The sequence below is a fragment of the Paraburkholderia dipogonis genome, assembly GCF_046027395.1.
Classification (GTDB): Bacteria; Pseudomonadota; Gammaproteobacteria; order Burkholderiales; family Burkholderiaceae; genus Paraburkholderia; species Paraburkholderia dipogonis_A.
Genome location: NZ_JAQQEG010000022.1, coordinates 1 through 165,478, shown reverse-complemented (window position 1 = coordinate 165,478; position 165,478 = coordinate 1). Strand labels below are relative to the sequence as shown.

Below are 165,478 nucleotides of genomic sequence, written 5' to 3'. Positions count from 1 at the left end.
GGTGCAATAAAAACGCCCGCGCGGCGCCAGTAAAATGGTACGGAGCCTGTTTGCGGCCGCCGTGCCTCAGACCCAAACGGAAAATGTATGCCTCAAATCGTTGTGCTGCCTCACGTCGAACTGTGCCCGGAAGGCGCAGTGATCGATGCCGTGCCCGGCAAGAGCATCTGCGACAGCCTGCTCGAACACGGCATCGAAATCGAGCACGCGTGCGAGAAGTCGTGCGCGTGCACGACCTGCCACGTGATCGTGCGTGAGGGTTTCGCCGCCTTGACGCCATCGGAGGAAGACGAGGACGATCTGTTGGACAAGGCGTGGGGGCTCGAACCGGCCTCGCGTCTGTCGTGCCAGGCCATGGTGCCGGCTGAGCAGGATCTGGTTGTCGAAATCCCTCGCTACTCGATCAATCACGCGAAGGAAAACCACTAACAGGAGGATGCAGCCATGAAGTGGACCGATACGCAAGACATCGCGATGGCCCTGACTGACAAGCACCAGGACATCGATCCGCAACAGGTGCGCTTCACCGACTTGCACCGTTGGGTCACCGAGCTGGAAGGATTCGACGACGATCCTAACCGGTCGAACGAAAAGATCCTCGAGGCGATTCAGGCTGCATGGATTGAAGACGCGGATTATTGAGCGTCAGTGAAAATTTCGTCACCGGTTAGCGGCTTACTCGCTCTCCCGGCTGCGGCAAATAAAAAAAGGCGATTCCAACGGAATCGCCTTTTTTTGCGTCTGGCAGACACAACCCGTGTGGTTGCGCCTAGCTTGCTACAAGCGTGCCGTTCTGAACACGAACGCGCTGACCTTGCTGGAACGGCGGCGCTTCATGGTACGTGAAGTAACGCGTCTTGCCGCTTTCCATCCGCACGCGGACCGAATACGACGTGGTGCTGCGGATATGTTTTTCCACCGAGTTGCCGGCAAGGCCGCCACCGAGCGCGCCGAGAACGGTCATCGCGGTGCGGCCGCCGCCACTACCGAACTGATTGCCGACCACGCCACCGGCCACCGCGCCACCGACTGCGCCGATCCCGGTGCCATGACCTTCCTGATGCACAGCCGAGATGGCCTCGACCGTGCCGCATGTCGAGCAGTAGGCCGGCTGTGGCGGTTGCTGCTGGGCGTAGTTAGGTGCCGGCTGCGCCTGTGGCTGCTGCGCGTATTGCTGCTGCTGTGTGGGGGCAGGCGCCGGGGCGGGTGCGGGTTGCGGCTGTTGCGCGGCCTGCTGCTGGGCAGCTTGTTGCTGCGCGGCCTGTTGCGCCGTCGGGTTGGCAGGCGCCGCCGAATCGACCACGCCCTGCTGGTTAGCTTGCGTGGCGACTTGCGCCGATTGCGTCTGATCGTTTTGCGCGCCGTTACTGGACGCCTTCGTGAACAGGCCCGTGACAGCCGCCGTGGCGGCGAGGCTTGCGATGATCACCGCGCCGGCAGCTGTCGCGACGAGCGGATGAATCCGGCGTTGTTGCACAGGCTGCGCGGACTGGGTGGTGGGTTGCGTGTTGGGATTGTCCATTTTGGCCTCCGTCTTCAACAGAGTCGACTTTTAGTAAGACAAAGTGTCAGGTAAATCGATTCCGCGAGGGTTTCAATTTGTAACGATTTTCGGGCAATCATCGCGATGGCGTCACGTCGAAGCCCGCGCAGCATGGCGCCACACCGCTTCCGGCAAGCGCTCGCGAGATGAACGCCGACGACCGCATCCTCGCACGGCGTGCAGCTTTTACCGATGGTTACAAGCCGTCAGGTGGCCGCTGAGTGTGCTTTCAAAAGAAGCAGCAAGAAAAACGCCCGGCATCGAGCCGGGCGTTCTCCAGGATGCGAACCACGCAATGCTCAGTCTTCCCGACGCAGATGCGGGAACATGTTCAAATGGCCTAAACCAATACTGTATTGGTTAATAGGCCGATATATGTCATCTGATACCCCCGAAAATACCCCCAATCAGCAACCCGATTTCGATACCCAGATCGAGGAGATAACCGAAGAGCTTGAGTGGTTGCGCGCCCGGCAGGGACTGCGGGATCGCGCTGCGCCGGATATCGAACTGAAGCAGCAGATCACCCGGGCGGAAGCCCGACTGGCCGATCTCCTGGTCACGCAACTGGCTTGGGCAGGACTCAAGCCGCAATTGCCTGATTTGCTCAACTGAAGGAGGCTCGCCATGGTTCCCGTTGCAGGCGGAATCCTGATCGCACTCCTGATACTGGCTGTGTTTGCGGCCATGTTCTCGGGCATCGCAAACTCAGGCGTGAGCGCCCAGGATACGCTTTGGGGGGTTATAGGTGTGGCGGCGCTCGGTGCGGCGTTGTGGTCGATGTATCGCATCATCGCGCGGTTAGTCGGCGCATTGCCCGAGGCGGCGTTGGACGCGTTGTCACGTGCTATCGAGCCCGCCCTAACGTGGGGAGGCGTGTTTCTCGCCGGTGTTTTTGCGCTGATACTGATGTTCTGGCTGGCGGCGGGAGCATTCTGTCTGTTTCGCGGCATCGTACGCGTGTTCGTGCCCGGCGTCTGGAAGCTATCTGAGCGAAACGTTTTCGTTCGCATCTTCAACTTCCTGGTGACGGGCCTATCTTGGGAGACTCGTGCTTTGCGGCACGGATCTCGCGCGTCGCATGTGACGCGTGCCGATCGTCTTACCCGTGAAATGTATGGAGCTTTGCCGGAAGACAGAACAGTGATTGAGCGAGCGCTACGCGAGGAGGGTGATGCACAGTCTGGGCAACTCGCGCGCGTGGCGTTGGTTTGCTTCGTCGCTGTCTTCTCCAGCGGTCTCGCGGCGGAATGGCTGCCGTTGTGGGCTGTCCTCCCTCTCGCCATGCTGGCGCTAGTCGGTGCGGTGCTGACAGTGAGAAGGTGGTTCAAGTGGCTCGAAGCCCATCAGGCCGAGGAAGACGAATCGGTGCGCTACGCGAGTGAACTGCAGCAGCAGTCCACACGCGAGGCTGAACTACGGGCCGAGGAAAAAATGCGGAGGAATGCCGAGGCGCGCGCACGCCACGATCACTCCATCCGCAACGGCGGCCTCTAAGCTATTCACCGGTCGTCGTCGCGCAATGTCGAGTGGGCCTGCTGGTTATTGAGCGCTGCGCGAGTGGTTGGGGCGCCGCGCATCGCGTACAGCTTGTCCATTACCTTGCGCGTGTATCCCATCTCTTTCAACGTCTTCATGCCGCCCGGCTTCCCCGCCATGTCGATCACGTTACGTGCCTGCGCTTCGGTCATGCCGCCTTCACTTGTCAGAAACCGGAAGGCCAGCATGCCCGCGCGGCCCAAGCCCGTCGCGTGGGCTACGACGTGTGAGGTGACGTGGCCGGCGGCCTGTTCGATATCACGGTCTTTCGCGCCTCCGGCACTTGCCATAAGGGTGTTTGTTCGCTGACGCGCTGCCTCCTTCGCATACACCTGTTTCACCTGATTTACCGTCTTCTTGCCGAGCACCTCTTCAATCTCGGGCGAGCGTAGCGCGCTGACGACCTTATCGAGCGCACCTTCGGGTAGCCGGCCGGCTTGATGCAAATATGCTTCAAGGCCCGTGAGCATGCCGATTGCAGCGTGCTGCTTCTGCTCTGGATTCATTTTGCGGAAAACGTCGATATCCGCACCTTTAAGCCCTTTGCTGAACGCTGCGCCCCAAGCTTGCGCGCCACGCAGGCCTGTCTGAGCATCTTCTGAACCCAACCGCGCCGCCAACTGCTGTGCAGTGGGCATGGTGCCCGTCTGGCCTTTCTTCAGCGCTTCCTGTGCCGCCTTCAATGCCCCGTACCGCGTTGATCCGGTGCCCTCTTCGTAAGCGGCTTTGCCCACTGCGCGCTGCAGATCTTCGAGCACCGCGGACGGCATTTCTTTGCCGGCGCGGAATTTCGCGACCTTCGCGACATCCGAGGTCGGGTCCGCACGACGCAAGTTTGCATAGTCCTTGTATGCCTTTTCAACGAGGCCCTTCACCTCCGGATGATCGAGCGCGTCCTTGAGCTCGGGCGTGATCGTCGTTATCTCCTGTCTCGCCGTCGAGTAGGCGGCGTCTTTTCTCGCGGCGAGATCGTCGAGCCTGCGGACGACCTCATCGCGCGCCTGCTGAAGAGGGTACGGCTGCCGGCTCGGCGGAAGCGCTGCGGGGAGGTGCAGCTTCGAAGCGTCATTACCCTCCAGCCCTTTTGCAACGCCAGATGTAACGCGGCCGGCCTGGCCTGTGGCGTCTTCCCTGAGTGCGGCATTGAGGCTGTCAGCGGCTCCGCCCGTCGTTCTGCCGGCGGCGCCTACCACACGCGCAACGCCCGGGCTAAAGTCAGCGACGCGGCTCCCGGGATTCGCTGCAAGGAAGTCGTTAAGCTGCTTGAGCGTTTTACCTTCCTTTCGAAGTGCTGCGTTAATCTCTGTGAACGCCGCCTGCCTGGGCGCGATGGCGTTTGCAACGGGCGCGAGAGTCTTGCCGACAAGTCGCCCCGCGCCGCCGACAAGAGAGCCAGCCACCGCGCCCTGTGTGGCGCCTTTGGCGGCGCCCGACATGCGATTCCCATCGCCTGCGTCGGCGGCGCCCTGTAAGCCGCCTTGCACCGCGCCAAATCCGGCGCCTCGCACAATGGCGGTATCCGCGAGCGCGGCCGTACCACGTTCGATCGCCGGTACGGCGCGTCCTGCAAGCTTGGCGACACCCGCCAAGGCTCGACCGCCAGTTATGACATCCGCGCCCGGGATAAGCATCGTCGCGCCAGCGACGGCCAGATCAATCCCCACGGCAGCGAACGGATTGTCGTGATCGTAGTCTTTCGCCAGGTTCTCGATCGCCCTGGTTTGCGCCTTGTCGATCAGGCCCACTTTCTCACCCAGCTGGGCACCCCAACCGAAGGTTGCGCTCTGCAACACCTTTGCGCCGAGCGCACGTCCTACAAGCGGCGTTTCCTCACGCGGTTTGCTTCCGGTCGTTGGACGCGCCGAAGTGGTGGCCGACTTAACGCCTGATGTCGATGCGTTCGGATGCGCGCGATCGTAAGCAGCGGGATCGATGCCGGTTTCGACGGTGCGACCGTCTCCGAGGTATTCAGTATTTGCCATTACCACTTCTCCCCATGAGCAAAAAATTTATGCGGGTCTTTGAATTCAGGGTTGTCGGTGCCATCAGGAAGCAAGGGGATAGAAGCGGTGTTAGGCACCATGCTTTGCGTTTTCGGATCGTAGTAAGAGGATGGGCCTAGACTGTTTTCATATCGGCGCCATGCAAGAAGCCCTACCGAAGGCGGTGCATCCGGGTTGGCTTGCCTGAAGTCATCAATGAATCGCGACTGCTGAATCTCGGCGGCACCCATCATGTAGTAGTCGTTCGCTACCTTGATTGCCGCCTGCGGGTCCATCGTGATGTTCGGCTTCGTGGTCGAAAGGATTTTTGCGTAGGCAGCAGTAGCGGCCGAACGTTGCGCGCCGGGCGCGGCCATCTTTTGGGCTTCGACCACCATGGCGTTCGCGCTCTTGACCAGAATCTGCTGCTCGGGTGACAGAGCCCAGTTGCCGGCCTTGTCCTTTAACGTGGTCACCCAACCGCCGACCAGTTTCGGGTTCTGCGTGAGCATGGTGTGGATCTGCCCCGAGAGGTTCATGACGTTCTGCGAGCCGGTGCGCTGGGTTTCGTGGCCTTTGTCGTAATCGATCCATTGCTTTTCCACGCCTTTGCGCGCGGTAGCCACCGCTTCCGGTGTCGCGCCCGGCAGGGAAGAGAGGCTCTGCACGTATGGCAATCCGGACTGCGCAGCGCTTGCGCGTCGGCCTGCCTCCTGCTCTTTTGCGGCGTCGGTCTGCGCCTTCAAACGCGCACGTGCATCTGCATCGGCCTGCGCTTCACGGTCGGCCTTGGCCTGCTTGCGGGCGTCCTCGCGTTGTTCAAGCACATTGCGCTGCTGCGCGTTCTGATTCGACTGCTGTTCGGTCAGCGTCTGTGTGCGAGACGTGAGACTGTCCAGCCGGTTGCGGTCGAGGTCGTACCGACCGGTGAGATTAAGCCCAAGGGTGGCGGCGCGTAACGCAGGATTCTGTGCAAGTTGCCGTAGTGCTGTCTCGTAAGTCTGCTGGTCGTGAACGCCAAGGAAACCCTTGTTGATATCGGCGTTCGTCTTCTCCGTTACCTCGATCGTTTTCTTTTCGAGCTCGGTTTTCTGGTCGGCAAGCGTCACTGCGCGTTGAGTGAAGCGATCGGCCAAGCCCATGTTGCCGTCTCGACGGGCCATCCCGGCAGCGCGAAGATTTTGCTGGATCTGTTGATCCATCTCCGACACGGCGCCCTGATAGGCCGGGATCGGCGTGTTGAGCCCAGCCTCTTCACGCGACTGAATACGATCCGCAGGCGTCGGCGCCTGTTCCGCGTTCTTCAACCCGCGGGCTGCGTTGTACTCCTGCGCCCCCGCCATGACTTTCGGCACATAAGCGCGTGTCTCCGGGTTCGTGAAGTCGCCGCCGGCCCCCGCGTCATACGCGGCGACTGCCATTGGCAGATTGCCGCCAAATTTCTTGTACAGCGCGCCCATGTATTGCGCGGCGGTCGCTGGGTCTCTTGGATCCAGGTTATTGCGCAGGCCATACCCCGGACGGGCAGCAGTCGATGGCAGTACCTGGCCGATACCGACCGCGCCGGATTTCGGGTTGACCGCGCCCGGGTTGAAACCCGACTCAGTCTTGAAAACGCCGTACATGGTGCCGGGCGGCAGTCCGTTCTGCGAATCGAGGTCCGACAGCTGGTCCATCGACAATGGACCTGTATATAGCTGTTTCTGCTTCAGGCCGGAAGTGCTGCTACCCGCCGTGACTCCCGAGCCCATCGGCGCACCGCCGGCCGGCGCTGGCGATCCTGCTTGCTGCGTGCTGAACGGGTTCGGCGTCGTGCCCGCAGCCGACCCGGCAACGCCGGGGGCGGTTTGACCCGCAACGCCCAGGAGGGAGCCGGCGTAAGAACCGCTACTCTCCGGATTCTGGGAGGCGGGCTTGCTTGCGTCGCGGTAGTAGTTCGCAGCAGATGCTGCGTCTGCCTGCGTCTGTTGCTGCGCAGCGAGTTGCTGCGCGGCCTGCTGATTGGCGAGATTGCCCGCTTGCAGTTGCTGCATTCGCGTCTGGCGGAGATAGTCGGCGTCTTCGGTGTCCTGCTGGTACTTTTGAAGGCCTGATGAAATTCCGGTCAGTGCAGCGCCCCAAAAGCCAGTCATGTTCTGATTAGCCATGGTCAGCCTCCCCCGGCAGGGCGGCGATCGCGTAGCCCACAGGCTCTGTCTGCATCTGCGAGAGTGCGAACATTCGAACGGGCGAAAAGCCAGAGAACCAGGCGTAGTCGATGCGTTTAGGGACAGTCACGCTTGCGGCGCGGCGGCGCGCGCCCTGTTCGAGAATCCAGTTCGCTCGCGCACATCGTCCTTCTATTTGCGCATCTGCGAGCAGCATGAACCCGATCTGACCGTCACACGTGTCGGTGATGTCCAGACTGAACGTGCGCCCGCTGACAGTGACGGCAGTGGTTAGCCGGGTCGGCGGCGCGGCATCCGCGGGGCGGCGAAGGGCCGGCCGGAAGAGCCCGCGGCGGAGTGCTTCATTCGTCACGGAAACGACAATAGCCCGCCACGCCTGTTGGCGTACGAGCTTCGGAGTTTGTTTCGCGATATGCGCGGTCATCGGTACTTCTCCACGTATGGAGTAACTGGTCAGGCACATCGCGAGAGCGCGAACGGCCACGGCTTGATTTGCTTTTTGGGTTTGCCGGCCAGTTCTGACCGATGGTGTGGCTTGTCGCTCGCGCCGGAAGGCGTGGCAGGGGAGACTTGTGCTCGGTCGCCCATGGGGCGGCGCGGCTTGCACTACAGTTGAAACGTGGGTTTGGGGCGAGGCGCTCACATATGGCGAGCTTGAATACAATTTAGCACTACTTATCTAGATGCGCAATATGATTCGCGAATTGGCGAAATATTGCCGCTCGATTTTGGCTCTTTAAAAATGCGGCGCCGGCAGCCTGGCCGTCACAGTCACTTTTGATTCGCCGCGATTTTTCCTCCCCCGGGTCCGAAAATGAGGCCTCTGAAAAATTCCAGGGCGGCCCCAAGTCCGTGATGTCACCGACCGCTCACTAACTGCCGGCGAGTCGGGGTTGACGACCCCCGATCCCGGTCCGCGGGCAACGCGCCGCCTGTCGCTCCCGTGTGAAAAAGGAGGGGCAAAAGAAGGTTCGCTCGGTGCAGCGAGTGAGTCACTTAGAACTAAGGATGCCTATTGATATATGTTGATATTTTGTGCTGCTCCCGTATACTGACTACATCGCAAACGTCCGTTGCGCGATGTAGTCAACCGGGGAATCGTCGTGGCAAATGGCAAGTTTGTAACCTACCTGCGGGTCAGCACCCAGAAGCAGGGCACCAGCGGGCTTGGCCTCGAAGCCCAACGCGAGGCGGTCACAGGGTATCTGAACGGCGGCGCGTGGACTTTGCTCGGTGAGTTTGTGGAGATCGAAACGGGCAAAGGATCGAACGCATTGGAGAAGCGTCCTCAATTGCGCGCCGCCCTGGCGCTTGCCAAAAAGGAAGGCGCGACGCTGCTTATCGCCAAGCTTGACCGCCTCGCGCGTAATGTTCACTTCGTGACGGGTCTGATGGAAACCGGCGTTGATTTCAAGGCGGCCGATATGCCGCACGCGGACAAGGTGATGATTCAGATGTATGCGGTGATGGCCGAGTGGGAAAGAGACCAGATCAGCACCCGCACGAAAGCCGCGCTTGCAGCAGCCAAGGCCCGCGGTGTGGCGCTCGGCAAGGCAGGGCGCGCGAACCTCATCAGCGTGCATGCGGCTCAATCAGAAAAGGCTGACGCTTTTGCGCAGCGCCTGGCCGGCGTGCTGGCGGGTTTCAAGGTGCGCGGTCTGACGCAGCGCGCGATGGTCGAAGAGCTCAACGCGATCGGTGTGCGTACTCCGCGCGGCGGCGCGTGGTCGCTGGTTCAGGTGCAACGGGCATTGGCCCGTCAGTGAACGGACGCCCGGAGTTATTAAAGATTGCATGCTAGGATTCGTGGGTTTTGAGACCAACAACAAATTTTCTTCACGATTGACGGGGCGATAATAAATGAAGCTGGCTCTCCTTCTTCTCACTTTATGCGTAACAGGCTGCGCGAGCGTTGCCGACATCGATACCAGCAAGCTTGATGCGACTTGCGCTCAATCGTGTACGGCGAACTATTCCGAATGCCTAGGGAAGTTCACGCTATTCCCGATTCAGGCGCAACATCAGTGCACCGCCGCCATGCATCTATGCGCGAACGCCTGTCCTCAACGGGCAGCGCTACCCACGGCGCCAGTCGCCAGTACTTCAGAGCGGCTCACAAAGCTCGACGACCTGTATAAGCGCGGTCTGGTCAGCAAGAGTGAGTACGATTCCAAGCGGGCAGAGATCCTGAAGCAAATGTGAGCGCAGTATGGTCGCCGGGACGCCATGAGCCTATAAGAAGAAGGAGGGGTATGAAATTGTCGACGGGGCGGCAGCGCGCGGTCGCATTCTTTGTCGCGGTTTTGATAATCGGCGCAGTTGCCTGGAGACACACGGGCAAAAATGACGTGGACGACTTCTTCAGTTGCAACGAGCAATCCATCAATGCCCTTCACGCGGAACAAGCCCGAAAGGGCGTGTCCTACGACGAGACCGCGCAAGCAGGCATCCAGGCGATGTCTAACGACAAGTGCATGGATGCGCGCGGCTATGAATTCACGGGGGGCGCAAACGGTGCGTGCATGAGCGCCCGAACGCACGAATGTTACTCGCGTAGATGATTGGCGCGGCCTTACGGTGAGGGCCGCAAGGGCGCGCCGGTCGCCCACGGCGAGCAGGTGTGTACGTCTTCGCGGTCTGGGGCGTTGGTCTTAGGGTGAGGTTTTACGGGAGTGCTACGTTTAACCGGTGAGGTTTTTTCGGGAGCGCTTGTCAGATCGCTTTAGCAACGATGGATACCCAGACCTGTAATTGGGCGGGTAGATCGTCGCATTGCACTTCTCGCACCGCCGCTTCCTGAATCGCGCCCACTCAGTTCCGGGGCACATCTCCGAAGCTTTCAGCGGGAAACCTTCGATTCTCTCCAGTACAAGCGCGGCGCGAGGTGGAATGCCCCTCCGGTAAATCCACAGGCTGGCAGTGTTCGCGTCGAGCCCGGCAGCACGGGATAGGTTACTCGCGCCGCCGGCCCAATCAATCGCTACGAGAAGGGCCTGTGCTTTGACCGCGGCGTGAAAGGCTCGGATCTTCTTCTCGATCTCACCGGTTTTTCCTGACATACAAACTCCCCTCGATAGCCCACGGATCGCATCAATAGAACTGGCGGAATTTTCCAAATTCGCCCACGGGCGGTTCTAGAGGTATGGCGGAAGATCCCGCCAACCTCTGCGTGACTGAAATTACCTTTTGAGTGAGCGCCCCACGCCCCAGGGGGTGGCGCTCACAAAGTGAAAGCGCCTCCCCCGTAGGGGGATCAATGTGATCCCAGTCAAAACCCTTACTGGCCAAGGCTTCGGCTGGGATCAACGGGTCGACTGGGATCAAAACGCTGATCCCAGTCGAAACGCCCGTCCCATAAGGCTTTCGACTGGGATCACCCTGATCCCACTGCCTGATCCCAATCGATCCCAATCGCGCGAAACGTCTGGTGTTCACGATTTTTGAAATGGGCTCCGAAAACCGAACTGGCGAAATTTTCCAAATTCCCATCTAGGCCCTCGGAGCGTCGAGCGATTCTGTTTCCGGTTCGTATGGTGCCTTGGGTCCCAAGGCCAGCACTCCGCCTCGTGTCGTCGGAGTAGGGGCCGGGTGCGGCACCGTCTTCAGTTCCCCGGCGTGAAGCATGGTTTCCAGTAGCGATCGTAATTGCCGTTCCGATACTCCCAGCAGTTTGTTTATCCCACCAAATCGCGTGCGGAAACTCCGCTCGGAGTAGTACTCCTCCTGTGCGGTTCGATCGCTCACCAGTCGCGCAATTGAATAGCGCAGCTCGGTTTCGTTGGCCTGGAAGCCGCCGCGCACTGCTTCGCCCGGCTCCTGTTCACTAGTAGCGGTGTGCGGTTCGAGATATCCGCCCTCGCCCTTTCTGAGCCACGTTTCATGGACCGGCGGGCCGTAATTGAATTTGCCGGTGTCTACTCTCACATACCGCCATTTGTCGGCAGGCGTGATCTTGTAGGTCCGCGCTTCCGCATCAGACATGGTGCGCATCAGAAGGGTCATGCGTGCACCGTCCGGAAGGCCCGAGGCTCCGCGCACAGCGCCGCTTGAATCGTCACCTCCGCGGGCTGAGCTCTTGTTCACGTGGGCTGTCACGATGACGGTTGCCCCGGTTTCTGCGAGGATCCGTTCCGCTACGCCAATGAATCTGGTGGCGCCGTCGTTGTCGTTTTCGTCACCCGCCCGGAAGCGGCTGGCGGGGTCGAGTACGATCAGCTTCAGATTGGGTATTGATTTCGCCGTCTCGATCAGGCTTTGCACGCGATCCCGATGCACAGTCCAACCGCCGCGAGGCTCCTGTGTCAGCAAGCGGGCATCTTCGCCCACAAGGGATTTGATAAAGACGTTCTCGTCGACCGCGGCGAAGCGGGCCTGCTTTTCGACCGGCGAATCGTCTTCGTCGCCCATTCGGCTGAAAGCGTTGTGCACGCGCCGGTGGTTTTCGAGGCGCTCATCTTCGGCAAGCACCAGAAGAGACGCGCCGCGTTCCTCCACTTCCCAGCGACCGCACAGCGGCTCTCCTGTCGCCGCAGACAATGCCATTTGCAGCGCCATCTGTGATTTGCCGGTGCCTCCAGCGGCGGCAAGTACCATCGTCACCCCCAACGGGACGAGGCCCTTTACAACGAAACGACGCGCGGCCGGTTGGCTGGTAATGAACGAGCTGACGCGCATCGATTCCAGCGGTCCGAGATAGGGTTTTGCCGGCGGCGCGTCAATCGCCTCGAAGTCTTCCTCGTTGGCTGCCGCGAGAGGCGGCACGGCTACCGCCGAGGTTCGTTCAAAACTGCGCTGCATGGCGCGCTGATAGTCGGACTCCTGGTGTCGGTTGTCACTCCCGTGGGCGTAGTCCCGCATTAACTCAGTGATGTTTTCGAGCGAAAACTGGCGCGCTTTTAATAGCCCGACCATGGCGTGATCGGCCTCTGAACGCTGGGTCGTTCCTTCCTGCAAGCCCGTCGTATCGCCATCCCATCGCGCCGCCAGTTTGCTGTCATCCTGCAAAAGGTTCTGAAACCTCTCTCTGGCTTGCTCCAGCGTTTCGTCTTCGCGGGTGTGGCGGGTCGCGTCGGCGTAACTGGGAGGTGTGGTGGTGCCACTCGAAGGCGCCCGCCCTGTCGGCCATACTTCGCCAAGCGTAAGGGACATGTCCACGCATTCACCGCGCACGCGGCGCGTTTCGTATGCCACGCCCTTCACCCGACCATAGTAATAAGACTGGCTTAGCGTAAAACTCTCGCGAGCGAGGATGCCGCCGAGGGCGGCATTTAGCATTGCCATAAGTTGCCCACGCTCCGCAGGTTCGTACGGGCGTGAGAGCGGCGCAAGAACACGCCATCTCGGCTTTTCCGGGGTGTGGCTTGCGCTCGTGTAAATAAATGCCTCCAAGCCCTCCGCGGAAAGCCTGCGCGCCGCCTCGTCCACGCTAACAAGCTCACCGTCGTAGTCTCCTTCGAGCCCGCTGACCTGGTGCACATTGGCGTCATAGCGAAGGGAAGGGCGTTTGCTGGTGCTGGCGGGGTTGTGCTTTTCACCAAACGTGGCCAGCTTTATGTAAGAGCAAGCTTCCTTGCTTTCGCGCTCGCGTGCGTCGGCGATCACATCGACAATGTCGGCCCACGTAAGCAGCCTATCCGCCTTTGTCTGGGCGAAGCTATCGGGGAAGGTCGTGAAAGCGAGCTGGATGTCGCCAGCACAAAACGGCGGGCATTTGCCCTGGTCGATCTGTTGAATTACCATTGATGTATCCTCTAACGCTCAGAGTGATTTCACGCCCGGTGTGCTGCCGGGCGTTTTTATTTTTGGCGCTCAGTTGGCGTACCCGCTACCCGCGCGGCGCATCGCTCTTGTGACCTCGATCGCCTCGTCTATATCGAAAGGTTTCCGATTTCGCAGGCAGGTGAAAAGGATCGCGCGCACGGTTTCCGCTTCGCCGCCAGCGGGCAATAGGAATTTTTCGGCGAAATCGGTCCCGTTGGGGCCGGTCATGTCGAAGCCGTATTTCATTCTCTTGCCGGGCGCGATTTCCCACAGGATCATGTATTGGCCGATGCCAAACTCGTCCGCGTAGCGCTCGCGCACGCGATACCGGTCCACTGAGCAGGCGAAATAGGCGGCGTCATCAAGCTGCCAGGGCGAGCGAGGCTCGACGTTCACGTGCCCACCTTGCGCGGCCACGGTCTGCAGCGCAGCGAGTTCCGCAGGGCTGAAAAGATCTTTACCTTCGATGTAGCATTTGCTATAGTGTGTCACGTAGTAGAACTCCGCATAAATATCGTAGAGGATGGTCTGGTTTCCGCCGGCCAAAGCAGCAATCCTGACTTATCCTTGCAAAGAACCCGCCCGCGTGGCGGGTTTTCTGTTTCTGGTCTTCATGCTATCGATTGCATGCCGAAGACCGCCTCCTTGCGCGACGCAATGAATGCATCGACGGTCGATTCTGTCCAGCCTACCGATCGCGGACCAATTCGCACCGGCGACGGCATCAACCCCTTCAGATACCAGCGCACAACAGTGGGCACAGACACGCCCAAGCGTTGAGCTACCTCATCGCGGCGCAGGATTCGTTCTCCCATTTAGACCTCCCTTGGTGTTAAGTGGCATTACAGGATATGAGGCATCTTATACCCGACTATCAACTTTTTAAAGTAGTTTATTCCGCTTATAGCAATTGCTATAGAAGAAATGTTCTGCAATTGCTATAAAAATGGCGGATTGAACGGTGATAGGCGGGCGCTGATGCGGGGAATGGGTCTTTGGGAGGCGATAGGCGGGGAGAAATATTCTCCATCCCCGCCCGAATGTAGCATTTAGTCGGGCTGCGAAGTCGTCAGGTCATCGAGATATCCGGACCACCACTTCAGCATCTCTGTTCGCTCTTTCAGGTGCACGGCGCGGTTGTAAATCCCGCGAACGCCGGGTAGGGCGTGGGCCAGTTGTGCCTCGATCACATCGATCGCGAAACCTTGTTCGTGAAGTCGGGTTGAGGCCATGGCGCGGAAACCGTGAGGAACATGGATCCCGCCATAGCCCATCCCGGAGAGGGCGATACGAAGGCTGGCCCCGTCCATTGGCACGTCTCGTGAGCGATACCCGGGGAAGACGAGCTCGCTCTTGCCGCGAATCGCTTTAAGCTCTGTGAATATCTGTGCGGAGCGGTCGGTCAGCGGCACAAGGTGCGGCCGGCGGAGTTTCATGCGATCCGCAGGGATGACCCACAAGCGTTCTTCCAGGTCGATTTCTTCCCACGTCGCCTGTCGAAGTTCCGAGGGCCGCACGAACGTATGCGCGAGCAGCAACAGGGCGTTTCTGACGTAGATCGATTTCCCTTCGTATGCGCCGATCGTGCGGAGCAACCCGCCGATAGCTTCGGGATCCGTCAAGGCGGGGTAGTGGCGAACCGCAGCGGGGTGAAGAGCCCCTTTCACATCTGCGGCAACGTCCCTTGTCGCACGGCTGGTGACGACCGCGTAGCGCATGACTTTCCCGATGTGCTGATGGGCGCGACGGGCCTGCTCAGCGGCTCCCCGAGATTCGATCTTCCGTAATACTTCCAGTACGTCGGGCGCAGTAACTTCGCTGACTGGTCGCGCTCCCAAAGTCGGGAACACGTCGGATTCGAGGCGCAGCAAAACGGAGGCGGTGTACTTGGCCGACCAAAGCGCGCCGCGCTTTTCGAGATATTCCCGCGCGATCGCCTCGAAGCTGTCGCCGGCTATATGCTTTGCGTGATGCCGGGCTTCGCGCTTTGCGCTTGATGGGTCAATGCTGCGGGAAAGCAGTCGGCGGGCGTCCTCGCGGGCGTCGCGTGCTTCCACTAGTGAGACTTCGGGATAGGCGCCCAAGGCCAGCAGGCGCTCCTTGCCGCCGAAGCGGTACTTGAACCGCCAGAGCTTCCCGCCTGCGGGGGATACCAGCAGATATAGCCCTCGCTCATCCGCGAGTTTGTATGCGCGTTCTTTGGGTTTGGCGGATTTGACGGCCAGCACGTTCAGGGGCATGGGGACTCCAGTGGGGGTACACCGTTGCAAGTATACCCCCACTCCATGCGCTATTCAGGGGTATCCTAAGATACCTCCTGATGTCCGCTGCATGCCTGTAACCGAGGCTGGGAAAGCCTTCTGATAGTTTTTGAGGCTACTTGATATCTTTTTCTTGCTTCAGATGCGGGAACAGAATCACATCGCGGATGCTCGGGCTGTCGGTCAGCATCATGACCAGGCGGTCGATGCCGATGCCGCAACCGCCGGCCGGCGGCATGCCATATTCCAGCGCGCGGATGTAGTCCGCGTCGTAGAACATCGCTTCTTCGTCGCCGGCGTCTTTCTGGTCGACCTGCTTCTTGAAGCGTGCTGCCTGATCTTCCGGATCGTTCAGCTCCGAGAAGCCGTTGGCGATCTCACGGCCCGTGATGAATAGCTCGAAACGCTCGGTAATGCCGTCGACCTTGTCCGACGCGCGTGCCAGCGGCGACACCTCGATCGGGTAGTCGATGATGTACGTCGGCTCCCACAGTTGCGACTCGGCGGTTTCTTCGAACAACGCCAGTTGCAGTGAACCGACGCCCGCGTTCAGGAACTGCGGCTGCGACGCATCCACGCCGAACTTCTTCAACTCCGTGCGCAGGAAGGCGCTGTCGGCGAGTTGCTCGTTCGTGTATTGCGGCGCGTACTTCTGGATTGCCTGCGTGATCGTGAGGCGGTGGAAGGGCTTCGCCAGATCCAGTTCACGGCCCTGATACGTGATCGTGGCTGTGCCCAAAGCGTCGATCGCAGCCTGACGGATCAACTGCTCGGTAAAGTCCATCAGCCACTTGTAATCGGTGTACGCGGCGTAGAACTCGATCATCGTGAATTCCGGATTGTGGCGCACGGACACGCCCTCATTGCGGAAGTTACGGTTGATCTCGAACACACGCTCGAAGCCGCCGACCACGAGGCGCTTCAGATACAGCTCCGGCGCGATACGCAGGAACATCTGCATGTCGAGCGCGTTGTGGTGCGTGGTGAACGGCTTGGCCGCCGCGCCGCCCGGAATCGGATGCAGCATGGGCGTTTCGACTTCCATGAAGTCGGCGTCGGCCATGAACTTGCGGATCGACGAAATCGCCTTGGTGCGCGCGACGAAGGTCTTGCGCGTTTCCGGCGAGACGATCAGATCGACATAGCGCTGGCGATACTTCATTTCCTGGTCGGACAGGCCATGAAACTTGTCCGGCAGCGGACGCAGCGACTTCGACAGCAGGCGCAGTTCCGTGCAACGCACTGAGAGTTCGCCCTTGTTGGTGCGGAACAGCACGCCGCGCGCCGCGACGATGTCACCCATGTCCCACTTCTTGAAGGCGTCGTACGTTTCCTGGCCGACGTCGGCCGGCGTGATGAAGAACTGGATCTGACCCGAACCGTCGCGCACGGTCGCAAAGCTCGCCTTGCCCATCACGCGCTTGAGCATCATGCGGCCGGCGATCGCGACTTCGAGCGGATTCGCTTCGAGCGCTTCCTTGTCGGCGTGCTCGTATTGCGATTGCAGATCTTCGGCGTGATGCGAGGGACGGAAATCGTTCGGATAGGCGACGCCTTGCTCACGCAGTTCGCGCAGCTTTTCGCGGCGTTCGGCGATGATCTTGTTGTCGTCCACCTCGGGCACGACGTTCGGCTGTGCCGCACTTGGCTGGGTCGGTTCGGTCATGATGATTTGGTATTCGGTGGCCCGCACGAAAGTGGCTCGCATGCGGGTGGCCAGTCAGTAAAAACCTCAGGCGGTAAAAAGATGCGGCGCGGCGTTGCAAAGGCAGGCCGCGCCGGTTGCGCTCAGACGCCCTGTTTCAGGCTGGCGCTGATGAACGGATCGAGGTCGCCGTCGAGCACGCTCTTGGTATTGCTGATTTCGACGTTGGTGCGCAGATCCTTGATACGGCTGTTGTCCAGCACGTACGAGCGGATCTGATGACCCCAGCCTACATCGGTCTTGCCGGCTTCGAGCTTGTCCTGCTCTTCCTGACGCTTGCGGATTTCCGCCTCGTACAGGCGCGATTTCAGCATGGCCATGGCTTCAGCGCGGTTGCGGTGCTGCGAACGGTCGTTCTGGCACTGCACGACGATGCCCGACGGCATGTGCGTGATACGCACCGCGGAGTCGGTCTTGTTGATGTGCTGACCGCCCGCGCCGGACGCGCGGTACGTGTCGATACGCAGATCGGCCGGATTGATGTCGACTTCGATCGAGTCGTCGATTTCCGGGTACACGAACACCGACGAAAACGACGTATGACGGCCACCCGACGAGTCGAACGGCGACTTGCGCACGAGGCGGTGCACGCCGGTTTCGGTGCGCAGAAAGCCGTACGCGTATTCCCCTTCGATCTTGATCGTCGCGTTCTTGATGCCCGCGACGTCGCCGTCGGTCTGTTCCAGCACTTCGGTTTTGAAGCCCTTGCGCTCGCAGTAGCGCAGATACTGGCGCAGCAGCATGGACGCCCAGTCGCACGCCTCGGTGCCGCCGGCGCCGGCCTGAATGTCCAGAAACGCGTTGTTCGGATCGGCCGGGTTCGCGAACATGCGGCGGAATTCCATGTCGGCGACACGTTTTTCGATGCCTTGCGCGTCGGATTCGCAGGCGAGGAGGGTTTCCTCGTCGTCTTCCTCGCGGGCCATGTCGAACAGGTCCTGCGCGTCGCGCAGGTCGTTATCGAGCGAGGTGAGTTTGCCGACGGTGTCGTCGAGCAGCTTCTTCTCCCGGCCGAGGGCCTGGGCGTGCTTCGAGTCGTTCCAGACGTCCGGGTCTTCGAGTTCCCGGTTGACTTCGATTAGACGCAGTGCTTTGTCGTCGTAGTCAAAGATACCCCCGTAGCGAGTCCGCGCGAGTGCGCAGGTCCGCCAGTGAGGCTTCGATCGCGTTGAGACGTTCCGCTTCCATGTCGATCTTTTATAGCTTCGTAAAAAGGGGAAATTATAGCCGATCGGCGTGCCGCGCCGGAGGCTCTTGAGCGATCCGGCGCGTGTTCGCGGTTGATTTTGCGGAGATTTTCGGGGTTTTGGGTGCGATGGAGCCTGGCGCACCGCGCGGCTTCAACTCACCGCTTCAGTGCATCACTTCAGCTCGTGGCGTGCTCGACGATCAGCTGCACGCGCGACACGCCGTTCCATGTATCGCTCGCGAGGCGATAGGCGACGGTGGTGCGAGCGGGAAGCGTGTCAGTGTGATTGAACCAGATCGCGTTGAAGCGCTGGCGCCCGCGCACGAGTTGCAGCTTCAGGTGCTTGTCCTTCACCAGTGCCTGCGAGGCGATGTCGAATTCACCCGAAAACACGGGCGCCGGAAAGCCTTGGCCCCACACGGCGGCGTCGAGCATTTCGACGAATTGCGGCGTGAAGTATGCGTCCTCCAACTCGCCGTCGGTTTCGACCGTGCGCGAGAGCGCGTCTTCGGACAGCCACTCGCGGCCGACCGCTTCGAACGCGGCGGTGAAGCGCGGCACGTCGGCGGCGGCGAGCGTCAGGCCCGCGGCCATCGCGTGACCGCCGAATTTGACGATCAGGCCCGGCTCGCGCTTCGAGATCAGGTCGAGCGCGTCGCGCAGATGGAAGCCCGCGATGGAACGGCCCGAGCCTTTGACGGTCTGGCCGCTGTCGTCGGCGAGCGCGAAGGTGAACGAGGGCCGGTGGAATTTCTCCTTCAACCGCCCCGCGACGATGCCGATCACGCCCTGGTGCCAACTCGGGTTGAACAGCGTGATCGTAGTGGCGCCGTCAGGATCGATGGCGGAGAGATCTTCGAGCGCCTGCTGCTGCATGCCGGCTTCGATCTCGCGGCGTTCGCGGTTCATCGTGTCCAGTTGCTGCGCGAGATCCCAGGCGCGGCCGATGTCGTCGGTAGTCAAACATTCGATTCCGAGCGACATGTCCGACAGGCGGCCCGCCGCGTTCAGGCGCGGCCCGAGCGCGAAGCCGAGGTCGAAACCGGACGCGCTGCGGGCGTCGCGCGCGGCGGCGCGAAACAGCGCGGCGATGCCCGGCTGCATCTTGCCCTTGCGGATGCGCTGCAGCCCTTGCGCGACCAGCACGCGGTTGTTGCCGTCGAGCTTGACCACGTCCGCGACCGTGCCGAGCGCGACCAGATCGAGCAGGCCGTCGAGGCGCGGTTCGGGAAACGCGTCGTTGAAGGCCCCGCGGCGGCGCAATTCCGCGCGCAACGCCAGCAGCACATAAAACATCACGCCGACGCCCGCGATGCACTTGCTCGGGAACGTGCAGCCCGGCTGATTCGGATTGACGATCGCGCGCGCGGCTGGCAGTTCGTCGCCGGGCAGATGGTGATCGGTGACCAGCACGTCGATGCCGAGCGCGTTGGCCGCTTCCACGCCGTCGACGCTGGCGATGCCGTTATCCACCGTGATCAGCAGATCCGGTTTGCCCGACGCGCTGCGCGCAGCCAGCGCGACGATCTCGGGCGTGAGACCGTAGCCGTACTCGAAACGGTTCGGCACCAGATACTCGATCCGGCCGCCGAACATGCGCAGGCCGCGCACGGCGACCGCGCAGGCGGTGGCGCCGTCGCAATCGTAGTCGGCGACCACCAGCATGCGGCGCTGGTTCTGGATTGCGTCGGCGAGCAAGGCGGCCGCCTCTTCGCAACCCTTGAGCGCGACGGGCGGCACGAGGCGCGCGAGGCCGGTTTCGATTTCGTCGGGCATGCACACGCCGCGCGCTGCGTAGAGGCGCGCGAGCACCGGATGCAGGCCGTGGCGGGTGAGGACTTCGGCGTCGACGGGAGACGCGGCGCGCGTAACGATTCGAGTCATTCGGAAAGGCCGTGGATCATTCGATGAAGAGCGAGGCGAGCACGCGCCGCCGCCAGAATTTGCGCAGGTCGCCGCGCGTGACCGAGAGCGTCACCGAGCCGGTGTCGCCGCACAAGGTCAGGCCGAGTTCGGCGAGATCGCCGGATTGCAGTGCGGCGAGCGCCGGTTCGAACCAGTCGGTCTGCATGGCGGCGAAGGCGTCGTTCCAGCGCGCCCAGTCCTGCTCGACGTAGGGCGCGGAGAATGGATCGAGTTCGACCAGCGTGGGACCGCTCGTGTTCGTGTTTGCATTCGTGTTGGCGTTGAACGCGGACGTGTCACCCACGCTGCCACGCAGAGCGTTATCGGAAGCGTCGCGCGCGGCGCCAGCCGCCCGCAGCGCCGCAAACGACGCTGGCGGCGCAGCCGCCGCGACGCCCGCAGTCATCGCAAGACCGCGCGTTGCGGCCGCATCGGAGAACACCCGCGCGAACGGACTGCGGACCGGCTGCACTGCGCCCTGCGCGTGAAACCAGATCGAGTTGACGGCCGGCAGGCCGCGCGCCTCGCGCGCTTCGTTGACCGGATGCTCGAACCACGCCATCTGCACTTCGTTCTGCAGCTTCATCCAGGCGCGCGAACGCTCGCCGGAATGCGCCTCGTGCGGCAGCCAGATTTCGATGTTGCGCCCGCTCGCGCGCAACGGCGACGCGCCGGCGAGCGTGCCGAAGCCTTCGCCCGACAGATACCAGCGCGCGGGCCGCGGCGCTTCGATACGCACGCCGAGTTCCTCGATCAGCGGCCGCGCGACCGCGAGCAGCGCGGCGGCTTCTTCGTCGGACAGGTCGAGGGAGGCCGGATCGATCAGCACCAGATGATCGTGCGCGATGCGCACGTGCACGGGCTGCACGCAGGCCCATGTCGCGTTGCCGGGTTCACCGCCGTCGGCGCGCAGCATGTAGGGCGCGAGCGGCGCTTCGTCGGCGGCCGCCGCGCCGCTCGGCAACGCGCCGAACTGGCGCGCCACCCAGCGCTCGTGCGGCAGCGTGCGCTGAAAGTCTTCGCCGATTACGCGTTCCACCAGCGTCGCGCGCGCGATCAGCCGGTCGAGGGCCGGACTGCGGATGGCGTGAAGGGCGGTGGAGGCGTCCGCTGCGGCGGGCAGCACGAAGGGCAGGAGAAGATGGAGACGGTTGGCGAGCATGATGCTGCGCATTGTAGGGCAAAGAGTGCGAGTATTCCGACCATCAGCTTCCGCTCGACGCCCCGTGGCGGCAGCGGACCTCCGGGTTCGCCGCGGGCCGGCCGCCGGAGCAACAGCCGCGCGCGGCGGCACCGCGCACATGACGAGGGAGACCGGCATGTCGCGTGAACTCAAAACCGAGCAGGAATTGCTAGCACTGGTCGTCAAGGCGCTCGATGCGAACCCGGCCACGGCCGGCTGGATTCCGACCGGCTTCCACGAAACCGTGGATGACGAGAGCGGTTGCAACTGGGACATCAGTCACCTGCACCGCGACCGCAAGGACGCCGACGTGGCCGAGATCGCCAACAGCGCCGCCGCGGGCATCATCAATGAACTGCGCGGGCGTTACAACCTGCGTTAGGCGAAACCGGCGCCGCGCCTGCACGCCGGTACGGCGATGCGGCGCCGATTCACCACGGCAGCCGCCGAGCCGGCCTGACGGGGCGCGGCCGGCGTTTCCGTTCGAGGTCCCGTCCGTACTGCCTTTGCGCGAGCGGGCGGCATTGTATGGCAAACTTCGCGCTTGATTAGTGGTGGCAGCGATGTCAGCAACGGCAACGCCCGCCTTCCAGACCGCCGCGAACCGCGGTGGCGCGCGCATTGCTAAGGCACGGTGCGCCGTACCGGAACCATCCGCGCCGCAGCGACACCAATGATCACGACGCTCGGGCCGCACGCAGGCGCTTCACGCCTTCGTGCGCGGCACAAAGCCGAAGAACGCAGAAAAGGATTCGCTTGAAATTTCCCTACGAATGGCAGATTGGCTGGCGCTACACCCGCGCCGGCAAACGCACGACCGGTAACGGCTTCATTTCCTTCATCGCGCTCGTGTCGATGTCGGGCATCGCGCTCGGCGTCGCGGCGCTAATCGTCGTGTTGTCCGTGATGAACGGTTTTCAGAAAGAGGTGCGCGACCGCATGTTGTCGGTGCTCGCGCACGTCGAAATCTTTTCGCCGACCGGGTCGATGCCCAACTGGGAGCTGACCGCCAAGGAAGCCCGCCAGAACAAGGAAGTGATCGGCGCGGCGCCCTATGTCGAAGCGCAGGCGCTGCTCACGCGCCAGGACGCGGTGAGCGGGGTGGCGCTGCGCGGCGTCGAGCCGTCGCTGGAGCCGGAGGTGTCCGATATCGGTAAGGAGATGAAAGGCGGCAGTCTGGACGCGCTGAAACCGGGTGACTTCGGCATCGTGCTGGGCGCCGACCTCGCCACCAATCTCGGCGTGGCGGTGAACGACAAGATCACGCTGGTCGCGCCCGAAGGCACGATCACGCCTGCCGGCATGCTGCCGCGGCTGAAACAGTTCACGGTGGTGGGCGTCTTCGAGTCAGGGCATTACGAATACGACAGTACGCTCGCGCTGATCAACATCAAGGACGCAGAGGCGCTATTCCGGCTGCCCGCGCCGACCGGCGTGCGGCTGCGCCTGACCGACATGCAGCGCGCGCCGGAAGTCGCGCATCAGCTTGCGCGCACACTGTCCGGCGACCTGTACATCCGCGACTGGACGCAGCAGAACAAGACCTGGTTCTCGGCGGTGCAGATCGAAAAACGCATGATGTTCATCATCCTCACGCTGATCATCGCGGTGGCGGCGTTCAATCTGGTGTCGTCGCTCGTCATGACGGTGACCAACAAGCAGGCCGACATCGCGATTCTGCGCACGCTCGGCGCGCAGCCCGGCTCGATCATGAAGATCTTCGTCGTGCAGGGCGTGACGATCGGCTTTATCGGCACGGCGACCGGCGTGGCGCTCGGCTGCCTGATTGCCTGGAGCATTCCGTGGCTCGTGCCGATGATCGAGCATCTGCTCGGCGTGCAATTCCTGCCGCCGTCGGTATATTTCATCAGCGAATTGCCGTCTGAACTGGTTCCGGCCGACGTCGCGCGAATCGGCGTCATCGCCTTCGTGATGTCGGCGCTGGCCACGTTGTACCCGAGCTGGCGTGGTGCGAAAGTCCGTCCCGCGGAGGCACTGCGCTATGAATGACCGTTCCGCTAACCTATCCATGGCTTCTTCCGACACCGTGCCGCATCCTTACGTGCTGGAAGCAACCGGCATTTCCAAGTCGTTCGTGCAGGGCGGTCTGAACGTAACGGTGCTCAACAACACGGAACTGAGCGTGCGGCGCGGCGAGAAGCTGGCGATCGTCGGCGCGTCGGGGTCCGGCAAGAGCACGCTGCTGCACGTGCTCGGCGGCCTCGACGATCCGAGCGCCGGCCATGTCTCGGTGATGGGCAAGCCCTTCACCAAGCTCTCCGAGCGCGAACGCAACGACCTGCGCAATCGCGCGCTGGGTTTCGTGTATCAGTTCCACCATCTGCTGCCGGAATTCACCGCGCTCGACAACGTCGCGATGCCGCTGCGGATTCGCCGCATGACGACCGAGGCGTCGCGCCGCGAAGCGCTCGCGGTGCTGGAGCGCGTGGGCATGGGGCATCGCGCGAAGCATCGTCCGGGCGAGTTGTCGGGCGGCGAGCGCCAGCGCGTCGCGATTGCGCGGGCGCTGGTGACGAAGCCCGCCTGCGTGCTGGCCGACGAGCCGACCGGCAACCTCGACGGCGGCACCGCCGACACCGTGTTCAACCTGATGCTCGAACTGTCGCAAACGCTCGATACGAGCTTCGTGATCGTCACGCACGATCCGGAACTGGCGGGGCGTTGCGACCGCATCATGCGGCTGCGCGACGGCGTGCTGCACGAAGAGCCGCCGGTGCCGGTTTGATGGCACGACACTGTGAGCCGATGCTGCGCCGCTTGCGCCGATAACGAGGCACGTCATGTGGATCGATACGCACTGTCATCTCGACGCTTCGGAATTTGACGCCGACCGGGTAGAAGTCGCAGCGGCGGCGCGCCGCGCAGGCGTGGGGCGAATCGTGATTCCGGCGATCGGCCGGCAGAATTTCGCGGCGGTGCGTGAACTGGCGCACCGGGTCGATGGTGGCGCATATGCGCTCGGCATTCATCCGTTATTCACGCCTGGGGCGCAGGAGAGCGATCTCGATCTGTTGCGTATGGAAATCGAGGCGAGTCTCGACGATCCGCTGTTTGTCGGTATCGGCGAGATCGGACTCGATTATTTTGTCGACGGTCTCGACGACGCGCGCCAGCAATTCTTCTACAACGGCCAGTTGCAGCTCGCGCGCGAATTCGATCTGCCGGTGATCTGCCATGTGCGCAAATCGCAGGATCAGGTGATCAAGGGACTGCGGCGGCATCAGATTCATTGCGGCATCGCGCATGCGTTCAACGGCAGTTTTCAGCAGGCTCAGGCGTATATCGACCAGGGCATGCATCTCGGCTTCGGCGGCAATCTGACCTTCGAGCGGGCTCGGCAAATCCGCCGTCTCGCCGAGCAGTTGCCGTTCGACGCGCTGGTCGTCGAAACCGACGCGCCGGACATCGCGCCTTCGTGGATCTACAAGCAGCGCAACACGCCGGAGCAGATTCCCGCCATCGGCGCGGGCCTCGCGCAACTACGCGCCATGGCCGCCGACGAAGCCGCCCTAGGCACAACGGCTAACGCGCTCGCCGCGCTGCCGCGGCTCGCACTTTCCTCTGCATAATTGAACTCGATGGTCTGAGTGGTTCGCGCCGGGCGATACCCACGCCCGGCGGGCTCGCTGACGCCTGCGCGTCGAGCGTTGCGTCGTCCGGCGATTGCTGGCGGAGGGCGGATGCGGGCATGGTGGTGTGGATTTGCGTTGGGCGTGATCGGGCTGCAGCGGCAGGCGATGTTGCCGGATTGGACGGCGCTGTGCGGGTTGGTGCTGGTTGCTTGCGCTGCGGTTGTGGTGGCGGTTTGGGGTTTGGGCGAGAGCGAGGCCGCGCGTTCGGCGACGCTTGGTGTGCTCACGTTCCGGATCCGCTTCAGCCAACGCGCGCGTTCATTCGCCGGCTGGAGCGCGGTGTGGTGCGCGGCGTTATGCGTGGGCTTCGGCTATGCAGCCGTGCGCGCGGACATGCGCCTCGCGGTGAGCTTGCCGACTGCGTGGGAAGGGCGCGATATAGAGGTCGTCGGCAGTATCAAAGGCCTGCCGTCACGCGATGAAAACGGTGCGCGTTTTCTATTCGACGTTGAAGCGGCCGAAGCGCCGATCGACCCTTTTCCCCATGTGATCCAACTCTCATGGATCGCGGAAGATGCGCCGCCGCCTATGCTCGAACCAGGGTCACGCTGGCGGCTGACCGTGCGGCTCAAGCGTCCCCATGGCAATGCCAACTTCGGCGTACGCGATGCCGAAGCGAATCTGCTCGCGCGCAACGTGCGGGCCATCGGCTATGTGAGCGCGCCGGCCCATGCCGTGCGATTGCGTGGCTATGCGCGCGGCGTCGGCGTGTCGGTGGATCGCTGGCGCGCCGCGCTGCGCGAACGGATCGATGCGGTGCTCGCCGACGCGCCACACCGCGGAATCGTCGTGGCGCTTGCCATCGGTGCGCAGGACGAAGTCAGCGCCGCGGACTGGTTGCTGATGCGCGGCACGGGCACGAGTCATCTGGTGGCGATTTCGGGGCTGCACATCGGTTTCGTCGCGGGCTTCGCGGGCTGGCTGGCGGGCGCGTTCTGGCGGCGCTCCGGGTGGATCGGCCGCAACTGGCCGTTGCGGCTGCCCGCGCAAGTCGTCGCAATTACGGGCGGCTCGGTGTTCGCCGCGCTGCACGCTGCGTTGGCCGGCTTCAATGTGCCGGCGCAGCGCGCGCTGTGGATGGCGGGGGTCGTCGCGCTCGCTTTTATCAGCGGGCGCAATGTGGCGCGCTCGGTGGTGCTCGCGTGGGCTTTGGGGCTCGTGCTGCTGCTCGATCCGTGGGCGGTCGTGTCGGCGGGATTCTGGTTGTCGTTCTGCGCAGTGGCGGCGATTCTGTTCGCCATGTCGGGGCGGCCCCGTGTGCAGGATCATGATCAGCATCGCGACGAAACGGGCGAGGCCGGCGAGGCAGCGAGCCGGTGGTCGAGATTGCGTGACGGCTTGCGCCGCCGCATGCGAAATGCCGTCGAGCGGCTGCGCGGCGCCGCGCATGTGCAATTCGCGGTGACGGTCGCGCTCGCACCGTTGACCGTCTACTGGTTCGCGCAGATCCCGTTGATCGGCCCGCTCGCGAATGCCTTCGCGATTCCGTGGGTGAGTCTGCTGGTGACGCCGGCGGTGCTGGCCGGCGTCGCGTTGCCCACGCCGCTCGACGCCTACGCATGGCATGTCGCGCACGCTTTGCTCGAGCTACTGGCGGCGGGTTTGCAATGGTTGTCCGGTCCCGCCTGGGCGCTCTGGCGTCTGCCGCAACCGGATGCGTGGACGCTGGCCGCGGCGGCGCTGGGCGTGCTCTGGTGTCTGGCGCCGCGTGGCTGGCCGCTGCGCTGGGCCGCGCCGCTGACGTGGCTGCCGCTGCTGATACCTGCGCCGTCGGGGCCGCCGCACGGCAGTTTCCGTTTGACGGCGCTGGACGTCGGTCAGGGCACCTCGGTGCTGGTCGAAACGGCGCATCACACCTTGCTGTTCGATACGGGACCGGGCCCGGAATCGACGCACGCGGGCGAGCGGGTGGTCGTGCCGTTCTTGCAGGCGCATGGCGTGACGTCGCTCGACACACTGATTGTCAGTCATGCCGACTCCGATCATTCGGGCGGCGCGCCGGCCGTGCTGGATGCAATCGAGGTGCGTCAGATGGTAGCGGCATTGGCGCCGTCGAATGCGCTGTGGTCGAACGCGAGGCAGCACCGCGCCGATACGCTGCCGTGCGCGGCGGGCCAGCGCTGGCAGTGGGACGGCGTGCAGTTTGCGATGCTCTGGCCCGACGCCGGTCCGCTGCAAGGCAAGCCGAACGCGCATTGCTGCGTACTGCGGGTCAGCATCTTGCCCGCCGCCACAAACCCGTCGATGAGCCGTGTTCAAACAGGACCGCCGCGCATGACGGCCTTGCTGACGGCGGATATCGAGGCGCCCGTCGAACGCGTTCTGCTCGCGCGCGATCGCGGCGCGTTGCGCGCGCAGGTGCTGGTCGTGCCGCATCACGGCAGCAAGACCTCGTCGACCGAGCCGTTCCTCGACTCTATCGACCCGCTCATCGCGCTATTTCAGGTAGGCTATCGCAACCGTTTTCATCATCCGAATGCGGGTGTGTTCGAGCGCTACAAGGCGCGGCAGATCGAGCTCGGGCGCAGCGATGCGGACGGTGCGGTGCGGGTCGAGGTGAGCCCAGGCGTCGAGGCGGGTGTGGACGCCGCCGGCATGGACTCCATGCTGACGTTCGAGCGCTATCGCGACACGCAGCGCCGCTACTGGATGGATCGCTGACCGGCTAGTCGATGAATTGCCGGCCGCGTACAGCTAGAAGAAACGCGTCGCGCGGCGAAGTGAACCGTATGCAAGCAAATACGCACGGAACCCGCACGCAAAAACAGAACGGAGATAGCCGCAGTTGAAAAACATCATTCACTTCTCGCACGCGAACGGCTTTCCGGCGTCGACCTACCGGACGATTTTCGCCGAGCTCGCCGACGACTACGAACTGCGTTCCATCGAGCGGATCGGCCACGACGCGCGCTTTCCGGTGACGCAGGACTGGCCGCATCTGGTCGAGCAGTTGCTCGACGACATCCGCAGGACGTACGAGCGCCCGGTGTGGCTGGTAGGGCATTCGCTCGGCGGCTATCTGTCGTTGATGGCCGCGCTCAAGAAGCCGCAGTGGGTGAGGGGCGTGGTGATGCTCGATTCGCCGGTGATCGCCGGCTGGCGCAGCAGCATGCTGCGCGTGTCGCAATGGACCGGCCTCGACGAGCGTCTCTCGCCCGCGGCCGCCACCCGCACGCGCCGCACCCAGTGGGCGAGCCGCGACGAAGCGTGGCGCCATTTCCATTCGAAGCCGGCCTTCGCGCGCTGGGATGAGCGCATGCTGTCCGACTACATCGAGTTCGGCATTCCGCAGACTTCGCCCGACGGCTCGCGGTCGCTGGCCTTCGACCGCCGCACCGAATATCAGATCTATAAGACATTGCCGCACACGCTCGGCTCGCGGCTCGCGCGGGGCGCGCCGGTGCCGGTGGGCTTCATCGCCGGCACGCGTTCGAAGGAAATTCGCCAGGCTGGTCTCGATGCCACCCGCCGCGCGACCGGCGGCCATGTGGAATGGATCGAGGGCAGTCATCTTTACCCGATGGAAAAACCGGTCGAAACCGCACGCGCGGTGCAAAGCATGTTGCATGAACTGGAGCAGCGCGGCTGACGGCCGCAAAAAACGGTGCATGATCGACGCACGGCAACGGCCGCCGCCGCGGCATACGCGCGTGCCGACGTCGCTCGGATTTTGCTGGGGTTGAGACCCTGCTTTACGGTATAATCCGTTTTTCCCGCGAGCATCCAGCGATGACCAAATATGTTTTCGTCACCGGCGGCGTAGTATCTTCCCTCGGCAAGGGTATTGCCGCCGCTTCCCTCGCCGCGATCCTCGAATCGCGCGGTCTTAAAGTCACCCTCCTCAAGCTCGATCCCTACATCAATGTCGACCCCGGCACGATGAGTCCGTTTCAACACGGCGAAGTGTTCGTGACGGAAGACGGAGCGGAGACGGACCTCGACCTCGGCCACTATGAGCGCTTCATCAGCACGAAGATGCGCAAGGCCAATAACTTCACCACGGGCCAGATTTACGAATCGGTGATCCGCAAGGAACGCCGCGGCGATTATCTCGGCAAGACCGTGCAGGTCATCCCGCACATCACGAACGAAATCCAGGCGTTCATCGAACGCGGCGCGGCTTCCGCGACGTGCGGTGAGCCGGACGTCGCCATCGTCGAAGTGGGCGGCACTGTTGGTGACATCGAATCGTTGCCGTTCCTCGAAGCCGCGCGTCAGATGAGCCTGCGCATGGGCCGCAACAGCGCGTGCTTCGTGCACCTCACGCTGGTGCCCTGGGTCGCCACGGCCGGCGAACTGAAGACCAAGCCCACGCAGCACAGCGTGCAGAAGCTGCGTGAAATCGGTATTTCGCCGCACGTATTGCTGTGCCGCGCCGACCGCCGCATTCCGGACGACGAACGCGCCAAGATCTCCATGTTCTCGAACGTGCCGGAAGACGCCGTGATCTCCGTGTGGGACGCGGACAGCATCTACAAGATTCCGCAGATGCTGCACGATCAGGGTCTGGACGCGATCATCTGCGAAGAACTCAAGCTCGCGCCGAAGGCCGCGGATCTGTCCATGTGGTCCGATCTCGTCGAGAAGCTGGAGCATCCGAAGCACGAAGTCACGATCGGCATGGTCGGCAAGTATGTCGATCTGACCGAGTCGTACAAGTCGCTGATCGAAGCGCTGCGCCATGCGTCGATGCATACGTCGACCAAGGTCAATATCGAATACATCGATTCGGAAGAAGTCGAGACGCAAGGCGTCGAAAGCCTCAAGCATCTGGACGCCGTGCTCGTGCCGGGTGGCTTCGGCCGTCGCGGCACCGAAGGCAAGATCGCCGCGATCCGCTATGCACGCGAAGCGAAGGTGCCGTATCTCGGCATCTGCCTCGGCATGCAGCTTGCCGTGATCGAATTCGCGCGCGACGTGGTCGGTCTGAAAGACGCGAACAGCACCGAGTTCGACCAGGAAACGCCGAACCGCGTGGTCGCGCTGATTACCGAGTGGTACGACCGCGAAGGCCGCGTCGAGAAGCGCACGGAAGAGTCGGATCTGGGCGGCACGATGCGCCTCGGTTCGCAACGTTGCCCGATCAAACCCGGCACCATGGCTGAAGAGATTTATGGCAAGGACGTGAACGAACGCCATCGCCACCGTTATGAAGTCAATAACCGCTTCGTGCCCCAACTCGAAGCCGGTGGCCTTATCATCAGCGCCCGTACCCCGAGTGAAGATCTGCCGGAAATGATGGAACTGCCGCGCAGCATGCACCCGTGGTTCGTCGGCGTGCAATTCCACCCGGAATTCACGTCCACGCCGCGTGACGGCCATCCGCTGTTCAAGTCGTTCGTCGAAGCGGCGCTCGCGCATCACGAGGCGCGCACGCCGGTCGCAGTCGGGGAGAAAGCATGAAACTGGGCGATTTTGAAATCGGGCTCGACAAGCCGTTTTTCCTGATCGCAGGCACCTGTGTCGTCGAATCCGAACAGATGACGATCGACACAGCCGGCCGGCTGAAGGAAATCTGCGCGAAGCTGAACATTCCGTTCATCTACAAATCGTCGTACGACAAAGCCAATCGCAGCAGCGGCAAGTCGTTCCGCGGTCTGGGCATGGACGAAGGCTTGCGCATCCTGTCGGAAGTGAAGCGCCAGCTCGGTCTGCCGGTGCTGACCGACGTTCACGCCGAGCACGAGATCGAGCAGGTCGCCTCGGTGGTCGACGTGCTGCAAACGCCGGCTTTCCTGTGCCGTCAAACGGACTTCATTCACGCGTGCGCGCGTTCGGGCAAACCGGTCAACATCAAGAAAGGCCAGTTTCTCGCACCGCACGACATGAAGAACGTGATCGACAAGGCGCGCGATGCCGCGCGTGAAGCGGGTCTGTCGGAAGACCGCTTCATGGCGTGCGAGCGCGGCGTGTCGTTCGGCTATAACAACCTCGTGTCGGACATGCGTTCGCTCGCGATCATGCGCGAAACCAACGCGCCGGTCGTGTTCGACGCCACGCACTCGGTGCAGTTGCCGGGCGGGCAGGGCACGAGTTCGGGCGGTCAGCGTGAATTCGTACCGGTGCTGGCGCGTGCCGCGGTGGCGGTGGGTGTGTCGGGGCTCTTCATGGAGACTCACCCGAATCCGGCCGAAGCCAAGTCGGACGGTCCGAACGCCGTGCCGCTGCATCGCATGGCCGATTTGCTCGAGACGCTGGTTACGCTCGATCAGGCCGTCAAGCGCGCGCCGTTCCTCGAAAGCGATTTCAACTGATTCAGGCGTTCGCCGCGTGTCACGCTCGGTTTGCATAATGGGCGGTGGTGAGCACGCGGCGAATGCACGCAATGATCGTCGAACGTATCGGTGCGCAAGTTGTCAGCCGGGGAGACCGGCTGTGCCAGGTACAGTGTCACAGTAAAGAATTCAACGTCATTTCTTGAGGAAACCATGAGTGCTATCGTAGATATCATCGGTCGAGAGATTCTCGATTCGCGGGGCAACCCCACCGTCGAATGCGACGTGCTGCTCGAGTCGGGCACGATGGGCCGCGCCGCGGTGCCGTCGGGCGCGTCGACGGGTTCGCGTGAAGCAATCGAACTGCGCGATGGCGAAACCGGCCGTTACGGCGGCAAGGGCGTGCTGAAGGCCGTCGAGCACATCAACACCGAAATCTCCGAAGCGATCATGGGCCTCGACGCTTCCGAACAGGCTTTCCTCGACAAGACCCTGCTGGAACTCGACGGCACCGACAACAAGTCGCGCCTCGGCGCGAACGCGATGCTGGCCGTGTCGATGGCCGTCGCGAAGGCTGCCGCTGAAGAAGCCGGCCTGCCGCTGTACCGCTACTTCGGCGGCTCGGGCGCGATGCAACTGCCGGTGCCGATGATGAACATCGTCAACGGCGGCGCGCACGCCAACAACAGCCTGGACATCCAGGAATTCATGATCGTGCCGGTCAGCCAGCCGACCTTCCGCGAAGCACTGCGCTGCGGCGCCGAAGTGTTCCACGCGCTGAAGAAGATCCTGTCGGACCGCGGCATGAGCACGGCCGTCGGCGACGAAGGCGGCTTCGCGCCGAACTTCGGCAGCAACGACGAATGCCTGTCGACCATCCTGCAAGCTATCGAGAAAGCAGGCTACCGCGCCGGTGAAGATGTATTGCTGGCACTCGACTGCGCAGCCAGCGAGTTCTACCACGACGGCAAGTACCAACTGGCCGGCGAAGGCCTGCAACTGTCGTCGACGGAATTCGCGGATTACCTCGCGAACCTGGCCGACAAGTTCCCGATCGTGTCGATCGAAGACGGCATGCACGAAAGCGACTGGGCCGGCTGGAAGATTCTGACCGACAAGCTCGGCAAGAAAGTGCAACTGGTGGGCGACGACCTGTTCGTCACCAACACGCGCATCCTGAAGGAAGGCATCGAGAAGGGCATCGCCAACTCGATCCTGATCAAGATCAACCAGATCGGCACGCTGACGGAAACCTTCGCGGCGATCGAAATGGCCAAGCGCGCCGGCTACACGGCCGTGATCTCGCACCGTTCGGGCGAAACCGAAGATTCGACGATCGCGGATATCGCGGTCGGCCTGAACGCCGGTCAGATCAAGACGGGTTCGCTGTCGCGTTCGGACCGCATCTCGAAGTACAACCAGTTGCTGCGCATCGAAGAAGACCTCGGTGATATCGCCAGCTACCCGGGCAAGTCGGCGTTCTACAATCTGCGCTAATGGCTGGTTTGCTGGCGCTGACCGATGAGCCGGTTATCCTTCGTTTCTGATTGACCCCGCCGCCCTGCGTATAGCGCAGGGCGGCGTGTATTTATTGTGCTTACTTCATGCGGCTTGTCACTGCTGTCCTGATCGTTCTACTGGCGCTGATCCAGTACCCGCTCTGGTGGGGGCACGGCGGTTGGTTGCGCGTGCACGAGTTGCAGCAGCAACTGGCGCAGCAAGTGCAAAAGAATGCTGATTCGAAACTGCGCAACGAACGCATTCAGGGCGAAGTGCAGGATTTGCAGAACGGCACGGCCGCAGTCGAAGAGCGGGCGCGCTATGAAATGGGCATGGTGAAGGACAGCGAAGTGTTCGTGCAGTTCGTCTCGCCGAATGCGCCGTTGCCGACGGCGAACACGCCTTCGGTTACGACGTCCACGCGTGGTGAGATGTCGACCGCGCCGCTGCATGTCGTGCCGAATCCGGAGTCGCGCGCGAAGCCGGATCGCAAGCATGGTGGTAAAGCGGCTGCCGCGAAAGACAAGAAGCCTGCGCACTGAGCTTCGCCGTACCACAACAGCGGTTCAGTACGAAGGATGCAAAAAAGGCACGGTTAGAACCGTGCCTTTTTCTTTGGGCTCGCCGCCGCCGCGCCGAGCCAGGATTCTCGCCGCGTGCGTAAGCTTGCCGCCGCTTACCAGCCCCAGTACGGCCCGTAACCGATGCCGACACCCGTGCCCCAGCCGTGTCCCCATCCACCGCCGTAATAGCTGCCGTACACGCTGACAGGCGGCGTGTAGTAACGCGACCACGCCTGCGCTGCGTTTTCGGCGGCCATTGCCTGATTCTGCTCGGCCATCACCTGATGGTCGATGGCGTCATACCGCTGGCGCTCTTCTGGCGTCAATGGTTGGGCGGTGGCAGCCATGCCCGACTGATCCGCAGGCAGTCGGCTATAAATCGGCGACGGGCCCGGCGGGTCCATCATGCAGCCCGCAAGCGCGCCACTGCCGACGACGACAGCCACAGCGACCGTGCGCGCACAGCCCAGCAGCGGTATCAACGAAGTAGGGTGGTTCATGTTCGATCTCCATCGGTCGGATGCCTAAGCAAATCATGCGCCGCGCGCACCGCCAATGATTCAACGCAATGATCAAAGATACTGCGCCGCCCGGGCCCTGAAAAGGCAGCGGGCGGCGCGGTATTTTTTCTGCCGCTGCCGCCATGCAGGCGCGATGAACCGCCGTTCGGCGCGCATGGAATGCACGCGCCCCGGCAAGCCGTTTAATGCCGCTGGTCAGCCGCGGGCGTTACACCTTGTGAGAGCGCCTCGGCGACAAAAAGTTGCGCGACGTCGACCGGATCGAACTCGTAACGCTGGTTGCAGAACTCGCAATGAATCTCGACATGGCCGCGCTCTTCGAGCACGCTGTCGACTTCCTCGCGGCCCAGCATCTTCAGCATGCCGCCGACTTTCTCGCGCGAACACGTGCACTCGAAGCGCGCCGTGGCCGGTTCGAAATGCTGCACGTTTTCCTGCCAGAAGAGGCGGCGGAAAATCGTTTCCGGTTCTTCCTTCAGCAGCTCGTCTTGCGACATCGTGCCGCCCAGCGTGCAAACGCGCTCCCACGTATCCGCGTCCAGATCGCCCGGATGGGGGACGATGCCGCCGTCGCCCGGCAATTTTTGCAGCAGCATGCCGACCGCGCGCTCGGTGTTCGCCGCGAGCCACAGGCGCGTGTCGAGCTGCTCCGAGTGGTGCATGTAATGCTCGAGCACCTCGGCCATTGAGTTGAGCGGGCCGTCCACGCCCGACAGCGGCACGATACTTTGATACGGCTGCTGGCCGGGCTGCTTGTCGGCAGGGTCGAGCGTAATCACGCAACGGCCGTGGCCGCTCGCGTTCAGCAGGTCGACCATGCTGGTCGTCTCGCCGATCACATTGGCCGCTTCGCCGGACAGCTTGGCGGTCGCGCGCATCGACAGATCGGAGCTGCACTGCACCACCAGCATCTTGACCGGGCCGTCGCCGAAAATCTGCATGATGAGCGTGCCGTTGAACTTGAGGTTCGCCGACAGCAGCGCGCACGCGGCCATCATTTCGCCCAGAACCGTCCGCACCGGCGCCGGATAATCGCGGCGCGTCAGCACTTCCTGCCACGTATTGCGTAGCGAAACGATCTCGCCGCGCACCGGCGCTGCGCTGAACATGAATTTTTGCAACTGGTCGCTCACAACTTTTCCTCGGTCGAATGACGCAGCGTGATGCCGCGCCGTGCGCGCCGCGCGCTCCGGCTGGTTAGCCGATACGCACGAGCTGCGCCTTGTAATATTCGCGGCGCTCGGCATACGTTGCCGCGCCGCGCTGCATGTTGGCGATATCCGTCTCGGTCAGTTCGCGCACCACCTTGGCGGGCGCGCCGAGAATCAGCGAATTGTCGGGAAATACCTTGCCCTCGGTGACGATGGCGCCCGCTCCGACCAGACAGTTGCGGCCGATTACCGCTCCATTCAAGATCACCGCCTGAATTCCGATCAGCGAGCCCTCCTTGATCGTGCAGCCGTGCAGCATGACCTGGTGGCCGACCGTCACGTTCGGCTCGATCGTCAGCGGAAAACCGGGGTCGGTGTGCAGGACGGCGTTTTCCTGCACGTTGCTGCCGGCGCCGATGGTGATCGGCTCGTTGTCGCCGCGAATCGTCGCGCCGAACCAGACGCTGGCGTTCTCCCCGAGCGTCACGTTGCCGATGATGCTCGCTGAATCGGCGACGAATACGCTTTCATGGATGGTCGGGGCGGCTTCGCCAAGTTTGTAAATGGTCACGGTGTCTCCTCTTGATCGGTCACTGCGCGCGCTGGACAGGGCGCCGAACTGCCCGAAACGTCTTACCGTGCCGGGCTGCCCGGCCTCGCCGGCGCGTCGGGCGCGTCGGATGGTCGAATCGAGTATTGTAAACGGTTGTGTGGTTGGGCCGCTTGGTCTGGCCGCAGGGACGTTCGCCGCTTCGGGGTTCGGGCTGCCGTCCGCGTGGTTGCGGCCCGGGGCGTGTTTTGAAAACCGTATGCCAAAACGTCGGTTGCCGCCGGTTTTGCCATTTCCTTAGCCATGCCGTTTTTGGCTTCCTTTGCCGTTTCCCTTGTCGATCCGCTTGCCATGATGTCCGCCGCACCGTCCGTTTCGCCTGATTCGCCTGATTCGCGCGCCACCACAGCAGCGCCCGAGGCCCGTTGTGCGCGCACCGCAGCGCTCGTCGCATTGCGCGACGCCGATCCGACCGCCAAGGCCGCCGCGGCCCGCTCGCTCTACGCCTCCGTGCTCGACGGCAGCATGGCATGCGCTGCGGACGCCAAACTCGACGAACCGGCCGGCCTGCCGGGCCGTCCCGCGCGACCCGACCTGGTCGATCCGCGCGGTTTGAAGCGGCGCAGCATGCAAGCGCCGCAAGGGCGCGCAGTTCTGTTGCACGCGCTCGCGCACATCGAATTCAACGCCATCAACCTTGCGCTCGACGCGGTCTGGCGCTTCGTCGGCATGCCCGCCGCCTTCTATACCGACTGGCTCAAGGTCGCCGCTGAAGAGGCATACCACTTCTCGCTGCTGACCGCGCGCCTCGCCGAGTACGGCCACGTCTACGGCGATTTTCCGGCTCACGACGGTCTGTGGGACATGTGCGAGCGCACGCGCGGCGACGTGCTGGCGCGCATGGCGCTGGTGCCGCGCACGCTCGAAGCCCGCGGCCTTGACGCCTCGCCGCCGATCCGCGCGCGCCTGCTGCAGGCCGGCGACCAGGCGTCGGCGGCGATTCTCGACGTGATCCTGCGCGACGAAATTGGCCACGTGCTGATCGGCAATCGCTGGTTCCGTCATCTGTGCGACGGCAGCGGCCTCGACCCTCACGCGACTTACGCGCGCCTCGCCGACCAGTATCACGCACCGAAATTACGCGGTCCGTTCAATTTCGAGGCGCGCCGCGACGCCGGTTTCGACGAAGCCGAACTGGCCGAACTGGCAGCGCTGGCGGGCCTCGACGCGCAGGAAGCGGCGCCGCCGTCTGCCGGCGACTGAGACTTCCTTCACCATCCGACCCCGCGCATCGGCGGGCTATCTCGTTATAATCGAACGACCATTCTTTTTTTGGACATGCCGTTCATGAACACTTCGCAGTCTGAATTCGTCGCCGTGCGCGGCATCCGTTTGCATGTGCGGCGCTGGGGCAACCCGGATGCGCCGATGCTCTTCATGCTGCACGGCTGGATGGACGTGGCCGCCTCGTTCCAGTTCGTCGTCGACGCGCTGGGCGGCGACTGGCAGGTGCTCGCGCCCGACATGCGCGGCTTCGGCCTGTCGGACTGGCCGGTGGCGGAACGCGGCGGCGGCAACTACTGGATTCAGGACTATCTGGCCGATCTCGACGCCTTGCTCGACCACTACGCGCCGACCGGCGAAGTGAATCTGGTCGGCCACAGCATGGGCGCGAACATCGCCTGCATGTATGCGGGCGTGCGGCCGGAGCGCGTGCGGCGGGTGGTCGACCTCGAAGGCTTCGGTCTCGCGCCATCGCATTCGGCGCAAGCGCCCAAGCGGCTGCGCAACTGGCTCGACGAATTGCGCGATCCGCCGCAACTGAAGCGCTACGCGTCGCTCGACGACGTGGCCGCGCGTCTGATCAAGACCAATCCGCGGCTCGACCCGCAGCGCGCGCAGTTTCTCGCGCGGCATTGGTCGAAGCCGGACGGCGAAGGGCGCTACATGCTGCTCGCCGATCCGGCGCACAAACTGCGCGGCCCGGCGCTGTACCGTCTCGACGAAGTGATGGCGACGTGGCGCAAGGTGAGCGCGAAGGTGCTGCACGTGGAAGCCGCCAATTCGCCGACGCTCGTGCAGATCGCCGGCGAGATTCCGCTCGATGAATTCAAGGCGCGCTTTCAGGCGTTCCCCGACTGGCGCGAGAAGATCGTCGACGAAGCGGGGCATATGGTGCACCACGACCAGCCGGAGCAGGTGGCTGCGTTGATCGAGGGATTCTGCGCGTAGCGCTTTCAAAAAGTTTTGGGTCTCCCTTCGGGGCGTCCGTTGTGAGATAGCTCTGCGTCCACTTACTGCGTTGCAGTAAAATGAGCGAAGAACCTTTTCAAGACAATGATGAACGCCGACCTCCACTGTCACTCCACCGTTTCCGACGGCCAGTTCGCGCCGGCCGACGTCGCGCGCCGCGCGCACGCGGGCGGCGTGACGCTGTGGGCGCTCACCGATCATGACGAACTGGGCGGCCAGCACGAAGCCAGAAGTACCGCCGAGGCGCTTGGCATGGACTACCTGAGCGGCGTCGAGATCTCGGTGACATGGGCGTCGCGCACGGTGCACATTGTCGGACTGGGGATCGATCCGACCAGCTCGATCCTGCTCGACGGTCTCGCGCGCACCCGCAACGGCCGCGCCGCGCGGGCGGAGGCGATCGGCGAACAACTCGCCACGCTCGGCATTCCCGACGCCTATCAGGGCGCGCTCAAATACGTGTCGAATCCGGACATGATTTCGCGCACGCATTTCGCGCGTTTCATGGTGGAAAGCGGCTACGCCAGTTCCACGCAGGACGTGTTCACCCGCTATCTCGGCGATGGCAAGCCCGGTTATGTGGCGCATCGCTGGGCGAAACTGGCCGACGCGGTCGGCTGGATCCAGGCCGCCGGCGGCGAAGCCATCATTGCGCATCCGGGGCGCTATGCTTACTCGCCGGTCGAATTCGACGCGTTTTTCGCCGAATTCATCGATCTCGGCGGGAAGGCGATCGAGGTGGTGACGGGTAGCCACACGCCCGATCAATACCGCGAATACGCCGATGTCGCGCGCCGTTTTGGTTTCGAGGCGTCGCGCGGGTCCGACTTCCACGCACCCGGCGAGGGCCGCGTCGATCTCGGCACGCTGCCACCGCTGCCCGCCGATCTGAAGCCCGTCTGGGAACGCTGGCTGTGACCGCGCCGTGCCGTCGCGGCACGTCAGGCGCGAAAGCGGGCCGAGCGCCGCGCGTGCTTTCGTCTGATCTTCCGACCCGTGTTCAGCCGCAGTTCAATTTGCCGTCTATCCGCTTTCATCCGTGAGCCAACGTTAGTCGCCATGTCCCAATACTTCCGGCTTCATCCTGATAACCCGCAGCCGCGCCTCGTCAAGCAGGCCGTGCAGATCATCAATGATGGCGGCGTGGTCGCGTTGCCGACGGATTCGAGCTACGCGCTCGCCTGCCATCTGGACGACAAGGACGCGGTCGAGCGTCTGCGGCGCATTCGCGGACTCGACGAGAAGCAGCTGCTGTCGCTGCTGGTGCGCGATCTGTCGGAACTCGCGAACTTCGCGATGGTGGACAACCGGCAATACCGGCTGATCAAATCGGTGACGCCGGGCCCTTACGTGTTCGTCCTGCAGGCCACCAAGGAAGTGCCGCGGCGCCTGTCGCATCCGTCGCGCAAGACCATCGGCCTGCGCGTGCCGGATCACGCGATCACGCTGGCGATCCTCGAAGAACTCGGCCAGCCGCTGCTCGGCTCGACGCTGATCATGCCGGGCGAAACCCAGCCGCTGAACGACCCGGAAGAAATCCGCGAGCGCCTGGAGAAGCAACTGGATCTGGTGATCGACAGCGGCCCGTGCGTGTGCGAGCCATCCACGGTGATCGATCTGACCGGCGCGGAACCGGTGCTGGTGCGGCAGGGGCGCGGTTCTCTCGCGCCGTTCGGCCTCGAAGAGACGGCATGAGTGAAAGCGGACAGACGCACGCAATCGCGTTGTTACAATAACGAGTTATGGATTCTTCCCTGATACAGACCATTGCGGTGTACGCGCTGCCGGTGATTTTCGCCATCACGCTGCACGAAGCCGCCCATGGCTACGTCGCGCGCTGGCTCGGCGACAATACCGCCTACGTGCTCGGCCGCGTCTCGGTCAATCCGATGCGGCACATCGACCCGCTCGGGACGATTGCGATTCCCTTGCTGCTGTACTTCGCCACCAGCGGCGCGTTCATGTTCGGCTACGCCAAGCCGGTGCCGGTCGCCTTCGGCAATCTGCGCAATCCGCGCTGGGGCAGTCTGTGGGTCGCGGCGGCGGGTCCGGCCTGCAACTTCGTGCAGGCGCTGATCTGGGGGCTGTTCGGCGTCGCGCTAGCGGTGCTGAACGTCGACGAGCCGTTCTTCACGCGCATGGCGGGAGCGGGCGTCGGCGTGAACCTCGTGCTCGGCGTGCTCAACCTGTTTCCGCTGCCGCCGCTCGACGGTGGCCGCGTGCTGATGGCGCTGTTGCCGCCGCGGCAATCCATTACGCTGTCGCGCCTCGAACCGTACGGGTTTTTCATCGTGATGGCGCTGGTCATGACGGGTACGCTGACGCGATACTGGTTGAACCCGCTGGTCACGATCGGCTACGGCGCGATCACCGCCATTCTGACTCCCCTTGTTTCGCTTTTCTAGATAACCATGTTCCCAGACCGTATCTTCTCCGGCATGCGGCCCACCGGGTCGTTGCACCTCGGCCACTATCACGGCGTGCTGAAAAACTGGGTGCGGCTGCAGTCCGAGTACCCGTGTTTCTTTTGTGTGGTCGACTGGCACGCGCTGACGACGCACTACGAAACGCCCGAAGTCATCGAAAAGAACGTCTGGGACGTGCTGATCGACTGGCTGGCCTCCGGGATCGATCCGGCGCAGGCCACGCTGTTCATCCAGAGCAAGGTGCCTGAGCACGCCGAACTGGCGCTGCTGCTCGGCATGAGCACGCCGCTCGGCTGGCTCGAACGCGTGCCGACCTACAAGGAACAGCAGGAGAAGCTGAAGGACAAGGATCTGTCCACTTACGGCTTTCTCGGCTATCCGGTGCTGATGGCGGCGGACATTCTGCTGTATCGCGGCTCGCTCGTGCCGGTTGGCGAAGATCAGGTGCCGCACGTCGAAATGACGCGTGAAATCGCTCGCCGTTTCAACTACCTGTACGGCCGCGAACCAGGCTTCGAAGAGAAGGCCAGCGACGCCGCGAAAAAGCTCGGCGGCAAGCGCGCCAAGCTCTATCACGAATTGCGCAACGCCTACCAGCAGGAAGGCGACGACGAAGCGCTCGAACAGGCGCGCGCCATGTTGCAGGAATCGCAAAGCCTGTCGATGAACGACCGCGAGCGTTTGTTCGGCTACCTCGAAGGTTCGCGCAAGATCATTCTGGTCGAGCCGCAAGCCATGTTGACCGAGGCGTCGCGCATGCCGGGTCTCGACGGCCAGAAAATGTCGAAGTCGTACGGCAACACGATCGGCCTGCGTGAAGACGCGGAGACCATCACGAAGAAAGTCCGCACCATGCCCACCGATCCGGCTCGCGTGCGCCGCACCGATCCGGGCGACCCCGACAAGTGCCCGGTGTGGCAGCTTCACCAGGTTTACACGGACGAAGCCACCCACGAGTGGGTGCAGAAGGGCTGCCGGACGGCCGGCATCGGTTGCCTCGAGTGCAAGCAGCCGGTGATCGAAGGCATTCTGCGCGAGCAGCAGCCCATGCTAGAGCGCGCGCAGAAGTACATGGACGATCCGTCGCTGTTGCGCGCGATCGTCGCCGACGGCTGCGACAAGGCCCGCAGGTTCGCCACGGAAACGATGCGCGATGTGCGCGAGGCCATGGGGCTCTCGTACAACTGACGAGCGGCGCCGACCTGATGAGTACTCCCGCTACCGCCGCCGTGCATGGATTGGGCGAGCCGTCGCCGTGGGTGCGCGATTGGGCGCATCTGGTCAGGAAACGCGGCGCGGTGCTCGACGTCGCGTCCGGGGCGGGGCGGCATGCGCGGTTCTTTGCGTCGCTGGGGCATCCGGTGACCGCGATCGACCGCGACACGGCGGCGCTCGACGCGCTGCGCGGCGAGCCGCTCGTCACCCCGCTCGAAGCCGACCTCGAAGGCGCCGCGTGGCCCTTGCCCGCTGACGCGAAATTCGCCGCCGTCGTGGTGACGAACTACCTGCACCGGCCGCTTTTTCCGCAGCTTTTGCGCTCGCTCGCGCCCGGCGGCGTACTGGTTTACGAGACCTTCGCGCAAGGAAACGAAAGCGTCGGCAAACCCTCTAATCCGGCGTTTCTACTGGCGCCCGGCGAGCTTCTCGACCGCGTGCGCGGCCAGCTCCGGGTGGTCGCTTTTCAGGACGGTTTTCTTGCGCAGCCGCGCCCGGCCTACGTCCAGCGGATCTGCGCAATTCTGGAGGCGGAGCGCTCAGACGACCCCGCGCAGGCGGCACCCCCGCCTTGTTACGAGTTGGCTGGCTAATCCGCTACAATCGCGGTTTACCTGATCAAATTCATGGCGTTTCATGACTAACGGCAACCACAGCAGCAACGACAGCGTTCAGATTCGCGGCAGCATTCCTGCCATCATCACCCCGATGCTCGAAGACGGCAGCCTCGATCTGCCGGCGTTTCGCAAACTGATCGACTGGCACGTCGCGGAGGGCACGAACGCTCTCGTCGTGGTCGGCACCAGCGGCGAGTCGGCCACGCTGTCGGTCGAAGAACACGTACTGATGGTCAAGACCGCGGTCGAGCATACGGCGGGCCGGATTCCGGTGATCGCGGGCTCGGGCGGCAACTCCACGACCGAAGCCATCGAACTCACCCAGCAGGCCAAGGAAGTCGGCGCCGACGCCACGCTCCAGGTCGTGCCGTACTACAACAAGCCGACGCAGGAAGGCATCTACCGCCACTTCGCGAAGATCGCTGAAACCGTCGATCTGCCGGTGATTCTGTACAACGTGCCGGGCCGCACCGTTGCGGACATGAGCAACGAAACCATTCTGCGCTGCGCGCAGGTGCCGGGCATCATCGGTGTGAAGGAAGCGACGGGCAATATCGATCGCGCCGCGCATCTGATCAAGTCCGCGCCCGCGCACTTCGGCATCTACAGCGGCGACGATCCCACCGCGATCGCGCTGATGCTGCTCGGCGGCCACGGCAATATTTCGGTCACCGCCAACGTCGCGCCGCGCGCGATGAGCGATCTCTGCAAGGCTGCTCTCGCCGCGGATGCGAAGACCGCGCGTGAGATTCATCTGAAACTCCTGTCGCTGCATAAGAACCTGTTCATCGAATCGAATCCGATTCCGGCCAAATGGGCACTGCAGCAACTGGGTCGTGTGCAGGGCGGCATCCGCCTGCCGCTCACGCCGCTCGACGCGCAATACCACGAAGTGGTGCGCGGCGCGCTGCGCGAAGCGGGCCTGCTGGGCTAGGCGGATCGCGTCCGCGGCACCCACCAGCGCTAACGAAAGCCTGCCACCGGCACTCCCTTAACCGACGTCGATCCAGCCCACGTTCCCGGCACACAGAACCAAGGCACCGCGTTCCAGCATCACGAAGGACCTCATGAAACGTTCCGCACTTTCCCTCCACGCAACCCGCATGGCGGCGCTGGCGCTTGCCCTCACGACGCTCGCCGGCTGTGACACGCTGAACGACTGGTTTGCTTCCGACCGCGTCAACTACAAGGGCGCGGGCAGCGCGCCGCCGCTCGCCGTTCCGAACGATTTGAGCACCACCAAGACTGATGAGCGCTACGTCGCTCCGCCGGCCAATCTGGCGCTGGGCGGCGCGCAGACGCGCGCGGTGACGGCCGCCGGCAATTCGACCGAAGGCCAGCCGAACGCGCAGGATCCGCTCGGCATGCATATCGAACGTGACGGCGATCGCCGCTGGCTGGTCGTCGACGGCCGTTCGCCGGAACAACTCTGGCCGCAGTTGCAGGAGTTCTGGCAGGAAAACGGCTTCGCGCTGAAGACCGACGCGCCGGCCACCGGCATCATGACGACCGACTGGGCTGAAAACCGCGCCAACATTCCGGACGACTGGTTCCGCCGCACGGTCGGCAAGGTCATCGACTTCGCGTATTCGTCGGGCACGCGTGACAGCTTCCGCACGCTCGTATCGCGTGCGCCGGGCGACACGACCGACATCTCCATTACGCACAGCGCCATGGAAGAAGTGTTGACGGGGCAGGACAAGACGTCGTCGCGTTGGGAAGAGCGCCCGCGCGATCCGGCGCTCGAGGCGCTGTTCCTCACCAAGCTGATGCAGAAGTTCGGCCTGACCGAAGCGCAATCGAAACAACTGCTGACTGACGCGCGTACGGCGGTTGCGCCGGCCACGATCGATCAGAGCGCGGGCGCATCCACGCTCGACCTGCCGGAGTCGTTCGATCGCGCATGGCTGCGCGTGGGCCTCGCGCTCGACCGCACCAACTTCACCGTCGACAACCGCGATCGCGCGAAGGGCATTTATTACGTGCGCTACGCGGACTCGATGCAGGAACTTAAAAAAGAAGGGCTGCTTGGCAAGCTGTTCTACAGCGGCAATTCGTCGAAGAAGCCGAGTCAGGAATTCCTCGTCAACGTGCGCTCGAAGGGCGACACGGTGACGCAGGTGGCGGTGCTGACTGCGAACGGGCAGGTCGACAATTCGTCCGACGCGCAGCGCATCGTGACGCTGCTGCACGCGCAACTGAACTAAGCGGACCGTGAGGTTCGCGAGTCTCGGTAGCGGCAGTGAAGGCAATGCCTTGCTGGTGGAAGCGCAAAGCGGCGCGACCACCACGCGTGTGCTGCTCGACTGCGGGTTTTCGGCCAAGGAAGTCGAGCGGCGTCTGACGCGGCTCGGCGCGAGCGTCGACGGTCTCGATGCGATTCTGATTACGCATGAACATAGCGACCACATTGGCAGCGCGCTGACTCTGGCGCGCAAGTGGTCGATTCCGTTGTACATGAGCTGGGGCACCGCCCGCGCGGTGGGCGCCGACGAAGCCGATGTCGACCTGCAGGTGCTGTGGGGCGACGAAGCGGTGGCGATCGGCGACCTCAGCATTCTCCCTTACACCGTTCCGCACGACGCCCGCGAGCCGCTTCAATACGTGCTCTCGAACGGCGCGAGCCGGCTTGGCGTGCTGACGGATGTCGGCACGTCCACGCCGCATATCAGCGCGGTGCTGAGCGGCTGTGACGCGCTAGTGCTCGAATGCAATCACGACGTGCGGATGCTGGCGGGCAGCCGTTATCCGCAGTCGCTGAAGGCGCGCATCGGCGGCAATCATGGGCATTTGAACAACGACGCGGCGGCTGAAATTTTGGCCTCGCTTGATCGATCGCGGTTGCACCATCTGGTTGCCGCGCATCTGAGTCAGCAGAACAATTTGCCGGAACTGGCGCAGGCTGCGATGGCCGGTGTGCTGGGCGCGGCGCCGACGGAAGTGGTGGTGGCTTCGCAGGATGAGGGGTTTGCGTGGCTGAGCGTGTGATCCGCGTCTGACGCTTGATTCGCGGCGCGGCAGACGCCGCGGCGCCATGAAAAAAGCCCATAACGATCGCTCGTTATGGGCTTTTTCTTTCAGGGCGGCGCGTTTCGAACGCCACGGCCCGAATCAGGCTTAGTTGCGGTTGCCGCCGAAGATGCCGAGCAGCGCCAGCAGGTTGACGAAGACGTTGTACAGGTCCAGGTAGATCGCGAGGGTGGCGGTGATGTAATTCGTTTCACCGCCGTTCACGACGCGCTGCACGTCGAACAGCATGTAGGCCGAGAAGATCACGATGGCCATGACCGACACCGTGAGCATCAGCGCCGGCAGATGCAGGAACACGTTCGCGACCGATGCGAGCAGCAGCACGATCACGCCCATGAACAGCCACTTGCCGAGGCCCGAGAAGTCACGCTTGCTGACCGTGGCGATGGTTGCCATCGACGCGAAGATCACACCAGTGCCACCGAAGGCAAGCATGATCAGCGACGGGCCGTTCGAAAACCCGAGCACGAAGCTCAGGATGCGCGACAGCATCAGGCCCATGAAGAACGTGAAGCCGAGCAGCACGAACACGCCGGCCGCGCTGTCTTTGGTCTTCTGGATGGCGAACATGAAGCCGAAGGCGATCGCGAAGAACGCCAGCATGCTCATGGCCGGACTCGTGGCGGCGAACAGCGAGAAACCGGTGGTGAGGCCCACCCACGCGCCGAGCACTGTCGGAATCATGGACAGCGCGAGCAGCCAGTAGGTGTTCCGTAGCACGCGGTTACGCGTTTCGACCGTGCTGACCGCGCCATTGCGGCCAAAGCTATACGGATGTTCGTTCATGGTCTCTCCTTACCTCAGAAGCGTGATGCGTATGGTTGTGAAGCGGGTTGTGGCGAGTCGGGCTGCGCCGGTGGGGAATTCTGCCGCCGGCCGCGGCGCTCTCATCCCTAAGATTGGCGCGCGGGCAGGGAGTTTCAATGCCCAGAAAATACCGACACCGCCTACGCTACCAGTATTCGGAAACTCCTGCCTGGAGTCTTTCAATGTTGTAAGGGTTCAATCGCAATCATACACGGGAACATGCTACAATAGCGGATTCATTTGAATCTGTAACCTCTTAATTTTTTGGAGTTTTTATGGCGATCGAACGCACCCTGTCGATTATCAAGCCGGACGCAGTGGCCAAGAACGTGATCGGCCAGATCTACAGCCGTTTCGAAAACGCTGGTCTGAAGATCGTGGCTTCGCGCATGGTTCACCTGTCGCGCGCCGACGCGGAGAAGTTCTACGCCGTGCACGCCGCACGTCCGTTCTTCAAGGACCTGGTCGATTTCATGATCTCGGGCCCGGTCGTCGTGCAAGCGCTCGAAGGCGAAAACGCCATCCTGAAACACCGTGATCTGATGGGTGCAACGGACCCGAAGAAGGCTGAAAAGGGCACGATCCGCGCCGACTTCGCTGACAGCATCGACGCGAACGCAGTGCACGGTTCCGACGCGGCTGAAACGGCCGCCGTTGAAATCGCGTTCTTCTTCCCGCAAGTGAACGTCTACTCGCGTTAAGCAGGACTTGCCTCGGGCGATTCGTGTAGCCGATTGGATTTATCGCACGAATCGCCCGGCAAAGTAGTAAGGTAAAAGCAGCAGGAATGGGCGCGAACGGCATTGCGTTCATGCAGCTTGTTGCATGAACGTAGTCTCGCACTGAAATGGCAGGATTCGATATGACGAGCAGTCCCACCGTCAACCTTCTCGACCTCGACGCCCAAGGGCTTGTCGCCTACTGCGACAGCCTGGGCGAGAAGCCGTTTCGCGCCAAGCAATTGCAGCGCTGGATTCACCAATACAACGCCGCCGACTTCGACGGCATGACCGATCTGGCGAAGTCCTTGCGCGAAAAGCTCAAGGGGCGCGCCGCGATCTCGATGCCGGGCATCGTCAGCGACCATATTTCGACCGACGGCACACGCAAGTGGCTGATCGACGTCGGCAACAGCAACGCGGTTGAAACCGTCTACATTCCCGAGGAAACGCGCGGCACGCTGTGTGTGTCGTCGCAGGCCGGGTGCGCGGTCAACTGCCGTTTCTGTTCGACCGGCAAACAGGGTTTCTCCCGCAATCTCACCACCGGCGAAATCATCGGCCAGTTGCGCATGGCCGAGTTCGCGCTGCGCGCCTCGCGTGGCGTGGACGGCGGCCGCGCCACCGGTGGTGACGGCAAGGGCGAGCGGGTCGTCACGAACGTCGTGATGATGGGCATGGGCGAGCCGCTGCTCAATTACGACGCGGTCGTGCCGGCCATGCGTCTGATGCTCGACGACAACGCCTACGGCCTGTCGCGCCGCCGTGTCACGCTGTCCACCTCAGGCGTCGTGCCCATGATGGACCGCCTCGGCGCCGATCTGCCGGTGGCGCTCGCGGTCTCCTTGCATGCGCCAAGCGATCCGCTGCGCGACATGCTGGTGCCACTGAACAAGAAGTACCCGCTGCGCGAACTGATGGCGGCTTGCCAGCGCTATCTGAACGTCGCGCCGCGCGACTTCATTACGTTTGAATATTGCATGCTCGACGGCGTGAACGACAGCGAAGCGCAAGCGCGCGAATTACTGGCCATCACGCGCGACGTCCCGTGCAAGTTCAACCTGATTCCGTTCAATCCGTTCCCCGAATCGGGCCTCATTCGCTCGAAACCGGAACAGATCAAGCGGTTTGCACAAGTGTTGATGGACGCGGGCGTCGTCACCACGGTGCGCAAGACACGCGGCGATGATATCGACGCTGCCTGCGGTCAGTTGGCCGGCGCGGTGAAAGACCGCACGCGCCTCGCTGAGCGCACCGGGAAGGCAGCGAAGATCATCGAGGTTCGCGCCGTGTAATCGCGTGGGGATGGCAGGGCGCCGGCGTTCGGAGAAAGCTCCGCGAACGCGCGACAACCTGTTGTGCCGGTGTTGATTGAAAAGAAAGTTTGCAGAAGCGATCGGAAGCGGCGCACAAGGCCGCGCATTTTGTTATAAACGGTCTGCGATTCGGACGTGAGGCTTGAGCCCGTCCGGGTTGCACCAGTGAAAAAGAATCGACGCGAAAGGATTTGGGATGAGTGAGCCGCAGCACCCGCAGCCGCAGGACACAGACACGAACGAAGGCCATCCGGCGCCAGTCGCACGGGCGGCGGTGCAGCCTGTTGTGCAGCCGGGCATGGATTCGTTGGCGGCGGTTGGCGCGCGCTTGACCCAATTGCGTGAATCGAAAGGTTGGACGATCGACGACGTGTCGGCGCGTCTCAAGGTGTCCGCCATCAAGCTGCGCGCGCTGGAATCGGGCGACATCAGCCACTTGCCGGACACGACTTTCGCACTGGGCGTGGTGCGCAGCTACGCGAAGATGCTCGGCGCCGATCCCACGCCATTCACGGCGGCATTGCGCCGCGAGAAGGGTGTGCCCGAGCCGGATCTGTCGATGCCGGCGTCGTCGGGTAGAGATTTGCCGCGCGGCAAGGTGTCGCTTTCGCTGGGCGGCAGTGGGCAAAAGAGCCGCTCATGGTTGTGGGGCGTGGCGGCGGTGATCGTCGCGGTGATCGCGCTCGGCATGTGGCATACCAATGGCGGCGATTCGTCGGCGTGGCTTGCACGATTGAAAGCGAGCGCGAGTGGCGCCGCTGGCGGCGCGACCGGCGCATCAGGCGCGGTGGCGCAGGGTCAATCGGCAGGTTCGGAAGAGGCTGCTTCGGCGCCGGACACGCAGGCAGCAACAGAGAATGCAGCGTCGGCTACGCCGATGCCCGCGCCGCTCGCCACCGGTACGGTGCCTTCGTCGGCGCCTGCGGTCACGGCGATGACGGCTGCGCCGAAGGCCGGCTCGCAGGCTCCTGCGGCGCCGGGTGCGAGCGCGGCGGCAGCGACGGTGGCGCCGGCCGCGGGTCAGGCGATCGTCGCATTGCGCGTGAAACAGGACAGCTGGTTCAGCGTGCGTGGCAAAGATGGCAAGGAAGTGTTCTCCGGCCTCGTGCACGCAGGTGACACCAAGGAAGTGACGGGCGAAGCGCCGTTCAAGGTCACGCTCGGCAACACGGCCGGCCTCGACTCGCTGACGCTCGATGGCCAGCCGGTCGATCCGTCGAAATATGCGGCGGCCAAAGGCAATGTGGCGCGTTTCGCGCTGCCTTGACAGATACGGTATGCGCCGCGGCCAACCGGTCCGCGGCGCTTTTTCAATTCAGGCGCTACGTCTTTTGTGTGGCGCATGCGGCGTAAATGGGTTTTTCGATGCAATCCGAAGCTCAATCCCAATCCAGTAGCAAGATCGTTTCAAGCGAGCCGGTGTTCGGCGGCCAGGCCGCGCGGCGCAAATCGCACGCGGTTGACGTCCGTTGGGGCGGCCAGCTTGTCACCATCGGCGGCGACGCACCCGTGCGCATCCAGTCGATGACCAACACGGACACCGCGGACGCCATCGGCACCGCGATCCAGATCAAGGAACTGGCGCAAGCCGGCTCGGAACTGGTGCGTATCACGGTGAACACGCCGGAAGCGGCCGCGGCCGTGCCGGCCGTGCGCGAGCAGCTCGACCGCATGGGCGTGTCGGTGCCGCTGGTCGGTGACTTCCATTACAACGGGCATTTGCTGTTGCGTGACTACCCGGCGTGCGCGGAGTCGCTGTCCAAGTACCGGATCAATCCGGGCAACGTCGGCCACGGCGCGAAGCGCGACACGCAGTTCGCGCAGATGATCGAAGCCGCGGCGAAGTACGACAAGCCGGTGCGTATCGGCGTCAACTGGGGCAGTCTCGATCAGGACCTGCTCGCGAAGATGATGGACGAGAACGCCGCGCGTTCCACGCCGTGGGAAGCGCAAAGCGTGATGTACGAAGCGCTCATCCAGTCGGCGATCGGTTCGGCGGAGCGGGCGGTGGAACTCGGCCTGTCGCGCAATCAGATCATTCTGTCGTGCAAGGTCAGCGGCGTGCAGGATCTGATCGCCGTCTACCGCGAACTCGCGCGCCGTTGCGATTTCGCGCTGCATCTCGGCTTGACCGAGGCGGGCATGGGGTCGAAGGGCATCGTTGCATCGACCGCGGCGTTGTCCGTGTTGCTGCAGCAGGGCATCGGCGACACGATCCGCATTTCGCTCACGCCGGAACCGGGCGCCTCGCGCACCGGCGAAGTGATCGTCGGCCAGGAAATCCTGCAGACCATGGGTCTGCGCTCATTCACGCCGATGGTGATCGCGTGTCCGGGTTGCGGCCGTACCACCAGCACGCTGTTCCAGGAACTGGCGTCGCAAATCCAGACCTATCTGCGCACGCAGATGCCGGTGTGGCGCGATCAATATCCTGGCGTCGAGAAGATGCACGTCGCGGTGATGGGCTGCATCGTCAACGGCCCGGGCGAATCGAAGCAGGCCAATATCGGCATCAGCCTGCCGGGCTCGGGCGAGAACCCGGCCGCGCCGGTGTTCATCGACGGCGAGAAGGTCAAGACGCTGCGCGGCGATAACATCGCGCAAGAATTCCAGCAAATCGTGAGTGACTACGTCGAGCGCAGCTATGGCCGCGCCACGGTAGCCAACTAAACATCGGCTCTCGAAATACAGATGACTGAACAGAAGAAAAAGCTCGAAAAGCTCTCCGGCGTGAAGGGCATGAACGACATCCTTCCGCAGGAAGCCGGGCTGTGGGAATTTTTCGAAACGACCGTCAAGTCGATGTTGCGTTCGTACGGATACCAGAATATTCGTACGCCGATCATCGAGCATACGCAGTTGTTCAAGCGCGGTATCGGCGAAGTGACCGACATCGTCGAGAAAGAGATGTACAGCTTTACCGACGCGCTGAACGGTGAAAATCTGACCATGCGCCCGGAAAACACGGCAGCGGTGGTGCGCGCGGCGATCGAACACAACATGCTGTACGACGGTCCGAAGCGCCTGTGGTACATCGGCCCGATGTTCCGCCACGAGCGTCCGCAGCGCGGCCGCTATCGCCAATTCCATCAGGTCGGCGTGGAAGCGCTCGGCTTTGCCGGTCCGGACGCCGACGCTGAAATCATCATGATGTGCCAGCGTCTGTGGGACGATCTCGGCCTGATGGGCATCAAGCTCGAAATCAACTCGCTGGGTCTCGCGGAAGAACGCGCGGCGCACCGTGTCGAATTGATCGCGTACCTCGAAAAGCACATGGACGTGCTCGACGAAGAAGCGAAGCGTCGTCTCTATACGAACCCGTTGCGCGTGCTGGATACGAAGAATCCGGCCATGCAGGAAGTCGCGCAGAACGCGCCGAAGCTGATCGATTTTCTCGGCGAAGAATCGCGCGCGCATTTCGAAGGTTTGCAGCGCATTCTGAAGGCGAACAACATCCCGTTCACGATCAATCCGCGTCTCGTGCGCGGTCTCGATTATTACAATCTGACCGTGTTCGAATGGGTGACCGACAAGCTCGGCGCGCAGGGCACCGTCGCGGCCGGCGGCCGGTACGATCCGCTGATCGAACAGCTCGGCGGTAAGCCCACGGCGGCATGCGGCTGGGCGATGGGTGTCGAGCGGATCCTCGAATTGCTGAAGGAAGAGCAACTCGTGCCGGAAGACGAAGGTTGCGACGTGTACGTGGTCCACCAGGGCGACGCGGCGCGCGAGCAGGCGTTCATCATCGCCGAGCGTCTGCGTGACACCGGCCTCGACGTGATCCTGCATTGCAGCGCCGACGGTCAATCGGCCAGCTTCAAATCGCAGATGAAGCGTGCCGACGCAAGCGGCGCGGCCTTCGCCGTGGTGCTTGGCGAGGACGAGATCGCCAACGGCACGATCGGTGTGAAACCGCTGCGCGATACAAATGCTAACGGCGGTAAAAACGAGCAACAAAACGTGCCGGCCGAAGACTTGACCGAATTTCTAATCAATGCGATGGTTGCAACCGCCGAAGACGGCGACGACTGATCGCGATGTCGTCGAGCCGGTTGGTTTCCGATCGGGTTCGACACGCACACGTAGCAAGAAAGAGGAAATCGCCGGGCAATGAGTTACCACGACGAACAAGAATCGATTGAAGGTCTGAAGGCATGGTGGGCGCAGTGGGGCAATGCAACCACATGGATCGTGCTGGTGGCGCTGGTGGCCGCGGCCGGCTGGAACGGCTGGAATTTCTGGCAACGGCGCGAGGCGGCGGAAGCCGCCGTGCTGTATGACCAGGTCCAGCAAGCCGTGGCATCGGGCGACAAGGCGAAGATCACCCGCGTCGCCACCGACATGGAAGACAGGTTCAGCCGCACCGCGTATGCGCAGATGACTGCGCTGGGCGCCGCCAAGGCGCTATACGCCGCGGGCGACGAAGCCGCCGCGAAGGCGCAACTGCAATGGACCATCGATCACGCTAAAGATGACGAGTTCAAGCAGATCGCCAAGCTGCGCCTCGCTTCGCTACTGCTCGACGACAAGGCTTACGACCAGGGCCTCGCGCTGCTCGCCGAACCGCAGTCCGACGCGTTCAAAGGCATCGTGGCGAACGGCCGTGGCGATCTGCTCGCCGCTCAAGGCAAGCGCGACGATGCGCGCGCGGCCTACAAGCTGGCCCTCGACTCGTTGTCGAAAAACGATAGTTCGGCACGCCAGTTGATTCAGTTCAAGCTGGACGCGCTGGGCGGCTGATCGCCGCATATGAGCGCCACAGTCAGCGCCGCGTGCAACGACCAACCGGTCTCCTTTAATTAATTTCCTGAATGCTTCGTCCACCGATGAATCTGCTGAAACGTTACGCTGTGCCCGTTGCCTGTGCGATGACCGTGCTCACCATGGCGGCTTGCTCATCCACGAAAGACGAGCGCCGCGTGCCGACGCCGCTCACCGAGTTCAAACCCGTGCTCGACGTGCAGCAGGCCTGGAAGGCGAGCGTCGGCAAGGCCGGGCGTTACCTGTTCTCGCCGGTTGCGGTCGGTAATGCGGTGTACGCGGCTGGCGCGAACGGTTCGGTTGCGAAGATCGACGCGCAAACCGGTCAGGACGTCTGGCGCGTCAAGCTGCACGACGACCTCTCGGCAGGTGTCGGCAGTGATGGCACGCTTACGGCGGTCGGCGGCCTGAAGGGCGACGTCTACGTGCTCGGCGCGGACGGCAAGCAACTGTGGACCGCCAAGGCGCCGGGCGAGATCATCTCGCCGCCGCTCGTCGGCAATGGCCTCGTGGTGGTGCGTACGGTCGACGGTCAGATCGTCGCGTTTAACGCGCAAACCGGCGAACAGAAGTGGAACTATCGCAACCGCGCGGTGCCGCTCAATCTGCGCGTATCGTCGGGCATGACGTTCGCGGGCGACGCGGCCGTACTGGCCGGTTTCCCGGGCGGCGCGTTCGCGGCGATCAACCTGCAGACGGGCGACAACTACTGGCAAACGCCGGTGTCCTATCCGAAGGGCGTGACGGAAGTCGAGCGTATCAACGACGTGACCGGTCCGCCCACGCTGGTCGGTTCGGAAACCTGCGCCGTGACGTTCCAGGGCCAGATTGGCTGTTTTGACGCGAACTCGGGTCGCGCCGTGTGGGAAAAGGCGTTCTCGAGCACGAGCGGTCTGGCGCAGGATGATGGCGCCGTGGTGGCAGCGGACGACTGGTCGGTGGTGTCGGCGTTCGACGTCAGCAGCGGCGCGCCGCTGTGGAAGAACGACAAGCTGAAGAACCGCGACCTGAGCGTGCCGTTCATTCTGGGTCACGCCGCGGTACTGGGCGACTACCAAGGTTACGTGCACTTCCTGTCCCGTGACGACGGCACGCTCGTCGCGCGCGTGAAGACGGACGGCAGTCCGATTACCGCGGCGCCGGTACTCGCCGGCGAGACACTGGTGGTACTGACGCACGACGGCGATCTGTACGGCTACCGCCCGCGCTGATCGCGCGAGTCAATCGCCGTCTGGCGTGCAGGCCGGCTTCGCCGGCCGCGCGCGTTTTTGTCGAGTTTTCCGTTTGAGTGGTAGTTGCAGGGCAGAGTGAGTAGAAGAATTCGCCGGACTGGCTGGTCCGGCAAGTCGGATCAGACATGGCGCACGGGCCCACGTGGCCATCGGTGGTTGCTTGCGGCACTACCTTCGGCGGCATCCTCGCACGCACTGCAAAGAATCGTATTCGAACTGGCGTGCGAGCCGTCGAGCAGTAAAGACTGAACCTGGCGGCCCCATGGCGCCGCCCATACAGCCAAACCCCCGTCCGCCCGGGTGCGCATATTGACAGCACATCCGGGGCTGGCCGAATTCGTGATAATTTTCGTCAAACGCTGCCGTGTAGCGGCCGCATGGCGTCGCTACGCGGCCGGTCGATTTCGATCCCGCGTTTCACCGTGAACAACATCTGATGAAACCCGTTATTGCCCTCGTTGGGCGCCCCAATGTGGGGAAATCCACGCTGTTCAACCGGCTCACGCGCTCGCGTGACGCGCTGGTTGCCGACCTGCCCGGTCTCACGCGCGATCGCCACTACGGCGAAGGGCGCACCGGCGAGCGGCCGTATCTGGTCGTCGACACCGGCGGCTTCGAGCCGGTCGCGAAAGACGGCATCCTGCACGAAATGGCGCGCCAAACCCGCCAGGCGGTCGAGGAATCGGACATCGTCGTGTTCATCGTCGACGGTCGCAATGGCCTCGCGCCGCAGGACAAGTCGATCGCCGACTATCTGCGCAAGGTCGGCCGGCCGATTTTCCTGGTCGTCAACAAGGCGGAGGGCATGAAGTACAGCAACGTCGCCGCCGACTTCTACGAACTCGGCCTCGGCGACCCGCGTGCGATTTCGGCGGCGCACGGCGATGGCGTCACCGAAATGATCAACGAGGCGCTCGAAGTCGCCTACGCTGGCCAGCCGGAAGAAAGCGACGAAGAGAAGCAGACGCGCGGCGTGAAGATCGCGATCGTCGGCCGTCCGAATGTCGGCAAGTCGACGTTGATCAATGCACTGGTGGGCGAAGAGCGCGTGATCGCGTTCGACATGCCGGGCACCACGCGCGATTCGATCTACGTCGATTTCGAGCGCGGCGGCAAGCCGTACACGCTGATCGATACGGCTGGTTTGCGCCGCCGCGGCAAAGTGTTCGAAGCGATCGAGAAATTCTCGGTGGTGAAAACGCTGCAGTCGATCTCCGACGCCAATGTCGTGATCCTGCTGCTCGACGCGCGCCAGGACATTTCAGAACAGGACGCGCACATTGCCGGTTTCGTGGTGGAGCAGGGCCGCGCCCTGGTGGTAGGCGTGAACAAGTGGGACGGTCTCGATCCGCATGTGCGCGACCGCACCAAGGCGGATCTCGAGCGCAAACTAAAATTTCTCGATTTCGCCAAATTCCATTTTATTTCCGCCGCGGAAAAAACAGGGATCGGCCCGTTGATGCGCTCCGTCGACGACGCCTACGCAGCCGCCATGGCCAAGCTGCCGACGCCGAAGCTCACGCGCGCGCTGATCGATGCCGTGGAATTCCAGCAGCCGCGCCGACGCGGTCCGGTGCGCCCGAAACTGCGTTACGCGCACCAGGGTGGACAGAATCCGCCGATCATCGTGATTCACGGCAACGCGCTCGACGCGATCACCGAAACGTACAAACGCTACCTGGAAAACCGCTTCCGGGAAACTTTCAAGCTGACTGGGACTCCATTGCGCATAGAGTTCAGATCGTCGACGAACCCTTACGCGGATAAAGGCTAGACCCAGGCTGAAACCCGCGTGTGTGCTGGCTTTGGCCGCCTGGCCAGGCCTCCCGCGCAAAAATGAAAATCGGCTATAGTGTAGCGGTTGACGGTGGATCTCTTTTTCTTCCTCGTCAATTAAGTCAACCTGCAAAAAAATACGGAGTTTGCTATGAGCAACAAAGGGCAATTGTTACAAGACCCGTTTTTGAACGCACTGCGTAAAGAGCATGTGCCGGTGTCGATCTACCTGGTCAACGGCATCAAGCTTCAAGGGAACATTGAATCGTTCGACCAGTACGTCGTGTTGCTCCGGAATACGGTCACCCAGATGGTCTACAAGCACGCAATCTCGACAGTCGTGCCAGCCCGTCCGGTGAATTTCCACCCGGATTCTGAACAGTCCTAACCCCCGTCGCGGCCGGCGTAACGTCGCCCGTTGGCGATTACTCCCGGCCGCCTCATTTTGATACCCTCCAATTTGATCAATGCAGCGCTTGTCGGCATCGACTTCGGTAAGATCGATTTCGAAGCCAGCCTAGAAGAACTCAGCTTGCTCGCGCAAAGCGCGGGCGCGAATCCCTTAGTCACCCTCACCGGGCGCCGGTCCAGTCCCGATGCCAAGATGTTCGTCGGCAGCGGCAAGGCCGAAGAACTGCGTCTTGCGTGTGAGGCGAACGACATCGAACTCGTCATTTTCAATCACGCTCTGGCGCCTGCGCAGCAGCGCAATCTGGAGCAGGCGCTTAATCGGCGCGTGATCGATCGCACCAGTCTGATCCTCGACATTTTTGCGCAGCGCGCCCGCAGCCATGAAGGCAAGCTGCAGGTGGAACTCGCGCAGCTGCAGTATCTGTCGACGCGACTGATCCGCGCATGGACCCACCTGGAACGGCAAAAAGGCGGTATCGGTTTGCGCGGCCCTGGCGAAACGCAGCTCGAAACCGACCGTCGTTTGATCGGCGAGCGCATCAAGGCGCTCAAGACGCGGCTCGAGAAATTGCGCCGTCAGCACGGCACGCAGCGCCGCGCGCGCAGCCGCAATCAGACCATGTCCGTGTCGCTGGTCGGCTACACGAACGCGGGCAAATCCACGCTCTTCAACGCGCTCACCAAGGCTCAGGCGTATGCCGCCGACCAGTTGTTCGCGACGCTGGATACCACCTCGCGGCGCGTCTATCTCGGCGACGAAGCAGGGCAGGTCGTGGTGTCGGATACGGTCGGTTTCATCCGCGAACTGCCTCACCAACTGGTGGCGGCGTTTCGCGCCACGCTCGAGGAAACCATTCACGCCGACTTGCTGCTGCACGTGGTCGATGCGTCGAGCGCGGTGCGGCTCGACCAGATCGATCAGGTGAACGAGGTGTTGCACGCAATCGGTGCGGACACGATCCGGCAGGTGCTGGTATTCAACAAGATCGACGCGGTGCCGGAGTTGGCGGCCCGTGGGGACGCGGTTGAAAGGGACGAGTATGGTAATATTTCGCGCGTCTTTTTGAGCGCGCGCACGGGGCAAGGGCTGGACACACTGCGCGCTGCCATCGCTGAAATCGCTACTGCCGAACCTCTTCCCGAAACGCTGGTCGATCTCTCGGAAGAAGACCGGTCGGCAGCACCACGCGACGACCGCAAGGTCCCAGAACTCGGGCACTGACCCGTTCCAATTGCACTGACCCGCTGTCTACTCTGGTGAACGAACACAGGTGAACGATTACAACGAGCGGAGTATCTGGCTGCGCATGCGCGCCATGCTGTCACTGAACGATCCGCGCTGGGGCCGGGGAGACGGCAATGGCGACCGGCAACGTCCAAACGAGCCCAAGCGTCCGCCGACCAAGGACGGTGAAGGCCCGCCCGATCTCGACGAGATGTGGCGCGATTTCAACCGCCGTTTGAGCCGCGTGTTCGGCCGCAAGGGTGGCGGCGCGGGCGGTGGCCGTCCGGACAACGGTCGTGGCGCGCGCATCGGCGTGGGCATCGTGATCGGCGTGCTACTGGCCATTTATCTCGGCAGCGGTGTGTTCGTCGTGCAGGATGGCCAGGCCGGCGTCGTGATGCAGTTCGGCAAGTATCGCTACACGGCCGGTCAGGGTGTGCACTGGCGTCTGCCATATCCGTTCGAAGCGCATGAGCTCGTCAATATCGGCCAGATCCGCCAGGTGGAGATCGGCCGCAATAACGTGGTGCGTCTCGCGAATGTGAAAGACGCGTCGATGCTCACGCACGACGCGGATATCGTCGACGTGCGCTTCGCGGTGCAATACCAGGTGCGCAAGCCGACCGACTACCTGTTCCGCAGCGTCGATCCCGATCAGGGCGTGATGCAGGCTGGCCAGGCGGCGGTGCGCAGCATCGTCGGCGCGCGCAGCACGAATGACATCCTCTATCAGGATCGCGAAACAATTCGCCAGCAGCTGATGGCGGCGATCCAGCAATCCCTGGATGAATACCAGTCCGGACTCGCCGTGACCGGTGTGACGATTCAGGGCGTGCAGGTGCCCGATCGAGTGCAAGCCGCCTTCGACGACGCCGCCAAAGTCCGTCAGGAAAACGAGCGCGCGAAGCGCGATGCCGAAGCCTACGCCGCGGATCTTCTGCCGCGCGCGCAAGCCGACGCGGCTCGCCAGATCGACGAAGCGAAAACCTATAGCGACAAGACAGTGGCCCAGGCACAAGGCGACGCCGAGCGCTTCAAGCAGGTCTACGCGCAGTACTCGAAAGCGCCCGCTGTGATTCGCGAGCGCATGTACCTGGACACCATGCAGCAGATCTATTCGAATACGACCAAGGTGTATGTGGACAGCAAGAGCGGCAACAACGTGCTGTATCTGCCGCTCGACAAGCTGGTCGAGCAGACCCGCCAGCGGGTCGCCGACGCTGCCGCCGCTTCGGGTGCCATCCCGGCCGCCGCGGCCGCTGCCGCGCCGCAAGCGGCGAGCAGTGCCGCGTCGCCGCTGGCCGCACCGTCTGCCTCTGCAACTAGCTCCGCAGCCTCGGCATCTGCCGCGGCTGCCGCACCGGCCAGCCAGGCCGCAGCCAGCAGCGACGCGCTGCGTTCACGCGACTCCTTCCGCAGCCGTATGCGCGAAGACGACGTTCAATAAGGAGCGCACATCATGAACAAGATCATTGCGCTCGTGGTGGCTGTCGTCATCGTGCTGTTCGCTGCTTCGTCGATGGTGTTCGTCGTCGATCAGCGCCACATGGCGGTGCTGTCCTCGCATGGCGACGAGGCGCCGAGCCTGCTCGGCCCCGGCCTGCATGTGAAATTGCCGCCGCCGTTGCAAACGGTCACGCTGGTCGACAACCGCATCCAGTCGCTCGACGCACCGGACGAAGACCGCTACGTGACGTCCGACAAGATCGATCTGCTGGCCAACCCGGTCCTCAAATACCGCGTGACGGATCCGCTCAAGCTGCTCGCCGAAACCCGCGGCGATTCGCAGAGCCTGCCGGACCGGCTCGCGTTGCTGTCGCGCAGCGCGCTCGGCGATGCGTTCGCGAAGGTCACTCTGTCCGACGCGCTCGCGAGGCAGCAGGCCGTCGCCGACGAAGCGCGCGCCGCGATGGACAAGGCCGCGGCATCGCTCGGCGTGTCGGTGGTCGACGTGCAGTTGACGCGCGTCGATTTCCCCGCGTCGATGGCCGACTCCGTCTATAAGCGCATGATCGCCGCGCGCCAGCAGGTCGCAGCTGACGAACGCGCGAAGGGCACCGCCGAAGCCGACAAAATCAAGGAAGACGCGGTCGGCCGGCAACAGGCGATTCTCGCGGACGGTTATCGTCAGGCGCAAACCATCAAGGGCGAAGGCGATGCAAAGGCAGCGCAAATCGCTGCCGATGCTTATGGCACCGACCCGCAGTTCTACCAGTTCTATCAAAGCATGCAGGCGTACAAGAACACCTTCAAACCGGGCGACGTGATCGTGGTCGACCCGAGCAACGAGTTCTTCCGTTTCATGCGTAGCCCGACCGGCGGCGCCGCCCCGGACGCTCCCGCGGTCCCGCGCAAACCCTGATAACCGGAACGCCGCGGCACCCGCATCGCGGCCCTTTAACTCGCATGGATATAGCCGGCTCGTTACTGCTCGCGATCGCGTTGATGCTGATTATCGAGGGAATGTTTCCCTTCGTTTTTCCGAGCGCCTGGCGCGACACGTTCCGTAAAATAGCGGAACGGCCGCCGCACCAGATTCGCGTGGGCGGCCTGATCGTGATGGTGCTCGGGCTGATCCTGCTGTTTATCGTGACCTGACGAGGCCTGTTTGCCGATTGCTTCGCGGCCCGACTGCGGCGCGTCTTAGCCCCGCGGTCGCAAGCAAGCCGCCGCCGTCGTCTGCCGCGGCCTGAACGCGACGTAGTGCATCGGCCCTGCGGCCAAAAGCCGGATGCGGTCGCTGCAGGCAATCCAGACGCCCGCGATGGCCGCCAAAATCGAGCCGCCGCCCGCCATTCACACTCACTTACCGGCGCACCTAGCCGCCGTGTTCAACGTCGTAGGACTGTATCGATGTCGACCTGGTTACTTCCCGAAAATATTGCCGACGTGCTGCCGTCGGAAGCCCGCAAGATCGAAGAATTGCGGCGCCATTTGCTGGACCGTTTCCGTTCGTACGGCTACGAGATGGTCATGCCGCCGTTGCTCGAGTACATCGAGTCGCTGCTGACCGGAGGTGGACACGATCTGAATCTGCGGACCTTCAAACTGGTCGATCAACTGTCCGGGCGCACGCTCGGTCTGCGCGCGGACATCACGCCGCAGGTCGCGCGTATCGACGCGCACCTGCTGAATCGCCAGGGCGTGACACGTCTTTGCTATGCGGGCAACGTGGCGCATACGCGTCCGCGCGGCCTGCACGCCACGCGCGAGCAGATCCAGATCGGCGCGGAAATCTACGGACACGCCGGCCTCGAAGCGGACCTCGAAATCCAGCAATTGATGCTCGACGCGCTGCGTCTGGCCGGCCTCGCGAAAGTGCGCCTCGATTTGTGCCACGCGGGCGTTCTCGCCGCCTTGATCGAAGCCGAGCCGGCCGCGGCCGATCTCGGACAGTCGCTCTACGACGCGCTGGCGGGCAAGGACGTGCCGCGCCTCGTCGAGTTGACGGCCAACCTCACGCCGGTGATCCGCGACGCCTTGCGCGCGCTGCCCACGCTGTACGGCGACGCCTCGGTGCTCGACGAAGCCCGCGCCCGCTTGCCGAACGCGCCGGCCATCGCCCGCGCGCTCGACGACCTTGCGTTCCTCGCGAGCCAGGTGGACGGCGCCGAAGTGATGATCGATCTCGCCGATCTGCGCGGCTATGCTTACCACAGCGGCGTGATGTTTTCGGCGTACGTGGACGGCGTGCCGAACGCCGTAGCGCGCGGTGGCCGTTACGACCACGTGGGTCAGGCGTACGGCCGCGCGCGCGCGGCAACCGGCTTTTCGCTCGATCTGCGCGAAGTGGCCCGGATTTCGCCGGTCGAGGCACGCAGCAGCGCGATTCTCGCGCCGTGGCAGCACGACGAAGCACTGCGTGTGAGCGTCGCGGCATTGCGCGATGCTGGCGAAGTGGTGATTCAGGCGCTGCCCGGCCATGAACACGATCTGGACGAATTCGCGTTTGACCGCGTGTTGGTCGAGCGCAACGGCAATTGGGTCGTCGAACCGCGCGCCTGAGCGCGTTGCCTGAGTGTTCCGTTTGGACCCGCCCGAGGGCGATCCTGAGGGCATGTCAGACGGCGTCGAACGTGCCGTCAAAACGCGGCGCGGCCACCGGTCGCGCTACTTTCGCAATACCCAACATAACGTGCATACCGTTGAGCGGAAACGGAAAAATTCGGAAGGTTCCGCGAACATAGGTAGAATACGTTTTTAACCAGCTTACGAAACAACATGTCTGCCAGCGCAGTGAATGTGAACCCCGGGCGTAACGTCGTCGTCGTGGGAACCCAGTGGGGTGATGAGGGCAAGGGCAAGATCGTCGACTGGCTGACGGACCACGCTCAAGGCGTCGTTCGCTTCCAGGGCGGTCACAATGCCGGTCACACGCTTATCATCGGTGGCAAGAAAACCATCTTGCGTCTGATTCCGTCGGGCATCATGCATCCCGGCGTCGCGTGCTACATCGGCAATGGCGTCGTGTTGTCGCCGGAAGCGCTGTTCAAGGAAATCGGCGAGCTCGAAGCCGCCGGGGTCGACGTTCAGAATCGCCTCTTCATTTCCGAAGCCACCACCCTGATCCTGCCGTATCACATCGCCATCGACCAGGGCCGCGAAGCGCGCCGTGGCGCGGGCAAGATCGGCACCACCGGCCGCGGCATCGGCCCGGCTTACGAAGACAAGGTGGCACGCCGCGGTTTGCGCGTGCAGGACCTGTTCGAGCCGGAAACTTTCGCCGAACGTCTGCGTGAAAACCTCGACTATCACAACTTCGTGTTGACGCAATACCTGGGCGTCGCCGCTGTCGATTTCCAGCAAACGCTCGACACGATGCTCAGCTATGCCGACCGTCTGAAGCCGATGGTCACGGACGTATCGCGCCGTCTGTACGACGCGAACGCCGCCGGCAGCAACCTGCTGTTCGAAGGCGCGCAAGGCACGCTGCTCGACATCGACCACGGCACGTATCCGTTCGTCACGTCGAGCAACTGCGTGGCGGGTGCGGCAACGTCGGGCGCGGGCGTGGGTCCGCAAAAGCTGAACTACATTCTCGGCATCACCAAGGCGTATTGCACGCGCGTCGGTTCGGGCCCGTTCCCGAGCGAACTGTACGACGCGGACAACGCCGCCCGTCAGGAATCGATCGGTCTCGAACTGGCTACCGTCGGCAAGGAATTCGGCTCGGTCACCGGCCGTCCGCGCCGCACCGGCTGGCTCGACGCCGCCGCGCTGCGTCGCTCGATCCAGATCAACGGCGTGTCGGGTCTGTGCATGACCAAACTCGACGTGCTCGACGGTCTCGACGAAGTGAAGCTGTGCGTCGGCTACACGGTCGACGGCAAGAATGTCGATCTGCTGCCGCGCGGCGCGTCGGAAGTCGCGCGTTGCGAGCCGGTGTACGAAACCTTCGCGGGCTGGAAGGAAAGCACCGTCGGCATCAAGGAATGGGACAAGCTGCCCGCGAATGCGCGTGCGTACCTGTCGCGTGTGCAGGAAGTCGCGGGCATTCCGATCGACATGGTGTCGACCGGTCCGGATCGCGACGAAACGATTCTGCTTCGTCATCCGTTCAAGGTTTAAGCCATGGTGCAAGGTGTACCCATGATTGCGATGAAAGATCCGCGCAACGACGACAAGAACCTCTGGGTCGGCTGGGACGAGTATCACCGGCTGATCGAATTGCTGGCGTTGCAGGTGCACGAGTCGGGCTGGAAGTTCGACAAGATCCTGTGCCTCGCGCGCGGCGGTCTGCGCGTCGGCGATCAGCTCTCGCGTATCTACGATCTGCCGTTGGCGATTCTCGCCACGAGTTCGTATCGTGAAGCGGCCGGCACGGAGCAGGGCGAACTCGACATCGCGCAATACATCACCATGACGCGTGGCGAGCTGCACGGCAACGTGCTGCTGGTCGACGACCTCGTCGATTCGGGCGTGACGCTCGCGCGTGTTCAGCAGCATCTGAAAGAGCGTTATCCGGCGATCACCGCGGTGCGCTCAGCGGTGCTCTGGTACAAGGGCTGCTCGAAGGTGAAGCCCGACTATCACGTGCAGTATCTGCCCACCAATCCGTGGATCCATCAACCGTTCGAGGAGTGGGACACGGTTCGTCCGCATAACCTCAGCGCCTGGATCAAGCGCGGCATGCAACAAGCGCAGGAGTCGTCGGGGGAGTGATGTGCACTTCGGCGCCGAACGTGTTGCGTCGTACCCTGCGTAGTCTCGCAAAACGGAGCCCAATGGGCTCCGTTTTTTTTATTTGCGGGCCGTGCGCGCGCGCTTCGCAAACCGCGCATCGTCGATGCCGGCAATGCGACTCGCGCAGCAGACGCGTTCATATCGCAGTGCTACACTGCGCGGACCATCACGTGGTGTATCCACAACAAGCCGGGCGGCGCCATGCTGGCAGTTTAGAATGGCGGTCGTTTTTTCCGCTCAGGGAACGGATTTCCTCGCGTTTATGACAGATAACAATCACGTGCACAAACAGCCTCTGCCTTCCCTCGCCATCGCTGCGATCGGGGTGGTGTTCGGCGATATCGGCACGAGCCCGTTGTACTCGCTGAAAGAAGCCTTCAGCCCCTCGCACGGCATTCCGCTGACGGATCAATCCATTCTCGGTGTCATCTCGCTGCTGTTCTGGGCGATCGTGATCGTGGTCGGCATCAAGTACGTGTTGTTCGTGATGCGCGCGGACAATAACGGCGAGGGCGGTGTTCTCGCGTTGATGGCGCTGGCGCTTCGCTCGCTCAGCGAGAAGTCGAAAATGGCCGGCTTGCTGATGATGCTCGGCATCTTCGGCGCCTGCATGTTTTATGGCGACGCGGTGATCACGCCGGCCATCTCGGTGATTTCCGCGGTCGAAGGTCTGGAGATCGCCGCGCCGCATCTTTCACATCTGGTGCTGCCGCTCACCATGGTGATTCTCGTGCTGCTGTTCTGGATTCAACGGCACGGCACGGCAATGGTGGGCCGTCTGTTCGGTCCGATCATGGTGGTGTGGTTCATAGTGCTCGCCGTGCTCGGTCTGTGGCACATTCTGCAATCGCCGGATGTGATCCGCGCGCTGAACCCGTACTACGCCTACACCTTCATGGCCGCACACGTGCTGCAAGCCTACGTGGTGCTCGGCTCGGTCGTGCTGGTGCTGACCGGCGCCGAAGCGCTGTACGCCGACATGGGCCACTTCGGTGCGAAACCGATCCGCATGGCGTGGTACGTGCTGGTCATGCCGTCGCTGGTGCTGAACTATTTCGGCCAGGGCGCGCTGCTGATGCATGATCCGAAGGCGATCGAAAATCCGTTCTTCCTGCTCGCGCCGGATTGGGCGTTGCTGCCGCTCGTCGTGCTTTCGACCGTCGCAACCGTGATTGCCTCGCAGGCTGTGATCTCCGGCGCCTATTCGCTGACGAGCCAGGCGATCCAGCTCGGCTATGTGCCGCGCATGAAGATCCTCCACACGTCGGAACTGGCGATCGGGCAGATCTATGTGCCGGTGGTGAACTGGATGCTGCTGTTCATCATCCTGTGCATCGTGATCGCCTTCAAGAGTTCGGACAATCTCGCGGCCGCGTACGGTATTGCTGTGACCGCCACCATGGTGATCACCACGATTCTCGCCTGCGTCGTGATGGTGAACGTGTGGAACTGGAACAAGCTGCTGGTAGCGCTGATCATCGGCGTATTCATGACGATTGATTTAGGATTTTTCGGCGCCAATCTGCTGAAGGTCGAAGAGGGCGGGTGGTTACCGCTCGGCATCGGCGCGTTGCTGTTCTTCCTGCTGATGACCTGGTTCAAGGGCCGCATGATCGTCAAGGAGCGCACGGCCGCCGACGGCATTCCGCTCATGCCGTTCCTGCAGGGCTTGCTCGCGCATCCGCCGCATCGCGTGTCGGGCACGGCGATCTATCTGACCGGCAGCGAGTCGCTCGTGCCGGTGAGCCTTTTGCACAATCTGAAGCACAACAAGGTGCTGCATGAGCGCACCATCTTCCTGACCTTCGTGACGCGCGACATTCCGTACGTGAACGACTCGGAGCGTGTGACGGTCAAGGATATCGACGGCGGCCTGTATCTCGTCAAGGCGGCCTACGGTTTCAACGAAACGCCGGACGTGAAGGCGGTGCTGCTCGAAGTCGGCCGCACCCGCGACATGACCTTCGAGATGATGGACACGTCGTTCTTCCTCGCGCGCGAAACGGTGGTGCCGACGCAATTGCCGGGCATGTCGGTGTGGCGCGAACGTGTGTTCGCATGGATGCATCAGAACGCTGCGAAGCCGACGGACTTCTTCAGTATTCCGGCTAATCGGGTGGTGGAGTTGGGGACCAAGATCGAGATCTGACGGTCACCGGTGATTTTCAAGCGCCTCACGTCCAAGGTGCGAAAAAAAGCCCACGCCATTGCGTGGGCTTTTCGTTTGGCGCTTGATCGAGTGATCGAGCACCGCACGGTGCTCAACAAGCTCAACAAGCTCAACAAGCTCAACAAGCTCAACAAGCTCAACAAGCTCAACAAGCTCAACAAGCTCAACAAGCTCAACAGGCGCGTGAGCGAACCACGCGCCCTAAACGCAGCGAACTTACTTCTGCTTGAGTTTGGCGAACGCAGCCGCCATCGCGCCGCCCGATTCCGGTTCGCGCGAGCGCTGTTGCGACGCGCCGCGTCCACCGCCACCTGAGCGGCCCGCGCCGCCACGATCCTGCTGCGCACCGCCGCCGCTGCGTGCCGTCGCCGCACCGACCTCGTCGTCCATCCGCATCGTCAAGGCGATACGCTGACGCTTCACATCGACTTCCAGCACCTTCACCTTGACGATCTGCCCGGCCTTGACGACTTCATGCGGGTCCTTGATGAACTTCGTCGACATGGCCGACACGTGCACCAGGCCGTCCTGATGCACGCCGATGTCGATGAACGCGCCGAACGCCGCCACGTTCGTCACGACGCCTTCGAGCACCATGCCCGGCGTCAGATCGCTGACCTTCTCGACGCCTTCGCGGAACGTCGCGGTCTTGAACTCGGGACGCGGATCGCGGCCCGGCTTTTCGAGTTCGAGCAGAATGTCACGCACGGTCGGCAGGCCGAAACGATCGTCGACGAATTCCGCCGGCGATAGACCGCGCAATGCGTCGCGATTGCCCAGCACTTCACCGACGTGCTTGCTGATCTTCGCGAGCATGCGTTCGACAACCGGATACGCTTCCGGGTGAACCGACGAGCGGTCGAGCGGATTCTCGCCGTTGTTGATGCGCAGGAACCCGGCGGCCTGTTCGAACGTCTTGTCACCCAGACGGGGCACCTTGCGCAGATGCTCGCGCGACGGGAACGGGCCGTTCGCATCGCGATAGTCGACGATGTTGCGCGCCAGCGTGGCATTCAGACCCGAGACGCGGGCGAGCAGGGCGACGGACGCCGTATTCGCATCCACGCCGACCGCGTTCACGCAGTCTTCCACTACCGCATCGAGCGAGCGGGCCAGTTCGCGCTGATTCACGTCGTGCTGATACTGGCCGACGCCGATCGCCTTCGGCTCGATCTTCACCAGTTCCGCGAGCGGGTCCTGCAGACGCCGCGCAATCGACACCGCGCCGCGCAGCGACACGTCCATGTCGGGGAATTCCTTCGCCGCGAGCTCGGAGGCCGAGTACACCGACGCGCCGGCTTCGGACACGACGATCTTCTGCAGCTTGAATTCCGGATGACGCGCGATCAGTTCGCTCGCGAGCTTGTCCGTTTCACGCGACGCCGTGCCATTGCCGATGCTGATCAGTTCAGCCTGCGTCTGCGCGCAGATGCGCGCGAGTTTGGCGATCGAGCCGTCCCAGTCGCGGCGCGGCTCGTGTGGATAGATCACGTCGGTGGCAAGCACCTTGCCGGTCCGATCGACCACGGCCACCTTCACACCGGTGCGCATGCCCGGATCGAGGCCGATCACGGCCTTCGGCCCGGCGGGCGCCGCGAGCAGCAAGTCTTTCAGATTGCGCGCGAACACACGAATCGCTTCGTGCTCGGCTTCGTCGCGCAGATTGGTCAGCAGTTCGTTTTCGATATGCGGCTGCACCTTCACGCGCCAGCACCAGCGGCACACGTCGGAGAGCCACTTGTCGGCCGGCCGGTTCTGATTGGCGATGCCGAAGTGGCGCGCGATCAGCGCTTCGCCCGGATGCGGCACCTGCGCGTCGAGTTCCTCGCCCAAGCCCAGCTTGACCATCAGCACGCCCGCATTGCGGCCGCGGAACAGCGCCAACGCGCGATGCGACGGCACAGTGCGGATCGTTTCGGCGTAGTCGTAGTAGTCGCGGAACTTCTCTTCCTCGGCGTTTTCCTTGCCTTCCACCACTTTCGACGACACCACGCCCTGGTTGAACAGGTAGTCGCGCAGCTTGCCGAGCAACTCGGCCGTTTCGCCGAACTGTTCCGAGAGAATGTCGCGCGCGCCGTCGAGCGCGGCCTTTACTTCGGCGACGCCTTTCTCGGCGTCCACATACGCCGCGGCTTCGGTTTGCGGGTCGAGCAGGGGATTGGCCAGCAGCGCGTCGGCGAGCGGCTGCAGGCCGGCTTCGCGGGCGATCTGTGCGCGCGTGCGGCGCTTCGGCTTGTACGGGAGATACAGGTCTTCCAGCACCTGCTTGCTGTCCGCGCCTTCGATCGCGGTGCGCAGCTCGTCGGTGAGCTTGCCCTGTTCGTCGATGCTGGCGATGATCGCGGCGCGCCGGTCTTCCAGCTCGCGCAGATACAGCAGGCGTTCCTCGAGGTTGCGCAGTTGCGTGTCGTCGAGATTGTCGGTCACTTCCTTACGGTAGCGGGCGATGAACGGAACAGTCGCTCCTTCGTCGAGAAGTTGCACCGCGGCCGCGACCTGGCGCGGCTGGACGGACAGTTCGGCGGCGATGCGCTGTACGATCTTGAGTGCTACGGTTTCCGTCATAAGGTCTTGGTGTTCCTGCGGACTCAGTTCGGGGGCCGAGCGTTGACGCCACGTGGGGGCACGTGGGGCACGTCGGGGCAGGCCGGGCGTGCGCGCTGCGACCAGGTTGCTGGAGCGGGGCATTTTGCCATAAATGCAAAAGGGCTCAACCGCAGGGTGATAGAATTTCGGGCATGTTCCGTTGACCCTCTACGACGTTGCCGATCTCCTTGTCCCTCAACTGCCTGGGCTCCCGCTTGGTCTCTCGCTTGTCACACTTGCCGCTGTTTTTGTCGCCGGGTTCGTCGCCGGGTTTGCCACGTTCTTCGTCCGCCTCGCTCGTGTCAGCGCCGCGCTCCGTGTCCAGTTCCGCGTTCCTCTCCCGTGGGGTGTTTTTTGCGTCGTGCGCGTCGTGCGTGCTGGCCGCCGCGTTGGCCGTATCCACGCCTGCCGTGGCGCAATCCGCGACGCCAGCCAGCAGCAGCGCCGCGCGGCCCGCAGGCGCCTTGACGCCGGCCGCCGCGTCGGGCCCACAGGTCATGAGCGTCACGAAGGCGCAGGGCGCCACGAACGCCGACGGCATGGACAACGCCGGCAACGCGGTATCGTCGGGCAGCGATTTCGACGCGCGGCAAAAAGTCCTGGATCAGCGCACCGAGGAGAACACCTATCGCTACGGCGTCGCGGAACACGACTGCTATAGCAAGTTCTTCGTCAACTATTGCCTGAATAAGGCGCGCGACAGCATGCGCTCGGTGCAGGCCGACATTCGCAAGGAACAGCTCGCGCTCGACGGCGAACAGCGCACGCAGCGCGCCCGCGTGCGTGACGAGCAGGCCGCGCTCAAGCGCGCCCAGGACGAAGCGAGCGCGCCGCAGCGTGCCGCCGAAGACGCGCGCAACGCCCAGGCTTACGAAGACAAGCAGCGTCAGCATCAGCTCGATCAGGCGCAGCGCGCCGCCGAGGCGCCGCAGCGCAGCGCGAATGCGCAGGCCTATCAGGAGAAGCAGCGTCAGCATGCGCTGGATCAGGCGCAGCGCGGCATCAGCCCGTCGCAGGCGGCGGCCAACCAGCAGGCGTACGATCAGAAGCAGGGCGACTTCCAGCGCAAGCTCGACGAAGCGCGTGCGCAAGGCGCGCAGAAGGCGCAGGAGCGTGTGCAGAAGCAGCAGAGCTTCGAGAAGAAGCAGACGGACGCGGCGCAGCACAAGGCCGACGTGGAGGCGCGTCAGAAACAGGCGGCCGAGAAAGCCGAGCAGAAGCGTCAGGACGCGTTGAAACAGCAGCAACAGGAAGAGCAGCAAAAGCAGCAGCAACAACAGCAGTAAGCGTGCTGGAGTGGGCCCTGAGCGTGTGTGGCAGGGCCGTAGCCGCCGTAACGCGTTTTAAGCCGGACAGCAACCTCAGGTATCGGGCTGCACACGCAGCCCGCGCCATCGACGAGAGGAGGCGAGCATGCGCGATCAACATCACGTCATCAACGCGGACACACTTCGCGACCGCATTCTGCAACTGGAATCGGAGCATAGTGGGCTCGATCGGTTGATCGACCGAATGTCGGATGAGCCCGGCATCGACGACTTCGAGTTGCAGCGCCTGAAAAAGCGCAAACTCAAAGTCAAGGACACCATCATCTTGCTGCAATTGCAGCTCGAACCGGACGCACGCGCCTGAGTTCGCGGCCTGGCAGGCGCCGGGCGCGCGCCGCGCGAGCCGGACTTTGCAGGAAACGCTTGCCTTGAATTCACCGCTTGAAACTTCATCCCGTGCCACGCCGGGCGACGACGCAGCAGGAGCCGCTACACCGGCGCCGCGTCCCACCGCGTCCGCACTGAGCGCGTCGCTCAATCCGCGCCGCGTTGCCGAACTGGACGAGATCTTCGCCGACAACGGTTTGCTGGCCCGTCAGATCGACGGGTACCGCTCGCGCGCGTCGCAGATCGAAATGTCGCGCGCCGTGGCCGCCGCTATGGAAGCGTCGGGCCGCGCAATGCCCGAGCCGGCCATGTTCGAGGCGCAGAAGCGTCCGGCGCGGCGTCTGCAGGGGGCAGGTACCGAGGCCGCCGCCGAGGCCGCTGAGGGCGCCGAATCGGGCGGGCTCGACGGCAGCGAGAACACGCTGATCGTCGAAGCCGGTACGGGCACCGGCAAGACCTATGCGTATCTGGTGCCGGCCATGCTGTGGGGCGGCAAGGTGATCGTCTCCACCGGCACGAAGCATTTGCAGGATCAGCTCTTTCAGCGCGATATTCCGACCGTGCGCGATGCGCTCGCGGTGCCGGTGTCGGTCGCCATGCTCAAGGGCCGCGCGAATTATCTGTGCCACTACTATTTGCAGCGCACCGCGGATAATGGCCGTCTGCCGTCGCGCCAGGAAACCTCGTATCTGCAGGACATCGTGCGCTTCGCGAAGATCACGCGCACCGGCGACAAGGCCGAACTCGCGAGCGTGCCCGAAACGGCCGCGGTGTGGTCGATGGTCACGTCCACGCGCGAAAACTGTCTCGGCCAGGAGTGCCCGCATTACAAGGACTGCTTTGTAATGCAGGCGCGCCGCGAGGCGCAGCAGGCGGATATCGTGGTGGTGAATCACCATCTGTTTTTCGCCGATATCATGTTGCGCGATACGGGCATGGCAGAGTTGCTGCCCACCGCCAACACGATCATCTTCGACGAAGCGCATCAGCTGCCCGAGACGGCGACGCTGTTCTTCGGCGAGACGCTTTCGACCACGCAGTTTCTCGAGCTCGCTCGCGATTCAGTGGCCGAAGGTTTGGGGCATGCGCGTGAAACAGTCGATTGGGTCAAGCTCGGCGCCACGCTCGAGCGCGCCGCGCGCGATGTGCGGCTTGCCTTCAAGGAAGACTCGGTGCGCTTGTCGATCGGCCAGTTGCCTGACGATCATCCGTTGTTCCCCGCGCTCGAAACGCTCGAAACGGAACTCGATGCATTGGCGTCCGCGCTGGCGGGTCAGGCCGAGCGCGCCGAATCGATCGGCGCGTGTTTGCGCCGCGCACGCGAGCTGCAAGGCGTGCTCGCCGGCTGGACCACGCCGCCCACGCAGACCGAGCGCGAAGCCGCTGACGCCGCCTCTGCCGACGGCAAAACCGAGCGCGCCGACCCGAACGAAAAGGTGCGCTGGATCGAAGTCTTCTCGCATACCGTGCAGTTGCACGAAACACCGTTGTCGGTCGCGCCGATCTTCGCGAAACAGCGCGCCGGTGTGCCGCGCGCGTGGATCTTCACGTCGGCCACGCTGTCGGTACGCGGCGATTTCACGCACTACGCCGCGCAGATGGGGCTGAACGCGAAACGCTCGATGACACTGCCCAGTCCCTTCGACTACCCGACCCAAGGGCTGCTGTACGTGCCGCGCAATTTGCCGCAGCCGTCATCGCCGATGTTCACCGACGCCGTCTTCGACGCCGCGTTGCCGGCGATCGAAGCGTCGGGCGGCGGCGTCTTCATGTTGTGCACGACGCTGCGCGCGGTGGACCGCATCTCGGCCAAGCTGCGCGACACGATCGAAGCACGCGGCTGGGACTACCCGCTGCTGGTGCAGGGCGATGCGAGCCGCACCGAACTGCTGGAGCGCTTCCGCTCCTACGGCAACGCGATTCTGGTGGGCAGCCAGAGCTTCTGGGAAGGCGTGGACGTGCGCGGCGACGCATTGTCCCTAGTGGTGATCGACAAGCTGCCGTTTGCGCCGCCTGACGACCCGGTTCTGTCGGCACGTCTCGACGCACTGACCAAGAAAGGCTTGAGCCCATTCGCCGTGCATCAGTTGCCGCAGGCCGTGATTACGCTAAAGCAGGGCGCGGGCCGTCTGATTCGCGCTGAGACCGATCGCGGCGTGCTGATGATCTGCGACACGCGCCTCGTCGACAAACCGTATGGGCGCCGTATCTGGCAGAGTCTGCCGCCATTCAAACGCACACGTGAGATCGAGGTGGTGCGCGAGTTCTTCGAAGAGAACGCTACGCCGGCGCAAAAGGCTGATCAGGCTGATTAGAATCAACGAACGCCGCTGTAAAAAGCGGCGCTTGAATGGCAAAACGCCACGGATGTGAATCCGTGGCGTTTTGCTTTACTGCCCGGGAAATCGCGATGATGTCCCGGTGCAGTTTCCGCCCAGAGGCGAACCCTATGCGACAGCTTACTGGCTTGCGCCCGAAGCCGGAGCAGCAGCCGAAGCAGCAGCGTCCGAAGCAGCAGCGCCTGCGTCCGAGGCAGCGCCCGAAGCCGAAGCAGCAGCGTCGCTCGCAGCAGCAGCAGCACCCGAAGCAGCAGCAGCCGAATCCGAAGCTGCAGCAGCCGGTGCCGAAGCAGCAGCTGCGTCGCTAGCCGGGGCAGCGGCTTGGTCGTTGCTCTTGTTGCATGCAGCCAGTGCCACAGCTGCCAACAGGGATGCTACGAGGAGGGATTTCTTCATGATCACGTCCTTTTATGGTTTAAAGGTAAGCAACAGCGCAAAATAAAACCGGTAATGTGCTCCAACACCGACCTGGGCCGCTGGTGGAGAAGCTCTTTTGACGAGCTCGAATCTTCCCTACGGCTTGGGCGGAAATTATATGCACTTTCGTACTGACAATCCATAAATCCGGGGTCAATACGTTGTCTTTCTCATACAAAATTTCACTGTACGGTATAGCAGGCAGGCAGAGTTACGCAAGCTCGCCCACTTGTATCCAGCCCGCACAATACCACTCGTGTAGCCGTGCTGTCACCGACGAATCGTGTGAGAGTGTTACAAAGCGTTTCGCACTCATACAGCGATGATTTGCGAGGTCAAACAACCACTTTTTTGCGCCATTGAATGACGTTTCCTCTCCATTTACGAAGAAAAAACGGCGGTTGTACAACAAATTAGTCTTGCGGTCCAGCCGAATACCCGACTTCGATGCCTGACTGATGAAACGGGCTTCATCAAGCGGCCTTTGCGGCGGATCAAAGACGACACTCGGCTTGGGTTCGCTGAGATACGTGCCAAGGAACGACGCAATATCCTGCTCATTCCATTTAATGCGAGCAAGGATTGCGCCAACCCTCTCGACCAGCGCCGCGGGGAGTTCGGCCGGACGCTCGACGGCAGGCTGCTGCGGATCGCGATAAAGCGCGCCCGGCCGACCCGCCGCCTCGCCGCGCTCGGCTAGATGATAGAGGAACTGCGCGGTCAATTCGCCCGCGGAGGGGGCGCGAAAACCGATCGAGCAGGTCATGCATTCGCCTTCGGCGATACCGTCGTGCGCGATGTGCGGCGGCAGGTACAACATGTCGCCCGGCTCGAGCAGCCATTCCTCTTCGGGCTGGAAATTCTGTAAAACTTTCAAAGGCAAACCGGCTTGCAGTGTCAGATCTATCTGCGCGCTGATGCGCCAACGCCGTTTGCCTTTTACTTGCAAAAGAAACACATCGTAGGAATCGAAGTGCGGGCCTACGCCGCCGCCGTCGCTTGCATACGAGATCATGAGATCGTCGAGACGCGCGTCCGGCACGAAGCGAAAACGGTCCAGCAAGGCCCGCGCGCGATCGTCGTAGAGATCCACGCCTTGCACGAGGAGCGTCCATGCGCGCTGCTTCGCCGACGGCAGTTCGTCCGGTGCAAATGGCCCGTGCTCCAGTTGCCATTTATTGCGGAAATGCGTGATCAGGCGTGCTTCGACTTCGTCCTGATCGGCCAGCTCGAAAAATTCGTCGCGCGAGAGCGGCGCTTCGACGTTCGGGATCGCCTGGCGAATCAGCAGCGGCTTTTTCTGCCAGTAGCGGCGCATGAATTGCGACGGCGTCAGATTGCCGAGCAGTGGGGTCGGCGTGTCTGGCGAAGGCGGGAGAACCGGAACAGCCGGCTTTGAAGCCGGCGACGAATTCCGTGCCGAAGCTGCGTCGGCCGGGTGGTCAGTGGGCCGCTTGGGCATCGTATAATGTGAGTTGTATTCTGGAGAATCGAATGAAAATCGCAAAGAACACCGTCGTGTCGGTCGCTTACAAGCTGTCGGATGCGCAGGGCAATCTGATTGAAGAAAGCGACGAGCCGATGGTCTATCTGCACGGCGGCTATGATGGCACGTTCCCCAAGATCGAGGAAGAGCTCGACGGCCACGAGGCCGGCTTCGAGACTCAGATCCAGCTCGAGCCGCAAGACGCGTTCGGTGAGTACGACCCTGATCTCGTGAAGATCGAGCCGCGCAATCGCTTCCCGGAACCGCTCGAAGTCGGCATGCAATTCGAAGGCACGCCGGAAGAAGGCGACGAGGATCTCGACTCGCTCGTCTACGTGGTGACCGACGTCGCGGAAGACAAAGTCGTGCTCGACGGCAACCATCCGCTCGCCGGCATGGCGCTGCGTTTCGCGCTGACGGTGAAAGACGTGCGTCCGGCGACTGAAGACGAAATCCAGCACGAACACGCGCACGGCGCCGACGGCCTCGAAGTCCTCGACGAAGACGAGGACGACGAAGAAGACAAGTCAGGGCCCACGCTGCACTGAGCTTGCAGGCATGCCGGGTACGCTTGAAGAAGCGCCCGGCGTGTGCGGCTGTGAGGCTGACGCGGGCGGCGTCGACGTGGCCGGTCCGTAGCCACCGCCGCCCTGATCCGCCGGTATGCGCGGTTGCTGATCCAGTTGCGACTCCCCGGGCGTCTGCAACAGCGGCGGCAATTCCGACGCGGGTCCGAGCGCCGGTACAGCCGGCATCGACGCGGCCGGTTCATCGCGCGGCAGTACGGGTTGCGCCGTGGGCATCGGTATTTGCTTCGGTACATCACGCACGCTTACGCGGAACGGCGGTCTCCTGCCGAGATCCGCATCCACCTGAATCCACTGATTAAGACGATCATGCGGCGCGAGCGCGACACGCGTGAGATTCGTCACCAGCATCCCTTTGTCATTGCGTAGCGGCTGATCGATCACGAAGCCGGCACTCGCGCGCTCGTCGTCGCAATGAATCACGAGCACGGGTCCGCGGAAAATCTGCGCGAGCTTCACGAGGCTACGTTTGAATTCGAGAAACCCGTCGCGGCGGGTGTTGCGCGCAAAACGCAGCCAGGCAAAACGGTCGGGCCGTTCGTAGCGCTCAGGGTCCGGGTCACCTTGAATGAACACGACGATCGCACGCGCGTCGCGGCGTTTCGCATATTCGCCCGCGTGTTCCAGCCAGAATGCATTGGCGATCACGCGGTCTTCGAATTCGCCGTTGCGCCCGCCCGCGGTCAGATAATGATTGTTCGGACTCGGCGCATTCAGGCCGACGAACACCGTATCGCCCACTTGCCAGCGCACGTTCTCGCGATAGGGACGAAAGCGCGAGACTTCGCTTTCGCGCGTCAATGCGATCGGGTTCTGACCCATCGAGGTGGCGTCGGCGAAGAGCGTCTGACGCAACTGATCGAGCCGCTCGATTGGATCGAAGCCGCCAGCTTCGGCCGTGCCACAATCGGCCCAGTCATGCTGGCCGGGAATGAAGAACAGGGCGGGCCGCGACGTTTCGAGGAGCGCGTGGCGACGCTCGTAAAGCACATCGCGGCAAGCCTCTTTCGCACCCTTCAGATTGCCGTCGTACACGATGAACGACATGTCGCGCTCGCGGCTGATCGCTTCGATCAGCCGCTGCGTGGGCGCTTCGTCGGCGGCGCTTTGCATCGTGTTGGCGATGACCGCGAAGGTGTAGCGCGGCGTATCGGCGTAGGCCGCCGGCGCGAAACCTGACAACCCCGCGAACAGTCCCGCGAGCGGCACGCCGCCACCCGAGAGCGTGAGGGCGACGGTCAGCGCCGCGCGAAGCTTGCGCGGACGCTGCGGGGGCCTGTGTGCGTCAATGATCCGCATCCGGCGCGGCGGCCAGTTCGTGCAGTTCGTACAGCAGATCGAGTGCTTCGCGTGGCCGCAGATCGTTTGGATCGATGCCGCGCAGACGCTCGACGAGCGCCTGCATGGCGGGAGACGTTGCCGATTCCGCCTTGGCATCGTCACGCTCGTCGTCCGCATCTTCGAGCAGCATCGGCATAGGCGCGGCGAACAGATCGAGTTGCGGCGCGGGTTGCGCGGCCGACTGCTGTTCGAGATGCGCGAGATGCTTGCGCGCCGCGCGAATCACCGCGTTCGGCACGCCCGCGAGTTGCGCGACCTGCAGACCGTAGCTCTGATTCGCCGGACCGTCGCTGACCGCGTGCAGGAACACGATGCCATGCCCGTGTTCCACCGCCGAGAGATGGACGTTGGCCGCTTGCGGAAACTCCGCCGGCAACTGCGTCAATTCGAAGTAGTGCGTGGCAAACAGCGTATGGCAGCCGTTGTGCGCGAGCAGATGCCGCGCGATCGCCCACGCCAGCGCGAGCCCGTCGAACGTGGACGTGCCGCGGCCGATCTCGTCCATTAGCACGAGACTTTGCGGCGTGGCGTCGTTCAGAATCGCGGCGGCTTCGGTCATCTCGACCATGAAGGTCGAGCGGCCGCCAGCGAGGTCGTCCGCTGCGCCGATGCGCGTGAAGATGCGGTCGATCGGCCCGAATGCGGCGCGCCGCGCGGGCACGTAACTGCCCACATAGGCGAGCAGCGCGATCAGCGCGGTCTGCCGCATGAAGGTCGATTTACCGCCCATGTTCGGGCCGGTGATCAGCAGCAGTTTGCGCTCGGGCGTGAGCGCGCAGTCGTTGGCGATGAACTGCTCGACCTGCGCCTCGACCACCGGATGCCGCCCCTGTTCGATTTCGATGCCGGCGTCCGCGGAGAACGTCGGTGCGACCCAATCGAGCGCGCGGGCGCGCTCGCCGAAGGCCGCCAGCAGATCGAGTTCGGCGAGCGCCGAAGCAACCCGCTGGCAATCCGGGATGAAGGGCAGCAGCGCCTGCAACAGCGCGTCGTAGAGCGAGCGCTCGCGGGCGAGCGCGCGTTCCTGCGCGGACAGCGCTTTGTCCTCGAACGTTTTCAGTTCCGGCGTGATGTAGCGCTCGGCATTCTTCAGCGTCTGGCGGCGGCGATAGTCGTCAGGCACCTTGTCGGTCTGACCGCGCGTGACTTCGATATAGAAGCCGTGCACCTTGTTGTACTCGACGCGCAGATTGCCGATGCCCGTGCGTGCGCGCTCGCGTGTCTCGAGGTCGATCAGGAACTGCCCGCAGGTCTCCGAAATATCCCGCAGCTCGTCCAGTTGCGCATCATAGCCGCGCGCGATCACGCCACCGTCGCGCACCATGGCCGACGGTTCCTGCGCGACCGCGCGCTTGAGCAGTTCGACGCAGGCCTGCGGTGGTTCCAGCGAAGCGTCGATGCGCGCCAGCGAATCCGCATTCGGCGAAACGGCCGCGAGCTGCGTGCGCAACTCGGGCAAGGCGATAAAGGTATCGCGCAGGCTCGACAGATCGCGAGGCCGCGCGGACAGCAGCGCGAGACGCCCGGTGATCCGCTCGATGTCCGAAATCTGCCGCAACGCGCCGCGCAACGAATCGACGCTCGCGCCCGGCGGCGCGTCGAGCAATGCGCCGATCGCCTGCTGACGCGCCTGCGCCACCGCGGATTCGCGCGGCGGATGATGCAGCCAGTGACGCAGCAGACGGCTGCCCATGGTCGTGCAGCAGGTGTCGAGCAGCGAACACAGCGTGGGCGATTCGGTGCCGCGCAGTGTTTCCGTGAGTTCGAGGTTGCGGCGCGTGGCGGGGTCGAGGCCGATATATTCGGATTCGTATTCGACCTTCAGGCTGCGCACGTGACGCAACTGCTGACCTTGTGTGGCGGCGGCATACAGCAGCAGCGCGCCAGCCGCGCCGCACGCGCAGGTCAGCGAATGCGCGCCGAAGCCGTCGAGGCCCGCCACTTCCAGCTGATCGCACAGGCGCTGTGTGCCCGAGGTGACGTCGAAGTGCCAGACCGGCACGCGGGTGAGGGCGCCCGCATTGGCCGGCGGCGTCCAGCTTGCCGAGTCGCTGGGCGTGTCGGCCACCAGAATTTCCGCGGGACGAATGCGTTCGAGCGCGGCCGCCACCTGGTCGGGCGCGACCTCCGCGAGGCGCAACGCGCCGCTCGCCAGATTCAGCCATGCCAGGCCGACGCTGGTCGCGACGCCGCGACGGTTATGCGCGACGCACATGGCCATCAGATAGACATCGTTTTTGTCGGACAGCAGCGCGGCGTCCGTGAGCGTGCCCGGCGTGACCACGCGCACCACTTTGCGCTCGACCGGGCCCTTCGACGTAGCCGGATCGCCGATCTGCTCGCAAATCGCGACGGATTCGCCGAGCTTCACCAGCTTCGCCAGATATTGTTCGACCGCATGATGCGGCACGCCGGCCATCTTGATCGGATTGCCCGCCGACGCGCCACGCTGCGTGAGTGTCAGATCGAGCAGACGTGCGGCTTTTTCCGCGTCTTCGAAAAAGAGCTCGTAGAAGTCGCCCATCCGGTAGAACACCAGCGTGCCCGGATGATCCGCCTTGATGCGCAGGTACTGCTGCATCATGGGCGTGTGTGACTTATCGCTATCCGTTACTGGGCTTGGGGTTGCTGCCTGCAATGCCTTACTCCTATTGGTTCTGCCGGTTCTGCATACGTCTTCTGTTCGCGCCAGAAAGCGCCACAACACGCCAGTACGTTCCACTCGCTAGTATAGGAAATTCGACCCGTGGTATCGTAAACCTATACCGGCTCGGCATGGGCTGCGCCGGGAAAACCTATACTGACATCATGAAAGGCTTCGACCCACGAACGGCGAAATTGTTGCCTGCCGGGCAGCACATTCTAATTGATGGAGCGCCCGGCCTGCGGCTTATCGCAAGCGCCAGTCGGAAGACTTGGACGTATCGTTACCGCACGCCTGATGGTCGGCTCGGCCAGGTGAAGATCGGCACATGGCCGGAAATGAGCGTCGCGACCGCCGTCCATAACTGGGAGAAGCTGCGCTCGGCTCGGGATAGTGGCGAGGACCCGGCCGCCGCGCGACGTACGGCGCGCACAGCGGGCTCGGACGATGCGCCGAAGGCCAATGACTCGCTGACGGTTGCCGACGTGCTGCGCGACTACGTGCATGGTCACGTCAATGTTCATCGCAAAGAGAAGGGCGCGGCTGAAGTGCGCCGCATGTTCGCGAAGATGGTCCCCGACAAACTGGCCGCGAAGGACGCTCACGCGATCACGCGCCGGGACGCGTTCGACCTAATCAAGAGCCATGAGGCGATCCCGGTGCAGGCCGCGAAGCTGAAGGCTGAGATTGGCGCGGCCTGGACCTATGCGCTGGATTCTGGAAGGCTCCCTGACGATACCCCGAACCACTGGCGCGACATACTACGCGGAAAGTTGCAATCCGCTGGACGGATCGTGGCTGGCGAGAAGGTGACCACGAAGCGAGTCCTGAGCGCGACCGAACTCGGGACGCTGATACCGTGGCTGCCGAACCTCTCGCGGCTCTGCGATGACGTTTTGACCTGTTACCTGTGGACCGGTTTGCGGGGCGCTGAGATATGCGCCATCGAAGGCGTATGGCTCACAGAGGAGCCAGATGGTCTCTGGCTCACGATCCCAAAGGCAAAGACAAAGAACGCGAAGCGAGCCCACGCAACCGACATGCGTACGCCGCTGGTGGGCCGCGCCGAGACGATCATACGCAGGCGCATGGGCGTGCATGGCAAGGGCTTCCTGTTCCCGTCTGAGACTGGCGGCCACGTTGAGCAGAAGGTCATTCAGACCGCCGTCTGGTTCCATATGCCTCACTCGAAGACTCGCCCGAACTGGGAGCGCCCGCGCCTGCCGGTTGAAAAATGGTCGCCGCATGACTTGCGCCGAACAGTCCGGACCACTCTCGCCGCGCTCGGCTGCCCCAGCGAGGTCGCAGAGGCATGCTTGGGTCATATGCCGCCCGGAATCCAAGGCGTCTACAACTTGCACCGCTACGACGCCGAGAAACGACTCTGGCTGACGAAGCTAAGCGCCGAGTTAGAGCGCCTCGCCTCCGAGCACATTAAGCCCCACTAGGAGGCGGGAGCATTTCAGCGACGGGCGTCTTGCGGGCCCACGCGCGAACATCCTCTACAAGCCACGCCACGCGCCGCCCGCTGACGGCGCGGGGCTTCGGAAAATCCCCCGCCTGCACCAGCCGCTGCACGCCGCGCGTGGAAAGCGCGACCGCATCGGCCACGCCATCGAGGTCCAGAAAGATCGGCTCGATGCCGCGGCGCGCTGGCGCGGGCCCGTCTTCGCCATCATCCCCCGACTTGCTCGGTTTGCGTGCCGATGTGCGGCGTTGCGTGCGCGGTGCGCGCGGCGCTGGCGACGATCCGCCGCCAACGTCCTGAATAGCCGCGTTACGGGCTTCGAGGGCCTTGTACAAGGTATGCGATGCACGCTCGCGCTGGCGAGCTGACCTGAAGCCTTCAAAAAAGGCGGAAAAAAATGGGTTCTCGCTCATGTCTTCATGGTCCGTTAACGAAAAACGGCAGACCCCTGCGCTCGCAGGTTCTGCCGTTGTGGACGCAACTATATTCTGCGGCTAGAGCAGACGCAACTGTGCGAAATGTCTGACCCTGACGTTTTCGGACACTTCGATATACGACTAAGAAGTAGTAAAGGTATTCGCCGCATCGCAGATAAGCGAATAAAGGGAATGCTGCATGATAAGAATACCTTTGTTCAATAAGGGATTCGGGAGTGATTCTGCGCGACGCGCAGACCGCAAAGCCTTGCGTGGCGGGGGTGAGCGGGAAATCTGCGCTTGCTGTAGAAGAGGGGCGCACGTTATATTCTCGCCACCTCAAATGAAAAAGGCCCGCTTGCCGGCGGGCCTTTCTCGGAACTCTTCGTTTGCGCCGAAGAGGGAAAACAAAGTCTGTGTTCTGAGGAGTTCACGGACAGGAAGGATGTTAACTGCTTGGCCGATGCGTGGCAAGCGTAATAACGTCCTTGATACTCCCTCATTCGGTGCTTCCAACCAAAGGAAGTGCCATGTCTGTCCAGCAGTTCCCCGTAGTCCTCTCGGCGGCAAATCACGTCCGCCAGTCCGCAGCATTCCGCACATTCAGCAGTGGCGTCCCCGGCGTCAGGTTCTGCACGAAGGCCGGTGCGTTCAAAGCGTCCTACGTCGCTGCCAACGGCAAGCCCGTGAAGCTCGGTATGTTCGAGTCGCTTGACGACGCCGTGACGGCTATCAGCCGCGCATACGAAGCCGGTGAGGTCGCGTAATGTCCATCGTTCGCGCGCCGCGCCCCCAATCCAACTTCTACCTGCTGGACAAGCGTATCAGCGAAGACAAGCGCCTGTCATGGGCCGCCCGTGGCCTGCTGATTTTCCTGCTCGGCAAGCCGGATCACTGGCGCGTAAGCGTCCAGGCGCTTATCAACGAAACAGCCGACTCATGCGGGCCGCTCGGTCGCGACGGCGTTCGCAGGGTCATCAACGACCTGAAGGAAGCCGGGTATATCACCTGCGCCCAATCGAAGCAGGACGGCGGCGAGTTCGGCGAAGTCGAATACGTGGTGAGCGAATCACCGCTGACGGATTATCCGGCGACGGTCGAACCGGCGACGGTCAATCCCCTGCAAGTAAGTACTGATTCTAAGAAAGGATTGAACAAAGCAGTAAGGAATGATTCGGGCAAGTTCGCAAGCGAACCTGCGCGCGGCGCTCCCCAAAAGAAGGAAAGGAATCTGAAGCCGTTCGACGCCATCGGTCACCTGAAGGCGCTTGGCGTATCCGAGCAAGTCGCTAAGGACTGGATTCAGACCCGCGTGCTCAATCGTGGCATCGTCGTGAAGCCGGTTATCGACCGCCACCTGGAACAGGCTCAGATCGCCGGTATCTCGCTTGAGGAGGCATTGATGCACGCGTGCCTCTTCGGGGGCTTTGACTTCACGGCTGACCGCTACTTTGAATTGGAGAGCGCATGAACCCGCTTGAGTACATGCGCGCCATCGCCAGCAAGTGCGATCCGGCGCGCTCGCTGGCAGAGCCAAATGAATCGGCGCAGCGCGACGCAGAGGGGGCCGCACTGCAGGCCGAAGTGAAGATCGCGAAGGCCGCGCACGACGCCGCTGTGCAGGCACTCGAAGCGTTCGAACGCGACCCGCGCAACAACGTTTTCGAGTCGCTCGAAGCGGCAGATCGCGAGCTTGACAACGAGCTTCGCAACCGCGCGCATGCTGACTGCGAAGGGTCGCACAACTGCGGCGCGTCCGAGTATCGCCAAGGCTTCTATGTTGGCGGCGCTGAGTACGTTGCAATCGCGTCCGTTGAGTACAACAGGCACGACAAGCAGTTCTATTACGTGGACGGATTCGAATTCCGCATGGAGCCGGTCGCGTAGACCGCCTGCCACGCCGCTCGCAGGCCGTCGCCGGTACGCTGGCATCGGCGAAGGTCCGCGAGCCCCTTGAATCGCCTCATACGAGGCCCTGACTTTACGGAAGAAAACATGAACACCAACGAAGCGCCCGTTAGCTTGACCGAAGTTTTGAACGCCAACGGCATCGCACTTTCCGCAGTTGCTGCAAACAAGGTTTTGGCGGCGGCTGCAATGACCGAGACCAGGTGGCGCGAATCGTCCAAGCCGGGCCGCCCAATGAAAAGCTACCGCGCGGCAACCGTGCGCGGCGAGGCGCTCGGAATTGTGAACGAGAGTAGCGGGCTCCCCACTGGCGACCCCGTTTTGGTCAAGTACGTGCCGAGCATGTTCGCCTCATTGTGGGCGTCAGACGAGGTTCAGGAGGCGCTCGCCGATCTTCTCAAAGCGGGTGACGTGAAGTATCGCGACGGCGCGGCGGCCGGCCAGTCGGAAATATTCTGACTCATGAGCGGATCTCTTTTCTGCGCGATTAGCAAAACTAAGATCGGTGGATTAAAAGAGTGGCCCGGTTCCCTGCGGGGGGTTCCGGGCCGAAAGGTATTGACCGGCGCATTGTGCTGGCGGGCGGCTAAAAACGCAACGACCTGAATTTATTTTCAACTTTTTTTCGCGCGCCAAAAGTCAACCTGATTCCCTTGTTGAACCATCGGTTCTGACGTAGTGCGAATCGATGAAACGACCGTCTGGCGTGGGTTTGCGTCGGTTTTGTGCTTGCGCCGCAGCCACATATCATTTTATAGTCTAGTCAACGCATCGCATTCCGCGAGCGACCACTTGAGGAAACTTCAAATACGGCTCGGCCAAAGATTTTTTGACTGACGTTTATGGAGTTTCGTATGTCTGCTGTACCTGGTAATGCCGTGGCGTGCGTCGGGGCGTCGCATGAATTGACGAAGCCGCTGATGATGTCCAGCCGCGAGATCGTCACGGTCGCCGAGTCGATTGGCGTTGAGAAAGAGCATAAGAAGGTTCTGCGCGATATCCGTGTGATGCTGCTGAATCTGCATGGCGGCGATTGGCTGAAGCAGCAGGTTCCCGAGAAGGGGCGCTCCACGTTCCTGCTTGCGAACAATGACCGTCTTTTCGATGAGTTGCTGTCTGGGCCAAATTTGGCCCACGCACTCGAAACCGAATTCACGCTTGAGCGCGACGTGCGCGACCGCATCATCGAATTCCGCTTGAACAAGGAACTGTCAATGACGTTGGTGACGGGCTACGACGTGAATCTGCGTCACGCCTGCATCAAGCGCCTGGACGAACTGGAGCGCGTGGTTTCCGCGAATACTTTGCCCGCTCCCGCGTCGAAGCCTGATACCCCGGCAATCGAAGACAAGACGATTGCCCGCGTGTCGAAGGCGATCATCGTGCTCGATCTTCTCGCCGGTTCGAAGTCATACGGTCTGACGCAGGAGGAGCACCGCAACGGCGTCCATAAGCTGCTGCGCGCGAACGGCGTCCCGACTGACATGCTCCCGGCTCCGACCAATGACACGTACGTCGGCGAGGGTACGGCCACGCATTACCTGAAGTGGCGCGGTAGCTGCCTGCCGGTCACCAAGTTCATGAAGATGCTGCAGGATGAGGGCTTGATTGTCCGCCACTCGCGCCCGTCTTCGAAGACGCGCAAGCGCGACGGCGCGCAAATCATCAAGCGCTGCTGGCGTCCGACAACTGAGGGCATGCGCTTCTGCTATGAGGAGCCGAACGCCAAAAGCCAAAACCGCGATTACACGCTGCTGTTCTACGCGTCGCAGTTCAATGCCCTCATGAAGCTGATCGCGCCGCGCTACGAGGCTCTTATTGCGAGCGGCAAGTATGTTTCGGCGTGGCCGAAGTCGGAGAACGAGAAGCACGCCAAGGAATACCGCGACCACTTCACCGCCGACTAATCGGCGACGGCTCCCCAGCCATGCACCAAAATGATTCTGCGCGTCATGCAGACTCAAAAGTGATTGCGAAATTCAATGGCGATATCACGATATTAATTGATAAGTCTCCGCTAATATTTGCCTCAACGTGCATACATGCACACATACATACATACACAGGAATAGCGATATGGAAAAGGCGACGATTGTTCGCTTGGATAAGGCGACGCACCAGAGCCTTCGCATTTTGGCCGTCAATCTCGAAACGTCGGCGAGCGAGCTTATCCGCGAGGGCGTTGCTCACGTGCTTGCGAAGCACGGCGTCAAGGTCGAAGACACAAAGACGGAACAGGCGCAGTAACCGAATACCTCCCCAGGCCATCGGTAACACCCATAACATATGCACTGCTAATTTTTAAAGGTATTGACCATGGCTAAGACGAAAAAGAACATCATCAAGCAATTCGACCTGACGAAGGAACTGCAGGCCGGTTTCAACCCGGACTTCCTGGGCAACCCGAAGAAGGTGTCGGTGTTGTTCTCGCATGTGTACGAGCGCACTGGCAAGACTGTCCGCTTCGTTGAGTTCGATGGCAGGATTGTTCCGCTCGCTCAAGACATTCAGGCGGCGATGTATCCGAACAACTTCGATGAGGCTTCGTGGCTTCACGATTATGTCGGCTTCGTTATTGCGAAGACGGACAGCGGCTGGCTGGAATGCCCGGCTGCCAAGAATCTCGCTGGTGCGCTCAAACTCGCAGGGCGTGCGCTGGGCCGCCGTGGCATGGACCCGTACCGCGATCCGGTGGAGATCGAACACATGGAGCAGTTCCTTTCCGGCAACATCCGCAAGCTGAATGGCGACGAGATCGGCGCGACTTATTACCCGGACTTCAATCATACGTTTGGCGACCGCGAATCGCTCTGCATTCTCCACGTCTACCGCAACGGCGGCGAGCCCGATACTGGTGTTGAGGCCATCGCCGAGGTAGAGGCGGAATACAGCGCCATCGTTGAGTCCAACGCGCGCCGCGACAAGCAGAAGACGAAGCCGCGCGAGCGCGCATCGAGCGCCAAGGTCGAATTCACGCAGCAAGAGGTTTGCCGCCGCGCGATGGCCGTCCATGCGTGCGAGGTCGAGCACGAAGAGGCAAAGCGCCGCCTCATTGACTTCGCTTCGATTTACAAGGCAATGCACGGTATCTCGCGCCTGGACTTTGCCGACGAGTTCTATCAGCACTTCAGCCGCCACGCGCTGCGCGACCGCTGGGCCGCAGAGCACGAACTGAAGCTGGCAAGGAAGCGCCTGCAGACCGCAACCGCTGGTTACGCTGCGATGATCGCCAAGTTCGGACACGATCCGTTCCAGAAGCTGTACGACCGCGCGCTTGAACTGGTTGCTCACGATACCCGCTTGCCTGAAATCGCCTAAGCACTGAATCAGCCGGCGGCATTCGTGTCGCCTGTCACCCCCTCCCCAGGAACCAAAATGAACTCCACCAAGAAAGCACAGAAGCCCGAAAAAACCACGAAGCCCCGCAAGACGTTCGCCGCAATCCGCTTGCCATCGAGCGGCAAGCGCGTCGATCCGAGGCAGATCGAAATGGAGTTCTAAGCTATGCAGCAACAAATGCCGATGGCAACGACCGCCGAGCAGGTGGAGTGCATTCGCCAGCTATCGCAGAAGTGCTTTTCCGACCTTACTTACGCACTCGCCGAGGAGGACCGTGTCCGTGATTCGGGTGATGCCGTGGCGGAACTGATCGCCACTGTGCGCCGCATCGAATTGGTCGAGTTTCTGTTCGCGTGGGTGGCTATTTTCGATGGCCTGTCGAATGAGGTCGGCCCGACCATGACGCTCGAAACCCGTCTGGCGATCCTGGGAGCGGACCCGGCCCGCGCGAAAGACTTCATGCCGACGGCCACGCTTGTTCAGTTGGTCGAGGCTGGTCTCGAGTACGAGCCCGCAGCCGAGAGAGTCGGCCCGCTGCTGCAGTTGCGGGTGTTCTGCCGCAACCCGAACGTCCACTACTCGCTGCAGGTGGCGAGGGCTTCCCGCGACGAACTGCAGGCTCTGGTGGCTGCCGAGGCGCGCGGTAGTGTGCTAGTGGCCGCGCCGAATACCTTGCAATAGGGGCCGCCGAAGGGTGGCATTGAAGCTGAGCACCGCAAAATGAAAAGGGCGGCCGTCTTTTCTGGCCGCCTGGAACTGTTCAATAAGGACCCGACGAATGAAGACGACATTCATCCTGCTTGCTCAATACGAAGGCCTGGCAATCATCCCGGCAGACCGTGTCTGCGAAGACTATTTTGCGCCCCTGAAGCCGGTCAACTTCTTGCGCAAGATCGCGGCGGGCGAAATCAAGCTGCCGCTGGTGCGCATGGAGGTCTCACAGAAGGGCGCGCGAGGCGTTCACGTGGCCGACCTTGCCGCCTACATCGACGCTAGGCGTGCGGAGGCGGTCAATGAGTGCGAGAAGCTCTGCGGAAATTGAGCGCCCAAACGAAGAAAAGCCACCAGTGATCGGTGGCTTTTTTGGTTTCTGAGGTCGGTCAGATCGTGAGATACGCCCACGAACGGCCATGTTTGATGCTGCTGATGGACGAACTGGTACGCCATGCTCGCGAGCCAGTTTTTCATTCAAGCCATCTTCCCCGGCCCTGTCGCGCAAAGCCGTCTTGATGCTGATTACGGCAGATTCCGTAAGTTTCGTGACCTTGCTGGCGTTAATTTTCTCCCGCCGTTCGCTGGTCAGCATCCCAATGCGACGCCCGCGACTTGATGGGCAGTTCATGAGCTTCGCTGGATCAATCGAACGGATTGTGGCGTACTCGCGTCCCCCCAGATTACCGTCAAAATGAAAGCTGCCCTGGCGACTGGCGAGCGGTGCGCCGCGCCTGACGCGCTCCACGACTTCGAAGCGGTGCGCTCCGACGCCGTAGCGGGTGAACGACTCCTGAAGTGCTGGATTGTGGTGCTTGCCACGCCGCCCAAGTGTTCTGTGAGATTTCCAGCGATTGCCGACGTGGGTTGATGCGCCGACATAGACCCGGCCATCCGGCGCGGTGATCGTGTAGACGCCCGCGAAGTCGTACGCGCTCGCCTTTGGCGCTGATGCTGCTGCCATTCTGATTTCCTATTGAGTTGGTCATCTCATGGCTGGTCTCGTAGTGGTGGGTGGGGCGGCGCATAGCGCGCGGCATGTGGTTACTCCTCTAATGGCGGTAAGCGCTTGGTGCGACGAGGCTTGCGCTCCGGTGCCGGGTCGGGTGCCTCGTTGATGCGGTCGCGAATCCATTGCGCTGCGGTCTGATCGTTCTCGCGTGCGAGGTCCTGACACTTCTGCCATTCGGCGTTGCTCGCTCGGAACTTGCGTATCTGCATGACCTCGCCATCGGGAGAGGTTGGCTTGCGCCCCTGTCCGCGGCCCGCGCCACCATGAGAGTTTTTCGTTTCCATGTTGAGAATTATACAACTTGTTTGAGGGGCCACAAAAAACGCTTGATTTTGTGGCCCTGTATATTTACGATCCATCCCATCGCAAGACAACACCGACAAAGACATGCAAGCAATAGCACTCCCTTTCGTCAAGCCGGTCGCTGCCGCAGAGCGTCCGTATGCGCTGAAGTACCGCATTGATGGCGTCCGCTGCGAACTGGTGTTCGAGTCAGATGACGCCCGGGCTGCCAAGGCCGCAGAGCTTGTCAATTCCCGCGTGGCCGTTGTGTTCATGCCGTCGAATTCGTAACCCTCCGCACAGATTTACCCGTCGCACCATTCTTATAAATTCGTACCACTAATCAAAGACTTAGCAATGCACGAACTCTATATGTTGATTGCCGAACTCGCCGCGCTTAAAGCCCATGTCGAAGCTCATTCTGAAGCGCTTCACGCCATGCGCCAGAACTAACAGCAGTCAACTTTTCAACGCCAGCAGTACCGCAGCCGGGGCGGTTCCCCCGGTAACACGAACTGTTTAAGGTAAGCCATGGAACCGAATCAAACCAACGCCGCAGCAAAGCTGATGCCGCTGTTTCACGCGATACAAAGCGAGATCGCCAGTCAAGTGATGAAGGACCCCGGCTTCAAATTCGACTTTAAAACCGCAATTGACAACTGCCAGATCGAAGTCAATTTCCCGCACCTTACGGGCGCTTCCGCATCCCCTGCGAAGCCAGTTCCGACCGATCATGCCGCAGCCATGGATGCCGCCGCGCGCTCCGCTGCCATGCCCAAGGTGTCGGATGCTGACCGTGCCGTCATGCAGGCCGCTTTCGACGCGAAGCCAAAAAAGATTCCGAAGCTCTAACCAACTAATCCGCGCGGGCTCCATGGGTCCGCGCACGATCTCCAGGATAACTAACAAAAATTACGATGGACGCTTACCAAATAACGCTTACAGCGATCCTCGCGGTCGTGTTGGTTCTCCTGTTCGTGGTCGTGGTTCTGCGCGTCGTGTTCCCGCCGATTCCGCCGATCACCGTTGAGCCGGAACAGCGCGAGTACATCGAGCGCGCGAGCCGCGACCAAAAGTAAACCAAAACGAGGAAATCATCATGTGGATTTGTCTGAATCAAGCCTTCCTGTCAATCGTCAATAGCGACCGCGATCCGACCGTCCTGATGGTGCGCGCGCGCCGTCGTGGCGACATCGAAGCCGTGTTCGGCCCTTCTGTCGAAGTGACCACGCTTCCTCAGCGCGATTACCAGTCCAGGGCTTTCATCCGCCGCGACATCGTTGGCACGGTGATCGCTCAGTCGCTCATGGAAATCGACTACACCAACTTCAAGGGCAGCACGAAGGATCGCCACCTGCATGACGCCTACATGCACGTGTGGCACGTCATGGCCGAACTGCAGGAAGTCCCGCCCTACGGCACGGAGCCGCGCGCTGGCTTCCGCAAGCATCCGCAGCGCGTCAAGCGATGAGCGACGCACCGATCGTCCTCGCTCGTTGCCGGTTCGAAGGTCCCGGTTCGACCCGAAGCCGTCATTGGCGCGCCCAGGGTGCTAAAGGCCGCTATCGAAATGCTTCAGCACCCACTGTACCGGGCGGCTTGATCGCGCATTGGCGAAATCGATTCATCCCGTTTTGATATCGCGTGGTGCTAGCATACTAGCAATCAAGAGGCCTTTGCGACCCATGACGACATGACCAACCCATGAGAGAACCTACGCTTTCTTACGATCCAAACGCACCGGATATTGTTCTGCACGAACACTGTCAAGCAATCCAAAGTCAATTTTTGACGCGACACGAGACAGCGCTAGTCGACGTAGACGCGCTATACCACTACACAACAGCCGAAGGGTTCCAGTCTATCCTCAGCGGGCGTTCATTTTGGGCGACCGACATCAGCCACTTGAACGATTCGTCCGAACTTGAGTACGGCTGCGACTTATTTGCGATGCGTCTTGGCGTATTGAAGGACAAGTGGGCAAATGACTTTGTCAGCCATTTCGTTGACGGAATGATGAAGCAACTGCGGCTTCCAAGCGGACTGGTATTTCAGGCCTACGTTGTTTGTTTCTGCACCAATGGTAACTTGCTTAGTCAGTGGCGTGGGTACGGCAGTGGCGGAGGTGGCTACTCCATCGGTTTATCACCGCACAAGAAGACCGGTGCTCAGCTTGGCGGCAATGCTTTCGTGCTGGATGACGGCGGAGTAGTTCACCTTCGCCAAGTTATCTACGACCCGGTGGAACAGGTCACGCTGTTTGACAAATTGCTAGAAGGTATAGCGGAGGTGCTTGCACAACACGGTCAATCTATGCGTTGGGAGGAGTTTCGCGAAAAGGTGTTGCAAGATGCACTTATGCGCGCGCAAATAGTGTTGGCCGACTTACTACCTTGCTTCAAAAGTCACGCGTTCAGCGAGGAGAAGGAATTTCGTTACATCTACTTCGCCCACACGTATCCGCTCAAGAATCAGCGGTTTCGTATCCGGCATGGAAGCTTTGTTCCTTACGTGCCGCTGAATCTTCTCGATTTACAGAAGGGCCCGCTACGCGTCTCGCGCGTTTATTGCGGGCCAACGCTTAACGCGTCCCTGACTATGCACACAGTGAGCCAGTTAGTTGGCTCTCTGGGGCACAGTGACGTGGATGTTTGTGAGTCAGACATTCCGCTGCGGTTTTGAAGGGCAAAATTCTAAACCACGGACAGTCGGCGATGACGGCACTCTGCACGTCAGCGCTGCCTGTGCTAAAGCAGGCGTTCGAACGTCTGCTTTAGCACAAAGACGAGAGGCTGAAACTGGCCGAACCCGGTCCCATGATGATTGGCTCGCCGCCATGGCGCCCCTTGCGCAAAAGGGGCGGGTGCTCCCGTTCTACGGCGCAAGGACCGCGCAAACGGCCACGGTGCCGGGGCATCTTGTTTTAGACCCGCCGAGCCCGCGGGCGTGCATCTCTGAATTCTCGCCAGTCCATTCCGCATCGCCGTTCCGCCCGCATATTCGCCACGGTTTGCCATATTCGACCGGTGGTGTACGGCCTGTGTACGCCTGTGTACGCCGCCCGGTCGGGACGGTCCAATGGTGTCATTGAACAGCAGACCGGAAGGGCTATGTCCGCGCAGAAAATTACCGATGAACAATGGGCAGAGGCCCGCAAGCGCTACGAAACCGAACCCGGTCTCGGATTGGGGAAAATCGCACAAGTCCTTGATTGCTCTAAGAGTTTGGTCGCACGTAAGGCCCGTGAAGGGAAGTGGCAGAAGGATATTGGCGTGCCGAATCAGGTGCATCGGACTGCTCGCGAGCGTGAGGCTAAAGTTACAGGAAGTGCCGCACCCAGGGCCACGCAAGCCGTACACGTGAACGGTGCAGAGGCGTCTACTCGCCCGGCTCACGTGGTCGCCGATGTCTTCGTGCTGCCTGCCGCCGAGAAGGCCGCGGCGAACGACTACGACGACGAAATCCGCGTTCCCGATGGTCTCGATGAGATAGGGCGCGAGGAGTTCGTCAAGGCCGCCATCTTGGATCGCCAGCGGGCTATCAATGCCCGTCACCTGAAGGAAATGAAGGCAGCCCGTGCGCAGGTCTATGCGGCCATCAAAAAGGCGGGTGCAGAAGGCGGCCAGGCTACGGCGCTGGCCGTTCTGCGCATCGTGCAAGCCGTGAGGGCCATGCAAGAGGCCGATATGGAAGCCGAGCTTCAGCGCGTCCGCTTGGAGGTCGCCGAGTTCATTGGAAAGCCCGTGAAGCCGACGCCGTGCCGGATCGTGGTTCACATGCTGCCCGGCGAACAACTGCTGGGCGGTGCCAAGGTCTACGGCCCGAACGCAATCGAAGTTATCGACGTGGAGAGTCGCAATGCGTAAGTCACAAGCCGAAATCAACGAGTGGATTAGCCAGCAGCAGGATAGGCTCGGCATCGTACCGCCGCGCATCTATCCAAATATGAGCGCCGCGCGCCGCTCCAGCGAAGCCTGCGTCGCGCCGGCAGTGACGATCTACCCATCGCCGTACGTAATCGAGCGCCTGGCTCACGCTGGGGCCGATCTGCTGATCGCGAACAATCCGGCATACGCCTCGATGTGCGCCCGGCTCGATGCAGAGCTTGCCGAAATTCTCGATGGGGGTGTCGGCTTGCCTGCGCCACGCGTGCGCCGCGGTAAATCGACGCGTACCCCGCGCGTGCTCATGAACGACTGACGCCACTCCCATTTTTTTGCTCATTAAATTTAAGGAGCAAAATAAAGTGTTGATTTGATTCAGTTACGGGGAATCCCCTTAACTGCCGAGGACCGATATGAACGACGCAGGACCGAAGCCGCTCAACTATCTGCCATGCGAGACCGCAGCCGATCTTTTCGAGCGCACAATCTCGGCGCTTCGTCTTGAGCTTCCCGCCGAGGAGTGCCCGGCCTTCATCGTTGAGGAAACGGTACAGGCGATGCGTGAGGACTTCGACTGCACGCGCCAATACCTGCGGACAATCGAGCGCAGTGCGAAGCGCCGCAACCCGTTTCCGGGCTTCCGTATCGTCCGCTTCAAGCGCGTATTCACGTAGGGGTGTCAATTTTTTTGACATCCCAGTAATTACTGGAATCTCCACCGTTAGTGGGAATCCCGGCGCGGTGACGTAACCCAGCGTTAGGGCATCCCCGCCGACATCCCCCAACGTTGGGGAATCCAACTTCCACAATTTGTGGGAGTCGCCCTACGCCCCGCCCGTCAAGGCTCTGAGAGTTTCGGAGAAAATTCCCCGAAATATCGCCGCTGGTTTTTTGGGAAATTTCCAGAATATTCCGTCGCCACCTTTCGCCGATCCAGCAGGCAGCTATCGTGGCGAGCGCGCAGGATTGGGCTGAAGCTGCGTCGCAAGGTGGCAATGGCTCTAACCAACACAAAAAAGAGCAAACAGGTCGTGAAGAACACTTTGCTCAAGTAACCGTAGCCGACCGCGCCGCTCAATCTGGCGCAAGTCCGTCAACGCAGCGCCGCGCCGCTCGTTCGGGAGCAAGCGCGACATTTTGCCTTACTGGTGATAGCGGGCTTTAAACGCCTGCGTCAGCTTCTTGTCGGCGTCGCACACTTTCATGGGCTTTAGCTGGCCGCCTGTGATGCCGGTGAATGCGTGCGTTTTCGGATCGGTCGTGCCACTAATGCATCCACACTGCTCGCCGCGACTGGTATCCGGCATTTTGTCGGGTACGCCGTTCGCATCAAGTTGCCACGCCGCGTCCCGATCATCCAGCGTTAACTCGCCCCCGGGAAGCGAGTTGGTGATGATGCCGCAACGCATCTCTGCGTGAGCGGTGATCGATAGCGTCGCGAGCAGGACTGCTGCCACAAGTGTTCGTTTCATTATGGTCTGGTTTTCTTTAAACGTGGTGCTGTGAATGGGACCTTCTGAAAAGCCGACGCCGCGCCGCAATTTTTGCGGTTTGATGTCCGATCTCGTCGTCATTATCGGCATTTCATTGCGAAAGGTTTAGGGCTAGACCGGTTCGGTACGCGGCCGCTTGCCGACGTTCGCCTCCTGGATATTCTCACCAATGACTGAGATTTCCCTCTGTCGATCTCGTGGCCCGTCTGTCCATCTTGGAGCAGCGTGCTAGCATCCCGCCAAACAACAACGTCAGGAGCAAGTTGGTGAAACGCGCAACGCTTGGTGATTTTGCTTTTTTCAGCGTCGTAATCCTGCTGGCGGGCCTTTTGGCTCAAGTCGTATCGAAAGTGATTGTTGGTCAAAATTCGCCACCAGACATCTGGTCGATATTGAGCTCGATCGCCACGGCCGCAGCAACAATAGTCGCGCTATGGGTGGCGCTGAAAAGCAACCGAGAAAAGGATAGGGAGGAGGCGGTTCGTTCACGGCTCGCAGCTGCTCAACTCACCCCGGTACTTCTCAATAACATCGCGAAAATCACTATCATCCTGAAACAGTTCGAACAGTTCATAGCAGTCGACCCGCAACCGCAGGCCTATCACGATGTTCTCAAATTGCTCAACGAAGTGGTGTCGACAGAGCCCAATTTTGAGACGATGAGGGCAATTGTTCCGCTGCCTAACAACTGCGCCGAGCGAATGGCGGCTGGTTTCGCTCAAATCAAACTTGTCTTCCGAATGCTTGAACAGGCGAGGACGCTTTACCTCAACCAGCCTGCAAATATCGAAACTCGGAAAATCAGAAGCAGCACGTTCGCGGGTCTCACGCACGGAGTTCTTGAAGCGCTTGAACCAACAGTCGAAATCTGTAATGACGCATCGACGGTGAAGTTGGGCGGCGTAAACGTTCAGTGACACCTCGTACATATTCAAGGCCAAAGCAGGCCACCGCAAAGCTGCTGTCGCGGCTCAAGACGCGTGAGTCTCGCCGCTCTTGTGTAGGTGAGGGCGATTGTTAGTGGCAACCGTGTAGCCCGCAGTCGATGTGGTTTGATCGCACAGTTAGCGTCCCGGACGGTTAGCTAACCCTGCATCAATCAGAGGCCGACGGCCAAAAGTACCTGCGAGCGCTGGCTAGCTCAACTGGAAGACCAGAAACGCGCCGCGCGCCCGATGGTGGTGCCGCATGGTTCGGTGGTGACGGTGAACATATCCCGGATTGCTTGAGTGACGGGGCAGCGGCATGCTCAGATGGGCGCATTCTCGTCAAGCGAGCTGAGCGGCGTAGCGTTTTCGGCCAGCACCTTGCCGGTCTTCAGCAGATGCGCCGACCGACGATCAAGAATTTCCGGGAAGAGGCGCATGCGCAACTTGAACATCCAAGCCGGCCACCGCCTGAAAATGAACCGATCCAGATAGTAGTTAGCCAGCGAAGCATGCTCTGCGACAAGGTGCCAGTTCGCTACCACGTCTGCCGCTTTCTTCTGGAGACGCTCCTCTGACTCTGCAATATTCGCCGTGGGCATAGGCGCCTTGGCATCATTGTCCATCCGCTCGAACTCCGTGAGACCTCGCTCGAAATGACGATGAATCAGCTCGCAGTGGTTCAGATGGGCGTAAAGCCTCGCATCAATGTCGGATAGCTGTCCGAGCGCGGGACTGTGCAAGATCACAGCAGGAGGCTGCACTCTCGCCAGGCTTCGGCAGGTCACTTTTTCTACTTCTGTCCTTGAGAACTTGCTCGCGTGGGCACGCTCTTCCAGCGACTCATGAGCTCCGCGAAAGCTCATCAGCTCGGGAAGCAGCGCACTTGCCGCGATACGCCGCTCGCGCCGGGTCGCGCGCGACGCGACGATGAGCGCACCTACAACGCCCATCAGACCACCCACGGTCGCACCAATCAATGTCTGCCAATGATCGAGAAAGACGACCATGTCGAACCTATCAGGGAGGGGTGCCGGTGGCGACAAGAACGAGCCAACGGTTCCCGCACGAATTAGCGATAGCATTTGTATGTCGTAGCCATAGACCTTCACATTGAGGCCGTCGGTGGCCATTTCTATCGCAGCGAGGTCGCACGTTCCCGTATGGTGCAGGCAGGCATCTATCTCCTTGTGAATGGCGATGAAATCCACAGTAAGCTTGCTCTGGAACATGTCTCGCATTGCACTGCCGAAACTGTAATCCACGAGGGAGTACCGCCGGTTCAAATTCTCGTTCCAGTCGGCCAATGCCGCTCTGTAGTCCTCCCGTGCAACTGACAAATCCCTATCCTGAGCGCTATCCTTTAAGGCTCCCAACAGAACCCTTGTGCGGTATAGGCGACGATCGAGCGTGCGACTGATTTCCTCAGATACCTGAGACGCTCGCGTCAGGTCTGCCTGAAGCCGCGCTGAGTGTTCCTCATTGGCTCTGGCTTTCGTCTGGAAAGCATAGGTCAACATGCCGCCAACGACGGTCGTCAGCACGAACGCGAGCAGAAGGAGGACGAGTTCGTTGTATCTACCAAATAGCTTATCGGGACCTTTCGACTTAACGATCATGGGTTCCTCCGCGGGTGGCCGAAATGGCTCCCGGGATAGGGCGATTCGGGGGAGCGACAGACAGTATGACCGCTGAGCGGTCAATCGGGGCTTTGGGTCGCGAGGAGTCGCGGATGCGGAAGAGGGCGAGTGACGCGCATCAATGACTTGGATTGCGCCTGCAAACGCAGGAGCAAAGCCGCAAACGGTGGGCTGATTCGTCCCAGCCACTAAGCCGAGCACCGAACGCGGACGGCGACGGTCTCCAAAGCGCTTTCGAGTGCTGCCCCTTCAGTCGCGCCCAAGGAGAAGAGGGGCGCTAGGTCGATCCGAGTCGCATGCTGTCCTTCGCTGAGCTGGCCGCCCGCCCCACGACACTCTTCGCATAAGGCGACACCCGGCCATCTTCGGCCATTGGCCAGCCGGCCCAGTTCGACGCTCAAACGTCCGTTACACCGTGCGAGGGCCGCACCGGCAACAAGCATGACCCTCGACACCAGCGATTTCATACGCCGTTTCTTGCTGCGAGTGCTGCACTGTGGTTTTCACCGGTCTCTGTTGCTACGGCCTGCTCGCCGTCATGCATTTGAAGTTCATTTCGTCTCCGCCTATGCTGGAAGCTACGTTCAAGCCGTTCGTAGCCTTAGGTGTAAATCGTTTCGAGAGTCTGGGGGGCTGAAATGCCTGATGTGAACGAGAAGAAACGGGCCAAAGTCGCGCCGAGTCCGCAGAGCACTGACGATAACGACGCCGAAGCACAAAGTCTCCAACGTCAGCTTCTCATGCACGTTGAGATCGCATCCGACCGGGCCTACCGTTTACGCCTGATTGCGCTAGTCATTGGGGGACTTGCGATTCTGATCGGGGCAGTGATGACGTTTGCGGGGTTGCAAGGCTCGTTCAATTGGGCCGTTGGGGTGCCTAAGACGATAGAAGCGAAATTGACCAATGCCGCGCCCGGCATAGTTTTCGCGACAGCAGGACTGATCATCTGCGTCGCCGTCGTTCTCACCAAGACTGCGAAATTGTTGGTCCAAACTTCGAAAAACCGGGTGCTAAAGATAGTTCTTGACCACATTCTCCCGGGACTTTGAAAATCGACGAGGGCGCGATTCCGACGAGGCGATTTGCGGAGTAAATGGGGGCGAAGACCACAGGGGTAACTTCTGAGAAGAGCGAAGATTCGCTTCGGGTCGACGGAAGTTCGACCGGAAGCTACGTTTAGATCGGCCGGTACCGAATGTGGGCTTCCGGGTTCCGCCAATTTCGGCCATTGACAGCGCGATGAAAATGGTCGCTGGAACGTCGGCTTCCGACAGATGCTATTGAAAAAGTCGCGGCAGTTGGTTAGCCTACGGCCGGCCAGAAAATCGACCCCTTAGATCGCCTACAAGCCGCTCGCGGGCCTGATAAAGGGTAAAGCGACACATGAAAACCTTGCGATGCAGACCGTCACCGACTTTTCAACAGCATCCTCGTTGCTGAAAGGGCTCAGCCTCGGACCAAATCGGAACTTGGAACGTTGGCATTGGGTTCGACCAATTAATATCTACGCCAAACCAATGTGAATAAGACGACAGATGGATATTACCGCTGCCGACCCGGCGATCAAAGCAGGTATAAAGGTAACCGAAAATAAAAACCAAAATGTTGCAGCCTCATTATTTCGTAGTACCGAGAATTTGCCGTCCACGACCACAACTTCCACGTGGTCTCCGAGTTTCCTCTCAACAGACTTGGATTCACTACTTAAAACCGAGTTAGGGGTATAGGTCGAGAACTCTTGCGTGTGTCCACGTTTGTCTGTGAAGCGTACGATCGCATATTCATATCCAAATCGATTCTCGTGAGACGCGTCCTTGGCCACCACCACCCCATCAATGCGATCAGCTAATATCCGTGGCAGGAAATTAATGGAGACCCATAGACAGAGTCCAAATCCAACAATGGCTATAAATCCAAATATAAAAGAATGAAATAAAACTACCGATCGACTGTAACTGGACGACGCAGGCTCATCATAACTCCTAAGGGCGACAAGCGACCAAATAACAACTGGCAAAAAGCTGGCCGCCAACCACCTTTTTGATGAAAAAGACACGCATAACGCACCCAATAATGAAAGGACAAATATCATTAATGATATTTTTTGCACGACTGAATTTGATCCCGGCATATAATTGATTCCTAAAATCAATCGCAATCTGGATCGTCGCTATCAGGACTTCCGGCATCGGTGTCAACGCATACGCCGCTAATCGTAGGGACAGCGACAGACTGCGTAGAGGACAGCGTCGTAAGGTTGACTGTTTGCACATTGCCGACCTGGGTTCCCGTCACGGGGTCAAACGGGAATAGAGTCATATTGGAGTAATTAAACGAACTGACGCCCACCGGCACCTGTAAATCATAGGCTCCGCTCGCATCAGCAATACTAGATAATTGTGTTCCAGTGTTAATATCGGTAAGCATAATGCCTGTCAGTGCGGAGAGGATCGGCCCTTGATTATTCGTCACCGCGACGTTACCTGTGACGTCCCCTGACAATTGAGGCGGGTTAGCCGAAGAGCTTTCTTTATTGGCAGTAGAACTGAGATCGATTATAGTCGTGGTTAAGGCTCCAGCTCCAACTAGAAATCCAGCACCCTGAGCTATTATACCTGACACTCCATCACCACTGAAATTTTCTAAAGCTGTGGTCACAGATTTAACCAAGCCACTTCCCGTTCCCAGAACCCCCAATACAGGCGTGGCTACGCCCAGCACATCTATCCCCGTCTTAATCCCGGAAGTCCAGGTCAGCCCTTCTTCCGAGTTTGCGATGTTATAAATATCTCGTCCAACGGTATAACTGCCAAGTACGATACCGGCAACGGCTGCAGCAGCGGCGACTTCTGGTAGGGCTAGCGCGCCCCCGACCAGTGCAGCAAACGAAGTCGCAGCTGACAATCCCGCAACTATATTGTCGGCTAAATTATTCGTAGAGGTCGCCGGGTGCATTGCACCCAATGTCCCATTCGTTATTCCCGTGATGCTGGCTAACGCTCCGATCCCGTCTACTAAACCCTTAATATCGCTAACATGGGCACGTTCATCATTTTTATTTTTTATCGCAGTTTGCTGGTTGTCTATTGGAAATAATGTCGTTGGGAAGTATCCAATGGCTTGCAAGTGCATTGCGATTCGACGGTCCAAAACGTCTAATGTCACGCTGTTGAACTGAATCGGGTTTCCATTGCTGGTTTTTCCAAAAGCTAACGACTTTTGAGTGCCCGCCACAAGGATATCTATGTTATTGCGCATTTCGATCGTGTCGATGATCTGGCGTTGAATCGTAGATCGGACAGCCGAAGTATCGGTTTTGTTAGCTGGAAACGAGTGGATGGCCTGCAAGTGATTGAGATTTCTTGCGAGGCTTAACGTCATATAGTTCATAAAACCGCGCGCGATTGCCCCCGGCGCTGCTCCATAGCTTGAAACTGCGGGCATGTCTTGGATTGCGATTTGGACCTTGTTGGACGTCATCGAGCCTTGGACCACTTGGAGGTCCGCTATTACACTAGCGGTTAGTCCGGTCGAAGGGTCCATATAAAGCGGCGTTCCAAGAACAATGGTGCCATCCGCTTTAGTGCGAACCGGGGTTAATTGGATGTTGGCACCGCCGGGATAGGTTATTGAGACCGTATAGGGCTGGCTTACATCAAGCCCACTGGCTTTGACTGAAAACGGAGTCATTGCAGTGGGTGCGGGAGGAACAGGTGTCGCCAACGATAAGGTGGTCCTTGCCGGTGGAGTCGTAATATCGCCGCCACCACCGCAGCCGGCAAGAAAAAGTGAAACACTAGGAATACTTGCAATGCCAGCCTTAAGTATCGTGCGGCGCGTAAACATACCTTTGTAAATTTGTTCGTCCATTTCAGCACCATTTATTTTTAGAGGGGAACGGACCGCTATTTCAGAACGATTTTGCAGGTAAATTCCGTAACTATGTATTAACCACTTATATCGATAATCTTGTACCTCAATTTCTTATCGGGATATTAGTCGTGCTTTTTGACTGTGCGCGGAGTGTTGGCTTCTAAATGCGAGAGGTTGGCTGAATTGCATCTGGAGTCTTTGCCTTCAGGGTCATACGGTGTGAATGACTTCTCCCAAATTGTTTTATTCAAGTTCAGCATTACTTTTTGTGGGGTATTGATATTGATTTCTATTCAGAAGAGTTTTTCGCCGCACCTGAACAATCCTAAAATCTTTGCTTGTTGAGCCTTTCGCGGCCGAAATGGCGTTGGGGGAATTGCCGGGTCCGGGAATATTGATGGCTGGCGTGGTGTTGGCCGTGTGCGGACGTGTACCTGCTTGCGGGCGTAGCGAAACGTCACCGAGTAGTGGTGCTCGTCCAGCGTAACGTGTTAGACGTGGTCGACATCCGCCACCTTCCGCTCTGTGGACTGGTACGGTTTCTCGGACAATGGGCTGGGCGCCATGTGACCAAACGGCCGTCGTGCCAATACTTGCGAGTTAGGCCGCTCCGGATCAGTCGATCAGAGACATTGAGCAGCGCGACTCCCAGGATGTAGCCGACGATCACGGCAGCATTGCCGCAGCCACAGAGGCACGCCCACTTGCCTTTCCCGCGCTCGTGGCTGCCGGCGTGAGAGGCAACCTTCAGCCGCCCGAACGTGCGCCCGGCGAGGTCGTTGGCTTGCCGCACGCCCAAGCCTCCTCGCTCGCGCTGTCGCTGTACGCCAGACCGGCGAGTGCCAGCGACCAACGCAACGCGTCGCCGGGCTCGTTGGCGTCCGGAACGTGGTGCAGTACTGCGCCAGCCGTCAAGTAGTGCTGCATGACGCTGTCGAAGATCAGCTCTTTCTTCAGGCGCTCGACGCTCCTGCGTTCACCGCGCAGGGTGGTTGTGTGGATGGTATTGCTCATGGGTTCCTCATTGGGTAGCGTGCGGTCTATCGTCGCGTCACGTTGCCGCGGGCATCATTTGCCAGCCTGCGCGCCCATTGAATCGAAGATCGCCAAGGCGCGCGACGCGATTACCGTGGCCTTCGCCTTCGTCGCTGGCATGTGTTTTTTCGCCGTCTGCTGCGCGGCGCGCAATTGCTTTTTGGCGATCTTTGCCTCAAGCCGGGCATATTCGCGGCGTTCCTTGCGGGTGAGCGGGCGCACCTCTTCAATGGCCTCAAGTTTGCTGACGGATTCGGCCACGGGGTCGCGTGCGGGAGCGCTGAAGGCTTCCGACTCTACGGTCGGTGCGATGACTTCAGCGGGCTTTTCCTGCGCCTCGCTGACGGGCTCGGCGACTTCAGGCAATGCGATGGCGTCGCCAACGCGTGCGGACGGCGCAGTGGGCTTGCGCTCCCATGCAGCGATGCCGAGCCATTCGATGAATTCGGCCATGTCGGTGCCGAATCCGCAATCGGCGCAGGTTTCCTCGCGCGGCTCGATGGTCCCGTGCTCGCGCGAGTCGAACGCCGCGCGAGCCGCCGCCGCCTCCTCAATCGTGCTGAATTCGCCGAGATAAATGGTGCGGCCAGACAGAGACCCGTGAGCAGCCCAAGCCTTTGAACTCTCTGACCATGAAACGCCGTTGACGCCTGACGTGTTGTTTAGCTGCAGCGGCGAGCCATTGGTGTCAAGCGTCGGCTCGACTGTTCCGCGCGTCTTCAGGCGGTATCGCACCGTGTTGCGATGGACGCCTAACTCTTCGGCAATCTGCTCATGCGTCTTCGCGTTCGGCTTGCGCTCTGGTTGCGGGTCGCCGCCTATTTCATCCAGGTCTGCCTGCTGTGCGCGGTCGGCATTCTTCACATAGGCGAGGGCGTTGGCACCCTTCGCTATGCCGGTAAGGTAGATGGGATCGTCGTCTGAATTAAGGTCGGCTGCCGTGCCGTTGAAGCTGACTTTGATGAGCTTCACTGCGGCATCCGGATATCCGCGTGCGAGCAGCCGACGAACCTCATTGACAGAGGCGCGCATGCCAATGGCGATATCTCTGTAGAGCTTTTTTCCAACGCGGTACGTTGCCACCGCTTCGCGCAAGCTGGCATGGCGAACAGGCTTGGCCCCTTTGCTATTACGCCCAATTTTCACTTCGGTTTCGCGGTTGAAACAGGAAACGTCCACGCTGAGAGCGTCAACCGAATCGGGAAGCCAGAGAGCTACCCTGTGGACCAACCGCATGCGACCGATGAGGCGCGACGACCGTTCAAATCCTGTTTTTCCGCAGCGCACGCACGCCATAGCGGGGCGGTTCGAATAGAAGGATTTGCCCGGCTCTGCGCGCATGGGCTTTGGCGTCTCGCCGGATGCGTTCTCTTTTCCGACGGGACAACCGAGGCAATTGGACAGTCCGCGCGCATAGTTGGCAGCGCACGCGCTAAGCGTGATGTCGGCGAGCAGAGGGCGGCAATGGAAGGTCGGCGGAAGATCGGGGTAGGCATCGTTCGAGCGCATGACAACTTCCTCGATGCGCATGGGTGCAGCCAGTTGAATCTTGCGCCCGATTTGCTCATGTACCGTGTATGCCATGCTCACCCCTTTGTGCTCAGGGCTCTATTCCGGTGTCACGAACTTTTCCCGCAAAGCTCCTGAATCGCAATGTCTACCGATCTTTTATGAGTGTTGCAGGGACGCCCCGAACCAACAAAAAAGCCCCGGATAACCGAGGCTTTTCTGACTCTTAGGCAATGCGGATTACTCGCCGCGCAGCTTCGCCATCAACATGCTGGGAACTGCGCCCACGCCACCAAGCGCGAGGCTGTTGGCGATCACCTGGGCGGATTGTGCATCGATGGCCCCGTGTGCGAGGGCAGCGCCTGCAGCGGCTTCCACTTGCGGCGTGGTGTACTGCGGCGCTGCCATGCGAAGGCCGCGCACTGGGCCGGTGGGAAGGCTCTTAGCGAGGGTTTCGTGTGCGCCGACGATGCGCTTAACGTCTTCAAACTTCACGGTGATACTCCTTTGATGGTGTGGTGTTATGCGGCTTCGCCAGTGAGGCACGCCATTAATTCGGGCGGCGGCATCGAGCCCATGGCGATGTATGTGCTGATGGTCGCGGCTTGCGCCCCCGTGCATTTTCCGGCTGCCAAGCATGCGGCTGTGGCCGCTTCGATCTGCTCGGCGGTGAAGCGTTGCGGCTGCGGAACAACCGGCGCAGCGTTCTCGCCGATGCCGTCGAGCCCGAGGCTCTTGACCATCGCTTGCACGCGTCCGAGCGACTGCTTAACGCTCGCGACCGTCGGCTTTGCGGCTGTGCGCGGCTTGACGGCGGCACGGATCGTTACTGGCTCGCTGGCGTGCGCGGTGAAGCCCTTGCCGAATTTTTCTTCGAAGTCGAACGCATCCGATACGGCGGGCTCGGCGCTACGCTGGCCGTACATTGCCGCCAGTGCTGACAACGTGGCCGCCGCGATCTGTTCGTCGCTCATGAGCGCCTTGTGCATGAGGTTCGACGGGGCCGCCTGAAAGCGCTTGCGCATGCGGTTGAAGCTGCCGGGCGCGGTCGATTTCGAGAGGCTGCACGTACCGTCTTGCTCGCGTGCCCGGCTCATGCGATCCAGGGTTTCATCGTCGTCGCGACGGTCGCGCTGGCGCTGTGTGCGCTTGCCGAATTTGCGCTCTGCTTCGCGGTCGATAGCGGACTTGCTGCTGCGCGCGATCTGGCTGTGGACACGTGCCGGTGCATGCGACCCGGCGTGCGTGTTGCCCGACTGCTGTAGCAGCGAGTTCAATAGCTGCCTGTGCTGCTCGGATTTGCCGAACGGGGTTCCGCCAGAGAGGCCCAAATTGCGAAGCAACGCCTGATGCGTTGGCGTTGCCGCTAGGTCTTGCTCCCGGCTGGAAAACATGGGGTGCATATGTGATTCTCCTGCGGGCGTCCCCGCGTTGGTTTTGACGACGTTCGTCAAGCGAAATCGTGCGGTCACGAACACACATTGCGGGCGGCCGGGCGGCTTTCCCGACTTCAAATCCGGGAAGTCGAATGACGCGAATGGCGCGATTGTTTTCTTTTGCACTGAAAAAATTCGTGACGCGATAGTGGAGCCCGTCGAATCAAGAGACGCGAATGACGCGAATGACCAACTAACCCGGGGTGCGCAATTGAGCGATACCGTGGCCGGGCAGGGCGAGGACCTTATCAGCATCGGCGATGTGGCCGCGATCCTGTCCGTATCAAAGAGCACTGCGGCTCGCATCGCAGGGAAAGAAGCAGATTTCCCGAAGCCGTTCCGCCTGAATGCGAAGACGGCGAAGTACAGCAAAACAGCCGTGATCGCATGGCTGAAGTCGAAACAGGATAAGTAATGACGACCAAACCGAACACGAAGCGCACGAACCAATCGGGGGCTGACATGCGCGAAGACCTGAAGGCGAAGATCGAAGCCGCCCGCGCGGCGCTCACGAAGGCGCTCACTGCTGGCGACCCTACTGCCAAACTTCGCGAGTACGTCCGCGAGCTTGAGGCTGAAGCGCAGCGCCTCGCCGACGAAGAGGCTGCAGCAGAAGCCTCCGAACGCGCAGCTGAGCGGTCCGCCGCTGCCGAGCGCGAGGCTGCTATTCGCTCGGCATCGAAAACGCTGCAGGAGGCCCGCAATGCGCGCCTCGATGCTATGCGCGCTCATCTGACCGTCCGCACCATTCCCGATACCCGTTCGAGTTTCATCTAAGCCCGATCATTGAACCAATAGGAGTATTTACGATGACCACTCAAGCACTCGACAACCTCGCTCGCGCACGCGCTGCTCATACCGAAGCAGGCACGTCGCTTCAGGCTGCAGCGGATGCGAATTCCGCGCTGCTGGTGCGCCTCACTGAAGCGCGTGCGCGCGGCGAGGAAGCCGTGCGCGAAACGAAGCAGAGCGGCGATCCGGCTGGCAAGTGGGCGATGCGGTTGCGTTTGTCGCAAGACGACCAAGCCGACATTCAGAACCTTCTGAGCCAGTCGCTAGCTGCCCTCAATACCGGCAATGCGGCCGTGTCCGACGCCACCGCTGCCCTGCGCTCGGCTGAAGCAACCGCCCACAAGGAAGAGGCCGAAATCCAAGCGCGCGAACTCGATGCCGTGATCGCCGAACTCGATGCCAAGCTGTGCCACGCCGTGCAAGCGCGTCTCGCGTGCCACCTTGCAACGATCGACGCTGAGGTACTGAATAAGCCGCATCTTCGTAAGGTCGGCCGTACGTCGGTCTTCACGCTGTACACGCCGAGCCCGCTGCTGAAAAACATCGTTGTCAACAGCCAAGTCGGCTAACCATTCGCAACGTGTCCCGGGCCGCCTAGCGCGGCTCTCTCAACTTCTTTATAAGTAGAATCATGCGCACTTCAAGCGATACCGATTTCAACGTGGACGTGGAAGGCATTGGCCGCTTCGTCTTCGCTCGCCGCACCATTGCTGACGGCCCCAAAATCCGCAGCCGCTACAACGTCCTGACGGAAGGCAACTACTCGCCGGAAGGCTTTATGTGGGACACGTTTGCGCTGGCGCTGGTGACGCTGCAAACGCTGATGGTGTCCTCTCCGGATACGTTCAATATCGACGCACTCGATCCGCTGATGGACGACGATTGCGAGAAGACCGTCGTGAAAATCGTAACCGCGCTGTACGCAAAGGAGGGCTCTTTTCGTCGCAAACAGACGCAAGGAAGCGAAGTCGCAGGGGCGGGCGCTAGCGCATAGTTACGAGCTATGGTTCCGTAAGACGTACTGCCTTGCTCCGACCGACGAGCGTTTCCTCGCAATGACGCCTCAAGCGATTGAGTGTGAATATTGGGCCTACCATTACGAGGAAAATAAGACCGGCTTGGAGTTTGACGACGATGACGAGGGCGCAGCAGACGCCTACATGCAACAGATCATCGCAGAGGCGGAAGCTGAAGAGGCCGCAGCGGCCGCTCGCGGTGAGCAACCTGCAGAATCTGCCGTGCCAGTTGCCGAAAAGCCAGTGAAGCAACCCGTCGCACAGTTGCAACCCGTCGCACAGTTGGAAGTAGCCCCTGACGATTGGGGTCCTGAAGAGTGAAGAAAGCCCCCTTTAATTAGGGGCTTTTTCATTGGTCCGCGCCCTCTGTAGTGACGCCACGATAAGGCTATCTAACAAGCATTCGGAGTGCTGAAAAATGGCTGACGTGAAGATTGGAGTCGGAGCAAACGTAGGTGGCGTGGACGCCGCCATTCAAAAGATCACCGCGTCCATGAACAAACTCGGCGCGGCGGTGGCGGCCAATCAAAAGCTCCGCTTCGAACCGACCGACGTAAAGACGATGGCGCGCGACCTCGCGCTCGTAAATCGCCAGTTTCAGCAGACCCTAGCGCTCTCCGCGCAGGTTCGCAACGCCCTTAAGAACTCCGGGCAGAGCGGGCTGCATATCTCGCAAATCGACTGGTCGAAGACTTCTACCGATCCTCGCGCGGCGCAGCGCATGCGCGACAGAGCTTTCCTCCACTCTGTTCGCGGCTCGGCGCTCGATCCCACGCTGGCGAACGATGTAGATGCGAACGGCAACGCCGTTGCGCCTACGCCGGGTGGTGGCGGTGCCGGCGGGTCCGCAGGCGGCTCCGGTGGTGCTGGTGGTGGCGGTGGCCGTCGTCCCCCGCGTGGCGCTGGCGGGGCTTCTGGTGGCGGTGGTGGCGGCGAGGAAAGTGGCGGCGGATGGGGTCGCAAGATTTGGCGCGGAATCGGCAAGGGCGCATCGTCGTTCGGTCGCGGCATGGGTGGCGGCGCGGGCGTTGCTGGCGAAGCTGCTTCTTCGGGTATTGAGGCGGGCGCAGGTGCTGCCGCAGAAGGCGCTGGCATGATGGGTATGGCTAGGGTGGCTGGCCCCGCTGCGCTCGCGTTCATGGCCTATAAGGGTGCGGAGGCCCTTGGCAAGCTGGCCGCTGAAGGCATGCAACTCGCGAAGGATCAGAACGAGTCGGCTGACCTTTTGAAGCGCAGCATGGGCGATCTCGGAATTTCTTTTGGCGAACTCACTGGCGATTCCCGCTACCTTGGGCAACAGATCGGCGTGGCTGGTGGCGAGTTCCTGAAGCTCGAACAGGGCGCAAACAGCGCGAGCGGCGGCCTGTATCGCACCCCCAGCGAACTCGCGGCGGCCACGGTATCGGGCGGCGACCTCGCTCGCGCGTACGGCCTGCAGCCTAGCCAAGGCGTCAACTTCGTCGCCGGGATGGATCGTCTCAACAATCGCCAGAACAACAAGGAACTCGCGACTGCGCTCGCTGAAGCCATCGTCAATGCGCAGGGTAAGGCGACGCCCGGCGAAGTCATGCAGGCCATGCAGGGCTTTGCTGCCTCGCAGAATCGCTTCAATGCGGTCAACCCGAATCTCAACCATTTCGGGAACGCCTACGGCTCGATGCTGACCGGCGATATGACGGCGGACCACGCCTCTTCGATCCTCGGTCAAGCCAACTCTGCCATGCAGCATATGGGCGGCACTGAGGCGACGAAGAACTTCCTGCTGCAGCAGTTCGGCATGGACCCGATCCGCGCGCAGCTTCGCGCAGAGGGCGGCCTGTTCTCGAACGGCCTCGACAATCAGGACGTTTCCGGCTTCATGTCGCGCCGCGGCGTCAAAGACTGGGATAGCCAGTACAAGGGGCCGGCCGGTTCGAACCTCGCCGTTACCATGCAGGGTCTCGACAAGGCTTACTCCGGTCGCGGCCAGTTCGGCTACGAAATGGAGCTTGACGCCGTAAAGAACATGTTCGGCCTGAAGTCGCTCGGCGACGCGGCCAGCCTGGCGAACGCGAGCACGTCGGACCACAACGGCATCGCCACGATGCTGAAGAACGCTGGGGTCGGCCTTGGCGACATGCGCGAGGGCGGCCTGCAGGCCATCGCCGGTATCTCGAAGGCCGGTTCGTTTGACGACCTCGATAAGCTCTACCGTACTGGACCTGACGCGATCCGAAACCGCAAGGATATGCAGCCGGGCGACCTCGACGTTCTAGATAAGGCCGAGAAAAGCGGCAACTTCCAGCAGTTCCAAAACGAGCTTGTTCGCACGCTCGCTGGCAAGGGTCAATCCGACGACGGTGCCACCGTGCAGCGCTCTATCGACTCGAACATCGAAAACATCAAGTCGCAGATCGGCGAGCGCCTCGTGCCGTACGCGCAGAAGGGTATGGAGGCCATGCTGTGGATGGTGAACAAGCTGGGCGCGGGCATTTCCGTCCCGGTCGATCCGAAATTTGTGGGGCCGCAGGAGCCGACCGACAAGAGTTTGCCGCAAGCAATCGCAGACTCGCGCGTATCTCGCGCCGACGTGGACGGCCTGCACACTGCGACGGGCGGCACGGCATGGGACAAGCTGATTGACGCGGGCTCTAGCGCATTCAACTCTGGCCGTCGCGCTATCTACGGCACGCGCCTGACGGGGCTTGAGCAGCAGTACGGCCTGCCGGCGGGTCTCCTCGATGGCGTATGGGGCGCTGAAACGTCGTGGGGTCGCAATAACCGTACATCGAGCGCGGGAGCGAAGGGAAACTTCCAGATGCTCGACGCGCAGGCGAAGCATTACGGCGTGACCATTGGCGACTTCCTCTCTGAGTCGCAGGGCGCGGCGCATATGTACGGCGACCTGTTTCAGGCCAATCACGGCGACCTTGACAAGACGCTGGCCGCATACAACTGGGGCCAAGGGAACCTGAATAACGATATCAACGGCTACACGGATAAGAAAGGTGTCCGGCATGAGGCGCACGGTGCCGACTGGGAAAGGTTCGCGCCGAAGGAAACGCGCGACTATATCCAGAACATCGAAAAGACCATGAAGGAAAATGGCGGCGGGTCCGATGGCGGTGGCGTCACGGTCATTATCGAGCAGTCGAACACAACCAATGTGGGCAGCTCCACGAAGACGAAGAAGCTGTCCACCACGATCAATCCGCCGAGTGCTTCCGGCATGACGCATCGCGTCACGGTGCCGTCGAACAATACGAACGTCTAATCTCCTCGCACAAGCCCCGGTTCGCGCAAACAAAAGCGTCGTCGTCGGCTGCGCGTCGTGACACAAGCATGGTCTGGCGGCTTCACGCTGCGTATCAATCCAAAAACCGATTTAAGGGCATCCAAGTGATGCCCTTCTTTTTTTCGTCCGTACGCATGGGTGAACGTCGCTGAAACGTGGCGTGGCTAGCGCGCGCATTAGACCATCCTCTTCGCCATATCCCGCACGCAGGCATCTAGCCTGAGCTTCACGTCCGCCTCATCCTCGCCGCTATTGAGCGCGTCCCCTGCCTTCGTGCATTGAATCGCCAAGTACAGCAGCGCGGCCACGACCGGGTCGCCATTGCACTCGGCAGTGAGTTCCTTCAGGACATGCCATAGGCCGTACCACGACCGTTTGCTGATGGCCGGCGTGATGATGGCCGAGACCCGGCGTGCCTCTGTCTCAATGAGCGGCAGTGGGTCGTGCGGCCCGATGCCAGCGTGAAAGTTGGCACGCGTGTCGAAGACGAACTTGCAGAATTGCCTGACGGTCACCTCATTCGCGTCCATGCGGCATTCTCCCCATGAGCGCATCGCGCAGATCGGCGGCGGCTTCTTCCATCCTGTCGTCTAGGATGCGGCTGGCGAACTGCATGAACGCGGTGCGGATGCCTAGCCGGATATCGCCGTCTATCCTGAGCGCGAGCATGACTTGCTGAGCGAGCGCCATGCCGTCGGCGTCCGGTTGGTGCCCGATGATCGCGGCGCTGGCGCGGCGGCATTCGAATTCGAGCGCGGCCATGAACGTCGGTGCGCGCGGCGGCGTGAGAATCTCGACCGCCTCGACGGCGAAACGGGCAACAACCTGCCGAATTTTCTGTTCGTCCATTGCCGCTCCCCTGGGATGATTCAATTTTGAATAATGAATGAGGTCAACGACGTATAGACGCGAAAAGGGCGACCGAAGCCGCCCTCTATGCCAACGTTTCAGCCGTCCCCACGCTGGTAAGGGACTCACTAACCGGCTCGTGCCGTCGCTGCTGCTGGCGATCCTACCCTAAGCGCATCATGGCTGCGTTAGTGGTTTCCTCTAGGATTCTCTCCTCGGCGAGACCATCGCGTGAGTGTCGGTTTCGCTGCACGATAGCCGAGAAAATATGGGCGGCCATGATGGCGTAGTGCGTGAAGCGCAACGAAGACTTAGACGCGGCGCTCAGATCCAGAAGTGCCGAAGCAGCGCTTGCGCGACCACGATCGCGACAGCGACCGCGTACAGCCGACGCGTGAAGCGCCGCTCGAAGGCTTCAAGTGCGGAATGCATTGCCTAATTCCTCGTTTCGATTGGGTTAGCCGTGTCGCATACACCATACAAGAAACGGCCCTCGACATGGCAACTCCAATCACCAACGTTCTTCATGTCGTCATAGCGGACTGGCGGCGCCGGGTCGTCCACACGTCCAACTTCGCTGGCTAGCTTCCTCCGAAATGTCGTCAGCGGGGAGGCCGAGTCAACCAAAGCGGGGTCGATGGAGCGCGCTTCCATTGTGCTAGCGTCGACGATGGAGCCGATTTGCTGCATTAGGCGTTGTCGCTGAATTTCAAATATCAGACTGTTCGATTTCTCCGTTGCCTCGGTGCTCACTCCAGAGTGCCCGCCATGCGATCGCGTTGGCGGGGCGAGTTCATGCAATTCGCAGCTGGCATCGCCAACTCAGAATACTATATAAATGTACAGTATTCTGAGTTGGGGTGGCGTCTGTATGCGGTCGTGCGGCCGTCTATGCAAGGTGGCCTGATTGAATCACGTCAAGGGCTGGTGGGCCTTTCGCGGTGGTTTAACAATTTTTGTACCTCCAATGATATCCCGGCGCGGTTGTACGGGCCCGACCTAGTGGCTGTGCATCAAGTAGGGTGGCACCTGCAAATTTTGCCAAATCTTCTTTCCCAACTTCGCTCATTGCGGTAACTTTGTGCCGAAATTGATCAGACAATGGCAAGGACCGAGAGGGCAAAATGAACGCGAGGGACGAAGGCGCTACCGCGGCGCAGTTGAAAAAGGAGATCCTGCAGTATCTGGAGGCACTCAGGAGCCGGCAAGAGTGCTATCCAGTTTCGCTTGTCAAGGCAAGGCTGAAAGCAGCCAAACTGCCGACGGCCACGGGCTGGCCGCCATTGCTGGTGAAATATGGTGAACTTTCTGCGTCTAGGGATCGGCTGATTGAATGCCGGGACGAAGCAAGGGCAATCTACTTGGATTCGCTCTTGGTCGGTACTCGGGCCGTATCGATTTTCGATGTAGAGCCCAAGGAAGCTAAAATTGCGGCTGGTGAGATCGGAAAATTTGTCGATACGACTTCCGAATTTTCCGAGCGATTTCCCTTGCCGCTCTCTGATTCGAAAATTCGACGAGCTTCGTTCAACGGCGTTTTTTGTCACGTTCAGGTCCATCCGGACGGAACGACACGAGTTTTCGTATGTAGCAAACGCGCATTCCGAAAACGGGAAGCGATAGATCTCAATACACTTGATGGTAGCGCGCGGTCTGCGCTCGATGGGTACGACGAAGTCATTGGTGTTCGAAATGGATTCGTACAGGCCTTCGACTCAATCGTTTTTCGACCCGCAACCGGTCGCGTGGAGGTCCATATCGACATGTCATGCCGTCTGACCCGCGATGATTTTGCGAAAGCAAGAAATTTTTACACCGAACGCCTAAATGCCGCGTTCGGTGAGCGTTTCGGTAACGACAAGTGGCTGCTCCTGCCGCGCAACTTTTTCCCGCTGATCGCAAAGCTATACGCTGAAAAGGACGGCTTTGTAAGTAAGCTGGGTCACGCTACGACGACGAATTCGATCAAGGAAGAACGGATGCGGGGTCGGAAATCTGACCTTCGGAAGGAAGATTTTCACCTGAATGGAATGGAGGCGATTGATGGCGATACGGATGAGTATTCGATCCGTAAGGGCTGGCTGGCAAAAGATGAAATACGCGTCCCAAGCCTCGAAATCTCGGGGCATTTTTCCATTGCCGGCGGCGCAGACAGCCGGGTAAGCTATGCCGTTATAGACGGATGCTCGGACGAGGTGGATTTCGCGATGGTCCTTAGCAAACTTGATTAGAACCTGACGTGGAAAAGGATGCCGTCATTGCGCGTATTGAAGAGGATCTTGGGCGTAGGCCCGAGGTCAGACGCGCGTGCGTGGAAATTGTGGACTATTTATCCAGAAAGGATACTCAAAAAGTCAACAGAGTGACGTTCGGGCAACTCGGACGCATTGCCGGTATTCCCGAAGTAGTCGATATCCTGCCAGTTGTCGAGTATCTATCTGGCGGACGGTTGCATCTGCTTGATCCACGTTTTGAGTTTATCGACGCGGACAATGATTTCATTGAGGAGGTGTCTGTAGAGGAGGTTGCGCAGGCTCGCCATGATGCAGTTTTTTATCATCCCGGCACAGGTGAGCCAGTCAAGGACTTCGAACGTTCGCTATTCATGTTCTTCGTGCTCAGTGAGGATGCTCACTCGCTGGGGGGCGCGCAATGACATTGGATTCGATGTCACTTGCAGATCTGCAAAAATTGGGCGCTATTCGGCCTGAATGGGCACTCTTTGCGGACCGCTTCCTCGTCGCGTCATACGACGAATTCGTCCGCGTCTTGTATATCGATATTGACCAGTGTATCGCCAAAATCGAAGAAGATCCCGATGTGCGCAGCGAGGACGGGGAAGATCGTCTGACGGCTGAACTTATAGCCATGCTGTGTTCGCGGATGTACGATGCGTCACACGACGAGAAAATCGGTGGCCACTCTGATATTGTCGTTCGGCATTCGGCGGGTTATCTATGGGTGGGCGAGGCCAAAATTCATAGTGACTATGCTTACCTCGAAAAGGGCTTCAATCAACTCACTACTCGATACTGCCCTGGTACCCCGAACGCTGATCAGGGTGCGTTGATTGCATATGTGAGAGTGGAAGACTGTGCAGGCGTCCTTGCAAAGTGGCGGACGCGATTACAAGGGTTAAGCCTGCCCGACTATGCTGAAGCCAAATGCGACACGCGTGATGACTTGGCATTCTTTTCGACACACAAGCATGCCGGGTCTGGGCGCACGATGCGAGTTAGACATATCGCCGTGAAGCAGCATTTTGATCCTAAGGATAGGAAGGAAACTTCGGCTACGACGGCTGATGTCGCGAGGGCAAAGGCCGTTTCAGTTCCCACCGTCGCGGTCGCTCCCAAGCGAGTGACCGGAAAAAAAGTGGTCAAGGCGTAAGCGTATTCGGCAGAGTCTCGCCCCATGATGCAACGACAATAAAATGGGGTGACGATGAGGACTGAGGCGCGAAAAAAGGCAGCGAATTACGGAAGTTGGGCTTTCGCGACATTGGCGGTGGGTCTTGTGCTGCTGGTGGCCGAGATTCCACCGATTTCGTATTCGAAAGTGCAGATCGACAAATGTCCCTTTGACAGAGCGGGCAGTGTGATACCTGATCGAACCGCAGATGGGACTGGCTCAAGCCCATTGCGCAAGGTAGAAGGCCATGTCGGCGAAGCTGTTCATGTTGAATATTGCGGCCGGACTGTAACTAACGTCACAGCGTCGGGAGCGACAATATTTGAAGTGCGTCCTGATACTCAGGCGACGTTAAATTCCCAGGCTGATTCGGAGAGGCGGTCGATCGTTATTATGGGCGCCGGTTGGCTGCTCTTAGGCGTGCTCTTTTTTCTAAAGTGGCGCCTTCTGAAGCGTGAGGCTGATTACACCATCAGATAGCAGAGCGGGTCGGCGCAGGTCTCGCGGATCGCCGCATGTCTGCGACGACTAGGTCGAACACGTCAGTCGAGCCGCGCATACCTCGTGGATGCCGCAAACCACCGGCGACTCATAGTCGAGCATCCAGCCATCCGCAAAGAGCGGCACCAACGACCGTTCCTTGGTGAGATCGAACGTTTCCCGAACATGGGGCGCGATCTCTGCGGCGAGTTGTCCAAGCGGGACACGCTCCTGCCAATCGAAGCGTGCGCCGTTGGCCTTGCACCAAATTCGTCCTGATTCGACGAGGTGGTCAGTGCGTAGCCATTCGCTGGTGCGCGCCATTGCGACAAGCTGCGCGACGACGAGGTAGCACAGCAATTCAGCGCGTGTGCCGTCACCGGAGTCGGTCATGCCGCGCTACCTGTCATCGATTGGAACCTCGTAACGCGTGCCACACGCCTTGCAAATCACCGGTTCAAGATTGGCCCGTGCACCCAATGGCACGAGCGGCTGTTCCTCGCGGTTGAGGAAGCACACCGGGCAAGGAAGATGGCCGTGCGGTGTCAGTTTGGACCAGTGGTTAACGAACCGCTGGACTTCCATCGGCGGCGTGTCGATCGTTTCAAGATGATCCAGCAGGACGTGGAAAAGCGGGGCATTCTGCATGTCGCCTCCAAGCGGCGGTAGCGAATATGTTACCCGGACGTACACGCGAACGTCAGTTCTGCCTCCTGTGGCGTCCACCCACGAACGCCATGCGTCTGCATATCGACCTGATGCATCTGCTTGCCATGTTGAGTGCAGTACTCGTCGGCGCGCTTGAGGCTGGACGCTTTTACTTCGCCCCACGGCGTCATGCCGCCGCGGACTTGAGTTGTAACCGTGTAGTGTCCGTCGCCGGCAGGTGTAACTTCGGAGACTGTTGTGCAAGCGGCGAGGATCGTCAGTCCAGCGATCGCTAGTTTTGTTTTCATGTGTATTTATTCTTTTTGAATTGTGTCGGCGAGGGCAGTTCATCGCCGCGCTGCAATGGGTCTTCTCGCGCTTGGGGTGCTCGGTATTATTCCCGGTCGGCGGTTCATACAGCCCGCGCGCCGGACGGTCCAATTAGGGCTCGCTGGTTCGGAATCCGGTTGCGAGCCTCCCATTCTTCGGTATAGGTTGCCGTATGAGTCGGTCCGCGAACCGTTATTCAGAAGGGCAGGAACACCGTTGCATCATCGGCGTGTGTTGTGCGACGTCGTTGGCCGCTGCGGTTTGAATGCCCATCCTCGGTATCTTCTTGCGTTAGCTGTTCAGGGCGTGAGTTTAACCTGCCGGCGCGGCGAGCGGACCCTGGCCGGACGGCCAATCTGAACCGCCAATCCACATTGCAGCCCCACGCCACGGCGACAAATCTCGCACAAGCCGCGCCGCGTCCGCTTCACCTGCATGACAGCGTCATTCTTCCACCATGGCCCGCATATCCACCGTGCGTTCGTTCACCGCGCTACGCCGCTTGGCCAGCCACATCATGAAGGTGATGAAGGTGCCGAACACGACGATGATCCACTGCGCCGGCATCTTCGCGGTGAGCAACAGCGCATAGGCGCCGAGCATCAGCAGTACGGCAAGATTCTGGTTGAAATTCTGCACCGCGATCGAATGCCCCGCGGACAGCAGCGTCGCGCCGCGATGCTGAAGAATCGCGTTCATCGGTACGATGAAAAAGCCCGAGAGCGCGCCGAGCAGGATCATCAGCGGATAGGCGAGCAGCATGTAGAACGGCAACACGTACGTGCCGATGCGAATGCCTGAACCCGGCGGGAACAGGTCCTTGTTGTAGAACGCCATGGCGATCGCCACCGCGCCGGTCAGAATGCCGACCGGCAACACGCGCAGCGATTTGCGCAACGGAATCAGCGCGGCCGCGGCCGCGGCGCCCACCGCGATGCCGAGCCCCGTGACTCCTTGCATGACCGCCGCCTTCGAGAGCGACAGCCCGAGGTTCACGTTGGCCCATTTGAGCACCAGCAATTGCAGCGTGACCGCGCCGCCCCACATCAGGGTGGTCACCCACAGCGCGATCTGCGCGAGTTTGTCGGCCCACAGCACGTTGAAGCAATGATAGAAATCGCCGACCAGTTTCTTCGGTTCGTTCAGGCGCTTCTCATAACGCGCGCCGGTGTCGGGAATGAAGATGTTGATCGCGGCGGCGATCGCGTAAGTCACCATCGTCGCGAACATGGCGAGATCGGCGGAGGAGCGGATCAGTGGCAGATGCGCGTGCGCGACGAATTTATCCGCGAAGGTGCTGATCAGCGCGCCGCCCACCATCGTGCCGACGATAGTCGACAGCACGGTGGCCGATTCGAGCCACGCGTTCGCCTTGACGAGTTTTTCCGCGGGCAGCAGTTCAGTGAGGATGCCGTACTTGGCCGGCGAATACGCGGCCGCGCCGAAGCCGACCACGCCGTACGCAATCATCGGATGAACGCCCGCGATCATCATCAGGCAGCCGCTCGCCTTCAACGCGTTGGAGATGAACATGACGTGCCGCTTTTGCATCGAGTCGGCGAAAGCGCCGACGAACGGCGCGAGCAGCACGTACGAAACGGTGAAGAAAATCTGCAGGAGCGGCGTGACCCAGGCGGCCGAGCGAATCACGGAGAGCAGCGCGATGGCCGCGATCAACAGTGCATTGTCCGCAAGCGACGAAATAAACTGCGCCGCGATGATTGTGTAGAAGCCTTTTTTCATGAAGCGGGTCGGGAGCTGCGCGCAAGTCAGGCGCAAAGCAGGGCGCAGCAAAAAACGCGCGAATCGCAGCCGGCAATGAAGTGCGCCGGCGCGGCATTTCGCTTTGTAGCACGAACGCCCGCTGCATGCAGGCGCGCCAACGAAAAAGCGGCCGAAGCCGCTTGTTCATATTCGGTTGCCGGTGCCGGACCGGCGTCACGCTGGCAAGACTTAAGCCGGTTGCTGACGCGTGCGGCTATAACGCGACAGGATCGGAATCATCTGCGCGTAGACCTTCGCGTTGCCCGCGACGATTTCCCCGACGTGCAGGAAATCCGAATCGCCCGTGTAGTTGCCGACGAGGCCACCGGCTTCCGTGATCAGCAGGCTGCCCGCGGCGACGTCCCACGCATTCAGGCCTTGCTCGAAGAAGCCGTCCATGCGGCCGGCGGCGACGTTCGCCAGATCGAGCGCGGCGGCGCCCGGGCGGCGCAGGCCGGCGCAGGCTTCGGTCATTTCAGCGAACTGGCGGCCGTACGCTTCGAGGCCGTCCTTTTCGCGGAATGGGAAGCCGGTGCCGATCAGGCCGTCGGCCAGACGGTCGCGCTTGGCCACGCGGATGCGGCGGTCGTTAAGGAATGCGCCACGGCCGCGCGAGGCGGTGAACAGGTCGTTGCGGGTCGGATCGTAGACCACGGATTGCGTCACGATGCCTTTATGAGCGAGCGCGATCGACACGCAGTAGTACGGAAAACCGTGGATGAAATTGGTGGTGCCGTCGAGCGGATCGATGATCCACTGGTATTCGGATTCGTTATCCGACTTGCCGGATTCTTCGGCGAGGATCGCGTGATCGGGGTAGGCGGTCTTGAGCGTGTCGATGATCGCCGCTTCAGACGCTTTGTCGACCTCCGTGACGAAATCGTTGTGCTGTTTCTTGCTGACCTGGACGAGATCGAGGTCGAGCGATGCGCGGGTGATGATCTGTGACGCGCGGCGCGCGGCCTTCACAGCGATATTGAGCATGGGATGCATGAGACTGGATCCTTGTGCCGGGGCAGCACGGCTGCTGACCGGTAGATGAGCGCTAACCTGCGCTAATTGGGCGCCCTCCAAGGGGCGCGGAAACAGCACGGAACGCCCGCCCGGTACAGGCCCGGTGCGCATTCCGCCGACGGAGACGAATTGGATAAGAACGAGGCGCTCATGCAAAGCTGGACGCGAATATCGGTATTTTACCTGAGTCCGGGCGCCGCGGCAGCGTTCGCGGGAGGGGTGGGTAATCTGCGCGGGTTTTGCGCGGCATCGGCAAGCGCACCTGCATGCAAATCGGACTGGCTGCGGCGTTGGCGCTACCATACGCGTCTTTAGCTTGCAGAATTCCATCGTGGACCACACCCACCATTCTTCCGATCCTGACATAGCCGAATTGCGCGGGGGCTTCACCTCGACGCGCTTCGTGCTCGTCGAGCCGAGCCATCCGGGCAACGTCGGCGCCGCGGCGCGCGCGCTGAAAACCATGGGTTTCTCGCGGCTCGTGCTCGTGTCGCCGCGCGTGCCGCACGTGCAGAGCGATCCGGAAGCCATCGCCATGGCAAGCGGCGCCGACGACGTGCTGGCCTCCGCGCACGTCGTGCCGACGCTCGCCGACGCCCTGAGCGGCGTGCATTGGTCGATCGCGCTGACCGCGCGGCTGCGCGAATACGGGCCGCCGCAATGGACGCCGCGCGCCGCGGCCGGCGTCGCGCGCGAGCAGGCGGTGCATGGCGAGATCGCGCTGGTGTTCGGCAACGAGCGCACGGGGCTGTCGAACGAGGACGTCGAGCGATGCAGCGCGTTGGCGCATATTCCCGCCAATCCGGCCTATAGCTCGCTCAATCTCGCGCAGGCCGTGCAGGTGTTGGCGTATGAGTTGCGCACGATGTATCTATCGGCCGACAGCGCAACGGACGGGGCGCAAGGCACGCTTCAGGCGGCTGCGGGGCAGAGCGAGCCGGCCGGCGCGCGCGCCGCGAGCGACGAAATCGAAAGCATGTTTACGCATCTGGAAAGCGCGCTGGTCGCGCTCGAATTTCTCGATCCGGCCAATCCGAAGAAACTGATGTCCCGTTTGCGCCGCCTGTTCGCGCGTTCAGGTCTCGAGCGCGAGGAAGTGAATATCGTGCGCGGCATCGCCAAACACATTCTGTTGAAGACCCAGTCCAGGGATGGCGGCGCGTCCTGAGCGCTGCATGCCGTTTCTGAACGCTTTCCCGATAGCCGGCGACGACCCCGCCGGCAGCGTGGACTTCCGGCAGGTTTTCCGCAATCCCCCTACAATCCCCAAAACGTTCTAAGCAAAGCTGCCGCGGTGCTATGCGGCAAGCCATGCCGTGGTGCGCGCCGGGTCGCGCGCGCGGCCCTTTCTCCCACAACACAGTTGCTGCCATGTTCACGAGACTTCGCGAAGACATCGCCACGATCCGCGAGCGCGACCCCGCCGCCCGCAGCGCCTGGGAGGTCCTCACGTGTTATCCGGGCCTGCACGCGCTGGTACTGCACCGGCTCGCGCATGCATGCTGGCGGGCGAAGCGCCGCTGGCTCGCGCGTTTCATCTCGCAGATGGCGCGCTTCATGACCGGCATCGAAATCCATCCGGGTGCGACGCTCGGGCGGCGCGTGTTCATCGATCACGGCATGGGCGTGGTGATCGGCGAGACCGCGCAGATCGGGGACGACTGCACGATCTATCAGGGCGTCACGCTCGGCGGCACGTCGCTCACGCGTGGCGCGAAACGGCATCCGACGCTCGAGCGCGGCGTAATCGTCGGCGCGGGCGCGAAGGTGCTCGGCGGTTTCACGATCGGCGCGGACGCGAAGATCGGTTCGAACGCGGTGGTCACCAAGCCCGTGCCGGCGCGTGGCACGGCGGTGGGTAATCCGGCGCGGATCATCGTGCCGGCGGCGGCTGAAATGGTTTCAGAGGCCGCTGATGCCGGTTCCAAGGGCGCCGCGCGCGACATCAAGCGCTCCGCCGGAAGCAGCGGCTTCTGCGCATACGGCATCACGCCGAACGCGGACGATCCGGTGTCGCTGGCGATTCACGGACTGATCGATCACGCCGCCACGCAAGCAAAGCGCATCGACGAAATCGTCGACGCGCTGGAGCGGCTCGGTACGAGTCTCGAAGGACTGCAAGGCGCGGATGCGGCGTTGCTCGATCTGCGGCGGTTGTCGGCCGCGATCGCAGGCAAGGTGGAAGGGGCGGTGGCGGAGCGGTAACGCTTTTTGCAGGCGGCGACACCGCCGTTCACGCGAGCGGCCAGCGCTAATGGTAACGCCACATCGACGCGCAGAGAGGGTAGCGCTAACGCTGGCACGCAGCGCAAATGAAAGCCGTGCCCAACCCGCACCACCGCCTTCAATCCAACGGCAACGCCCGAATCCCCTCAGCATCGATACGCAAATACCCGCCACGCCGCTCGCCGTGGTCGAGATCCCAATCCGGCAAAACCCAGCGCGTGCCGCCCGGCTCGCGATGCCGCGCCGGCCGGTGCGTGTGCCCATGAATGAGGGTCGCTGTTTTCGACGACTTGAATAACGCAGCCACGGCCGCCGCCGTCACGTCGTATTTCGGCGAAACCGGCCGCGAGCGGCCTTGCTCGCTTTTCGAGCGCATGTTCTCGGCGAGCTTCTGACGCCAGCGCAACGGCCACGCGAGAAACAACATCTGCGCGAAATGGTTGCGCGCAAAACGCCGGAACGTTTGATAGCCGCGATCCGCCGTGCACAAGCCGTCGCCATGCGCGAGCACGACACGTGTGCCGAACGCGGTGATGACGAACGGATCAGGCAGCCAGATCGCGCCGGCCGCTTTCATGAAACGCTTGCCCAGCAGAAAATCGCGATTGCCGTGCATGACGTAGAGCGCGATGCCGCGCTCGGACAACGTATGCAGCAGCGCCGCCATGCGCGCGACGAACGGCTCGACGAGCATGTCGTCGCCGATCCAGTACTCGAACAGATCGCCGAGTATGAAAATCGAATCGGCCTGCTCGGCCGTGAAGCGGATGAAATGCTCGAACGCGGCGACCGTATGCGGAATCGCCTCGCTCAGATGAATATCGGAGAGGAGAAAAAACGGGCGTGCGGCGTGCGGGCGTTTGCCCTCGCCAGGCACGCCCGCGGCGACGCTTCGCAGCGGCGTTTCTTGCAGCATTGAAGGTGCCTGATGTCAGTTCGAACGGGTCGACGCGTCGTTCACGTTCAGTCGACGATCACAGCCTTTTCGATCACCACGTCGTCCGCCGGCACGTCCTGATGGAAGCCCTTCGAACCCGTCTTGACCTTCTTGATCTTCTCGACGATGTCCAGGCCTTCGACCACCTTGCCGAACACGGCGTAGCCCCAGCCCTGCGGCGTCGGCGACGAATGGTTCAGGAAGTCGTTGTCGTTCACGTTGATGAAGAATTGCGCCGTGGCCGAATGCGGGTCGTTCGTGCGCGCCATGGCGACCGAGCCGTTCACGTTCTTCAGACCGTTGTTCGCTTCGTTGGTGATCGGCTCGGCCGTCGGCTTCTGCTTCATGCCGGGTTCGAAACCGCCGCCCTGGATCATGAAGCCGTCGATCACGCGGTGGAACACCGTGTTGTCGTAGTGGCCGGCCTTCACGTAGTTGAGGAAGTTCTCAACCGACTTCGGCGCCTTCTCAGCGTCCAGTTCGAGTTTGATGACGCCGTGGTTCGTATGCAGTTCAACCATGATGGAATCCTTTGATGAACAGGGTGGGTAAAAGGCGCGGTGAGTCGTCATGAGTTGACTTTGAGCCGCGCCGGGGCGTGGATTGAGCGCTGACGCTGTTCTCGTGCGCGCTGTTTCTTGCGCGCGCTTTCAGTGCTCGCCTTTGCTGCAATTACTTGCCGACGACCGTTGCCGACTCGATCACGACCGGCTTTTGCGGCACGTCGCTCATCGGGCCGCGCGAGGTGGTGGGCGTGCCTTCGATCTTCTTCACGACGTCCATGCCGCTCGTGACCTTGCCGAACACCGCATAGCCGTTGCCGTCCGGATTCGGATAGTCGAGGCCGGCATTGTCCACCGTGTTGATGAAGAACTGCGCGGTGGCCGAATTCGGATCGCTGGTGCGCGCCATGGCGAGTGTGCCCGTCATGTTCTTCAGACCGTTACGGCTTTCGAGCGGAATCGGCGCGCGTGTCGGCTTCTCCGCGAAGCTCTGCGTATAGCCACCGCCCTGAATCATGAAGCCACGAATCACGCGATGGAAAATCGTGCCGCTGTACTGGCCGGACTTCACGTAGTCGAGGAAGTTGGCGACCGTCTTCGGCGCTTTCTCAGGATACAACTCGACGCGGATGTCGCCTTCCGATGTCTTGAAGAGGACGGACGGATGCGCGGCTTGCGAACCGGACTGGGCAAATGCGGGAGCGTTTGCGATCAGGGCGGCGCTGCCGAGCGCCAACATCAACCATTTCATGAAGATCCTCAGGGTTGGAAAAAACGTATTGCGCGAAAGCGTAATGGTTTACTTCGAGGGCGCCATGTAGGGCGGCATGGCGAGCGAGCCGTTTGCGCCGCCGTACTGGAAGCTCGGCGTCTGCGTCATGTTCGAGGTGGCGCGGGCGGTGTAGTCGTCTTCCGGGGTGGCGGCCCGTTTCGCCTGGGCCGGGGTCTTGACCGGCGAGATGACTTTCTGAATGTCCGCGAGGCGCTGCGTGGTGGTGGGGCTCACCTTGCCGAGGCTCTGCGCGCGGCGATAGGCCTCATTGGCCATGCGCAGATACAGGTCGCCGAGATTCTCGTACGCGAGGCTGTAGCCCGGGTTGACCTTGGTCGCCGTTTCGAGCGCGGCGCGCGCTTCGGCATATTGGCCATGCTTGGCGTAAAGCGCGGCGAGGTTGTTATAGGGCTCGGGCAACTCGGGGTACGTCTGCGTGAGTTCGGTGAACGCGGCGATGGCTTCGTCGTCGCGATTCAGGTGGGCGAGCACCGTGCCGCGCTTGAACTTCGCTTGCGCGTCGCGCGGATTCGAGGCGATGCGCGCGTCGAGCTGGGTTAGCGAGGCCGCCCAGTTTTTCTGCGCGATCGACGCGTCGATTTCCGGCGTGTTGTCGCGCACGGCGGGGCCCTGCGGCAGCGTGGCGGTTTTCTGCGCAAAGGCGGCCGCGGCGGGCACGGCCGCGAGGGCGACAGCCAGTGTGACGCGCAAGGTGAGGGCACGCGTGGCACCGAGAGCAACGCCGCGGCTCATGCCGTGCGTCATGCCGCGCGCGACGCCACCGAAGGCCGCCGCGGCGAGGGTCGCAGCGCTGCGCGCGCGGCCGCTTGAAGGTTTCATAGGCTCAGGTCTGGATGTTATACTCCGACCCATTCTAACAAAAGGTCTGCGCGTTCCGTCGAACCGCAAACTGTCTTTTCGCCACTCGTGGTCGTCTCCGCCTTGATCGCAGCCTGACCGCCGCACCAGGTGCACCGGTTTTGCTGTATGCGACGCACCCGCCGTCTGTTCGCGGCGCGCGGCGCGCATGAAACACATTGCGGATTTCTTTCGGCCCACGCACCGTTCTCTATGGAATCACTGCGCATCTACAACACGCTCGCGCGTGACAAGCAAACTTTCGTGCCGCTGCAAGAAGGCGTCGTGCGGATGTACGTCTGCGGGATGACCGTATACGACTATTGTCACGTCGGTCATGCGCGGGTGATGGTCGTGTTCGACATCGTGCAGCGCTGGTTGCGCACGCTCGGCTACGACGTGACCTACGTGCGCAATATCACGGATATTGATGACAAGATCATCCGGCGCGCAGTAGAGAACGGCGAAACGATCAAAGCGCTGACCGATCGCTTCATCAAGGCGCTGCATGAAGACGCGGACGCGCTCGGCATCCAGCGGCCCGACATCGAGCCGCGCGCCACGGATTTCATTCCGCAGATGCTCGGCATGATCGAGCAGCTCGAAGCGAACGGCTACGCCTATCAGGCGAGCGACGGCGACGTGAACTATGCGGTGCGCAAGTTCGCGAACTACGGCAAGCTGTCGGGCAAGTCGCTCGAAGATCTGCGCGCGGGCGAACGCGTCGCGGCGAACGACGCAAAGCAGGACCCGCTCGACTTCGTGTTGTGGAAGCAGGCCAAGCCGGAAGAGCCGGCAGATACAGGCTGGGACTCGAAGTATGGGCGCGGCCGTCCCGGCTGGCATATCGAATGCTCGGCAATGGGCTGCACATTGCTCGGCGAACATTTCGACATTCATGGCGGCGGGCAGGACCTGCAGTTTCCGCACCACGAAAACGAAATAGCGCAAAGTGAAGCCGCTACCGGTCAAACCTTCGTCAATTTCTGGATGCACAACGGCTACGTACAGATCGACAATGAGAAGATGTCGAAGTCGTTGAACAACTTCTTTACGATCCGCGAAGTATTGGCGCAGTACGATGCCGAGGTCGTGCGTTTCTTTATCGCACGCGCGCATTACCGCTCGCCGTTGAATTACAGTGACGTGCATATCGACGACGCCCGCAACGCCCTCGCGCGTTTGTACACCGCACTGAAGGACGTCACGCCGGACGACGCCGAACTCGACTGGAACGAAGCGCATGCGCAGCGTTTCCAGGCAGCAATGAACGACGACTTCAACACACCGGTTGCAGTGTCGGTGTTGTTCGAGTTGGCAACAGAAGTGAACCGCACGCGCGACCCCGCGCTGGCCCGTCAATTGCGCTCGCTGGGCGCGGTGATCGGACTGCTCGGCCGCGAGCCGCGTGCGTACCTGCAGCAGGCAGCGGGGGCAGCAGCCGAAGGCGCGCTCGAGCCCGCCGCGATCGAAGCGAAGATCGCGGCGCGCGTGGCCGCCAAGCAGGCGAAGGACTATGCGGCAGCAGACCGGATCCGGGCCGAATTGCTCGAGGCCGGCGTTGCACTTGAAGACAAACCCGGCGGGTCGACTGAGTGGCGGCGCGTGTGAGCGCACCTCGACTTACCCTTTGATCGACTCGCCAGGCAGGAGGCAGGATGGCAACGGCCACGAAGACGCCGGCTAAACGAGCCGCGTCTCAAACAAACGCGGCAGCCGCGGCAAAGTCGACACGCACGTCGGCTCGCACGGGCAGCGGCGTGGTAAGGAAAGCATCGTCGAAAGCCGCCGGGGTGGCGGCCAAGACCGCAGCGGGCGCAGCGAAAAAAACCACCGTGCAGCGCGCGCTCAACGGCGCGTCGGCGCATGCGCCTCTCGCGAAGCGCGCGAAGGCGCCTCGTGTGAAGAGCAATGGCGCCTTGCCGGCTGAATTGGCCGGCGACGTGCAGGAGCTCGCCCGCGTAAGCGTTGAGGGGCACGAAGGCGAAGTCGTGCGCAAGACGCGCGCGTCCGCAACGGCGGGCGGCGAAGCGGCGAGCGAAGTCGCGGTGCCGGTGCAGATCGCTGGCCTTACGCCTGAAGTCAGGCGTCCGGCCTATTGGGACAAGGCGTGTGCCGACCTCGTCAAGCGCGATCGCATCCTGAAGAAACTGATTCCGAAGTTCGGCCCGGTGCATCTGCTGAGTCGCGGCGATCCGTTCGTCACGCTCGCGCGTTCGGTGGTCGGGCAGCAGATTTCGGTCGCGTCCGCGCAAGCCGCCTGGGCGAAGGTCGAGGCCGCGTGTCCGAAGCTGGTGCCGCAGCAGTTCATCAAGCTCGGTCTTGAAAAGCTGACCACGTGCGGGCTGTCCAAGCGCAAAGCCGAATACGTGCTCGATCTCGCGCAGCATTTCGTTTCGGGTGCGCTGCACGTCGGCAAATGGACGTCGATGGAAGACGAGGCGGTGATCGCCGAACTCACGCAGATTCGCGGCATCGGCCGCTGGACGGCGGAGATGTTCCTGATCTTCAATCTGTCGCGCCCCGACGTCCTGCCGCTCGACGACCTGGGCCTGATTCGTGCGATCAGCGTCAACTACTTCAGCGGCGAACCGGTCACACGCAGCGAAGCGCGCGAAGTCGCCGCCAACTGGGAGCCGTGGCGCACCGTCGCCACCTGGTATATGTGGCGTAGTCTTGACCCATTGCCGGTCGACTACTGAAAAAGAAGAAACGGGACCATTTCAAAAGCTATCAATTGTTAAAGGTTGATAGTTGCGAAATGGTTTTGACATCGGCGAGCGCGGTTAGAATACGCGCTGCCGGTAAGTCCAAGGATTACAAACAATGAAGACCACGTTTCTGGATTTCGAACAGCCGATCGCTGAACTCGAAGCGAAGATCGAAGAATTGCGCTTCGTGCAGGACGATTCGGCCGTCGATATTTCGGAAGAGATCGAGCGGCTGTCCAAGAAGAGTCAACAGCTCACCAAAGATCTGTACGCGAACCTCACGCCGTGGCAGGTTTCGCAAATCGCCCGTCATCCGCAACGCCCTTACACGTTCGACTACGTGAGTGAGCTGTTCACCGATTTCCACGAACTGCACGGCGACCGCAACTATGCGGACGACCTGTCGATCGTCGGCGGCCTCGCGCGTTTCAACGGCCAGGCGTGCATGGTGATCGGCCATCAGAAGGGCCGCGACACCAAGGAGCGCGCGCTGCGTAACTTCGGCATGCCGCGTCCGGAAGGCTATCGCAAGGCCGAACGTCTGATGCGTCTCGCCGAAAAATTCGGTTTGCCGATTTTCACGTTCATCGACACGCCGGGCGCCTACCCGGGCATCGGCGCGGAAGAGCGCGGCCAGTCGGAAGCGATCGGCCGCAATCTGTACGTGATGGCCGAGCTGAAGACGCCGCTGATCGCGACGATCATCGGCGAGGGCGGTTCGGGCGGCGCGCTGGCAATCGCGGTCGGCGACAGCGTGCTGATGCTGCAATTCTCGACCTATTCGGTGATCTCGCCGGAAGGCTGCGCATCCATTCTGTGGAAGAGCGCCGCGAAAGCGCCGGAAGCCGCGGAAGCACTCGGCCTGACCGCGCATCGTCTGAAGGCGCTCGGCCTGATCGACAAGATTGTCAACGAGCCGCTGGGCGGCGCGCATCGCGATCCGAAAGGCATGGCCGCCATGTTGCGCCGTGCGCTCGCCGATTCGCTGCGTCAGTTCCAGGGCATGAGCATCAACGACCTGCGTCAACGCCGTTTCGAACGGTTGATGTCGTACGGCAAGTTCAAGGAAACGACGCCGGGTGCCTAAGCCCGCGCGCGTCTCTTTCGTTCTTCAGCGCTTAACGCGCTAGCGACGTGAATTCCACCGCCGAAACACCCGCCGACCGCCTCGTTCTCGAAGCGGTCGGCTTTTCGTTGTCTGCGCTTGCAGCTGACGCGCGTATTGCGATTGCGTTCAGCGGCGGTGTCGATTCGAGTGTGCTGCTCGATGCCGCGGTGCGTGTCGCGGGCGCGTCGCGTTGCTTCGCGCTGCACGTGCATCATGGGCTGAGCGCGCATGCCGATGCGTGGCTCGCGCACTGCGAGGCGTTCGCGCGGGAGCGTGGCGTCGAGTTCGCGGCAGAGCACGTCGAGGTGTCGCGTGACGCGGGCGTGAGCGTCGAAGCCGCCGCGCGCGATGCGCGTTATCGCGCGCTGGACGGCATGTGCGCGTCGCGTGGTGTCGCCACGCTGTGGCTCGCGCAGCATGCGGACGATCAGGCGGAAACCGTGCTCTTGCAATTGCTGCGTGGCGCGGGTCTCGCGGGTCTTGCCGCGATGGCGCCCGAGTATTTGCCGGCGGGAGCGTCGGCAACACGTGTGCGGCCTTTGCTTCATCTGCTGCGCGCGCAACTTGAGCAATACGCGAGCGAGCGCGCGTTGCACTGGATCGACGACGAGTCGAACGCCGATACACGCTATGCGCGCAATGCATTGCGCCACGAGGTGACGCCGGCGCTGGCCGTCCACTTTCCAGGGTTTCGCGACGCGCTTGCGCGCACGGCGGCGCATGCGGCGTCGGCGCAGCGTTTGCTCGACGCGCTGGCTCACATCGATATGGAAGAAGCGTCACGCGACGAAGGGCGTGCTCTATCGCATGATGCATTGCTCGCGCTCGACGACGACCGCGCGCTCAACCTCATGCGTTACTGGATGCGCGCGTTGGGCCTCGTCGCCGCATCGAGCGCGCGTCTCGGCGATGCGCTGCGTCAACTGCGTGAGATCGGCGCGGCGGGCGAGGGCCATGGTCTGCGTATCGATCACGCGGGTCATGCATTGCGCAGCTATCGCGGCCTCGTCTACTGGGAAGCGGGAGACAGCAGCGAGCCCGCCGACGAAACCACGCTCGCCGCGCGCGCAGTCAGCGAACTCGCGTGGCAGGGCGAGTCGATCTGGCGTTTGCCTCAATGGCGCGGCACTTTCATATTCGCCGACGCAGGCGTTGCCCCCGGCGACCCCGACACGATTCCCGCGAGCGTTTTGCAACGCGCCGTGTTGAGCGCGCGTTCGCGCAGTGGCGGCGAACGGATGCGCACGAGCGAAGCCCGCAATGCGCCGAGCCGCACGCTGAAAAACCTGTTCCAGGAGCGCGGCATTCCCGCGTGGAAGCGCGACGTGCCGCTGCTTTACATCGGCGACGATCTGCTGTTCGTGCCCCTGCTCGGGGTCAATCGCGCAGCGTTGCCGGAACAGGTCGACGAGGCCGAATCGCGCGTCAAGATCGTCTGGCGCGAGGATCTGCTGATCGCCTGACCGGCCGGTCGGACACCCGGATTGCGCGGGCAGTGAATCTGGAAATAGGGCGCAAATCCGCATGAAACAGGCCTTTGCAGCCCTTATTCAGTGCATTCCGATAGCCTTTCCGGCTTGTCTTTTTGCCCTCGATCGGGTACGTTAACTTGTTTGCCCGACCCGATTTCGCCGTCGCTGTCGTCGGTTTTCGATCGTGATCCGTCGTTTCCGGTAAGCCATCAGCGATCATTCCCGGGCAAATCCGCGCGTGCTGCACGCGTGCTGCATTTACGCCGCCACACACTCTGCCGTCGTTCACAAGACGTTGCGCTCCTGTGCTTTTGTGCGGTCGTCTCCAGCGCGCCAGCGCGGTTTCTCCTCCAGTTCAGAACGACAATGGCACTCATCGTACATAAATACGGCGGCACCTCGATGGGCTCGGTCGAGCGCATCAAGAACGTCGCCAAGCGCGTCGCGAAATGGCACAAGGCTGGCCACAAGATGGTCGTCGTGCCGTCGGCGATGTCCGGCGAAACCAACCGCTTGCTCGGTCTCGCGAAAGAAATCACGGGTCAGCCGAACCCGCGCGAACTCGACATGATTGCCGCCACGGGCGAGCAGGTCAGCTCGGGTCTGCTCGCCATCGCGCTGCAGGAAGCCGGCGTCGACGCGGTCAGCTACGCCGGCTGGCAAGTGCCGGTCAAAACGGATAGCGCGTTCACGAAAGCGCGCATCAGCGAAATCGACGGCGAGCGCGTGCTGCGCGATCTCGACGCGGGCAAGGTGGTGGTAATCACCGGCTTCCAGGGTATCGATCCTGACGGCAACATCACCACGCTCGGTCGCGGCGGTTCGGATACATCGGCGGTCGCGGTTGCGGCTGCGTTGAAAGCCGATGAGTGCCTGATTTACACGGACGTCGACGGGGTCTACACGACCGACCCGCGCGTGGTGGAAGAAGCGCGCCGGCTCGATCGCGTGACGTTCGAAGAAATGCTGGAAATGGCAAGCCTGGGTTCGAAGGTGCTGCAGATCCGCTCGGTGGAATTCGCCGGCAAATATCAGGTGAAGACACGTGTGTTGTCGAGCCTGACCGATCCGCTGATACCGCTCGACGCTGAAATGAAGTCGGGCACCCTGATTACTTTTGAAGAAGACGAGACCATGGAAAAAGCAGTCATCTCGGGCATCGCGTTTCAGCGCGACGAAGCTCGCATCGCCGTGATGGGTGTGCCCGACAAGCCGGGCATCGCGTATCAGATTCTCGGCCCGGTGGCGGACGCGAATATCGACGTCGACATGATCATCCAGAACCAGAGCGTGGAAGGCAAAACGGCGTTCACGTTCACGGTCGGCCGCGGCGATTATCAGCGCGCCATGGACATCCTCACGACCCAGGTGAAGGGCCACGTGCAGGCCGAGCAGGTGCTGGGCGATCCGAAGGTGTCGAAGGTCTCCGTGGTCGGCGTCGGCATGCGCTCGCACGTCGGTATCGCGAGCACGATGTTCCGCACGCTGTCGGAAGAGGGCATCAATATCCAGATGATCTCGACCTCCGAAATCAAGATCTCGGTGCTGATCGACGAGAAGTACATGGAGCTCGCCGTGCGCGCGCTGCATAAAGCGTTCGAACTGGATCAAGCGTAATTTGCTTCGAACAATGGGGTGGACAAGAGCGCTCCGTTTGTTTTGCGTGACCGAGGTGAATAAATTGCGTCGTCGGTGACGAAACTGGCACAAAAAGTGTGTGCCAGACATTGACCTTCGCGGTTCGGCCCGCTATTATCTTGGCTTCGTCGCGCTGACTCCCTGCGCGACCGAAAGTTTGGGAGACGTGGCCGAGAGGTCGAAGGCACTCCCCTGCTAAGGGAGCATCTGGGCCAAAACCTGGATCGAGGGTTCGAATCCCTCCGTCTCCGCCAGAAGTGGTAGAGAGAACCCCGCAGAGTCTAGGCTCTGCGGGGTTTTGTTTTTTCTGACCCATCATCAAGCACAAGGCCGCCGTGTTCCACTCGGCCAGGGCGTTGCGTCAGCTAGCCAAACACGTTTAGATGCACGAGTGATGTTAACCTTTGACCTGCACACAGGCCGGTAGACTCCGCATGTGTTCGCCCCGTATTACGGGAGGATGCAATGGTCGAGTCGAAGTCACGTTCCTTTACCGCAATTGCGGCGTCGAAGCACGCCACGTTTATCTTGGCATCGCGAGCCATTGAGAAGCTCGCCGTCGCGACGGGCGACGCGCTGAACGATGTTGCGACAAGGACTGCAGAGGGCTGGACGCGCGAACTGTTAAGATTAGCACTGCATGCAGTCCGTGCCGTGCCCGGATTCGCTGCTTGAGCTTCCAACGTATCAGCCGCACCTACGACGAACAGGTCCGCGCCACCGATCTGGGCGTCGTGCTCAAAGGCTATCCGTATTTCATCGAGACGGCAGACAGGCGAACGCACGCGGGACGCAATGACGCGAGTGGCCAGTTACCGCGCACCTACACCGACTCAAGCGACGATTACACAGTGCATTGGGGCGACGAAGCCCTCGAGAAATGCCTCGGAGTCTGAACTATGCCAAACAGAAAAACAGTGGTCCGAACCAACACGATGCCAAACTCTATCAAGGAAGTGCGGTTAAAGGCTGTGACCTTTCGGGAACTGTGGGACAACTACCCGTCAGGTGATCCCTACGACGATCCGAACGGCAACTATGGCAACCAGTGTGCGATCCGCATGAGCGTGACGTTCCATCGTGTCGGCAGTGAATGAAATCATTCTCGCAGAAGCTCGTCAAGCCGATGCCGGGAAAGCCGACCTTGGGGCGGCTTATCCTTCACGGAAAGCTACAGCCACCCGAGCCTATGAACTGGCTGAATGGCTTGAGCAAAGGCCATTCGCTGGCATTTCAACAGCAGAGAACATTACTGGACCGGATTGGGCGAGCAAGTTAAAGGCCGCACAGCAATCGTGTTCTTTTACGGTTATTGGCGACAGGACGGTGATTCTGGAGTTGACTTAAGCGGCGACCATATAGATTTGTGGAACAAGGACACGCTTACACCTTCGGCAGAATCGTTTCTACGCTTTCGTGTTGGGGTGCCCCAGGATTCCCAATCCCTTGTCATGGCTGAGAGGCCGGAGCGATAACATTTATTCAGACCTCGGAAAATCCAGGCAGATTTTATTTTGGGAGGTGCAGTGAGGAGGGTGTCTGTCGCGGCACTGGGGGTTCACATGGGGGCTACTTTTAACATGGCTGTTGCTTTATGCGTTCAGCCATGTCGATTGGGCGGGTACACGTGCACCGATGTCTGGCTGTTCTGACATGGAGCATTGCAGCCCACGGATTCTCACGCTGTTTGTTCTTTTCGGCGCGCTGTTTGGGCCCGCGTTTGTCTTTGCGGGCCTCAACGCGGTGGCGTACAGGCGCTGGTCAACCCAAAAATGGACGTTAGTTTTTTGCGTCGCGAGTGTTTTTGTCGTCCTTTTTTATATGGCTCCCTTCGCCATGCCGCGCTTCGGAGGCATTCTGAAATAACTCCTGTTGTGATACGGCGTCTCCCCTCGATGACGGGTTCGCGCCGTCGCGACTAACAGTCACTGCGAAGTCTCGCGCATAACCCTGTTCGCTGGTCCAGTCGCAAAGGCCGTGCGCCGTCGCCACGCGTCCGGACCTGTCGCTTTGGGCTTCCACCTGACACAGGGAGGCTACTATCAAACCAGAAAAATCCGCAGCCGATGAGGCATGATCACTCGCGCTATCACTGCATAATTTCACAACACAAAGAACTGAGGTGAAGCATGGGGCAATTGGGTATCTTGCATTGGTTGATCTTGTTGGCGATAACCGTACTTTTCATGTACCCCTATGTCAGGGTCATCAAGAGGGCCGGTTTCTCCGGCTGGTGGATACTCACCATGTTTGTGCCGATCATGAACTTGATCATGATCTGGGTGTTCGCTTTCGCGAAGTGGCCTGCGGTAGATCGAGCCTAAACAGGGACGGCGGCCCGTTAGGTAGACGGCCGCATCAGTCCCTGAGCGGTCTGCACGCCAACGCCACCTCCCCTCAAAACGCGTGCCGCAACCGCACCATCCCAACAAACTGCGAAGGCCCCGACGACGGTGTCGTATTCTGCGAGTCGCCGACCACCGCCACCGCATCGGTAATGATCGCGGCGGCGCCCGCCGCGATCAGCGTCTTGCCGCGCGCAAGCTGATACGCCTTCAGCGCGTACAACGTAGGACGCGTCGAGAGGTTATAAGTCTGCTCCGGCGAAAATCTGGTGATAGCGCGCCGGATCGCTCACGCCATTCGCCTTACTCGCGCGCGTATAGCTGTACCCGGCGCCGACGATCACGGCAGGTGTGATCCGATACGTCGAAATCACGCCGTAAGTGTTGAACACAGCTTCGCTGGCATACAGCGAACCGGAGCCCGGCGCGTATTGCACGTTTGAGTAGTTGATGCCGACCATCAGGTCCTGCAAGTTGTAGCGCGGCCGCAGCGAACAGCTGCGCGCCGTCGCATAGCCGCTATTTCACCGGCGAGTTGATCTACGCGTTGCGCGACAGATAGTTGCCGATCGTCCCGAGACACACGAGCGCGATGATCCCCCAGCGCAAACCAATGATTGTTTTCAAAAATCTGTGTCCGCACGCGAAGTGTCCGCTGGCTGGCCGTCGGGAAAGCGGGCACGCGCGAATTCGAACATTTATTTGCGATTAGTGTCAGTCATCGTGTCACTGATATGTTTGTGGGGCACTAGGGAAAATCATTGGGTCGGTTTGGGTTTTTCACTGAATTATCAATGAAGCCGGGCGTTTCGACGATGCGTCGCCGACCAGAGGCCGGAGTCGGACGGCCGGTCACTTATGAGTTTCCGTGGATATGTTCTTTCGAACATCAAATGTTCGTTTTGCGTGTGCGACGCAAATGACGGATCGCTGTGTGAGTCTGCTGCGGCGGCGACGTGCTCATGCCATTAACGAGCCTCGCCGTATGTGCCGGATCGACTGGCGCCTCGAAGGCTGGCCGCATTCGATACAACCCAAACCGCGCGGGAGCGTTTCTGTGCCGAGGTAGGGCAGGGATATGAAGAAATAATGCTTCGATATCCTACGGATACTGTCCGCACGGGAAATGCCAAATGCCAAATGCCATGCGTGCCTGGCCGTGCATATTGCCGTCGGCCGAATTGCTCGCTGCCTGAACGCGCGGTTAGCAAAGCCGCCTTGCATTGTCTCGCACTCCGATTACAACGCCACCGCTTCTTCACCAAAACCATGTCCAATGTAACGAGACGTAACCGGCTGGCCATGCACGCGATGTTATGCATCAGTTATTACAAAGTTGAAATACGCGGAGCGGCGCCTTGCGCTATATTTCCGCCAACAACACATTCTTCAAAAAGGGTGATCGATGAAGTCCGCTCGTCTTGTTCCACTTTTGATCGGGGTTTTTGCGCTGGGCGCGTCGGGTGCCGCAATGGCCGGCGGTGTCAACATCGGTGTCAACATCGGCATTCCCGCGCCGGTCTACGTCGCACCGGCGCCGGTCTATGCACCGCCGCCGCCGCCTCCGCCGCCCGTGGTCTATCAACCGGCGCCCGTGTACTACGGCGGCCCGGCGATCGTAATCGGCTGGCACGGCGACCGCTACTGGGACGGCCGCCGCTACTGGGCGCGCGACGACTGGTACCGCCATCATCCCCCGGGCCGTTACAACTACGGTCGCGATCATTACGATAATCATCGCGGCTGGCATTAAGCGTCCAGACCGTGGTTGATCGAATCGCGAAGTCAAAGAAAAACCGCCCGAAAAGGGCGGTTTTTTATTGGGCTTCTGCAATAAGCCCGCAAAACGCAGCGGCGAGGACAAAGCGCCGCGCGCTCACGCGGAACGCTCGTCGTTCACTCCGTCACCGCGGCCATGCCGCCCACCACCGCGCTAAAGCCGCTATCGACATGCACGATTTCCGCCGTCACGCCAGCCGCCAGATCCGACAGCAGAAACGCCGCCGTGTTGCCCACCTGTTCGATCGTCACGTTGCGCTTGAGCGGCGCGTTCTGCTCGACGAACTCGAGAATCTTGCCGAAGCCCTTGATGCCGCTCGCGGCCAGCGTCTTGATCGGGCCCGCCGAAATGCCGTTGACGCGCACGCCTTTAGCCCCGAGCGAGACCGCCAGATAACGCACGCTGGCTTCGAGTGAAGCCTTGGCGAGACCCATGGTGTTGTAATTCGGAATCGCGCGTTCGGCGCCGAGATAGCTCAGCGTGAGCAACGAGGCGTCCGGCGTGAACATGGATTGAGCGGCCTTGGCGAGCGCGGGGAAGCTGTACGCGGAGATGTCGTGCGCGATGCGGAAATTTTCGCGCGTCATGCCGTCGAGGAAATCGCCGGCAATCGCTTCACGCGGCGCAAAGCCGATCGAGTGAACGAGACCGTCGAGGCCGTCCCAGCGTCGCTTGAGCGAGACGAAGAGGGCGTCGATCTGCGCGTCGTCGGCGACGTCGCAGGGGAACACCAGGTCGCTGCCGAACTCGCTGGCGAACTCGGTGATGCGGTCCTTGAAGCGCTCGCCGACATAGGTGAACGCCAGTTCGGCGCCTTCGCGCTTGCAGGCTTGCGCGATGCCGTAGGCAATCGAACGGTTCGACAGCAAGCCGGTCAGCAGGATACGTTTGCCAGCGAGGAAGCCCATGGAATCTCCTGATCAGATCGGCGCGCCGCGCACGTCGACACTGTACGCAACGGACGTGCGGATCGCGCGGGTTTATTGGGTAGAATTCTCTCACACTGCAATTGCCCACTGACCAACAAGGCCCCTATGACAACTGGCTCGCGACGGGTTCCAACGCCTAGTGCACTCCGGTGCAGCGTGACTCACAGACCCTCGCGTGCCGGCCTCGCGATTGCGCCGCGTGCATGGCGCTCAGCTTGCGCCGCGATGATGTGCGGCGTGCTGGCCGTGGCCGGTCTTCTCGTGGCGCCGCGGGCACACGCGGTCTATGCGATCGCGCAATACGGCGCACCGAAATATCCGGCGGATTTCAAGCACTTCGACTACGTCAACCCGGACGCGCCGAAGGGCGGCACGCTGGTGCTGGCCAATCCGAGCCGCCTGACCAGCTTCGACAAATTCAATCCGTTCACGCTGCGCGGCAATACGGCGCCGGGTGTGGACCTGATGTTCGAAAGCCTCACCGTCGGCAGCAGCGATGAAGTGGCGTCCGCCTACGGGCTGCTCGCCGACGACATCAACATCGCCCCGGATGGCCTGTCGGTGACCTTCCACATCAATCCGCGAGCACGGTTTTCGAACGGCGATCCGGTCACCGCCGACGACGTGAAGTTCTCGCTCGACACGCTGAAAAGCCCCCAGGCCGCGCCGCAATTCGCATCGATCTTCGGCGAGATCACGCGCGCGGTGGTGATCGATCCGCACACGATCCGCTTCGAGTTTCACCAGCGCAATCGCGAGTTGCCGTTGCTCGCGGGTGGCATACCGGTGTTCTCGCGCAAGTGGGGGATGAAGCCGGACGGCAGCCGGATTCCGTTCGACCAGCTCGCATTCGAAAAGCCGATCGGCAGTGGGCCTTATCTGATCGAACAATACGACAACGGCCGCACGATCACCTACCGACGCGACCCGAATTACTGGGGCGCGGCGCTGCCGGTGCGCGTCGGCATGAATAACTTCGATCGCGTCGTCTACAAGCTGTATTCGGATAGCACGGCTCGCCTGGAAGCGTTCAAGGCCGGCGAGTACGACGCGCTGGTCGAATACGTCGCGCGCAATTGGGTGCGGCGTGACGTCGGCAAGAAATTCGATAGCGGTGAGCTGATCAAGCAGGTGTTTCCGCAACATAACGGCACCGGCATGCAGGGCTTCATGTTGAACACGCGAAGGCCGTTGTTTCAGGACGTGCGCGTGCGCAAGGCGCTCGATCTCGCGCTCGATTTTCAGTGGCTCAATCGGCAGTTGTTCTTCAATCAGTACACGCGTATCGACAGTTTCTTCGCCAACACCGATCTGCAGGCGAAGGGTCTGCCTTCCCCGGGCGAGTTGGCCTTGCTCGAACCGTGGCGCGCGAAGCTCGACCCGGCCGTGTTCGGTCCGCCGCCGAAGCAGCCGGACACCGATCCGCCCGGCTCGCTGCGCGCCAACCTGCTGGAGGCGCGCGCGCTTTTGCAGCAGGCCGGCTGGACCTATCGCGACGGCGCATTGCGCAACGCCAAGGGCGAGCCGTTCCGCTTCGAGATTCTCGACGACTCCGGTTCGTCCGCGCAGATGGAGCCGATCGTCGCGACCTTCATCCGCAATCTGCAGAAGCTGGGCATCCAGGCCACGTTTCGCGTGTCGGATTTCGCGGTCTATCAAAAGCGTCTGGACGCATTCGATTTCGACACCACCACCATCCGCATGCCGGACGTGCAGGTGCCCGGCTCCGAGCAGATCGAACGATTCGGCAGCAAGGCCGCCGATACGCAGGGTTCCGATAACATGATCGGGCTGAAGTCGCCCGTAGTGGATGCGATCCTAAGTGCGCTCGTGCATGCGCAAACGCGCGAGCAGCTGGTCGACGCCACGCACGCGCTCGACCGTGTGCTGATGCATGGCTACTATGTCGTGCCGCACTGGTACAGCGCGACGCATCGCGTGGCGTTCAAGCGTGGCCTTGCGTGGCCCAAAACGCTGCCCCTGTACTATTCAGCGGAAGGCTGGATTACATCGATGTGGTGGTTCGCGCAGCCACAATCGCAACCGCAGCCGCCAGCGCAGCCGTAAGCACAGCCCCAGCCGCGCTAACCCGTCATTCATTCACCGCCTTCGCACCGGAAACGCCGCCATGTGGAGCTACATCCTCAAACGCCTGCTGCTGATGATCCCGACCTTGCTCGGCGTGCTGACGCTGACCTTCGTCGTGATCCAGTTCGTTCCCGGCGGACCGGTCGAGCAGATGCAGCACGAATTGCGCAAGGGCGCCGAGAACGGCGCGCCGTTCGGTCTGCGCGCGCATAACGGCGTCGACGCGCAGCAGATCGCGCAACTGAAAGCGCTATACGGCTTCGACAAACCGCCGCTCGAACGCTATGTGCTGATGCTCAAGCGCTTCTCGACTTTCGATCTCGGTCAGAGCTATTTCCGCCATCAAAGCGTGTGGTCGCTGATCGTTTCCAAACTGCCGGTCTCGATCAGCATCGGCTTATGGACGTTCTTTCTGACGTATCTGATATCGGTGCCGCTCGGCATTGCGAAGGCGATACGCAACGGCTCGCAATTCGATGTCGCGACGAGCCTCGTGGTGCTGGTCGGCTACGCGATTCCGGGCTTCGTGCTGGGCGTGTTGCTGCTCGTGCTGTTCGGCGGCGGCACGTTCCTGCAACTGTTTCCGCTGCGCAATCTCACTTCGGACAACTGGGCGCAACTAAGTGTGGCCGGCAAGATTCTCGACTATCTGTGGCATATCGCGTTGCCGATCACGGCCTCGGTCGTGGGCAGTTTCGCGGTCGTCACCATGTTGACGAAAAACGCCTTTCTCGATGAGATCCGCAAGCAATACGTGCTGACCGCGCGCGCCAAAGGGTTGTCTGAAAAGCGCGTGCTGTGGAAGCACGTGTTCCGCAATGCGCTGTTGCCGCTGATCGTCGGTTTTCCGGCTGCGTTTATCGGCGCGTTCTTTACCGGCAGTCTGCTGATCGAGACGCTGTTTTCGCTCGACGGCCTCGGGCTGCTGTCGTACGAATCGGTGGTGCGGCGCGACTATCCGGTCGTGCTCGGCACGCTGTATCTGTTCACGCTGATCGGGCTGGCGACCAAGCTGATCTCCGATCTTTGCTATGTGTGGGTCGATCCCCGCATCCAATTCGAACAACTGGAGCGCTGATGAATCGAGCCCGTCTTTCCGCCGATGCGTCCGCGCGCACCGAACCGGCGCGCGCGTTCGTCTCGCCTTCGCCCGCGCGCCGTGTGTGGCAGCGTTTTCGCCAGCAGCGTCTGGGCTACTGGAGCCTGATCGTGTTCGTCGTGGCGTTCGCGGCGAGTCTGGCCGGCCCGCTGTGGTCGAACGACAAGCCGCTCGTGGTGCGCTACGACGGCAGCCTGTATTTCCCGATGTTCAAGACCTACGCCGAGACCACCTTTGGCGGAGATTTCCCGACGCCGGCCGATTATCTCGATCCCTACATCAAGCATCGTTTCGACGCGCCGGGTAATTTCGCGCTGTATCCGCCGAATCGTTACTACTACGACACGCTGAATTACTTTTCGAAGGCGCCGAACCCGGCGCCACCGTCGCGCGACAACTGGCTCGGCACCGACGACCGCGGCCGCGACCTGTTCGCGCGTCTGCTGTACGGCTTCCGGGTGTCGGTGGAATTCGGGCTGGTGCTGACGCTGATCGGCACCATACTCGGCATCGCGGCGGGCGCCGTGCAGGGTTATTTCGGAGGACGTACCGATATCATCGGGCAGCGTTTGATCGAAATCTGGAGCGCCATGCCGGAGCTTTACCTGCTGATCATTTTTTCGTCGATCTTCGAGCCGGGCTTCATTCTGCTGATCGTGCTGCTCTCGCTGTTCGGCTGGATCGGCCTGTCCGATTACGTGCGCGCGGAGTTCCTGCGCAATCGCCACCAGGACTATGTGCGCGCGGCACGCGCGATGGGGCTGTCGAACTGGCAGATCATGTGGCGGCATGTGCTGCCCAATAGCCTGACGCCGGTGATCACGTTCCTGCCGTTTCGCATGAGCGGCGCCATTCTCGCGCTGACGAGCCTCGACTTTCTCGGCCTCGGGGTGCCGTCGCCGACGCCGAGCCTCGGTGAGTTGCTCGCGCAAGGCAAGGCGAATCTCGACGCGTGGTGGATTTCGCTGTCCACCTTCAGCGTGCTGGTGGCGATGCTGTTGTTGCTGACCTTCATGGGCGACGCGCTGCGCAACGCGCTCGACACCCGTATCTCCGATGCCATGCGCGCCGGAGGCAATCAATGAGCGCGAACTTGCAAAGTAACGGGCCACAGCCGCTGCTCGAACTGGATCATCTGCATGTCCGCTTCGGCGCTACGGTCGCGGTCAGCGACGTCACGCTCGCGATCCAGCGCGGCGAACGGGTGGCGCTGGTCGGCGAATCGGGTTCGGGGAAGAGCGTGACCGCGCTGTCGATCCTGCGTCTGTTGAGCGACGCGCAGGTGAGCGGCTCGATCCGTTTCGACGGCGAGGAGCTGCTCAGCAAAAGCGAGCGCGAGATGCGCGGCTTGCGCGGTTCGGACATCGCGATGATTTTTCAGGAGCCGATGACCGCGCTCAATCCGCTCTACACGGTCGGCGACCAGATCGCGGAGACCATCGTCGTGCATGACGGCGTGAGCGCGAACGAGGCGCGCAAGCGCGCCGTGGCGCTGCTGGGGCGCACCGGCATCGCCGAGCCGGGCAAGCGCGTGAACAGCTATCCGCATCAGCTCTCGGGCGGCCAGCGTCAGCGCGCGATGATCGCGATGGCGCTAGCGTGCCGTCCACGTCTCCTGCTGGCCGACGAGCCGACCACGGCGCTCGACGTGACGATCCGCGCGCAGATCGTCGACCTGCTGCTGGAGTTGCAACGCGACGAAGCGGAAAAACGCGGCATGGCCGTGCTGCTGATCACGCATGACCTGAACCTGGTGCGCCATTTCGCGCAACGCATCGCGGTCATGGAGAAGGGCGTTCTGGTGGAAAGCGGGCCGGTCGAGCAGGTGTTCGAGTCGCCGCAGCATCCGTACACGCAACGTCTGCTGGCCAGTCGCCCCGAACGCACGGTGGTGCCGGTTCTGCCAATTTCGCCGGTGCTGCTCGAAGCGCGCGGGATCTCGGTCGATTTCAAAACGAAGCTGCCGGGCTTCAGTGGCTGGTTTCGCTCGGGGAAGTTTCGCGCCGTCGCGGACGCGAACGTGTCCGTGCGCCAAGGCGAGACACTGGGGATCGTCGGCGAATCGGGTTCGGGCAAGTCGACGCTGGCGATGGCCTTGCTCGGCCTGCAACGCACCGTGCACGGCGAGATCGAGTTTCAGGGCAGGGCGCTCGGCAGCTATCGCGGCGCCGAACAGACCGCCTTACGCTCGAACATGCAGGTGGTCTTCCAGGATCCGTTCAGTTCGCTTTCGCCGCGCCAGACCATCGAGCGGATTGTCGGCGAAGGGCTCGCGCTACACCGGCCGGCCATGACGCCGCAAGCGCGCCGCGACAAGGTGATCTCGGTGCTGCGCGAAGTCGGCCTCGATCGCACGGTGCTGCAACGCTATCCGCACGAATTCTCCGGCGGGCAGCGTCAGCGGATCGCGATTGCGCGGGCGCTGGTGCTGGAACCGCGTATTCTGATCCTCGACGAACCGACCTCCGCGCTCGATGTTTCCATTCAACAGCAGGTGCTGAAACTGCTCGCCGGGTTGCAACAGAAGTACAACCTTGGCTTCGTTTTTATTAGCCACGACTTGGCGGTAATCGGGGCAATGGCGCATCGTGTCGCGGTCATGCAAAACGGTTCGATCGTCGAAAGCGGCGAGGTTGAGGAGATTTTTGCGACCCCCGCCCACCCCTACACTCGAAAGCTGCTGAAAGCAGCGCTGGAACATTGATTTACGGCTTTTTCACCAATTGGGTGCGTGTCTCGATTGTATTTTTCTATTTGTTTTGACATGTGAATACTTACTGGCTAGTATCGACCAAACTTTTTTCCGTAGACCCCTGATTTTTAGGCAAAAAATACCGACCAATGCAGCACAGAAACCTAACCCAGGCTTGCACGCGCGTCGTCGCCGGGATGTTCATTGGCGTCTTGATGGCAGCAGCTCCCGGCGCATTCGCCGACGAAGTAAGCAGTTTCAATCAGAATGCCTCATATTCGACCCTCAGCGGGTCGAATTCTTTGTCCGCTCCCACTTCGCAAGCAACCGCTCCCGTTAGCGACAGCGGCGCCAAATCGTTCCTGTCCGGCATGGCCGGCAAAGCGGGCGACGTGGTCGTCGGCGCGCTGAACATGATCGGCGTGCGCTACCGTTGGGGTGGCAACACCCCGGATTCGGGGCTCGATTGCAGCGGCTTCGTGCGCTACGTGTTCCAGGACACGCTCGGTATGGCGCTGCCGCGCCGCGCTGAGGAAATGAGCCGTGTCGGCGAAAAGGTTCGCGTGAGCGACCTGAAGCCGGGCGATCTGGTGTTCTTCAACACCATGCGCCGCACGTTCTCGCACGTCGGCATCTATATCGGCGACAACAAGTTCGTGCATTCGCCCTCCACGGGCAGCACGATCCGTGTCGACGACATGGATGACGGTTACTGGGAAAAGCGCTTCACCGGTGCGCGCCGGATCGAGGCGTCGTATCAGGACGGCCAGGACCTGCGCAAGCGCGTGAACGCGGCAATCGGCGGTAATCAGTAAGATTGCGTCGGCGGTTCCCGGCATGAAAAAGCCTGCTTCGAACGAAGCAGGCTTTTTTGCGTTTGAGCGGCCGGTGAGGCCGCTTCAAGGACCGCCTCAGGTCCCTTACGCCGCAGCGCGGCTCGCCGCAAGCTTGCGTTGCAACTCCGGCATCATCTTCGCCACCGCTTCCTCGCCGGCCAGAATCGCCGCGTTGCGTTGCGAGAAATCACTGCCGCTCATGGCGGCCAGATTCGGCCGGATCACGACGTCCGCGTATTTGTCGAGTTCATAGGCCTTGATCGTCTGGCCCATGATCGTGAAGGTCTGCATCAGCACATCGAAGGAACTGGCCGTCAGGCCGCTTTCCGGGCGCTGCGAGATATCCACAGCGATCACGAAATCCGCGCCCATCTTGCGCGCGAATGACGCTGGCACCGGGCTCACGAGGCCGCCGTCCACGTACTCATGGCCGCCGATCTTCACCGGCTCGAAAATCGACGGCACGCTGCACGACGCGCGCACCGCAATGCCGGTGTTGCCGCGCTGGAACAGGATCGGCTGGCCGGTTCTGAGGTCGGTGGCGACCACGCCGAGCGGCTTGGCCATCTTCTCGATCGGGCGGTTGTTGAGCGTCGTGTTCAGGTAATTCTGCAGCGCGACGCCTTGCAGAAAGCCGCGGGTGCGAAACGGCATGGCCCAGTCGCTGATCGACGCTTCGTCCATGGTCAGGGCGAGCTTGTTCAGCGCGAAGCCGTTCATGCCCGATGCGTACAGCGCGCCGACCACCGAACCGGCGCTGGTGCCGGCCACCAGATCGACCTGGATATTGCGCGCCTCGAGCCCCTTGATCACGCCAATGTGCGCGAAGCCGCGCGCGGCGCCGCCGCCTAGCGCGAGCGCGACGCGCAGCGGCCGCTGCGGTTTGTCGAGCGGCGGCGTATTGGTGGTGGGCGTGACGGCGACGGGCGTGCTGTCGGTTTTGCTGCCGGTCGTGGTGCAAGCGGCCAGCACCGCGGAGGCGGCGGCCAGTGAAAAGTTACGGCGGGCGAGGCTAGGCGATGAGGGCTTCAACGAGTTCTCCAGCAACGGCGCGAGCAACGCAGTCGGCGTCGCCGGTGGCCGCGATCAGGCGGATAGTCAGACGGACGGCATCGCCGGCGGCGATTCCATGCGCTGTGGATCCATCTCCGGCCGCAGCGCGCGCACATCATAAAGCAAAGCTCCGCGCGCGCGGCGGCGCGGTAATGAAACGTTGCAGAGGAAGTCCTCGGACGCTGTTCGGCGCCGCATGCACGCCGCACCTGGCCGTTCGGACGAGGGCAGGTAAGACGCTTCTCGAAGGTATAATTCGCCTCTCGCATTTATTTCCTTCGTGCCCATGCACGGCGCTGTTTTGCCGAATGGGCGCGCTCCGCTGCCGCGCTTTGCGGGCGATGTCTGCTCCGAGCGCCGGCGCCTGTCTTCCGAGTAACCGCTAATGACCACCTCCGTTCGTACCCGTTTCGCACCGAGTCCCACCGGCTTCATCCACCTCGGCAACATTCGCTCCGCGCTTTATCCGTGGGCGTTCGCGCGCAAGATGAAAGGGACCTTCGTGCTGCGGATCGAGGACACCGACGTGGAGCGCTCCACCAGCGAATCCGTCGACGCCATTCTCGAAGGCATGGCGTGGCTCGGCCTCGATTTCGACGAGGGCCCGTTCTACCAGATGCAGCGCATGGACCGTTACCGCGAAGTGCTCGAGCAGATGCAGGACGCGGGGCTGGTGTACCCGTGCTACATGTCGACGGAAGAACTCGACGCGCTGCGCGAGCGTCAACGCGAAGCCGGCGAAAAGCCGCGCTATGACGGCACGTGGCGTCCGGAGCCGGGCAAGGTTCTGCCGGAGCCGCCGGCCGGCGTGCAGCCGGTGCTGCGCTTCCGCAATCCGCTCACCGGTGTGGTGGCATGGGACGACGCCGTGAAAGGCCGCATCGAGATCTCGAACGAAGAGCTCGACGACCTCGTGATCGCGCGTCCGGACGGCACGCCGACCTACAACTTCTGCGTGGTGGTCGACGATCTGGACATGCGCATCACGCACGTGATTCGCGGCGATGATCACGTCAACAACACGCCGCGGCAGATTAACATTCTGCGCGCGCTCGGCGGCGAGACGCCGGTCTACGCGCACTTGCCGACCGTGCTGAACGAGCAGGGCGAGAAGATGAGCAAGCGCCACGGCGCGATGAGCGTGATGGGTTATCGCGACGCCGGTTTCCTGCCGGAAGCGGTGGTCAACTATCTGGCGCGCCTCGGCTGGTCGCATGGCGACGCGGAAATCTTCTCGCGCGAACAGTTCGTCGAGTGGTTCGATCTGGAGCATCTGGGCAAGTCCCCGGCGCAGTACGACCACGACAAGCTGAACTGGCTGAATGCGCACTACATCAAGGAAGCGGATAACGAGCGCCTCGCCGGGCTGGCCAGGCCGTTCTTCACCGAACTGGGTATCGACGACGCCGCACTCGCGCAGGGCGCCGATCTGGTGGCCGTGGTGGGCTTGCTGAAGGACCGTGCATCGACGGTGAAGGAGATCGCCGAGAACGCCGCGATGTTCTACCGCACGCCGGCGCCGGATGCCGAGTCCCTCGCGCAGCACGTGACCGACGTAGTGCGGCCGGCGCTCGCCGATCTGGCCGCGGCGCTCAAGACGGTCGAGTGGACCAAGGAAGCAATCGCCGCCGCGTTGAAGGCGACGCTCGGCGCGCACAAACTGAAGATGCCGCAACTGGCGATGCCGGTGCGTCTGCTGGTGGCGGGCACCACGCATACGCCGTCGATCGACAGTGTGCTGATGCTGTTCGGACGTGACGTTGTCGTGGGCCGCATCGAAAAAGCGCTGACCTGAGCGCGTTCGTGCGAGCCTTGAGAGGGTTTGCATGCGACTTGTGAAAAAAGTCGCATGCAATTGCTCAAAGGGTATTTACAAAGCCCAAATTGGCCTCTAGAATCTCGTTTCTGTTCTGCAAGGGGGGTATAGCTCAGCTGGGAGAGCGCTTGCATGGCATGCAAGAGGTCAGCGGTTCGATCCCGCTTACCTCCACCATCAGAGCAGAGTGAAGTCGTTCCGAAGTCTGGAGCTTGTAGCAAAAAAGACTTCACAAACGGTTGTAACGTAGTTTAGAATATCGGTCTTTGCTGCTGACGAAACAAAAGTTAGCGTGAGTTAGCAGCAAGATAAAGACAGATCTGAAAAGATTATGTCCCCTTCGTCTAGAGGCCTAGGACATCACCCTTTCACGGTGAGTACAGGGGTTCGAATCCCCTAGGGGACGCCAAACATCAGCGTCGCTTTAGTATTCGATTTATTCGAGTAGTAATAAGCAGCGCAGCTTGCAGAGAAAAAACCAACGCTCGCAAGTCATTGATAGGCAAACTGGAGCGGTAGTTCAGTTGGTTAGAATACCGGCCTGTCACGCCGGGGGTCGCGGGTTCGAGTCCCGTCCGCTCCGCCAGACAAAGCCCGTTCATACGAACTTGAACGGGCTTTTTCATTAAAGGTGTAAGCAGTACGTTGTCCCCTTCGTCTAGAGGCCTAGGACATCACCCTTTCACGGTGAGTACAGGGGTTCGAATCCCCTAGGGGACGCCAGTACATCGGCGTCGTTCGGTTGGAAGTTGAACGGTGCAGCAGTGAATGAGCCTGGCTCATGAACGCGGTGCAAAAATCTGGAGCGGTAGTTCAGTTGGTTAGAATACCGGCCTGTCACGCCGGGGGTCGCGGGTTCGAGTCCCGTCCGCTCCGCCAGATTTGAGAAAGCCCACTTCGAAAGAAGTGGGCTTTTTTTATTCCGCCATTCAGCGCGCCTGGGTATGCTCGGGACAAACAGCCATTGCCAGCGCGCGCGGCCTGTTTTACCGTTGACCCGACTCTTCCCTGTCGCCCTGCCATGTTCGATCCAACCGAAGCTCCGTTACCGTTTCATCTGCGCAAGGCCAGCATGGACGATTTCGAGTTCGCCGAGGCGCTGACTCGCAACAACATGGGCGGTTACTACCGTCGCCACCATCTCGTCTGGCGCGGCGATCTGTTTCTCGGTAGCTGGCGCGAGTCGGAGAATTTCATTCTCGAAATGGACGGCACGCCGATCGGCGTGCTGCGCATCACGCAAGAGGGCGATTCGCTGCATATCCGCGACGTGCAGATTGCCGAAGGCCATCGCCGGCTCGGCGCCGGCACGTATCTGCTCGATGTTTCGCATCAATGGGCACGCGAGCGCGGGCTGCGCGAGTTGCAACTGAGGGTGTTCGTCGACAATCCCGCCGCCCGGCTCTATCAGCGCAAAGGTTATAAGCTGGCCGGGCCGCGTCTTGCGCAACTCGGCGCGATCCGTCATCTGGCGCGTCGGGTTTGAGGCGGCGGTGTTGGCACGCAAGGTCCGCGGTGCTGGTGTTTGGCACGCTGGCTTTGAAGCGTCGGGTTTGACGCACGCGGTCTGAGGCGCTAGTGATTGACACGCAGGGTTTAGAGCGCCGCTTTAGGCGCGCCGCGTCCAAAGCGCGCGTTTGACGCCGAAATTTCAGGCGCTCATTCAACGTGCGGCGTCGCTCGATGCATCCGCGCGATCTCGCGCCGTCTCGTCATCCGCCTCCGTGTCGCCGTGCTCCCCATGCCCCGCCCGATGTTCCGAGCCGCGCTCGATAAACGCGCGCGGACTTTCGCCGAACGCACGGCGGAACATCGCGGAAAACGCGCTCTGACTCTGATAGCCCAATTCCAACGCGACATGCGAAAGCGGCCGTCCCTGGCTCAACAGCGGAATCGCGCGCGCCAGAATCGCCTGTTGGCGCCATTGCGAAAAACTCACCCCCAGCTCCTGACGAAACAGCCGCGCGATGGTCCGCGTGCTCGCGCCCACGCTGGACGCCCATTGTTCGAGCGACTCGCCATGCGTCGGGTCCGCAATCACCGCTTCGCACAGTGCGCGCAGACGCTTTTCATTGGGCATCGGCACGGAGAGCGGCAGCGGCTCCGAGCGAGTCAATTCGTCGAGTGCGAGAGCGCCCAGCAACTGCTCACGCGTAGCCGAGATGCCCGGTGTGTCGAGCGCGGCAATCACTTCGCGCAGCAGATCCGAGACCTCGACCACGCGCGGCGTATCGAGCCCGGCCGGCACGGTGCTTTCGGTGATGTAGAGCGTGCGCAGAAACGCGTCTTCGACGGCGACCACTTCGTGCGTCACATGCGGCGGCACCCAGATTGCCCGCGACGGCGGCACCATCCACGTCGTGCCGGTCGTCGCGACCCGCAGCACGCCGCGCGACGCGTAGGCTACCTGCGCCCACGCATGCGTGTGACGCGCAATGCGCCAGCCCGAGGGCATCTGCCGCGAGCGCACGCGAATCGGATGCGTTTCGTTCGGCTGGAACTCGGGCGGAATATCGGCGAAGCGTACGAGGCTCGACAGGTTGGAGTCGGCGGACGAAGTCATGGTGTGAAGATCGATCCCGATAACGGACCGCGGCAAGCGCGGACCTCGAAAGTCATCCGAAAGCACCGCAAGGCGAAACCCGGTGCGGGCGGTCAAACCGCCAAACCGCCGCAGGATACTCATTGTAGGTGTTGCGCAAGACCCGGCGTTGCATAATGTCCCGATTGCCCGGACCGAAGGAGAACGCCATGAGTTTTGCTACCGCGGACTTGTGCGACGCGCACGAGGATCAGCTGGCGCTCGGCACGCTGCGCGTGCTCGAGCCGGTCTTTCACCTGTTTAGCCGCGCCGAGTGTTTCAGCGGTGAAGCGGTGACGCTGAAGGTCTTCGAGGACAACGCACTCGTGCGGGCCACGCTCGAGGAGAAGGGCGCGGGCCGTGTGCTGGTGGTCGACGGCGGCGGCAGCCTACGTTGCGCGCTGGTCGGCGGCAACCTTGCGCAGATCGCGGAACAGAACGGCTGGGCGGGCATCGTCCTGAACGGCTGTGTGCGCGATACGCTGGAGTTGAACGAGGTCAACGTCGGCATTGCGGCTTTGACAACCTCCCCGCGGCGCGGCCAGAAGCTCGGCACCGGCGAGCGCGACGTGACGGTGCAATTGCCCGGCGCGCTGGTGCGTCCCGGCGAATGGATCTACGCGGATATTGACGGCGTGCTCGTGGCAAGCGCGGCGCTTAACTGAGCCGCAGCCGGGACTTGAGCTCGAACAGAGCCAGAAACAGAAGCCACCCAAACCCCAATTGAAGGAGAGCAAACGACGATGCAGACCGTCTTTGTATACGGCACATTGCGCGCCGGTGAAGTGAACGACATCCGCCATGCCGCAGCGCGCAATGAGATTGCCGCCCCCAATCTGCTCGGCACGGCCACGGTCCGCGGCCATCTGTTCGACTTCGGCTCGTATCCGGGCCTCGTGATCGACGAAGCGGGCGTCGACGTAATCGGCGACGTCTACGAGATCGACGACGAACTCGTCGCCGTGCTCGACGAAATCGAGGCGGTCTATCCAGGCGTCGAGGATCGTTTCCTCGCACGCGAAGTGATGGTGAAGGTCGACGGCAACGTCGTGAACTGCCGTTTTTATCCCGTTGCGCCGAACGCGGTGAAGGGCTTGCCCGAAATCAGATCGGGCGACTGGATCGAGTACCGCAGCACGCGCTGACTGGCCTCGCCACGGCGCGCGCGCATAAAAAAACGGCCCGGCAAGCATACGCCTGTCGGGCCGTCCGGTCGGTCAGCCTTGCGACTCAAGTCGCTTTCGCGCTGCATGTGACACGCGAAAGCAGGCTTGCTGCTGCGTCGTCCTTTATCAACGCATCGGGCGCACCCGATGCATCCATGAGGCCTGATGCTGGCCTCAGATTTCCTCGTACAGCGGCAGCGTCAGGAAGTCGGTGAACTGCTCCGACGTCGACATCTCTTCGAAGATCTGCGCGGCGCGCTCATACGGCTTGGTGTCGCCGCCCACGGCCTGCTTCACCTTGTCGAGTTCCTGCGCCGACAACTCGCGCACCAGTTCGGCCGTCACCTTGCGGCCGTCTTCGAGCTTGCCCTTCGGCGAGCGAATCCATTGCCACACCTGCGAGCGCGAGATTTCCGCGGTGGCGGCGTCTTCCATCAGGTTGTGAATCGGCACGCAGCCATTGCCCGCGAGCCACGCGCCCAGGTAGTGAATGCCGACGTTGATGTTGTTGCGCAGACCGCCTTCGGTGATCGGCGCTTCCGGACGGAAGTCCGTCAGGTCGGTCGCCGTGACGAGCACGTCGTCGCGTTGCTTGCCGATCTGGTTCGGTTTGTCGCCGAGCACCTTGACGAACTCTTCCATCGCGATCGGCACGAGGCCCGGATGCGCGACCCAGCCGCCGTCGTAACCGTCGCCGGCATCGCGCGCCTTGTCCGAGCGCACGCCGCCCATCGCCTTTTCGTTGGCGGCCGGATCGTTCTTGATCGGAATCAGCGCGCTCATGCCGCCGATCGCCGGCGCATTGCGGCGATGGCAGGTCTTCAGCAACAGCAGCGCGTAGGCGCGCATGAACGGCGCCGTCATCGTGATCTGCGAGCGGTCGGCCAGGCAGAAGTCGCGGTCGGCCTTGAACTTCTTGATCGCCGAGAAGATGTAGTCCCAGCGGCCGGCGTTCAGACCCGAGCTATGTTCGCGCAGCTCGTACAGGATCTCGTCCATTTCGAAAGCGGCGACGATCGTTTCGATCAGCACCGTCGCGCGAATCGTGCCACGCGGCACGCCGACCGCTTCCTGCGCGGCGACGAAAATGTCGTTCCACAGACGCGCTTCGAGATGGCTCTCCATCTTCGGCAGATAGAAGTACGGGCCCGAACCGCGCGCGACCAGTTCCTTCGCGTTATGCACCATGAAGAGCGCGAAGTCGAAGATGCCGCCCGACACGCGCTTGCCGTCCACCTTCACGTGCTTCTCGTCCAGATGCCAGCCGCGCGGACGCACGATCAGCGTGGCGACCTTGTCGTTCAGCGTGTACGACTTGCCGTTCTGTTCCAGCGAAATCGTGCGGCGCACCGCGTCCTTCAGATTGATATGGCCGGTGATCTGGTTGTCCCAGCTCGGCGCATTCGAATCTTCGAAGTCGGTCATGTACGAATCCGCGCCCGAATTCAGCGCGTTGATGATCATCTTGCGCTCGACCGGACCGGTGATTTCCACGCGACGGCATTGCAGGTCCTGCGGCAACGGCGCGATGGTCCAGTCGGCTTCACGCACGCTTTTCGTTTCGGCGAGGAAGTCAGGGCGCTCACCGGCATCCAGGCGCTTGGTGCGTTCCACGCGCGCCTGCAACAACTGCTGACGGCGCGGCTCGAACGTGCGATGCAGCGCGGCGACGAGTTCGAGCGCTTCGCGCGTCAGAATCGCTTCGTAGCCCGGCTTGATCTCAGCCGTGATTTCCATGCCCTGCGGCAGCTGCAATGATGCGTGCGATGACTGCGGGTTCGCCATGTTTTCTTCTCCTTGGTCGGTCAGATTGCAACGATGCAAATGTTGAAAATGCGTTGAATTGCGGTTGATGCGCGTCGTGTTATCCAGTGGTAGCCGTCATGCGCCAGGGCTGTGGCGCGTGCGGCTGCCGCCGGCGCCGCTGCTGCGGCCGGGCGACGCGGGGGTCTTCAGAAAAGCGAGCAGATCGGACATGCCTCCGCCCGCGCCGTGCGGCGTGACGCCCAGTTCTTCGACTGGGGCGTTTTGCCGGTTGAGCCAGAAAGTGGTGAAGCCGAACCACGTCGCGCCTGCCACGTCCCAACCGTTCGACGACACGAAGACGATCTCGCGCGGCAGCGCGTCGAAGGCTTGCGTGCCGAGCGCGTAAGCGGCGGGCGAAGGTTTGTAGGCGCGCACGGCGTCGACGGATAGAACGTGATCGAACAGGCGCGTCATGCCGGCGCTCTTCACGGCAATGTCGAGCATTTGCGGGTTGCCGTTCGAGAGAATGGCGAGAAGCGGACGCGAGGCGGATTCGCTGCCCGCGGGCGCTGCCGAATTCGGCGATATGTCGCGCAAATGGCGCAGCGCGGGCACGGCATCAGGGAAAGCGGACAGGCACGCGTATTCGTCCATCAGACGCTTCTCGGCCGTGCGGCCCAGCGTGAGCTGAAGTTTTTTCGCGGCGAAGCGCAAGGCGTCGAGCGTGATGTCCCAGAACGGCCGGTAATGCGAACCGGGTGCGTCCGCCGGATCGGCGATCGTGCGCAACTGCGTGTATTCGATCTGTTTCTGACGCCACAACTGCGAGAGCGCGTCGCCGTGGCCGGGGAACATCTGCTCCGCGGCAGCGATCACCGAATGCACGTCGAAAAGCGTGCCGTACGCGTCGAAAATCACTGCTTTAGGGGAGAGTGTCGTTGTGGCCGACATTGCCGTGCGCTCCTATCAGAGGTCAGGACGGATTGTATTAGTGATGCTACGCGCTAAAAAAGAGGCTAAACATCACTTGATCTTTTACTTTCATCCACCTAATCTGACGCGCACCGACCACTTTCCCGCCTAGGCGCGGTTCCCATCGCTCATGGACCGTTTCAAGCAGATCGAGACTTTCGTGACCGTCGCGGCCAAAGGCAGCCTGTCTGCCGCGGCTTCGGCTGAAGGCGTCGCGCCGGCCATCATCGGCCGCCGCATCGACGCGCTCGAAGAGCGCCTCGGCGTCAAATTGCTGGTGCGCACCACGCGCAAGATCACGCTGACCTTCGAGGGCTCGGCCTTTCTCGAAGACTGCCAGCGCATCATTCACGAGATGCAGAACGCCGAAGCCAGCGTGTCGGCGGGGGGCGTGAAGGCGAGCGGCCATTTGCGGCTCTCCGCTCCGGCCGGTTTCGGACGCCGGCACGTCGCGCCGCTGGTGCCGGCATTCACGGTCGCGCATCCGGACGTGTCGATCACGCTCGACCTGTCCGACCGCCTCGTCGATCTGGTCAACGAAGGTTTCGATTGCGCGGTGCGTCTCGGCGAGTTGCCGGATTCGTCGCTGGTGTCGCTCAAGCTTGGCGAGAACCGCCGTGTGTGCGTGGCGTCGCCGTCGTACCTGAGCCGGCGCGGCGCGCCGCACAGCCTCACCGATCTCGCGCATCACAACTGTCTCGCGCTCGGCGCGAGCGCCAACCAGCAGCGCGGCTGGATGTTCCAGCAGGGCGACAAGGTTGTCTCGATCAAAGTGTCCGGCACGATGGAATGCTCGGACGGCGCCGTGCTGCACGAATGGTGTCTCGAAGGCTACGGCCTCGCGTGGCGCTCGTGGTGGGAAGTCGGCACGGACATCGCGGCCGGGCGGCTCGTCAGCGTGCTCGACGAATTCGCCGCGCCGCCCATCGGTATTCACGCGGTGTTTCCGCAGCGCCGTCATTTGCCGCTGCGGGTGAGGTTGTTTCTGGACTTTCTCAAGCATACGTATGGACACCCTGATTACTGGGGCTAACTGCGGGGGCTGACGGCGACCGGCGCCCTCCGACCTTGCCCGGCGGTTGCGCCGCCACCGCGCACAAGGGGTTTCCGATATGCGGACAGACCCTCAACGGATTCATACGCTCAATTCCGCGACCTACAATCGATTGAAGCGGCTTGCACGCCGAGCCTCGTTGAACGCTGAGGCCGCGCTGCGCGCAGCCGGCGACGGAGGGCATCATGTTCAGGCACATCCTGGTTCCGACCGACGGTTCAGATCTGTCTCGCAAGGCAATCGACGGCGCCATTGATCTCGCGCAAGCCGTCAATGCGCGCGTGACCGCCTACGCGTGCCTGCCGCAATACCCGTACTCGCCGTTCTCCGACGTAGTGGTCGAACCGCCCTCCGAATTCCTGCAACGCAGCGAGCGCGAAGCGCGCGTGCATCTGCGCGAGGTGGAGATGGCGGCGCGCCGTGTCGGCGTCACGGTCGAGAGCCGGACCAGCGTGCACCCGGCGCCGTACCTCGGCATTATCGAAGCGGCGGAGCAGGGCGGCTGCGATGTGATCTTCATGGCCTCGCATGGCCGCCGCGGTCTGGGCAGCCTGCTGATCGGCAGCGAAACGCAGCGCGTGCTCACGCATACGAAGATTCCGGTGATCGTGTATCGCTGAATCGAAGCCGGCAAAAAAACGCGCCGGCGGTGAGGCCGGCGCGCTATGTTCGCCGCACATGCGTTGTGCTGGCTTTCTTGCTGCTGCGATTTCTCCCAAATTCCACTTCAAGCTACCGGCCGTCGGCGCTGCCCGGTTCACGCCCCGACGACCGTGCTCCTCCCTGTGACGCCGGCTCTCTGACGGAGCCGCTTTTCGTCTGTCTGCCCTGTTCCAGCGATCAGACCACGGGCTCGATTACGCGACCTTCTTGTCGAAGAACTGTTCGTCTTCCGTCGAGCCGTGCAGCGCGGTCGTCGATGCATCGCGTTCGACCGTTTGCGTCACGGCGTCGAAGTAGCCGGTGCCGACTTCGCGCTGATGCTTGACCGCGGTAAAGCCCTTTTCGGCGGCAGCGAATTCAGCCTGCTGCATTTCGACGAAGGCCGTCATCTGGTTGCGGGCATAGCCGTGCGCGAGGTTGAACATCGAGTAGTTCAGCGCGTGGAAGCCGGCCAGCGTGATGAACTGGAACTTGTAGCCCATCGCGCCGAGTTCGCGCTGGAACTTGGCGATCGTCGCGTCGTCGAGGTTCTTCTTCCAGTTGAACGACGGCGAGCAGTTGTACGACAGCAGTTGATCCGGGTATTCCTTGTGGATCGCGTCGGCGAATTTCTTCGCGAACTCGAGGTCCGGCTTGCCGGTTTCGCACCAGATCATGTCGGCGTACGGCGCGTAGGCGAGGCCACGCGAGATCGCCTGCTCGAGACCCGGCTTCGTGCGGTAGAAACCTTCCACCGTGCGCTCGCCGGTCAGGAACGGCTTGTCGTTTTCGTCGATATCCGACGTGATCAGGTCAGCGGCTTCCGCATCGGTGCGCGCCAGCAGCACGGTCGGCGTGCCGGAGACGTCGGCGGCCAGACGCGCGGCCGTCAGCTTGGCGATGTTTTCACGCGTCGGCACGAGCACCTTGCCGCCCATGTGGCCGCACTTCTTGACTGACGCCAGTTGGTCTTCGAAGTGCACGCCCGCGGCGCCCGCTTCGATCATCGCCTTCATCAGTTCGAACGCGTTCAGCACGCCGCCGAAGCCGGCTTCCGCGTCCGCCACGATCGGCTGGAAGTAGTCCACGTAGCCTTCGTCGCCGGGATTCTTGCCTTCCGACCACTGGATCTGGTCGGCGCGCGTCAGCGTGTTGTTGATGCGCTTCACGACGAGCGGCACCGAGTTCGCCGGATACAGCGACTGGTCCGGGTACATTTCACCGGCGACGTTCGCGTCGCCCGCAACTTGCCAGCCCGACAGATAGATCGCCTTCAGGCCGGCCTTGACCTGTTGCATGGCCTGGTTGCCGGTCAGCGCGCCGAGCGAGTTGACGAACGGCTCGTTGTTCACGCTTTCCCACAGCTTTTCCGCACCGCGCTTAGCGAGCGTGTGCTCGACTTGTACCGAACCGCGCAGGCGGATCACGTCTTCCGCCGTGTAGCTGCGCTTCACGCCTTTCCAGCGCGGATCGGTTTCCCATTGCTGTTGGAGTTGCCTGGCTTGTTCTTGACGGGACATGGTGTGCTCCTTGTTTGCCTGTAATGGATGGGTGACTCTTTTCTTCGTCGAAGCGGCCGGCCGGTCGGGGCGTTTCGTTTCGTGAAGTCTTATATAAGAGTCTAGGCAAATCGATGCTCGCACAATAGCTACCAAGGAGCGATTTTTTAGTATTTATATTTGTTATCAATCAATAACTTATGACACGCGTTCCGCATTAAGAAACGACTTTTTCCATCTTGCAATAGGCCGTCTTGTGCCGTGCAGCACGATTTTTTACGACGCAAAAAAATTTTCCACATCGTGAAATTTGGGGCGCGCCGATGTGCGGACAAAAAAAAACCGGCGCATGAGCACCGGTTTTTTTCGACTGACGAACGGCGCGAGGCCGTCCGGGTCTTTTTCAAGCTGACTGAGCAGTACTGCCTGGGCGCTGCGACGGGCCGAAAGCCCTGAGCGGAATGCGCCCGGTCAGTACTTAGCTGCCGCGACGCGCCGTACGCGGGCCGTCGCTGCGGCGTGCGCCGTAGCCGCCGTCGCGCGAACCACCGTAGCCTTCACGCGAACCGCCGCCGAAGCCGCCTTCACGCGAGCCGCCGCCAGCCGACTTGCCGGCCCAGCCGCCGCCATTGCCGCTACCGCTACCGCTGCGCGAACCGCCGCCGTTACCGGCCGGCTTGCCCGAACCGCTACCGAAGCGACGGCCACCGCCGTTGCCACCGCCCGGACGGCCGCGGCCGCCAAAGCCAGGACGGCCATTACCCGCCGGAGCCGACTTGCGCGGCTCGAAGCCTTCGACGACATTGACCGGCAGCGGAGTGCGCACGAAACGCTCGATGCGCTTCAACGCGCCTTGCTCGGCGTGATGCACGAGGCTCACCGCGATACCCGAGCGGCCAGCACGGCCGGTACGGCCGATGCGGTGCACGTAGTCTTCGGCGAACTTCGGCAGGTCGTAGTTGAACACGTGCGTGATGCCCGGGATGTCGATACCGCGAGCGGCGACGTCCGTGGCCACCAGCACGCGCACACGGCGCTCGCGCAATGCGCGGATCGTGCGGTTACGCGCGCCTTGCGGCAGATCGCCGTGCAGGGCGGCCGATTCGAAACCGGCGTCGGCCAGACGGCCGGCCAGTTGGTCGGCGTCCATCTTGGTTGCCGTGAAAACGATAGCCTGGTCGAGGCCTTCGTCGCGCAGCAGATGGTCGAGCAGACGATCCTTGTGATCGCGGTCGTCGACGTAGTGGACGGTTTGCGCGATGTTGGTACGCTGTTCCAGACGTTGAACGATCTCGATCCGTTCCGGATCCTTCAGCAGGCGGCCCGTCAGCGAGCTGATCTTGCCGTCGAGCGTGGCCGAGAACAGCATGGTTTGACGCGAAGCCGGCGTAGCGGCAACGATCGTTTCGATGTCTTCAATGAAGCCCATGTCGAGCATGCGGTCAGCTTCGTCGAGGACGAGGATCTGCAGTTGCGACAGATCGATACGGCCGCGTTCCAGGTGATCGATCAAACGGCCCGGCGTAGCAACCAGGATTTCCGGGTTCTTTGCCAGCAGCATCAGTTGTTGACCATAAGCGACGCCGCCCAGAATGCTGACGGTGCGCAGACGCTTGAGGTGCTTGCCGTACGTGGCGGCGGCGGTGGTGACCTGCATCGCGAGTTCGCGGGTCGGCGTCAGAACCAGCATGGTCGGACGGGCAACCGGTTGCGGACGGCGCGTGCGTGCGCCGTCGGCCGGACGCGGTTCACGCGGCTGGCTGGCTTGCGCCTTTTGCAGTTGCGAAAAACGCTCGATGGCGGGCAGCATGAATGCGGCGGTCTTGCCCGAACCGGTCGGGCTCGAGACCATCAGGTCGCGGCCGGCGATACCGGCGGGGATGGCGCGTTGCTGAACCGGCGTGGGGTTCTGATAGCCAGCGGCGGTCAGCGCGGAGACGACATCCGCGGACAGACCAAGCGACGCGAACGACGGGCCGGCCGGTGCTGCGGCTTCAGCGGCGACGGCTTCCGGAGCGGCAGCAACGGCTGCGGCTTGTGCGGGTGCGTCGGCGAGACCGAGGGCTTGGTCGGCGATGGCGTTCAACGGGCTGCTGGGGGTATTGCTCGAAGTCATGAGAATCCTTGGTACACAGGGAATTAAAACGTCGGCGCCAATCGGCATACCCAAGTCGTCGGATTCAGCGAGCAAAGAAGCAGCGAGCAAATCGAAAAACGGGGGCAGCTCGCGACAATGAAGGCGAGCTTTTCGTTAGAAGCTGTATCGGATGCGACATGCCAACACGGCGTGCCGCCAGCCTGGGACATGATCGCCCGTAGGGGGCTAGGCAGGAGGGGACAGGTTCTAAACTGGATTGGAGCTAAACGCTACGAGGCGCTGCGCCGCAAAGGCCGCTAGAGGAAAGCCGGGCAAAGCAGTGAAGCGCAGGCAGTATTGTATAGGCTTTTGCTGCACTGCGCCACTGTTAGGAGTTTTCCTGGTGGAAAAGTTTGTGCCGGCTCCTGTTCTGGCGGCTCGACGGGCGGCTGCACCGGCCGGCCATCGCCGTGCCGGCATGGTTCAGGCCGATTCGCCATCACCTGGTGCGGGGCAGGAACGGCCGCCTGAAGCCGCCCGGCGTCGATCTGGGCGAGTCAGGCCGCCTCGCCGCTCTTGAGCGCTTCGACCAGTTCGACGTATTGCTGCTTCGCGGCGTCCTGCGCCGTGCCCTTGAGCGCCGCCCACGCATCGTACTTGTATTTGCCGACGATGTCGGTAAAGCCCGGCTTGTCGCCGTGAACGTCGCCGCGGGTGGCCTGCTTGTAAAGCGCATAGAGGCGCAGCAGGGTGAGATTGCCGGGACGCTCCGGCAATTGCTGGACGTCTTCGTGGGCCTGGGTGAACTGGGTGTCGATGTCGGTCATTGTCATGTTGCCCGCCGGGGCGGGGTCGGGATTGAGATCGGCCGATGATCATAGCAATTGCCTGCCGTCGCGGGGCCGAGGGCTTATTCCAAACGCCGGCCGGCACGCGGTCGCGAAGCCGAAGCATGCCGCGCGCATGCCAAACCACATTTGCGCGCGCCGTGCCGATTACAATACGGTCCATGACTCACACTGTGCTCCTCGCCCTCGATACCTCGACCGAATTCTGCTCGGTAGCGCTGCTGTCCGCCGCCGGCAATCCGGTTGGCGCCACACCTGAAGAGGCACGCGCCGAACCGCGTCTCTGGGTGCGCCATGAGCAAACCGGCGCGGTCTCCAGCACGCGCCTGCTTCCCGCCATCCGCGAACTTTTCAACGAAGCTGGCCTGAAACTGGCGGACTGCGATGCGATCGCCTTCGGTTCCGGCCCGGGCTCGTTCACCGGCCTGCGTACCGCGACCGGCGTCGCCCAAGGCCTCGCGTTCGGCCTGAATCTGCCGGTCGTGCCGGTCAGCACGCTGCTCGCCTGTGCCGAGAGCGCGCGCCTGCGCGATCCGTCTGTGACGCGCGTGCTCGCCGCGCTCGACGCCCGCATGGACGAAATCTATTGGGCCGACTACGCCTGGGACGACGCGCAAGGTGAATGGCGCACGCTTCAGGTGGCTTCGCTCGATGCGCCGGACCGGCTCGCTTTGCCTGATGTCCCTTTCACGCTGGCAGGCAATGCTGCGGCGGCGTTCGGCGCGCGGCTGCCGGCACTCGCCGCGGCGCGCAGCGTCGATGGCGAGGCGCTGCCGCACGCCGTGCCGCTCGCCCACGCCGCGCTGCGCGCATTGCGTGCTGGGCGTACGGTGCCCGCCGACCAGGCCGCACCGGAATATGTGCGCGATAAGGTCGCCCAGACCACCGCTGAGCGGGTTGCAGACAAAGCTGAAAAAGCCGCCAAGGCCGAGCAGGCCGCCAGACTCGCGCACGACGCAGCGCAAGGCGAGGGCCGGCAATGAGTGGCGTGTTGCTCGCGGACCGCTACATGTCGCCGATGACTGAAGGCGATCTGGACGAAGTCGCCGCCATCGAAAAAATCGCTTATGAGTTTCCCTGGAGCCGGGGCAATTTCGGCGACTCGCTGCGCAACGGCTACTTCGGCGTCTGTCTGCGCCATGTCACCGGCACGCTGATCGGCTATTGCGTGCTGATGCCGGTCGTCGACGAAATGCATCTGCTCAATCTGTGCGTGACGCCCGCGGCGCAAGGCGCCGGCGCCGGGCTCGCGCTGCTGCGCGAAGCGGTGCGCATTACCCGCGCTGAAAAACTCGAAGGCCTGTTGCTGGAAGTACGGCCGTCGAATTATCGGGCGATCCACTTGTATGAGCGCTTCGGCTTTGCTTCGATCGGCCGGCGCAAAAATTATTATCCGGCGCGGCATCGCAGCCGGGAGGACGCCATCGTGATGCGTTTCTCGTTTGCCACGGAGGGCGCAGATGGCGCTGCATGAATCGGTACTGGAAGAGTTCGGACTCGCGCCGCTGTGGGTGCGTCGGGGAATGGCGGTGGCGCAGGAGGTGGTTGCTGAGCCGCAGACGCAAGCGGAGGCCGCAGCCGCAGTCGCGCTCGGGCAGGGCGCTGGTGCGCTGCCCCGGCCGGGTGCGCGTCGTGATGATGCGCGTGGCGCGGCGCCAGGGTTGCCGCCCGTGGCTCGCGCGCAGGAAACCTCGCAGCCCGCGATGCGCGCGGCCGACGTTCAACAAGCCAACGCCACGCCAGCGCAAGGCGAACGCCGCACGCCTGGCCGTCCGGAGCAGGCATCGCCTGCGGCCGGGGCACGCGATCGGTTCGGTGATCGCCAGCCCGCAGCCGAGACGCGTGCGAACGCGCCGCAGCACGGTTCGCCAAGCGGCGAGCAAAGTGAACGTTTTGCGCGGCCGGCACAAGACCCGGCGCAAGACCCGGCGCAAGACCGGACACAAGACCGGACACAAGACCTGGCGCACGGACGGACGCGAACGCCCGTCGAAACGCGGGCGCCAAAGGAGCCGCCGCCCGCCGAAGCACGCCAGCCAAAGGAGCCGCCGCCCGCCGAAGCACGCCAGCCCAAGGAGCCGCCGCCGTCCCCGCAGCCATCCCGCACGCCCGCGCCGCCCACATTCGACGCGCCACCCGACGACGATTTCGCGTGGTTCGACGACCTGCCGACCCAAGCTCCCGCGGACGCACGCCACGAAGCCCCTGCAGCGCCGGCAATCCACACGCTCGACTGGGACGCGCTGAGCGAGCGCGTCGCCGCCTGCCAACTTTGCCGTTTATGCGAGAAGCGCACGAACACGGTATTCGGCGTCGGCGATCGTGGCGCCGACTGGATGCTGATCGGCGAAGCGCCAGGTGAGAACGAGGACCGTCTGGGCGAGCCGTTCGTCGGCCAGGCCGGCAAGCTGCTCGACAACATGCTCCGTTCGCTGACCCTCGCGCGCGACACCAATGTCTATATCGCGAACGTGATCAAATGCCGGCCGCCCGGCAACCGTAATCCCGAACCGGACGAAGTCGCGCGTTGCGAGCCGTATCTGCAACGTCAGGTGGGGCTGGTCAAACCCAAGCTGATCGTCGCGCTCGGCCGCTTCGCGGCGCAAAGTCTGCTGAAAACCGAGGCGAGCATTTCGTCGCTGCGTGGCCGCGTCCATGAATACGAAGGCGTGCCCGTGATCGTCACCTATCACCCGGCGTATCTGTTGCGCAGCTTGCCCGACAAGGCCAAAGCCTGGGCCGATCTGTGCCTTGCGCGCGACACGTGGCGAGCGGCGGGCGGCGTGCCGTCGAACGCGTCGAAGTGACGGCCGCCGAGGGGCCGGCGGCCGGTTCCGCCACTGCGCCGTGCATCGATGCCGCAAGCCGCGATACGCTACTCGACAACTTGCACGATGCCGCCGTGCGTGATCTTGCGTGGTTGTTGCTGAGCGCCGATCTGTTGCGCCCGCAACCACCGGTGGGCGCGCTGGCGAATCCCTTCGACACGCTGCAGGAAGCGCAGGCGACCATCGACTGGCTACGCGCGCTCGACGCCGCGCCCGAACCCTTGCATCACGAACTCGCGGCGACGCGCATCACGCGTCTCGGCCGGTACGCCGAACGGCTGCTCGGCTGGTTCCTGCAGCATGGACCGGCGGCGCGGCTGGTGGCTGCCGGCGTGCCCTTGCGGCGCGCGGGCGTCACGCTCGGCGAATGCGATTTTCTGGTCCAGACGCGGCAGGGTGCGCGGCTGCATTGGGAGCTGGCCGTGAAGTGCTATCTGCATGCCGGTGGAGGGCATGCTCAGTCGTCCGCTCAGTTATTCAACTACGTCGGCCCGAATCTGAAAGACCGCTTCGATCTCAAGCTCGCGCATGTGCTGAATCACCAGTTGCCGTTGAGCGCGCGTGAGGAGTTTGCCTCGGTCGGCTACGCGGGTCCGTGGACGCCGCAGATGTTCATCAAAGGCTGGCTGTTTTACCGTGATGGCGAGACGCCGACCGATCCTGCCGAGCTCGATCCTGCGCATGGTCGTGGATGGTGGGTGACGCGCGGTGATTGGCCGGCGTTCGGAGCGGCTCATGCGAAGAAGTGGTGCACATTGCCGCGGCTGGAGTGGCTTGCGCCGCGGCGCCATACGCCTCTCGAGGTGCGGGCTGCAGGGCTGGCTTTCGTCGATGCGCAAACGCTCGCCGGGCAAACCGCACATCAGCGCGGACCGGCGATGGTCGCCGCGTTCGTCGAGGACAGCGCGGGCAATCTGATAGAACGCTCGCGTGGCTTTATCGTGTCCGACGAGTGGCCGGAGCTGGCGCAAAGCTACGCGCGACAGTAGCGGCGGGCGAACAGCAAAGAAGCGGGAAAGACCATGAAGAGGCGCCGGAAAAACCAGGGCGCAGGACCTGGCGAACGCAGCCAGACCACCACGACGCCCAGCCGCCCCTCACCACCACCGATAAAAATGATGCACCGGCCCGACGCCGCTGCCGACGTCGAGTCGATCGCTCGCTTGCAGCGCGCCGGTCAGATACTCCTTCGCGTCGGCGACAGCGCTCGCCAGATCGCCACGCTGCGGAATCAGCGCCGCAATCGCCGATGACAGCGTGCAGCCCGTCCCATGCGTATTCTTCACCGGCACACGTGGGCCGCCGAGACGCAGCGTGCCGCTCCCCTGCACCAGCCAGTCCGGACTATCTGTCGCGCTCAGATGGCCACCCTTCATCAGCACCGCGTGCGCGCCGAGCGCGCGCAGCGCTTCGCCTTGCTCGACCATGCCGGCTTCATCGGTCGCGGCTTGCACGCCGAGCAACGCGGCGGCTTCCGGCAGATTGGGCGTCAGCAGATCGGCAAGCGGCAGCAATTCGTCGCGCACCGCAGCGACCGCGTCCGGCAGCAGCAACGCATGGTTGCTCTTCGAAATCATCACCGTGTCGAGCACGATGTGCTTCGGCTTGTGCCGACGCAGTGCGTCGGCGACCGCGCGCGCGATCGGCGCGTTCGCCAGCATGCCGATCTTCACGGCGTCGATGCGGATGTCGTCGAACACCGCGTCGAGTTGCGCGGTAATGAAGCCGGGGTCCGGCGCGTGAATCGCGGTGACGCCGCGCGTGTTCTGCGCGGTGAGCGCGGTGATCACGCTCGCGCCGTACGCGCCGAGCGCCGAGAAAGCCTTCAGATCGGCCTGAATGCCGGCGCCGCCGCCGGAATCGGAGCCGGCTATCGTCAGCACATTGGGAATCGGTTGAGTCATGGCAAAGCGAGGAAGGAGGAAGGCGCGGGTCGCGACGTGAGCGGACGACCCGCCGCGGATCAGTGCTTGACTTCGCCGATCAGCGCGACCGAGTCGAACGCGCGCTGGTTGGCCTGGTGGCGCCGCATCACGAACCACATCATCACGCAGACGAAGGTGCCGAACAGCAAGATCACCGCCGTGACCGGCACGTCGAGCCACACCAGCACGGCGTAGAGGCACAGCATCACGAGCACGGAGAGGTTTTCGTTGAAGTTCTGCACGGCAATCGAGTGACCGGCCGACAGCAGCACGTGCCCGCGATGCTGGAGCAGCGCGTTCATCGGCACGACGAAGAAGCCCGACAGGCCGCCCACGATCATCAGGAAAATGTAGGCGACGATCAGATAACCCGGCACATGCACGCGGCCGAAATAGAGACCCCAATGGGCAGGGAACAGGTCGCGCGTGTAAAACGCCATCAGCATCACGGCGATGCCCATCATGATGCCGACCGGCAACACCGACAGCGACTTCTTCAACGGCACCCGCGAAGCCGCGAAGATCGCGCCGGCCGCCACGCCCACGGCCACCACCGCCTGCAGAATGGCCGCTTCGGAGAGCGACATGTTCAGCGACACCTCGGCCCACTTCAACACGATGAATTGCAGCGTCGCGCCCGCGCCCCAGAACAGCGTGGTGACGGCGAGCGAAATCTGGCCGAGCTTGTCGCGCCACAGCACGAGGAAACAGTCGGCGAAATCGGTGACGAGTTTGATCGGGCCGCGTTCCTGTTTCGGATAGCGCGCGCCAGTGTCGGGAATGCGCAGATTGAACAGCGCCGCGATAACGTAGATGGCCATGATGACCAGCATCGCCGCCTCGGCGGGCGTGTTGACCGAGGGAATGTGGTGCCGCAGGATCGGCGCGGCAATGTGCGGGCTGATGAGCGCGCCGCCGAGCACGGTGCCGAGAATGATCGAGCCGACGGTCGTGCCTTCGATCCAGCCGTTCGCGGCGACCAGCCGGTCAGGCGGCAGCAGTTCGGTGAGAATGCCGTATTTGGCGGGCGAGTAGGCCGCCGCGCCGAAGCCGACGATCCCGTACGCGAGTAACGGATGCGCGCCCACCAGCATCGTGATGCAACCGACGACCTTGATGGTATTGGTGATGAACATCACGCGTCCTTTCGGACGGGAGTCGGCGAAGGCACCGACGAAGGCGGCGAGAACGACATACGACAGCACAAAGAACAACTTGAGCAGCGGCGTCATCCAGTTCGGGGCGTGAAGATCTTTCAGCAGTGCGATAGCAGCGATCAGAAGCGCATTGTCGGCCAGCGACGAAAAAAACTGCGCGGCCATGATGGTGTAAAAACCTTTTTTCATCTGATGCGATGCTGTCCTCGCTGCGGTCTGTCCGCCCCGGCCGCTGGTTGAGCGTCCGGGCTTATGCCGTTCGAAATGGGTTGTGCGCACGGCTTTATATCATGAAAATAGATGGATTCGGACTAGCAGAATCCTTGATCGCACCGCCCAGCGGGCTGCCGAGCGCTGAAAACGCCCTGTAAGCCGCTGATTCGCAAGCGTCTTTACGAAAATATCCCATGCCGCGCCCCCTTTCAGCCACGATTCATACCTCCGCTCTCGCCAATAATCTCGTCGTTGCCCGGCGCTACGCGCCAAAATCCAAAATCTGGGCCGTCGTCAAGGCCAACGCCTACGGGCACGGCCTTGCGCGCGTTTTCCCCGGCCTGCGCGCAACCGACGGCTTTGGGTTGCTGGACCTCGAAGAGGCCGTTAAGTTGCGTGAATTGGGCTGGGCCGGCCCGATTCTTCTGCTCGAAGGCTTCTTTCGTCCGACCGATATCGACGTGATCGACCGCTACAGCCTGACCACCGCGCTGCATTCGGACGAACAGTTGCGCATGCTCGAAATGGCGCGCCTGTCCAAACCGGTCAACATCCAGTTGAAGATGAATACCGGCATGAACCGTCTCGGTTACACACCGGAGAAGTTCCGCTCTGCGTGGGAACGCGCGCGCGCTTGCCAGGGCGTCGGCCAGATCACGTTGATGACCCATTTCTCCGACGCCGACGGCGATCGCGGCGTCGACTATCAGGTAGAAGCGTTCGAGCGCGGCGCGCAGGGCATCGCCGGCGCGCGCAGCCTCGCGAACTCGGCGGCCACGCTGTGGCATCCCGCCACGCACTTCGACTGGGTGCGCCCGGGCATCATCATGTACGGCGCGTCGCCGTCGGGCGCGACGGCCGCGATCGAAGGCACCGGCCTGCAGCCGGCCATGACGCTCGCCTCCGAACTGATCGCCGTGCAGACGCTCGTCGAAGGCCATACGGTGGGCTACGGTTCGTCGTTCAAGGCGCGCGGCTCGATGCGCATCGGCGTGGTGGCGTGCGGCTACGCGGACGGCTATCCGCGCGTCGCGCCGGAAGGCACGCCGGTGATCGTCGACGGCGTGCGCACGCGGGTCGTCGGGCGCGTCTCGATGGACATGCTCACCGTCGACCTGACGCCGGTGCCGACCGCCAACGTCGGCTCGCGCGTCGAGCTGTGGGGCACCTCGCTGCCGATCGACGACGTCGCGCAGGCGTGCGGCACCATCGGCTATGAGCTGATGTGTGCCGTGGCGCCGCGCGTGCCGGTACGGGCGGAGTAAGGGCACGCAAACCCGGGCACGCAAACCCGGGCACGCAACCCAGGCGCGCGCCTGGCCTCGCAGCAAGCGTTTCAATCCAAAGAACAGCAACACAGGCAATAACGCGTGGCAAAACCCAAAACGTTGTACATCTGCAGTGAATGCGGCGGGCAATCGCCGAAATGGGCCGGCCAGTGCCCCTCGTGCAATGCGTGGAACACGCTGGTCGAGTCGGTGGCGGAAGCGCCGTCCACGCACCGCTTCCAGTCGCTCGCGAAGAGCGCGCCGGTGCGCCGTCTCGCCGATATCGATGCGTCCGATGTGCCGCGCTTTTCCACTGGCGTGAGCGAGTTCGACCGCGTGCTCGGCGGCGGTCTCGTGCCGGGCGGCGTGGTGCTGATCGGGGGCGATCCGGGCATCGGCAAATCGACGCTGTTGCTGCAATCGCTCGCGGAGATCGCCGCCGACAAACGCGCGCTCTATATCAGCGGCGAAGAATCGGCCGCGCAGATTGCGTTGCGCGCGCAACGGCTTTCGTTGCTGGAGCCGGGCTCGAAGGCGAGCGAGCTGCAACTGCTCGCTGAAATCCAGCTCGAAAAAATCCAGGCGACGATCGCCGACCAGCGGCCCGATGTCGCGGTGATCGACTCGATCCAGACGGTCTATTCCGACGCGCTGACCTCCGCGCCGGGCTCGGTCGCCCAGGTGCGCGAGTGCGCGGCGCAACTCACGCGCATCGCCAAGCAATCGGGCACCACCATCATCATGGTTGGCCACGTGACCAAGGAAGGCGCGCTGGCCGGGCCGCGCGTGCTCGAGCACATCGTCGACACGGTGTTGTATTTCGAGGGCGACACGCATTCCTCGTACCGTCTGGTGCGCGCGATCAAGAACCGTTTCGGTGCGGTCAACGAGCTCGGCGTGTTCGCCATGACCGAGCGCGGCTTGCGCGGCGTGGCCAATCCGTCGGCGCTGTTTCTGTCGCAGCACGAGCAGTCGGTGCCGGGCTCGTGCGTGCTGGTGACGCAGGAGGGCACGCGGCCGCTGCTGGTCGAAGTGCAGGCCCTCGTGGACTCGGCCAACGCGCCGAACCCGCGGCGCCTGGCCGTTGGTCTGGAGCAGAACCGGCTCGCGATGCTGCTGGCGGTGTTGCACCGGCATGCGGGCATCGCGTGTTTCGATCAGGACGTGTTCCTGAACGCCGTGGGCGGCGTGAAGATCACGGAACCTGCCGCCGACCTCGCCGTGCTGCTCGCGATTCATTCGTCCATGCGTAACAAGCCGCTGCCCAAAGGGCTAGTGGTGTTCGGGGAAGTGGGCCTCGCCGGCGAGATCCGGCCGTCGCCGCGCGGTCAGGAGCGCCTGAAGGAAGCCGCCAAACTGGGCTTTTCGGTCGCGGTGATTCCCAAGGCCAATGCGCCGAAACAGCCGATCGAAGGCTTACAGGTCGTTGCGGTCGAGCGGATCGAACAGGCGATCGACCGGGTCCGCACGCTCGAATAGACGGGGGTTGGGGGGGGGGGGGGGGGGGCCCGGGGGGGGGGGGGGGGGGGTTAATATAAGATT

At 61.9% G+C, this 165,478-nt stretch carries 162 protein-coding genes, 6 tRNA genes and 1 pseudogene; 114 read left to right on the top strand and 55 right to left on the bottom strand.

The annotated features are described in order from the left end of the window. Window positions 1-87 precede the first annotated feature (87 nt). Together fdx and iscX are read left to right on the top strand one after the other, a co-directional pair. The gene (fdx, locus tag PQR32_RS23390) at window positions 88-429 is read left to right on the top strand and encodes an ISC system 2Fe-2S type ferredoxin (RefSeq protein ID WP_097389705.1); all 342 of its coding nucleotides are present in this window, start codon (window positions 88-90) and stop codon (window positions 427-429) included. A gap of 15 nt (window positions 430-444) precedes the next feature. Beyond that, complete coding sequence (gene iscX / locus PQR32_RS23385; RefSeq protein ID WP_007181290.1) at window positions 445-642, top strand: Fe-S cluster assembly protein IscX; 198 nt, start codon at window positions 445-447, stop codon at window positions 640-642. A gap of 127 nt (window positions 643-769) precedes the next feature. On the opposite strand, the gene PQR32_RS23380 is transcribed toward iscX, so the two are convergent. Next, a complete protein-coding gene (locus PQR32_RS23380) occupies window positions 770-1,522 on the bottom strand; it encodes a glycine zipper 2TM domain-containing protein (RefSeq protein ID WP_408232235.1) in 753 nt (250 codons plus the stop codon). Window positions 1,523-1,918: 396 nt separating this feature from the next. Between PQR32_RS23380 and PQR32_RS23375 the strand changes: the two genes are divergently transcribed. Further along, a complete protein-coding gene (locus PQR32_RS23375) occupies window positions 1,919-2,158 on the top strand; it encodes a hypothetical protein (RefSeq protein ID WP_408232232.1) in 240 nt (79 codons plus the stop codon). Between the two features lie 12 nt (window positions 2,159-2,170). Then, window positions 2,171-3,040, top strand: a complete 870-nt coding sequence (locus PQR32_RS23370; protein ID WP_408232229.1) for a hypothetical protein — start codon at window positions 2,171-2,173, stop codon at window positions 3,038-3,040. Window positions 3,041-3,045: 5 nt separating this feature from the next. Here the strand turns inward: PQR32_RS23370 and PQR32_RS23365 are convergent, their stop codons facing one another. From PQR32_RS23365 to PQR32_RS23355, 3 genes are all read right to left on the bottom strand, one after another. Then, window positions 3,046-4,827 (bottom strand): TrbL/VirB6 family protein, encoded by a 1,782-nt coding sequence (locus tag PQR32_RS23365; protein WP_408232226.1) that lies wholly within the window; start codon window positions 4,825-4,827, stop codon window positions 3,046-3,048. A 236-nt stretch (window positions 4,828-5,063) separates the two neighbouring features. Continuing rightward, window positions 5,064-7,211: a lytic transglycosylase domain-containing protein gene (locus PQR32_RS23360; RefSeq protein WP_408232223.1), complete on the bottom strand. Its 2,148-nt coding sequence runs from the start codon at window positions 7,209-7,211 to the stop codon at window positions 5,064-5,066. Then, the gene (locus PQR32_RS23355) at window positions 7,204-7,656 is read right to left on the bottom strand and encodes a hypothetical protein (RefSeq protein WP_408232220.1); all 453 of its coding nucleotides are present in this window, start codon (window positions 7,654-7,656) and stop codon (window positions 7,204-7,206) included. The genes PQR32_RS23360 and PQR32_RS23355 overlap by 8 nt, the downstream gene beginning before the upstream one ends. 679 nt (window positions 7,657-8,335) lie before the next feature. Here PQR32_RS23355 and PQR32_RS23350 point away from each other — a divergent pair. The 3 genes from PQR32_RS23350 (at window position 8,336) to PQR32_RS23340 (ending at window position 9,793) form a co-directional block, all read left to right on the top strand. After that, window positions 8,336-8,998 (top strand): recombinase family protein, encoded by a 663-nt coding sequence (locus tag PQR32_RS23350; protein ID WP_408232217.1) that lies wholly within the window; start codon window positions 8,336-8,338, stop codon window positions 8,996-8,998. Window positions 8,999-9,092: 94 nt separating this feature from the next. After that, complete coding sequence (locus PQR32_RS23345; protein WP_408232215.1) at window positions 9,093-9,434, top strand: SHOCT domain-containing protein; 342 nt, start codon at window positions 9,093-9,095, stop codon at window positions 9,432-9,434. A 50-nt stretch (window positions 9,435-9,484) separates the two neighbouring features. Further along, entirely contained in the window at window positions 9,485-9,793 is a 309-nt protein-coding gene (locus PQR32_RS23340) for a hypothetical protein (RefSeq protein ID WP_408232212.1), read from the top strand. Window positions 9,794-10,721: 928 nt separating this feature from the next. On the opposite strand, the gene PQR32_RS23335 is transcribed toward PQR32_RS23340, so the two are convergent. From PQR32_RS23335 to PQR32_RS23300, 8 genes are all read right to left on the bottom strand, one after another. Continuing rightward, window positions 10,722-12,971: an AAA family ATPase gene (locus PQR32_RS23335; protein WP_408232209.1), complete on the bottom strand. Its 2,250-nt coding sequence runs from the start codon at window positions 12,969-12,971 to the stop codon at window positions 10,722-10,724. 69 nt (window positions 12,972-13,040) lie between these two features. Next, on the bottom strand, window positions 13,041-13,538 hold the full coding sequence (locus PQR32_RS23330) for a hypothetical protein (protein WP_408232206.1): 498 nt from the start codon (window positions 13,536-13,538) through the stop codon (window positions 13,041-13,043). A 65-nt stretch (window positions 13,539-13,603) separates the two neighbouring features. Next, window positions 13,604-13,807 carry a helix-turn-helix transcriptional regulator gene (locus PQR32_RS23325; RefSeq protein ID WP_408232203.1) on the bottom strand — a complete coding sequence of 68 codons (204 nt, stop codon included), beginning with the start codon at window positions 13,805-13,807 and terminating at the stop codon, window positions 13,604-13,606. A gap of 234 nt (window positions 13,808-14,041) precedes the next feature. Further along, complete coding sequence (locus tag PQR32_RS23320; protein ID WP_408232200.1) at window positions 14,042-15,232, bottom strand: tyrosine-type recombinase/integrase; 1,191 nt, start codon at window positions 15,230-15,232, stop codon at window positions 14,042-14,044. 136 nt (window positions 15,233-15,368) lie between these two features. After that, window positions 15,369-16,919, bottom strand: coding sequence for a lysine--tRNA ligase (lysS, locus tag PQR32_RS23315; protein ID WP_408232247.1), 1,551 nt, complete (start codon window positions 16,917-16,919; stop codon window positions 15,369-15,371). A 122-nt stretch (window positions 16,920-17,041) separates the two neighbouring features. Then, window positions 17,042-18,146 (bottom strand): peptide chain release factor 2 gene (prfB, locus tag PQR32_RS23310; RefSeq protein ID WP_408232197.1). Its coding sequence is split into 2 segments (ribosomal slippage): window positions 17,042-18,064 and window positions 18,066-18,146, totalling 1,104 coding nucleotides; the frame shifts between segments, so codons are not numbered across the junction. A 178-nt stretch (window positions 18,147-18,324) separates the two neighbouring features. Further along, window positions 18,325-20,031 carry a single-stranded-DNA-specific exonuclease RecJ gene (recJ, locus tag PQR32_RS23305; RefSeq protein ID WP_408232194.1) on the bottom strand — a complete coding sequence of 569 codons (1,707 nt, stop codon included), beginning with the start codon at window positions 20,029-20,031 and terminating at the stop codon, window positions 18,325-18,327. A gap of 16 nt (window positions 20,032-20,047) precedes the next feature. Beyond that, the gene (locus PQR32_RS23300) at window positions 20,048-21,226 is read right to left on the bottom strand and encodes a regulator (protein WP_408232191.1); all 1,179 of its coding nucleotides are present in this window, start codon (window positions 21,224-21,226) and stop codon (window positions 20,048-20,050) included. 145 nt (window positions 21,227-21,371) lie between these two features. Here PQR32_RS23300 and PQR32_RS23295 point away from each other — a divergent pair, with 145 nt between their 5' ends. The 10 genes from PQR32_RS23295 (at window position 21,372) to ftsB (ending at window position 33,145) form a co-directional block, all read left to right on the top strand. Continuing rightward, window positions 21,372-21,617, top strand: coding sequence for a hypothetical protein (locus PQR32_RS23295; RefSeq protein ID WP_408232188.1), 246 nt, complete (start codon window positions 21,372-21,374; stop codon window positions 21,615-21,617). Window positions 21,618-21,991: 374 nt separating this feature from the next. Then, window positions 21,992-23,245, top strand: coding sequence for a lipoprotein-releasing ABC transporter permease subunit (locus tag PQR32_RS23290; protein ID WP_408232185.1), 1,254 nt, complete (start codon window positions 21,992-21,994; stop codon window positions 23,243-23,245). Then, window positions 23,238-23,981: a lipoprotein-releasing ABC transporter ATP-binding protein LolD gene (lolD, locus tag PQR32_RS23285; RefSeq protein ID WP_106279458.1), complete on the top strand. Its 744-nt coding sequence runs from the start codon at window positions 23,238-23,240 to the stop codon at window positions 23,979-23,981. Before PQR32_RS23290 ends, lolD begins: the two co-directional genes overlap by 8 nt. A 55-nt stretch (window positions 23,982-24,036) precedes the next feature. Beyond that, window positions 24,037-24,825 (top strand): TatD family hydrolase, encoded by a 789-nt coding sequence (locus tag PQR32_RS23280; protein WP_408232182.1) that lies wholly within the window; start codon window positions 24,037-24,039, stop codon window positions 24,823-24,825. Between the two features lie 111 nt (window positions 24,826-24,936). After that, the gene (locus tag PQR32_RS23275; RefSeq protein ID WP_408232179.1) at window positions 24,937-27,549 is read left to right on the top strand and encodes a DNA internalization-related competence protein ComEC/Rec2; all 2,613 of its coding nucleotides are present in this window, start codon (window positions 24,937-24,939) and stop codon (window positions 27,547-27,549) included. A gap of 124 nt (window positions 27,550-27,673) precedes the next feature. Next, on the top strand, window positions 27,674-28,477 hold the full coding sequence (locus PQR32_RS23270) for an alpha/beta fold hydrolase (protein WP_408232176.1): 804 nt from the start codon (window positions 27,674-27,676) through the stop codon (window positions 28,475-28,477). 140 nt (window positions 28,478-28,617) lie between these two features. Beyond that, on the top strand, window positions 28,618-30,291 hold the full coding sequence (pyrG, locus tag PQR32_RS23265; protein WP_342960367.1) for a CTP synthase: 1,674 nt from the start codon (window positions 28,618-28,620) through the stop codon (window positions 30,289-30,291). After that, window positions 30,288-31,142 carry a 3-deoxy-8-phosphooctulonate synthase gene (gene kdsA / locus PQR32_RS23260; protein WP_091792904.1) on the top strand — a complete coding sequence of 285 codons (855 nt, stop codon included), beginning with the start codon at window positions 30,288-30,290 and terminating at the stop codon, window positions 31,140-31,142. Before pyrG ends, kdsA begins: the two co-directional genes overlap by 4 nt. A 174-nt stretch (window positions 31,143-31,316) precedes the next feature. Next, the gene (eno, locus tag PQR32_RS23255) at window positions 31,317-32,600 is read left to right on the top strand and encodes a phosphopyruvate hydratase (protein WP_115106943.1); all 1,284 of its coding nucleotides are present in this window, start codon (window positions 31,317-31,319) and stop codon (window positions 32,598-32,600) included. A gap of 107 nt (window positions 32,601-32,707) precedes the next feature. Continuing rightward, a complete protein-coding gene (ftsB, locus tag PQR32_RS23250; protein ID WP_408232172.1) occupies window positions 32,708-33,145 on the top strand; it encodes a cell division protein FtsB in 438 nt (145 codons plus the stop codon). Between the two features lie 134 nt (window positions 33,146-33,279). Here the strand turns inward: ftsB and PQR32_RS23245 are convergent, their stop codons facing one another. The 3 genes from PQR32_RS23245 to PQR32_RS23235 all read right to left on the bottom strand — a co-directional run bounded on the left by PQR32_RS23245 (window position 33,280) and on the right by PQR32_RS23235 (window position 35,409). Next, window positions 33,280-33,666 (bottom strand): hypothetical protein, encoded by a 387-nt coding sequence (locus PQR32_RS23245; RefSeq protein WP_408232169.1) that lies wholly within the window; start codon window positions 33,664-33,666, stop codon window positions 33,280-33,282. Window positions 33,667-33,869: 203 nt separating this feature from the next. Next, window positions 33,870-34,820, bottom strand: coding sequence for an Hsp33 family molecular chaperone HslO (gene hslO / locus PQR32_RS23240; protein WP_408232166.1), 951 nt, complete (start codon window positions 34,818-34,820; stop codon window positions 33,870-33,872). Window positions 34,821-34,884: 64 nt separating this feature from the next. Continuing rightward, entirely contained in the window at window positions 34,885-35,409 is a 525-nt protein-coding gene (locus PQR32_RS23235; protein WP_408232163.1) for a gamma carbonic anhydrase family protein, read from the bottom strand. 330 nt (window positions 35,410-35,739) lie between these two features. Here PQR32_RS23235 and PQR32_RS23230 point away from each other — a divergent pair, with 330 nt between their 5' ends. The 10 genes from PQR32_RS23230 (at window position 35,740) to PQR32_RS23185 (ending at window position 44,887) form a co-directional block, all read left to right on the top strand. After that, window positions 35,740-36,651 carry a ferritin-like domain-containing protein gene (locus PQR32_RS23230; RefSeq protein ID WP_408232160.1) on the top strand — a complete coding sequence of 304 codons (912 nt, stop codon included), beginning with the start codon at window positions 35,740-35,742 and terminating at the stop codon, window positions 36,649-36,651. Between the two features lie 84 nt (window positions 36,652-36,735). Continuing rightward, window positions 36,736-37,620 carry an alpha/beta fold hydrolase gene (locus tag PQR32_RS23225; RefSeq protein WP_408232157.1) on the top strand — a complete coding sequence of 295 codons (885 nt, stop codon included), beginning with the start codon at window positions 36,736-36,738 and terminating at the stop codon, window positions 37,618-37,620. Between the two features lie 108 nt (window positions 37,621-37,728). Then, window positions 37,729-38,559 (top strand): 3',5'-nucleoside bisphosphate phosphatase, encoded by an 831-nt coding sequence (locus tag PQR32_RS23220; protein ID WP_408232154.1) that lies wholly within the window; start codon window positions 37,729-37,731, stop codon window positions 38,557-38,559. A gap of 141 nt (window positions 38,560-38,700) precedes the next feature. After that, on the top strand, window positions 38,701-39,336 hold the full coding sequence (locus PQR32_RS23215; protein ID WP_408232151.1) for an L-threonylcarbamoyladenylate synthase: 636 nt from the start codon (window positions 38,701-38,703) through the stop codon (window positions 39,334-39,336). A 47-nt stretch (window positions 39,337-39,383) separates the two neighbouring features. Further along, window positions 39,384-40,046: a site-2 protease family protein gene (locus tag PQR32_RS23210; RefSeq protein WP_408232148.1), complete on the top strand. Its 663-nt coding sequence runs from the start codon at window positions 39,384-39,386 to the stop codon at window positions 40,044-40,046. A gap of 6 nt (window positions 40,047-40,052) precedes the next feature. Then, the gene (locus PQR32_RS23205; RefSeq protein ID WP_134455641.1) at window positions 40,053-41,255 is read left to right on the top strand and encodes a tryptophan--tRNA ligase; all 1,203 of its coding nucleotides are present in this window, start codon (window positions 40,053-40,055) and stop codon (window positions 41,253-41,255) included. A 17-nt stretch (window positions 41,256-41,272) separates the two neighbouring features. Further along, window positions 41,273-41,875: a class I SAM-dependent methyltransferase gene (locus tag PQR32_RS23200; RefSeq protein ID WP_408232145.1), complete on the top strand. Its 603-nt coding sequence runs from the start codon at window positions 41,273-41,275 to the stop codon at window positions 41,873-41,875. 43 nt (window positions 41,876-41,918) lie between these two features. After that, on the top strand, window positions 41,919-42,833 hold the full coding sequence (gene dapA, locus PQR32_RS23195; protein ID WP_310814692.1) for a 4-hydroxy-tetrahydrodipicolinate synthase: 915 nt from the start codon (window positions 41,919-41,921) through the stop codon (window positions 42,831-42,833). A 133-nt stretch (window positions 42,834-42,966) separates the two neighbouring features. After that, entirely contained in the window at window positions 42,967-44,106 is a 1,140-nt protein-coding gene (gene bamC, locus PQR32_RS23190; protein ID WP_408232142.1) for an NlpB/DapX family lipoprotein, read from the top strand. Between the two features lie 7 nt (window positions 44,107-44,113). Beyond that, window positions 44,114-44,887: an MBL fold metallo-hydrolase gene (locus tag PQR32_RS23185; protein WP_408232139.1), complete on the top strand. Its 774-nt coding sequence runs from the start codon at window positions 44,114-44,116 to the stop codon at window positions 44,885-44,887. A gap of 129 nt (window positions 44,888-45,016) precedes the next feature. Here PQR32_RS23185 and PQR32_RS23180 read toward each other — a convergent pair whose 3' ends face one another. After that, window positions 45,017-45,715 carry a Bax inhibitor-1/YccA family protein gene (locus tag PQR32_RS23180; RefSeq protein WP_106279488.1) on the bottom strand — a complete coding sequence of 233 codons (699 nt, stop codon included), beginning with the start codon at window positions 45,713-45,715 and terminating at the stop codon, window positions 45,017-45,019. 296 nt (window positions 45,716-46,011) lie between these two features. On the opposite strand from PQR32_RS23180, the gene ndk reads away from it, so the two are divergent. The 18 genes from ndk (at window position 46,012) to PQR32_RS23090 (ending at window position 65,844) form a co-directional block, all read left to right on the top strand. Continuing rightward, window positions 46,012-46,437, top strand: a complete 426-nt coding sequence (ndk, locus tag PQR32_RS23175; RefSeq protein ID WP_012433533.1) for a nucleoside-diphosphate kinase — start codon at window positions 46,012-46,014, stop codon at window positions 46,435-46,437. Window positions 46,438-46,598: 161 nt separating this feature from the next. Continuing rightward, window positions 46,599-47,750, top strand: a complete 1,152-nt coding sequence (gene rlmN / locus PQR32_RS23170; protein WP_408232136.1) for a dual-specificity RNA methyltransferase RlmN — start codon at window positions 46,599-46,601, stop codon at window positions 47,748-47,750. A gap of 217 nt (window positions 47,751-47,967) precedes the next feature. After that, the gene (locus PQR32_RS23165; RefSeq protein WP_408232133.1) at window positions 47,968-49,038 is read left to right on the top strand and encodes a helix-turn-helix domain-containing protein; all 1,071 of its coding nucleotides are present in this window, start codon (window positions 47,968-47,970) and stop codon (window positions 49,036-49,038) included. An 86-nt stretch (window positions 49,039-49,124) separates the two neighbouring features. After that, window positions 49,125-50,441, top strand: a complete 1,317-nt coding sequence (gene ispG / locus PQR32_RS23160; protein WP_408232130.1) for a flavodoxin-dependent (E)-4-hydroxy-3-methylbut-2-enyl-diphosphate synthase — start codon at window positions 49,125-49,127, stop codon at window positions 50,439-50,441. A gap of 21 nt (window positions 50,442-50,462) precedes the next feature. Then, the gene (gene hisS, locus PQR32_RS23155) at window positions 50,463-51,803 is read left to right on the top strand and encodes a histidine--tRNA ligase (protein ID WP_408203769.1); all 1,341 of its coding nucleotides are present in this window, start codon (window positions 50,463-50,465) and stop codon (window positions 51,801-51,803) included. A 78-nt stretch (window positions 51,804-51,881) separates the two neighbouring features. Then, window positions 51,882-52,511, top strand: a complete 630-nt coding sequence (locus tag PQR32_RS23150) for a YfgM family protein (RefSeq protein WP_408232127.1) — start codon at window positions 51,882-51,884, stop codon at window positions 52,509-52,511. Window positions 52,512-52,597: 86 nt separating this feature from the next. Then, window positions 52,598-53,743, top strand: a complete 1,146-nt coding sequence (gene bamB, locus PQR32_RS23145; protein ID WP_408232124.1) for an outer membrane protein assembly factor BamB — start codon at window positions 52,598-52,600, stop codon at window positions 53,741-53,743. 457 nt (window positions 53,744-54,200) lie between these two features. Then, entirely contained in the window at window positions 54,201-55,538 is a 1,338-nt protein-coding gene (gene der, locus PQR32_RS23140; protein ID WP_408232121.1) for a ribosome biogenesis GTPase Der, read from the top strand. A 153-nt stretch (window positions 55,539-55,691) separates the two neighbouring features. Then, window positions 55,692-55,928 carry an RNA chaperone Hfq gene (gene hfq, locus PQR32_RS23135; RefSeq protein WP_006051315.1) on the top strand — a complete coding sequence of 79 codons (237 nt, stop codon included), beginning with the start codon at window positions 55,692-55,694 and terminating at the stop codon, window positions 55,926-55,928. A 30-nt stretch (window positions 55,929-55,958) separates the two neighbouring features. Continuing rightward, on the top strand, window positions 55,959-57,173 hold the full coding sequence (gene hflX / locus PQR32_RS23130) for a GTPase HflX (protein WP_208949455.1): 1,215 nt from the start codon (window positions 55,959-55,961) through the stop codon (window positions 57,171-57,173). 49 nt (window positions 57,174-57,222) lie between these two features. Beyond that, window positions 57,223-58,623, top strand: a complete 1,401-nt coding sequence (gene hflK / locus PQR32_RS23125) for an FtsH protease activity modulator HflK (RefSeq protein ID WP_408232118.1) — start codon at window positions 57,223-57,225, stop codon at window positions 58,621-58,623. A 12-nt stretch (window positions 58,624-58,635) separates the two neighbouring features. Then, window positions 58,636-59,538, top strand: a complete 903-nt coding sequence (gene hflC / locus PQR32_RS23120) for a protease modulator HflC (protein WP_408232115.1) — start codon at window positions 58,636-58,638, stop codon at window positions 59,536-59,538. Window positions 59,539-59,582: 44 nt separating this feature from the next. Then, entirely contained in the window at window positions 59,583-59,774 is a 192-nt protein-coding gene (locus PQR32_RS23115; protein ID WP_007181354.1) for a DUF2065 domain-containing protein, read from the top strand. 255 nt (window positions 59,775-60,029) lie between these two features. Beyond that, the gene (locus tag PQR32_RS23110) at window positions 60,030-61,181 is read left to right on the top strand and encodes an ATP phosphoribosyltransferase regulatory subunit (protein ID WP_408232112.1); all 1,152 of its coding nucleotides are present in this window, start codon (window positions 60,030-60,032) and stop codon (window positions 61,179-61,181) included. A gap of 216 nt (window positions 61,182-61,397) precedes the next feature. Continuing rightward, a complete protein-coding gene (locus PQR32_RS23105) occupies window positions 61,398-62,744 on the top strand; it encodes an adenylosuccinate synthase (RefSeq protein ID WP_408232109.1) in 1,347 nt (448 codons plus the stop codon). Between the two features lie 3 nt (window positions 62,745-62,747). Continuing rightward, window positions 62,748-63,338 (top strand): phosphoribosyltransferase, encoded by a 591-nt coding sequence (locus tag PQR32_RS23100; protein ID WP_408232106.1) that lies wholly within the window; start codon window positions 62,748-62,750, stop codon window positions 63,336-63,338. Between the two features lie 283 nt (window positions 63,339-63,621). Continuing rightward, window positions 63,622-65,508, top strand: a complete 1,887-nt coding sequence (locus PQR32_RS23095; RefSeq protein ID WP_408232103.1) for a potassium transporter Kup — start codon at window positions 63,622-63,624, stop codon at window positions 65,506-65,508. Between the two features lie 9 nt (window positions 65,509-65,517). Continuing rightward, the gene (locus PQR32_RS23090) at window positions 65,518-65,844 is read left to right on the top strand and encodes a hypothetical protein (RefSeq protein WP_408232100.1); all 327 of its coding nucleotides are present in this window, start codon (window positions 65,518-65,520) and stop codon (window positions 65,842-65,844) included. Here the strand turns inward: PQR32_RS23090 and PQR32_RS23085 are convergent. Both PQR32_RS23085 and PQR32_RS23080 read right to left on the bottom strand, forming a co-directional pair. Next, window positions 65,746-68,094 (bottom strand): Tex family protein, encoded by a 2,349-nt coding sequence (locus tag PQR32_RS23085; RefSeq protein ID WP_408232097.1) that lies wholly within the window; start codon window positions 68,092-68,094, stop codon window positions 65,746-65,748. The two genes, PQR32_RS23090 and PQR32_RS23085, sit on opposite strands and share 99 nt — an antisense overlap. A gap of 145 nt (window positions 68,095-68,239) precedes the next feature. Next, window positions 68,240-68,623: a hypothetical protein gene (locus PQR32_RS23080; RefSeq protein ID WP_408232250.1), complete on the bottom strand. Its 384-nt coding sequence runs from the start codon at window positions 68,621-68,623 to the stop codon at window positions 68,240-68,242. Here PQR32_RS23080 and PQR32_RS23075 point away from each other — a divergent pair. From PQR32_RS23075 to yoaA, 3 genes are all read left to right on the top strand, one after another. Beyond that, window positions 68,505-69,401 carry a hypothetical protein gene (locus PQR32_RS23075; RefSeq protein WP_408232244.1) on the top strand — a complete coding sequence of 299 codons (897 nt, stop codon included), beginning with the start codon at window positions 68,505-68,507 and terminating at the stop codon, window positions 69,399-69,401. The two genes, PQR32_RS23080 and PQR32_RS23075, sit on opposite strands and share 119 nt — an antisense overlap. A 127-nt stretch (window positions 69,402-69,528) precedes the next feature. Next, window positions 69,529-69,747 carry a DUF465 domain-containing protein gene (locus tag PQR32_RS23070; RefSeq protein WP_007181361.1) on the top strand — a complete coding sequence of 73 codons (219 nt, stop codon included), beginning with the start codon at window positions 69,529-69,531 and terminating at the stop codon, window positions 69,745-69,747. A 64-nt stretch (window positions 69,748-69,811) separates the two neighbouring features. Then, on the top strand, window positions 69,812-72,085 hold the full coding sequence (yoaA, locus tag PQR32_RS23065; protein WP_408232093.1) for a DNA repair helicase YoaA: 2,274 nt from the start codon (window positions 69,812-69,814) through the stop codon (window positions 72,083-72,085). A 144-nt stretch (window positions 72,086-72,229) separates the two neighbouring features. Here the strand turns inward: yoaA and PQR32_RS23060 are convergent, their stop codons facing one another. Together PQR32_RS23060 and PQR32_RS23055 are read right to left on the bottom strand one after the other, a co-directional pair. After that, entirely contained in the window at window positions 72,230-72,505 is a 276-nt protein-coding gene (locus PQR32_RS23060; protein WP_408232090.1) for a hypothetical protein, read from the bottom strand. A 232-nt stretch (window positions 72,506-72,737) separates the two neighbouring features. After that, on the bottom strand, window positions 72,738-73,988 hold the full coding sequence (locus PQR32_RS23055) for a JmjC domain-containing protein (protein ID WP_408232087.1): 1,251 nt from the start codon (window positions 73,986-73,988) through the stop codon (window positions 72,738-72,740). A 32-nt stretch (window positions 73,989-74,020) separates the two neighbouring features. Here PQR32_RS23055 and PQR32_RS23050 point away from each other — a divergent pair, with 32 nt between their 5' ends. Then, window positions 74,021-74,560: an FKBP-type peptidyl-prolyl cis-trans isomerase gene (locus PQR32_RS23050; RefSeq protein ID WP_132373872.1), complete on the top strand. Its 540-nt coding sequence runs from the start codon at window positions 74,021-74,023 to the stop codon at window positions 74,558-74,560. Here the strand turns inward: PQR32_RS23050 and PQR32_RS23045 are convergent. Both PQR32_RS23045 and mutS read right to left on the bottom strand, forming a co-directional pair. Further along, window positions 74,540-75,898, bottom strand: coding sequence for a hypothetical protein (locus PQR32_RS23045; RefSeq protein ID WP_408232084.1), 1,359 nt, complete (start codon window positions 75,896-75,898; stop codon window positions 74,540-74,542). The two genes, PQR32_RS23050 and PQR32_RS23045, sit on opposite strands and share 21 nt — an antisense overlap. Further along, complete coding sequence (gene mutS, locus PQR32_RS23040; protein WP_408232081.1) at window positions 75,885-78,524, bottom strand: DNA mismatch repair protein MutS; 2,640 nt, start codon at window positions 78,522-78,524, stop codon at window positions 75,885-75,887. The genes PQR32_RS23045 and mutS overlap by 14 nt, the downstream gene beginning before the upstream one ends. Before the next feature lie 224 nt (window positions 78,525-78,748). Between mutS and PQR32_RS23035 the strand changes: the two genes are divergently transcribed. Continuing rightward, the gene (locus tag PQR32_RS23035) at window positions 78,749-80,032 is read left to right on the top strand and encodes a tyrosine-type recombinase/integrase (RefSeq protein WP_408232079.1); all 1,284 of its coding nucleotides are present in this window, start codon (window positions 78,749-78,751) and stop codon (window positions 80,030-80,032) included. Here the strand turns inward: PQR32_RS23035 and PQR32_RS23030 are convergent. Next, window positions 80,019-80,387 carry a helix-turn-helix transcriptional regulator gene (locus tag PQR32_RS23030; RefSeq protein ID WP_408232076.1) on the bottom strand — a complete coding sequence of 123 codons (369 nt, stop codon included), beginning with the start codon at window positions 80,385-80,387 and terminating at the stop codon, window positions 80,019-80,021. The two genes, PQR32_RS23035 and PQR32_RS23030, sit on opposite strands and share 14 nt — an antisense overlap. A gap of 611 nt (window positions 80,388-80,998) precedes the next feature. Here PQR32_RS23030 and PQR32_RS23025 point away from each other — a divergent pair. The 10 genes from PQR32_RS23025 to PQR32_RS22980 all read left to right on the top strand — a co-directional run bounded on the left by PQR32_RS23025 (window position 80,999) and on the right by PQR32_RS22980 (window position 86,757). Then, a complete protein-coding gene (locus tag PQR32_RS23025) occupies window positions 80,999-81,235 on the top strand; it encodes a hypothetical protein (protein ID WP_408232073.1) in 237 nt (78 codons plus the stop codon). Continuing rightward, window positions 81,235-81,939 carry a hypothetical protein gene (locus tag PQR32_RS23020; RefSeq protein WP_408232070.1) on the top strand — a complete coding sequence of 235 codons (705 nt, stop codon included), beginning with the start codon at window positions 81,235-81,237 and terminating at the stop codon, window positions 81,937-81,939. The genes PQR32_RS23025 and PQR32_RS23020 overlap by 1 nt, the downstream gene beginning before the upstream one ends. Next, window positions 81,936-82,355: a hypothetical protein gene (locus PQR32_RS23015; protein WP_408232067.1), complete on the top strand. Its 420-nt coding sequence runs from the start codon at window positions 81,936-81,938 to the stop codon at window positions 82,353-82,355. Before PQR32_RS23020 ends, PQR32_RS23015 begins: the two co-directional genes overlap by 4 nt. A 108-nt stretch (window positions 82,356-82,463) precedes the next feature. Further along, window positions 82,464-82,835, top strand: a complete 372-nt coding sequence (locus tag PQR32_RS23010) for a hypothetical protein (protein ID WP_408232064.1) — start codon at window positions 82,464-82,466, stop codon at window positions 82,833-82,835. A 395-nt stretch (window positions 82,836-83,230) separates the two neighbouring features. Beyond that, the gene (locus PQR32_RS23005; RefSeq protein ID WP_408232061.1) at window positions 83,231-84,283 is read left to right on the top strand and encodes a Rha family transcriptional regulator; all 1,053 of its coding nucleotides are present in this window, start codon (window positions 83,231-83,233) and stop codon (window positions 84,281-84,283) included. A 169-nt stretch (window positions 84,284-84,452) separates the two neighbouring features. Continuing rightward, window positions 84,453-84,623, top strand: a complete 171-nt coding sequence (locus tag PQR32_RS23000) for a hypothetical protein (RefSeq protein WP_408232058.1) — start codon at window positions 84,453-84,455, stop codon at window positions 84,621-84,623. A gap of 165 nt (window positions 84,624-84,788) precedes the next feature. Further along, complete coding sequence (locus PQR32_RS22995; RefSeq protein ID WP_408232055.1) at window positions 84,789-85,694, top strand: hypothetical protein; 906 nt, start codon at window positions 84,789-84,791, stop codon at window positions 85,692-85,694. A 57-nt stretch (window positions 85,695-85,751) separates the two neighbouring features. Beyond that, window positions 85,752-85,877 carry a hypothetical protein gene (locus PQR32_RS22990; RefSeq protein WP_408232053.1) on the top strand — a complete coding sequence of 42 codons (126 nt, stop codon included), beginning with the start codon at window positions 85,752-85,754 and terminating at the stop codon, window positions 85,875-85,877. A 3-nt stretch (window positions 85,878-85,880) separates the two neighbouring features. Then, complete coding sequence (locus PQR32_RS22985) at window positions 85,881-86,396, top strand: hypothetical protein (protein ID WP_408232051.1); 516 nt, start codon at window positions 85,881-85,883, stop codon at window positions 86,394-86,396. Between the two features lie 97 nt (window positions 86,397-86,493). Beyond that, a complete protein-coding gene (locus PQR32_RS22980) occupies window positions 86,494-86,757 on the top strand; it encodes a pyocin activator PrtN family protein (protein WP_408232048.1) in 264 nt (87 codons plus the stop codon). Here the strand turns inward: PQR32_RS22980 and PQR32_RS22975 are convergent. Both PQR32_RS22975 and PQR32_RS22970 read right to left on the bottom strand, forming a co-directional pair. Further along, window positions 86,653-87,390 carry a GIY-YIG nuclease family protein gene (locus tag PQR32_RS22975; RefSeq protein WP_408232045.1) on the bottom strand — a complete coding sequence of 246 codons (738 nt, stop codon included), beginning with the start codon at window positions 87,388-87,390 and terminating at the stop codon, window positions 86,653-86,655. The genes PQR32_RS22980 and PQR32_RS22975 overlap by 105 nt on opposite strands. Window positions 87,391-87,470: 80 nt before the next feature. Then, window positions 87,471-87,722 (bottom strand): hypothetical protein, encoded by a 252-nt coding sequence (locus PQR32_RS22970; protein WP_408232042.1) that lies wholly within the window; start codon window positions 87,720-87,722, stop codon window positions 87,471-87,473. A gap of 103 nt (window positions 87,723-87,825) precedes the next feature. Here PQR32_RS22970 and PQR32_RS22965 point away from each other — a divergent pair, with 103 nt between their 5' ends. The 8 genes from PQR32_RS22965 (at window position 87,826) to PQR32_RS22930 (ending at window position 92,278) form a co-directional block, all read left to right on the top strand. Continuing rightward, on the top strand, window positions 87,826-88,011 hold the full coding sequence (locus tag PQR32_RS22965; RefSeq protein WP_408232039.1) for a hypothetical protein: 186 nt from the start codon (window positions 87,826-87,828) through the stop codon (window positions 88,009-88,011). 240 nt (window positions 88,012-88,251) lie between these two features. Beyond that, the gene (locus tag PQR32_RS22960; RefSeq protein ID WP_408232036.1) at window positions 88,252-88,572 is read left to right on the top strand and encodes a hypothetical protein; all 321 of its coding nucleotides are present in this window, start codon (window positions 88,252-88,254) and stop codon (window positions 88,570-88,572) included. A gap of 65 nt (window positions 88,573-88,637) precedes the next feature. Continuing rightward, a complete protein-coding gene (locus PQR32_RS22955; protein WP_408232033.1) occupies window positions 88,638-88,799 on the top strand; it encodes a hypothetical protein in 162 nt (53 codons plus the stop codon). Window positions 88,800-88,819: 20 nt separating this feature from the next. After that, window positions 88,820-89,191, top strand: coding sequence for a hypothetical protein (locus tag PQR32_RS22950; RefSeq protein WP_408232030.1), 372 nt, complete (start codon window positions 88,820-88,822; stop codon window positions 89,189-89,191). A gap of 233 nt (window positions 89,192-89,424) precedes the next feature. Next, the gene (locus tag PQR32_RS22945) at window positions 89,425-90,402 is read left to right on the top strand and encodes a DUF2971 domain-containing protein (protein ID WP_408232027.1); all 978 of its coding nucleotides are present in this window, start codon (window positions 89,425-89,427) and stop codon (window positions 90,400-90,402) included. A 428-nt stretch (window positions 90,403-90,830) separates the two neighbouring features. Next, on the top strand, window positions 90,831-91,586 hold the full coding sequence (locus PQR32_RS22940; RefSeq protein ID WP_408232025.1) for a hypothetical protein: 756 nt from the start codon (window positions 90,831-90,833) through the stop codon (window positions 91,584-91,586). Then, window positions 91,579-91,920, top strand: a complete 342-nt coding sequence (locus PQR32_RS22935) for a hypothetical protein (protein WP_408232022.1) — start codon at window positions 91,579-91,581, stop codon at window positions 91,918-91,920. Before PQR32_RS22940 ends, PQR32_RS22935 begins: the two co-directional genes overlap by 8 nt. A 97-nt stretch (window positions 91,921-92,017) precedes the next feature. Continuing rightward, window positions 92,018-92,278, top strand: coding sequence for a hypothetical protein (locus tag PQR32_RS22930; protein WP_408232020.1), 261 nt, complete (start codon window positions 92,018-92,020; stop codon window positions 92,276-92,278). Between the two features lie 468 nt (window positions 92,279-92,746). Here the strand turns inward: PQR32_RS22930 and PQR32_RS22925 are convergent, their stop codons facing one another. Beyond that, a complete protein-coding gene (locus PQR32_RS22925) occupies window positions 92,747-93,178 on the bottom strand; it encodes a hypothetical protein (RefSeq protein ID WP_408232017.1) in 432 nt (143 codons plus the stop codon). Window positions 93,179-93,363: 185 nt separating this feature from the next. On the opposite strand from PQR32_RS22925, the gene PQR32_RS22920 reads away from it, so the two are divergent. After that, window positions 93,364-94,014, top strand: a complete 651-nt coding sequence (locus PQR32_RS22920; RefSeq protein ID WP_408232015.1) for a hypothetical protein — start codon at window positions 93,364-93,366, stop codon at window positions 94,012-94,014. Window positions 94,015-94,346: 332 nt separating this feature from the next. Here the strand turns inward: PQR32_RS22920 and PQR32_RS22915 are convergent, their stop codons facing one another. After that, window positions 94,347-95,642, bottom strand: a complete 1,296-nt coding sequence (locus PQR32_RS22915; RefSeq protein WP_408232012.1) for a hypothetical protein — start codon at window positions 95,640-95,642, stop codon at window positions 94,347-94,349. A gap of 659 nt (window positions 95,643-96,301) precedes the next feature. Between PQR32_RS22915 and PQR32_RS22910 the strand changes: the two genes are divergently transcribed. Beyond that, the gene (locus PQR32_RS22910) at window positions 96,302-96,715 is read left to right on the top strand and encodes a hypothetical protein (RefSeq protein ID WP_408232009.1); all 414 of its coding nucleotides are present in this window, start codon (window positions 96,302-96,304) and stop codon (window positions 96,713-96,715) included. Window positions 96,716-97,170: 455 nt separating this feature from the next. On the opposite strand, the gene PQR32_RS22905 is transcribed toward PQR32_RS22910, so the two are convergent. The 6 genes from PQR32_RS22905 to PQR32_RS22880 form a co-directional block, all read right to left on the bottom strand. Further along, a complete protein-coding gene (locus PQR32_RS22905; protein ID WP_408232006.1) occupies window positions 97,171-97,797 on the bottom strand; it encodes a hypothetical protein in 627 nt (208 codons plus the stop codon). A 17-nt stretch (window positions 97,798-97,814) separates the two neighbouring features. Beyond that, complete coding sequence (locus PQR32_RS22900; protein ID WP_408232003.1) at window positions 97,815-99,536, bottom strand: autotransporter outer membrane beta-barrel domain-containing protein; 1,722 nt, start codon at window positions 99,534-99,536, stop codon at window positions 97,815-97,817. 750 nt (window positions 99,537-100,286) lie between these two features. Beyond that, window positions 100,287-100,553, bottom strand: a complete 267-nt coding sequence (locus PQR32_RS22895) for a hypothetical protein (protein WP_408232001.1) — start codon at window positions 100,551-100,553, stop codon at window positions 100,287-100,289. Window positions 100,554-100,607: 54 nt separating this feature from the next. Continuing rightward, complete coding sequence (locus tag PQR32_RS22890; RefSeq protein WP_408231998.1) at window positions 100,608-102,158, bottom strand: helix-turn-helix domain-containing protein; 1,551 nt, start codon at window positions 102,156-102,158, stop codon at window positions 100,608-100,610. A gap of 165 nt (window positions 102,159-102,323) precedes the next feature. Further along, a complete protein-coding gene (locus PQR32_RS22885; RefSeq protein WP_408231995.1) occupies window positions 102,324-102,578 on the bottom strand; it encodes a hypothetical protein in 255 nt (84 codons plus the stop codon). Window positions 102,579-102,604: 26 nt separating this feature from the next. Next, entirely contained in the window at window positions 102,605-103,813 is a 1,209-nt protein-coding gene (locus PQR32_RS22880; RefSeq protein ID WP_408231993.1) for a hypothetical protein, read from the bottom strand. Window positions 103,814-103,933: 120 nt separating this feature from the next. Here PQR32_RS22880 and PQR32_RS22875 point away from each other — a divergent pair, with 120 nt between their 5' ends. The 5 genes from PQR32_RS22875 to PQR32_RS22855 all read left to right on the top strand — a co-directional run bounded on the left by PQR32_RS22875 (window position 103,934) and on the right by PQR32_RS22855 (window position 108,580). Beyond that, window positions 103,934-104,296 (top strand): hypothetical protein, encoded by a 363-nt coding sequence (locus tag PQR32_RS22875; RefSeq protein ID WP_408231990.1) that lies wholly within the window; start codon window positions 103,934-103,936, stop codon window positions 104,294-104,296. A 32-nt stretch (window positions 104,297-104,328) separates the two neighbouring features. Continuing rightward, window positions 104,329-104,880 carry a hypothetical protein gene (locus tag PQR32_RS22870; protein ID WP_408231987.1) on the top strand — a complete coding sequence of 184 codons (552 nt, stop codon included), beginning with the start codon at window positions 104,329-104,331 and terminating at the stop codon, window positions 104,878-104,880. Between the two features lie 62 nt (window positions 104,881-104,942). Beyond that, window positions 104,943-105,305, top strand: coding sequence for a hypothetical protein (locus tag PQR32_RS22865; RefSeq protein ID WP_408231984.1), 363 nt, complete (start codon window positions 104,943-104,945; stop codon window positions 105,303-105,305). A 61-nt stretch (window positions 105,306-105,366) separates the two neighbouring features. Beyond that, window positions 105,367-105,648, top strand: coding sequence for a hypothetical protein (locus tag PQR32_RS22860; RefSeq protein ID WP_408231981.1), 282 nt, complete (start codon window positions 105,367-105,369; stop codon window positions 105,646-105,648). 97 nt (window positions 105,649-105,745) lie between these two features. Further along, the gene (locus PQR32_RS22855; protein ID WP_408231978.1) at window positions 105,746-108,580 is read left to right on the top strand and encodes a lysozyme family protein; all 2,835 of its coding nucleotides are present in this window, start codon (window positions 105,746-105,748) and stop codon (window positions 108,578-108,580) included. Between the two features lie 197 nt (window positions 108,581-108,777). Here PQR32_RS22855 and PQR32_RS22850 read toward each other — a convergent pair whose 3' ends face one another. Beyond that, complete coding sequence (locus PQR32_RS22850) at window positions 108,778-109,131, bottom strand: hypothetical protein (RefSeq protein ID WP_408231975.1); 354 nt, start codon at window positions 109,129-109,131, stop codon at window positions 108,778-108,780. Further along, the gene (locus PQR32_RS22845; RefSeq protein ID WP_408231972.1) at window positions 109,118-109,450 is read right to left on the bottom strand and encodes a hypothetical protein; all 333 of its coding nucleotides are present in this window, start codon (window positions 109,448-109,450) and stop codon (window positions 109,118-109,120) included. The genes PQR32_RS22850 and PQR32_RS22845 overlap by 14 nt, the downstream gene beginning before the upstream one ends. A gap of 1,124 nt (window positions 109,451-110,574) precedes the next feature. On the opposite strand from PQR32_RS22845, the gene PQR32_RS22840 reads away from it, so the two are divergent. Genes PQR32_RS22840 through PQR32_RS22830 form a run of 3 tightly spaced genes read left to right on the top strand, consistent with a single transcriptional unit; the run spans window position 110,575 to window position 112,840 of the window. Continuing rightward, window positions 110,575-111,681 carry a hypothetical protein gene (locus PQR32_RS22840; protein ID WP_408231969.1) on the top strand — a complete coding sequence of 369 codons (1,107 nt, stop codon included), beginning with the start codon at window positions 110,575-110,577 and terminating at the stop codon, window positions 111,679-111,681. An 8-nt stretch (window positions 111,682-111,689) separates the two neighbouring features. Next, window positions 111,690-112,106 (top strand): hypothetical protein, encoded by a 417-nt coding sequence (locus PQR32_RS22835; protein WP_408231966.1) that lies wholly within the window; start codon window positions 111,690-111,692, stop codon window positions 112,104-112,106. After that, window positions 112,103-112,840: a hypothetical protein gene (locus PQR32_RS22830; protein WP_408231963.1), complete on the top strand. Its 738-nt coding sequence runs from the start codon at window positions 112,103-112,105 to the stop codon at window positions 112,838-112,840. The genes PQR32_RS22835 and PQR32_RS22830 overlap by 4 nt, the downstream gene beginning before the upstream one ends. Window positions 112,841-113,389: 549 nt before the next feature. On the opposite strand, the gene PQR32_RS22825 is transcribed toward PQR32_RS22830, so the two are convergent. The 5 genes from PQR32_RS22825 to PQR32_RS22805 form a co-directional block, all read right to left on the bottom strand. After that, complete coding sequence (locus tag PQR32_RS22825) at window positions 113,390-113,734, bottom strand: hypothetical protein (protein WP_408231960.1); 345 nt, start codon at window positions 113,732-113,734, stop codon at window positions 113,390-113,392. A gap of 6 nt (window positions 113,735-113,740) precedes the next feature. Next, window positions 113,741-113,989 (bottom strand): hypothetical protein, encoded by a 249-nt coding sequence (locus PQR32_RS22820; protein WP_408231957.1) that lies wholly within the window; start codon window positions 113,987-113,989, stop codon window positions 113,741-113,743. Between the two features lie 29 nt (window positions 113,990-114,018). Continuing rightward, window positions 114,019-114,297, bottom strand: coding sequence for a hypothetical protein (locus PQR32_RS22815; RefSeq protein ID WP_408231954.1), 279 nt, complete (start codon window positions 114,295-114,297; stop codon window positions 114,019-114,021). 466 nt (window positions 114,298-114,763) lie between these two features. Next, window positions 114,764-116,062, bottom strand: a complete 1,299-nt coding sequence (gene lplT, locus PQR32_RS22810; RefSeq protein WP_408231951.1) for a lysophospholipid transporter LplT — start codon at window positions 116,060-116,062, stop codon at window positions 114,764-114,766. Window positions 116,063-116,272: 210 nt separating this feature from the next. Next, window positions 116,273-117,076, bottom strand: a complete 804-nt coding sequence (locus PQR32_RS22805; RefSeq protein ID WP_408231948.1) for an inositol monophosphatase family protein — start codon at window positions 117,074-117,076, stop codon at window positions 116,273-116,275. Window positions 117,077-117,428: 352 nt separating this feature from the next. Here PQR32_RS22805 and PQR32_RS22800 point away from each other — a divergent pair, with 352 nt between their 5' ends. Then, window positions 117,429-118,265 (top strand): RNA methyltransferase, encoded by an 837-nt coding sequence (locus PQR32_RS22800; RefSeq protein ID WP_408231945.1) that lies wholly within the window; start codon window positions 117,429-117,431, stop codon window positions 118,263-118,265. Window positions 118,266-118,468: 203 nt separating this feature from the next. Then, window positions 118,469-119,302: a serine O-acetyltransferase gene (cysE, locus tag PQR32_RS22795; RefSeq protein ID WP_408231943.1), complete on the top strand. Its 834-nt coding sequence runs from the start codon at window positions 118,469-118,471 to the stop codon at window positions 119,300-119,302. Between the two features lie 139 nt (window positions 119,303-119,441). Here the strand turns inward: cysE and PQR32_RS22790 are convergent, their stop codons facing one another. The 4 genes from PQR32_RS22790 to PQR32_RS22775 form a co-directional block, all read right to left on the bottom strand. Further along, window positions 119,442-120,239, bottom strand: a complete 798-nt coding sequence (locus PQR32_RS22790; RefSeq protein WP_408231940.1) for a UDP-2,3-diacylglucosamine diphosphatase — start codon at window positions 120,237-120,239, stop codon at window positions 119,442-119,444. A 47-nt stretch (window positions 120,240-120,286) separates the two neighbouring features. Then, window positions 120,287-120,781 (bottom strand): peptidylprolyl isomerase, encoded by a 495-nt coding sequence (locus tag PQR32_RS22785; protein WP_074764298.1) that lies wholly within the window; start codon window positions 120,779-120,781, stop codon window positions 120,287-120,289. Window positions 120,782-120,932: 151 nt separating this feature from the next. Then, on the bottom strand, window positions 120,933-121,514 hold the full coding sequence (locus tag PQR32_RS22780; RefSeq protein ID WP_132373879.1) for a peptidylprolyl isomerase: 582 nt from the start codon (window positions 121,512-121,514) through the stop codon (window positions 120,933-120,935). Window positions 121,515-121,562: 48 nt separating this feature from the next. Further along, window positions 121,563-122,375: a tetratricopeptide repeat protein gene (locus tag PQR32_RS22775; RefSeq protein ID WP_408231937.1), complete on the bottom strand. Its 813-nt coding sequence runs from the start codon at window positions 122,373-122,375 to the stop codon at window positions 121,563-121,565. A gap of 231 nt (window positions 122,376-122,606) precedes the next feature. Between PQR32_RS22775 and cysS the strand changes: the two genes are divergently transcribed. From cysS to PQR32_RS42305, 11 genes are all read left to right on the top strand, one after another. Continuing rightward, window positions 122,607-124,004, top strand: coding sequence for a cysteine--tRNA ligase (gene cysS / locus PQR32_RS22770; protein ID WP_408231934.1), 1,398 nt, complete (start codon window positions 122,607-122,609; stop codon window positions 124,002-124,004). Window positions 124,005-124,051: 47 nt separating this feature from the next. Next, the gene (locus tag PQR32_RS22765; RefSeq protein ID WP_408231931.1) at window positions 124,052-125,095 is read left to right on the top strand and encodes a DNA-3-methyladenine glycosylase family protein; all 1,044 of its coding nucleotides are present in this window, start codon (window positions 124,052-124,054) and stop codon (window positions 125,093-125,095) included. A gap of 124 nt (window positions 125,096-125,219) precedes the next feature. Next, the gene (locus tag PQR32_RS22760) at window positions 125,220-126,191 is read left to right on the top strand and encodes an acetyl-CoA carboxylase carboxyltransferase subunit alpha (protein WP_074283028.1); all 972 of its coding nucleotides are present in this window, start codon (window positions 125,220-125,222) and stop codon (window positions 126,189-126,191) included. Window positions 126,192-126,238: 47 nt separating this feature from the next. Beyond that, the gene (gene tilS, locus PQR32_RS22755; RefSeq protein ID WP_408231928.1) at window positions 126,239-127,675 is read left to right on the top strand and encodes a tRNA lysidine(34) synthetase TilS; all 1,437 of its coding nucleotides are present in this window, start codon (window positions 126,239-126,241) and stop codon (window positions 127,673-127,675) included. A gap of 375 nt (window positions 127,676-128,050) precedes the next feature. Continuing rightward, complete coding sequence (locus PQR32_RS22750; protein WP_408231925.1) at window positions 128,051-129,301, top strand: aspartate kinase; 1,251 nt, start codon at window positions 128,051-128,053, stop codon at window positions 129,299-129,301. A gap of 181 nt (window positions 129,302-129,482) precedes the next feature. Next, window positions 129,483-129,576 (top strand) — tRNA-Ser (locus tag PQR32_RS22745). A gap of 211 nt (window positions 129,577-129,787) precedes the next feature. After that, window positions 129,788-129,997, top strand: coding sequence for a hypothetical protein (locus PQR32_RS22740; protein WP_408231922.1), 210 nt, complete (start codon window positions 129,788-129,790; stop codon window positions 129,995-129,997). Next, window positions 129,994-130,218: a hypothetical protein gene (locus PQR32_RS22735; RefSeq protein WP_408231919.1), complete on the top strand. Its 225-nt coding sequence runs from the start codon at window positions 129,994-129,996 to the stop codon at window positions 130,216-130,218. The genes PQR32_RS22740 and PQR32_RS22735 overlap by 4 nt, the downstream gene beginning before the upstream one ends. A gap of 39 nt (window positions 130,219-130,257) precedes the next feature. Continuing rightward, window positions 130,258-130,419, top strand: a complete 162-nt coding sequence (locus PQR32_RS22730; protein WP_408231916.1) for a hypothetical protein — start codon at window positions 130,258-130,260, stop codon at window positions 130,417-130,419. Then, window positions 130,412-130,669 carry a hypothetical protein gene (locus tag PQR32_RS22725; RefSeq protein ID WP_408231913.1) on the top strand — a complete coding sequence of 86 codons (258 nt, stop codon included), beginning with the start codon at window positions 130,412-130,414 and terminating at the stop codon, window positions 130,667-130,669. The genes PQR32_RS22730 and PQR32_RS22725 overlap by 8 nt, the downstream gene beginning before the upstream one ends. Continuing rightward, a complete protein-coding gene (locus tag PQR32_RS42305; protein ID WP_494471422.1) occupies window positions 130,618-130,797 on the top strand; it encodes a hypothetical protein in 180 nt (59 codons plus the stop codon). Before PQR32_RS22725 ends, PQR32_RS42305 begins: the two co-directional genes overlap by 52 nt. Window positions 130,798-131,719: 922 nt before the next feature. Here the strand turns inward: PQR32_RS42305 and PQR32_RS22720 are convergent. Continuing rightward, window positions 131,720-132,207: pseudogene (locus tag PQR32_RS22720) on the bottom strand (porin family protein); the annotation flags it as partial. 865 nt (window positions 132,208-133,072) lie between these two features. Between PQR32_RS22720 and PQR32_RS22715 the strand changes: the two are divergent. Beyond that, window positions 133,073-133,420 carry a hypothetical protein gene (locus PQR32_RS22715; RefSeq protein ID WP_408231910.1) on the top strand — a complete coding sequence of 116 codons (348 nt, stop codon included), beginning with the start codon at window positions 133,073-133,075 and terminating at the stop codon, window positions 133,418-133,420. A gap of 143 nt (window positions 133,421-133,563) precedes the next feature. On the opposite strand, the gene fabI is transcribed toward PQR32_RS22715, so the two are convergent. Further along, on the bottom strand, window positions 133,564-134,355 hold the full coding sequence (gene fabI / locus PQR32_RS22710; protein WP_408231907.1) for an enoyl-ACP reductase FabI: 792 nt from the start codon (window positions 134,353-134,355) through the stop codon (window positions 133,564-133,566). Between the two features lie 246 nt (window positions 134,356-134,601). Between fabI and PQR32_RS22705 the strand changes: the two genes are divergently transcribed. The 5 genes from PQR32_RS22705 to PQR32_RS22685 all read left to right on the top strand — a co-directional run bounded on the left by PQR32_RS22705 (window position 134,602) and on the right by PQR32_RS22685 (window position 141,070). Continuing rightward, on the top strand, window positions 134,602-136,443 hold the full coding sequence (locus PQR32_RS22705) for an extracellular solute-binding protein (RefSeq protein ID WP_408232241.1): 1,842 nt from the start codon (window positions 134,602-134,604) through the stop codon (window positions 136,441-136,443). A 61-nt stretch (window positions 136,444-136,504) separates the two neighbouring features. Then, entirely contained in the window at window positions 136,505-137,542 is a 1,038-nt protein-coding gene (locus PQR32_RS22700) for a microcin C ABC transporter permease YejB (protein ID WP_408231904.1), read from the top strand. Continuing rightward, window positions 137,542-138,648, top strand: a complete 1,107-nt coding sequence (locus tag PQR32_RS22695) for an ABC transporter permease (protein WP_408231901.1) — start codon at window positions 137,542-137,544, stop codon at window positions 138,646-138,648. The genes PQR32_RS22700 and PQR32_RS22695 overlap by 1 nt, the downstream gene beginning before the upstream one ends. Continuing rightward, window positions 138,645-140,267 carry an ABC transporter ATP-binding protein gene (locus tag PQR32_RS22690; protein WP_408231899.1) on the top strand — a complete coding sequence of 541 codons (1,623 nt, stop codon included), beginning with the start codon at window positions 138,645-138,647 and terminating at the stop codon, window positions 140,265-140,267. The genes PQR32_RS22695 and PQR32_RS22690 overlap by 4 nt, the downstream gene beginning before the upstream one ends. A gap of 137 nt (window positions 140,268-140,404) precedes the next feature. Continuing rightward, on the top strand, window positions 140,405-141,070 hold the full coding sequence (locus tag PQR32_RS22685) for a C40 family peptidase (protein ID WP_408231897.1): 666 nt from the start codon (window positions 140,405-140,407) through the stop codon (window positions 141,068-141,070). 105 nt (window positions 141,071-141,175) lie between these two features. On the opposite strand, the gene PQR32_RS22680 is transcribed toward PQR32_RS22685, so the two are convergent. Beyond that, window positions 141,176-142,123: a patatin-like phospholipase family protein gene (locus PQR32_RS22680; protein ID WP_408231894.1), complete on the bottom strand. Its 948-nt coding sequence runs from the start codon at window positions 142,121-142,123 to the stop codon at window positions 141,176-141,178. A gap of 406 nt (window positions 142,124-142,529) precedes the next feature. Here PQR32_RS22680 and gltX point away from each other — a divergent pair, with 406 nt between their 5' ends. The 7 genes from gltX (at window position 142,530) to PQR32_RS22645 (ending at window position 145,446) form a co-directional block, all read left to right on the top strand. Next, entirely contained in the window at window positions 142,530-143,939 is a 1,410-nt protein-coding gene (gene gltX / locus PQR32_RS22675) for a glutamate--tRNA ligase (RefSeq protein WP_408231891.1), read from the top strand. Window positions 143,940-144,061: 122 nt separating this feature from the next. After that, a tRNA-Ala gene (locus PQR32_RS22670) sits at window positions 144,062-144,137 on the top strand. A 156-nt stretch (window positions 144,138-144,293) separates the two neighbouring features. Next, a tRNA-Glu gene (locus tag PQR32_RS22665) sits at window positions 144,294-144,369 on the top strand. Window positions 144,370-144,469: 100 nt separating this feature from the next. Next, a tRNA-Asp gene (locus PQR32_RS22660) sits at window positions 144,470-144,546 on the top strand. 61 nt (window positions 144,547-144,607) lie between these two features. After that, a tRNA-Glu gene (locus tag PQR32_RS22655) sits at window positions 144,608-144,683 on the top strand. A 79-nt stretch (window positions 144,684-144,762) separates the two neighbouring features. Then, window positions 144,763-144,839 (top strand) — tRNA-Asp (locus PQR32_RS22650). A 142-nt stretch (window positions 144,840-144,981) separates the two neighbouring features. Next, the gene (locus PQR32_RS22645; protein ID WP_012433487.1) at window positions 144,982-145,446 is read left to right on the top strand and encodes a GNAT family N-acetyltransferase; all 465 of its coding nucleotides are present in this window, start codon (window positions 144,982-144,984) and stop codon (window positions 145,444-145,446) included. 177 nt (window positions 145,447-145,623) lie between these two features. Here the strand turns inward: PQR32_RS22645 and PQR32_RS22640 are convergent, their stop codons facing one another. Further along, on the bottom strand, window positions 145,624-146,523 hold the full coding sequence (locus PQR32_RS22640) for an AraC family transcriptional regulator (protein WP_408231888.1): 900 nt from the start codon (window positions 146,521-146,523) through the stop codon (window positions 145,624-145,626). 188 nt (window positions 146,524-146,711) lie between these two features. Between PQR32_RS22640 and rraA the strand changes: the two genes are divergently transcribed. Both rraA and PQR32_RS22630 read left to right on the top strand, forming a co-directional pair. Further along, window positions 146,712-147,206, top strand: coding sequence for a ribonuclease E activity regulator RraA (gene rraA / locus PQR32_RS22635; protein ID WP_408231885.1), 495 nt, complete (start codon window positions 146,712-146,714; stop codon window positions 147,204-147,206). Window positions 147,207-147,284: 78 nt separating this feature from the next. Next, the gene (locus PQR32_RS22630) at window positions 147,285-147,686 is read left to right on the top strand and encodes a gamma-glutamylcyclotransferase family protein (protein WP_408231882.1); all 402 of its coding nucleotides are present in this window, start codon (window positions 147,285-147,287) and stop codon (window positions 147,684-147,686) included. Between the two features lie 195 nt (window positions 147,687-147,881). Here the strand turns inward: PQR32_RS22630 and aceB are convergent, their stop codons facing one another. Both aceB and PQR32_RS22620 read right to left on the bottom strand, forming a co-directional pair. After that, entirely contained in the window at window positions 147,882-149,492 is a 1,611-nt protein-coding gene (gene aceB, locus PQR32_RS22625; protein WP_408231879.1) for a malate synthase A, read from the bottom strand. 96 nt (window positions 149,493-149,588) lie between these two features. Next, complete coding sequence (locus tag PQR32_RS22620; protein ID WP_408231876.1) at window positions 149,589-150,404, bottom strand: haloacid dehalogenase type II; 816 nt, start codon at window positions 150,402-150,404, stop codon at window positions 149,589-149,591. A 151-nt stretch (window positions 150,405-150,555) separates the two neighbouring features. Between PQR32_RS22620 and PQR32_RS22615 the strand changes: the two genes are divergently transcribed. Beyond that, complete coding sequence (locus tag PQR32_RS22615; RefSeq protein ID WP_408231873.1) at window positions 150,556-151,458, top strand: LysR family transcriptional regulator; 903 nt, start codon at window positions 150,556-150,558, stop codon at window positions 151,456-151,458. A 206-nt stretch (window positions 151,459-151,664) separates the two neighbouring features. Next, window positions 151,665-152,099, top strand: coding sequence for a universal stress protein (locus PQR32_RS22610; protein WP_408231870.1), 435 nt, complete (start codon window positions 151,665-151,667; stop codon window positions 152,097-152,099). A 237-nt stretch (window positions 152,100-152,336) separates the two neighbouring features. Here the strand turns inward: PQR32_RS22610 and aceA are convergent, their stop codons facing one another. The 3 genes from aceA to PQR32_RS22595 all read right to left on the bottom strand — a co-directional run bounded on the left by aceA (window position 152,337) and on the right by PQR32_RS22595 (window position 156,524). Next, complete coding sequence (gene aceA / locus PQR32_RS22605; protein ID WP_408231867.1) at window positions 152,337-153,641, bottom strand: isocitrate lyase; 1,305 nt, start codon at window positions 153,639-153,641, stop codon at window positions 152,337-152,339. A 457-nt stretch (window positions 153,642-154,098) separates the two neighbouring features. Beyond that, the gene (locus tag PQR32_RS22600) at window positions 154,099-155,736 is read right to left on the bottom strand and encodes a DEAD/DEAH box helicase (RefSeq protein WP_408231864.1); all 1,638 of its coding nucleotides are present in this window, start codon (window positions 155,734-155,736) and stop codon (window positions 154,099-154,101) included. A 518-nt stretch (window positions 155,737-156,254) separates the two neighbouring features. Beyond that, window positions 156,255-156,524: an acyl-CoA-binding protein gene (locus PQR32_RS22595; protein ID WP_132376843.1), complete on the bottom strand. Its 270-nt coding sequence runs from the start codon at window positions 156,522-156,524 to the stop codon at window positions 156,255-156,257. Between the two features lie 182 nt (window positions 156,525-156,706). Between PQR32_RS22595 and tsaB the strand changes: the two genes are divergently transcribed. The 4 genes from tsaB to PQR32_RS22575 all read left to right on the top strand — a co-directional run bounded on the left by tsaB (window position 156,707) and on the right by PQR32_RS22575 (window position 160,362). After that, the gene (gene tsaB / locus PQR32_RS22590) at window positions 156,707-157,528 is read left to right on the top strand and encodes a tRNA (adenosine(37)-N6)-threonylcarbamoyltransferase complex dimerization subunit type 1 TsaB (RefSeq protein WP_408231861.1); all 822 of its coding nucleotides are present in this window, start codon (window positions 156,707-156,709) and stop codon (window positions 157,526-157,528) included. Further along, on the top strand, window positions 157,525-158,019 hold the full coding sequence (rimI, locus tag PQR32_RS22585; RefSeq protein ID WP_408231858.1) for a ribosomal protein S18-alanine N-acetyltransferase: 495 nt from the start codon (window positions 157,525-157,527) through the stop codon (window positions 158,017-158,019). Before tsaB ends, rimI begins: the two co-directional genes overlap by 4 nt. Before the next feature lie 229 nt (window positions 158,020-158,248). Then, a complete protein-coding gene (locus PQR32_RS22580; protein ID WP_408232238.1) occupies window positions 158,249-159,352 on the top strand; it encodes a uracil-DNA glycosylase family protein in 1,104 nt (367 codons plus the stop codon). Beyond that, window positions 159,349-160,362 carry a DUF1853 family protein gene (locus PQR32_RS22575; RefSeq protein ID WP_408231855.1) on the top strand — a complete coding sequence of 338 codons (1,014 nt, stop codon included), beginning with the start codon at window positions 159,349-159,351 and terminating at the stop codon, window positions 160,360-160,362. The genes PQR32_RS22580 and PQR32_RS22575 overlap by 4 nt, the downstream gene beginning before the upstream one ends. Before the next feature lie 108 nt (window positions 160,363-160,470). On the opposite strand, the gene thiD is transcribed toward PQR32_RS22575, so the two are convergent. Next, window positions 160,471-161,277 carry a bifunctional hydroxymethylpyrimidine kinase/phosphomethylpyrimidine kinase gene (thiD, locus tag PQR32_RS22570; protein ID WP_408231852.1) on the bottom strand — a complete coding sequence of 269 codons (807 nt, stop codon included), beginning with the start codon at window positions 161,275-161,277 and terminating at the stop codon, window positions 160,471-160,473. A gap of 59 nt (window positions 161,278-161,336) precedes the next feature. After that, complete coding sequence (lplT, locus tag PQR32_RS22565; RefSeq protein WP_408231849.1) at window positions 161,337-162,644, bottom strand: lysophospholipid transporter LplT; 1,308 nt, start codon at window positions 162,642-162,644, stop codon at window positions 161,337-161,339. 218 nt (window positions 162,645-162,862) lie between these two features. Here lplT (PQR32_RS22565) and alr point away from each other — a divergent pair, with 218 nt between their 5' ends. After that, window positions 162,863-163,933 carry an alanine racemase gene (gene alr / locus PQR32_RS22560; protein ID WP_408231846.1) on the top strand — a complete coding sequence of 357 codons (1,071 nt, stop codon included), beginning with the start codon at window positions 162,863-162,865 and terminating at the stop codon, window positions 163,931-163,933. 105 nt (window positions 163,934-164,038) lie between these two features. Then, complete coding sequence (radA, locus tag PQR32_RS22555; RefSeq protein WP_408231843.1) at window positions 164,039-165,415, top strand: DNA repair protein RadA; 1,377 nt, start codon at window positions 164,039-164,041, stop codon at window positions 165,413-165,415. Window positions 165,416-165,478: the final 63 nt, after the last annotated feature.

What these genes read in the sequence shown, in the direction of transcription:
- fdx (WP_097389705.1), top strand. Translation starts at nt 88, where the DNA reads ATGCCTCAAATCGTTGTGCTGCCTCACGTCGAACTGTGCCCGGAAGGC.
- iscX (WP_007181290.1), top strand. Translation starts at nt 445, where the DNA reads ATGAAGTGGACCGATACGCAAGACATCGCGATGGCCCTGACTGACAAG.
- PQR32_RS23380 (WP_408232235.1), bottom strand. Translation starts at nt 1,522, where the DNA reads ATGGACAATCCCAACACGCAACCCACCACCCAGTCCGCGCAGCCTGTG.
- PQR32_RS23375 (WP_408232232.1), top strand. Translation starts at nt 1,919, where the DNA reads ATGTCATCTGATACCCCCGAAAATACCCCCAATCAGCAACCCGATTTC.
- PQR32_RS23370 (WP_408232229.1), top strand. Translation starts at nt 2,171, where the DNA reads ATGGTTCCCGTTGCAGGCGGAATCCTGATCGCACTCCTGATACTGGCT.
- PQR32_RS23360 (WP_408232223.1), bottom strand. Translation starts at nt 7,211, where the DNA reads ATGGCTAATCAGAACATGACTGGCTTTTGGGGCGCTGCACTGACCGGA.
- PQR32_RS23355 (WP_408232220.1), bottom strand. Translation starts at nt 7,656, where the DNA reads ATGACCGCGCATATCGCGAAACAAACTCCGAAGCTCGTACGCCAACAG.
- PQR32_RS23345 (WP_408232215.1), top strand. Translation starts at nt 9,093, where the DNA reads ATGAAGCTGGCTCTCCTTCTTCTCACTTTATGCGTAACAGGCTGCGCG.
- PQR32_RS23340 (WP_408232212.1), top strand. Translation starts at nt 9,485, where the DNA reads ATGAAATTGTCGACGGGGCGGCAGCGCGCGGTCGCATTCTTTGTCGCG.
- PQR32_RS23335 (WP_408232209.1), bottom strand. Translation starts at nt 12,971, where the DNA reads ATGGTAATTCAACAGATCGACCAGGGCAAATGCCCGCCGTTTTGTGCT.
- PQR32_RS23325 (WP_408232203.1), bottom strand. Translation starts at nt 13,807, where the DNA reads ATGGGAGAACGAATCCTGCGCCGCGATGAGGTAGCTCAACGCTTGGGC.
- PQR32_RS23320 (WP_408232200.1), bottom strand. Translation starts at nt 15,232, where the DNA reads ATGCCCCTGAACGTGCTGGCCGTCAAATCCGCCAAACCCAAAGAACGC.
- lysS (WP_408232247.1), bottom strand. Translation starts at nt 16,919, where the DNA reads ATGACCGAACCGACCCAGCCAAGTGCGGCACAGCCGAACGTCGTGCCC.
- recJ (WP_408232194.1), bottom strand. Translation starts at nt 20,031, where the DNA reads ATGACTCGAATCGTTACGCGCGCCGCGTCTCCCGTCGACGCCGAAGTC.
- PQR32_RS23300 (WP_408232191.1), bottom strand. Translation starts at nt 21,226, where the DNA reads ATGCGCAGCATCATGCTCGCCAACCGTCTCCATCTTCTCCTGCCCTTC.
- PQR32_RS23295 (WP_408232188.1), top strand. Translation starts at nt 21,372, where the DNA reads ATGTCGCGTGAACTCAAAACCGAGCAGGAATTGCTAGCACTGGTCGTC.
- lolD (WP_106279458.1), top strand. Translation starts at nt 23,238, where the DNA reads ATGAATGACCGTTCCGCTAACCTATCCATGGCTTCTTCCGACACCGTG.
- PQR32_RS23280 (WP_408232182.1), top strand. Translation starts at nt 24,037, where the DNA reads ATGTGGATCGATACGCACTGTCATCTCGACGCTTCGGAATTTGACGCC.
- PQR32_RS23275 (WP_408232179.1), top strand. Translation starts at nt 24,937, where the DNA reads ATGCGGGCATGGTGGTGTGGATTTGCGTTGGGCGTGATCGGGCTGCAG.
- pyrG (WP_342960367.1), top strand. Translation starts at nt 28,618, where the DNA reads ATGACCAAATATGTTTTCGTCACCGGCGGCGTAGTATCTTCCCTCGGC.
- kdsA (WP_091792904.1), top strand. Translation starts at nt 30,288, where the DNA reads ATGAAACTGGGCGATTTTGAAATCGGGCTCGACAAGCCGTTTTTCCTG.
- eno (WP_115106943.1), top strand. Translation starts at nt 31,317, where the DNA reads ATGAGTGCTATCGTAGATATCATCGGTCGAGAGATTCTCGATTCGCGG.
- ftsB (WP_408232172.1), top strand. Translation starts at nt 32,708, where the DNA reads ATGCGGCTTGTCACTGCTGTCCTGATCGTTCTACTGGCGCTGATCCAG.
- PQR32_RS23245 (WP_408232169.1), bottom strand. Translation starts at nt 33,666, where the DNA reads ATGAACCACCCTACTTCGTTGATACCGCTGCTGGGCTGTGCGCGCACG.
- PQR32_RS23230 (WP_408232160.1), top strand. Translation starts at nt 35,740, where the DNA reads ATGATGTCCGCCGCACCGTCCGTTTCGCCTGATTCGCCTGATTCGCGC.
- PQR32_RS23225 (WP_408232157.1), top strand. Translation starts at nt 36,736, where the DNA reads ATGAACACTTCGCAGTCTGAATTCGTCGCCGTGCGCGGCATCCGTTTG.
- PQR32_RS23220 (WP_408232154.1), top strand. Translation starts at nt 37,729, where the DNA reads ATGAACGCCGACCTCCACTGTCACTCCACCGTTTCCGACGGCCAGTTC.
- PQR32_RS23215 (WP_408232151.1), top strand. Translation starts at nt 38,701, where the DNA reads ATGTCCCAATACTTCCGGCTTCATCCTGATAACCCGCAGCCGCGCCTC.
- PQR32_RS23210 (WP_408232148.1), top strand. Translation starts at nt 39,384, where the DNA reads ATGGATTCTTCCCTGATACAGACCATTGCGGTGTACGCGCTGCCGGTG.
- PQR32_RS23205 (WP_134455641.1), top strand. Translation starts at nt 40,053, where the DNA reads ATGTTCCCAGACCGTATCTTCTCCGGCATGCGGCCCACCGGGTCGTTG.
- PQR32_RS23200 (WP_408232145.1), top strand. Translation starts at nt 41,273, where the DNA reads ATGAGTACTCCCGCTACCGCCGCCGTGCATGGATTGGGCGAGCCGTCG.
- dapA (WP_310814692.1), top strand. Translation starts at nt 41,919, where the DNA reads ATGACTAACGGCAACCACAGCAGCAACGACAGCGTTCAGATTCGCGGC.
- bamC (WP_408232142.1), top strand. Translation starts at nt 42,967, where the DNA reads ATGAAACGTTCCGCACTTTCCCTCCACGCAACCCGCATGGCGGCGCTG.
- PQR32_RS23180 (WP_106279488.1), bottom strand. Translation starts at nt 45,715, where the DNA reads ATGAACGAACATCCGTATAGCTTTGGCCGCAATGGCGCGGTCAGCACG.
- ndk (WP_012433533.1), top strand. Translation starts at nt 46,012, where the DNA reads ATGGCGATCGAACGCACCCTGTCGATTATCAAGCCGGACGCAGTGGCC.
- rlmN (WP_408232136.1), top strand. Translation starts at nt 46,599, where the DNA reads ATGACGAGCAGTCCCACCGTCAACCTTCTCGACCTCGACGCCCAAGGG.
- PQR32_RS23165 (WP_408232133.1), top strand. Translation starts at nt 47,968, where the DNA reads ATGAGTGAGCCGCAGCACCCGCAGCCGCAGGACACAGACACGAACGAA.
- ispG (WP_408232130.1), top strand. Translation starts at nt 49,125, where the DNA reads ATGGGTTTTTCGATGCAATCCGAAGCTCAATCCCAATCCAGTAGCAAG.
- hisS (WP_408203769.1), top strand. Translation starts at nt 50,463, where the DNA reads ATGACTGAACAGAAGAAAAAGCTCGAAAAGCTCTCCGGCGTGAAGGGC.
- PQR32_RS23150 (WP_408232127.1), top strand. Translation starts at nt 51,882, where the DNA reads ATGAGTTACCACGACGAACAAGAATCGATTGAAGGTCTGAAGGCATGG.
- bamB (WP_408232124.1), top strand. Translation starts at nt 52,598, where the DNA reads ATGAATCTGCTGAAACGTTACGCTGTGCCCGTTGCCTGTGCGATGACC.
- der (WP_408232121.1), top strand. Translation starts at nt 54,201, where the DNA reads ATGAAACCCGTTATTGCCCTCGTTGGGCGCCCCAATGTGGGGAAATCC.
- hfq (WP_006051315.1), top strand. Translation starts at nt 55,692, where the DNA reads ATGAGCAACAAAGGGCAATTGTTACAAGACCCGTTTTTGAACGCACTG.
- hflC (WP_408232115.1), top strand. Translation starts at nt 58,636, where the DNA reads ATGAACAAGATCATTGCGCTCGTGGTGGCTGTCGTCATCGTGCTGTTC.
- PQR32_RS23115 (WP_007181354.1), top strand. Translation starts at nt 59,583, where the DNA reads ATGGATATAGCCGGCTCGTTACTGCTCGCGATCGCGTTGATGCTGATT.
- PQR32_RS23110 (WP_408232112.1), top strand. Translation starts at nt 60,030, where the DNA reads ATGTCGACCTGGTTACTTCCCGAAAATATTGCCGACGTGCTGCCGTCG.
- PQR32_RS23105 (WP_408232109.1), top strand. Translation starts at nt 61,398, where the DNA reads ATGTCTGCCAGCGCAGTGAATGTGAACCCCGGGCGTAACGTCGTCGTC.
- PQR32_RS23100 (WP_408232106.1), top strand. Translation starts at nt 62,748, where the DNA reads ATGGTGCAAGGTGTACCCATGATTGCGATGAAAGATCCGCGCAACGAC.
- PQR32_RS23095 (WP_408232103.1), top strand. Translation starts at nt 63,622, where the DNA reads ATGACAGATAACAATCACGTGCACAAACAGCCTCTGCCTTCCCTCGCC.
- PQR32_RS23085 (WP_408232097.1), bottom strand. Translation starts at nt 68,094, where the DNA reads ATGACGGAAACCGTAGCACTCAAGATCGTACAGCGCATCGCCGCCGAA.
- PQR32_RS23070 (WP_007181361.1), top strand. Translation starts at nt 69,529, where the DNA reads ATGCGCGATCAACATCACGTCATCAACGCGGACACACTTCGCGACCGC.
- PQR32_RS23060 (WP_408232090.1), bottom strand. Translation starts at nt 72,505, where the DNA reads ATGAAGAAATCCCTCCTCGTAGCATCCCTGTTGGCAGCTGTGGCACTG.
- PQR32_RS23055 (WP_408232087.1), bottom strand. Translation starts at nt 73,988, where the DNA reads ATGCCCAAGCGGCCCACTGACCACCCGGCCGACGCAGCTTCGGCACGG.
- PQR32_RS23050 (WP_132373872.1), top strand. Translation starts at nt 74,021, where the DNA reads ATGAAAATCGCAAAGAACACCGTCGTGTCGGTCGCTTACAAGCTGTCG.
- PQR32_RS23045 (WP_408232084.1), bottom strand. Translation starts at nt 75,898, where the DNA reads ATGCGGATCATTGACGCACACAGGCCCCCGCAGCGTCCGCGCAAGCTT.
- mutS (WP_408232081.1), bottom strand. Translation starts at nt 78,524, where the DNA reads ATGATGCAGCAGTACCTGCGCATCAAGGCGGATCATCCGGGCACGCTG.
- PQR32_RS23035 (WP_408232079.1), top strand. Translation starts at nt 78,749, where the DNA reads ATGAAAGGCTTCGACCCACGAACGGCGAAATTGTTGCCTGCCGGGCAG.
- PQR32_RS23025 (WP_408232073.1), top strand. Translation starts at nt 80,999, where the DNA reads ATGTCTGTCCAGCAGTTCCCCGTAGTCCTCTCGGCGGCAAATCACGTC.
- PQR32_RS23020 (WP_408232070.1), top strand. Translation starts at nt 81,235, where the DNA reads ATGTCCATCGTTCGCGCGCCGCGCCCCCAATCCAACTTCTACCTGCTG.
- PQR32_RS23015 (WP_408232067.1), top strand. Translation starts at nt 81,936, where the DNA reads ATGAACCCGCTTGAGTACATGCGCGCCATCGCCAGCAAGTGCGATCCG.
- PQR32_RS23010 (WP_408232064.1), top strand. Translation starts at nt 82,464, where the DNA reads ATGAACACCAACGAAGCGCCCGTTAGCTTGACCGAAGTTTTGAACGCC.
- PQR32_RS23005 (WP_408232061.1), top strand. Translation starts at nt 83,231, where the DNA reads ATGTCTGCTGTACCTGGTAATGCCGTGGCGTGCGTCGGGGCGTCGCAT.
- PQR32_RS23000 (WP_408232058.1), top strand. Translation starts at nt 84,453, where the DNA reads ATGGAAAAGGCGACGATTGTTCGCTTGGATAAGGCGACGCACCAGAGC.
- PQR32_RS22990 (WP_408232053.1), top strand. Translation starts at nt 85,752, where the DNA reads ATGAACTCCACCAAGAAAGCACAGAAGCCCGAAAAAACCACGAAGCCC.
- PQR32_RS22985 (WP_408232051.1), top strand. Translation starts at nt 85,881, where the DNA reads ATGCAGCAACAAATGCCGATGGCAACGACCGCCGAGCAGGTGGAGTGC.
- PQR32_RS22980 (WP_408232048.1), top strand. Translation starts at nt 86,494, where the DNA reads ATGAAGACGACATTCATCCTGCTTGCTCAATACGAAGGCCTGGCAATC.
- PQR32_RS22975 (WP_408232045.1), bottom strand. Translation starts at nt 87,390, where the DNA reads ATGGCAGCAGCATCAGCGCCAAAGGCGAGCGCGTACGACTTCGCGGGC.
- PQR32_RS22970 (WP_408232042.1), bottom strand. Translation starts at nt 87,722, where the DNA reads ATGGAAACGAAAAACTCTCATGGTGGCGCGGGCCGCGGACAGGGGCGC.
- PQR32_RS22965 (WP_408232039.1), top strand. Translation starts at nt 87,826, where the DNA reads ATGCAAGCAATAGCACTCCCTTTCGTCAAGCCGGTCGCTGCCGCAGAG.
- PQR32_RS22960 (WP_408232036.1), top strand. Translation starts at nt 88,252, where the DNA reads ATGGAACCGAATCAAACCAACGCCGCAGCAAAGCTGATGCCGCTGTTT.
- PQR32_RS22955 (WP_408232033.1), top strand. Translation starts at nt 88,638, where the DNA reads ATGGACGCTTACCAAATAACGCTTACAGCGATCCTCGCGGTCGTGTTG.
- PQR32_RS22950 (WP_408232030.1), top strand. Translation starts at nt 88,820, where the DNA reads ATGTGGATTTGTCTGAATCAAGCCTTCCTGTCAATCGTCAATAGCGAC.
- PQR32_RS22945 (WP_408232027.1), top strand. Translation starts at nt 89,425, where the DNA reads ATGAGAGAACCTACGCTTTCTTACGATCCAAACGCACCGGATATTGTT.
- PQR32_RS22940 (WP_408232025.1), top strand. Translation starts at nt 90,831, where the DNA reads ATGTCCGCGCAGAAAATTACCGATGAACAATGGGCAGAGGCCCGCAAG.
- PQR32_RS22935 (WP_408232022.1), top strand. Translation starts at nt 91,579, where the DNA reads ATGCGTAAGTCACAAGCCGAAATCAACGAGTGGATTAGCCAGCAGCAG.
- PQR32_RS22930 (WP_408232020.1), top strand. Translation starts at nt 92,018, where the DNA reads ATGAACGACGCAGGACCGAAGCCGCTCAACTATCTGCCATGCGAGACC.
- PQR32_RS22925 (WP_408232017.1), bottom strand. Translation starts at nt 93,178, where the DNA reads ATGACGACGAGATCGGACATCAAACCGCAAAAATTGCGGCGCGGCGTC.
- PQR32_RS22915 (WP_408232012.1), bottom strand. Translation starts at nt 95,642, where the DNA reads ATGATCGTTAAGTCGAAAGGTCCCGATAAGCTATTTGGTAGATACAAC.
- PQR32_RS22910 (WP_408232009.1), top strand. Translation starts at nt 96,302, where the DNA reads ATGCCTGATGTGAACGAGAAGAAACGGGCCAAAGTCGCGCCGAGTCCG.
- PQR32_RS22905 (WP_408232006.1), bottom strand. Translation starts at nt 97,797, where the DNA reads ATGCCGGGATCAAATTCAGTCGTGCAAAAAATATCATTAATGATATTT.
- PQR32_RS22900 (WP_408232003.1), bottom strand. Translation starts at nt 99,536, where the DNA reads ATGGACGAACAAATTTACAAAGGTATGTTTACGCGCCGCACGATACTT.
- PQR32_RS22895 (WP_408232001.1), bottom strand. Translation starts at nt 100,553, where the DNA reads ATGAGCAATACCATCCACACAACCACCCTGCGCGGTGAACGCAGGAGC.
- PQR32_RS22890 (WP_408231998.1), bottom strand. Translation starts at nt 102,158, where the DNA reads ATGGCATACACGGTACATGAGCAAATCGGGCGCAAGATTCAACTGGCT.
- PQR32_RS22875 (WP_408231990.1), top strand. Translation starts at nt 103,934, where the DNA reads ATGACGACCAAACCGAACACGAAGCGCACGAACCAATCGGGGGCTGAC.
- PQR32_RS22870 (WP_408231987.1), top strand. Translation starts at nt 104,329, where the DNA reads ATGACCACTCAAGCACTCGACAACCTCGCTCGCGCACGCGCTGCTCAT.
- PQR32_RS22865 (WP_408231984.1), top strand. Translation starts at nt 104,943, where the DNA reads ATGCGCACTTCAAGCGATACCGATTTCAACGTGGACGTGGAAGGCATT.
- PQR32_RS22860 (WP_408231981.1), top strand. Translation starts at nt 105,367, where the DNA reads ATGACGCCTCAAGCGATTGAGTGTGAATATTGGGCCTACCATTACGAG.
- PQR32_RS22855 (WP_408231978.1), top strand. Translation starts at nt 105,746, where the DNA reads ATGGCTGACGTGAAGATTGGAGTCGGAGCAAACGTAGGTGGCGTGGAC.
- PQR32_RS22850 (WP_408231975.1), bottom strand. Translation starts at nt 109,131, where the DNA reads ATGGACGCGAATGAGGTGACCGTCAGGCAATTCTGCAAGTTCGTCTTC.
- PQR32_RS22845 (WP_408231972.1), bottom strand. Translation starts at nt 109,450, where the DNA reads ATGGACGAACAGAAAATTCGGCAGGTTGTTGCCCGTTTCGCCGTCGAG.
- PQR32_RS22840 (WP_408231969.1), top strand. Translation starts at nt 110,575, where the DNA reads ATGAACGCGAGGGACGAAGGCGCTACCGCGGCGCAGTTGAAAAAGGAG.
- PQR32_RS22830 (WP_408231963.1), top strand. Translation starts at nt 112,103, where the DNA reads ATGACATTGGATTCGATGTCACTTGCAGATCTGCAAAAATTGGGCGCT.
- PQR32_RS22825 (WP_408231960.1), bottom strand. Translation starts at nt 113,734, where the DNA reads ATGACCGACTCCGGTGACGGCACACGCGCTGAATTGCTGTGCTACCTC.
- PQR32_RS22820 (WP_408231957.1), bottom strand. Translation starts at nt 113,989, where the DNA reads ATGCAGAATGCCCCGCTTTTCCACGTCCTGCTGGATCATCTTGAAACG.
- PQR32_RS22815 (WP_408231954.1), bottom strand. Translation starts at nt 114,297, where the DNA reads ATGAAAACAAAACTAGCGATCGCTGGACTGACGATCCTCGCCGCTTGC.
- lplT (WP_408231951.1), bottom strand. Translation starts at nt 116,062, where the DNA reads ATGAAAAAAGGCTTCTACACAATCATCGCGGCGCAGTTTATTTCGTCG.
- PQR32_RS22805 (WP_408231948.1), bottom strand. Translation starts at nt 117,076, where the DNA reads ATGCATCCCATGCTCAATATCGCTGTGAAGGCCGCGCGCCGCGCGTCA.
- cysE (WP_408231943.1), top strand. Translation starts at nt 118,469, where the DNA reads ATGTTCACGAGACTTCGCGAAGACATCGCCACGATCCGCGAGCGCGAC.
- PQR32_RS22790 (WP_408231940.1), bottom strand. Translation starts at nt 120,239, where the DNA reads ATGCTGCAAGAAACGCCGCTGCGAAGCGTCGCCGCGGGCGTGCCTGGC.
- PQR32_RS22785 (WP_074764298.1), bottom strand. Translation starts at nt 120,781, where the DNA reads ATGGTTGAACTGCATACGAACCACGGCGTCATCAAACTCGAACTGGAC.
- PQR32_RS22780 (WP_132373879.1), bottom strand. Translation starts at nt 121,514, where the DNA reads ATGAAATGGTTGATGTTGGCGCTCGGCAGCGCCGCCCTGATCGCAAAC.
- PQR32_RS22775 (WP_408231937.1), bottom strand. Translation starts at nt 122,375, where the DNA reads ATGAAACCTTCAAGCGGCCGCGCGCGCAGCGCTGCGACCCTCGCCGCG.
- cysS (WP_408231934.1), top strand. Translation starts at nt 122,607, where the DNA reads ATGGAATCACTGCGCATCTACAACACGCTCGCGCGTGACAAGCAAACT.
- PQR32_RS22765 (WP_408231931.1), top strand. Translation starts at nt 124,052, where the DNA reads ATGGCAACGGCCACGAAGACGCCGGCTAAACGAGCCGCGTCTCAAACA.
- PQR32_RS22760 (WP_074283028.1), top strand. Translation starts at nt 125,220, where the DNA reads ATGAAGACCACGTTTCTGGATTTCGAACAGCCGATCGCTGAACTCGAA.
- PQR32_RS22750 (WP_408231925.1), top strand. Translation starts at nt 128,051, where the DNA reads ATGGCACTCATCGTACATAAATACGGCGGCACCTCGATGGGCTCGGTC.
- PQR32_RS22740 (WP_408231922.1), top strand. Translation starts at nt 129,788, where the DNA reads ATGGTCGAGTCGAAGTCACGTTCCTTTACCGCAATTGCGGCGTCGAAG.
- PQR32_RS22730 (WP_408231916.1), top strand. Translation starts at nt 130,258, where the DNA reads ATGCCAAACTCTATCAAGGAAGTGCGGTTAAAGGCTGTGACCTTTCGG.
- PQR32_RS22715 (WP_408231910.1), top strand. Translation starts at nt 133,073, where the DNA reads ATGAAGTCCGCTCGTCTTGTTCCACTTTTGATCGGGGTTTTTGCGCTG.
- fabI (WP_408231907.1), bottom strand. Translation starts at nt 134,355, where the DNA reads ATGGGCTTCCTCGCTGGCAAACGTATCCTGCTGACCGGCTTGCTGTCG.
- PQR32_RS22705 (WP_408232241.1), top strand. Translation starts at nt 134,602, where the DNA reads ATGATGTGCGGCGTGCTGGCCGTGGCCGGTCTTCTCGTGGCGCCGCGG.
- PQR32_RS22700 (WP_408231904.1), top strand. Translation starts at nt 136,505, where the DNA reads ATGTGGAGCTACATCCTCAAACGCCTGCTGCTGATGATCCCGACCTTG.
- PQR32_RS22695 (WP_408231901.1), top strand. Translation starts at nt 137,542, where the DNA reads ATGAATCGAGCCCGTCTTTCCGCCGATGCGTCCGCGCGCACCGAACCG.
- PQR32_RS22690 (WP_408231899.1), top strand. Translation starts at nt 138,645, where the DNA reads ATGAGCGCGAACTTGCAAAGTAACGGGCCACAGCCGCTGCTCGAACTG.
- PQR32_RS22685 (WP_408231897.1), top strand. Translation starts at nt 140,405, where the DNA reads ATGCAGCACAGAAACCTAACCCAGGCTTGCACGCGCGTCGTCGCCGGG.
- gltX (WP_408231891.1), top strand. Translation starts at nt 142,530, where the DNA reads ATGACCACCTCCGTTCGTACCCGTTTCGCACCGAGTCCCACCGGCTTC.
- PQR32_RS22645 (WP_012433487.1), top strand. Translation starts at nt 144,982, where the DNA reads ATGTTCGATCCAACCGAAGCTCCGTTACCGTTTCATCTGCGCAAGGCC.
- PQR32_RS22640 (WP_408231888.1), bottom strand. Translation starts at nt 146,523, where the DNA reads ATGACTTCGTCCGCCGACTCCAACCTGTCGAGCCTCGTACGCTTCGCC.
- rraA (WP_408231885.1), top strand. Translation starts at nt 146,712, where the DNA reads ATGAGTTTTGCTACCGCGGACTTGTGCGACGCGCACGAGGATCAGCTG.
- PQR32_RS22630 (WP_408231882.1), top strand. Translation starts at nt 147,285, where the DNA reads ATGCAGACCGTCTTTGTATACGGCACATTGCGCGCCGGTGAAGTGAAC.
- aceB (WP_408231879.1), bottom strand. Translation starts at nt 149,492, where the DNA reads ATGGCGAACCCGCAGTCATCGCACGCATCATTGCAGCTGCCGCAGGGC.
- PQR32_RS22620 (WP_408231876.1), bottom strand. Translation starts at nt 150,404, where the DNA reads ATGTCGGCCACAACGACACTCTCCCCTAAAGCAGTGATTTTCGACGCG.
- PQR32_RS22615 (WP_408231873.1), top strand. Translation starts at nt 150,556, where the DNA reads ATGGACCGTTTCAAGCAGATCGAGACTTTCGTGACCGTCGCGGCCAAA.
- PQR32_RS22610 (WP_408231870.1), top strand. Translation starts at nt 151,665, where the DNA reads ATGTTCAGGCACATCCTGGTTCCGACCGACGGTTCAGATCTGTCTCGC.
- aceA (WP_408231867.1), bottom strand. Translation starts at nt 153,641, where the DNA reads ATGTCCCGTCAAGAACAAGCCAGGCAACTCCAACAGCAATGGGAAACC.
- PQR32_RS22600 (WP_408231864.1), bottom strand. Translation starts at nt 155,736, where the DNA reads ATGACTTCGAGCAATACCCCCAGCAGCCCGTTGAACGCCATCGCCGAC.
- PQR32_RS22595 (WP_132376843.1), bottom strand. Translation starts at nt 156,524, where the DNA reads ATGACCGACATCGACACCCAGTTCACCCAGGCCCACGAAGACGTCCAG.
- tsaB (WP_408231861.1), top strand. Translation starts at nt 156,707, where the DNA reads ATGACTCACACTGTGCTCCTCGCCCTCGATACCTCGACCGAATTCTGC.
- rimI (WP_408231858.1), top strand. Translation starts at nt 157,525, where the DNA reads ATGAGTGGCGTGTTGCTCGCGGACCGCTACATGTCGCCGATGACTGAA.
- PQR32_RS22580 (WP_408232238.1), top strand. Translation starts at nt 158,249, where the DNA reads ATGCGCGCGGCCGACGTTCAACAAGCCAACGCCACGCCAGCGCAAGGC.
- thiD (WP_408231852.1), bottom strand. Translation starts at nt 161,277, where the DNA reads ATGACTCAACCGATTCCCAATGTGCTGACGATAGCCGGCTCCGATTCC.
- lplT (WP_408231849.1), bottom strand. Translation starts at nt 162,644, where the DNA reads ATGAAAAAAGGTTTTTACACCATCATGGCCGCGCAGTTTTTTTCGTCG.
- alr (WP_408231846.1), top strand. Translation starts at nt 162,863, where the DNA reads ATGCCGCGCCCCCTTTCAGCCACGATTCATACCTCCGCTCTCGCCAAT.